Annotated in this window: 213 protein-coding genes, 1 tRNA gene and 2 pseudogenes (1 of these 216 running past the window's edge); 109 read left to right on the plus strand and 107 right to left on the minus strand. The window is 66.1% G+C overall.

The window, feature by feature from the left end:
* The 7 genes in view from pknB to ACTAQI_RS16810 are tightly spaced (at most 15 nt apart) and all read right to left on the minus strand, a layout consistent with a single transcriptional unit that may run on beyond the window.
* Window positions 1-482 carry the 5' end (the start) of a Stk1 family PASTA domain-containing Ser/Thr kinase gene (gene pknB / locus ACTAQI_RS16780; protein WP_457947360.1) on the minus strand. It extends 1,513 nt beyond the left edge of the window, so 482 of the gene's 1,995 nt are visible here — the first part of the coding sequence; the start codon lies at window positions 480-482; the stop codon falls past the left edge of the window.
* 15 nt (window positions 483-497) lie between these two features.
* On the minus strand, window positions 498-2,240 hold the full coding sequence (locus ACTAQI_RS16785) for a protein kinase domain-containing protein (protein WP_457947362.1): 1,743 nt from the start codon (window positions 2,238-2,240) through the stop codon (window positions 498-500).
* Window positions 2,237-3,697, minus strand: a complete 1,461-nt coding sequence (locus ACTAQI_RS16790; protein ID WP_457947364.1) for a peptidoglycan D,D-transpeptidase FtsI family protein — start codon at window positions 3,695-3,697, stop codon at window positions 2,237-2,239. The genes ACTAQI_RS16785 and ACTAQI_RS16790 overlap by 4 nt, the downstream gene beginning before the upstream one ends.
* Window positions 3,694-5,082, minus strand: coding sequence for an FtsW/RodA/SpoVE family cell cycle protein (locus ACTAQI_RS16795; protein ID WP_457947366.1), 1,389 nt, complete (start codon window positions 5,080-5,082; stop codon window positions 3,694-3,696). Before ACTAQI_RS16795 ends, ACTAQI_RS16790 begins: the two co-directional genes overlap by 4 nt.
* Complete coding sequence (locus tag ACTAQI_RS16800; protein WP_457947368.1) at window positions 5,079-6,788, minus strand: PP2C family protein-serine/threonine phosphatase; 1,710 nt, start codon at window positions 6,786-6,788, stop codon at window positions 5,079-5,081. The genes ACTAQI_RS16795 and ACTAQI_RS16800 overlap by 4 nt, the downstream gene beginning before the upstream one ends.
* A gap of 2 nt (window positions 6,789-6,790) precedes the next feature.
* Window positions 6,791-7,273: an FHA domain-containing protein FhaB/FipA gene (locus ACTAQI_RS16805; protein WP_457947369.1), complete on the minus strand. Its 483-nt coding sequence runs from the start codon at window positions 7,271-7,273 to the stop codon at window positions 6,791-6,793.
* Window positions 7,270-8,016, minus strand: a complete 747-nt coding sequence (locus tag ACTAQI_RS16810; protein WP_457947371.1) for an FhaA domain-containing protein — start codon at window positions 8,014-8,016, stop codon at window positions 7,270-7,272. The genes ACTAQI_RS16805 and ACTAQI_RS16810 overlap by 4 nt, the downstream gene beginning before the upstream one ends.
* 396 nt (window positions 8,017-8,412) lie before the next feature.
* Between ACTAQI_RS16810 and ACTAQI_RS16815 the strand changes: the two genes are divergently transcribed.
* Window positions 8,413-8,495: transfer RNA gene (locus tag ACTAQI_RS16815), tRNA-Leu, on the plus strand.
* Window positions 8,496-8,667: 172 nt separating this feature from the next.
* Here ACTAQI_RS16815 and ACTAQI_RS16820 read toward each other — a convergent pair.
* The 3 genes from ACTAQI_RS16820 to ACTAQI_RS16830 all read right to left on the minus strand — a co-directional run bounded on the left by ACTAQI_RS16820 (window position 8,668) and on the right by ACTAQI_RS16830 (window position 11,332).
* Entirely contained in the window at window positions 8,668-9,372 is a 705-nt protein-coding gene (locus ACTAQI_RS16820) for a FadR/GntR family transcriptional regulator (RefSeq protein ID WP_457947373.1), read from the minus strand.
* Window positions 9,373-9,389: 17 nt separating this feature from the next.
* Window positions 9,390-10,523: an L-talarate/galactarate dehydratase gene (locus ACTAQI_RS16825; protein WP_457947375.1), complete on the minus strand. Its 1,134-nt coding sequence runs from the start codon at window positions 10,521-10,523 to the stop codon at window positions 9,390-9,392.
* Between the two features lie 80 nt (window positions 10,524-10,603).
* A complete protein-coding gene (locus ACTAQI_RS16830) occupies window positions 10,604-11,332 on the minus strand; it encodes a TetR/AcrR family transcriptional regulator (RefSeq protein WP_457947377.1) in 729 nt (242 codons plus the stop codon).
* Between the two features lie 135 nt (window positions 11,333-11,467).
* Here ACTAQI_RS16830 and ACTAQI_RS16835 point away from each other — a divergent pair, with 135 nt between their 5' ends.
* Together ACTAQI_RS16835 and ACTAQI_RS16840 are read left to right on the plus strand one after the other, a co-directional pair.
* A complete protein-coding gene (locus ACTAQI_RS16835) occupies window positions 11,468-12,859 on the plus strand; it encodes a flavin monoamine oxidase family protein (protein ID WP_457947378.1) in 1,392 nt (463 codons plus the stop codon).
* Between the two features lie 67 nt (window positions 12,860-12,926).
* Window positions 12,927-13,409: a pyridoxamine 5'-phosphate oxidase family protein gene (locus tag ACTAQI_RS16840; RefSeq protein WP_457947379.1), complete on the plus strand. Its 483-nt coding sequence runs from the start codon at window positions 12,927-12,929 to the stop codon at window positions 13,407-13,409.
* Window positions 13,410-13,437: 28 nt separating this feature from the next.
* On the opposite strand, the gene ACTAQI_RS16845 is transcribed toward ACTAQI_RS16840, so the two are convergent.
* Both ACTAQI_RS16845 and ACTAQI_RS16850 read right to left on the minus strand, forming a co-directional pair.
* A complete protein-coding gene (locus tag ACTAQI_RS16845) occupies window positions 13,438-14,046 on the minus strand; it encodes a DUF6919 domain-containing protein (RefSeq protein ID WP_457947381.1) in 609 nt (202 codons plus the stop codon).
* A gap of 60 nt (window positions 14,047-14,106) precedes the next feature.
* Complete coding sequence (locus ACTAQI_RS16850; protein WP_457947382.1) at window positions 14,107-14,733, minus strand: hypothetical protein; 627 nt, start codon at window positions 14,731-14,733, stop codon at window positions 14,107-14,109.
* 162 nt (window positions 14,734-14,895) lie between these two features.
* On the opposite strand from ACTAQI_RS16850, the gene ACTAQI_RS16855 reads away from it, so the two are divergent.
* A complete protein-coding gene (locus ACTAQI_RS16855) occupies window positions 14,896-15,276 on the plus strand; it encodes a VOC family protein (protein WP_457947383.1) in 381 nt (126 codons plus the stop codon).
* A gap of 13 nt (window positions 15,277-15,289) precedes the next feature.
* Here the strand turns inward: ACTAQI_RS16855 and ACTAQI_RS16860 are convergent, their stop codons facing one another.
* Window positions 15,290-15,691 (minus strand): DUF5997 family protein, encoded by a 402-nt coding sequence (locus ACTAQI_RS16860; RefSeq protein ID WP_457947385.1) that lies wholly within the window; start codon window positions 15,689-15,691, stop codon window positions 15,290-15,292.
* Between ACTAQI_RS16860 and ACTAQI_RS16865 the strand changes: the two genes are divergently transcribed.
* The gene (locus tag ACTAQI_RS16865; protein WP_457947387.1) at window positions 15,654-16,475 is read left to right on the plus strand and encodes a LysR family substrate-binding domain-containing protein; all 822 of its coding nucleotides are present in this window, start codon (window positions 15,654-15,656) and stop codon (window positions 16,473-16,475) included. The two genes, ACTAQI_RS16860 and ACTAQI_RS16865, sit on opposite strands and share 38 nt — an antisense overlap.
* 104 nt (window positions 16,476-16,579) lie before the next feature.
* On the opposite strand, the gene ACTAQI_RS16870 is transcribed toward ACTAQI_RS16865, so the two are convergent.
* From ACTAQI_RS16870 to ACTAQI_RS16880, 3 genes are read right to left on the minus strand one after another with little or no spacing between them, the layout of a single operon-like run.
* A complete protein-coding gene (locus tag ACTAQI_RS16870; RefSeq protein WP_457947388.1) occupies window positions 16,580-17,242 on the minus strand; it encodes a DUF3618 domain-containing protein in 663 nt (220 codons plus the stop codon).
* Window positions 17,239-17,670 (minus strand): phage holin family protein, encoded by a 432-nt coding sequence (locus ACTAQI_RS16875; protein ID WP_255173863.1) that lies wholly within the window; start codon window positions 17,668-17,670, stop codon window positions 17,239-17,241. Before ACTAQI_RS16875 ends, ACTAQI_RS16870 begins: the two co-directional genes overlap by 4 nt.
* A complete protein-coding gene (locus tag ACTAQI_RS16880; RefSeq protein WP_457947389.1) occupies window positions 17,670-18,560 on the minus strand; it encodes a hypothetical protein in 891 nt (296 codons plus the stop codon). The genes ACTAQI_RS16875 and ACTAQI_RS16880 overlap by 1 nt, the downstream gene beginning before the upstream one ends.
* A 275-nt stretch (window positions 18,561-18,835) precedes the next feature.
* Here ACTAQI_RS16880 and ACTAQI_RS16885 point away from each other — a divergent pair, with 275 nt between their 5' ends.
* Window positions 18,836-19,375 carry a MarR family winged helix-turn-helix transcriptional regulator gene (locus tag ACTAQI_RS16885; protein ID WP_457947390.1) on the plus strand — a complete coding sequence of 180 codons (540 nt, stop codon included), beginning with the start codon at window positions 18,836-18,838 and terminating at the stop codon, window positions 19,373-19,375.
* Window positions 19,376-19,389: 14 nt separating this feature from the next.
* Here the strand turns inward: ACTAQI_RS16885 and ACTAQI_RS16890 are convergent, their stop codons facing one another.
* The 8 genes from ACTAQI_RS16890 to ACTAQI_RS16925 all read right to left on the minus strand — a co-directional run bounded on the left by ACTAQI_RS16890 (window position 19,390) and on the right by ACTAQI_RS16925 (window position 27,954).
* Window positions 19,390-20,526 (minus strand): baeRF2 domain-containing protein, encoded by a 1,137-nt coding sequence (locus ACTAQI_RS16890; RefSeq protein WP_457947391.1) that lies wholly within the window; start codon window positions 20,524-20,526, stop codon window positions 19,390-19,392.
* A 164-nt stretch (window positions 20,527-20,690) separates the two neighbouring features.
* Window positions 20,691-21,032, minus strand: a complete 342-nt coding sequence (locus ACTAQI_RS16895) for a hypothetical protein (RefSeq protein ID WP_457947392.1) — start codon at window positions 21,030-21,032, stop codon at window positions 20,691-20,693.
* Entirely contained in the window at window positions 21,029-22,306 is a 1,278-nt protein-coding gene (locus ACTAQI_RS16900) for a D-arabinono-1,4-lactone oxidase (protein WP_457947393.1), read from the minus strand. Before ACTAQI_RS16900 ends, ACTAQI_RS16895 begins: the two co-directional genes overlap by 4 nt.
* A gap of 132 nt (window positions 22,307-22,438) precedes the next feature.
* Entirely contained in the window at window positions 22,439-24,214 is a 1,776-nt protein-coding gene (locus ACTAQI_RS16905) for an amidase (RefSeq protein WP_457947394.1), read from the minus strand.
* Window positions 24,211-25,314 carry an agmatine deiminase family protein gene (locus tag ACTAQI_RS16910; protein ID WP_457947395.1) on the minus strand — a complete coding sequence of 368 codons (1,104 nt, stop codon included), beginning with the start codon at window positions 25,312-25,314 and terminating at the stop codon, window positions 24,211-24,213. The genes ACTAQI_RS16905 and ACTAQI_RS16910 overlap by 4 nt, the downstream gene beginning before the upstream one ends.
* A 47-nt stretch (window positions 25,315-25,361) precedes the next feature.
* Entirely contained in the window at window positions 25,362-26,072 is a 711-nt protein-coding gene (locus ACTAQI_RS16915) for an alpha/beta fold hydrolase (protein ID WP_457947396.1), read from the minus strand.
* Between the two features lie 156 nt (window positions 26,073-26,228).
* The gene (rsgA, locus tag ACTAQI_RS16920; RefSeq protein ID WP_457947398.1) at window positions 26,229-27,389 is read right to left on the minus strand and encodes a ribosome small subunit-dependent GTPase A; all 1,161 of its coding nucleotides are present in this window, start codon (window positions 27,387-27,389) and stop codon (window positions 26,229-26,231) included.
* Window positions 27,390-27,687: 298 nt separating this feature from the next.
* Window positions 27,688-27,954 (minus strand): zinc-ribbon domain-containing protein, encoded by a 267-nt coding sequence (locus ACTAQI_RS16925; RefSeq protein ID WP_457947399.1) that lies wholly within the window; start codon window positions 27,952-27,954, stop codon window positions 27,688-27,690.
* A gap of 112 nt (window positions 27,955-28,066) precedes the next feature.
* Here ACTAQI_RS16925 and ACTAQI_RS16930 point away from each other — a divergent pair, with 112 nt between their 5' ends.
* On the plus strand, window positions 28,067-29,218 hold the full coding sequence (locus ACTAQI_RS16930; RefSeq protein ID WP_457947400.1) for a diguanylate cyclase: 1,152 nt from the start codon (window positions 28,067-28,069) through the stop codon (window positions 29,216-29,218).
* Window positions 29,219-29,255: 37 nt separating this feature from the next.
* On the opposite strand, the gene ACTAQI_RS16935 is transcribed toward ACTAQI_RS16930, so the two are convergent.
* The 7 genes from ACTAQI_RS16935 to ACTAQI_RS16965 all read right to left on the minus strand — a co-directional run bounded on the left by ACTAQI_RS16935 (window position 29,256) and on the right by ACTAQI_RS16965 (window position 36,566).
* A complete protein-coding gene (locus ACTAQI_RS16935; protein ID WP_457947401.1) occupies window positions 29,256-30,371 on the minus strand; it encodes a Gfo/Idh/MocA family protein in 1,116 nt (371 codons plus the stop codon).
* The gene (locus ACTAQI_RS16940; protein ID WP_457947402.1) at window positions 30,356-31,054 is read right to left on the minus strand and encodes a ThuA domain-containing protein; all 699 of its coding nucleotides are present in this window, start codon (window positions 31,052-31,054) and stop codon (window positions 30,356-30,358) included. The genes ACTAQI_RS16935 and ACTAQI_RS16940 overlap by 16 nt, the downstream gene beginning before the upstream one ends.
* 46 nt (window positions 31,055-31,100) lie before the next feature.
* A complete protein-coding gene (locus tag ACTAQI_RS16945) occupies window positions 31,101-32,105 on the minus strand; it encodes a sugar phosphate isomerase/epimerase family protein (protein WP_457947403.1) in 1,005 nt (334 codons plus the stop codon).
* 73 nt (window positions 32,106-32,178) lie between these two features.
* Window positions 32,179-33,369 carry a Gfo/Idh/MocA family protein gene (locus ACTAQI_RS16950; RefSeq protein ID WP_457947404.1) on the minus strand — a complete coding sequence of 397 codons (1,191 nt, stop codon included), beginning with the start codon at window positions 33,367-33,369 and terminating at the stop codon, window positions 32,179-32,181.
* A 29-nt stretch (window positions 33,370-33,398) separates the two neighbouring features.
* On the minus strand, window positions 33,399-34,304 hold the full coding sequence (locus tag ACTAQI_RS16955) for a carbohydrate ABC transporter permease (RefSeq protein WP_457947406.1): 906 nt from the start codon (window positions 34,302-34,304) through the stop codon (window positions 33,399-33,401).
* A gap of 1 nt (window position 34,305) precedes the next feature.
* Window positions 34,306-35,241, minus strand: a complete 936-nt coding sequence (locus tag ACTAQI_RS16960) for a carbohydrate ABC transporter permease (protein WP_457947408.1) — start codon at window positions 35,239-35,241, stop codon at window positions 34,306-34,308.
* Entirely contained in the window at window positions 35,238-36,566 is a 1,329-nt protein-coding gene (locus ACTAQI_RS16965) for an extracellular solute-binding protein (RefSeq protein ID WP_457947410.1), read from the minus strand. Before ACTAQI_RS16965 ends, ACTAQI_RS16960 begins: the two co-directional genes overlap by 4 nt.
* Before the next feature lie 236 nt (window positions 36,567-36,802).
* Between ACTAQI_RS16965 and ACTAQI_RS16970 the strand changes: the two genes are divergently transcribed.
* Window positions 36,803-37,846, plus strand: coding sequence for a LacI family DNA-binding transcriptional regulator (locus ACTAQI_RS16970; RefSeq protein WP_457947411.1), 1,044 nt, complete (start codon window positions 36,803-36,805; stop codon window positions 37,844-37,846).
* A 10-nt stretch (window positions 37,847-37,856) separates the two neighbouring features.
* A complete protein-coding gene (locus tag ACTAQI_RS16975; RefSeq protein ID WP_457947413.1) occupies window positions 37,857-39,044 on the plus strand; it encodes a mandelate racemase/muconate lactonizing enzyme family protein in 1,188 nt (395 codons plus the stop codon).
* A gap of 35 nt (window positions 39,045-39,079) precedes the next feature.
* Here ACTAQI_RS16975 and ACTAQI_RS16980 read toward each other — a convergent pair whose 3' ends face one another.
* Window positions 39,080-39,496, minus strand: coding sequence for a DUF1003 domain-containing protein (locus tag ACTAQI_RS16980; protein WP_457947415.1), 417 nt, complete (start codon window positions 39,494-39,496; stop codon window positions 39,080-39,082).
* A gap of 142 nt (window positions 39,497-39,638) precedes the next feature.
* On the minus strand, window positions 39,639-40,739 hold the full coding sequence (locus ACTAQI_RS16985) for a LacI family DNA-binding transcriptional regulator (RefSeq protein WP_457947416.1): 1,101 nt from the start codon (window positions 40,737-40,739) through the stop codon (window positions 39,639-39,641).
* A gap of 172 nt (window positions 40,740-40,911) precedes the next feature.
* Here ACTAQI_RS16985 and ACTAQI_RS16990 point away from each other — a divergent pair, with 172 nt between their 5' ends.
* From ACTAQI_RS16990 to ACTAQI_RS17010, 5 genes are all read left to right on the plus strand, one after another.
* Window positions 40,912-41,775 carry an ABC transporter substrate-binding protein gene (locus tag ACTAQI_RS16990; protein ID WP_457947418.1) on the plus strand — a complete coding sequence of 288 codons (864 nt, stop codon included), beginning with the start codon at window positions 40,912-40,914 and terminating at the stop codon, window positions 41,773-41,775.
* 94 nt (window positions 41,776-41,869) lie between these two features.
* Window positions 41,870-42,658, plus strand: a complete 789-nt coding sequence (locus ACTAQI_RS16995) for an amino acid ABC transporter permease (protein ID WP_457947419.1) — start codon at window positions 41,870-41,872, stop codon at window positions 42,656-42,658.
* Window positions 42,655-43,437 carry an amino acid ABC transporter ATP-binding protein gene (locus ACTAQI_RS17000; RefSeq protein ID WP_457947420.1) on the plus strand — a complete coding sequence of 261 codons (783 nt, stop codon included), beginning with the start codon at window positions 42,655-42,657 and terminating at the stop codon, window positions 43,435-43,437. Before ACTAQI_RS16995 ends, ACTAQI_RS17000 begins: the two co-directional genes overlap by 4 nt.
* Window positions 43,437-44,480 carry a Gfo/Idh/MocA family protein gene (locus ACTAQI_RS17005; protein WP_457947421.1) on the plus strand — a complete coding sequence of 348 codons (1,044 nt, stop codon included), beginning with the start codon at window positions 43,437-43,439 and terminating at the stop codon, window positions 44,478-44,480. Before ACTAQI_RS17000 ends, ACTAQI_RS17005 begins: the two co-directional genes overlap by 1 nt.
* A 79-nt stretch (window positions 44,481-44,559) precedes the next feature.
* Window positions 44,560-45,681 (plus strand): NAD(P)/FAD-dependent oxidoreductase, encoded by a 1,122-nt coding sequence (locus ACTAQI_RS17010; RefSeq protein WP_457947422.1) that lies wholly within the window; start codon window positions 44,560-44,562, stop codon window positions 45,679-45,681.
* Window positions 45,682-45,745: 64 nt separating this feature from the next.
* Here ACTAQI_RS17010 and ACTAQI_RS17015 read toward each other — a convergent pair whose 3' ends face one another.
* Window positions 45,746-47,245, minus strand: a complete 1,500-nt coding sequence (locus ACTAQI_RS17015) for a SulP family inorganic anion transporter (protein WP_457947424.1) — start codon at window positions 47,243-47,245, stop codon at window positions 45,746-45,748.
* 184 nt (window positions 47,246-47,429) lie between these two features.
* Between ACTAQI_RS17015 and ACTAQI_RS17020 the strand changes: the two genes are divergently transcribed.
* Both ACTAQI_RS17020 and mptB read left to right on the plus strand, forming a co-directional pair.
* Window positions 47,430-47,831 (plus strand): MerR family transcriptional regulator, encoded by a 402-nt coding sequence (locus tag ACTAQI_RS17020; RefSeq protein ID WP_457951090.1) that lies wholly within the window; start codon window positions 47,430-47,432, stop codon window positions 47,829-47,831.
* A 148-nt stretch (window positions 47,832-47,979) separates the two neighbouring features.
* The gene (gene mptB / locus ACTAQI_RS17025) at window positions 47,980-49,581 is read left to right on the plus strand and encodes a polyprenol phosphomannose-dependent alpha 1,6 mannosyltransferase MptB (protein ID WP_457947425.1); all 1,602 of its coding nucleotides are present in this window, start codon (window positions 47,980-47,982) and stop codon (window positions 49,579-49,581) included.
* A 30-nt stretch (window positions 49,582-49,611) separates the two neighbouring features.
* Here mptB and ACTAQI_RS17030 read toward each other — a convergent pair whose 3' ends face one another.
* Together ACTAQI_RS17030 and ACTAQI_RS17035 are read right to left on the minus strand one after the other, a co-directional pair.
* Window positions 49,612-50,868 carry a glycosyltransferase 87 family protein gene (locus tag ACTAQI_RS17030; RefSeq protein WP_457947426.1) on the minus strand — a complete coding sequence of 419 codons (1,257 nt, stop codon included), beginning with the start codon at window positions 50,866-50,868 and terminating at the stop codon, window positions 49,612-49,614.
* Window positions 50,869-50,896: 28 nt separating this feature from the next.
* Window positions 50,897-52,186 carry a glycosyltransferase family 87 protein gene (locus tag ACTAQI_RS17035; RefSeq protein WP_457951091.1) on the minus strand — a complete coding sequence of 430 codons (1,290 nt, stop codon included), beginning with the start codon at window positions 52,184-52,186 and terminating at the stop codon, window positions 50,897-50,899.
* A 357-nt stretch (window positions 52,187-52,543) separates the two neighbouring features.
* Here ACTAQI_RS17035 and ACTAQI_RS17040 point away from each other — a divergent pair, with 357 nt between their 5' ends.
* Window positions 52,544-52,747, plus strand: coding sequence for a hypothetical protein (locus tag ACTAQI_RS17040; RefSeq protein ID WP_457947427.1), 204 nt, complete (start codon window positions 52,544-52,546; stop codon window positions 52,745-52,747).
* A gap of 18 nt (window positions 52,748-52,765) precedes the next feature.
* On the opposite strand, the gene ACTAQI_RS17045 is transcribed toward ACTAQI_RS17040, so the two are convergent.
* Both ACTAQI_RS17045 and ACTAQI_RS17050 read right to left on the minus strand, forming a co-directional pair.
* Window positions 52,766-53,023, minus strand: coding sequence for a DUF3072 domain-containing protein (locus tag ACTAQI_RS17045; RefSeq protein WP_457947428.1), 258 nt, complete (start codon window positions 53,021-53,023; stop codon window positions 52,766-52,768).
* Between the two features lie 69 nt (window positions 53,024-53,092).
* On the minus strand, window positions 53,093-54,142 hold the full coding sequence (locus ACTAQI_RS17050) for a TerC family protein (RefSeq protein ID WP_457947429.1): 1,050 nt from the start codon (window positions 54,140-54,142) through the stop codon (window positions 53,093-53,095).
* 203 nt (window positions 54,143-54,345) lie between these two features.
* Here ACTAQI_RS17050 and ACTAQI_RS17055 point away from each other — a divergent pair, with 203 nt between their 5' ends.
* Together ACTAQI_RS17055 and ACTAQI_RS17060 are read left to right on the plus strand one after the other, a co-directional pair.
* A complete protein-coding gene (locus ACTAQI_RS17055; RefSeq protein ID WP_457947430.1) occupies window positions 54,346-55,218 on the plus strand; it encodes an NAD(P)-dependent oxidoreductase in 873 nt (290 codons plus the stop codon).
* Between the two features lie 273 nt (window positions 55,219-55,491).
* Window positions 55,492-56,766 (plus strand): MFS transporter, encoded by a 1,275-nt coding sequence (locus tag ACTAQI_RS17060; RefSeq protein WP_457947431.1) that lies wholly within the window; start codon window positions 55,492-55,494, stop codon window positions 56,764-56,766.
* 119 nt (window positions 56,767-56,885) lie between these two features.
* Here ACTAQI_RS17060 and ACTAQI_RS17065 read toward each other — a convergent pair whose 3' ends face one another.
* The gene (locus tag ACTAQI_RS17065; RefSeq protein ID WP_457947432.1) at window positions 56,886-57,686 is read right to left on the minus strand and encodes an IclR family transcriptional regulator; all 801 of its coding nucleotides are present in this window, start codon (window positions 57,684-57,686) and stop codon (window positions 56,886-56,888) included.
* Between the two features lie 120 nt (window positions 57,687-57,806).
* On the opposite strand from ACTAQI_RS17065, the gene ACTAQI_RS17070 reads away from it, so the two are divergent.
* From ACTAQI_RS17070 to ACTAQI_RS17155, 18 genes are all read left to right on the plus strand, one after another.
* Window positions 57,807-58,310, plus strand: coding sequence for a tripartite tricarboxylate transporter TctB family protein (locus ACTAQI_RS17070; protein ID WP_457947433.1), 504 nt, complete (start codon window positions 57,807-57,809; stop codon window positions 58,308-58,310).
* 2 nt (window positions 58,311-58,312) lie between these two features.
* Window positions 58,313-59,815: a tripartite tricarboxylate transporter permease gene (locus tag ACTAQI_RS17075; protein WP_457947434.1), complete on the plus strand. Its 1,503-nt coding sequence runs from the start codon at window positions 58,313-58,315 to the stop codon at window positions 59,813-59,815.
* A gap of 49 nt (window positions 59,816-59,864) precedes the next feature.
* Window positions 59,865-60,872 carry a tripartite tricarboxylate transporter substrate binding protein gene (locus tag ACTAQI_RS17080; protein ID WP_457947435.1) on the plus strand — a complete coding sequence of 336 codons (1,008 nt, stop codon included), beginning with the start codon at window positions 59,865-59,867 and terminating at the stop codon, window positions 60,870-60,872.
* A 23-nt stretch (window positions 60,873-60,895) separates the two neighbouring features.
* The gene (locus ACTAQI_RS17085) at window positions 60,896-61,522 is read left to right on the plus strand and encodes an RraA family protein (RefSeq protein WP_457947436.1); all 627 of its coding nucleotides are present in this window, start codon (window positions 60,896-60,898) and stop codon (window positions 61,520-61,522) included.
* Window positions 61,523-61,566: 44 nt separating this feature from the next.
* Entirely contained in the window at window positions 61,567-62,346 is a 780-nt protein-coding gene (locus ACTAQI_RS17090) for a DUF1932 domain-containing protein (protein ID WP_457947437.1), read from the plus strand.
* A gap of 79 nt (window positions 62,347-62,425) precedes the next feature.
* Window positions 62,426-63,763: a TRAP transporter large permease subunit gene (locus ACTAQI_RS17095; protein ID WP_457947438.1), complete on the plus strand. Its 1,338-nt coding sequence runs from the start codon at window positions 62,426-62,428 to the stop codon at window positions 63,761-63,763.
* Between the two features lie 9 nt (window positions 63,764-63,772).
* Window positions 63,773-64,030, plus strand: a complete 258-nt coding sequence (locus tag ACTAQI_RS17100; protein WP_457947439.1) for a hypothetical protein — start codon at window positions 63,773-63,775, stop codon at window positions 64,028-64,030.
* Window positions 64,027-65,007: a cyclase family protein gene (locus ACTAQI_RS17105; RefSeq protein ID WP_457947440.1), complete on the plus strand. Its 981-nt coding sequence runs from the start codon at window positions 64,027-64,029 to the stop codon at window positions 65,005-65,007. The genes ACTAQI_RS17100 and ACTAQI_RS17105 overlap by 4 nt, the downstream gene beginning before the upstream one ends.
* Before the next feature lie 196 nt (window positions 65,008-65,203).
* Window positions 65,204-65,893 carry an HD domain-containing protein gene (locus tag ACTAQI_RS17110; RefSeq protein ID WP_457947441.1) on the plus strand — a complete coding sequence of 230 codons (690 nt, stop codon included), beginning with the start codon at window positions 65,204-65,206 and terminating at the stop codon, window positions 65,891-65,893.
* A gap of 98 nt (window positions 65,894-65,991) precedes the next feature.
* Window positions 65,992-66,786 (plus strand): IclR family transcriptional regulator, encoded by a 795-nt coding sequence (locus ACTAQI_RS17115; protein WP_457947442.1) that lies wholly within the window; start codon window positions 65,992-65,994, stop codon window positions 66,784-66,786.
* Window positions 66,787-66,909: 123 nt separating this feature from the next.
* Window positions 66,910-68,187, plus strand: coding sequence for a cytochrome P450 (locus ACTAQI_RS17120; protein WP_457947443.1), 1,278 nt, complete (start codon window positions 66,910-66,912; stop codon window positions 68,185-68,187).
* Window positions 68,188-68,192: 5 nt separating this feature from the next.
* The gene (locus tag ACTAQI_RS17125) at window positions 68,193-69,272 is read left to right on the plus strand and encodes a PEP/pyruvate-binding domain-containing protein (protein WP_457947444.1); all 1,080 of its coding nucleotides are present in this window, start codon (window positions 68,193-68,195) and stop codon (window positions 69,270-69,272) included.
* Window positions 69,273-69,331: 59 nt separating this feature from the next.
* The gene (locus tag ACTAQI_RS17130; protein WP_457947446.1) at window positions 69,332-71,200 is read left to right on the plus strand and encodes a PEP-utilizing enzyme; all 1,869 of its coding nucleotides are present in this window, start codon (window positions 69,332-69,334) and stop codon (window positions 71,198-71,200) included.
* Window positions 71,193-71,981 carry an SDR family NAD(P)-dependent oxidoreductase gene (locus ACTAQI_RS17135; RefSeq protein WP_457947447.1) on the plus strand — a complete coding sequence of 263 codons (789 nt, stop codon included), beginning with the start codon at window positions 71,193-71,195 and terminating at the stop codon, window positions 71,979-71,981. The genes ACTAQI_RS17130 and ACTAQI_RS17135 overlap by 8 nt, the downstream gene beginning before the upstream one ends.
* 51 nt (window positions 71,982-72,032) lie before the next feature.
* Entirely contained in the window at window positions 72,033-72,353 is a 321-nt protein-coding gene (locus ACTAQI_RS17140) for a 2Fe-2S iron-sulfur cluster-binding protein (protein WP_457947448.1), read from the plus strand.
* Window positions 72,354-72,355: 2 nt separating this feature from the next.
* Complete coding sequence (locus ACTAQI_RS17145) at window positions 72,356-73,663, plus strand: NAD(P)/FAD-dependent oxidoreductase (RefSeq protein WP_457947449.1); 1,308 nt, start codon at window positions 72,356-72,358, stop codon at window positions 73,661-73,663.
* A 39-nt stretch (window positions 73,664-73,702) separates the two neighbouring features.
* On the plus strand, window positions 73,703-74,467 hold the full coding sequence (locus ACTAQI_RS17150) for an HD domain-containing protein (RefSeq protein WP_457947450.1): 765 nt from the start codon (window positions 73,703-73,705) through the stop codon (window positions 74,465-74,467).
* The gene (locus ACTAQI_RS17155; RefSeq protein WP_457947451.1) at window positions 74,464-75,981 is read left to right on the plus strand and encodes an aldehyde dehydrogenase family protein; all 1,518 of its coding nucleotides are present in this window, start codon (window positions 74,464-74,466) and stop codon (window positions 75,979-75,981) included. The genes ACTAQI_RS17150 and ACTAQI_RS17155 overlap by 4 nt, the downstream gene beginning before the upstream one ends.
* Window positions 75,982-76,106: 125 nt before the next feature.
* Here the strand turns inward: ACTAQI_RS17155 and ACTAQI_RS17160 are convergent, their stop codons facing one another.
* A complete protein-coding gene (locus ACTAQI_RS17160; RefSeq protein WP_457951092.1) occupies window positions 76,107-76,679 on the minus strand; it encodes an MOSC domain-containing protein in 573 nt (190 codons plus the stop codon).
* A 61-nt stretch (window positions 76,680-76,740) separates the two neighbouring features.
* On the opposite strand from ACTAQI_RS17160, the gene ACTAQI_RS17165 reads away from it, so the two are divergent.
* Entirely contained in the window at window positions 76,741-77,703 is a 963-nt protein-coding gene (locus ACTAQI_RS17165) for an alpha/beta hydrolase (RefSeq protein ID WP_457947453.1), read from the plus strand.
* Between the two features lie 7 nt (window positions 77,704-77,710).
* On the opposite strand, the gene ACTAQI_RS17170 is transcribed toward ACTAQI_RS17165, so the two are convergent.
* From ACTAQI_RS17170 to ACTAQI_RS17180, 3 genes are all read right to left on the minus strand, one after another.
* Entirely contained in the window at window positions 77,711-80,113 is a 2,403-nt protein-coding gene (locus ACTAQI_RS17170) for an ATP-binding cassette domain-containing protein (RefSeq protein ID WP_457947455.1), read from the minus strand.
* A gap of 92 nt (window positions 80,114-80,205) precedes the next feature.
* Window positions 80,206-80,625 carry a VOC family protein gene (locus tag ACTAQI_RS17175; protein ID WP_457947456.1) on the minus strand — a complete coding sequence of 140 codons (420 nt, stop codon included), beginning with the start codon at window positions 80,623-80,625 and terminating at the stop codon, window positions 80,206-80,208.
* Window positions 80,622-81,071: a helix-turn-helix transcriptional regulator gene (locus ACTAQI_RS17180; protein ID WP_457947457.1), complete on the minus strand. Its 450-nt coding sequence runs from the start codon at window positions 81,069-81,071 to the stop codon at window positions 80,622-80,624. The genes ACTAQI_RS17175 and ACTAQI_RS17180 overlap by 4 nt, the downstream gene beginning before the upstream one ends.
* Window positions 81,072-81,327: 256 nt before the next feature.
* Between ACTAQI_RS17180 and ACTAQI_RS17185 the strand changes: the two genes are divergently transcribed.
* The 5 genes from ACTAQI_RS17185 to ACTAQI_RS17205 all read left to right on the plus strand — a co-directional run bounded on the left by ACTAQI_RS17185 (window position 81,328) and on the right by ACTAQI_RS17205 (window position 89,702).
* Window positions 81,328-81,717, plus strand: coding sequence for a CBU_0592 family membrane protein (locus ACTAQI_RS17185; protein ID WP_457947458.1), 390 nt, complete (start codon window positions 81,328-81,330; stop codon window positions 81,715-81,717).
* An 83-nt stretch (window positions 81,718-81,800) separates the two neighbouring features.
* Entirely contained in the window at window positions 81,801-85,118 is a 3,318-nt protein-coding gene (locus ACTAQI_RS17190) for a DUF5107 domain-containing protein (RefSeq protein ID WP_457947460.1), read from the plus strand.
* Entirely contained in the window at window positions 85,115-86,434 is a 1,320-nt protein-coding gene (locus ACTAQI_RS17195; RefSeq protein ID WP_457947461.1) for a cellulase-like family protein, read from the plus strand. Before ACTAQI_RS17190 ends, ACTAQI_RS17195 begins: the two co-directional genes overlap by 4 nt.
* 12 nt (window positions 86,435-86,446) lie before the next feature.
* Entirely contained in the window at window positions 86,447-88,783 is a 2,337-nt protein-coding gene (locus ACTAQI_RS17200) for a beta-galactosidase (protein WP_457947463.1), read from the plus strand.
* A 31-nt stretch (window positions 88,784-88,814) separates the two neighbouring features.
* Window positions 88,815-89,702, plus strand: a complete 888-nt coding sequence (locus ACTAQI_RS17205) for an AraC family transcriptional regulator (protein WP_457947465.1) — start codon at window positions 88,815-88,817, stop codon at window positions 89,700-89,702.
* A gap of 15 nt (window positions 89,703-89,717) precedes the next feature.
* Here the strand turns inward: ACTAQI_RS17205 and ACTAQI_RS17210 are convergent, their stop codons facing one another.
* The 3 genes from ACTAQI_RS17210 to ACTAQI_RS17220 all read right to left on the minus strand — a co-directional run bounded on the left by ACTAQI_RS17210 (window position 89,718) and on the right by ACTAQI_RS17220 (window position 92,747).
* Window positions 89,718-90,323: a PAS and ANTAR domain-containing protein gene (locus tag ACTAQI_RS17210; protein WP_457947467.1), complete on the minus strand. Its 606-nt coding sequence runs from the start codon at window positions 90,321-90,323 to the stop codon at window positions 89,718-89,720.
* A gap of 194 nt (window positions 90,324-90,517) precedes the next feature.
* On the minus strand, window positions 90,518-91,714 hold the full coding sequence (locus ACTAQI_RS17215; RefSeq protein ID WP_457947469.1) for an MFS transporter: 1,197 nt from the start codon (window positions 91,712-91,714) through the stop codon (window positions 90,518-90,520).
* A gap of 319 nt (window positions 91,715-92,033) precedes the next feature.
* Window positions 92,034-92,747, minus strand: a complete 714-nt coding sequence (locus tag ACTAQI_RS17220) for a GntR family transcriptional regulator (RefSeq protein ID WP_457947471.1) — start codon at window positions 92,745-92,747, stop codon at window positions 92,034-92,036.
* 213 nt (window positions 92,748-92,960) lie between these two features.
* Here ACTAQI_RS17220 and ACTAQI_RS17225 point away from each other — a divergent pair, with 213 nt between their 5' ends.
* From ACTAQI_RS17225 to ACTAQI_RS17250, 6 genes are read left to right on the plus strand one after another with little or no spacing between them, the layout of a single operon-like run.
* On the plus strand, window positions 92,961-94,355 hold the full coding sequence (locus ACTAQI_RS17225) for an MmgE/PrpD family protein (RefSeq protein WP_457951093.1): 1,395 nt from the start codon (window positions 92,961-92,963) through the stop codon (window positions 94,353-94,355).
* A 27-nt stretch (window positions 94,356-94,382) separates the two neighbouring features.
* Window positions 94,383-95,510 (plus strand): ABC transporter ATP-binding protein, encoded by a 1,128-nt coding sequence (locus tag ACTAQI_RS17230; RefSeq protein WP_457947473.1) that lies wholly within the window; start codon window positions 94,383-94,385, stop codon window positions 95,508-95,510.
* The gene (locus tag ACTAQI_RS17235; RefSeq protein WP_457947475.1) at window positions 95,507-97,279 is read left to right on the plus strand and encodes an ABC transporter permease; all 1,773 of its coding nucleotides are present in this window, start codon (window positions 95,507-95,509) and stop codon (window positions 97,277-97,279) included. The genes ACTAQI_RS17230 and ACTAQI_RS17235 overlap by 4 nt, the downstream gene beginning before the upstream one ends.
* Window positions 97,280-97,309: 30 nt before the next feature.
* Window positions 97,310-98,431 carry an ABC transporter substrate-binding protein gene (locus ACTAQI_RS17240; RefSeq protein WP_457947476.1) on the plus strand — a complete coding sequence of 374 codons (1,122 nt, stop codon included), beginning with the start codon at window positions 97,310-97,312 and terminating at the stop codon, window positions 98,429-98,431.
* Window positions 98,401-99,627 (plus strand): acyl-CoA dehydrogenase family protein, encoded by a 1,227-nt coding sequence (locus tag ACTAQI_RS17245; RefSeq protein ID WP_457947477.1) that lies wholly within the window; start codon window positions 98,401-98,403, stop codon window positions 99,625-99,627. Before ACTAQI_RS17240 ends, ACTAQI_RS17245 begins: the two co-directional genes overlap by 31 nt.
* A 56-nt stretch (window positions 99,628-99,683) precedes the next feature.
* A complete protein-coding gene (locus ACTAQI_RS17250; RefSeq protein WP_457947479.1) occupies window positions 99,684-101,723 on the plus strand; it encodes a 3-hydroxyacyl-CoA dehydrogenase NAD-binding domain-containing protein in 2,040 nt (679 codons plus the stop codon).
* Between the two features lie 180 nt (window positions 101,724-101,903).
* On the opposite strand, the gene ACTAQI_RS17255 is transcribed toward ACTAQI_RS17250, so the two are convergent.
* The 3 genes from ACTAQI_RS17255 to ACTAQI_RS17265 all read right to left on the minus strand — a co-directional run bounded on the left by ACTAQI_RS17255 (window position 101,904) and on the right by ACTAQI_RS17265 (window position 106,403).
* Window positions 101,904-102,722: an alpha/beta fold hydrolase gene (locus tag ACTAQI_RS17255; RefSeq protein WP_457947481.1), complete on the minus strand. Its 819-nt coding sequence runs from the start codon at window positions 102,720-102,722 to the stop codon at window positions 101,904-101,906.
* Window positions 102,723-102,816: 94 nt separating this feature from the next.
* Window positions 102,817-103,944 (minus strand): ABC transporter substrate-binding protein, encoded by a 1,128-nt coding sequence (locus tag ACTAQI_RS17260; protein WP_457947483.1) that lies wholly within the window; start codon window positions 103,942-103,944, stop codon window positions 102,817-102,819.
* Between the two features lie 194 nt (window positions 103,945-104,138).
* Window positions 104,139-106,403, minus strand: a complete 2,265-nt coding sequence (locus ACTAQI_RS17265; protein WP_457947484.1) for an acetate--CoA ligase family protein — start codon at window positions 106,401-106,403, stop codon at window positions 104,139-104,141.
* Between the two features lie 86 nt (window positions 106,404-106,489).
* On the opposite strand from ACTAQI_RS17265, the gene ACTAQI_RS17270 reads away from it, so the two are divergent.
* Both ACTAQI_RS17270 and ACTAQI_RS17275 read left to right on the plus strand, forming a co-directional pair.
* The gene (locus tag ACTAQI_RS17270; protein ID WP_457947485.1) at window positions 106,490-107,419 is read left to right on the plus strand and encodes an acyl-CoA thioesterase; all 930 of its coding nucleotides are present in this window, start codon (window positions 106,490-106,492) and stop codon (window positions 107,417-107,419) included.
* Between the two features lie 23 nt (window positions 107,420-107,442).
* Complete coding sequence (locus ACTAQI_RS17275; protein WP_457947486.1) at window positions 107,443-108,588, plus strand: acyl-CoA dehydrogenase family protein; 1,146 nt, start codon at window positions 107,443-107,445, stop codon at window positions 108,586-108,588.
* A 133-nt stretch (window positions 108,589-108,721) separates the two neighbouring features.
* Here the strand turns inward: ACTAQI_RS17275 and ACTAQI_RS17280 are convergent, their stop codons facing one another.
* Window positions 108,722-109,522, minus strand: coding sequence for an SDR family NAD(P)-dependent oxidoreductase (locus ACTAQI_RS17280; protein WP_457947488.1), 801 nt, complete (start codon window positions 109,520-109,522; stop codon window positions 108,722-108,724).
* On the minus strand, window positions 109,519-110,190 hold the full coding sequence (locus ACTAQI_RS17285) for a hypothetical protein (protein ID WP_457947489.1): 672 nt from the start codon (window positions 110,188-110,190) through the stop codon (window positions 109,519-109,521). The genes ACTAQI_RS17280 and ACTAQI_RS17285 overlap by 4 nt, the downstream gene beginning before the upstream one ends.
* Before the next feature lie 109 nt (window positions 110,191-110,299).
* On the opposite strand from ACTAQI_RS17285, the gene ACTAQI_RS17290 reads away from it, so the two are divergent.
* Window positions 110,300-111,076 carry an IclR family transcriptional regulator domain-containing protein gene (locus ACTAQI_RS17290; protein ID WP_457947490.1) on the plus strand — a complete coding sequence of 259 codons (777 nt, stop codon included), beginning with the start codon at window positions 110,300-110,302 and terminating at the stop codon, window positions 111,074-111,076.
* Here ACTAQI_RS17290 and ACTAQI_RS17295 read toward each other — a convergent pair.
* From ACTAQI_RS17295 to ACTAQI_RS17305, 3 genes are read right to left on the minus strand one after another with little or no spacing between them, the layout of a single operon-like run.
* Entirely contained in the window at window positions 111,060-111,953 is an 894-nt protein-coding gene (locus ACTAQI_RS17295) for an amidohydrolase family protein (protein ID WP_457947491.1), read from the minus strand. The two genes, ACTAQI_RS17290 and ACTAQI_RS17295, sit on opposite strands and share 17 nt — an antisense overlap.
* A 17-nt stretch (window positions 111,954-111,970) precedes the next feature.
* Window positions 111,971-112,507, minus strand: a complete 537-nt coding sequence (locus ACTAQI_RS17300; RefSeq protein WP_457947493.1) for a carboxymuconolactone decarboxylase family protein — start codon at window positions 112,505-112,507, stop codon at window positions 111,971-111,973.
* A gap of 30 nt (window positions 112,508-112,537) precedes the next feature.
* On the minus strand, window positions 112,538-113,926 hold the full coding sequence (locus tag ACTAQI_RS17305) for a cation:dicarboxylate symporter family transporter (RefSeq protein WP_457951094.1): 1,389 nt from the start codon (window positions 113,924-113,926) through the stop codon (window positions 112,538-112,540).
* A gap of 295 nt (window positions 113,927-114,221) precedes the next feature.
* On the opposite strand from ACTAQI_RS17305, the gene ACTAQI_RS17310 reads away from it, so the two are divergent.
* Entirely contained in the window at window positions 114,222-115,421 is a 1,200-nt protein-coding gene (locus ACTAQI_RS17310; RefSeq protein ID WP_457947494.1) for a thiolase family protein, read from the plus strand.
* A gap of 28 nt (window positions 115,422-115,449) precedes the next feature.
* Window positions 115,450-115,551: pseudogene (locus ACTAQI_RS17315) on the plus strand (3-oxoadipate CoA-transferase); the annotation flags it as partial.
* 317 nt (window positions 115,552-115,868) lie between these two features.
* On the opposite strand, the gene ACTAQI_RS17320 reads toward ACTAQI_RS17315, so the two are convergent.
* From ACTAQI_RS17320 to ACTAQI_RS17335, 4 genes are all read right to left on the minus strand, one after another.
* Entirely contained in the window at window positions 115,869-116,318 is a 450-nt protein-coding gene (locus ACTAQI_RS17320; RefSeq protein WP_457947496.1) for a rhodanese-like domain-containing protein, read from the minus strand.
* Between the two features lie 67 nt (window positions 116,319-116,385).
* The gene (locus ACTAQI_RS17325; protein WP_457947497.1) at window positions 116,386-117,057 is read right to left on the minus strand and encodes a hypothetical protein; all 672 of its coding nucleotides are present in this window, start codon (window positions 117,055-117,057) and stop codon (window positions 116,386-116,388) included.
* Window positions 117,058-117,375: 318 nt separating this feature from the next.
* Window positions 117,376-118,482 (minus strand): GTP pyrophosphokinase, encoded by a 1,107-nt coding sequence (locus ACTAQI_RS17330; RefSeq protein WP_457947499.1) that lies wholly within the window; start codon window positions 118,480-118,482, stop codon window positions 117,376-117,378.
* Between the two features lie 47 nt (window positions 118,483-118,529).
* Window positions 118,530-119,519, minus strand: a complete 990-nt coding sequence (locus ACTAQI_RS17335) for a LacI family DNA-binding transcriptional regulator (protein WP_457951095.1) — start codon at window positions 119,517-119,519, stop codon at window positions 118,530-118,532.
* Window positions 119,520-119,787: 268 nt separating this feature from the next.
* Here ACTAQI_RS17335 and uriH point away from each other — a divergent pair, with 268 nt between their 5' ends.
* From uriH to ACTAQI_RS17350, 3 genes are read left to right on the plus strand one after another with little or no spacing between them, the layout of a single operon-like run.
* Window positions 119,788-120,900 carry a uridine-preferring nucleoside hydrolase UriH gene (gene uriH, locus ACTAQI_RS17340; protein ID WP_457947500.1) on the plus strand — a complete coding sequence of 371 codons (1,113 nt, stop codon included), beginning with the start codon at window positions 119,788-119,790 and terminating at the stop codon, window positions 120,898-120,900.
* Complete coding sequence (uriT, locus tag ACTAQI_RS17345) at window positions 120,901-122,328, plus strand: uridine transporter UriT (protein WP_457947502.1); 1,428 nt, start codon at window positions 120,901-120,903, stop codon at window positions 122,326-122,328.
* Window positions 122,325-123,287: a ribokinase gene (locus ACTAQI_RS17350; RefSeq protein ID WP_457947504.1), complete on the plus strand. Its 963-nt coding sequence runs from the start codon at window positions 122,325-122,327 to the stop codon at window positions 123,285-123,287. The genes uriT and ACTAQI_RS17350 overlap by 4 nt, the downstream gene beginning before the upstream one ends.
* Before the next feature lie 70 nt (window positions 123,288-123,357).
* Here ACTAQI_RS17350 and ACTAQI_RS17355 read toward each other — a convergent pair whose 3' ends face one another.
* The 4 genes from ACTAQI_RS17355 to ACTAQI_RS17370 form a co-directional block, all read right to left on the minus strand.
* Complete coding sequence (locus ACTAQI_RS17355; protein WP_457947505.1) at window positions 123,358-124,098, minus strand: SDR family NAD(P)-dependent oxidoreductase; 741 nt, start codon at window positions 124,096-124,098, stop codon at window positions 123,358-123,360.
* Window positions 124,099-124,180: 82 nt separating this feature from the next.
* The gene (locus ACTAQI_RS17360) at window positions 124,181-124,390 is read right to left on the minus strand and encodes a hypothetical protein (protein ID WP_457947507.1); all 210 of its coding nucleotides are present in this window, start codon (window positions 124,388-124,390) and stop codon (window positions 124,181-124,183) included.
* A gap of 82 nt (window positions 124,391-124,472) precedes the next feature.
* Window positions 124,473-125,441 (minus strand): hypothetical protein, encoded by a 969-nt coding sequence (locus ACTAQI_RS17365; protein WP_457947508.1) that lies wholly within the window; start codon window positions 125,439-125,441, stop codon window positions 124,473-124,475.
* A gap of 120 nt (window positions 125,442-125,561) precedes the next feature.
* Window positions 125,562-126,209 carry a cyclodeaminase/cyclohydrolase family protein gene (locus ACTAQI_RS17370; protein WP_457947510.1) on the minus strand — a complete coding sequence of 216 codons (648 nt, stop codon included), beginning with the start codon at window positions 126,207-126,209 and terminating at the stop codon, window positions 125,562-125,564.
* Between the two features lie 139 nt (window positions 126,210-126,348).
* Here ACTAQI_RS17370 and ACTAQI_RS17375 point away from each other — a divergent pair, with 139 nt between their 5' ends.
* The gene (locus tag ACTAQI_RS17375) at window positions 126,349-127,152 is read left to right on the plus strand and encodes an alpha/beta hydrolase (protein WP_457947511.1); all 804 of its coding nucleotides are present in this window, start codon (window positions 126,349-126,351) and stop codon (window positions 127,150-127,152) included.
* Window positions 127,153-127,187: 35 nt separating this feature from the next.
* Window positions 127,188-128,135 (plus strand): carbohydrate kinase family protein, encoded by a 948-nt coding sequence (locus ACTAQI_RS17380; protein WP_457947512.1) that lies wholly within the window; start codon window positions 127,188-127,190, stop codon window positions 128,133-128,135.
* 155 nt (window positions 128,136-128,290) lie between these two features.
* On the opposite strand, the gene ACTAQI_RS17385 is transcribed toward ACTAQI_RS17380, so the two are convergent.
* Together ACTAQI_RS17385 and ACTAQI_RS17390 are read right to left on the minus strand one after the other, a co-directional pair.
* Window positions 128,291-129,076, minus strand: coding sequence for a matrixin family metalloprotease (locus ACTAQI_RS17385; RefSeq protein WP_457947514.1), 786 nt, complete (start codon window positions 129,074-129,076; stop codon window positions 128,291-128,293).
* Between the two features lie 469 nt (window positions 129,077-129,545).
* The gene (locus ACTAQI_RS17390; RefSeq protein ID WP_457947516.1) at window positions 129,546-130,724 is read right to left on the minus strand and encodes an ABC transporter substrate-binding protein; all 1,179 of its coding nucleotides are present in this window, start codon (window positions 130,722-130,724) and stop codon (window positions 129,546-129,548) included.
* Window positions 130,725-131,001: 277 nt separating this feature from the next.
* Here ACTAQI_RS17390 and ACTAQI_RS17395 point away from each other — a divergent pair, with 277 nt between their 5' ends.
* The gene (locus tag ACTAQI_RS17395) at window positions 131,002-131,148 is read left to right on the plus strand and encodes a lmo0937 family membrane protein (protein ID WP_159634671.1); all 147 of its coding nucleotides are present in this window, start codon (window positions 131,002-131,004) and stop codon (window positions 131,146-131,148) included.
* A 61-nt stretch (window positions 131,149-131,209) separates the two neighbouring features.
* Here the strand turns inward: ACTAQI_RS17395 and ACTAQI_RS17400 are convergent, their stop codons facing one another.
* Window positions 131,210-132,490 carry a Y-family DNA polymerase gene (locus ACTAQI_RS17400; RefSeq protein WP_457947518.1) on the minus strand — a complete coding sequence of 427 codons (1,281 nt, stop codon included), beginning with the start codon at window positions 132,488-132,490 and terminating at the stop codon, window positions 131,210-131,212.
* 26 nt (window positions 132,491-132,516) lie between these two features.
* Window positions 132,517-132,948: a LexA family protein gene (locus ACTAQI_RS17405; protein WP_457947520.1), complete on the minus strand. Its 432-nt coding sequence runs from the start codon at window positions 132,946-132,948 to the stop codon at window positions 132,517-132,519.
* Between the two features lie 216 nt (window positions 132,949-133,164).
* On the opposite strand from ACTAQI_RS17405, the gene ACTAQI_RS17410 reads away from it, so the two are divergent.
* From ACTAQI_RS17410 to ACTAQI_RS17420, 3 genes are all read left to right on the plus strand, one after another.
* A complete protein-coding gene (locus tag ACTAQI_RS17410) occupies window positions 133,165-133,983 on the plus strand; it encodes an HAD family hydrolase (protein WP_457947521.1) in 819 nt (272 codons plus the stop codon).
* A gap of 120 nt (window positions 133,984-134,103) precedes the next feature.
* Window positions 134,104-134,367 (plus strand): hypothetical protein, encoded by a 264-nt coding sequence (locus tag ACTAQI_RS17415; protein WP_457947522.1) that lies wholly within the window; start codon window positions 134,104-134,106, stop codon window positions 134,365-134,367.
* A 28-nt stretch (window positions 134,368-134,395) separates the two neighbouring features.
* Window positions 134,396-135,235, plus strand: coding sequence for a glycerophosphodiester phosphodiesterase (locus tag ACTAQI_RS17420; protein WP_457947523.1), 840 nt, complete (start codon window positions 134,396-134,398; stop codon window positions 135,233-135,235).
* On the opposite strand, the gene ACTAQI_RS17425 is transcribed toward ACTAQI_RS17420, so the two are convergent.
* The gene (locus ACTAQI_RS17425; protein WP_457947525.1) at window positions 135,232-135,555 is read right to left on the minus strand and encodes a hypothetical protein; all 324 of its coding nucleotides are present in this window, start codon (window positions 135,553-135,555) and stop codon (window positions 135,232-135,234) included. The two genes, ACTAQI_RS17420 and ACTAQI_RS17425, sit on opposite strands and share 4 nt — an antisense overlap.
* Window positions 135,556-135,688: 133 nt before the next feature.
* On the opposite strand from ACTAQI_RS17425, the gene ACTAQI_RS17430 reads away from it, so the two are divergent.
* Window positions 135,689-135,925: a DUF6480 family protein gene (locus ACTAQI_RS17430; RefSeq protein ID WP_457947526.1), complete on the plus strand. Its 237-nt coding sequence runs from the start codon at window positions 135,689-135,691 to the stop codon at window positions 135,923-135,925.
* 64 nt (window positions 135,926-135,989) lie between these two features.
* Here the strand turns inward: ACTAQI_RS17430 and ACTAQI_RS17435 are convergent, their stop codons facing one another.
* The 3 genes from ACTAQI_RS17435 to ACTAQI_RS17445 all read right to left on the minus strand — a co-directional run bounded on the left by ACTAQI_RS17435 (window position 135,990) and on the right by ACTAQI_RS17445 (window position 140,440).
* Window positions 135,990-137,054, minus strand: a complete 1,065-nt coding sequence (locus tag ACTAQI_RS17435) for an EAL domain-containing protein (protein ID WP_457947528.1) — start codon at window positions 137,052-137,054, stop codon at window positions 135,990-135,992.
* Between the two features lie 171 nt (window positions 137,055-137,225).
* Window positions 137,226-138,776: a putative bifunctional diguanylate cyclase/phosphodiesterase gene (locus ACTAQI_RS17440; protein WP_457947529.1), complete on the minus strand. Its 1,551-nt coding sequence runs from the start codon at window positions 138,774-138,776 to the stop codon at window positions 137,226-137,228.
* A gap of 20 nt (window positions 138,777-138,796) precedes the next feature.
* On the minus strand, window positions 138,797-140,440 hold the full coding sequence (locus ACTAQI_RS17445; RefSeq protein WP_457947531.1) for an ATP-binding protein: 1,644 nt from the start codon (window positions 140,438-140,440) through the stop codon (window positions 138,797-138,799).
* A gap of 217 nt (window positions 140,441-140,657) precedes the next feature.
* On the opposite strand from ACTAQI_RS17445, the gene ACTAQI_RS17450 reads away from it, so the two are divergent.
* From ACTAQI_RS17450 to ACTAQI_RS17470, 5 genes are all read left to right on the plus strand, one after another.
* Entirely contained in the window at window positions 140,658-141,434 is a 777-nt protein-coding gene (locus ACTAQI_RS17450) for a class I SAM-dependent methyltransferase (protein ID WP_457951096.1), read from the plus strand.
* Between the two features lie 156 nt (window positions 141,435-141,590).
* Complete coding sequence (locus tag ACTAQI_RS17455; RefSeq protein WP_457947533.1) at window positions 141,591-142,040, plus strand: hypothetical protein; 450 nt, start codon at window positions 141,591-141,593, stop codon at window positions 142,038-142,040.
* Window positions 142,041-142,129: 89 nt separating this feature from the next.
* Entirely contained in the window at window positions 142,130-142,576 is a 447-nt protein-coding gene (locus ACTAQI_RS17460) for a hypothetical protein (RefSeq protein WP_457947535.1), read from the plus strand.
* A gap of 34 nt (window positions 142,577-142,610) precedes the next feature.
* Window positions 142,611-143,420 (plus strand): SDR family oxidoreductase, encoded by an 810-nt coding sequence (locus tag ACTAQI_RS17465; protein WP_457947536.1) that lies wholly within the window; start codon window positions 142,611-142,613, stop codon window positions 143,418-143,420.
* Window positions 143,421-143,510: 90 nt separating this feature from the next.
* Entirely contained in the window at window positions 143,511-144,635 is a 1,125-nt protein-coding gene (locus ACTAQI_RS17470; RefSeq protein ID WP_457947538.1) for a glycerate kinase, read from the plus strand.
* A 133-nt stretch (window positions 144,636-144,768) separates the two neighbouring features.
* On the opposite strand, the gene ACTAQI_RS17475 is transcribed toward ACTAQI_RS17470, so the two are convergent.
* Together ACTAQI_RS17475 and ACTAQI_RS17480 are read right to left on the minus strand one after the other, a co-directional pair.
* Window positions 144,769-145,431 carry a DUF6766 family protein gene (locus tag ACTAQI_RS17475; RefSeq protein WP_457947539.1) on the minus strand — a complete coding sequence of 221 codons (663 nt, stop codon included), beginning with the start codon at window positions 145,429-145,431 and terminating at the stop codon, window positions 144,769-144,771.
* 3 nt (window positions 145,432-145,434) lie between these two features.
* Entirely contained in the window at window positions 145,435-145,956 is a 522-nt protein-coding gene (locus ACTAQI_RS17480; protein WP_457947540.1) for a DUF6328 family protein, read from the minus strand.
* Between the two features lie 221 nt (window positions 145,957-146,177).
* Between ACTAQI_RS17480 and ACTAQI_RS17485 the strand changes: the two genes are divergently transcribed.
* The 3 genes from ACTAQI_RS17485 to ACTAQI_RS17495 all read left to right on the plus strand — a co-directional run bounded on the left by ACTAQI_RS17485 (window position 146,178) and on the right by ACTAQI_RS17495 (window position 148,636).
* The gene (locus ACTAQI_RS17485; protein ID WP_457947541.1) at window positions 146,178-147,077 is read left to right on the plus strand and encodes an SDR family oxidoreductase; all 900 of its coding nucleotides are present in this window, start codon (window positions 146,178-146,180) and stop codon (window positions 147,075-147,077) included.
* A 92-nt stretch (window positions 147,078-147,169) separates the two neighbouring features.
* Window positions 147,170-147,535 (plus strand): hypothetical protein, encoded by a 366-nt coding sequence (locus ACTAQI_RS17490; protein WP_457947542.1) that lies wholly within the window; start codon window positions 147,170-147,172, stop codon window positions 147,533-147,535.
* Window positions 147,536-147,757: 222 nt separating this feature from the next.
* Entirely contained in the window at window positions 147,758-148,636 is an 879-nt protein-coding gene (locus tag ACTAQI_RS17495) for a glycosyltransferase (RefSeq protein WP_457947543.1), read from the plus strand.
* On the opposite strand, the gene ACTAQI_RS17500 is transcribed toward ACTAQI_RS17495, so the two are convergent.
* The 10 genes from ACTAQI_RS17500 to ACTAQI_RS17545 all read right to left on the minus strand — a co-directional run bounded on the left by ACTAQI_RS17500 (window position 148,633) and on the right by ACTAQI_RS17545 (window position 158,916).
* Entirely contained in the window at window positions 148,633-149,502 is an 870-nt protein-coding gene (locus ACTAQI_RS17500; RefSeq protein ID WP_457947545.1) for a TolB family protein, read from the minus strand. The two genes, ACTAQI_RS17495 and ACTAQI_RS17500, sit on opposite strands and share 4 nt — an antisense overlap.
* Before the next feature lie 4 nt (window positions 149,503-149,506).
* Window positions 149,507-150,508 (minus strand): sugar phosphate isomerase/epimerase family protein, encoded by a 1,002-nt coding sequence (locus ACTAQI_RS17505; protein WP_457947546.1) that lies wholly within the window; start codon window positions 150,506-150,508, stop codon window positions 149,507-149,509.
* A 26-nt stretch (window positions 150,509-150,534) separates the two neighbouring features.
* Entirely contained in the window at window positions 150,535-151,701 is a 1,167-nt protein-coding gene (locus tag ACTAQI_RS17510; RefSeq protein WP_457947547.1) for a Gfo/Idh/MocA family protein, read from the minus strand.
* Window positions 151,702-151,745: 44 nt separating this feature from the next.
* Window positions 151,746-152,885, minus strand: coding sequence for a Gfo/Idh/MocA family protein (locus ACTAQI_RS17515; RefSeq protein WP_457947549.1), 1,140 nt, complete (start codon window positions 152,883-152,885; stop codon window positions 151,746-151,748).
* On the minus strand, window positions 152,882-153,637 hold the full coding sequence (locus tag ACTAQI_RS17520) for a sugar phosphate isomerase/epimerase family protein (protein ID WP_457947551.1): 756 nt from the start codon (window positions 153,635-153,637) through the stop codon (window positions 152,882-152,884). The genes ACTAQI_RS17515 and ACTAQI_RS17520 overlap by 4 nt, the downstream gene beginning before the upstream one ends.
* A 45-nt stretch (window positions 153,638-153,682) precedes the next feature.
* Entirely contained in the window at window positions 153,683-154,576 is an 894-nt protein-coding gene (locus ACTAQI_RS17525) for a carbohydrate ABC transporter permease (RefSeq protein WP_457947552.1), read from the minus strand.
* A complete protein-coding gene (locus ACTAQI_RS17530; protein ID WP_457947553.1) occupies window positions 154,576-155,538 on the minus strand; it encodes a carbohydrate ABC transporter permease in 963 nt (320 codons plus the stop codon). The genes ACTAQI_RS17525 and ACTAQI_RS17530 overlap by 1 nt, the downstream gene beginning before the upstream one ends.
* A 12-nt stretch (window positions 155,539-155,550) precedes the next feature.
* On the minus strand, window positions 155,551-156,879 hold the full coding sequence (locus ACTAQI_RS17535; RefSeq protein WP_457947554.1) for an ABC transporter substrate-binding protein: 1,329 nt from the start codon (window positions 156,877-156,879) through the stop codon (window positions 155,551-155,553).
* 112 nt (window positions 156,880-156,991) lie between these two features.
* The gene (locus ACTAQI_RS17540) at window positions 156,992-157,822 is read right to left on the minus strand and encodes a hypothetical protein (RefSeq protein WP_457947556.1); all 831 of its coding nucleotides are present in this window, start codon (window positions 157,820-157,822) and stop codon (window positions 156,992-156,994) included.
* A complete protein-coding gene (locus tag ACTAQI_RS17545; protein ID WP_457951097.1) occupies window positions 157,819-158,916 on the minus strand; it encodes a Gfo/Idh/MocA family protein in 1,098 nt (365 codons plus the stop codon). Before ACTAQI_RS17545 ends, ACTAQI_RS17540 begins: the two co-directional genes overlap by 4 nt.
* A gap of 195 nt (window positions 158,917-159,111) precedes the next feature.
* On the opposite strand from ACTAQI_RS17545, the gene ACTAQI_RS17550 reads away from it, so the two are divergent.
* On the plus strand, window positions 159,112-160,329 hold the full coding sequence (locus tag ACTAQI_RS17550) for an ROK family transcriptional regulator (protein ID WP_457947557.1): 1,218 nt from the start codon (window positions 159,112-159,114) through the stop codon (window positions 160,327-160,329).
* Between the two features lie 36 nt (window positions 160,330-160,365).
* Here ACTAQI_RS17550 and treS read toward each other — a convergent pair whose 3' ends face one another.
* The 5 genes from treS to ACTAQI_RS17575 all read right to left on the minus strand — a co-directional run bounded on the left by treS (window position 160,366) and on the right by ACTAQI_RS17575 (window position 167,703).
* Window positions 160,366-162,645, minus strand: coding sequence for a maltose alpha-D-glucosyltransferase (gene treS / locus ACTAQI_RS17555; protein ID WP_457947558.1), 2,280 nt, complete (start codon window positions 162,643-162,645; stop codon window positions 160,366-160,368).
* A gap of 155 nt (window positions 162,646-162,800) precedes the next feature.
* On the minus strand, window positions 162,801-163,946 hold the full coding sequence (locus tag ACTAQI_RS17560; protein ID WP_457947559.1) for a glycerate kinase: 1,146 nt from the start codon (window positions 163,944-163,946) through the stop codon (window positions 162,801-162,803).
* 1 nt (window position 163,947) lies between these two features.
* Complete coding sequence (dctA, locus tag ACTAQI_RS17565; RefSeq protein WP_457947561.1) at window positions 163,948-165,399, minus strand: C4-dicarboxylate transporter DctA; 1,452 nt, start codon at window positions 165,397-165,399, stop codon at window positions 163,948-163,950.
* Between the two features lie 101 nt (window positions 165,400-165,500).
* Window positions 165,501-166,598, minus strand: a complete 1,098-nt coding sequence (locus ACTAQI_RS17570) for a tartrate dehydrogenase (RefSeq protein ID WP_457947562.1) — start codon at window positions 166,596-166,598, stop codon at window positions 165,501-165,503.
* Between the two features lie 220 nt (window positions 166,599-166,818).
* Window positions 166,819-167,703: a LysR family transcriptional regulator gene (locus ACTAQI_RS17575; RefSeq protein WP_457947563.1), complete on the minus strand. Its 885-nt coding sequence runs from the start codon at window positions 167,701-167,703 to the stop codon at window positions 166,819-166,821.
* Between the two features lie 184 nt (window positions 167,704-167,887).
* Here ACTAQI_RS17575 and ACTAQI_RS17580 point away from each other — a divergent pair, with 184 nt between their 5' ends.
* Window positions 167,888-168,772 (plus strand): GAF domain-containing protein, encoded by an 885-nt coding sequence (locus tag ACTAQI_RS17580; protein ID WP_457947564.1) that lies wholly within the window; start codon window positions 167,888-167,890, stop codon window positions 168,770-168,772.
* Window positions 168,769-169,677, plus strand: coding sequence for an SGNH/GDSL hydrolase family protein (locus ACTAQI_RS17585; protein WP_457947566.1), 909 nt, complete (start codon window positions 168,769-168,771; stop codon window positions 169,675-169,677). The genes ACTAQI_RS17580 and ACTAQI_RS17585 overlap by 4 nt, the downstream gene beginning before the upstream one ends.
* 66 nt (window positions 169,678-169,743) lie before the next feature.
* Here ACTAQI_RS17585 and ACTAQI_RS17590 read toward each other — a convergent pair whose 3' ends face one another.
* Together ACTAQI_RS17590 and ACTAQI_RS17595 are read right to left on the minus strand one after the other, a co-directional pair.
* Window positions 169,744-170,211 (minus strand): hypothetical protein, encoded by a 468-nt coding sequence (locus ACTAQI_RS17590; protein ID WP_457947567.1) that lies wholly within the window; start codon window positions 170,209-170,211, stop codon window positions 169,744-169,746.
* Between the two features lie 77 nt (window positions 170,212-170,288).
* Entirely contained in the window at window positions 170,289-171,641 is a 1,353-nt protein-coding gene (locus ACTAQI_RS17595; protein WP_457947568.1) for a uracil-xanthine permease family protein, read from the minus strand.
* Between the two features lie 200 nt (window positions 171,642-171,841).
* On the opposite strand from ACTAQI_RS17595, the gene ACTAQI_RS17600 reads away from it, so the two are divergent.
* Both ACTAQI_RS17600 and ACTAQI_RS17605 read left to right on the plus strand, forming a co-directional pair.
* A complete protein-coding gene (locus ACTAQI_RS17600) occupies window positions 171,842-172,447 on the plus strand; it encodes a malonic semialdehyde reductase (RefSeq protein WP_457947570.1) in 606 nt (201 codons plus the stop codon).
* Window positions 172,448-172,581: 134 nt separating this feature from the next.
* Window positions 172,582-173,079, plus strand: a complete 498-nt coding sequence (locus tag ACTAQI_RS17605; protein ID WP_457951098.1) for a 2'-5' RNA ligase family protein — start codon at window positions 172,582-172,584, stop codon at window positions 173,077-173,079.
* Here ACTAQI_RS17605 and pgm read toward each other — a convergent pair.
* On the minus strand, window positions 173,076-174,728 hold the full coding sequence (gene pgm / locus ACTAQI_RS17610) for a phosphoglucomutase (alpha-D-glucose-1,6-bisphosphate-dependent) (RefSeq protein WP_457947572.1): 1,653 nt from the start codon (window positions 174,726-174,728) through the stop codon (window positions 173,076-173,078). The two genes, ACTAQI_RS17605 and pgm, sit on opposite strands and share 4 nt — an antisense overlap.
* A gap of 241 nt (window positions 174,729-174,969) precedes the next feature.
* On the opposite strand from pgm, the gene ACTAQI_RS17615 reads away from it, so the two are divergent.
* Window positions 174,970-175,890, plus strand: a complete 921-nt coding sequence (locus ACTAQI_RS17615) for a nuclease-related domain-containing protein (protein WP_457947574.1) — start codon at window positions 174,970-174,972, stop codon at window positions 175,888-175,890.
* On the opposite strand, the gene ACTAQI_RS17620 is transcribed toward ACTAQI_RS17615, so the two are convergent.
* Window positions 175,850-176,776, minus strand: a complete 927-nt coding sequence (locus ACTAQI_RS17620; protein WP_457947575.1) for a LysR family transcriptional regulator ArgP — start codon at window positions 176,774-176,776, stop codon at window positions 175,850-175,852. The two genes, ACTAQI_RS17615 and ACTAQI_RS17620, sit on opposite strands and share 41 nt — an antisense overlap.
* Before the next feature lie 71 nt (window positions 176,777-176,847).
* Between ACTAQI_RS17620 and ACTAQI_RS17625 the strand changes: the two genes are divergently transcribed.
* Together ACTAQI_RS17625 and ACTAQI_RS17630 are read left to right on the plus strand one after the other, a co-directional pair.
* Window positions 176,848-177,444: a LysE/ArgO family amino acid transporter gene (locus tag ACTAQI_RS17625; RefSeq protein ID WP_457947576.1), complete on the plus strand. Its 597-nt coding sequence runs from the start codon at window positions 176,848-176,850 to the stop codon at window positions 177,442-177,444.
* 34 nt (window positions 177,445-177,478) lie between these two features.
* Window positions 177,479-177,988, plus strand: coding sequence for a DUF4190 domain-containing protein (locus ACTAQI_RS17630; protein ID WP_457947577.1), 510 nt, complete (start codon window positions 177,479-177,481; stop codon window positions 177,986-177,988).
* Between the two features lie 98 nt (window positions 177,989-178,086).
* On the opposite strand, the gene ACTAQI_RS17635 is transcribed toward ACTAQI_RS17630, so the two are convergent.
* Complete coding sequence (locus ACTAQI_RS17635; RefSeq protein ID WP_457947578.1) at window positions 178,087-178,785, minus strand: FadR/GntR family transcriptional regulator; 699 nt, start codon at window positions 178,783-178,785, stop codon at window positions 178,087-178,089.
* 132 nt (window positions 178,786-178,917) lie between these two features.
* On the opposite strand from ACTAQI_RS17635, the gene ACTAQI_RS17640 reads away from it, so the two are divergent.
* The 3 genes from ACTAQI_RS17640 to ACTAQI_RS17650 are packed head-to-tail and all read left to right on the plus strand — an operon-like array spanning window position 178,918 to window position 183,071.
* On the plus strand, window positions 178,918-180,285 hold the full coding sequence (locus ACTAQI_RS17640; protein WP_457947580.1) for an SLC13 family permease: 1,368 nt from the start codon (window positions 178,918-178,920) through the stop codon (window positions 180,283-180,285).
* A 52-nt stretch (window positions 180,286-180,337) separates the two neighbouring features.
* On the plus strand, window positions 180,338-181,549 hold the full coding sequence (locus tag ACTAQI_RS17645) for a CaiB/BaiF CoA transferase family protein (RefSeq protein WP_457947581.1): 1,212 nt from the start codon (window positions 180,338-180,340) through the stop codon (window positions 181,547-181,549).
* A gap of 1 nt (window position 181,550) precedes the next feature.
* On the plus strand, window positions 181,551-183,071 hold the full coding sequence (locus tag ACTAQI_RS17650) for a carboxyl transferase domain-containing protein (protein ID WP_457947583.1): 1,521 nt from the start codon (window positions 181,551-181,553) through the stop codon (window positions 183,069-183,071).
* A 13-nt stretch (window positions 183,072-183,084) separates the two neighbouring features.
* Here ACTAQI_RS17650 and ACTAQI_RS17655 read toward each other — a convergent pair whose 3' ends face one another.
* The 4 genes from ACTAQI_RS17655 to ACTAQI_RS17670 form a co-directional block, all read right to left on the minus strand.
* Window positions 183,085-183,555 (minus strand): lipopolysaccharide assembly protein LapA domain-containing protein, encoded by a 471-nt coding sequence (locus ACTAQI_RS17655; RefSeq protein WP_457947585.1) that lies wholly within the window; start codon window positions 183,553-183,555, stop codon window positions 183,085-183,087.
* 228 nt (window positions 183,556-183,783) lie between these two features.
* Complete coding sequence (locus ACTAQI_RS17660) at window positions 183,784-183,987, minus strand: hypothetical protein (RefSeq protein ID WP_457947587.1); 204 nt, start codon at window positions 183,985-183,987, stop codon at window positions 183,784-183,786.
* Between the two features lie 151 nt (window positions 183,988-184,138).
* Window positions 184,139-184,363: a hypothetical protein gene (locus tag ACTAQI_RS17665; RefSeq protein WP_457947588.1), complete on the minus strand. Its 225-nt coding sequence runs from the start codon at window positions 184,361-184,363 to the stop codon at window positions 184,139-184,141.
* 135 nt (window positions 184,364-184,498) lie between these two features.
* On the minus strand, window positions 184,499-185,905 hold the full coding sequence (locus ACTAQI_RS17670) for an amidase (RefSeq protein WP_457947590.1): 1,407 nt from the start codon (window positions 185,903-185,905) through the stop codon (window positions 184,499-184,501).
* 210 nt (window positions 185,906-186,115) lie between these two features.
* On the opposite strand from ACTAQI_RS17670, the gene ACTAQI_RS17675 reads away from it, so the two are divergent.
* The 3 genes from ACTAQI_RS17675 to ACTAQI_RS17685 all read left to right on the plus strand — a co-directional run bounded on the left by ACTAQI_RS17675 (window position 186,116) and on the right by ACTAQI_RS17685 (window position 187,723).
* A complete protein-coding gene (locus tag ACTAQI_RS17675; protein WP_457947591.1) occupies window positions 186,116-186,442 on the plus strand; it encodes a rhodanese-like domain-containing protein in 327 nt (108 codons plus the stop codon).
* Window positions 186,442-187,422: a prephenate dehydratase gene (gene pheA / locus ACTAQI_RS17680; RefSeq protein WP_457947592.1), complete on the plus strand. Its 981-nt coding sequence runs from the start codon at window positions 186,442-186,444 to the stop codon at window positions 187,420-187,422. The genes ACTAQI_RS17675 and pheA overlap by 1 nt, the downstream gene beginning before the upstream one ends.
* Window positions 187,423-187,516: 94 nt before the next feature.
* Complete coding sequence (locus ACTAQI_RS17685; RefSeq protein WP_457947594.1) at window positions 187,517-187,723, plus strand: hypothetical protein; 207 nt, start codon at window positions 187,517-187,519, stop codon at window positions 187,721-187,723.
* Between the two features lie 12 nt (window positions 187,724-187,735).
* Here the strand turns inward: ACTAQI_RS17685 and ACTAQI_RS17690 are convergent, their stop codons facing one another.
* Window positions 187,736-188,818, minus strand: a complete 1,083-nt coding sequence (locus ACTAQI_RS17690) for a diacylglycerol/lipid kinase family protein (RefSeq protein WP_457947595.1) — start codon at window positions 188,816-188,818, stop codon at window positions 187,736-187,738.
* Window positions 188,819-188,906: 88 nt separating this feature from the next.
* Here ACTAQI_RS17690 and serS point away from each other — a divergent pair, with 88 nt between their 5' ends.
* A complete protein-coding gene (gene serS / locus ACTAQI_RS17695; RefSeq protein WP_457947597.1) occupies window positions 188,907-190,187 on the plus strand; it encodes a serine--tRNA ligase in 1,281 nt (426 codons plus the stop codon).
* 85 nt (window positions 190,188-190,272) lie between these two features.
* On the opposite strand, the gene ACTAQI_RS17700 is transcribed toward serS, so the two are convergent.
* Window positions 190,273-191,268, minus strand: a complete 996-nt coding sequence (locus ACTAQI_RS17700; RefSeq protein ID WP_457947598.1) for a hypothetical protein — start codon at window positions 191,266-191,268, stop codon at window positions 190,273-190,275.
* Window positions 191,269-191,518: 250 nt separating this feature from the next.
* Between ACTAQI_RS17700 and ACTAQI_RS17705 the strand changes: the two genes are divergently transcribed.
* Together ACTAQI_RS17705 and ACTAQI_RS17710 are read left to right on the plus strand one after the other, a co-directional pair.
* Window positions 191,519-192,406, plus strand: coding sequence for an HAD family hydrolase (locus tag ACTAQI_RS17705; protein WP_457947599.1), 888 nt, complete (start codon window positions 191,519-191,521; stop codon window positions 192,404-192,406).
* Between the two features lie 67 nt (window positions 192,407-192,473).
* A complete protein-coding gene (locus ACTAQI_RS17710; RefSeq protein WP_457947601.1) occupies window positions 192,474-193,058 on the plus strand; it encodes a histidine phosphatase family protein in 585 nt (194 codons plus the stop codon).
* Window positions 193,059-193,091: 33 nt separating this feature from the next.
* Here ACTAQI_RS17710 and ACTAQI_RS17715 read toward each other — a convergent pair whose 3' ends face one another.
* Both ACTAQI_RS17715 and ACTAQI_RS17720 read right to left on the minus strand, forming a co-directional pair.
* On the minus strand, window positions 193,092-193,691 hold the full coding sequence (locus tag ACTAQI_RS17715; protein ID WP_457947602.1) for a hypothetical protein: 600 nt from the start codon (window positions 193,689-193,691) through the stop codon (window positions 193,092-193,094).
* A 143-nt stretch (window positions 193,692-193,834) separates the two neighbouring features.
* Complete coding sequence (locus ACTAQI_RS17720; RefSeq protein WP_457947604.1) at window positions 193,835-196,066, minus strand: catalase; 2,232 nt, start codon at window positions 196,064-196,066, stop codon at window positions 193,835-193,837.
* Window positions 196,067-196,255: 189 nt separating this feature from the next.
* Here ACTAQI_RS17720 and ACTAQI_RS17725 point away from each other — a divergent pair, with 189 nt between their 5' ends.
* Window positions 196,256-198,679 (plus strand): phosphoketolase family protein, encoded by a 2,424-nt coding sequence (locus ACTAQI_RS17725; protein ID WP_457947605.1) that lies wholly within the window; start codon window positions 196,256-196,258, stop codon window positions 198,677-198,679.
* On the opposite strand, the gene ACTAQI_RS17730 is transcribed toward ACTAQI_RS17725, so the two are convergent.
* The 3 genes from ACTAQI_RS17730 to ACTAQI_RS17740 form a co-directional block, all read right to left on the minus strand.
* Entirely contained in the window at window positions 198,676-199,443 is a 768-nt protein-coding gene (locus ACTAQI_RS17730) for a DUF429 domain-containing protein (RefSeq protein ID WP_457947606.1), read from the minus strand. The two genes, ACTAQI_RS17725 and ACTAQI_RS17730, sit on opposite strands and share 4 nt — an antisense overlap.
* A gap of 7 nt (window positions 199,444-199,450) precedes the next feature.
* A complete protein-coding gene (locus tag ACTAQI_RS17735; RefSeq protein WP_457947607.1) occupies window positions 199,451-200,794 on the minus strand; it encodes a carboxylesterase family protein in 1,344 nt (447 codons plus the stop codon).
* 112 nt (window positions 200,795-200,906) lie between these two features.
* The gene (locus ACTAQI_RS17740) at window positions 200,907-201,395 is read right to left on the minus strand and encodes an inorganic diphosphatase (RefSeq protein ID WP_457947609.1); all 489 of its coding nucleotides are present in this window, start codon (window positions 201,393-201,395) and stop codon (window positions 200,907-200,909) included.
* Between the two features lie 156 nt (window positions 201,396-201,551).
* On the opposite strand from ACTAQI_RS17740, the gene dacB reads away from it, so the two are divergent.
* From dacB to ACTAQI_RS17815, 15 genes are all read left to right on the plus strand, one after another.
* Window positions 201,552-203,042, plus strand: coding sequence for a D-alanyl-D-alanine carboxypeptidase/D-alanyl-D-alanine endopeptidase (dacB, locus tag ACTAQI_RS17745; RefSeq protein ID WP_457947610.1), 1,491 nt, complete (start codon window positions 201,552-201,554; stop codon window positions 203,040-203,042).
* Window positions 203,043-203,434: 392 nt separating this feature from the next.
* On the plus strand, window positions 203,435-204,565 hold the full coding sequence (locus ACTAQI_RS17750) for a zinc-dependent metalloprotease (protein WP_457951099.1): 1,131 nt from the start codon (window positions 203,435-203,437) through the stop codon (window positions 204,563-204,565).
* A gap of 138 nt (window positions 204,566-204,703) precedes the next feature.
* On the plus strand, window positions 204,704-205,777 hold the full coding sequence (tilS, locus tag ACTAQI_RS17755; RefSeq protein WP_457951100.1) for a tRNA lysidine(34) synthetase TilS: 1,074 nt from the start codon (window positions 204,704-204,706) through the stop codon (window positions 205,775-205,777).
* 30 nt (window positions 205,778-205,807) lie between these two features.
* Window positions 205,808-206,359, plus strand: a complete 552-nt coding sequence (gene hpt, locus ACTAQI_RS17760; RefSeq protein ID WP_041651844.1) for a hypoxanthine phosphoribosyltransferase — start codon at window positions 205,808-205,810, stop codon at window positions 206,357-206,359.
* A gap of 25 nt (window positions 206,360-206,384) precedes the next feature.
* A complete protein-coding gene (locus ACTAQI_RS17765) occupies window positions 206,385-207,476 on the plus strand; it encodes a LacI family DNA-binding transcriptional regulator (RefSeq protein WP_457947611.1) in 1,092 nt (363 codons plus the stop codon).
* 172 nt (window positions 207,477-207,648) lie between these two features.
* Window positions 207,649-209,712 carry an ATP-dependent zinc metalloprotease FtsH gene (gene ftsH, locus ACTAQI_RS17770; RefSeq protein ID WP_457947612.1) on the plus strand — a complete coding sequence of 688 codons (2,064 nt, stop codon included), beginning with the start codon at window positions 207,649-207,651 and terminating at the stop codon, window positions 209,710-209,712.
* Window positions 209,713-209,721: 9 nt separating this feature from the next.
* Window positions 209,722-210,366: a GTP cyclohydrolase I FolE gene (gene folE / locus ACTAQI_RS17775; protein WP_457947613.1), complete on the plus strand. Its 645-nt coding sequence runs from the start codon at window positions 209,722-209,724 to the stop codon at window positions 210,364-210,366.
* A gap of 9 nt (window positions 210,367-210,375) precedes the next feature.
* Window positions 210,376-211,314, plus strand: coding sequence for a dihydropteroate synthase (gene folP / locus ACTAQI_RS17780; protein ID WP_457947614.1), 939 nt, complete (start codon window positions 210,376-210,378; stop codon window positions 211,312-211,314).
* A gap of 13 nt (window positions 211,315-211,327) precedes the next feature.
* Window positions 211,328-211,720, plus strand: coding sequence for a dihydroneopterin aldolase (folB, locus tag ACTAQI_RS17785; RefSeq protein ID WP_457947615.1), 393 nt, complete (start codon window positions 211,328-211,330; stop codon window positions 211,718-211,720).
* Window positions 211,717-212,262 (plus strand): 2-amino-4-hydroxy-6-hydroxymethyldihydropteridine diphosphokinase, encoded by a 546-nt coding sequence (gene folK, locus ACTAQI_RS17790; protein ID WP_457947616.1) that lies wholly within the window; start codon window positions 211,717-211,719, stop codon window positions 212,260-212,262. Before folB ends, folK begins: the two co-directional genes overlap by 4 nt.
* Window positions 212,259-212,807 carry a DUF3180 domain-containing protein gene (locus ACTAQI_RS17795; RefSeq protein WP_457947617.1) on the plus strand — a complete coding sequence of 183 codons (549 nt, stop codon included), beginning with the start codon at window positions 212,259-212,261 and terminating at the stop codon, window positions 212,805-212,807. Before folK ends, ACTAQI_RS17795 begins: the two co-directional genes overlap by 4 nt.
* Window positions 212,788-213,300, plus strand: a complete 513-nt coding sequence (locus ACTAQI_RS17800) for a PH domain-containing protein (protein ID WP_457947619.1) — start codon at window positions 212,788-212,790, stop codon at window positions 213,298-213,300. Before ACTAQI_RS17795 ends, ACTAQI_RS17800 begins: the two co-directional genes overlap by 20 nt.
* A complete protein-coding gene (locus ACTAQI_RS17805) occupies window positions 213,297-214,961 on the plus strand; it encodes a PH domain-containing protein (RefSeq protein ID WP_457947620.1) in 1,665 nt (554 codons plus the stop codon). Before ACTAQI_RS17800 ends, ACTAQI_RS17805 begins: the two co-directional genes overlap by 4 nt.
* Window positions 214,954-215,847: a Rossmann-like and DUF2520 domain-containing protein gene (locus tag ACTAQI_RS17810; RefSeq protein WP_457947621.1), complete on the plus strand. Its 894-nt coding sequence runs from the start codon at window positions 214,954-214,956 to the stop codon at window positions 215,845-215,847. Before ACTAQI_RS17805 ends, ACTAQI_RS17810 begins: the two co-directional genes overlap by 8 nt.
* Entirely contained in the window at window positions 215,848-216,777 is a 930-nt protein-coding gene (locus ACTAQI_RS17815; RefSeq protein WP_457947623.1) for a 4-phosphopantoate--beta-alanine ligase, read from the plus strand.
* A gap of 40 nt (window positions 216,778-216,817) precedes the next feature.
* On the opposite strand, the gene ACTAQI_RS17820 is transcribed toward ACTAQI_RS17815, so the two are convergent.
* Complete coding sequence (locus ACTAQI_RS17820) at window positions 216,818-217,084, minus strand: hypothetical protein (protein WP_457947625.1); 267 nt, start codon at window positions 217,082-217,084, stop codon at window positions 216,818-216,820.
* Between the two features lie 125 nt (window positions 217,085-217,209).
* Here ACTAQI_RS17820 and ACTAQI_RS17825 point away from each other — a divergent pair, with 125 nt between their 5' ends.
* Window positions 217,210-217,827 (plus strand): TetR/AcrR family transcriptional regulator, encoded by a 618-nt coding sequence (locus tag ACTAQI_RS17825; RefSeq protein WP_457947626.1) that lies wholly within the window; start codon window positions 217,210-217,212, stop codon window positions 217,825-217,827.
* Here the strand turns inward: ACTAQI_RS17825 and ACTAQI_RS17830 are convergent.
* Window positions 217,824-219,497, minus strand: a complete 1,674-nt coding sequence (locus ACTAQI_RS17830; protein WP_457947628.1) for a DUF222 domain-containing protein — start codon at window positions 219,495-219,497, stop codon at window positions 217,824-217,826. The genes ACTAQI_RS17825 and ACTAQI_RS17830 overlap by 4 nt on opposite strands.
* A 380-nt stretch (window positions 219,498-219,877) precedes the next feature.
* On the opposite strand from ACTAQI_RS17830, the gene ACTAQI_RS17835 reads away from it, so the two are divergent.
* Together ACTAQI_RS17835 and ACTAQI_RS17840 are read left to right on the plus strand one after the other, a co-directional pair.
* Window positions 219,878-220,444 carry a type 1 glutamine amidotransferase domain-containing protein gene (locus ACTAQI_RS17835; RefSeq protein WP_457947630.1) on the plus strand — a complete coding sequence of 189 codons (567 nt, stop codon included), beginning with the start codon at window positions 219,878-219,880 and terminating at the stop codon, window positions 220,442-220,444.
* 122 nt (window positions 220,445-220,566) lie between these two features.
* Window positions 220,567-222,066 carry an MDR family MFS transporter gene (locus ACTAQI_RS17840; RefSeq protein ID WP_457947631.1) on the plus strand — a complete coding sequence of 500 codons (1,500 nt, stop codon included), beginning with the start codon at window positions 220,567-220,569 and terminating at the stop codon, window positions 222,064-222,066.
* A 10-nt stretch (window positions 222,067-222,076) separates the two neighbouring features.
* Here ACTAQI_RS17840 and ACTAQI_RS17845 read toward each other — a convergent pair whose 3' ends face one another.
* Window positions 222,077-222,913, minus strand: coding sequence for an alpha/beta fold hydrolase (locus tag ACTAQI_RS17845; protein ID WP_457947633.1), 837 nt, complete (start codon window positions 222,911-222,913; stop codon window positions 222,077-222,079).
* Window positions 222,914-222,972: 59 nt separating this feature from the next.
* Window positions 222,973-223,644, minus strand: a complete 672-nt coding sequence (locus ACTAQI_RS17850) for a TetR/AcrR family transcriptional regulator (protein WP_457947634.1) — start codon at window positions 223,642-223,644, stop codon at window positions 222,973-222,975.
* A gap of 241 nt (window positions 223,645-223,885) precedes the next feature.
* Here ACTAQI_RS17850 and ACTAQI_RS17855 point away from each other — a divergent pair.
* A pseudogene (locus tag ACTAQI_RS17855) lies at window positions 223,886-225,367 on the plus strand (amino acid permease); the annotation flags it as partial.
* Window positions 225,368-225,533 lie beyond the last annotated feature (166 nt).

The raw sequence follows: 225,533 nt of genomic DNA on the forward strand, positions 1-225,533 counted from the left end.
GGTTTGATGTCCCGGTGCACAATGCCGGCCTTGTGGCTGTATTCGAGGGCTCCCAGGACGCCCAGGCAGTAGTCGATGGCCTGGCCGATGGTGACATCATTGGCACGGATCAGGTCGCGGAGGGTCTTGCCCTCGACGTATTCCATCACGATGTACGGTACCCGCACGTCCTCGGCGGGGCCGTCGTGGACCACGTGTTCGCCGGTATCGAAGATGGCCACGATGGAGGGGTGGTTCAGGGCGGCGACGGCCTGCGCTTCACGTTTGAACCGTGCCTGGAACTGCGGGTCCCGTGCCATGTCGGGCCGGAGCAGCTTGATGGCAACGGTCCTGCCGAGGCGCGTATCGGTGCCCTTGTAGACGTCCGCCATGCCGCCGCGGCCAATGAGGTTACCCAGCTCGTAGCGCCCGCTCAGGACACGCCGGTTATCCACCGGCAGGCTGTCCTCCCGGTGCAACGGTGTGCGTGGTGACTCATTCACTCGTGGTCCAGACGTCTACGGTGCGCAGGTTGGGGGCATTCCGGGCGTTTGGCCGGCCGCGCAGGTTGCCAGGGGCGAGATGGGCGTGGGTCCCGCCACCGGTGACGAGGAGGTGGGTGCAGGGGTCGGCTTGGGCGCCGCGGTTGTGGGCGCCGGGGATGGAGCCGTTGCGTAGATAACAGTGATCAGCGAACCCTTGGGAACCGTCCCGGTGGGGTTGAGCTCCAGCACCGTTCCAGGGGCAGCCGTCGTGCTCTCCTGCGGCAAAACAGTGACTTGGAGTCCCAGTTGCTCAAGTTGCGTCCGTACTTGCCGGTAGTCCTTGCCGAGATAACCAGCCGCCACCACGTTGACCGTGTCCTGGGTTGGCGTTGGCGTGGGGGTAGGTGTGGGCGTCGGGGTGCTGCGCGTCTGCGTAGGCGTGGCCGACTGGGTGGTGCGGGTGGGCGTCGCCGAGGACGGGGGCGCGCTGCTTGTGGTGGTATCGGACGAGGGGTTGCCGGACGGCGAGAAGAGCCCCACCTGGTTCAGGAGGAAACCCACCAGGGCGAAGAGGAGCAACAGGATCAGGGCCACCAGAGGCCATGTCCAGGGGCTGCGTCCCTTGCGCCGGGGCTCATCGGAGGGCCCGTCGTCGTACGTTTCCTCCTCCTGGTCCCAGTTCCGCTCGGCGGCCAGGGCGTTGGCGCGGGCCAGCGGACCCTCCGGTGCATCCCGTTCGGCGGCGGAGGCACCCGCGGCGCCCGCAGCCATCCCGGCGGCCGCGCCTGCCGCGCCCGCGCCCACCACCGGCAGGGCCGACGTGGCGGTGGGGGTGGAGTCCCGCTGCGTCCCAATGACGCCGGTGGGGGCGGTGGCGGTGTCAACGGGGGCGGTGATGGGGCCGGTATCGGCGTCGAAAAGAAGCATGCCGGGTACGGCAGCGCGTGCTGCGCTTACATCCCCATTGCGGATGGCTTCCGCTGCCTCAGCCAGCTTGATGGCATTGGCCGGCCGGTCCTTGGGGTCCTTGGCCAGCATGGACATCAGAAGCGCGCGCACGGGCGTGGGCAGGGTCTCCGAAAGGGGCGGCGGAGCGTCGTTCACCTGGGCCAGTGCGATGGCAATCTGGGATTCGCCGGTGAAGGGACGGTGGCCGCTGAGGCACTCATACCCGATGACGCCCAGGGAATAGATGTCGGAGGAGCCGGTGGCGGTCTGGCCGGTGGCCTGCTCCGGTGCCAGGTATTGCGCCGTTCCCATGACCTGCCCGGTCTGGGTGAGCGGCACCTGGTCGGCCAGGCGGGCGATGCCGAAGTCGGTGACCTTGACCCGTCCGTCAGGGGTGATCAGGAGGTTGCCGGGCTTGACGTCCCGGTGGACCAGGCCCTGGGCGTGCGCAACGGCCAACGCGCGGGCGGTCTGCGCGATGATCGAGAGCGTACGGTCCGGCGACAGCACCTGTTCGTGTTCAATGATGCTGCTCAGCGGCTGGCCCGGGACCAGTTCCATGACCAGGTAGGCTGAGCCCTCTTCTTCGCCGTAGTCGAAGACGTTGGCGATCCCCACGTGGTTCAGGAGGGCAGTGTGGCGGGCCTCGGCACGGAAGCGCTGGAGGAATCCCGGATCACCGGTGTACTCCTCCTTCAGCACCTTGATGGCGACGATGCGGCCCAGGACGAGGTCTTTGGCCTTCCAGACTTCCCCCATGCCGCCGATCGCAATCCGCGTGGTCAGCTGGAATCTGCCGCCGAGGGTGATTCCTGTTGTAGGCCTCACTTATTCAACACCGCCTCAAAAATCTTCTTCGCGTTAGGACTGGTCAGCTTTGCTCCCGCGTAGATGTCTACGCCTTCCATGACGATCGTGACGCTGACCTTCGGGTTGTCAGCGGGGGCGAACCCGGTGAACCACGAGTTGTTGGTTCCATTTCCGAGTTCGGCGGTGCCGGTCTTGCCCGCGACCTGTACGCCGGGGACGGCGGCACCCTTGGCAATACCGTCAGTCACCACGCTGGTCATCCAGTCGGTGATTTGTTTGGAGATCTCCGGGGTGGTGGATGTCCTGAGCTGAGCCGGCTGGGGCTCATCAATGACGCGCAGGTCCGGGGACCGCAAAGTCTTGACGAGGCTGGGCGCCATCTGGACGCCACCGTTCGCGATGGCGTTTGTCATCATGTTGACCTGCAGCGGCGTGACCCGGACATCTTTCTGGCCGATGGCGGACTGGGCCAGTCCGGGGGCGTCCAGTTTGTCGGGGAACCCGTTTCCCGTTGCGTGGCCCAGCTTCAGCTGGCCTCCTACGTCCTCACCGAACCCGAACTTTTTGGCCTGTGCGGCGATGGCGTCGCGGCCAAGGTCCAAGGCGATGCTGGCGAACGGCGTGTTGCAGGACTGCTGCAGTGCGAAGGCGAAGCTGGCGGTGTCCCTGGTGTAGCAGTTGCCGCCGGCGTAGTTGGGCAGTTTGTACTGGATGCCGTCGAAAGGCATCTCCGCGGGGTTGGGCAGGACGCTGTCCTTGTTGTACTTCCCTGACGCCAGGGCGGCCGCCGTATCCACGAGCTTGAAGACCGACCCCGGGGCGAGGAGTTCGCCGGTGGGGCCGCTGACGTTCTGGTTCAGGTTGATGCCGGGAACCTTCACCAGCTCGTTCATGGTGGCGCTTTCCGCGGCGGCGTCCTGCGTGGCCGCCAGGTTCGGGTTGTAGGACGGCTTGGAAACCATGGCCAGGATGGCGCCGGTCTTGGGATTGGTGACCACGATCGAACCGCGCTGGCCGTCCGGGATCAGGCTGTAGGCAAGCTGCTGGATCTGCGGATCGATAGTGAGTTCCACCGACGCGCCCTTGGGCTGGTTGCCCAGGAAGAGCTGGCCCACCCGGTCCAGGAAGAGCTGGTCGGAGTTGCCTGCCAGCTCGGCGCCCATAGCCTGCTCGAGGCCCGTGGCTCCATAGTTTTTCGAGAAGTAGCCGGTGAGCCCGGCATACAGCTCCGGCTGCGGGTAGGTGCGCTGGAACTTGCACGTCTCCGAACCGGTCTCCACCGACTCGGCCACGGGAGTGCCGCCAACGATGATGGCGCCGCGGTCATTGCAGTAGTTCTGGAGAATGGCGCGCTGGTTCAGCGGATTGGTTTTGAGATCGTCGGCGCCCACCACCTGCACAAAGCTGATGGCACCGAAAATCAACGCAAACATGGCCACCGCGGCTACCCATGAGTGTCGGATTGCCTGGTTCATGCTTGCTTCACCGCCTCGGTTGGAGTGTCAATGCCAGTTGCCGCCGCCGTTCCGGTGGGCGGGAGGGGAGTGGTGTCCACCGGCCCGCGTGCAGCGTGCGAAATCAGCAGGAGCAATCCCACGATGATCCAGTTGGCCAGGAGGGATGATCCGCCGGCCGCGAGGAAGGGCGTGGTGAGCCCGGTCAACGGAATGAGCCGCGTGACGCCGCCAATGACCACAAAGCACTGAAGGGCGACCGCGAAGGACAGGCCGCAGGCCAGCAGTTTGCCGAAAGCGTCGCGGGTGCCCAGGGCGGCGCGGAAACCTCGTGTAATCAACAGCAGGTACAGCAGGACGACGGCGAACAGGCCGATCAGTCCCAGCTCCTCGCCCAGCGAGGCGATGATCATGTCGCTGTTGGCGAAAGGAACAAGGTCCGGACGACCCTGGCCAAGGCCGGTGCCCACCAGGCCACCGTTCGCCATGCCAAACAGGCCTTCGATGACCTGCCTGCTGCCGTTCTCGTAGACATCCGGGGAGAAGGCATTGAGCCAGCCATAGACACGCTGCTGGACATGGGAGAACACCTGGGCCGCCACGAAGCCGCCCCCAACGATCAGGGCCAGCCCGATCACCACCCAGCTGATCCGGCTGGTAGCCACATAGATCATGACGATGAACAGGCCGAAGAACAGCAGGGAGGAACCCAGGTCGCGCTGGAAGACGAGCACGCCAATGCTGACCAGCCAGGCAGTGATCATGGGGCCCATGTCCTTGAACCGCGGGAACTGCATGGGGCCGATCTTGCGGCCGGCGAGCAGGATGAGGTCGCGGTTGGAGGAAAGATACCCGGCAAAGAAGATAGCCAGCGTAATCTTGGCTACTTCGCCCGGCTGGAACGTCATGGGACCGACCCTGATCCACACCCGTGCGCCCAGGATTTCTCCGGCGCTGATGCCCGGGACAAGCGGCAGGATCAGCAGCAGGGCCGACGCCGCCAGCGATATGAAGGTGAATCGGCGCAGGATGCGGTGGTCCTTGAGGAAGAACACCACCGCGATAGCCACCGCCATGGCGATGAGGGTCCACCGGAGCTGGTTGTTGCCCGTGTCCTCGCCGGGAGCGTCCAGCCGGTGGATCATGGCAAGGCCTAAGCCGTTCAGGGCAACAACAATTGGAAGTATTACTGGATCGGCATATTTGGCCCGAAACCGCAGCATTCCGTGGAACACCAGGGCTGCCACGGCCAGCAGGCTGGACTGGAACCAGAAATCGGAGTCGAAGGCCTTTTCCTGGTCCACGCCCACCATCATGTTGGCGCCGATGCCGACGGCGAGGGCCAGCAGCAGCAACGCGAGTTCGACGTTGCGGCGAGGCTTGGGCATGGTGCTTACCTGGCTCATTTGGCCGCCTCGCAGGTGATGGTGGGTCTGGGTGAAGGGGACGGCGCCGACGGCGTGGGGGCGGGAGCGGAGGCATCCGCCGCGGGCGGCGGGGCTGCCGCGCTGGCGGGGGGCGCGGTGTTCGACGGTGCGGGAGAAGTGGCGGACACGGAAGGCTTGGGGCACTCCTCCTCGGGGGAGGTGGTCCCTGTGAGCTCCAGGTTCTTGACAATCCGCTGGGCGTCGTAGAGGTCATTGGCAGGAACCGTCTGGCGGACCCGCTGCTGCGAGAACGGCGGGAGCGAGTCCATCCGGATATCCGTCACTGCTTCAAGGGAGGACAGCTGGATGGGACCAAGCCTCTGGGACACCCCGTTGTAGATGGCCACGCGGGAATCGAACTCGCCCACGTAGTACCGGGTCTGCGTCCAGGCGTACCCAAGCCACAGGCCAACTGCCACCACAACCAGCACGGCGGCCGCGATGGACCACGTCAACCAGCGGCGTGGGCGCAGTGCCGGCAGGGTGTCTTCCCCGTCGGCCGGTTCTGCCTTGTGGGTGAGGAGCGTTGCTGCGCGCCGGGCCACGGTACGGCCCGCGACGGTGGGGATGGAACCGGACTCTGCGGCAGCAGCAGCGGCACCCACCAGCTCGTGCGGCCGGGAGGCGAGTTCTTCCCGCAGGACCTCAGCGGAGAGATGCTCGCCCAGGTGGGGGTCGGTGCTGCCGGACTCGGCGGAGGCGGCGTCGCCGTCCTTGGAATCGCCACCAGCGGCTTCCTTCGCAGGTCCGGAGACCTGCTTGGCACCGTCGGGTTCCGAACCTGCCGTCACGGCCGGTTCCTTGCGGGCGTCCGGAACGGCTGAAGTGCCGGCGGGGGCAGTATCTGCCGCGGCAGCGGGCTTACTGCCCAGCACCGGCGGGACGATGTCGACGGCGGCCGTGCTGACGTCGTCGGGCGTTTCCTCGACGATGTCCACCATGACCACGGTGACGTTGTCCGGGGAGCCGGCCTCAAGGGTCAGTTCAACCAGGGTTTCGGCGCATTCATGCAGGTTGTGGGTTTCCCGGACCGTCCGCTCCACGGCATGGCCGGCAACGTAGTTCAGTCCGTCCGAGCACAGCAGCCAGCGGTCCCCGGGCCGGGCGTCAAGGGTGTCCAGGTCAAGCTCAGGGCTGGCATCGACATCGCCCAGGACGCGCATGAGGACGTTCTTGTGGGGGTGCGTTTCCGCTTCCTCCGGCCGCAGCCGGCCTTCGTCGATGAGCCGCTGGACAAACGTGTGGTCCACGCTGATCTGCTTGAATTCGCCGTCGCGGAGCCGGTAGGCGCGGGAATCGCCAATGTGCGCGAAATGCAGTTTGCCCTCGGCCAGCAGGAGCGCGGTGACGGTGGTGCCCATGCCCGCCAGCTTGGGGTTGATGTGCACCAGTTCGGAGAGCAGGGAGTTGGCGGTCTGGATTTCGTCGGCCAGCACGGTCCCGGCGTCTTCGCCGTGGTCCGGGCTGTCCAGGTGGATCATGTCCAGAACGGTTGCGGCCGAGGCAACGTCACCGCCCGCGTGCCCGCCCATGCCGTCGGCGACGACGGCAAGGTGGCGGCCTGCGTAGGCGGAGTCGTCATTCTTTGACCGGATCCGGCCGACGTCGGACCGCGCCGCGAAGCGCATGATGAGGGGCCGCTGCGCCGGACTGGATCCGGTTGCGGGGTTTTCAGCCACGGCCACGGTTACGGCCTCAATTCAATGACCGTCTTGCCGATTCTCACGGGTACCCCTGGCTCAACAGGCAGGGCACGGGTAAGTTGCTGGTCTCCCAAGTAGGTTCCGTTGGTGGAGCCAAGGTCTTCGATGAACCAGCGGCTGCCCTGCGGGAAGAGCCTGGCGTGGCGGCCGGAGGCGTAGTCGTCCTCAAGAACCAGCGTGGCTTCCTGAGCACGCCCCAGCAGGATAGGGCTCGCTGCCAGCGGCAGGGTCCGGCCCTTGAGGGGGCCCTCAAGCACCACCAGCTGCCGGGCCTGCTGCTTCACGGGCTGCTGCGGCGCTTCGGCGAGCTCAGGATTGCGCCGGACCTGCCGGGCCGTCGGTGCACCGGCGGCGGCCTTGCGGCCCAGCATGAGGTCCCGGCGCATGGCGGAGACGATGCTGAAGATGAGTACCCACAGGAGCAGCAGGAAGCCGAACCGCAGCGCGGTGATGGTGAGGTCGCTCATGCGTGGCCACCCTGGTTGGCAGGAAGCAGGCGGAAGATGATCTTTGTCCGTCCCATCGTGATGGTGGAGCCGTCTGTAAGTTCGGTGCTTCCGGAAACCTTCTGGCCGTTGACATAGCTGCCGTTGGTGGATCCCAGGTCCACGGCGCTGGTAACACCGCTGGCCGTTCGAATCTCCAGGTGGCGCCGCGACACGCCTGTATCTTCGATGAGGATGTCAGCCTCGGATGACCGGCCGAGAACGATGGACGGGGCGTTCAACGAATAGCGTTGGCCGTCAATGTCCAGCACCGGCTGGAGCCTGACAGGCTGCCGGCTCGGGGCCGCGGGAACGTTGGGCTGGGGCTTCGGCTGGGCGGCGCCGGATCCCTGGGACTTTTCGGTGGAGGAAGCTATTTCGAAATCGCCTGCGCGAAGCCCGGAATCGCGCCGGAAGGAAATACGGACCGGGCCCTGGAGGGTGTAGCCCTGGCTGCGGACGTGGTTGATCACCACATCGCACAATTCCTCGGCCAGCGGGGTGCCCCACTCCTGTGCGCGGCCGAAGTCGTCGTCACTGAGCTGGACGTCGAAAACGTTGGGCACCAGGGTGCGTCCGGCCGCCACGGTGAGGGCTTTGTGGTCTACCTCGCGGCGAAGCCGGCTGGCGATCTCCACTGGTTCAACCTGGGCTTTGGAACCGGTGGAGAAGACACCGCGGACGGCCTTTTCAATGCCACGTTCAACCTTGTCCAGCAGACCCATGGTTCCTCTCCTTTCCCCCCGGCTCCGGGGCAGTAGTTGTTGCTGGCCAGCACCTGCAGGGCGGCCCACCGCTGCTCGGTGATGCCCGACGGCAGCGGCCACTCCTACATCCGATACTACTGTCCACCCCTGCGAATGACCTTAATCCACAACGGCCGGGCGCCGGCAAAAGTTCAGATGCGTGACTGTCCCGCCCAGCCCAGGCGCCGGCTTTCGGGCGTGGTTACCGCAGGCACGATGCCTGCTTTTGCGCGGTTTTTCGCCTGTTTCGAAGGGGCGCGGGAGGGATGGCGGGGGCCAATTGGTAATTTGCGGCATCTGTCCGTTATGCTTGATCTCGCTGCTTTTACGAGGGACGGAAACGGGAAACCGGTCCGGCCCAGTGAAAGAAGTTGCGCGCGAGTGGCGGAACGGCAGACGCGCTGGCTTCAGGTGCCAGTGTCCGAAAGGGCGTGGGGGTTCAAATCCCCCCTCGCGCACGCAAATGGAAGAGCCCCGGTCTTGGACCGGGGCTCTTTTGCGTTTCCAACATAGATCAGCGGTTCTGAAGGATTCCACCTGCCCACGGACTTTGCACCCGCGCGTTCCCGGGTGGTTCGTCCGGTGGCGGGTGCGTTGAGCCCCCGGCCGGCACCGCAGACGGACGGGGCTCTAGCTGGACGGGCGCGCTGAAGCCTTGAACCGGCGTCGTGAGTTGGCCAGGTGGCTGCGCATCGCGGCTGCCGCGGCAGCTTCGTCACCGTCGGCGATCGCCTCCAGGATTGACCGGTGTTCCTGGACCACCTGATCAAAGTGGTCGCGGGCATAATGTTCGACGCCGGTCAGCAGGCGGGTGCGCGGCATGGCAATCATGGTTTGACCCAGGGCCGCCAGGCAATCGGAGTAATAGGGGTTGCCGGATGCTGCAGCCACGGCCCGGTGGAACTCGAAATCCGACTTCATGGCATGGGCGGGGTGGCCGGCGCTTTCGGTGAAGGAATCCAGCGCCGTGCTGACTGCCCGCAGCTGCCGGTCGGTGCGGTTCCGGGCGGCCAGAGCCGCGGCTTCCGTTTCCACCCCCATGCGGAATGCCAGAAGGTGCAGCCGGTCCTCGGTGGTGGCCACCGGACGGACGCCAGGCACTGCCAATTGCCCGTCTGCGGGGGGAGTGAGGGCGAAGCTGCCGCGGCCACGCTCGGTCTCGACCAGTCCCTCCGCCTGCAGCCGGGTGAGCGCGGCCCTGACCACGGTCCGGCTGACGCCGAAGTCACTGATGAGCGTGTTCTCGCTGGGCAGCTTCTCGCCCGGCTGGATCACGCCGTCGACGATGCGGTTGCGAAGGTCAGCGGCGAGGTCTGCGGTGAGGTTCCGGCTCATGGCTCAAGGGTACGGCTTCAGGGGTGCGCGCCGAACTCCACGCTTTCCGTGGTCCAGGCGCGTGCCTCGTCGCTCAGGGTGACGCCCAGGCCGGGGCGGTCCGGGACGATCATCCGGCCGTCTTTGGTTTCCAGCCGCTCGTTGAACAGCGGGTCCAGCCAGTCGAAGTGCTCCACCCACGGCTCGCGCGGATATGCGGCGGCGAGGTGGAGGTGGATTTCCATGGCGAAGTGCGGGGCCAGGCCCAGTCCGCGTTCGTCTGCGAGGGCGGCGAGGCGGAGGAACTGGGTGATGCCGCCGACGCGCGGGGCGTCGGGCTGGATGATGTCGCAGCCGTTCGCGGCGATGAGGCCCTTGTGCTCGGACACGGAGGCGAGCATTTCACCGGTGGCGATGGGGGTGTCCAGGACCTGTGCCAGATGGGCGTGGCCCTCGAAGTCGTAGGCATCCAGCGGCTCTTCGATCCAGACGAGGTCGAACTCCTCCAGGCGGCGGCCCATGCGCAGGGCGGTGGCGCGGTCCCACTGCTGGTTGGCGTCCACCATGAGCGGAACGTCCCAGCCGATGTGCTCGCGGATGCCGGCCACGCGGCGCAGGTCCTCCTTGCTGTCCGGCAGGCCCACCTTGATCTTGATGCCGCCAATGCCTTCCTCGATCGATTGGGTGGCGCGTATCTTTACTTCCTCCAACGTGGCGTTCAGGAAGCCGCCGGAGGTGTTGTAGGTCCGCACGGAGTCGCGGTAGGAGCCAAGGAACTTGGCGAGGGGAAGGCCGGCGCGCTTGGCTTTGAGGTCGTACAAAGCGATGTCGACGGCGGCGAGGGCCTGGGTGGCGACGCCCGACCTGCCAACCGAAGCTCCCGCCCACAGGAGCTTGGTGTAGATCCTGCCAATGTCATTGGGGTCCTCGCCGATGAGGCCTTCGGCGACTTCCCTGGCATGGGCGTACTGGGCGGGCCCTCCGGCACGTTTGGAGTAGCTGAAGCCGATCCCCGAGTGGCCCAGCTCGGTGGTGATCTCGGCGAACAGGAACACTACCTCGGTCATGGGCTTCTGCCGGCCCGTGAACACCTTGGCATCGCTGATGGGGACGGCGAGGGGAAGGCGGGCGGTGGACAACTTGACGTGCCGGATCAGGTCGACGGTGCTCATGAATGCTCCTAGGGGCGGGACGGGGCTCCTTCGCCCACAACCTTAGGATATAAGTAGGTTACTTGTATTACAAGTAGCATTTAGCCGCGCAGAGCACCCAGCCCGGAGACCAGGGCCTCAAGTCCCAGCCGGAAGGCGGCGTCTGCCTGGCGCCCGCGCTCCTGGCCGCCTGATCCAGCCTTGCCGCCCGGTGCATCGTGTGCCGGCCAGGAGCTCCGAACGGCCGCGGTGAAATGCGGAGTCGAATCGGCCATGGACCCGGACTCGAAAATGTCCTCCGGGGCCGTGACATCGTAAGCAGAGCCGAAGATAAAGGACTCCAGTGCCACGATGGCGGGCACGATCCGCTCCTGGGGAAATCCGGCGTCGGAAAATCCCTTGCTGACCGTTTCGTACATGGCAAGGGTTTGCGGGGCGTCCGTCACCGGCAGGATCGCGATGACGGGAATGAGCGGGGTGTGTTCGGCGAAGACGTCCCGGTAGCTCCAGGCCCAGGTGCGGACGGCGTCTTCCCAGTTGCCACCGCCGAAACCCGAGACGTCCACCAGGGACATCAGGTGATCCTCCACCAGGAGCAGCACGTCCTGTTTTGATGCCACGTGGTTGTAAAGGGCGGAGGGTGCCACGTCGAGAACTTTGGCCAGGGCGGCCATGGTCAGTCCGTCGTAGCCTTTGCGGCTGATGAGTTCCAGCGCCGCTGCGGTGATCCCTGCCTTGTCCAGCACTGCCGCGGATGGCCGGCCTGCCCGCCTCCGCTGCGCACTGCCCTGGCTGGTGGAGCGCCCCTGTGCGGCTGATACTGCCGGCATTGCTGCCCTTTCGTCGATGGTCCCCTGCATTATTCCATCCAGCCCTTCCGCTCCCGCGAGCCGCAGGCTATAGTTCTAATAAATGAATGGCATTCATTTAGTGGTTCCCGTCACCAGGGGCCCAGAGAGGACATCATGCTGAACCTGAACCGCGACGTCGTGGTCGTTGGAGCCGGTCCGTCCGGACTCACCGCCGCCCGTGAACTGAAAAAAGCCGGCCTCAGCGTCGCCGTGCTCGAGGCCCGCGACCGCGTGGGCGGCCGCACCTGGACCGACACTGTGGACGGCGCCATGCTCGAGATCGGCGGCCAGTGGGTTTCCCCGGACCAGACCGCCCTCCTGGAACTGCTCCAGGAGCTGAACCTGGAAACCTACCCGCGCTACCGCCAGGGGGAATCCATCTATATCGGCGCGGACGGCGCACCGGTGCGCTACACCGGCGACACCTTCCCGGTGGACCCGGACACCGCCGTCGAAATGGACCGACTGGTGGCGCTGCTGGACGGCCTGGCCGCGGACATCGGACCAGCCGAGCCCTGGGCGCATCCCAAAGCACGCGAACTGGACACCATCTCCTTCCATCACTGGCTGCGGCAGAACTCGGCCAATGAGGAAGCCTGCAGGAACATCGGCCTGTTCATCGCCGGCGGCATGCTCACCAAGCCTGCGCACTCCTTCTCCGCCCTGCAGGCCGTCCTGATGGCCGCCTCCGCGGGCTCGTTCACCCACCTCACGGACGAGGATTTCATCCTGGACCGGCGCGTGGTGGGTGGAATGCAGCAGGTCTCGCTGCTGCAGGCACGGGAGCTGGGGGAGAACGTGGTCCTTGGCTCCCCGGTGCGCACCATCCACTGGGAGCCGGATGCCGACGGCGGCCACCGCGTCACGGTCGAATCCGACCGGGCCACAGTGAACGCCCGCTTCGTGATCATGGCGGTGCCGCCAAACCTCTACTCCCGTGTCTCCTTCAATCCGCCGCTGCCGCGCCGGCAGCACCAGATGCACCAGCACCAGTCCCTGGGCCTGGTCATCAAGGTGCACGCTGTCTACAGCACCCCGTTCTGGCGGGACAAGGGACTCTCCGGCACCTGCTTCGGTGCCGATGCCCTGGTCCAGGAGGTGTACGACAACACGAATTACGGTGATCCGCGGGGCACTTTGGTTGGCTTCGTGTCCGATGAAAAAGCCGACGCCATGTTCGAGCTCAGTGCGGAGGGCCGCAGGAAGGCCATCCTGGAGTCGATCGCCGGCTACCTGGGCGACGAAGCCCTGGCTCCGGAGGTCTACTACGAGTCCGACTGGGGCTCCGAGGAATGGACTCGCGGCGCCTATGCCGCCAGCTATGACCTGGGCGGGCTTCACCGCTACGGCAAGGACCAGCTGGCCCCCGTGGGTCCCATCTACTGGTCCTCCTCCGACCTTGCCGCTGAGGGATACCAGCATGTGGACGGCGCTATCCGCATGGGGCGTATCACCGCGGCGCGCATTGCCGAAGTAGCCAAGGTTCCGGTGTCATCCGGCTGGTAAATAAGCATGCTTACTAATAGGCTGGCGGCGGGGAGCGTCCCCGACTTTTCGACGAACGAGGTGAGGCATGACTGACGCCCAGAGCATCAGCAAGGTTACTGAGATCATCAACGATTCCAAGATCGGAATGGTCACCACCATCAACGAACAAGGCGCCCTCGTCAGCCGGCCGCTGGCCGTCCAGGAGGTTAAGGACGACGGCGACATGTGGTTCTTCACGGGCCTTGGCACCTCGCAGGTTGCGCACGTCCGGACGGACCCGCGCGTCAACGTCGCCTTTGGCAAGAACACCGAATGGGTTTCCGTAGCCGGGACCGCAGAGGTGGTCACGGACCGGGCCAAGATCCACGAATACTGGAACCAGGCGGTTGAAGCATGGTTCCCGGACGGACCGGACACCCCTGAGGTGTGCCTGCTGCGCGTCGATTCGGACTCCGCCGAGTACTGGACCAGCCCGGGCGGCACGGCCGCAACGGTGCTGCAGTGGGTCAAGGCAAAAGTCACCAACAGCGGGATGAGCGTTGGCGAAAGCGGCACTGTGGAGCTGTAGCGCAGGCCAGCGGCAAGGGGCGGGACGGCTAAGGCTGGTCCGCCCCTTTCAATGCTCGCAGGACTGCCGGCAGCAGCACGTCGTTGCGTCCCCAAACGGGATCCAGGATTTCCACGTACCAGGAGTCCGCGAGGAGGAGGGCCAGGGCATCGTTGGTCTCCCTGGCCCAATCCTGGATCTGTTCCTCCTCCACAGGGTTTTCGCTGGAGCCGAGCACCGTGGTGATCTCGGTTCCGGCCAGGGTCACCGGGATGGCAGCGCTGCTTGCCTCCCCCGGAGCATGGGCCACGGTCACCAGTTCGGTGCGGGTGGATAGCGCCAGCAAGCCGCGCGCGGTTGCGGCGCTGCAGAAGCCGGTAACGTACTGCCGTTGGGCCGCTTCACCGGCAAGGATGCCCGGTTGGGACTCCTTGGTGAACAGCCCGTGGCGGTTCAGCCCGGCCAGGCCGGCGGCAATGGGTTTTGTTTCATCATCGGAGGCCGGAGCAAAGTGTCCGGGCTGGTACGAGCTTCCGCCCTCCAGCCACCGGGCCGTCAGCTCGCCGGCACCCTCCAGCGTGGTGGCTTGCCGCCAGACTCCCCGGTCTTCCAGCAGCCGGCCATACTCGTCATGGACAGGCAGTTCCTCAGGCTTCATCCTGGGATGCTATCGCCGGGCCTCACGACCGATCCAACTCCGGCGACACAGCAGTTAACCTCAATGGGCCTGCTCCGCCGGCAGCGCCGGCGGAATTCCCGCCGCCCGTTCCGCGGCTGTGAGCGACGCGGCCAGGCTTCCGACGGCGTCCGGGTAGCCTTTGTGCGTGGCCGTCCGCAGCTGGTCTGCGGTCCGCATCGCCTTGATCAGTGCGGATGTCTCGGGCAGCCGCACGTCGGTCAGCGCCGGGTAGTCGATGCTGCAGCCAGGATCCAGCTCGTAGCGCCGCCACCGCAGCATGAGCTCATCATGTTGTACCAGGGCGGCCTGGTGGGCTGAAAGCTGCCGCCGGTGTTCACGCCGGGCCGCGCGCCACGCCAGGAACCTGGGGCTGCCCCGGTAGGCGGCAACGCCGGACGCGGCTGCCGCCCCGGCCAGCACCAGTCCCGCCCAGGGCGATACCAGCGCGGGAATCAAAAGGGCGGGAAGGGCCACGCAGGAACCAAGGAAGAGGTCCCAGAACACCTGGTCCGAAGCCTCCGGCGCGCCGCCAGCGGGGGCCAGGGACCGCCGTCGTACAACGAAAACGGTGGCGGCCACGCTGGCAACCAGCACGGGACCGCACAGCAGGACCGCCCATGCACCCTGAAGCAGCCCCTGGGTCAAGGACTCCACCACGACTGACATCCCGCACCTCCAGCGCCCGTCAATCCCATTCAAGACCCGGCCCCGGCCGGAACGCCCGGGCTGGTCCTTCCATTGGACCGTCTTCCGGGCACACCGTCAATGGCTGCAAAAAGGGGATGGAAGCACTGCAAACGGCGTGGGAGCGGGCGGTACCGTGGGACCATGCGACTCAAAATGTGCAGCATCCACGTCCAGGATCCCGCCGCAGCCCACGCCTTCTACACCGGCACGCTCGGCTTTGACACCCTCATGGCCATGCCGGAGTACAACCTGTACATCATCAAGGATCCAGGGGCGGACGACAGTTCCGTGGGGCTGCTCCTGGAACCCACCGACAACCCGATCGGCGCCAGCTACATGAACGCGGTGCGCGAGGCCGGACTTCCCGCCATCGTCTTTGGGGTGCCCAATGTCCAAGCGGAGTACGACCGCCTGACGGCTGCGGGAGTCAGTTTCAAGACGCCGCCCACCACGGACCCGTTCGGGACCAGCGCCGTGTTCGACGACGGCTGCGGCAACTACGTCCAGATCCACCAGGACTGACGGGCCCGGGCAGTTACGCCTGTGCGCGGTCCTTCTTGGCCTGCTTCTTCGCGGCCTCGTCCTTAACCCGCTGCGCTTCGGCGCGGACGGCCGCGTGCGTGGCGCGTTCGGTGACCAGCCACTGCGGCGGAGCCTGCAGCAGCGCGGTGATTTCCGCCGACGTCAGCGCTTCCTCCACGCCGCCGCGTGCAAGGCCGCTGATGGAAACGTTCAGCTTCTGTGCCACCACGGGGCGGGGATGCGGCCCGTTGCGGCGGAGCTCGGCAAGCCATTCCGGCGGGTTGGCCTGCAGTTCGGCAAACTCCTCGCGGGTAATGGTTGAATCCTGGAACTCCTGCGGGGTGGCCGGCAGGTAGATGCCAAGTTTCTTGGCAACGGTGGCCGGCTTCATGGACTGGGAGTTTGCAGAGGTCATGCTTCAAGGGTATCCGGGCGGCGGGTACTGTGAAGACGTGCCCGCCGACAATACCCCCACACCTGACGCCCACGCCGCCCCTGATGAGGCGGCTCCGCGGGTGCTCCGCATCGCGTACGTGGCAGGGGTGACGCCTGGCAAGTGGATCCGCCGCTGGGAAGAGCGGATGCCGCATATTCCCCTTGAGGCATTTATGGTCGACGACGACGCGCAGCTTGAGGCGCTGCGGGACGGCAAGGCGGACATGGGCTTCGTCCGCCTTCCCATTGAGCGGGAGGGCCTCAGCGTCATTCCGCTGTACGAGGAGCAGCCAGTGGTGGTTGCCCCGAAGGGCCACGAGATTTCGGTGTTCGAGGAAGTGGCGCTTGCCGACCTCGCACAGGAATCCTTCCTCGATGCTGCTGCCCTGGGCGGACCCGAGGCGGCGCTCCAGGTGGTGGCCTCCGGCGCCGGCCTACTGATTCTCCCCATGTCAGTGGCACGCCACTTTAACATCAAAGACACCGTGGCACGCAGGCTCACGGGTGCGGAGGGAACCGAAATTGCCCTGGCCTGGCCCACAGAGGCCACGGATGACGTGCTTGAGGAATTCATCGGCGTTGTGCGTGGCCGCACCGCCCAGAGCTCACGCCAGCCCTCGGCCCAGCCGCAGAAGGTGAAGAAGGAACCCAAACCGGACCGCCGCGGAACCGGCACCAAGAAAGCCCCCAAGGTGGCCCAGCGCTATGCTCCCAACCCGGACAAGGGCCGCGGCAAGGGGTCGCGGAAAAAGGGCAAGCGCTAGCCCGCGGCTCTAAGGGTGGGCGGCTATCAGGGCCGGGCAGCAACAAAGCCGGTCCCGCACCATGCGGAGCCGGCTTTGCCGTTGTCCTTGGTTACCTACCCGGGTTAGGTGTTTTGGACGTTGTCTTTGGCGTCGGTGGCGCGGTCTTTGACGTCGGTGGCGGCTGTTTGGCCTTCGGTTTTGACGTTTTGGGCGGCGTCGGTGGCGGTGGCTTTGACGTTTTCCATGGCTTCCTGGGCGGGTTCCTTGAGGTCCTGGGCCATGGTTTTGGCGGCGTCGGTGACCTGGGTTGCCAGGGGCTGGGCTGCGGTTTTGAGTTGGTCCGCGGCTTCGCGTTCCTTTTGGCTTGCCGGGATCAGCGAGGAAACGAGCATGCCGGCGCCGAACGCGATGAGCCCGGCGGCCAGGGGGTTGCCGGCGGTTTTGGCTTTGACCTGGTCCGGTGCGTTGGAGACGGCCTGGCCGGCGTCGGAGAGTTTGGCTGAGACGGTGTCTGATGCCTGGTGGAGGCTGTCCCCGGCGGAGTGCATGGCGTTGGTGGTGTGTCCGGCGCCGGTGTTGGTGGTGTGGTGGACCTTGGTGGTGGCGGTGTCTGCTGCTCCCATGATTTTCTCCTTCACCCCGGTCACGGCGTCGCGGACTTTGTCGGTTTGGCGGTGGACGATGTTGGACGGGGTGACTTTGTCGGCCACGGCGTCGACGTTGGTGCCCAGGCGGGCCCGGGTGGCTTCTATGTCTGCGCGGATGACGTCAGGGTTTTCGCTCATCGGTTTACCTCACCTGGTTTTAGGGTTGGGGGAATTTCTGAGAGGGTTTCCCCGGTTTGGGGCAGGCCCTTGATCTGCTTGAGTTCCTTGCGGCCAATGGAGGCCAGGACGGCGGCGATGATGGCCCAGATGACGGCGACGATCAGCGCGGACCAGCCCAGGGGCATGATGGCGCCCAGGGCCCACATCAGGGCCAGCGAGAGGAAGAGCAGGACGAAGTGTCCGCCGATCCCGGCGCCGGCGAGCATGCCGGCGCCTTTGCCTGCGCGGGAGGTGGATTGTTTGAGTTCGGCCTTGGCCAGTTCCACTTCCTGGCGCATCAGGGTGGACAGGTCCCGGGTCACGTCCCCGAGCAGGTCACCCAGCGACGCGTTGTCCGCTTTCACATGCGCCGCACTGGGCGGCGGCTCGGGAATCTGGCTACTCATCACAGACCACCCGTCTGGCCGCGGCGGCCGGTGCCTTCGCTGCCGAACGGCTCGTCGTCGTTGTAGACGCCGTTTTCGGCCCGGTAGGGGTCGTCATCAAACCGAAGGGGTGTCTCCTCGGCGGTACCCGAAGGCAGGGTGCTGGTAGATACCGGGGCGCCGCTGGCTACGGTCGGCTCAGCGAAGAGGTCATCCGTTCCGGCGGCGTACACGGTCTCCTGGCGGAGGGGCGCTACGGGCGGTGACTGCGCGGCGCGGTGCTGGCCCAAGCCCTGCTGGCCTGAACCCTGCACTTGCCCCTGCGTTTCGGGTGCGCCTGCGGTGAGGCCGCGGGTAAGGCGGCCGGCCAGGACGCCGGCGCCGGCGGCCAGGAGCAGGAACGTTCCGGGACGGTTGCGGGCGAACCGCTGGACCTCGTCCAGGAGGTCACCCGGTTCCCGGTTTTCCAGCCAGGTGGCCATCGAGGAAGTGCGTTCGGCTGCCTGGCGAACGAGGTCACCGGCCATGCCCTGCTGGTCTGGAGCGCTGGCCATGCTGTGCAGCTGGCTGGAGATGTTGCGAATGCCCTCCGCGGCCTTCTGCTGCTGGGTGCCGGCCTGGCTGGTAAGGCCCGACTTCGCCTGGTGCAGCAGATCCTGCGCATTGGCCTTCGCCTCATGCGCCACGTTCGCAGCCTCGCTCTTGGCGGTCTGGGCTACCCCTTGGGCGGCAGATGCGGCCTCGCCTGCAACGTTGGACGCTTCCTCCTTGGCTGCCTGGGTCTTGGAGGTGTCACCCGGGGTGGTGGGGTAGGCGGCCTGCTGGGGAGCTGCCTCGGTTGCACCATACGGATCGGCGACGGCCGGATCGGTAGAGGTGTGCGGGGTCTGGGGCCATTGGTTCTCTGTCATCTTCGCTCTCTTTCAGAAAGGGTTAGCTGGCGATCAAGAACCAGCAATGCTGGCGACTTAGTAAGCAAGGTTACTATTTAGATACTAAGCACACTTCCCATTTGGATTGCAAGGGGTAGTGCTTCGCTTTTGGAGTGCGGAGGGGTCGGGCGCACGGGCCGGCGGCCGGGTGGATAGTAAGCCTACTTGCAAGTATGTTGCTAAGCATGCTTATTGTAGGGGTGTAGCGACGCAGGGTGACCAGCACTTCGCCACCTACAGGAAGGCCGCGGCCGATGACCAGCAATCTCGATCCGGACGCCCGGAGCAGCTACCGCCTGATCACCTTGGCGGCCCGGCTGATCCAGCGGCGCCAGGACGATGCACTGGCCCCCCTTGGCCTCACCCGTGCAGCCGTTATCGCATTGGAAGGCCTGATGGGGGGCCCACTAAACCAGGAACAGCTTGCCGAGGCGATCAGGGTCCAAAGCCAGACTCTGGGCCGGGTCCTGACCCGGCTTGAAGGCACAGGACATATCTCCAGGACCCGCCACGCCTCGGACCGCCGGCAGCTGAAAGTGGAGCTGACGGCCGCCGGAATTGCCGCCGTGGAGGCAGCACGGCAGGCGGAAGTCAATGCCTATCCTGACGATCCGGACATCGGATGGAAGGAACTCCGCGAGGAACTCACCAAGTTTGTCCGTGCCGTGCCGCCCAGCCGGGACACCGGAGTAGTCCCGTTTGCCCCGCCGGAGCACCGGGGTGGGCACGGCCACAAACCGCAGGCCGGGCGGGCAGCCGGCCTGCGGGGCTGGGACCAGCCACGCCAGAATTGACCAGGCAGCAGTGCCTACGACGGCGGGACTTCGGGTCCCGAGGGCCAGCGCAGCAGTGCCGCCACGTCAATGCCCTGCGGCAGCACCGGCCCCGGGACCAGGAGAACCCGGGCGTCAGTCAATGCGGCAGCCCGCAGCAGGGCTGCAGGGGCCGGCACTTCTCCCAGGACTCCTGCAGCCAAAGCTTCCTCTTTGGTGGTGGCGACCCAAGGTTCCGTATCCAGGGCAAGCAGGGTTCGTTCGGACAAGGCGTCATCATCAAGAATGAGGACGTCTACCTGTGCCTGCTGCAGTGCGTGCACCACGGCCTCGACGCCCTGTGCAGATTCTGGATTGTCCTGGCCCTCCTGGACCGCCAGCCTGTCCATCACCGCCTGCTGTTCCCCGGCCCATAGCCTGGCAACGCGCTCGTTGACCTCGTCCGCCAGGTTCGCGCTGTCCGCGCCGGCGGTATGGGTGTGCGAATCCACCTCGGACACAAGTGACCTGCTGGCCTCGGCGAGGTTGTCCTTGACCAGCCCGCGGGCACGGATATCACCGGCGAGAACGATCAGCCGGGCACCGCTGGAGCTGGCCACCCTGTCTATTTCACCTGCCACTTCGTCGGCGTTGCGGCGCCAGACGTCCTCGGTGTGGTGCTGGAACCGCAGCTCCGACCAGCCTCCGCCGTGGAACTTATGCACATGCTCGGACTCACCTTCCACTTCCTGCACGCTGCTGGGAGCGCCTGTCCCGGCACGGTACAACCGGATTTCACCATGTTCCCGGCTTACTTCAGCCACCACATACGCCAGCTCTTCCGGCCGGTGCTTAACCAGTGGCAGCAGGTCCGGGATGGGCTCCACGGCCAGCCGTTCCGGGAATACGAGGTTGCCGGGGAGCACCTCATTTGCTGCGATATTCCCGCCCTGGACCAGGACGAACCTGGACACAGGGGAGGGGATCCCGGCCGCCGGCTGGAGGGCTTGTTCCATCGCGTCCACGTCTATGGACGTTGCCCCCTGTACTTCGAGCTGCGCGCGCGTATTCCCGGGCCTGACGTCACCGGCCTCAATGGTGTCCACGGTTCCGGTCCCCGCATCCACGTAAGCCGTGCACCACGGGCCGGGAATGCGATACAGGTCGGCGTATTTCTGCAGGCTGGTTGTCACTTTTCCTCTTCCTCCTCCGTGGTGGGCGGGGCTGAGGTGGTGTTGCCGCGTTCCGCCATGACGGTCTCCTTCGCGCGTGATCCAGTATCACGGGCTTACTGGTTCGTCACTTCACCGTAGCGGCGGGGAAGCGTGCGCTGTAGGGCCTTCCGGCCCCTTGCCGGTCAGGCCTTGCAGGCATCTTTCAGGGCCTTGACGGAGTCGGCCGGCACTTGGTCCCCGGCCTCCGCAATCTGGCCCAACGGCGTCGTAATTTCAGGGGGGACCCCTGCCGTTCGTGCGGCGGAGACCAAGCCGGCCAACGCCTGGCGGTCCTCCGCGCTGACCAGGCCGTCCTGCACCACTGCGCAGATTTGCCGGTTGACTTCCTGCGCTGCGGCCGAGGCAGCCTTGGAGGCTGCTTCGCTGGCCGCGTTGCCCGCAGCCTCCCCCACCGCGCCGCATCCCGTCAGCAGCAGGGCGGCGGCAAGGGCGGTGGCGGGGACGACGGCGGGGCGAAGAGTCATGCCCCCAGCGTACCGGCGGCTTCCTGACGGCGGGCCGGGACGCCCATGATGCTGTCCAGCAGCCCATTCCTGAATTTGCCCTCGGGATCATGCGCGGCCGCGAAGGAACGGAATTCGGCGAAGCGCGGGTACAGCTTCTCCCAGTCATGGCCGTCCGGAGTGAACAGCTTGCCCCAGTGCGGCCGGGCGCCGAAGGGCCGCAGGGCGTCCTCCAGGACCGGCAGGAAGGCTTCCACCTCAGGCTGCAGCGGCTTCCAGGTGAAGTGCAGCGCCACGCTTTGCTGGCGGTAGAACGGGCTGAGCCAGAATTCATCGGCGGCGCCGGTCCGGATTTCCGAGACGAACAGCAGCGGGGCAAGATTTTCGGCCAGCCCGCGGACTGCCTGGAGGGCCGCGGGGGCGTGCTCCAAAGGAAGGATGAACTCGCTCTGCAGTTCGTCCCCGTTGCTTGGAGTGAACTCGTGGCGGAAGTGCGGCAGCCGGTCCAGCCACAGCCCGGGCTGATCCATCTGCGCGGTGCAGTTCTCCGCGGACATGTCCGGCAGGGGATGCCGGGGGTTCAGGGCGGCGGTTGCCCCGAACAGGCTGGGAAGCGGCTGCTCGTCCTCAAGTGCCTTGAGCCAGACCTGGTTGATCATGTCGCCGGCGTAGTCCGTAAACAGGCTCACGCTGTAGGCACTGGATACGATGGTGGTGAAATCGGCCAGGGCGTTGTCCCAGGGCAGGTCCTCGAGGACCCGCTGGCGCATCCTGAAGCTGGGCCGCACCGCCAGTTCCAGGCCGGTGACGATGCCCAGCGCCCCTATGCCCACCACACTTGCCAGGAACTCGTCGCCGTCTTCCCGGCTGAGCCTGACCTGCTCTCCGGAGGCCCGGACCAGGTCGATGGATTCAACGGCACCGGCAAGGGAAGGATTGTGTACTCCGGAGCCATGTGTTCCGGTCTGCACCGCACCAGCCACCGAGATGTGCGGCAGCGAGGCCAGGTTGTGGATGGCTACGCCGGACTCCTCAAGGGTCCGGCACAGTGCCCCATAGCTCACGCCGCCGCTGACCCGCACCGTTCCATGGCCTGCATCCAGCTCCACGTGCTGCGGCAGCGCATCAAGGAGGACATGCACGCCGTCCGTGTCCCCCACCCGGTTGAACGAGTGCCGGGAACCCAGGGCCTTAACCCGCGGGGAATCGGCCACAATGGCCGCCAGCTCCGCTACGGACTCCGGCCGCCTGACGTCGGCGGAGGAGTATTCGAGGTTTCCTGCCCAGTTCTTCATCGAGTGGCTTTCGCTTGGTGTTGGTTTCCTCCCACTGTCAGCGCTAACAATCCCGGCTGTCAAGGCGCTTCCGCTGCGTGGGCAGACCCTTTGGCGGAGGTGCAGGGAGAGCCTGCAGCCGGGTTGGCCTGCTCAGCAGGGAGCTTCCCCGCCTGCGGCTGGTGTCGTGCGCGGCGGCGGGACCCGCCGGCTCCCGGTGGCTTCAAAGGCCGCAGCCAGCCGAAGCAGGTCCGTGTCGCTGTAGGCCTTGCCGGCGATGGTCATGCCCACCGGCATCGCGATGTCCGCGGCGATACCCATGGGAACCGTGACCGTGGGAATGCCAAGGTGCCGGGGAACCAGGTTCCCGTTGGCCACCCATACGCCGTTGCGCCACGCGGGATCCGCTGAGGCTGGGTTGGTGTCCGCGTCCGAAGGGGCCACGTCGGCCGCGGCCGGGAACACTACGGCATCCAGGCCCAGCCGGTCCATCCAGTCCTCGAGGTCCACCCGGCGGGTTTCCTCCAGCCCTGCCAGGCCTTCCGGCAGGTGTGGAATGTTGGTCAGGGCGGGCACGCCGTGCTCACGGATCCAGCCTGGATAGTCGCTGATGTCGTCGTCGAATCCGTCGTAGCGGTCCGGCAGCGCGCCGTCGGGGGCGGGGAAGATGGCGGAACCGTCGACGGCGGCAAGGCGGTTCAACCGCGGATCCCCGTTGGCGTCCAGGAAGTCATTCCACGCCCACGCGGACAGGTCCATGATTTCCCGCCGGAGATACTCGGGGGACACCAGGCCGCGGGTGGCGATGGTGGGCACGCCGGGCCGGTCGCCTTCGTAGTTGGAGACCACGGGGAAGTCCACCTCCACTACCTCGGCGCCTGCGGCTTCCAGGTCGCGGCGGGCCGCGTTCCAGAGCTCCAGGACGGACGCGCGGGTCCGAATGCGTTGCCCTGTGGGGCCGCCGATGCCGGGTGCCTCGGCGGTGCCGGCTTCCGGATCCGCGTTGATGTACATCCGGGGTATACCCAGCCGTTTGCCTGCGAGCACGCCTGCCGCCGCGGTTGCGTCCGGAACGGTCAGATCAACGTACGACGGCGGGCGGACAGCAGATGCCTTGGGCACCGCGATCCAGGGCTGGACGCGCCAGAAATCACCGCGCGGCTCGGCGTCGTCCGCCACCACCACGTCCAGGACCTCCAGCAGATCCGCCATGGTGCGGGTGTGCGGTACCACCACATCCATGGTGGGAACCAGGGGCCAGTTGCCGCGCACCGAGATGACACCGCGGGAGGGCGTATAGGCGCAGAGGGCATTGTTCGACGCCGGCGCCCGGCCTGAGGACCAGGTTTCCTCTGCCAGCCCGAAGGCTGCGAAGCTGGCCGCTGTTGCAGTGCCGGAGCCGTTGGATGAACCGGAAGCGAAGGCCGCGGTGAGGAACTCCGTGTTGTAGGGACTCTCCGCGCGGCCGTATACCCCGCGCTGCATACCTCCATTGGCCATGGGCGGCATGTTGGTCAACCCAATCAGGACTGCCCCGCCGGCCCGGAGCCGTTCAATGGTGAAGGCATCCCGCTGCGCCACGAGGTCCTTGAATGCCGGCGAGCCGGCAGCCACGGTCAGGCCCTGCACCTGGTAGCTGTCCTTGGCGGTGTACGGGATGCCGTCCAGTGGGCCGAGTGTTTGGCCGCCAGCCCGGCGCTCATCTGACGCGCGGGCTTCGGTTATGGCGTCCGGGTTCATCACCACGAGCGCGTTCAGGCATATTCCTGATGAGTCATACTTCTCGATGCGCTCCAGGTAGAGGCGGACCAGTTCCTCGCTCGTGACATCGCCCGCCTCAAGGGCTGCCCGGAGTTCCCTGATGCTGGCCTCCACCACATCGAACGTCTCCCCAGTGGCCGGCTTGGGGGTGGGCTGCGCCAGCTTCACGCTGCATCTCCTTCCCGCTGGGCGGGCTGCTGCTGCGTAATGCAATGGATGCCGCCGCCGAAGGCGAAGATATCCCGGGCATCCACCAGCTCTACCGTGCGTCCGGGGTAGGCGCGTGCCAGGATGCCGGCCGCGATGGTGTCGTTGGGATCGTCGAAGCCGCAGAGCACCACCACGTCGTTGGCCACGTAGTGGTTGATGTAGGACCAGTCCACCCAGCCCTCATCGTCCTTGAGGGTTGTGGGTGCAGGAACGTCGATGATGCGCAGCGGGCGGCCTTGGGCATCCAGTTGTCCGCCCAGGACTGCCTTTAGTTGCAGGTAGACCGCGTGGTCCGGGTGGGCGGGGTCGTCCTGCCGGTGCAGCAGGATGGTGCCGGGGCCGGCAAAGGCGGCCACGATGTCCACGTGGCCGCGGGTGCCGAACTCGTCGTAGTCCCGGGTAAGGCCGCGCGGAAGCCAGATGGCCTTGGTGGTGCCCAGTGCTGCGTGGACCTCCGCCTCGACTGATTCCTTGGTTGCACCCGGGTTGCGCCGGGGATCCAACTGGACTGTTTCAGTGAGCAGCACGGTCCCTTCGCCGTCCACATGGAAGCCGCCGCCCTCATTCACCAGTGCAGATGTCCGGACGGGTACATCGATGCCGGCCGCCACGCCCCTGGCCACGTTCTGGTCTTTGGTCCAGGCAGCCCACTCCTGGGCGCCCCAGCCGTTGAAGATCCAGTCAACGGCTGCCAGTGAACCATCCGGCCGGTGCACGAAGGTGGGGCCGCTGTCCCGCAGCCAGGCATCGTCCAGTGGAACCTGCACCACGTCGATATCCGCTCCAAGCCATTCCCTTGCGGCCGTGGCATCCCGGGGGTCTGCCACCACGGTGACGGGCTCGTACCTTGCGATGGTCCGGGCCACCTTGGTCCAGGCCGCCCGGGCCCGGTCCAGGGTGGCGCTTCCCACGGGCCCGAAGGTTTCATTGGGCGGTGGGAAGGCCATCCAGGTCCGTTGGTGGGCCTCCCATTCTGCGGACATGTGGGTTGTGGTGCCGATGGAAGCGTGGCCAGGGGCGGCGCTGCCCCTGACTTCGGTCGAATAAATGAATGCCATTCATTTATTATGGAGACCCTGCAGGCGGTGCGCAAGAGTATGTCGCGTCAGTCCTGGCGTGCCCGGTCCACGGCGGCCAGGATGGCGCGAGCCAGTTCTGCCGGCTTGGTGAATTGCGGCCAGTGTCCGGTGGGCAGGTCGACGAACTCAATGTCATTGATCCTGGCCAGCTCCGCGACGAACGGGTGCCCGGCCGCTATCCATTCCCGGAGCATGGCGGAAGGGAATTCGCACGTGACCACGGTGGCGGGTACGTCATAGCGCCGCTCATTGTGAAGGTGCTGCTTGCCATAGGCCACACCACGGGGTTCCGGGACGGCACGGGCCAGGAAGGCCTTGCGAAGCCGGTCGTCGAGGTCCACCAGATCGGCGTCGTCGAAACTTTCCCACGGCGGCAGCGGCACGTCGTCCCCCTGGGCGGGCAGTTCGTCATTGATGACGCCGCCTTCACCGACCGGTCCGCTGTCCACATAGATGGCCCGCTCCACCTTGTCCGGCCGCGCATCCACCACGCCATGGATGATGGCACCGCCACCGGAATGCCCCACCAGGACCACCTTGCCGGGCAGGCCGTCCAGGACCTCCACCACTGCGTCGATGTGGTCCTGCAGGGTTATGCCTGCCCGGCTGGCGTCCACGGACTCCTTCCCCGGAAGGGTAAGGGGGTGGGGGCGGTGCCCCGCTGCTTCCAGGACAGGTGTCACCTCCTCCCAGGATGAGGCGTCCAACCAGAAACCGGGAACCAGGATGATGTCCATGACGGAACCCTACTCCCCGGGAGCTGTGCGCTCCTTCCCAGTTACTGTCAGGGGTACCACGTGGCTGCAGCAGTAAGGCCGCGCCAACCGGGGCGGAGCCTCGATCGGGAGGTGCTTGCCCGCTGGGTAACTGGGCGGGAACGCGCGCCTTCCAGATCACCGGCCCCGCTTGCGCCGCTTCCCGGCGGCCCCCTCCTGCTTTTCGGAGGCCTCGCGCTCCGCCCAGCGTTGCGACTTTCCGGCTGATACCACTTTTTGGTGCCACTCGCGGTGGTAGGCGCGCTCGGCGGCGATGTCGGAGCGGCGTGCCAGCGCCGCCAGCTCGCGCTGCATCTTCCGGTAGGAGTTCCAACGGCGCTCCGGGAGGACACCGCTGTCAATCGCCTCCCGGACCGCGCAGCCCGGCTCACTCCCGTGGGCGCAGTCCGCGAACCGGCAGCTGGCCGCCAGTTCCTCCACATCGCCGAACATCCCGCCCAGTCCTTCCCCGGCGTCGAACAGCCCAAATCCCCGCACCCCGGGCGTATCCATCAGGACGGTCCCGTTGGACAGCGGCACCAGCTCACGGGCCGTGGTGGTGTGCTTGCCCTTGAAATCCCCAGACCGCACCTCCCCGGTTTGCTGGACCTCCCGGCCAACCAGGGCGTTGATGAGCGTGGACTTGCCGGCGCCGGAGGGCCCCAGGAGCACAATGGTGCCCCCCGGCGGGATGCGGGACATCAATTCGTCGATCCCGTCACCGTTTTCGGCCGATGTGGTGACCACATCCACGCCTGCCGCCTGCAGGATGACCTTGCCGACGACGTCGTCCGCCACCTGCGCCAGGTCCGCCTTGGTGACAATTACCAGCGGGGTGGCGCCGGAATCCCAGGCGGCAACCAGGGTGCGTTCGAGCCTGTTGTGCGTGAGGGGCCGGTCCACGGGCACCACCACGCCCACGGTGTCCATGTTCGCGGCCAGGACCTGCGCGGCCGATGAGTCCTCGAACGCACGCTTGCGGCTGAGTTCGGAGCGGCGGGGAAGGACGGCCAGGATCTGGCGCTCGCCGGCCCGGTTGGGGCCGACCCAGACCCAGTCGCCGGTGACCGGCACCTCCCCGGACAGCGGGTAGGGCAGGTGAAGCAGCCCGTCGGAGACGGCAATGAGCAGCAGTGTGCGGTCCACGCGGACCACCCGGCCCGGATCGGTGGCACCGGGACAGGGGTGCTGATCGAAGTGGCGGCCGACGGCGGGCGTGTAGCCGTAAGCGGAAGGGCCCGGCGGTGGTTGATTGGTGGATGCGGTGTTGCGTTGGGTGTTGCTTGAAGAGGTGTGCACTGTGGATTCCTTGCGGGGATCCCCGGTGCAGCAGCGCCCTGTGGCGGACAGTTGCCGTCAGGAACGCCGGGTGCAGGCGGGGGAGATGGTTGATGTGGTGGGTGCGGGGCGCTCAAGGCGCGCGGCAACTGCAGTCATCAAAACCACCTCCATTCCCTCGAAGGGTTTCCGTTCTCCTGCCGGGGACGGCAGGGCGGAACCGGGACCCACTTTAGCGGCCACCGCCGTCGTGCACTAGGGGGCAGGCACAAAAGGGTGGGGCCCCCGAAGGAAAACCGCACCCACTTGGCCGGCGGCCTTACCGCCGGAGTTCCAGCGCCCGCTTCTGGCGTCCGGTAATGGAGGAGACGTAGCCGCAGTTGGTGCAGGTGATCCGGTATTTCCGGGCCACAGTGAGCACCGGGATGAAGAAGAGCGTGAACTTGGTGGCCTGCTCCTCAAGGAGGTGGTGGATGAAGGCGCCGCAGTGCGGGCACGTTGCCGCCCGTCCCGGCAGTGCCTTATGTACAGTCCTAAACCCGAAGAGAAGGAGCATGGCGGCCTTTCGTGGTCCTGAGGTACCCACACTAGGCGAGTTTGAAAGGTTCCCATCAGGGGTAGGAGAGCTCCTGCACCGTCTGGGTGAAATGCAATACTTGCGGGAGCAGCTTTCGCCGCGTTGGGGGGACTTCTGGCACATGGCTCTGGACACGGCAACCCTGCGCATCGCTTTTGGCCTGATGGCCCTGGTGCTGGTGGTTCTGTTCTACTTTTCCGCTTACCGGGTGACGCGCTCGCCGTACAGTGCCTGGTGGTGCGGCGCCCTGCTGTTTTTCCTGTCCGGATCCGGCTGTTTCCTCCTGGACGGCACGCCCCACCAAGTGTGGGCCAACCCGGTGGGAAACACCCTGCTGGTTCACGGCGGGGTTGCGGTGTGGGCGGGCGCGCGCTCGCTGCGGACGGTGCGGCCGCCCACGTGGGCCTTCACCGGTATCCCCTTGGTCACACTGGTGGCCTCCCTGCTTGACCATCCGGCCACCAATACCTGGTCCGGCGGTTACGTGTTCCTCGCTGCGATGAGCTTGACCATTGGGTTGGCGTCGCGTGAGCTCTGGCGCCTTGAACCAGGCTATTCGCGGGTGCGGATCCCCATGGCCGTGGCTGCCGGAGGGCTTTCCGTCTTCTATTTCTTCCGCTGGCTGGCGTTCCTGGTGGACGGCCAGGACGGCCCCGTCTTCGTTACCGTCTTTGGTTCGGCCCTCACCACGCTGGTGACCATGGTGTTGCTGGTGGTGGTTTCCTTCAGCATGGCGGCGTTGAGCAGCGAACAGCAGACGCGCGCCCTGCGCGTGGTGGCCACCCGGGACGACCTCACCGGGCTGTTGAACCGCAAGGCCTTCATGGACCTCGCCGCGGAGCAGTTGGCCGACCGGACCATCACGGGCGGCTCCGGGGCCCTGATCCTGGCCGACCTTGACCACTTCAAAGCGGTCAACGACACCCACGGCCATGCAGCGGGCGACCTGGCATTGCAGGCCTTCGCCGACGCCTGTGCTGCCACCGTGCGCTCCACCGACCTGACCGGAAGGTATGGCGGGGAAGAGTTCGTCGTCCTGGTGCCGGGGGCAAGCGCCACACGTGCGGAGACCATCGCGGAGGAAATCAGCAGGCGCATGGCGGGTGCGAAGACGCCTGACGGGATGGAGATGCCCACCGCGAGTTATGGGATTTCCACGTACGACGGCGGGACCTCCAGCGTGGACGATCTCATTGCCTCGGCGGATGCCGCCCTCTACAGGGCCAAATCCCTGGGCAGGAACCGCGCCGCCCGCAGCGACGAGCTGCACTAGCTCCGCTGCGGTCAGCGGCGCGGTTCCCTACTGCCGCCTACTTGGACTGGAGCGCGTCCGCCTGCTCGGCCAGGACCGTCAGTTCCACGCTCTCAGGCCGCTCAACAGTGCTCTGGATGGCCACTGCCGTGCCCTTGTGCGCGGACTCAAGGACGGATTCCATGACCTCCAGCGCATGGTAGGCAAGGGCGCCGCCTGCCCGGGGTTCCTTGCCCTGGGGGGTGGCGGCCAGGTCCGCGATGCCGAACCCGCGGCCGGAATCAACATACCCGGCGGAGGAGGGCAGGGTTTCCCAGTCCTCCGCCCCCAGGGAAAACAGCTGGACGTCACCGTCGAAGTGGTTGGGGTCCGGCACTACCAGGGATCCGCGCTCGCCATGGATCTCGATGTTGGGGGATTTGGACTTCACGGCGTCGAAGCTCATGAGCAGCGTGGACAGTGCGCCTGAGGCGTGGACCAGGACGCCGGTGACGTGGGAATCGATGTTCACGGGTACCTTTTCACCCTGCCGCGGCCCGGAGCCAATGGTCCGCTCATTCCGGGTGTGGCTGGCGGCTCCGATCACCGACACCACGGGACCCAGCAGCGTCACGAGTGCCGTGACGTAGTAGGGGCCCATGTCCAGGAGTGGTCCCCCGCCGGGCTGGTAGTAGAAGTCCGGGTTGGGGTGCCAACGTTCGTGGCCCGGGGTCACCATGGTTGCGGACGCCGAGATGGGAGCGCCGATCAGCCCGTCATCGATTGCTTTGCGTGCGGTCTGGATTCCGGTGCCCAGCACGGTGTCAGGAGCACAGCCGACGACGACGCCCGCCTCCCGCGCTGCGTCCAGCACCTGGCGTGCCTCGGCGGTTGTGGCGGCCAGGGGCTTTTCGCCGTAAACGCTCTTTCCGGCAGCGATCGCCTTCAGGGCGACGTTCGCGTGCGCGGCAGGGATGGTCAGGTTCAGGACCAGGTCCACGTCATCTGCGGCGAGCAGTTCGTCCACTGATAGGGCACGGACGCCGTCGTAATCGTTCGCAACGGCCTGTGCACGCGCGGGATCCAGGTCCGCCACGGCCACCAGCTGGACCTGGTCCAGGCGCCGGAAGTTGGCGAGGTACTGGGCGATGATGGCTCCGCAGCCAATGATTCCGACTTTCAACGGCTTGCCCACAGCAGGCCCCTTTCGATGATGGTGCGAACGTTTCGGTCCTGGAGGATTTCCACGCGGTGCCCGGGGGTGGCCACGAAGATCCGGCCCTTGCCCCACTGGCGGGTCCAGATTGCAGGGGACGTCACTTCGCGGTTCCAGGGATCCCACTCGCGGACTTTTTGGGTGGTGGTGGCCAGGACGTCCACGTAGTCGTCCGAGAGGACCCAGTACTGCTCGGTGACCAGGTCAAAGTCCTTGATGCCCTTGGTAATGGGGTGCTCGGCGGCCGCCGGCAGCATGTTGACCGTGTAGGGCACGTAGTTGTCCGACTGCTCGCCGACGCGTTCGTCCGGGTGCTTGCCGGGGTGGCAGGCGAACTGGCCGCCGATCAGGTGCAGGTAGTCGGAGGTGTTCCGGTAGGAATCGGCGATCCCGCCGTGCCAGCCGGCCAGGCCGGTGCCGTTCTCCACGGCGGCCCGCAGTCCGGCGAACTCGTCCTTTTCGATGGTGCTCATGGTCATGCACTGCATGATCAGGTCCACGCCTGCCATGTATGCGGCGTCGGCGTAGACCTTGGGGGATTCCTCCACCCGCACGTCATAGCCGTGGTCCTTGAGGTAGGGGATGAAGAGCTCGGTGGCCTCGTAGGGTTGGTGGCCGTCCCAGCCCCCGCGGACGACCAGCGCATTCTTGGTTTCTGTCATTGAAGTTTCCTTTGTTTGGCTGCCGGCTGTTGCCGGCAGCGTGGGGTCAGCGGCTGGCGAAGGCGGCGTCGAAGGCGGCGGCCGGCGGGGCGATGCGGGCCAGTTCCTGGACCATGGCCAGGGCCTGCGGGGCGCCGACCAGGCGGTCCATCCCGGCGTCCTCCCACTCGATGCTGGTGGGGCCTTCGTAGCCGATGGCGTTCAGGGTCCGGAAGATCCGGTTCCACTGCACGTCCCCGTGTCCTGCGGTGACGAAGTCCCAGCCCCGGCGGGGATCCGCCCACGCAAGGTGCGAGCCCAGGCGGCCGTTGCGGCCATCCAGCTGGCGGACGGATTCCTTGACGTGGACGTGGAAGATCTTGTCCGCGAAGTCCTGCAGGAACATCACCGGGTCCAGGTCCTGCCAGATGAAGTGGGAGGGGTCGAAGTTCAGGCCGAAATTCTTCCTGTGGCCGATCGCCTCAAGGGTCCGTTTGGCCGTCCAGTAGTCGTAGGCGATTTCGGACGGGTGGACTTCCAGGGCGAAGCGGACATCCACCTCATCGAAGACGTCAAGGATGGGGTTCCACCGGTCCGCAAAGTCCTGGTACCCGGCGTCGATCATTTCCCGGGACGCCGGCGGGAACATTGCCACCGCTTTCCAAATGGCGGAGCCGGTGAACCCGGTGACGGTTTTCACGCCCAGGCGCGCCGCGGCCCGCGCGGTGTCCTTCATGGAATCCGCCGCCCGGCGGCGTACGCCTTCAGGCTCACCGTCGCCCCAGACTTCAGCCGACAGGATGCCCTGGTGGCGCTCATCGATGGGGTCATCGCACACGGCCTGGCCAGTGAGGTGGTTCGCGATGGCGAAGACCCTGAGGTTGTTCTTCTCCAGGATGTCCAGCCTGCCCTGGAGGTAGTTGTCGTCCTCCGCCGCACGGCGCGGGTCCAGGTGGTCGCCCCAGCAGGCAATCTCCAGGCCGTCAAAGCCCCACTCGCCGGCGAGCCGTGCCACTTCCTCAAAGGGCAGGTCGGCCCACTGACCGGTGAACAGGGTGATTGGTCGTGTCATGTGTGTTTCCTTGGATCGCTTGAAGCTGGTCATTGCCTTTGCCGAGCCCCTGCTCAGCCTTTGTGTCAGTGGCTCAGACTTTTTGCCACTGGCTGGAATTTGCTGCGCTGGACTCCACGGCGGCCAGAACCCGCTGCACCTGCAATGCGTCCGCGAAGGACGGTTCCGGCTGGCGGCCTTCGCCGATGGCCGTGACGAGGTCCACCACCTGGTGCGTGAAGCCGTGTTCGTACCCCAGGCCGTGGCCGGTTGGCCACCAGTTTCCGACGTAGGGGTGTTCGGGCTCGGTGACGAAGATCTTCCGGAACCCGGCATCGGGGGACTCTGCGGCGTCATAGAAGGACAGGACGTTCATGTCCTCGAAATCGAAGGCGAGGGAACCCTTGGTGCCGTTGACCTCCAGCCGCATGGCGTTCTTCCTGCCCAGGGCATAGCGCGTTGCCTCAAAGACGCCGATGGCACCTGCCGACGCGCCGCCGTCGAACTTTGCGCTGAAAATGGCTGCGTCATCGACGGTGACGGACCCGCGCGGGGCGTCGCTGCTGAGGTCGCCGTGGCCGCCCAGGCCCACAAGGTCGCCGGCCAGCGGACGCTCACGTACAAAGGTCTCCAGCAGTGCCGAAACTCCGCTGATGTTCTGGCCGGTGACCCACTGTGCGGCGTCGATGCTGTGTGCTCCGATGTCGCCCAGGGACCCGGAGCCTGACTTGCTCTTGTCCAGCCGCCAGGTCATGGGCGCGTTGGCATCGGTGAGCCAGTCCTGCAGGTACTGGGCCCTGACATGCCGGATCTCGCCCAGCCTGCCCTGGTCCACGAACCGCTTGGCCAACGCCAGCGCCGGGGTGCGGCGGTAACTGAAGCCGCACATTGAAAGGACGCCGTGCTTGGCTGCGGTCTCCGCTGCGAGCGTCATCCGCTCGGCTTCCTCCACGGAGTTTGCCAGCGGCTTTTCGCACAGCACGTGTTTGCCGGCTTCAAGGGCGGCGACGGCAATCTCGGCGTGGGTGTTGCCGGGAGTGCAGATGTCGATGAGGTCGATGTCGTCGCGCTCGATGAGTCGGCGCCAGTCCGTCTCAACCGACTCCCAGCCCAGTTTGTCTGCTGCGGCGCGGACGCCGTCGGCATTCCGGCCGGCCACCGCTGTGAGCTGTGGCTGCAGGGGCAGGTCGAAAAACCTCGGGGCGGTGCGCCAGGCGTGGGAGTGGGCGGCGCCCATGAAGGCGTAGCCCACCATGCCGACCCGCAGGGGTTTTGCGGTGGTCATGTTGAAAGTCCTTTCTGTGGATCCGCGCGTTACTTGCTGAAGCCGGCGGTCAGGCCTGCGAGCAGCTGGCGGCGGCCGATGACGTACAGCACCAGGATGGGCAGGGTGCTGAGCACCACGGAGGCGAGCACGGCGGGGATGTTGACGCTGAATTCACCCTGGAAGGTCCACAGGCCCAGGGGCAGGACGCGCAGGCTGGGGCTCTGGGTGAGAACCAGGGGGAGCAGGAACCCGTTCCAGACATGCAGGCCGTTGTAGATGGCAACGGTCACGATGGCCGGGCGGGTGAGGGGCAGGGCCAGGCGCCACATGGTCTGCCATTCGCTGCAGCCGTCCAGCCGCATGGACTCGAAGAGTTCGTTCGGGACGTCCCGGATGAAGTTGGAGAGAATCAGGACGGTCAGCGGGATGGCAAACGCAATGGACGGCAGCATCAGCGCCAGCAGGCTGTCGTACAGGTTGAGCCGGATAATCATCAGGTAGATGGGGATGATCGTGGCCTGCAGCGGGATGGCCAGGCCCATGAGGAACATGCCGTTGACCAGCTTAAGGAACCGTCCGCTGCCGCGGACGATGGCAAACGAGGCCATGAACGAAATCAGCACGGTGGGGATCACGGAACCGAGCGTGACGATGGCACTGTTCATGAAGTACTGGGCGAAATCCGCCTCCAGGACCGACTGGTAGTTCTCCAGCGTGGGCTCGGTGGGCAGAGCCAGCGGATTCTGGCCGAAGTAGCCGGACTGCGTCTTGAGGCTGGTGATCACCACGTAGTAGACCGGCAGGATGATGACGGCGAGCCACAGCCAACCGCCCAGGCCGCCCGGGATGTTCAGCCGCCTCAACCGCGTGCCGAGCCCGCGCTTGGCGGCCGCGGAGCCACCAACGGTTCCGGTCCGGGCCTCCTGCGCATTGCTTTTCAGGACTGTACTCACCCTACAAACCTTCCAATTGGCTGCCCTGCTTGTCCTTGCCCCCAAGGCGCTGGAGGAACAAGGCAAGTGCAAGGCCGATGATGACGAGGATGACGGCGATGACGCTGGCGGGGCCCATGAGGTTGGCCCGGAAGCCCCGCAGGTACATGTCCAGGGCCAGGATCCGGGTGGAGTTTCCCGGTCCGCCGCCGGTGAGGACGAAGATCAGGTCGAAGTAGGTCAGCGAACCCACCACCATCAGCGTGGATGAGGTGATGATGGTGTACTTCAACTGGGGCAGGGTGATGTGGAAGAACTGCTTGATGATCCCGGCACCGTCGATCTGGGCAGCCTCATACAGCGACTTGGGGATCTGCCGCACGCCGCCTTGGTAAATGAGCGTGTGGAACGGCACGAACTGCCAGGCAATCACGAAGATGACCAGGCCGAGGGCCAGGTGCGGAACACCCAGCCAGTCCTGCGCCAGGAACGGCAGCCCCAGGCCTGTTGCCAGGCCGAAGTTGGGATCCAGCAGGGCCTTGAAGGCAATGGCGACGGCGGCCGAGGACAGCAGCAGGGGCAGGAAGTACAGCACGGCCAAGGCGGCGCGGTAACGCTGGCTTCCTGCCGTGAAGACACCCAGCAGGAGGCTGATGGGGGTCTGCACCAGCCACGAGACGATCATGATCAGGAAGGTCAGGCCCAGGGCGTTGTACAAACCCGGATCCGCAAGCACGGAAAACCAGTTGTCCAGTCCCGCCGCCCCGATGGCACCGATCCCGTCCCAGCTAGTGAAACTGAGGATGAGTACACCCGCCAGCGGGATAACGGCGAACACCAGGAAGAAGAACAGGGCAGGTATGGTCAGCCACGCCAGGGCGGCCTTGCGTTGTTCTGTCTGCTTGGAATTCCTGACGCCGACGGCGGGCCCCGGGGCGGTGGAGACGGCGTTACTCATTTTCCGAGGGTGCCGTTCATGTTCTCAGCGAACTGCTGCGGCGTGATCGACTTCAGGAACAGCTGGTCGATGTTGTTGAGCAGGGCCTCGGCGGCGGTGGGGCTCAGCGCCTGGTCCCAGGACTGCTGGAAGCTGGGGGCGTTCTTTGCAAGGTCGTAGACGAAGTTGAGGAAGTCCTTGTCCGGTGACGTGTTCAGCTTGCTTTCGATGCCGTTGACAATGGGCACCGATCCGGAGTTGATGTAGGCGTCGATCATGGTATCGGTCATGATGCCGTCCTTGAGGAACTTCTTGGCGGACTCCTTTTCCTTGTCGCTGGCCTTGGCGGAAATGGACTGGTAGTTGGCTGGGTTGCCCACGCCGTTCTTCGGATCGCCCTTGCCGCCGGCGACGGCGGGGAACTGGACGAATCCCAGCTTGCCGTCCTGGACGAAGTTCTTGCCGTCCCGCTTCATCGGGCCATACGTCCAGGAACCGTGCAGCATCATGGCGGCCTTGCCGGTGTACAGCAGGGCCTGGTCTGCATTCGAGTCAGCCGTGATGGAGGAGAAGCCCTTAATGAAGCCGTCAGCAGAAACGAGTTCCTGGATCTTGGTGCCGGTCTCGATGACGGCCGGGTCCATCCAGGCATTGGGCTTGCCCGCGAAGATTGCCTTGAACACGTCGGGGCCGCCGATGCGGTCCAGCAGGTATTCGAGCCACATCATGGAGGTCCAGCGCGACTGGCCGCCCAGGGAGAAGGGAGCCACCCCCATGCCATTGAAGGTCTTCACCAAGGACATGATGTCGTCCCAGGTCTTGGGCGGCTGGACGCCTGCCTTTTGGAACAGTTCCTTGTTGTAGAACAGGACAATCGGACCGACATACATGTTGGGCAGGGCGTAGATCTTGCCGTTGACCGTGGCGGCGCTGAATGTTGACGGGAAGAACTTTTTCTTCAGGTCCGGTTCGGAATCAAGCCAGCTGGTGAGGTCTTCAACCTGGTTCGCCTCGGCATACGTCTTCAGCGTGCCGCCACCCCAGTTGTAGATGATGGTGGGTGCCTGGTTGGCGCCAATCGCTGTCTTGATCTTGGTCTTGTAGGCATCGTTCTGGAAGAAGGTGACCGAGATCTTGTTGTCGGGGTTTGCCTGGTTGAAGGCATCGATAGCCTTCTGCATGTTGGTCTGGTTCGGCTCGCCGGAAAGGAACCACATGCTGGCGCCACCGTTGCCGCTGGAGGCGCCCGGACCTGACGTCCCGCAGGCAGTGGTTGCCGCAACGGCAAAGGGAGTGAGGGCAGCGAGGGCGAGGAAAGAGCGCCTAGAGGTCTGGGGTTGCTTCATTGCTTCTCCATTGTGAATTTGCTGTCGAGGTACGGGGCGTCAGCTCCGACATTCGTTCGAAACATTTCGAACGGTGATATAAGTCACGCTGTAAACTAAAGTCCTAAAGATCCCTGGAGTCAAGGGATCGTAGAGGATATTTTTGCGAGAAATGTGCCTGCCGGAACGTGGTTGACTGCAGAACTGCTTCTTCTACAGAATGAATGCACTTCTCATCTTCGAAAGATTGCGAACCCATGACGACCAAATTGCCGGAGCGGACCAAGCCCACGCTCGCAACCGTGGCCAGGCAGGCCGGCGTCTCGGCTCCGACCGTCTCCAAGGTGGTGAACGGCCGGGACGATGTAGCTCCCGAAACAAGAGCCCGCATCCTCGCCGCGCTGGAGCAGGCGGGATACAAGTCGCCTGTGCAGCGCCGGGCTGCTGCCCAAAGCGGGACCGTGGTGGAAGTGGTTATCGACGTTCTCGACTCCGCCTACACCATTCAGGTCCTGAACGGCATTCTTCAGTTTGCAGCAGGTGCCGACGTCGAAATCCTGGTGAGCGTGACCGGCCAATCCACGCCTGGCAGGCAAACCCCGGAACGCCGCGCCCAGCGGATGCTCGAGGAGGGCAGGGCGGGGATGATCGTTGTCACCTCTGCCTTCAGCGAGGCGCAACTGCACGCATTCCGGCGCCGCCAGATTCCCGTCGTCGTCATCGACCCACTCAATCCGCCCTCAGCCGACGTCGTCAGCGTTGGGGCGACCAACTGGGCCGGCGGCAAGGCGGCCACCGAGCATCTACTCGGGTTGGGACACCGCCGCATCGCCTATATCGGCGGCATCGAGGGCGCCGAATGCAACCAGGCGCGGCTGCACGGGTACATGGCTGCGCTCATGGCCCACGGCATCAAGGTTGACCCCCAGTACATAGTGTCCGGAGGCCGCTTCCGCACCGAGAGCGGGGTCAGTGGCTTCAAAGAGTTGCTGAAGCTTGATGCCCTCCCCACTGCCATCTTTGCCGGCAGTGACGCCATTGCCCTGGGCGTCCTGAGCGAAGCGCGGCGCCACGGAATCAGGGTCCCTGAAGACATCAGCCTCATCGGTTTCGACGGCACCAACCAGGGTGAGCAATCGGTGCCATCGCTGAGCTCGGTGGCCCAGCCGCTCGAGGAGATGGGGCGGGCCGCCTTGAGGTCACTCCTGCGCCAGGTCCAGGGCGAAGTCCTTGATTCACACCGAGTGGAGCTGGCCACCCAGGTAATCGTCCGCGAATCCACCGCCCCTCCCGCGGGCTGAAAGACATCCCATGAAAATCACCAACCTCGACACTGTGGTCGTGGACTTTTACCGGACCAACCTCATTTTCGTCAGGCTGACCACTGATGAGGGCCTGACGGGAATAGCGGAGGCTACCCTCGAGGGCCAGGAACAATCAGTCATCGGCGCAGTGGCTGTCCTTGCCCAGGCCGTGCGGGGCAAGGATCCCACCCGGATTACCCAGACCATTTATGAAGTGAACCGCGACGCTTACTGGCGCGGGGGACCGGTCTCGATGACCGCGCTAAGCGCCCTCGAAATGGCAATGTGGGATGTTTCGGCGCGGGCACTGGGCGTCCCGGTCCACCGGATGTTGGGCGGACAGGTCCGCGACCGGGTCAGGGCCTACGCCAACGGTTGGTTCTCGGGTGCCAGAACGCCAGAGGATTTCGCCGAGGCCGCCGTCCAGACCGTGGCCCAGGGATTCCGCGGGCTTAAGTGGGACCCCTTCGAGGCTGCAGACCTCACTCTTGAACCCCGCGACCTGCGGCGGATGCTCGAGCCTGTTGCAGCTGTCCGGGAGGCGGTAGGTGATGACATTGAGCTGTTCATCGAAGGGCACGGCCGCTTCGACGTGCCTACGGCTATCCGCGTGGCCCGTGGGATTGAACAGTTCCAACCGGTTTTCTTCGAAGAGCCCTGCCCACCGGACGGCATCGATGCCCTTATCGAGGTACGCAGCAAATCACCGGTACCCATCGCGGCCGGGGAGCGGTGGATGGGCCGGAACACGTTCATTCCAGCCCTGGCGCGCAAGGCTGTGGACTATGTCCAGCCTGACGCCACCCATGCCGGGGGACTGCTGGAAATGTCGTTCATCTCCACACTCGCGGCAGCCCACTACGTTCCGTTCGCACCGCACAACCCCAGTGGACCCCTAAGTACCGCCGCAACGCTGCAGCTCGGTGCAACCCTGCCAAATTTCCGTTACCTGGAAATCATGGCAACCGACGTGCCGTGGCGAAGCGAGATCTCCAATGAGCGCCTCCAGTTGACAGCGGAGGGTGACGTCATGATCCCCGAGGTCGTGGGCCTGGGTATCGAACTGGACCGCGAAGCGATCGCCGAGCACCCTTTCACGCCGCATCCCATGCGGATCTTCAGCGATGCGGTGGCCGACATCCGGCCGCCGGACGCCCGGTCATACTTCAACCTGGACAGGGCAAGCGTCAGCTGAAGGGGAGGTCCTGGCGGCCCGCGACGGGGAGGCCGTCACTGCGGACCCTGGAGTGCAGACGCCTTCTTCAGTTCCTGCAGGATTTCCAGCTGGGCGCGGTTGATGGAGATCAGGAGTTCGATCTCTTTTTTGGCCTCGGTGTTTGTGTCGTAATCGTGTTGGGCCATGGCCGCAGCGATGGCGTCCTGCCGTTTGGCGGCGATGAGCAGAATCGCGCCCTGGAGTCCGGCCAGCATCGAGAGCAGGAGGTTCAGGAGGATGTAAGGGTATGGGTCCCAGGCATGGGCTGCCAGCGCCCAGGTATTGATGGCGGCCCAGATGAGCATGAACCCGATGAAGCCGGCAACGAAGGGCCAGCTTCCCATTCCGTTGCGCATAATGTCAGCGGCGCGTTGTCCCTTGGTCAGTGAGGCTTTGTGCTTCTCGTGCCAGGTTTTATGTTGGGGGCTCATGGCTCAGGGTAAACCCGGTAAGGGACGCTCGTGTCGAAGTCGCCGGCCATCCCAACTGTGGCCGGATCGCTGAAGGTGCCCCGCCACTCAGTCGAAATGGATTTCCGCTGCAGCTTGCCGCAGGGATTCGAGCCTTTCTTCCTCAACGTCCCGGCAAGGCGGCGGCTGGTGCCAATTCCTCCGTCAGGCATGGCCCTACCGAACCCCGCCGCACCAGGGTGGCGGTGAACTGCGCCGGAGCGGCAGGGGGCAGCCCTTCCATCTGTCGGATCAACGCCTTGGCCGCGGCCACACCCATGTTGTAGACCGGCTGGGCGATGACGGTCAGGGGCGGCGCAGTGAGCCTGGTCCACGCGAAGTCGTCGTACATCAGGAATGAAACATCCGCCGGGATGGAAAGGCCCAGTTCCTGGATGGCTTCCACGACGCTCAGTGCGATCAAGCCGTCGGAAGCCACCACGGCTGTGGCCCGGTCCGGGCCCCGGAGCACTTCCCGGGTGACGCTGCGGATGGAGTCCTCATCGCCGGCATTCAGCCGGACCAGGTCCTCCGGGAAGGGCAGCCCCGCCTCGAGGAAGGCCTCCCGCATGCCCTCGATACGGTCTGCGATCTGGGAGGACTCGAGGGTCATTCCAGGCGTGTACGGGGTGTCGGTTCGAAGTGTCGAGATGAAGGCAATCCGGCGATGCCCGGCGTTGAGCAGATACTGTGTGGCCTCCCGCGAGATTCTTGCCATGTCCACGGCCATGGTCTCCACCTGAAGGTCTCCTGCGGTGCGGTCGATGAAGACCAGCGGGCGTCCTGACCGGTGTACTTCCTGCAAGTGACCGGTGTCCACCGATGATGCCGGCGCGACGATCAGGCCATCCACCCGCTTGTCCAGGAGCACCCGGACAGCGTCCACTTCCGCCGCCCGGTCCTCATCCGTATTGACCAGGATGACGTTGTAGCCGGCCTTCTTCGCGGTGTCTGTAATGCCCCGGGTGGCAAGTCCAAAGTGGGGGTTTTCGATGTCACCCACCACCACGCCGATGGTGTGCGACTTTCCGGTATTCATGCTGCGGGCAAGCTCGTTGGGCCGGTATGAGAGCGCCTCCGCAGCGGCAAGAACTCGCTCGCGGACATCATCGCTGACGGCGCCGTAATTGCCCAGCGCACGGGCGGCCTGCGCCTTGGAAACCTGTGCAGCTTTTGCGACGTCGGCAACGGTTACGTCCCGCCGTCGCGCTCCTTCACCGTTCATCTTCACCTTTCGAAGGGCTGTTGACGGCCCCTGTGACTTCGGCTACATTTCTATCCATCGATGTGAGTCCGGTCTCAATCCTAGGGTGTGAGACCGGACTCAACAAGAGCATCGACGACTTTCTTCGGCGGCCCTGACAGCACCGCCTCCCCACCAACGATTGGACAACGCTGTGAAGAAAAAGAATCTCCGCCCGGCCGGCATTGCCGCCGCAGCACTCGCTGCGGTCCTGGCGCTTTCCGGCTGCGGCTCCACCTCCGCCGCCTCCACCACTGAGAACAACCCCTACGGATTGATCCAGCCCGGCACTATCCGGGTGGCAAGCCTGGGTGACTCCAAGCCCTACACGTTCGCCGATGCCTCCGGAAACTTCACCGGCTTCGACGTGGAACTCTTCAAGGACGTGGCCCACCGGGCCGGTGTGGACAACGTGGTCTTCACCGGCCAGGACTTCTCGGGCCTCCTTGCCGCCGTTGCCAACGGGCAGTTCGACGCCGGTGTTGCAGCCATCGGCATCACGGACAAGCGCAAGGAAACTGTGGACTTTTCGGACGGATACCTGGCCGGTTACCTGACGGTCATTACCACCAAGTCCTCCGGCATCACCGGCGTGGATGGCCTGGCCGGCAAGCGCCTGGGCGTGGTCCAGGGAACACTGCAGGAAGCCTACGCGGTGAAGAACTTCACCTCGGCCAGCCTGGTCCGTTTCCCTGACAACAACACCGCCATCGCGGCTGTGAACAGCGGCACCGTGGACGCCCACTTCCTGGATTACGAGGCCGCCAAGGCGTACGAGGAGCAGCATGGCCTGGTCAGCGCCGCGGACATCCCCTCCTTCGACGCCCCGGCCGGGTTCGCCGTGGCCAAGGGCAAGACCGCCTTCAAGGAAGCCCTGAACAAGGGCCTGGCGGCAGCCATGGAGGACGGCACCTGGAAGAAGCTGTACCAGAAGTGGTTCCCGGGTTCCCCGATGCCTAAGCAGTACCTGCCCAAGGCCGAGCAGACCGCTTCCCCCTCACCGGCACCGAGCAAGTAAGCGCCCACCACGTACGCCTTCGGGCGCATGGCCGGGCGGGCCGCAGCCCGCGGCCTGCCCGGCACCACCACACAATCTACGTCTGAGAGCAATCATGGACTGGTTCAACACCATCATCCGTACATTCTTTGACTTCGGCGCTATGGCCGAGGTCCTGCCCCAACTGTTGGCGGTCGGCCTGCTGAACACGCTGATCATCTCCATCGCCGCCACCGTCCTTGGCACGGTGCTGGGCAGGGTGGTGGCCGTCATGGGCATCTCACCATCCAAATGGCTGCGGGTCCCGGCCCGGATCTACACCGACCTGTTCCGGGGCCTGCCCGCTATCCTGACCATCCTGCTGATCGGCCAGGGGTTTGCCCGGCTGAGCCAATCGATCTTCGGCCCGTCGCCCTACCCGCTGGGCATCATCGCGCTGAGCCTGATCGCCAGCGCCTACATCGGGGAGATCTTCCACGCCGGGATCCTCAGCGTGGACAAGGGCCAGGGTGAGGCCTGCCGTGCCCTGGGCATGAGCTACGCCAAATCCATGGCCCTGGTGGTGGTGCCCCAGGGCGTCCGCCGGGTCCTCCCTGCCCTGGTGAACCAGTTCATCGCCATCGTCAAGGACTCCTCCCTGGTCTACTTCCTGGGCCTGCTGGTCACCGAACGCGAACTCTTCCGCGTGGGCCAGGACGCCGCGGTGCTGTCCGGCAACCTCTCACCCCTGGTGGCCGCAGGCCTCCTCTACCTGGTGATCACCGTTCCGCTGACCCACCTGGTGAATTACTTCGACAACAAGTTCCGCACCGGCCGCCGCCGCGCCGCACCGCCCACCAGCGGCCTGAAGGAAGTCAAGGAACTCGATGCGGCCTCGCCGCTCACAGCCGGGAGCAACACATGAACACCCCCACCCCCACCACCCTGAACACTGCCACCCCTGAGGCGCAGTCGTTCCACGGTTCAAGCCTGGAACTGCGCAACCTCACCATGGCTTATGGCGACATCGAGGTCCTGCGCAACGTCAGCCTCGCCGTGGCCCCGGGTACCACCACGTGCATCATCGGCCCCTCCGGATCCGGCAAGTCCACGCTGCTGCGCGGCGTCAACCGGCTCCACGAACCCAAGAGCGGGAACGTGCTGCTCGCCGGCGAGAGCACCCTGGGCGCCAACTCGGACACCCTGCGCACCCGCATCGGCATGGTGTTCCAGCACTTCAACCTCTTCCCGGACCACACCGCAGAGGAAAACGTGGCCCTGGCCCTCTGGAGCGTCAAGGGCATGCCCAAAGCCCGGGCCATGGAACGCGCCCGCCAACGGCTCGCCGAGGTTGGACTGGCCGAACGCGCAGACCACCGCCCCCGCGACCTCTCCGGCGGCCAGCAGCAGCGCGTCGCCATTGCACGTGCCCTGGCCATGGAACCCGAAGTGATGCTCTTCGACGAGGCCACGAGCGCCCTGGACCCCGAACTGGTCAAAGGCGTCCTTAACCTCATGGCCGGCCTGGGCCGCCGCGGCATGACCATGCTGGTGGTCACCCATGAAATGGGCTTCGCCCGCAAAGTGGCCGACCAGGTGGTCTTCATGGACGAAGGGGAGGTAGTGGAAGCCGGAACCCCCACCCAACTCTTCGACAACCCCCGCAGTGAGCGCCTCCAGCGTTTCCTTTCCGAGGTGCTGTGATGGGCACGGTCGCAGCGGCACGCATCCGGACCGCCGTCGTCGGCTTTGGAATCTCCGGCAAGGTCTTCCACGCGCCACTGGTCGCCGCCAACCCGGACTTCTCGCTGGACGTCATCGTCACGGCCCAGCCGGAGCGCGCGGCGGAGGCGGCACGCCTCTATCCGCGGGCGCGGATTGTTGGCACCCCGGAGGAGCTTTTCGCCCTGGCCAAGGACCTGGACCTGGTCATCCTGGGCACCCCGCCGCACACGCACTACGGGCTGGCCGCCACGGCCATCGCCCACGGCCTGCACGTGGTGGTGGACAAGCCGTTCGTGCCAACGTCCGCCCTGGGTGAGGAACTGATCAGCAGGGCGGCCGACGGCGGGGTGCAGCTCACGGTGTTCCAGAACCGCCGGTGGGATGCCGACTTCCTCACCCTCCGGAAGATCCTGGCTTCCGGAGCGCTGGGGGAGGTCAGCAGCTTCGAATCACGCTTCGAATGGTGGCGGCCGGAAGGCTTCGGCAACTGGCGGGACACGGTATCGCTGGCCGAAGGTGGCGGCATCCTGCACGACCTCGGCGCACACCTGATCGACCAGGCCATCCAGCTGTTCGGGCCGGTGGACACGAGCTACGGCGAGACGGCCAACCGCGGGCAGCATCCGGACGCTGCCGACACCGAAGCCTTCGTGTCACTGCTGCACGCCTCCGGAGTCCGCACGCGCCTCTGGATGAACGGCATGGCCGCCCAGGCCGGGCCCCGCTTCCACGTCCTGGGCTCCCAGGCCGGCTACACCAAGTGGGGCCTTGACGGCCAGGAACCCGCGCTCGCGGCAGGCATGGTCCCGTCGGATCCGGCCTACGGCATGGATCCCCAGGAGCGTTGGGGGCTCCTGGGGATCGACGGGGCAGCCGCCCCCGTGGCCCCACAGCGCGGCGCGTACCCGCAGTTCTACGTCCAGCTGGCCGCCGCCCTGCGCGGGAACGGGCCGCTGCCCGTCGACCCCGCCGGACCGCTGGAGGTACTGAAGGTCATCGAAGGCATCCACGCCCTCGCCTGAGCTCCCAAAGCCCATATCTCTTCCTCTGATGCACCGTTCGCGTCCATCCCACCCACGTATTCCACAGAAAGGGACACCAATGTCCTCTGTTGCAGCCACCAAGCGCGTCGCCATCATCGGCGGCGGCATCCTGGGCGTCTCCACCGCCGTGCACCTGCTCCGCGAAGGATCGTCCGTGATCCTGCTGACCGAGCGCGGCCTGGCCAGCGAAGCCAGCGGCCGCTCGCTGTCCTGGCTCAACTCCGCCGGCGAACGGTCCACCCCGTACCACCAGCTGCGGGTGGCCGGCGTGGACCGCTACCGCACCCTTTTCGCCTCTGACCCCAGCCGGGAATGGCTGCAGTTCGGCGGCGGCCTGATGTGGAACGCGGCGGGACAGTACGAGGCTACCGAGGCCCGGCACGCCTACGAGAAGTCCATCGGCTACGACTCCAAGCTGCTTGCCCCGGAGGAGATCGCCTCAGCCACCCCCGGTATTGATGCAAGCGCCGTGCCGGAGAACGCCATCTTCAACCCAGGCGAAGGCTGGGTCAGCCTGCCGGACCTGATCGACTTCCTCATGGAGGAGTTCCATGAGCGCGGCGGCGAGCTGGTCCTCAACGCCGGCAAGGCCTCCGTCATGGTGGAGGACGGCCGCACTGCCGGCGTGGAGACCTCCGCGGGCGGGACGTACCCGGCCGACGCTGTCCTGGTGGCGTGCGGCGCAGCGACGCCCGCCGTCGTTGAACCCCTCGGCGTGCACATCCCCAATGGTTCGCCCGTGTCCATGCTGGTGGTGACCAAGCGGGTGCAGCAGGAGGTCACCGCCGTCATGAACACTCCGCGCGCAGCACTCCGGCCCAACCCGGGCGGCACGTTCGCCCTGGACCACGACTGGTACGAAGAACAGATCACCGAACACGCGGACGGCTCCTTCAGCATTCCTGACGGGGTGGTTCAGGAACTGGCCGATGAGGCGTCCAGGCTGGTTGCCGGCAACCCGGAACTCAAGCCCGCCTCCTGGAAGATGGGCTACAAGCCGATTCCCGGTGACGGCGAGCCGGTCCTGGGCGAACTGGGCCAGGTGCCGGGTTGCTTCGTAGCCTTCACACACTCGGGTGCCACGCTGGGCCTTATCGCCGGTGAACTCCTCGCCGGCGAAATCCTGACCGGACGGAAGCACGCCATGCTGGCCACCTTCCGGCCGGGACGTTTCTCCTAAGCCGTGCCGGCAAAGGGGCGGGGCCGCACGGTGCGCGGCCCCGCCCCTTTGGTGGGGACGTTGCTCAGGCCCCCAAATGTCCGGTGAGGCGGCGGTGGAAGCCGGTGCTGCGTTCATCAAGGCCTTCGATGGTCACGGCGGCCCCATGGTCCGCATATTTCGTTTCGATGGAGTCGAGGGCGGCAACAGTTGAGGCGTCCCAGATCTGGGCGCGGCTGAGGTCGATGGTCACCGAGGTGGGGTCGTCGGCGTAGGCGAAATGCTCCACAAGGTCATTGCTGCTTCCGAAGAACAGCGGCCCCACCACCTCATAGCGGACGGTCTCGCCGTCGTCCGCCACGGTCCGCTCAACGCTGATAACGTGCGCCACCCGGCGTGCGAACAGCACCATGGCGAGGACGACGCCGACGAGGACGCCGTAGGCCAGGTTCCCGGTGAGCACCACAACGGCGACGGTGGCGGCCATGACGAGCGTCTCCGGTAGGGGCATCCGCTTCAGGGTGGACGGCTTCACGCTGTGCCAGTCGACCGTAGTCACGGCGACGACCATCATGACTGCGGCAAGGGCCACCATGGGGATCTGTCCCATGATCGAGCTGAGCCCCGTCACCAGGGCCAGCAGGAACAGCCCGGCCACGAACGTGGAAATCCGGGTGCGGGCCTGTCCGGTCTTCACGTTCAGGACCGTCTGGCCGATCATGGCGCAGCCGGCGATGCCGCCGTAGAACCCGGCGAGGATGTTCGACACGCCCAGGGCCCAGGATTCGCGGCCCTTGTGCGAGGGGGTCTCCGTAATGTCATCCACGAGTTTTGACGTGAGGAGGGTTTCCATGAGGCCGACGAACGCCACGCTCAAAGCAGTGGGCAATACCAGCTGGAAGGTCTCAAGGCTCACCGGGAAAAGGAACGGCGTGATCCCGGGCAGCTTGCCGGTGAGCGGGCCTTCGTCCGCGACGTTCGGAACGGTGAGGCCGGCGATGATGACAATCGCGGTGACGACGACGATGGCCACCAGCGGCGACGGCACCACCTTGGTGAACCGGGGCAGGATGAAAATGATCGCGAACGTCAGGGCGAACAGGACGTAGGCGAGCCAGGGGACGTTGAGGACGTGGGGCACCTGGGCCATGAAGATCAGCACACCCAGGGCATTGACGAATCCGATCATCACCGATCGCGGGATGAAGCGCATCAGGCGGGCAAGGCCGGCCAAACCAAAGACCACCTGGATCACGCCGGCGAGGAGTACCGCGGGCAGGACGTACTGGACACCATGCTCATGGACGAGCGGGGCGATGACCAGGGCGACGGAACCTGCGGCGGCCGTAACGACGCCGGGCCGGCCACCGAGCACCGACATCGCCAGGGCCAGCACGATGGAGGCGACAAGGCTCACCATGGGATCCACCCCGGCCACGATCGAGAACGAAATGACTTCCGGGACCAGAGCGAGGGTGGTGACCATGCCGGCCAGGACCTCGCGGGACAGCTGCCGCGGAGAGCGCAGCGCGGTAAGGACAGTGATGGGTTGCCGGATGGGGCGGGTGCGGTCGGCGACGGCCAAGGAGCGGCTCCAGGGGACTCGGCTCTCCTGGGAGAGCGGGTGTGCAACGTTTCTGCGCGCCACGATGCGCACGGGTCCAGCCCAGCGATGGAAGACAATGGGATGGAAAGAGAATGCGCCGGTGACTTTCGGCTGCGTCTGCAACACTACCCTAACGTGAGGGTTGAGCCGGATTGGTGACGTGATGGTGAAAGAGATGACCGCCGAAGAAGTGCTGGAGACAATGCACATCGGGGAGCTGGCAAACCGTTCGCAGATGTCCCTGCGGACCATCCGCCACTATGACGAGGTGGGCCTGCTCAAGCCGTCCGGCCGCACCGAAGGCGGATTCCGCCTCTACACCGAACGCGACTTCACGCGGCTGCTGTTGATCCGCAGGATGAAGCCCCTGGGCTTCACGCTCGAAGCCATGTCCGGTCTCCTGCGCATCATTGACGCACTGGAAGCTTCCCAGCCCGGCCAGGATGTTACCGGTATCAGGTCTGAGTTGAACGGATTTATCGAAGAGGCAGCGAAGCGCCGCGCCAAGCTGGAAGAACAGCTCGGCATGGCCGACGAATTCCTGGCGCTGCTGCGGGCCAGGTAAGGGAGCCGCTGCCGTTGCCAAACTGTGCCTTCCCGCCCGGCCGTTGCCCGGGGCATCAGTAAGCACGGCTGATAAAATGACCGGGTTGCAGGGCGGCCCATGGCGCCGGTGCAACCAATGCCGTAACAAAGTAGGGGACCACACAATCATGACGGCAGGCGGGTCACACCTTGAGACGTCGGAGAGCCGGCCGGGCAAGCCGGTCGACGCCTCCGCGCCTGCCAAGGGCCGCGCCTACCTGGCAACCCTTGAAGGCTTCATCGGCGCCCTCATGATGTTCGTCGGCTCCATCGGAACCGGATGGATCGCCAACGGTTCCCCCATGATCCGCCAGCCGGTGGTGATCGCACTGCGCACCGAAGGGTGGGGTGTGGCGGTATCCACGGTGCTGCTGACGGCGGGCGCCATGCTCCTGATGCGCTCCTGGCTGCGGCTGGGCCAGCGGCTGGGGGACTGGGGCCAGTCCTCGCTGCGGTCCGTGGTGGTGGCCATTTCCGCCTGGTCCCTGCCGCTGTTGTTCTGTGTCCCGGTGTTTTCCCGCGACGTCTACGCCTACACGGGCCAGGGCCGCCTGGTCCAGGAAGGCCAGAACCCGTATGAGGTGGGCATTTCCACCCTCAACAACTGGTTTGCGCTGGGCGCCGATCCTGCGTGGGCGGAAAACCGGACCCCCTACGGCCCGTACTTCCTGTGGCTTGCCCGCGGCGTGGTGGGGCTGACCGGCGCACAACCTGATGCGTCCGTCCTGCTCTTCCGCCTGCTGGCCGGGATCGGCGTACTGCTCTGTGTCCTCTTTGTGCCAAAGCTCGCCGAACTGCACGGCATCAACGGCGCGCGCGCACTCTGGATCTCCGTGGCCAACCCGCTGTTCCTGATCAGCTTCATCGCCAGCGCCCACAACGACGCCCTGATGGTGGGGCTCGCCGTCGCCGGCGTCTACCTGGCCGCCACCCGCCGCTACCTGCTGGGCATCCTTTTGGTCACCGCCTCGATCGGCATCAAGCCCATCACAGTGCTGCTGCTGCCGTTCATCGGCGTCATGTGGGCCGGCCACGCAGCCTCCTGGCCGCGCAAGTTCCTGATGTGGGGCGCGACGGCAGGCATCAGCTTCGGCGTGCTGGCCCTCAGCGGTGTCCCCTACAACCTCGGCATCGGCTGGACCTGGGCCATCATGGACCCCACCCCCGGTTATACCGGCTATTCACCATCCGGCTTCCTGGGCCAGCAGGTGGAGATGCTCGCCAACGCCCTGGGACTTCCCGGCGGAACCCTGGCCACGTGGCTCCGGACCGCCATGAAGTGGGCCGCCATCGCCCTGGTCCTGCTGCTGATGTTCCGCGGTGACTACTCGCGGGCGGTGCGCCGGATGGCCCTGGCGTTCACCGCCGTCGTAATGCTTTCACCCATCATCCAGCCCTGGTACATCCTGTGGTTCCTGCCCTTCCTGGCCGTCACCGGTATCCGGGACGACTGGCAGATCCGGTCGCTGTACGTGGGCGTGACGTTCTTTGTGGTGTTCGGCGCCCAGGACCAGCTCTCGGTCTGGTCCTTCGTGGAACTGCCCATCGATGCCTCGTCCCTGGCGTTCTTCACGGCCCTGGCTTTCACGTTCTACCTGCTGGTCCTGGACGTCCACACCCGCAAACTGCTCATCGAGGGAAGGCCCTTGGACCTGGCCCGGCGGGGCTGGCAGTGGACGGTGGAACGCCGCGCCGCGCGGCGGAGTGGCCGGGGCGGCCCGCCAAACTGACGCCGCCGCCGTCGAACGCCGCGAAAACCCCTAGGCTCCGGCCGGCACCTGCGCCGAGGCCTTCCTGCCCAGCTCGGCCGTGCGCTTGACGGACCACCAGAGCAGCACCACCAGGAGCACGTTGCGGGTGGTCAGGATGGCCGCCATGACCGGATGGGCGTGGATCAGCGGCGTGTAGAACAGCGGGTAGATCACGAAGGTGGTCATCGCGATGCCCATCAGCAGGGCCGCGGGGACCTTCCAGCGGTCCCAATCGTGCGCCAGTCCTGCGACGATCACCGGCGCCAGCCAGATGATGAACTGCGGCGAGCCCACCTTGTTGAACACGATGAACGCGGTGACCATCATGAGTGAGCCCTCGAGGAACAGCTCCTCCCGCTCCGCGCCGCGCCGCATGGCGCGCACCAGGAGGATGGCCGCCGTGATCGCTGCCAGGACCAGCAGCGGCTGCATCAGGAACGCCGCGGTGCCGGCCCCCGGGCCGTAGACCTCGGTGGAGTTGATGGCCGTGTTGTCAGCCATCTTTGAGCCGGCAATGTGGAACACACTCAGCCAGACCCAGGGTGTGGAGAAGGTGGCCTCGAGCTGCATGCCGCGTTCGCCCTGGTTGAGGAGGAAGTCCATGATGTGCGGCAGGCCGCCGGTCAGCCAGGTGCCCAGGCCCACCACGGCGGTGACGGCAGCGCCGGCGAGGACCACCTGGATCCGCTTGTGGCTGGCGATGACGATGGGAACCAGGACTGCCGCGGGCCATACCTTGATCCAGGTGGCGATGCTGAGCAGGACACCCGCCACCACGGGCCGTTCAGCCGCGTAGAGCAGGGCGATCAGCACGATCGGCGCCGTAATGCCTTCCACCCGGGCGAAGCTCAGGTAGCCCATGAAGACGGTGAAGAACAGCCACCACCAGGCCGGCGCAACCCCGGTCACCTTCCGCGGACCGCGGGTCAGGTAGAGCACGCCGATGGCGTTCAGCGCAGTAATGATCAGGAACCAGACCAGCAGGTAGAGGCTTGGCCCGGCGATGTTGGCAAGGAAGATGGGGATCTGCGCCAGAACCGGGTAGACCCAGGGGCTGATCTTCCCGGTCAGGTCTGCCGGGTTGTAGCCGGCCGTGGCCCACTGACGGTACTGCTCGGTGTCGCTGAACGTATCGCCGTTCAGGAAGAAGGACGCCATCCAGCCCAGAAAGTACAGATGGACGACGGCGAAGCCCCACCAGACGCTGGACGGACGGGCGAACCAGTCTACTACTTTTGCCGGGAGCAGCTTGGTGCGGACGGTCACCAGGCGGTCAAAGAACCTCGTGGAAATCTTAGGTCTCCTTGAGCGCGGGGGCGGGTGCGGAGGTCTTCTTGCCCAGCGAGTACAGGCGCCGGACGCTCCACAGGAACAGGACCACCAGCAGGACGTTGCGGATGGTCAGCACCAGCGCCATCCAGGGGTTGTTGTGGCTGAGGGCGTCGTAGAAGAGGGGGTAGATGAAGTACGTGGCGATGGCGATGGCGATCAGCATCAGCGCCGGGACGCGCCATTCGCGCCAGCTGTGCGCCAGGCCAACGGCGACGGCGGGGCCCAGCCACACCATGAACTGCGGTGAACCCACCTTGTTGAAAACCACGAACGCGGCGGCCAGGGCGAGGGCGCCGGCGAGAAGCAGCTCGGTGCGGTCAACGCCGCCTGCCACCCTGTGCTGCTTGCCGTTGTGGAGCGCCCAGAAGGCCAGGCCTGCCACGAGCAGGGCGGCCAGGACCAGGAGGGGCTGCATCAGGACGGACATGGTGGCGGTACCCGGGCCGTCCACCTGCATGGAGTTGATGTCCGTGTTCATATACATGCGGGAGCCGCCCACGTTCAGGACGGAGAGCCAAAGCCAAGGGGTGGTGAACGTTGCCTCGAGCTGCATGCCCCGGTCGCCTTGCTGGGTGAGGAAGTTCAGGAGCTTGGGGACGCTGCCCAGGGCTGCTGCCAGCGCAACGACGCCCGCCGTCGTCGCGATTCCTGCCAGCACCACCAGCAGGCGGTTCTTGACGACGGCGAAGAGTGCCAGCATGATCGCCGCCGGCCACACCTTCACCCACGTGCCGATGGCCAGCAGGACCGACGCGATGAAGGGGCGCCTGACCCCGTACGCGAGGGCCACCAGGACCAGCGGCGCGGTCAGGCCGTCCACGCGGGCGAAGCCCAGCCAGCCCATCAGGAAGGTGAACGCCAGCCACCACCAGCCGGCGGGGATGGCGTTGGTGTTGCGGCCGCGTTCGGTGAGTTTCAGCAACGCCCAGCCGTTGAGCAGCGTGGTCATGAGGACCCAGAGGAAGAAGAACGGTCCAGGGCCTGCAAGGCCGGCGATGGCCATGGGGATCAGGGCCAGTATCGGGTACACCCAGGGACTGGGACCACCCCGGAGGTTGGCTTCGTTGAATCCCGCCATGGCCCAGTCGCGGTAGATGAAGGTGTCGCTGAACGCCTCGCCGCGCAGGGAGAGTGAAGCCGCGAAGACCAGGAAGACCAGGTGCACTACGATGAAGCCGCCCAGCAGGCCGCGCCCGGTGTTCAGCCCGCCCCGCACAGGGGCAGGGAGGATGACGTTGCGGATCCTGGTCAGATTGCCGAAGAGAGCGTCGGTGGAAATGGCGGAATCCTTGTCAGGTCGTTGCACAGTCAGCGGTCGCGCAAAAATGGCTCGGGTCAGGCCGCGAGGCGGGTTTCAGGGGCAGCTGGAAGCCTTGAAAACCAGCTTCCACTCCTGTCCAACTCTAATTGACGGCGCCTTAAGGCCCTAAATTGTTAGGACAAAGTGAGGGGTGCAAGGCGCTGACCTGCGTCATTTATCTAAAGTTGCTGGCACTTTCCTGCTCGGGCACCATGGTGCGAGGCACGAAAGTGCCCACCGCCTATGCAGCCAGGGGGAGCGCTGGGCGGCGTATGCCCACCCACCCCTCGAAAGACACAGGCAATATCCATGAACTTCCCACTGACCCTCACCGTCTCCGACCGCCAGAGCATGGACCGCGAGCTCGATGCCGCGGTCGCAGCCGCCAAGGCCCACGCGCTGGACGGCAAGAGCCACGGCATCCTGGTTACCCGGCACGGCGTGGACAAGTTCACCGTTGCCCTCAGCGACGCGGTTCCCTTCGGCCTCACCCGCGAACACCAGGCCTGGTAGGGACTCTTTAGTGCTGGCTTAGCTGCCGGAACTGTCCCCTTCTCCGGACACGCGGTTGCTGTTCTGCTGCAGCCGGTCGATGTGCTTTGACGCCTCCGCCTTGCTCAGGTCTGCGGGAAGTTCCTCCCCGGCCTCCCGTGCCAGCGTATCGAGGTAGCTGCGCTGTGCCGCCGTCATGGGTTCATCCCCGGTTACCCAGTCTTCCGGGTCCCTGTTGAGGCCTGCGTTGGGTTCGGGTTCGGGGCTGCCGATGGTTTCCTGGTTGCTGTCGCTCATGCGTACGAGTCTAGGACGGGTCACTGACATTCGGCAGGAGCCGGCTTCCCCACGAGCCGGCTCCCAGCCCTACTTCATTGACGTGCCGGCGCCTTCAAGTCCTTCCCTGCCGGCCGACCGGCGCCAGAGCGGCTCCAGGGCGCCGAGCTCCTCCGGGGTGGCGTTCCGGAACGGCGGTTCTGCGGGGACAGGTGGTTCCTGCACGCCAGTGCGCCGGGTCGCGATCAGGCTCGCGCCGATGGAAATGCCCAGGATGGCAGTAATGACGGCGAGGGAGACCGGCGTCGGGATGTAGTAGACGTCGATCTTGAGCGCCATCTTGATGCCCACCCAAATCAGCACCAGGGCCAGGCCGGCCTTGAGGTACACGAACCGGTGGATGAGGTCCGCCAGCAGGAAGTACATGGCGCGCAGTCCGAGGATCGCGAACGCGTTGGCCGTGAAGACCAGGAAGACCTCATCCGTGACCGCGAAGATGGCCGGGATGGAGTCGACGGCAAAGACGATGTCCGTGACTTCAACGAGCACAAGGACTGCCAGCAGGGGAGTGGCGAGCAGGGCGCCGCTCTTCCGGATGAGGAAGCGCTGGCCGTGGAAGGCATCCGTCATGGGTACATGCCGGCGGAACAGCTTCAACGCCCGCGACTTTCCGGGATCGATGTGTTCATCCCGCTGCTTGAGCATCCGGTAGCCGGTGAAGAGCAGGAACGCCGCGAACAGGTACAGGACCCATCCGGCGCCGGCAATGATGGCCGAGCCCGCCGCGATGAACAGGCCGCGGAATACCAGGGCCCCCAGGACGCCGAAGAAGAGCACGCGGTGCTGGTATTCGCGGGGGACGGCGAAGAACGTGAAGATGATCGCCCAGACAAAGACGTTGTCCACGGCGAGTGACTTCTCGATCAGGTATCCGGCAAAGTACTGCTGGCCGAATTCCGCCCCGTACATCACCCAGACCAGTCCGCCGAAGGCGACGCCGAACAGCACCCAGACCGCCGACCAGGCCGCGGCCTCACGGACGCTGATGACGTGGGCGCGGCGGTGGGCCACGAGGTCGATTGCAAGCATGAGGAGGATGAATCCGATGACAGCGAACCACATCCAAAGGGGCACGTTCATGAGTACCTGCTTCCAGTCAGTAACTACCAACTGGAGGTCTCTCCCGGCCATTGCTGGCCCGTCCACCGGAAGGCGCAGGGGCCTCCGTACTGACGATGGACTGAAGTGGGGGATACTCCCCTCCGTATGAATAATTTACAGAATCCTGGAGACGTTGGGTAGGTAGGAAAGAAAAGATCAACCCGGACCAGGAGAATGACTCGATGGATACCAAACTCAAAGTGGCTGTGCTGGGGACAGGAATCATGGGGGCGGCCATGGCCCGGAACCTGCTGCGGGCTGGACATGAGGTTTCTGTATGGAACCGGGACGCGGCCAAGACGGAGCCTCTGGTTGCTGAGGGTGCCCGGCATGCCGCTACCCCGGCCGAAGCTGTCGAAGCAGCCGAGGTGGTCCTGACCATGCTTTACGACGCTGCCGCTGTGGAAGAAGTCATTCGGGCTGCCGCACCCGGCTTTCGGGCCGGCACGGCCTGGGTCCAGTCCACCACGGTGGGGGTGCGCGATGTGCCCGCTTTGGCGGCCCTGGCCGCGGAGCTTGGCCTGGACCTGGTGGAGGCGCCCGTTTCCGGTACCCGCGCTCCTGCCGAAGCCGGCCAGCTTCTGGTGCTGGCTGCCGCGCCCGATGCTGTGCGCCCGCGCGTGGCGCCGGTCCTCGATGCCATTGGCGCCAGAACCATCTGGACCGGGCAGGACCCCGCGGAAGGGTCCGCCACGCGGCTGAAACTCGTGGTGAACAGCTGGGTCATCGCTGCCTCCAATGCCGCGGGCGAGGTGGTTGCCCTTGCCGAGGCGCTTGGCGTCGATCCGCAGCAGTTCCTCGGCGTGATCGACGGCGGTGGCCTGGACCTTCCCTACCTGCGGACAAAGATGGGCCTCATCATGGACGAAGGCCTGGAGCCTGCTTCCTTCGCCGTGGATACGGCTCGCAAGGATGCCCGCCTCATCGTCGATGCCGCCACCGAACTGGGCGTGAAGCTTGACGGCGCCGAAGCGTTCGCCACCAGGCTTGACCGGGCGGCAGGGCAGGGCCGCGACAAGCAGGACATGGCTGCGGCGTACTACGCCAGCCGGTAGTACGGGCCCCCAGGGGCGCGTGGGATAGCGCTTGCCCGTTGACGTAATGCATGTCGCCTTCTATATTGGATGAATCGATTCAAGAGCTGACGCCTAGGTCCCCCAGGACTGATTCCGGCGCAGACACAGCCACGAACATCTGCTGAATCCAGCGGTTCCGGTTCCTTGCCAATGAAGACGAAGGACATAAGCACCATGAGCACCACCCCCACCCGCATGGCCCCTTCCATGCCAGCTGCTGGAACGGGCCCGCGGGACCCGAGGAAAGCGGCAATGAGCGGCTGGATCGGAAGCGCTCTGGAGTACTACGACTTCGCGCTGTACTCACTGGCTGCCACGCTGATCTTCCCCACCATTTTCTTTCCCGCGGAGAATCCGACTGTGGGGATCATCGCCTCCCTTGCAACCTATGCGGTGGGCTACGTTTCCCGTCCGGTAGGCGCCGTCGTCCTTGGGGCGTATGGTGACCGGCACGGACGCAAAAAGGTGCTCGTCTTCGCAATGCTGCTCATGGGCTTCGCAACCTTCGCCGTAGGGCTGCTGCCCACCTACGGGCAGGTGGGCCTCCTGGCTCCCGCACTCCTGGTGATCCTCCGACTCGTCCAGGGCTTCGCGGTGGCCGGCGAACTCGGCGGCGCCAGCGCGATGATCGTCGAACACTCTCCCGATGCCAGGCGCGGCTTCTTTGCAAGCTTCAGCCTGCAGGGCACCCAGGTGGGTTCGATCCTGGCCACCGCCGTCCTGCTCCCGCTCGCCGCCGTCCTCCCTGCTGACCAGTTCGGCGCCTGGGGCTGGCGCATCCCGTTCCTGCTGAGCGCCGTCGTAATCCTGGCCGGCTACCTCATCCGCCGCCGCGTCCAGGAGCCGCCCACGTACGCGGCGCAGTCCGGGAAGCCTGACACCAAGCGCTTCCCGCTCGTCGAGCTCCTGCGCACCCGCCCGGGAGTCCTGGTCCGCTGCGTCCTCATGACTTTCACCAACGTCATCGGCATGGCCACGCTGATCTTCGGCGTCTCCTTCGCCACCCAGAAGGGCTACGGCAACGGCTTCTCCAGCAGCGAGTTCCTGTGGGTGACGCTGGTGGCCAACATCGCGGCCGTGGTGACCATTCCGCTGTTCGGTGCACTGTCGGACAGGATCGGCCGGCGCATGCTCATGGCTGCCGGCGGCGTCATGGGCGGCCTGCTGGTGACCGGGTACCTGTGGGCGATCGAGCAAGGGAGCCTGCCGCTGGTGTTCGTATGCGTCGTCATTGTGCAGGGCATCTTCTTCCAGATGTGGAACGCCACCTTCGCCACGTTCTTCCAGGAGCAGTTCCCCATGCGGATCCGCGTGACCGGCTTCGCGGTGTCTCAGAACATCGGGCTCATGATCGCGTCGTTCTTCCCGAGCATTTTCACCGCGATCGCACCTCCGGGGTCCACCAACGTGCCGCTCACCATCGGGCTGACCACGCTGGGCATCTGCATGGTCTCCGCGGTGGCCACCCTGATGTCCTCAGACAGCAAGGGCACGTCCCTCGAGGACCTCGAGGCGGAGAAGGGCTAGCTGGGGAAGCGTCCGCGTCACGCAGGGCATGCTTTAGGGGAACGGACGACGGCGGGACCCCGGATTTGCGCGGCTTCCCCGCCGGAGGTGCGCCGAAAGCGTGCCGTGCGTGACGCCGTTTAGTAGACGGAGCCCTCGAGCAACTCGGACAGGCGGCCTGCGGCGCGGCGCAACTCCGGGACCCCGGCCTTCAGGGTGGCCTCGCTGGCCGCTTCCACCGGGCTGGTGAGCGAGATGGATTCGGTGGGCCGGCCCGTCCGGTTGGGTACGGCCATGGCCACCGACACGACGCCGGAGGCCCGCTCGTCGGCGGAGTAGGCGTAGTCGGTTCCGGGTTCCGGGAGCCGCGCGCGCAGTACCTTCGCCGTTAAGGCAGCGTCTTCCTGGCCGGCCGCAACAGCCGCCGCAACGGCTTGCTGGAGTTCGTCATCGGACGCTGACGCGAGCAGGATCTTTCCTGCGGCGCCCAGCGTCAGGGGCAGCCGCTTGCCCAGTGGAAGGTCGTAACGGAGGGGTGCCTCGCCGTCGACGCGGGCCACCAGGATGCGCTCAAAGCCAAGCCGTGAATACAGTGACGCCGTCAGACCCGTCTGCGATGCCACCTGCTGCAGGATGGGGCGGGCGGCAACCACGAGGGGATCGTTTTCCAGGAAACTGCGCGCGGCAGGGAGGACGGCCGGGCCGATCCGGTAGGACTTGTCCGTTTGGCTCACCATTCCGAAATCCTGCAGCACCCGGAGGATCCTCAGCGTGGTGGGCAGGCTCATCCCGCAATTCCGCGCCAGATCACTGAGCCGCTGCGGCCGCTCTGCCCTCTGCAGCTCGGCAAAGACCTCCATGGCCCTCGAGAGGGAGCGCATGTTCGAGGACTTTGGGCCCTCTTCTGCCGGGCCGGCCGTGGTGGAAGTCGTCGTTGCCATTGTTTCATTCTATGTAAGTTCCTTGCGCTTGACAGTCCCTGTGTCTCCTGTCACTATTTCTCAGTACGCAATATAGTTTCATTCTGTGGAATGCAATGACGCGCTGTGAAAAGGAAACTCATGACAACGAAGTCAGTCACGACCGAAGCAGGGAGCACCATCCGGGTCGCCCCCGGTGTGCTGGCGGGAATCGGCGCCTTCGCCGCCGTGGGCATCTATGTCCTGGTCAGCTCGCTCAGCCTGGGGCTCTGGACGTCCCTCGGCCCGGGTGCCGGACTGTTCCCCTTCGCGATGGGGGCGCTCCTGGTTGCGATGTCGGCAGTCTGGCTCCTCCAGGAACTCCGCCGGCCGAGCGCCAAAGGTGACGGTGTGGACAAGGGGGTAGTCATCTCCGTCGTGGCCAGCCTGGTCATCCTGGCCTCCGTGATGGACCTGCTGGGCTTCCAGCTGAGCATGTTCGCGTTCCTGCTCTACCACCTGAAAATCCGGGGACGCCGGGCATGGGTGCCCTCACTGATCATCGCCCTGGCGGGAAGCGTCGGCGCCTTCTACGCCTTCAACTACGGCCTGAACGTGGCCCTTCCCGTGTCGGCATTTACTCCGCTGAACCTGATCGGACTTTAGGCATGGAAACCCTCAACGAACTGCTTGGCGGCTTTGCCACCGCCATGACCTGGCAAAATCTGCTGTTTGCCTTCCTCGGCTGCCTGCTCGGCACCATCATCGGCGTCCTGCCCGGCGTCGGACCCGTCGCCGGCGTGGCACTGCTTATCCCCCTGACGCTCAACCTGGACCCCGCAGGGTCCATCATCATGCTGTGCGCCATCTTCTACGGCACCCAGTACGGCGGCACCATCACCAGCGTCCTGCTGAACACTCCCGGCGAAGCATCCTCGGCCATCACCACCATCGACGGCTATGCGATGACCAAGATGGGGAGGGCCGGAGCGGCCCTGACGCTGGCCGCCGTCGGGTCCTTCGTCGGCGGCACCATCGCCACTGTCGGCCTCGTCGCCGCCGCCAAGCCGCTCGGTGAGATGGGCCTGCTGGTGGGGCCGCCGGAATTCTTCGCGCTCATGGTGGTGGGCATCTCACTGCTGGTCGCATTGGCTGGAAAGTCCATGGTCAAGGCCCTGATCTCGGGCGCCCTGGGCCTGCTCATCTCCATGGTGGGCATCGATCCCGTGGCCGGGGCTCCGCGCTTTACCTTTGGCATCGACAACCTGATGGACGGCGTCAGCTTCGTTGCCGTCATCGTCGGAGTCTTCGGGCTCTCCGAAATCCTCTCCTTTCGCCGGAACGAGCCCACACCGGTGGTGCATGCCCCCGGTTTCCGGCAGCTGTTCCCATCCAGAACGGAATGGCGCCGCAGTGCACCCGCAATGGCCCGCGGCACCGGCGTCGGCTTCGGCCTGGGCCTCATTCCCGGCATGACTGGATCCGTGTCCTCGCTCCTTTCCTACGCCACGGAAAAGCGGTTCTCCCGGTTCCGCCACGAACTCGGCAAGGGCGCCGTCGAAGGCGTCGCCGGTCCGGAGACCGCCAACAATGCCCACGCCAACGCTGCCCTCATCCCGCTGTTCACCCTTGGCATCCCCGCGTCGCCCACCATCGCCGTGCTGATGGGCGCTTTCCTGCAGCAGGGCCTCACCCCGGGACCCAGCCTGTTCACGGAACATTCGGAGATCGCCTGGGCCATCATCGCCAGCCTCTTCATCGGAAACGTCCTCCTGCTGCTGCTGAACGTCCCGCTCGTGGGACTGTGGACCTCCATCCTCCGCGTGCCCACCCCGATCCTGACCGCAGTGATCCTCGTGTTCATGGTCATCGGGGCCTACACCATCAACTTCAGCGTCTTCGATGTCTACGTCATGATCGGCTTCGGCCTCCTTGGCCTTGCACTGCGGAACCTCGACATTCCGCTCGCCCCGATGGTGCTCACGCTGGTGCTGGGGCCGCTGATGGAACGCTCCCTGCGCGAATCGCTGGAAATATCCCAGGGCGACTTCACCGTCTTCACCAGCCGTCCCATCTCCGCCGTGCTGATCGGCCTTGGCCTGCTCATCATCTGCAGCCCCCTGCTCAAACTCCGCAAACCCAAGGCCCTCATGGAGGACCCGGAAGCCTGATTTCCCACCACAACCCGCATTTCCCGCACCGCTTCAAAGGAGAAGAACCATGTCACGCAAGAAGATCCTCGCAGCCGTCGCAGCTGCGTCCCTGCTCGCCCTCACTGGCTGCGGCGCCAACGCCGGAGCCAGCAACTCCGCCGCAGCCGCCGGCGACTTCCCCAAGAAAGGCAAGTCAATCGACCTGATTGTCGCCTTCTCGTCGGGCGGCGCCGTGGACACCGCCGCCAGGCTCATCCAGCCGGTCCTCGAAAAGGAGCTCGGCACCAATGTTGAAGTCATCAACAAGCCCGGGGCCGGCGGCCAGATCGGCTACACCGCACTGACCAGCGCCAAGCCGGACGGCTACACCATCGGCGCCACCGGATCCCCCTCGGTGGTGGTCTCACCCCTGGATCCGGCCCGCGGCGCGAAGTACACCAGGGACAGCTTCCAGCCGCTGGGCCGGCAGGTGATCGACCCCACCGTCATCGCCGTCCAGCCGGACAGCCCGTACCAGACCCTGAAAGAGCTGCTGGAAGCGGTCAAGGCCAAGCCGAAGTCACTCACCGCCAGCACCACCGGCATCCAGACAGGCGAACACTTCGCCCTGGCCCAGATCCAGGAAAGCACCGGCTCGGAGTTCGCGCCGGTCCACTTCTCCGAGGGTGCCTCGCAGGCCACCACCGCTTTCCTGGGCAAGCACGTGGACGTCCTGGTGGCCAACGTCAGCGACGTGAACGACCTCAGCAAGCAGGGCAAGGCGCGGGTGCTGGGCGTCATGTCCGGGGACCGCGCCCCCTCGCTGCCGGACATCCCCACGTTCAAGGAATCCGGCTACGACCTGACCGCGGGCACCGCCCGCGGCTACTCCGCTCCCGCCGGACTCCCGGATGACGTTGCCAAGAAGCTCGAAGCCGCCATCGAGAAGGCCATCGAGGACCCCGCCGTGGTTCAGAAGATGAAGGACCTGGGCCTGCAGACCAGCTACCTCAACGGTGCCGACTACCAGAAGTTCTGGGCAGGCCAGGAGGACGACTTCAAGAAGGTCCTTCCCCTGGTCCAGAAAAAAGACTGACCCACACCCCTAAGGAACCGACCATGACAACTCCAGCCATTGACACCAGCGCCGAGTTCGCCCGCCCCGAGCAGGGCATCGTGGACCGCCTCGCCAAGCTGCCCGCTGCCAATATCGGTGACGCCATGGACAGGCTCGGCATCGCGGACTCCGCCATCCAGGCCGTGTGGCCCGGTGCGAAGCTGGCCGGACCGGCGTTCACCGTGTGGACCCGTCCCGGAGACAACAAGGGCATCCACGCCGCCCTGCAGCTGGCCCGTCCCGGAGACGTCATTGTGGTCGCCGGGGGCGCCGATGAATCCCGCGCCCTCCTTGGCGAACTGATCGGGGAGCGCGCCATCAACCTCGGCGTCGCGGGCTTCGCGCTGGACGGAGCAGCGCGCGACGCCGAGGCGCTGGGTGAGATCGGCATGCCCGTCTTCGCCAGGGCTACTTCGCCCGCCGGTCCCTACAAGGATGGCCCCTTCAGGCTGGGAACCGCCGTCGCCTTCGGCGGCGTTCCCGTCCTGCCCGGCGATGTCATCGTTGGTGACTCCGACGGGGTGGTGGTCATCCCCCGGGACCAGGCCGCCGCCGTCGCCGAAGCCGCCGAAGCAGTGTTCGCGGATGAAACCGGACGCCGCCAGGCCATCGTCGCCGCCCGCAACTGAACCGCACCACAACCAGAACGTCACCAGAAGGAACAGAGCAAACCATGACAGCGTGCACCGTCATTGGCCTCGGCGAAGCCGGAGCCACCTACGCCGCAGCGCTCGCAGCTGCGGGCCACCAGGTCACCGGGTTCGACCCCGTGGCCCCCACGACCCCGGACGGCGTCACCCGGGCCGCAACGGCGGCCGACGCCTGTACCGGCGCTGACATCGTCGTGGTGATGACCGGCGCCGCCGCGGCACGCAGGGTGGCGCAGGAGTGCCTGCCGGTCCTTGGCGCCGGCAGCGTTTATGCCGACTTCACCTCCTCGTCCCCCGGCGTGATGCAGGAACTTGGACAGCTGCCGGGCAAAGCCGGCTTTGCCGACGTCGCCATCCTTGGCCCGGTCTCCGCGCTGGGGGAAAAGACGCCGCTGATGGTGAGCGGCCCCGGCGCCCAGGCTGTTGCCGCCCTGCTGCGTCCCCTCGGCGTGCAGGTGGAAATCGTCGACGGCGGGCCTGGGGCAGCGATGGCCCACAAACTGCTGCGCAGCGTCCTCATGAAGGGCCTGGCGTCCGTGGTGGTGGAAGCGGTCACGGCCGGCAAGGCAGCCGGCCTGGAGGACTGGATCCGGGGCCAGATCGCGAACCAGCTGGCAGGGGACGGCCAGGCTGTCATCGACAGGTTCCTCACCGGAAGCGCCAAGCACGCCGTGCGCCGCTCCAAGGAAATGCAGGACACCGCAAGCTACCTCTCGGACCTCGGCGTCCCGGCCGAGATGACCACCGCCTCCGCCGCGGCCCTCGCCCGCATGGCCCAGACCACGGAACCGGCCTTGCGCTGACGGCGCAGCAGGGCACAATCAGGAACGGGTATTACGTGATTTCGACAGCAACCGGCATTCCGCCGTCAGGAGCAGCAGCATGATCGGCATCTGGGCACTTGGCGCTTACCTTGCCGTCATCCTCCTCTGGACTACGGCCATGAAGCGCAGCGTGGGGGAGGCCATGATCCTGGGATTCCTGGTGGTGCTCCCGTTCACCGGTGCCGCCGCGGCGCAGGTCGGCTGGTCGGCGCTCTATTCGGCAGCGACGGACGAGATTGTTTACGCCACCATGGCGTTCGTCTTCATGGGCTACCTGCTGGATAAAGGCGGCGTCCTGGACCGGCTGATCGACCTGCTCAACTCACTGATCGGCGGGGTGAAGGGCGGCCCGGCGTGGGTCTCCACGGTTGCCTCTGCAGGCCTGGGCGGAGTGGTCCACAACCAGGCCGCCATCGCCGCGACGGTGGGGTCCGTCACCATTCCCTGGATGGAAAAGTCCAAGCTCGACAAGCCCGCCGCCGCCACCCTGGTGGCCGGCAACGCCGGAATGGGCATTACCTTCCCGTTCAGCGCCTCCATGTTCGTCCTGGTCGGCTCCGCCACGGTGGGGCCCCTGCTGAACATCAACGCCCTTGTCCTGCCCCTGCTCTTCGGCGGCCTGTGGTGCTTCCTGCACCGCCTTATCGTCACCTGGCTGCTGATCAGGAAGAGCGGGATGACCCCGCTCGACGCAGCCCACCGCCTGTCCGTCCGGACCGCCTTTGGCCAGGGCTGGGCAACCCTCCTGTTGTTCGTCGTCGTTGCCATCCCCCTGGTCATCACCTCCGGGTTCCTCACGTCCGCACTCTCGGACTGGACCGGCGGCGACGTCAGCAAATCCGTCAGCGTGATCGTCTGGATCCCGGTAGTCCTGCTCATCACCGGCGCCCTGCTGGGCCGGAAAAAGCTGCCCCGCAGCGGCCGCGGCTGGGGCGAGCTTCTGCATGGCTCCGCCCCGCGGTTCGGAATCGTGGGCGTCACGGTGCTGTTCGCGTTCGCCGGAGCCAACGCGCTCGCCGCCACCGGCCTGCCCAAGCAAATGACGGCGCTGCTGAACGGGTTGAACCTGCCGCTGTGGCTGCTTGCCATCCTGATCGGGCTGATCGTGATCGCCGTCGCAGCCCCGCTGTCCGCAACGGCCACCATGGCCGCCGTGGGAACGGTCGGCGTCGCGGCCCTGGTGGCGGCCGGAGTGCCGGCCACTACTGCCGCCGTCGCCGTCCTGGTCTTTTCCTCGTGCGAAGCCGCGGTTCCGCCCGGTGGCGCGCCGCTCTATGTTGCCTGCGGCATTGCTGACGTCAACCCCATCAAGACCTTCGGCCGCCTGCTGACCCACTATGCCCTGCCCCTGCTGGTCATCGGCGTGCTGATTATCCTCGGCGTCCTGCCGATCTAAGGAACCACTATGAATACACCCCGCAGGTTCATCGAAACCGTCTTCACCGTTACGCTCGGAGCCCTTCTTGTCGGCGGCGTCCTGTTCGTTGCCGGACAGGCCGCCGGCCTCGTGGCCGGGCAAAACGGCTGGCTGGAGTTCTTCAACACGTACATCAAGCCGCCCGTCTGCCTTGCGGCGTCCGTGTGCGCCGTCGCAGGTTTCCTGCTCAGCTACAAGCGCTCCCACAAACAGGCCACGCAGCAGCAGGAGGCAACCACCCGATGACTGCACCCGGAACGTTTCCCACCTTCGCCGATCTCCTTGCAAGGGAGGGCGCCCTGTCAGGAACATCGTGGGGACTGTTCCCGGAATCGGCCCGGGGCACACCGTCCTTCATAACCCCGGAGGCCATCGTGGAGGCCAGGAACAGCATCAGGAGCGGGACCGTGTTCGGCCTGGACTATCCGGCTGACGCTTTTGACCCTGGTATGTCGCTCAAACGCAGTGCGCCCCGGCACACCATCTACTCCTCGCACCCGGCCCACCGCGACGACTATCTTGATGGGTACTACCTGCAGGGATCCAGCCAGATCGACGGGCTCAGGCACCGGCGGGCGGATGACGTGGGCTTCTACAACGGCACCGCCGACGACCTGATCACCGTGGGCACCCGGGATCTGGGCATCCAGGAATGGGCAGAACACCCGATCACGGGCCGGGGCGTGCTGGTGGACCTGGACGGCTTCCGGCGAAGCCTGGGGGAGCCCATCGACCACGCAGCCGGGGAAGCCCTCACGCTGGACCTGGTGCAGGCGGCCATGGCGGCGCAGTCCCTCCGCCTCCGCCCCGGTGACATCCTCATGCTCCACACCGGGTGGTGCGAATGGTTCCTGAAACTGACGACGGCGGAAAAGCAGCAGGTGCGCGAGAGCCGCAAGGCATCGGGCGTGGAACAGTCCCAGGAGTTCGTGGCCTGGGTATGGGACAGCCAGTTTGCGGTTGTCGCCGCCGACAACTTTGCCTTCGAATGCCTGCCCGCCGTCCCTGCCAGCCCTTACCGGCGGTCGGCCGTCAACGACCACGGCATGATGCACCAGCAGCTGCTGGCAAAACTCGGCCTGCCGCTCGGGGAACTGTGGAAACTGGGACCGCTCGCCCGGAACATGAGGACCACCGGCACATGGGACGCGTTCATCAGCATCAAACCACTGAACATCATCGGCGGCACCGGCTCGCCGGCCAACGCCACAGCCATCACGTGACCTGAAGACGCGGGGGTGCGTCACGTGGGGCATGCTTTCGGGAAGCGCACGACGGCGGGACCCCGGGTTCCGTGGATCCCCCACCAAAGGTGGGCCGAAAGCGTGCCGTGCGTGACGCCGTCGGACATCACATAACGATTCCGCTGGCCGGAAGGCCGCCGTTGCCCCCAGATGTCCCTCAGGGCAGGCTGTGGGGATGACGAAGCTGCAGCCTGCTGCCAACTATTCAGGCCTGGACGCCACCAAGGTTGCCGCGGCGATCGAGCCGGAACCGGCCGGGGTCATCGCCCTGGAACCGGTACTGGCCGGGATCTGGGAACTCGCCGCGCCGTTCCTGGCGGTCCGGGACAATGACGCACACACCCTTTACGCCCTGGGCCTGGCCCGCGCCCTGCTGGACGCCCACCCGGAAGCGGATGCCGCCGTCGTACTTCCCGCCATCATGCTGCACGACATCGGCTGGTCGCAGGTGCCGCCAGGTGAGGTCCTGGCGGCCATTGCGCCGGGCGGCGGCAGGCCGGACCTGGTGCTGCTGCACGAAAAGGAGGGCGCCCGGCTCGCCGCGGACATTCTCGGCGAGTGCCGTTATGACGACGCGAAGGTCCCGGCCATCCTGGCCATCATCGACGGGCATGACTCCCGGCGCGAAGCGATGTCCATCGAGGACGCCATCGTCAAGGACGCCGACAAGACCTGGCGCCTCAGCCCGCACGGCATCGACACTGTCATGGACTGGTTCGGGCTGGACCGCGGGCAGGCCCTGCGGCTGTGCTCCCAACGCGTCCTCGGCCACCTCTTCACGGATGAGGCGCAGGCCATGGCGCGGGCACTGTCAGCGCTGGAATCGGTCACCCTCTGGCCGCAGCGGCAGCGCCTCGTTCACTAAGCAGGGGGTTGGCGGGGTACGCGGCTGCCCGCACCCTTAGACTCATTCCGAGACGCTGCCGGCACCCTGGGCCCAGCGCCAGGAGCGAGGAGGCCCCCATGGCCGGCGGCAGCCGCGACCCCGGACGCACAGTGACGTCCAAGGTGCTGTCCATCCTTGAAGCGTTCGAGACATCCCGCGGAGCCCTGAGCCTGACCGACATTGCCGACAAGTCCGGGCTGCCGCTCAGCACCGCGCACCGGCTGGTGAACGAACTGACCGACTGGGGCTTCCTGTCGCGGGAACCGAACGGCCGCTACCAGCTGGGAATCCGGCTGTGGGAGCTGGCGCAGAACACGGGCCGCCAGCTGCGCGATGCCGCCCGCCCCTACATCCAGGACCTGTTCTCGCTCACCGGCGAGACGGCACACCTGGCCATCCGCGCCGGCCATGAAGTCCTGTACATCGACCGCGTCTACGGCTCCAAGCGCGTGCCCCGCGCGTCCCGGGTGGGCGGCCGCCTGCCCATGCACGCCACAGCCGTCGGGAAAGTCATTCTGGCCTTCGAAGACGACTGGGTGCGCGACGCCTACCTGCACCGGGACCTGGAACGCGCCACCGCCCACACCCACATCGACCCGCAAAAGTTCACGGCCGAGCTGGCGGATATCCGCGCCCAGGGCTATGCCACCACGCTGGAGGAAGTACGGCTTGGCTCATGTTCCATTGCGGTCCCGGTGTTCCATACCGGCCGGATCGGGGCCGCCATCGGCCTGGTGCTGCCCACCGCCCAGGCGTCCACCATGACCAGGTACCTTCCCGTCCTCAAGGGCATCTCGGCACAGATCGAAAAGGCCACCGCGCGGATCCCCCTGGAGACATTGATCGGCGTGCACAGGGGACAGCTCGGCTGAGACCAATCGATTCCGTCCAGTGGAAGCCGGCGCTATCCCGCGCCGGTGATGTGGACCACACTGGTCACTAAGAAACCCAGGCCGCCCTGAGGCGCCGGCGGAGTCAAGTCACCAGGAGTCAAGATGTCATCGTCGACAGAAACGGCTGGCCGCTGTCCTTTCGGGTACGGCGCCGAAGCCCCCGCCGGGCACCACGGCTACGAACCTTTCCAGATGAAGGACCCTTTCACCGCCTACGCAGAGCTCCGGGCCGAGCAGCCCGTGATGTTCGATGAGCGTATTGGCCTCTACGTCGTCTCCCGCTACGACGACATCAAAGCAGTCTTCGAGGATTGGGAAACGTTCTCCAGCGAGAACGCCCAGGCCCCGGTCCGCGAACGCGGTCCCTCCGCCAAGAAGATCATGGAAGAAGGCGGCTTCACCGCTTACTCCGGCCTTTCCGCCCGCCGGCCGCCGGAGCACACCCGCATCCGCGCCGTGGTGCAGAAAGCCTTCACGCCCCGCCGCTACAAGGCCCTGGAACCGTTCATCCGGCAGAACGTGGTGGACCTGCTCGAGAAGATGCTTTCCCGCCAGGACCGCCGCGGGGACCTGGTCAAGGACCTGGCCTACGATGTTCCCACCATCACCATCCTGACCCTGATCGGCGCCGACGTTTCCCAGGTGGACACCTTCAAGCGCTGGTCCGACTCCCGCGCCGCCATGACCTGGGGCGACCTGAGCGACGAGCAGCAGATCCCCCACGCCCACAACCTGGTGGAGTACTGGCAGGAATGCCTGCGCCTGGTCCGGGTGGCCCACGAACAAGGCGGCGACAACCTCACCGCGGACCTGGTCAAAGCCCAGCAGGACGGCGCGGAAATCTCGGACCATGAGATCGCATCGGTCCTCTACAGCCTGCTCTTCGCCGGGCACGAAACCACCACCACCCTGATCTCCAACGCACTGCGTGAGCTCCTGGCGCGTCCGGAGCAGTGGCAGCGGCTGGTGGAGGATCCCACGAAGATCCCCGCCGCCATCGACGAGGTCCTCCGCTACGCCGGCTCCATCGTCGGCTGGCGCCGCAAGGCCCTGAAGGACACGGAGGTGGGCGGTGTCCGCATCGAGAAGGGCTCGCAGCTTCTGCTCCTGATGGGCTCGGCCAACCGGGATGAAACCAAGTTTGCAGCCGGTGAGGACTTCGATATCAGCCGGCCCAACGCCCGCGAACACCTGTCCTTCGGATTCGGCATCCACTACTGCCTGGGCAACATGCTCGCCAAGCTCCAGGCCAAAATCGCACTCGAGGAAGTGGCCCGGCTCGCTCCCAGGCTTCAACTCGAAGCCCCGGAGGACATCGCCTTCCGCGAAAACCTCTCCTTCCGAGTCCCCGAGACCGTTCCTGTCAGCTGGAAGGCCTAAGCACCATGCAAAGCAACGACTACGTCCAGTTCTTCGACGGCGGCATCGAGCCCCGGCTTGAAAACCTCGGCGGCAAGGGCGCGTCCCTGGTCACCATGACCTCCGCCGGCATGCCCGTCCCGCCCGGATTCGTCGTCACCACCGCGCAGTTCGATGCCTTCATGGACGAGGCCGGCATCACCGCCAGGATCCACGAACTGCTCGCCGGCCTGGACCCGGAGGACACCCGGCAGGTGGACCAGGTATCGGCAGCCATCCGCGAGGACATCTGCTCCCGCCCTGTGCCGGAGGCCCTGCGCAGCATGACCATTGCCGCCTACGAATCGCTGATGGGCCGCTTCGATGCCCCCGTCCCGGTGGCCGTGCGGTCCAGTGCCACCGCGGAGGACCTCCCGGATGCCTCCTTCGCCGGCCAGCAGGACACCTACCTCTGGCTGGACGGCGTCAAGGCGGTCACCGACCACATCCGCCAATGCTGGGCCTCCCTCTTCACGTCCCGCGCCATCATCTACCGGCTCAGGAACAACATCCCGAACGAGGGGCTGTCCATGGCCGTGGTGGTGCAGAAAATGGTGAACTCCAAGGTGTCCGGGGTGGCCATCACCATGGATCCCACCAACGGTGACCGGTCAAAGATCACCATCGATTCCTCCTACGGCGTCGGTGAAATGGTGGTGTCCGGCCAGGTCACCCCGGACAACATCGTGCTGGACAAGGTGACGCTCGCCGTCGTCAGCGAACACTTGGGCGACAAGCACGCCGAGCTGGTCCCGGATACGGGTGCCAAGCGCCTCATCGAACGCGAGGTCGACGCCGACCGCCGCGGCCGCCGCAGCCTCACCGACGCGGAACTCACCGCCGTTGCCCAGATGGCCAAGCGGGCGGAAAAGCACTACAAGTGCCCGCAGGACATCGAATGGGCCTTCGACGCCGACCTCCCGGACGGCGAAAACCTGCTCCTGCTGCAGTCCCGCCCGGAGACCGTGCACTCCTCCAGGCCCGCACCGGTGACCGCACCCCAGCCCGTCGTCACGGGCGGCTACTTCAGCGGACTGAGCACCCCCGCGCTCAAGCCGACTGCCTGACTCCCATCCAAGGCTTCACCCACCAAGGCTCACCGCCGAGCCCTCCTGAAAGGACCGCCATGTCCCTGAAGTCGTTCCCCAAACCCTCCGAGCTGCCGGTCCCCGCCGGCGCCGAAGGCTGGGAAAAGCTCTACCCCTACTACCTGGTCTTCCAGGACAAGCTCAAGGAGCAGGAAGACGCCAAGTTCTGGTTCTGCGACAGCCAGCACTGGCCCACCGTGTTCAAGCCTTTTGAGACCATCGGCGGCGAATTCGCGGTCAAGTGCCTGGGCCAGTACAACGCCCGGCACCTGATGATCCCCAACGCCAACGGCATCGAGTTCCGCGTCCACCTGGGCTACCTCTACATGTCGCCCATCCCGGTGTCGGAGGACCAGATCGCCGCCCGGGTGCCGCTGTTCGAGGAGCGCGTGGGCTACTACTTCCAGAACTGGGAGCGGCTCCTCAAGGAGTGGCACGTCAAGGTCAAAGGCACCATTGCGGAGATGGAAACCATTTCCTTCCCCAGGCTCCCGGGCATGGTTCCCATGGAGGACATCACGTCCGGCAAGGGCAAGGACGGCTCCGAAAAGCTGCTGGAGAGCTACGACCGCCTCATCCAGCTGGCCTACCAGAACTGGCAGTACCACTTCGAGTTCCTGAACCTGGGCTACATCGCGTACCTGGACTTCTTCAACTTCTGCAAGCAGGTCTTCCCCAACATCCCCGACCAGTCGATTGCCAGCATGGTCCAGGGCGTGGACATGGAACTGTTCCGCCCCGATGACGAGCTCAAGCAGCTTGCCAAGCTCGCCGTCGAACTGGGGCTCCAGGGCCACTTCGGGAACACGGACGACGTCGAGGCTACTTTGGGTGCCATCGCCGCCGCTCCCGGCGGGGACCGGTGGATCGCGCAGTACGAAGGTGCCAAGGACCCGTGGTTCAACTTCACTGTGGGCAACGGCTTCTACGGCCACGACAAGTACTGGAACGAACACCAGGAAATCCCGCTCGGCTACATTGCGGACTACATCCGCCGCGTGGACGAGGGCCAGGAGATCATGCGTCCCGTTGAAGCCCTCATCGCCGAACGCGACCGGATCATCGAGGAATACCGCGACCTGCTCGAAGGCGACAACCAGGCCGTCTTCGATGCCAAACGCGGCCTCGCCGCCACCGCCTACCCTTACGTGGAGAACCACAACTTCTACATCGAGCACTGGACCATGGGCGTCTTCTGGCGCAAGATCCGGGAACTCTCCCGCATGATGCACGCTGAGGGTTTCTGGACCGAACCGGATGACCTGCTCTACCTGGGCCGCAATGAGGTCCGCGACGCCCTCTTCGACCTGGTCACCGGCTGGGGGGTGGGCGCCAAGCCGATCGGGCCCGACTACTGGCCCGAGGAAATCGAACGCCGCCGCGGCATCGTGGACGCCCTCAAGACCGCGCGCCCCGCGCCGGCGCTGAACACCCCGCCGGCGTCCATCACCGAGCCCTTCACCCGGATGCTCTGGGGCATCACCACCGAGCAGGTCCAGCAGTGGCTGGGTGCCGGCGAGGAAGTGGAAGGCGGCGGGCTGCGCGGCATGGCTGCCTCGCCCGGCGTGGTGGAAGGACTGGCCCGCGTGGTCACCGACGCCGACCAGCTCTCCGAGGTGCAGCAGGGCGAGATCCTGGTGGCCACCGTGACCGCACCGTCCTGGGGTCCCATCTTCGGCAAGATCAGCGCTACCGTCACCGACATCGGCGGCATGATGAGCCACGCCGCGATTGTGTGCCGCGAATACGGGTTGCCGGCCGTCACCGGAACGGGCTCCGGATCCACCACCATCAAGACCGGCCAGCGGCTGCGTGTTGACGGCACCAAGGGCACGGTCCAGATCCTGGACGCCGAGGACGACCTGGTGGCGGCCGGACCCGGCGCCCACAGCCACAGCCATGTCTGAGCAAAACATTCCCTCCGAGGAATATTCCGCAAACGGCACGCAGGGGAAGACCGTCCTCATCACCGGGGCCGCCGGCGGGCTGGGCAGGGCGTTCGCGCTCGGCTTCGCCGGCCGCGGCTACCGCGTGGCGGTGGCCGACATCAACCTCGAGGGCGCCGAACAGACCGCCAAGCTGGTCCGCGAAGCCGGGGCTGAAGCGGCGGCTTACGCCGCCGACGTCACCGACGTGGAATCCACGGAGCAGCTCGCGAAAAGCTGCGCCGAGTTCGGGAACGGACGGATCGACGTCGTTCTCAACAACGCGGCCGTGTACGCGGGGGTAACCCGCAGCCGCTTCGAGGACATCGATCCGGCCGAATGGGATCTGGTGATGAACGTCAACCTCAAGGGCCCCTGGCTGGTGACCCGCGCCGCAAGCCCCTACCTGGCAGAGGGTGGCCGCGTCATCAACCTCTCCAGCGCCACGATCTTCAGCGGCTCCGAGCAGTGGGCGCACTACGTTGCCTCCAAGGGCGGGGTGGTGGCACTCACCCGGGTCATGGCCAAGGAACTGGGCCGGCGGGGGATCACGGTCAACGCGATCGCGCCGGGCTTCACGCTCACTGAGGCCAGTTACGGGCTCATGGAGAACGCCGAAAACTATGGCGTGGACCGCGGCGCCATCAAACGGGCCAGCCAGCCCGAGGACATCGTGGGTGCGGCGCTGTTCCTCGCGGGACCGGACAGCTCCTACTACACCGGCCAGACCATGGTGGTGGACGGCGGCCGGCAGTTCATCTGACCGGCCTGCTGGGCCACCCAACAACCAACTTCAATCCAAAGGAGGACCACAATGCCAACGGTTCACTTCACCGACGCAGAAGGCACCGTCCGCGACGTCGAAGGCAATGCCGGTGACTCGGTCATGGAAACCGCGGTGCGCAACGGCGTCCCCGGCATCGTGGCCGAATGCGGCGGCTCGCTGTCCTGCGCTACCTGCCACGTCTTTGTCCGCGAGGACTGCGCTTCGCAGCTGCCCCCCATGGAGGACATGGAGGACGAGATGCTCTACGGCACCGCAGTGGACCGCGAGGACAGCTCCCGGCTTTCCTGCCAGCTGCGCCTGACGGATGAGCTGGAGCTCTTCGTCACCACCCCGGAAACCCAGGTGTAGCCGTGGGAACGCAGACAGTGGAGCAGGCAACCGCCGCTACTTCTTCGCAAACCCCCGTCCGGACGGGCCTCCTGATCATCGGCGCCAGCCAGTCCGGCGTACAGCTGGCCGTATCGCTCCGGGCGCTCGGCTTCGACGAACACATCACCCTGCTGGGGGATGAGGACCACCGCCCGTACCAGCGGCCGGCACTGTCCAAGGAGTTCCTGCAGGGCGCGGTGGAAAGCGAATCACTCATCTTCCGCTCCAACGAATACTGGGCCGAGCACAACGTTGACCTGGTCAAAGGCGAATACATTGTCCGGATCGACAAGGAAGCAGACGGCTCCGGGGTGGCACATGCCTCCTCCGGAGGCGAGTTCCCGTTCAAGCGGCTGGCCCTCACCGTGGGCGCCAGGGCGCGGAAGCTGGACATCGAGGGCAGCGGCCTGGACGGGGTGCTGTACCTCCGCAACGCCGATGACGCCCTGGCGCTGAAGGCAAGGGTGGGAGACGCTACGGACATCGTGGTGATCGGCGGCGGGTTTATCGGCCTCGAAGCCGCGTCCAGCCTGCAGAAGATGGGGAAGAATGTCACCGTGCTCGAGTTCGGGCCCCGGCTGGTGGGCCGCGCGGTGGGGGAGGAAACGGCAGAGTACTTCCTGCAGGCGCACCGCTCCCGCGGGATGGATATCCGGCTCAACACGAGTGCGGCGCGCTTCACCGCTGGCGACGGCGGCACTCGGGTTGCCGCCGTCGAACTCCAGGACGGAACGGTACTGCCGGCGCAGATCGTCCTGATCGGGATCGGCGTCATCCCCAACACTCAGTTGGCGGAGCAGCTCGGCCTGGCCGTCGACAATGGCATAGTGGTGGACCGGTTCGCCCTGGCGTCGGACGGCACCACCGTGGCCGTGGGCGACGTTGCCAACATGCCCAACCCCGTTCCCGGCTCCGCACCCGGGGAACGGATCCGGCTGGAAAGCGTCAACAACGCCATTGAACACGCCAAGGTGGCCGCCTACTCACTGACCGGCAGGCGCGAGGAGTACGCCGGCATCCCGTGGTTCTGGTCCAACCAGGCAGACCTCAAACTGCAGATCGCCGGCCTGTGCAACGGCTTCGACCAGACCGTGGTCCGGCACGACAAGGAACGCGGCAAGTTCAGCGTCCTCTACTACCGGCAGGGCCGCATCATCGCCGCCGACTGCGTCAACGCACCGCTGGACTTCATGGCCGTCAAAAACGCGCTCGCCAAGGGCCAGAACATTCCCGCCGATGCCGCGGCGGACACCGCCACCCAACTCAAGACCATCACCGCGGACAGCTAACTGCACCCAGACAGTAGTTGGCCTACCCGAAGGAGCACTATGAGCACCCCCAAAACGTCCGTCGCTGCGGCGGAACCGGGCACCACCACGGGCACCGCCACCGGCGGGGAGGCTGCCGACCCACTGGCGGATGCCTTCGCCGCCGAGTTCAGCGTCCGCCCCATTCCAGCTGCGGGCCCGGTGGACACCACCCCCATCACCGGTACCCCTGCGGCCCTGGATTCGCTCGATGCGCTCTGGAAGGCGGTGGTCAACGAAACCCGGACCCGCGGCAACGACATCCACCTGCCCATCTCCCTGGCCTTCGCCGAACGGCTGTGCCGGGCCTACCCGGACGCGGATGCCCAACTGGTGCGGGTTGCCACGCTGCTGCACGACACCGGCTGGGCGCACGTTGATGAATCCCGGATCCTCTCGGAGGGATTCACGGGGGACTGGCGCAGGGCCACCATCCGCTTCGAACATGAGAAGCAGGGCTGTGAGGTGGCCCGGCGGGTCCTGCCCGGGCTGGGCTATCCCGACGGGTTTGTGGACAGCGTCTGCGACATCATCGACGGCCATGACACGCGGCCCGTAGCCCGTTCCATGGAGGACGCCCTCATGCGTGACGCCGACAGGCTGTGGCGGTTTGACCATGCCGGCATCGCCCTGGCCTCCTCCTGGTTCGGCATGGATCCCGCCACGTACACGGACAGGCTGGCCACCGAGATCGTCCCGGAACTCATCACCCAGGCTGCCGTGGACATGGCCACCGCGGACCTTTGCCGGTCCAATGCCCTGCTGAAGACGGCGGTGATCCGATGACCTCCGCCATGCACGACGCGCCGGCCCTGGCCACGCGGTCCGGCCTGGCCCTTCCGCACACCCACGTGGACACGATTTACGTGGACGGCGCCTGGCGGCCTTCCCGGGGCACCGGCCGGAACCCGGTCACCGACCCCGCCACCGGCGAAGTCTGGGGCTCGGTCCCGGACGGCACAGCGGAGGACGTGGACGCCGCCGTCGGCTCCGCCCAAAAAGCGTTCGACGGCGAATGGCCCCGGCTGGCACCCTCCGGGCGGGCCGCCTACCTGCTCCGGATCGCCGATGAGGTGGAGAAACGCGCCGATGAGCTCTCGCTGACCAACTCCCGGGAGAACGGATCCCCGGTGGCGGAATCATCCGGCGCCGCCGCCAACGCCGCCGGAATCCTGCGCTACTTCGCCACCCTGGCCGGATACCTGGAACAGGAGGACGTCCGCCCCTTCCCGCGCGGTGGCGGCGAATCGGTGGTGCGGCGGGATTCCCTGGGCGTCTGCGCGCTGATCGCTCCGTGGAACTTCCCCATCAACCTGGTGATGATCAAGCTGGCGCCGGCGCTGCTGGCCGGCTGCACCGTGGTCATCAAGCCCGCGTCCCCCACCCCGCTGTCCATCCGGGTGATCATCGACGCGATCGCCGCTGCAGGCGTCCCGGCCGGAGTGGTCAACCTGGTCACAGGCTCCGGCCGCCTGGGTGACGTGCTGGTCAAGCACCCGGGCATTGCCAAGGTGGCGTTCACGGGGTCGACGCCGGTGGGCCGGAAGATTGCCGCGGCCTGCGGTGAGCTGCTGCGCCCGGTCACGCTGGAACTGGGCGGTAAGTCCAGCGCCATCGTGCTCCCGGATGCGGACCTGGGGGCCATGTCCCGCGTGCTGATCAAATCCTCCATGCGCAACACCGGCCAGACCTGCTACATCTCCACCCGCATCCTTGCCCCGGCCAGCCGGTACGACGAAGTGGTGGACATGGTCACAGCCACTATCGCCGCCGGGAAGCAGGGCGACCCGCTGGCCCCCGATACGGTGTTCGGCCCCTGCGCCACCGAACCGCAGTACCGCACGGTGCTGGAGTACATCGAATCAGGGCTGGCCGAGGGTGCCCGCGCCACCACCGGAGGGCGCGCGGCGTCGCTGTCCGGGGGGCTGGAGAACGGCTACTTCGTGGAGCCCACGGTGTTCGCAGACGTTACGCCGGACATGCGGATAGCGCGGGAGGAGATCTTTGGCCCGGTGATCACCATCCTCAAGTACAACGACGCCGGCGGCAGCGTTGAGGAGGCAGTGGCACTGGCCAACAACACCGAGTTCGGCCTGGGCGGGCTGGTGTTCGGCAGGGACGAGGACGCGGCGCTCTCCGTAGCGGACCGGATGGATACGGGCTCGGTGGGCCTGAACTTCTTCGCCTCCAACCATTCAGCACCGTTCGGCGGGCGGCACGACTCCGGGCTGGGCACCGAGTACGGGATCGAGGGCCTCAACGCCTACCTGAGCTACAAGTCCATCCACCGGAAACGGTAGCCCTGCACCCCGTCACGCAGGGCACGTTTTCGGGAAGGGCACGACGGCGGGACCCCGGGTTTCCGGGGCTTCCCTGCCGGAGGTGGGCCGAAAGCGTGCCGTGCGTGACGCCGTCGTGCGTCTTCCTACGGCAGCCGGGACGGCCGCAGCAGGCTGGCCTCGCCGGCCCGTGCCGGTTCCAGCGGCACCGGGCTGACCAGCACTGCAGGGCCGCGGTGCAGGAGTCCGGTGGACAGGGCCCGGCAGCGGATGCCGCCGCGGCCCCGCATGGCCGGATGTGCACCGGGGGCGAGCATTTCGTTCATCCACGCGCAGGGCTGGGCATGCCGGCCGCCGTGCAGGGTCGCCGATGACCCGCCTGATTCCAGCGCAAAGTCGTGCCCCAGCAGGGGAGCCAGCTGTGCGCATCGGAGCACCACGTTCCGGCGGGTCAGCAGGGGATCGAACGGTGCGGCGCCCAACTCGGCGGCGATGGCCTCGAGGGACTCCACGGCGAACAGGGTCACCGCCGCGTCCATGTGCGCGGCCTTGCCGAAGAACCTGTCGCCCACGATGCCTTTGCCGGCCACCACCTCCGCGGTTTCCGCATCTGTGGTGGGAACGTCCGCGGCGCCATCCCGGGCACGGCCAAAGTAGGCATGCGCGGGGGACACCAGCAGGTGCAGGATCTCGACGTCGTAGCGGAACTTTTCGGGCATACGGCCAGCGTAGGCCAGCCCGGCATTGAAATCCTGCCCGCGGATGGAAGGATCAGGAACCATGAAGACCTCGCCTGCCGGCCAAGCCAGCGCGCTGCCCAGGAAACGGACGGCCCTTTTCTGGGCATCAGTGGTCTGCGCCGCCGCCCTGGCAGGGGTTGCGGTGTGGATGCTGGCCGGAAATCCCGCCGTCCTGGGCGGGCACCCCCTGCTGCCGGGCATCCTGCTCGCGGCGGCCGCCGCCGGTGTGGCCTGGGGAATCCTGCTGTGGGTCCGCCGGGATGTTCCAAGGCCCCGCTCCCGCGTCCGGGCCATCGGTGCCTGGGCCGGCCGCCTGGCAGTCCTGGCGCTCGCGGCCGGGCTGGCCTGGCTGAACCCTTTCGCCTACCAGCCGGGGCCGACGGCGGAGGCCGGGCCGGCGTCGGACCTCACCGTCACCGAATCCAACACCTCGATCACCATGTCACCCGAAGGCGTCACAAACACCAAGGGCTTGGTCTTCTATCCCGGCGCGCGCGTGGATGCCCGCGCCTACCAGGACATCCTGGCCCCGGCCGTTGGGGCCGGGTACCGGGTAATCATCCTTAAGGAACCCCTCGGGCTGAGCCTGTTGGACGGGAACCAGGCCCGCGGTGCCATGGCGGACAACCCGGACATCACCACTTGGGCGGTGGGCGGCCACTCCCTGGGTGGGGTGTCCGCCTCGTCCTTCGCACTCAACAACGCCGGCGTCGAAGGCTTGGTGCTGTACGCGTCCTACCCGGTTGATTCCCTGCAGGGCCGCAGCGGCCTGTCGGTCCTGTCCGTCTCCGGCAGCAGCGATGGCCTCAGCACCCCGGCCAAGATCGAGGCCTCCCGTGAACTGCTGCCCGGCGACACCGAGTTCGCTGCCGTCCGGGGCGGGGTGCACGCGTTCTTCGGAGACTACGGCGATCAGCCGGGCGATGGGCAGCCCGGCATCAGCCGCCAGGCCGCCCAGCAGCAGATCGCCGCCGCCACCGTGTCATTCCTGGGGCAGCTGTAGGCAAGCGTCAAGCACCCACGTAGGTTGCCAGGTGCTGCCCGGTGAGTGTGGCCCGGCCGGCCACCAGGTCAGCCGGCGTGCCTTCGAAAACTATCCTGCCGCCGTCGTGCCCTGCTCCCGGTCCGATGTCGATGATCCAGTCACCGTGCGCCATGACTGCCTGGTGGTGCTCAATGACGATGACCGACTTGCCGGAATCAACCAGTCGGTCCAGCAGGCCCAGCAACTGTTCGACGTCCGCCAGGTGCAGGCCCACGGTGGGCTCGTCCAGGATGTAGATTTCCCCGGACTCGGCCATCTGGGTGGCCAGCTTGAGCCGCTGGCGCTCGCCGCCGGACAGGGTGGTCAGCGGCTGGCCCAGGGAGATGTAGCCCAGGCCCACGTCTGCAAGGCGTTCCAGGACCTTGTGCGCCGCGGGCGTCTTGGCCTCGCCCTCGGCAAAGTAGGCCAGCGCCGCATCCACTGACATGTCCAGGACGTCGGCGATGTTCTGTCCGCCCAGGGTGTACTCGAGGACGGCGGGCTGGAAGCGGCGCCCCTCGCAGTCCTCGCAGGTGGACTCCACCGTAGCCATGACGCCCAGTTCGGTGAAGATCACGCCCGCTCCGTTGCAGGTGGGGCACGCGCCCTCGGAGTTGGAGCTGAAGAGCGCCGGCTTCACGCCGTTGGCCTTGGCGAAGGCCTTGCGGATGGGCTCCAGCAGGCCGGTGTAGGTGGCCGGGTTGCTCCGCCGGGAACCCTTGATGGCGCCCTGGTCGATCACGATCACGCCCTCCCGCTTGGCCAGCGAGCCGTGGATCAGCGAGCTCTTGCCGGACCCGGCCACGCCCGTCACCACGCACAGCATGCCGAGCGGGACGTCCACGTCAACGTCGCGCAGGTTGTTGGTCGAGGCGCCGCGGACCTCAAGGGCGCCCCTGCGGGGCCGGACGGAATCCTTGAGCCGGGCACGGTCGTCCAGGTGACGGCCGGTGATGGTGCCACTGGAACGCAGCCCGTCCACATCGCCCTCGTACACAATCTCGCCGCCGCCGGTGCCGGCTTTGGGGCCGAGGTCGACGACGTGATCGGCGATGGCGATCATCTCCGGCTTGTGCTCCACCACCAGCACAGTGTTGCCTTTGTCCCGGAGCTGCAGGAGGAGCGTGTTCATCCGCTCAATGTCGTGCGGGTGCAGGCCGATGCTGGGCTCATCAAAGACATAGGTGACGTCGGTGAGGGAGGAGCCCAGGTGGCGGATCATCTTGGTCCGCTGCGCTTCGCCGCCGGAGAGGGTGCCGGCCGGACGGTCCAGCGAGAGGTAGCCCAGGCCGATTTCGGCGAAGGAGTCGAGGAGGTCCCGCAGCCCGGCGAGCAGTGGCCGGACCGAGGGCTCGTCCAGGTCTCGGATCCATTGCGCCAGGTCGCTGATCTGCATGGTGCAGAGGTCCGCGATGTTCTTCCCGTTGATCCGTGCGTTGAGCACCTCCGGAGTGAGGCGGGTTCCGCCGCAGTCCGGGCAGGTGGCGAAGGTGACGGCCCGCTCCACGAAGCGCTTCACGTGCGGCTGCATGGCCTCCACGTCCTTGGACAGCATGGATTTCTGGATCTTGGGAATGATGCCTTCGAACGTCAGGTTGACGCCCTCCACCTTGATCTTGGTGGGCTCGGCGTACAGCATCGTGTCCAGCTGCTTCGTGGTGAACTTCGCGATCGGTTTGTCCATGGGCAGGCCCATGCCCTCAAACAGCCGGCCGTACCAGCCGTCCATCGAGTAGCCGGGAACCGTGAGCGCGCCCTCGGCCAGAGACTTCGACTCGTCGTACAGGGCCGTCCGGTCGATGTCGCTGATGTTGCCCATGCCCTCGCACCGCGGGCACATGCCGCCCAGGTAGGTCACCTGGCGGACCACGTTCTTCTCCACGCGGCCGCCCTTCTCCGTGCTCATGATGCCGCTGGCCTTGCGGGTGGGCACGTTGAAGGAGAATGCCGTGGGCGGACCGACATAAGGCTTGCCCAGGCGGCTGAACAGAATCCGGAGCATGGCGTTGGCGTCGGTGGCGGTGCCCACGGTGGAGCGCGGGTTGGCGCCCATCCGCTCCTGGTCCACGATGATGGCCGTGGTCAGCCCCTCCAGCCGGTCCACGTCCGGCCGCGCCAGGCTGGGCATGAACCCCTGCACGAACGCGCTGTAGGTTTCGTTGATCATCCGCTGCGATTCGGCGGCGATGGTGGCAAACACCAGGGAGCTCTTGCCCGAGCCGGACACACCCGTGAACGCGGTGAGCCGGCGCTTGGGCAGCTCCAGGCTGATGTCCTTGAGGTTGTTTTCCCGGGCGCCCTGCACGCGGATCAGGTCATGGCTGTCGGCAACATGCACCCCCGCCTGTGTTGTCCCTGTTCCATCGTGTGTGCTGGTGTCCGTGCTCACGGTGTCCCCCTGTTCCTGGAGCGGCACCGGGGGAGGCTGCGCTGGCAGCCTCCCCCCGGCGTCGTCCGTTATATACGTGTCTGTTTATATGCCTAGGGCTGCTGGTTGATGCGGACGGTGTTGCCGGCAGGATCCCGGAAGGCGCAGTCGCGGATTCCGTAGGGCTGGTCGATGGGTTCCTGGACCACGTCGGCGCCGCTCGCCTCCACCTTGGCGAACGCCGCGTCCACATCGGGGGAGGAGAGGACGATCGTGGCGTAGGTGCCCTTGGCCATCATTTCGGTGATGGTGCGGCGCTCACTCTCGGTGATGCCCGGGTCCACGGCCGGCGGGTGCAGGACGATGGAAACGTCCTTTTGGCCTGCGGGACCAACGGTGATCCAGCGCATGGTGCCGCGGCCCACGTCATTGCGGATTTCGAAGCCCAGGGCGTCGCGGTAGAACGCCAGTGAGGCGTCGGGATCGGTGGCGGGAAGGAAGGTTGAGGAAATGTTGATGTCCATGCCAGTCATGCTAGTAACGGCTCCACGGCCGGCGCTTCTCGATTCCTGACCGGTCTGGTGACCTGTTTCGCCACGCAGGCGGGGATCCCCGCCGTCGCGCTTTGCGCCTCCTGCTTGTAGGTGCTCGGCGGCATGCCCACCAGCTCGCTGAAGCGGGTGCTGAAGGTGCCCAGCGAGGAGCAGCCGACGGCGAAGCACACCTCGGTGACGCTGAGGTCGCCTATGCGGAGCAGCGCCATGGCCCGTTCGATCCGGCGGGTCATGAGGTAGCTGTACGGGGATTCGCCGTAGGCCAGCTTGAAGCGGCGGCTGAAATGGCCTGCGGACATGTGGACATCCCTGGCGAGGGATTCGACGTCCAGGGGCTGCGCGTATTCGCGGTCCATCCGGTCCTTGACGCGCCTCAACTGGGTGAGTTCGCGGAGGTAGGGATCGGTGGCTGGACTGCTGGTCACAGCTTTGATCGTGCTACGCGGAGGGGGTCTTGTCCAGACTGTGGAGGGCATGGGAATACCCGGCAAAAGTGCTGCCTGCAGCGGGGTATGATTATGCCGCCGGCCAGCGTAAGAGGTCCTCGCCCGAACAGGGCTCGAGTCAACGCAGAGCTGGATGATGCAGGTTCCTCCAGGACAGCATCCGGCGAAACCAAACCTTGAATTACCTCTTTAGCCCTGCCCGGATACTGCGCAGGCACCACCTTGGAAGGACGCCATGGAACTGCTGTGGGAAATTGCCGGCTGGGCAGGCGCGGTTGCGATACTCAGTGCCTACTTGGCTGTTTCCATGGGCTGGCTGAAGGCTGGGAAAGGTTTCCAGACGGCGAACCTGTTCGGCTCCGTGGCCTTCATCATCAACGGCACCCTGCACAGCGCATGGCCATCGGTGGTCACGAACGTGGCCTGGTTCCTGATCTCCGCTGTGGCGCTGGTCCGCATGCGTTCCGAGGAGGCGGTGGCCGGGCCGGCGGAGGATGCGCATGTCCAGTACCCCGGCGTCCCGGACTCCACAGGCCAGCTGGCCGTCGTCGAGGCCCTGACCGATGCGCTGCCGGTTGTCGGTTCCGCACCCGCCCTGGCAGACGGGCCGCGGCTGGCCCTTTAGGCGGCAGGACGAGTACACGATCGTCCATATAGCGAAGCGTTTATGCCATGGGAACCGGTTCGCGTCCTCCATAGCCTTGAGGGGTGACCAGCGAACCCAAAGACTCCAGCAGGATCATCCTGCCCGACGCCCCGGCCCGCCAACGCGAGATCCTCGCTGGCGGCGGCGTTGCCTGCTGGAGCGAACCGGTATGGATCGATACCTACGAGCCGGGGAAGCCAGACCGGTTTCCCCTGTTCCTGGACCGGCGGGTGTACCAGGGCTCCAGCGGCACGGTGTACCCCATGCCGTTCATCGACAGTATCGAGCCTGCGAAGAAGCCCAGGCTGTGGCAGGCCATCCACCTGGAGAATGAGTACGTCCGCCTGATGCTGCTCCCGGAGATCGGGGGCCGCATCCATATCGGCTACGACAAGACCGCCGGCTACGACTTCTTCTACCGCAACAACGTGATCAAGCCCGGGCTGGTGGGCCTGGCGGGGCCCTGGATCTCCGGCGGCGTGGAGTTCAACTGGCCCCAGCACCACCGGCCCGCCACCTTCCTGCCGGTGGAAACCGCCGTCGAACATGCTGACGACGGCAGCGTGACGGTCTGGCACAGCGACCTTGACCCCCTCCAGCGGATGCGCGGGACCCATGGTGTGCGGCTCCGCCGGAACAGTTCGCTGATCGAGGTGGAAGCCCGGCTCCACAACTGGACTGATGAGCCGCAGACCTTTCTTTGGTGGGCCAACGTGGCCGCCCGGGCGCATGGGAACTACCAGTCCTTCTTCCCCACGGATGTCCGGTTCGTGGCGGACCACGCCCGCCGGGCCATCACTTCCTTCCCGCGCGCCGACCGGCCCTACTACGGCGTGGACTATCCCGCGCTGGCCGCGGAGGGCGGCACCGCTGATGCGGACAGGCTCGATTTCTACGCCAACATCCCGGTCCCCACCTCCTACATGGTCACGGACACGGCGGACAGCTTCTTTGGCGGCTACGACCACAGCGCCGCCGCCGGCTTTGTGCACTGGGCTGACCGCAGCATCGCGCCGGGCAAGAAGCAGTGGACGTGGGGCAACGGCCCCGTAGGCAGGGCATGGGACAGGCATTTAACCGACGACGACGGCCCGTACGTCGAGCTCATGGCCGGCGTCTTTACGGACAACCAGCCGGACTTCAGCTACCTGGCGCCCGGTGAGACGCGCACCTTCAGCCAGTACTGGTACCCCATCCGGCAGATCGGTCCGGCGCACCAGGCGAACCTGGATGCCGCCGTCGCGCTTTCCCTGGCTGGTGACGGCCGAACCGTCAGCCTGGGTGTTTCCAGCACCGCCTGCAGGGAGAACGCAGCTGTTGTCCTCACCTGCGACGGCGGAACGGTCGCCACCTGGAACCCCGTCCTGTCACCCGCCCACCCGTTCACCGCCACTTTTGAACTGCCTGTGCCGGCGCAGGCAACAGACCTCACGCTCCGCGTCCTGGACGGGGACGGCGAGCTCATCTCCTGGACGCCGCGGCAACCCGTGGACAACCCGCCGGAGCCCTGGGTGGCCACCGAGCCGTTGCAGCCGCGCGCCATGGAAAGCCAGGATGAACTTTTCATCACTGCTACCCACCTTGCGCAGAACCGGCATCCCAGCAGATCACCCCTGCCGTACTTCGAAGAGATGCTGCGCCGGGACCCGCTGGACTCCCGCGCGTCCACCGCACTTGGCGCTGCCAGGTACCGGGCCGGCCACTATGAGCAGGCGCGGAAACTGCTTGGAAACGCGCTCTCCCGGCTGACCCGGCGAAACCTGAATCCGCCCAGCGGGGAGGCGGGTTACCGGCTGGGCCTGGTCCTGGAACGCCTTGGCCTTATGGAGGAAGCCCGGGACCGGTTTGGGAAGGCCGCGTGGGACAGGGCGTGGGCGCACCCGGCGCAGCTGGCGTTGTCCCGGCTGGCCCTCCACTCCAGGCAAGCCGCCCAGGCGCTGCAGCACGCTGACGCCGCATTGGCCCTGGAAAGTTCCAGCCCCGAAGCGCAGCACCTGCGGTACCTGGCGCTGGAACAGCTGGGGTGCCGGGTCGAGACCGCACAGCTGCTCCGGGACATCCTGGCCGCCGACCCGCTGGACCCCGTGGCGCTGGCGCTCGCCGGAACGCTGGACGTGGCGGATCCAAAGACCAGCCTCACGGTTGCCTGCTGGCTGGCCCGCGCCGGGCAGTGGCAGCGTGCCCTGGACCTCACCGCCCGGAAGGAGACTCCGGATGCGTTTCCGGCCTTCGGCAATCCAGGGCCGCTCCGCCACTACCTGCGCGCCAGTTGGCTGGAGGAACTGCTGGATCCGCAGGCGGCAATGGCCGAACGTGCCAAGGCCCGGCGTGCGGACACCGTCTATGCCTTCCCCTACGGACTGGACGACTATGACGCGCTGCACCGCGCCCTGGAGGCCGACCCGCGCGACCACGTGGCGCACGGGCTCCTGGGGTGCTGGCTCCTGGACGCGGGACGGACCGCGGATGCGCTGGCCCACCTGGAACGGTCCACGGAGCACGGTAGCGAAGACCCTGTGGTCTGGCGGAACGCAGCGCTGGCTGCCTTCAATACCGGGGGAGATCCCACTGCCGCCGACCGCTGCTTCGAGCGTGCCCTGGAGCTGAGCCCGCAGGATGCCCGGCTCGTTTTCGAGCGTGCCGTGCTGGCAGGTCTGCGCGGCCTGTCCGCGGACCAGCGGATCGCGGACATCGAGCAGCGCGGGCCTGCCGTCCTGGCCCGGGACGATCTTGCCGTCCTGTACGCGAACCTGCTCACCGACGTCGGACGTTGCGGGGATGCCCTGTCCCTCCTGGCCTCGCGCACCTTCCTGCCCTTCGAAGGCGGTGAGGGACTGGCGCTCGCCGCGTACGATCGTGCCGCCGTCCGGCAGGCGCGGACGTTGGTGGAGCAGGAGCCGACGGCGGCGATCGCCTTGCTCCGGGAGGGCATCGAGGCTCCGGCGAACCTGGGCGAGGGCCGGCATCCGGGGGACAGCATGGCTGAGCGCTTCGTGGTGCTGGGTGACGCGCTGGAGCGTGCCGGGGATGCCACCGCTGCCCGGGAGGCCTGGATGATGGCCGCCCGGCGGGGCAATCCGCTGGCTGTGGATCCGGGCCCGGTGGGGCCTGCCGACTATTGGCGCGGTATTGCCTGCGCCAGGCTGGGCTGGCTGCAGGAGGCGGAAGCCATGTGGCATGACCTCGAAGCCCGCGCCGCTGAGCTGGCGGCCGCTCCCGCTGCGCCGGACTACTTCGCCACGTCGCTGCCGGAGTTGCTCCTGTTCAATACAGACACCGCAGCATCCCGCGGCGCGGCGGCGTCGTCGCTCCGGAAGCTGGCCGCACAGGGCCGCCTGCTGACCGGGCCCGTGGAAACGAAGGAAGAGGTCTCCCTGTGAGTGAGGAATTGCGGTACCTGGGGTCCGGAACCATGGAAGGTAACACGCGCACCCTGACCGGAGCGCCGCCGTCGCACCTTCCACCCCGCCTGGCCATCACCCTCTGGGACTTCTCCTGGTACACCCGCGCCGAGGACGGCGGCCCATACGCTGACCTGGACGCGGCATGCGCCAAGGCGGCGGACCTCGGGTACAACGCCATCCGCATCTGCGCCGCGCCGCTGCTGCTTTTCGGCGGCCTGGGGCTGGATGCGCTCGCGGAGGACCTGGAGATCGAAGGGCTCGGCACGGCTCCCGACGGCGGAATCTACGGCCGGGGCACCCGCTGGTACGACGCGCCCGGCGGCTACCGGCTGGACATGCGGAAGCGGCTGCTGGACCTGTTCCACGCCGCTGACCGGCATGGTCTGGTGGTGGTCCTGGCCAGCTGGGAGTACCAGCAGTCACCGGTGTTCGCGGCCTCCCCGCGGTGGTTCCAGGCCATCGACGCCGTCCCGCTGGCGGACCGGTACCGCGTCCTGGCGGACGCGTGGGACAGGCTGATCCGTGCGGTCTCCGACGCCGGGTACCGGGACCGCATCGCCTTGGTGGAGCTGCACAACGAGGTGGACTTTTCCATCCTTCCGGCGCTTGACGACGGCGGTAGCGGGCAGGTGCAGCGGCTGCGGCGCCTGCACCCCGACCTTGTGGTGACGGCCAGCTACGGCAAGCCGCCGCACCTGGCCATGCATACGGTTCCGGACGGCCTGGGCGCGGCGCAGTTCCATGTGTACAGCTACGGCGTGCTGGACGCGCTGCAGCAACAGATCGACATCCGCTCCGAGGGAACCAGCGGCTTTCCCAACGCGTCGCTGCGGGCGCTGCTTCAAGCTGACGCTCCGTCCTTTGCTGACTACGGCCGGCTGGCCGAGTGGAAATACCGGGCCACGGTGGTCACGGACCAGATGTTTTACGGCTACGACTGGATCGATCCGGCCGCGTGGGACACCTGGTTGTACAACGGGTATGGGCCGTACCGGGAGGTGATGCTGCGCGAGATCGAGTCCCGCGTCATTGCCATCGCCGCGTGGGCCCGCTGGAAGAATGTGCCCGCCCTGGTGGGTGAGGGCTGGATCGGGTACACGCCGCTGCACGGGGCATTTGAGGAGGGCCCGGTGGGGCGCCACCTGGCCGAGCGCGGTATCCGCACCGCGCTGGAACATGGCGTGTGGGGCATGGTGCTGTGCTCCAACGCGGCGCCACACCATCCCATGTGGGCTGACGAAGAGTGGCAACGCCGCATGAACCACCTGATTCTCACTGCCCCCGCCAACTGAAGGATGCCTTCAATGCCTGCCCACAACACCGCTGTTGAACTTCTGGCTGCCGTCCCCCGTCCATTCGGTGCGCCGCTGCTGCTGCCGGCCATGAGCAACACGGAGGACGTGCACAGCAGGTGGCGGCTCACCAGCCACTACCTGGAGTGCAACGGACGCCCGGCCATTCCGGTGTCCGGTGAAATCCACTTCAGCAGGCTTCCCCGCACCCGCTGGGAGGACCGGCTCCGGCTGATGAAGGCGGGCGGCATCACCGTGGTGGCCTGCTACGTCTTCTGGATCCACCACGAGCCCGTCCAGGGGGAAGCGCGGTTCGACGGCAGCCTGGACGTCGCCGCCTTCGTCCGGCTGTGCGCGTCCCTGGACCTGGACGTGGTGCTGCGCATCGGGCCGTGGGCCCATGGCGAGGTCCGCAATGGCGGCTTCCCCGACTGGGTCCAGGCGGCCGACGTCGAACACCGCACCAACGATCCGCGCTACCTGGCAATGGTGGAGCGCTGGTACAGCCTGGTTGGTGCCGAGCTGCGCGGGCTGACGGGGCCGGACAGCAACGTGATGGGCATCCAGCTGGACAACGAGCTCTACGACCAGCCGGGGCACATCACCGAGCTGAAGAAGCTGGCCCGTGCTGCGGGGCTGAGCGCTCCCGTATGGACGGCGACCGCGTGGGGCGGGGCGGACATTCCGGAAGGCGACGTCCTGCCGGTTTTCGGTGGCTACGGCGACGGGTTCTGGGTGGATGCGGATGCGCCCTGGGATCCCACCTTCCGCCAGCACTATTTTTTCAGCCATCAGTGGGACGATCCGGGCATCGGCGCGGACCTGCGCGAACATTTCCCGGGCGCCGGGGCTGAACCGCCGCGGTCTCCCTCTGCCCTCTATCCGCCGGCCACCTGCGAGCTGACCGGCGGCATGGCCACCGCCTACCAGCGCCGGCCGTGGCCCCAGGGCAGGGATGTGGCGGCCGTTGCCAACAACAAGATCGGCAGCGGATCCGGCTGGCAGGGGTATTACATGTTCGCCGGCGGGACGAACCCTGCGGCCGGTCTGCAGGAGTCGCAGGCGACGGGGTATCCCAACGATCTTCCGGTGTTCGACTACGACTTCCATGCGCCCGTTGGCGTGTCCGGACGGCTGGAGCCAAGCTTCGGGCTGCTGCGCCGGCAGCACGCGTTCCTCGCCGCCTTCGGGGACCGGCTGGCGCCGATGCCGTCCACGCTGCCGGAATGGGTGCCGGCAGGGAATGGGGACGCGGAAACGCTGCGGTGGGCCCTGCGTTCTGATGGGGTTTCCGGGTTTGTGTTTATCACGTGGCACCAGCCGCATATACCGCTTCTGGAATATACCGGTGCGCAGTTCCGCCTGATGTTGGCCGACGGTCCGCTGACCTTTCCCGCCGCGCCCGTGGACGTCCCGCCCGGCACCATCGCTGCGTGGCCGGTGGACCTTGATGTTGGTGGGGTACGGCTGCTGTGGGCCACGGCGACGCCGCTGACCGTCCTCGATGCCGGCGCTGTGCCCACCCTGGTCCTGGCCGCCGAGGCCGGGATCGGTATCCAGATCTGCCTGCCGGAGGGGACCCTGTTGGAAGGGCCCGCTTCTGCGCTCGCTGGAGGCGCCTATGCCGTTGATGCCTCTGCGCCGGTGACGCTGTCGGCGGCGTCTGGCCGGGGCGCCCTCAGGATCCTGGTTCTGCCTGCGGTGCTGGCGGACGAGGCCTGGGTTCTGGAGACGCGGCGCGGCAGGGAGCTGGTCTTGTCGGCAGAACCGGTGTGGGTTGACGCCGGCGGGCTGCTGGCGGGAAGGTCGACGGCGGCTCCCGTGGTCAGGAGTTACTCCACCGTGGCCGGTTGCTTCGAGGACGTGCCTGTCCAGGCCGACCTTATGGAACTGGGACGCCAGCCGGTACCAGTGGAACGCATCCGCCCAGCGATGCCCGTTCCTGCGTCCTTCGGTTCCCGGTCCGGCCGGGCCGCAGCCCCGGACGACGAAACGATCGCGCGCCTTGCAGCGGCATACCGGCTGGAGCTGCCGACGGCGGGACCAGCCGCCGGGGGGATCGCGGAGGTGGAAATCGCCTGGGCGGGCGACGTTGCCCGTCTTCTGGTGGACGGCCGGGTGGTGGCGGACCGCTTCTGGGACGGCTCCCCGTGGGTCATCGACATCGGTGACGCGGGTATCCGGCCGGGGTCCGACGTCGTCCTTCAGATCCTCCCGCTGGCCAAGGCAGCCAAAGTGGGCGTGCCGGCAGCCGCGCAGCAGCGGCGTGATGCTGCGGACGGTGACCTGATCGCGGTCGACCGGGTGTACCTGGTCCGGTGGACTGATTGGCGGGAAGCCCCTGCCTGAGTCGGTTCTTCCGTCGTAGGATGGACATTTCGTGACGGAGGGAGCCGAGGTGGAGCGGGCGCACGGATTTCCCAACCAGCGGCTGGTGGTGGTGCCACGGCCGCTCGTGCGCGAGGCGCTCACCCGCCCGATAACCCGCCACCTGGTGGTCACCGATGCCGGCGTCTTTCCCGCCGCGAAGGACCATGGACGCTACCGGCCGCAGGGCACCGAGGAAACCATCGTCATTCTCTGCGTCGCCGGACGCGGGTGGGTGGAAACCGCCGCTGCCCGGACCGAGGTAGGAAAGGGGACCGCCGTCGTGCTTCCCGGTGGGACCGGCCAGGCGCATGCGTACGGTGCCGCCACGGACGACCCATGGACGATCTGGTGGTGCCACGTCCGCGGAACCGATGCGGCGGAACTGATTGCGGAGGCCGGTGTGCGGGCTGACCGGCCCCTTCTTCACCTGCTGGCCGTGGACCGGTTGACGGCGATGCTGGATGAGATCATCACGGCGCTGGAGAAGGACCAGTCGCCGGCGCGTCTGGTGGCGACGGCAGGGATGGCGTGGAAGCTGCTGGCCACCCTCGCGGTGGACCGCCGCGTCCCGGAAAAGGGGACGCCGCTGCAGCAGGCCATGAATTATTTGGAGGAACGGGTGGACGGGGCCATCCGGCTGGCTGATCTTGCCGCGCTGGTGGGGGTGTCGTCGTCGCACCTCAGCAAGCTGTTCCGGGAGGCGACGGGCGGGGGAGTCCTTGCCCACCACACTGCCCTGAAGATGGCCCGGGCCCGCCACATGCTGGATACGACGGAGCTGACCATTGCGCAGGTGGGCCGGGAAGTGGGCCTGCATGACCAGTTCTACTTTTCCCGCCAGTTCCGCCGGCTGCACGGTGTCAGCCCCAGTGCGTACCGTGCGGAGCGGAAGGGGTAGGCGCTGTCCGGGCAGTTACAACAGGGGATGCCCTTGGCTCTCCGGATCTCCGGCGCGGACGGTGGCGCGGTCCACGATGTCCTGCGCAACCGCGTAGACCTTGCGGTTTGTGTCCTGGCTTAGCTGGCTCATGAGCTCGTAGGCCTGATCCGCGGTGACACCGGTGCGCCCCATCAGGACGCCCTTGGCCTGTTCGATGACCGCCCGGTTGCGAGCCGATGCGGCCACCGCCTCGGTGGCGAGTTGGTGCCGGTCCGTGTGGATTGACGTCGTGAGGTCCACCACCACTCCCCAGACGCCAATCGGTGTGGTTCCGTCCAGGATGTAGTCCGCAGAGTAGAGCAGTTTGTGCTGGCGGTCCTTGCGGTCCCGGATGGACACATAGATGGACGCGGGGCCGCCATTGGTGGCCACGTGGTCCCAATAGGCTTGGACTTTTGCCCGGTCTTCAGGCTCGATGTGGGGAAGCGCCATGTCCATGGAGGGGACTACCTCGCCCCGCTCGTACCCGTACATGCGGTACAGCCCGTCCGACCAGCGGAAGATGCCGTCCTCGAAGTAGTACTCGACGAACCCGGTGGGGCAGTTGAGGAAATCGTTATGCGGGACGTTCCCTGGCATGGATCCTGGGTACTCGCTGCTGGAAGTCACTGGTGGGCCGTTCGACGTGCTATACCTGGTTACCCCCTGAACCTGGCTTGGAAGGATCAGAATATAGCAGGGGTCAATCCTGCGGGGCGTCCGCGCGAGGACCCGGTTTGGCGATGCCCTGACTCTGACTTCCCGACGCGCCGGCGTGTCGTAACTCAAAGGATTTATTGGACTTCGGTACGTGTTGCTGATCGTTCGGGCATGACTGGTTTTGTGCGATTCGCGACGACGATGATGGCTAAAGCGACGAGCGTGAGGGCTGCGCTGGTGAGGAAGATACCTCGCTGACCGACAACTGTGAGGGAGCCGACGGCGATGATGGGCCCGGAGACGATCGCACCTATCCTGCGGGTATTCATGTACAGGCCGGTGGAGAGTCCTGGCCGTGGGATCATCTGCTGGAACAGCGGCAAACCTACCCCGGCGATGCCGGCGAACGACCAGGCGTTCAGCAGTTGCAGTGCGAGCAATGGCAGGGGGCCTGTTGCTGCGCTTAGGCCAAGGTAGTAGGCGATTCCCGCGATGCAGCTGGTGATAATCAGGCCCAGCTGCGAAAACCGGCCCGTGAGCCGGCTGACAAGGAGCAGGGCCGGCACTTCAAGAGCAGCGGCGACCCCGAGGGCAATGCCAGCCCACATCACGTCCATCTGCAGCGTGCCGGTCACGTACAAGGTCATGACGGTCATAGCGGTGGCGTTGGTCGCCTGTAGCAGGACGAAAGCGGCGGTGATCAGTACGATGTCCAGCCGGCTCACGGACAGTTCGGCCGACGTGGGGGCCTTTTGTGCTTCGTCCCCTGCAGTACCACCTGCACATACGGCTGCGCCACGGGCCTTGATCATCATCGCTGTTGCCGCCACGTTGAGCACTGCGACCGCTGCAATGGCCAGCAGCATGGCCCGGTTGCCGAACGAGCCCATGATGAAGGTTGCCACGGGTGGTCCGGCCACCCAGGCCACCGAGATAATCGCACGGGTGTTAATGACATCGGAGGGGCGGCCACCTGAATGACGGAGGTGGGCGAACAGCAGCGAGCTTCCCACACCCGCCGGTCCGCCGATAACCACCAGGGCGACCGTTGCAGTTGGCAGGGTCGTTGCAAAACCCAGAACTACAGCCAGCAGCAACGTCAGCGCCCCGCAGGCGAGCATCGGGCCCAGATAGTCCCTTTTCTTGTCCGCGTAGGCGGGCAGCAGCAACGAGGCGATGAACCCGCCGACGTTGTAGACGCCGAGTACCCAGCCCACCTCGGCCGTCGTGGCCCCGTAGAGATTGACAAGGATCAGCGCCAACGCGGGGCTGAGGAAGGCTAGTTGGAGGCCCCACAGTAGGGCTGACGATGGCACGAGTAGCTTATGCACGGGCAGGATTCTTTCGCAGTGCGTTCCGAGCGGTCGTATGAAAATCAGGTTTGAGTGGGGTCTGGTACTGGTCGGGTGTTAGGGGCGGACGGCTACTTTGAGTGCTTGGCAGTCAGCCATGGTCTTGCACCCGGCCGGGACATCGCCAAGGCCGGTGGTGCGGTCAAAGGCTTTTGCCTAGGTCGAGGGTCGTAGTTCCGCCCCGGGCCAGTGCTTCCTTCTCGGACGGTTTTGACGTTAGGTAGGCTGCCCCGGGTGTTGTGTAGGGCAATGGACGCTAGGGTCGCCCTCAAAATTCGGGTCGCGTGCGACAGTTGGTTCACACTAGCCGGGACTGAAAATTCTGTTGCTCCTCAGTGCCCGAAGCCCGGAGGTTGGGGTCGTGTTCCCGAACGGCCGCTGCGTGTGCGATATGCGCGGCCGTGAACGCGCCTGCGGCTTCGCCGTCTCCCCGTTCGATGGCATCGAGAATTTGCTCGTGCTCGTGCTGTAGTTCCGTGGCGTCCTTGGGGCGCCGCCAAACGGTGGCTCCCGGTGTAAATCTCGACCACAGCAGCTCGATGTACTGGAGGACCAAGGGTGACGACATCTCGTAGATGGCGAAATGGAATTCCCTGTTCATCTGCGACAATTCCGCCGGTGTTACCTCGGGATCCGCTACAGCCGCTCTCAGGGCGTTGTTTTTGGCGCGGATGCGGTCGAGTCCTTCCGGAGTCATGCGTTCTACCGCCATCTGGGCGGCCACGGCTTCCGCTGCAGCCCTGATCCGGTATAGGTCACGTGCGGTGTCGGGTGTCAGTTCGCGAACTGACGCACCCTTGTGCTGGGAGTATGTGATCACGCCGTCGGACTCCAAAAGCCGAAGTGCTTCCCGGACAGGGGTGGCACTGACGCCGTATCGTTTTGCCAGCACAGTCTGCTTGATCAGTTCCCCTGGCTGGATGACGCCGTTTGCCACGTCCTCCTTGAGTCGAGCCGCGACGTAGGCGGTCCGACTTTTTGGCGGGGATATGCCTTCAACTCCGTTGGCCACGGGAACTCCTTCTTCTTTCAGCAGACAGGTTTCTATCTTCTGTACTCAATAGTCTGTCAGGCTTCTTCACACTTGCGAAGGAGCGTCTAGAAAACAATCATAGACAACACTCTATAGAGTATGTAACGTAGCTCACGTTGGTGAGTGCGACGGGGCCTCGTGAGTGCTTCGGAGTCTGCGCTTGCTGTTCTAGACGACATGGAGAGCAATTTGATGGATCAAGCACGTTTGACTTTGGATGTAGCCGAGTGGGTAGTGGACCAGCAGCGGAAGTTGTTGCCAGAGGACGTTAGCCACCATGTGCGCCGGATGATTCTCGACCACCTTGGGGGAGTGGTTGCAAGTTCAGTGGGGCCTGTTGCAGCGGCCGTTCACACTCATGTCCGCAGGACATATCCGGGGACTTCGGCTACTGCCATTGGCTTCGGGCGATCCTCAACGTTGGGGGCCGCGCTCCTGAATGGTACAAACGGGCACGGAATCGAGGCGGACGAGGGGTATACGCCTGGGAGCATGCACCCTACATCCGTGATTCTTCCGGCGGTCTTCGCGGTGGCGCAGGAACGCGATATTCCGGCTCAGAAGATCCTCACTGCTGCGGCCATTGGCATGGAGCTTTCCTGCCGAATCGCGGATGCGGGTCATCCTGCGACGCGGAACAGGCATTTTCACAACACGGCGATAGCAGGCGTTCTGGGGGCAGCTGCAGCTGTGAGCGTTCTCCTGGATCTGGATGTCAACGGTGTTGCCAACGCTCTGGGGATTGCGGGTTCCCACGCCGGTGGTCTTTTTGAATTCCTTGGTCAGTCTGCCGAGATTAAGCGGGTGCATCCGGGAAAGGCGGCACGTGACGGGATCGTCAGCGCTGATCTTGCACAGGCCGGGTTGACTGGTCCCACGACTGTGCTTGAAGGAACGGACGGCTATTTCGCTGCATTTGCCGGTGCCCCGGGGACAGACTGGTTCCCGGGTACGGTCCGGGATGGCCTCGGCGAGAAGTGGGTGATCCTTCAGACGTATGTCAAGCCTTATCCTTGCTGCCGGCATCTCCACGGCGCGATCGACGCCGTCTTGGACCTGAGGCAGAAGCACGGGATCGATCCAGAAAATATCGAATCCATCGAAATCGGCACGTTCACCATCGCGACGAGGCATGCCGGCAAAAATGTTGGCAAAACCCTTGAAGCCCAGCTCAGCCTGCCCTTCACGATAGCGGTCGCGCTTCTCCACGGTGGCGTCACCTTGACCGACTTTGGCGAAGCCGTCAGGTCTGATCCCAAGATACTCAGCCTCATGGAGAAGGTCAGCGTGCATCTGGATGAGGCTGCCGATGCTGCCTATCCGAAGACCGGTCGCCCTGCCGCTGCGACCATTCGCTTGAAGGATGGATCGGAGCTCAGCCACCGGGTGGAGCAACCGTATGGCGAACCCAGCAACCCAATGTCGGACTCGGACCTGGAGGGAAAGGTCCGCGCCCTCGTGGAGCCCGTCATCGGTGTTGACGGGGCAAAGCGGCTGATCGAAGCTGCCTGGGACTTTTCGGGGCTGGGTTTCCTGGACGAGATTGATCAGGCCATTACGTCCGTGTCCGCAGCAACAACTCCCTGAACCTCAACGAAGAGAGAAGGATTTTTCATGGAAGTCAAGGTCCGCAACCTCAAGCTCACGTACGGAAAGCATATTGCCGTGCGGAATCTGGATCTTACGATCCCTGACGGTCAATCGGTGGTCCTCTTGGGGCAGTCCGGGTGTGGCAAGACAACGACAATGCGTTCCATCGCCGGCCTGGAGAGCCCCTCAGCAGGCACGATCTCCATCGGCGACTCCGTGGTGTTTGACGGAGAAAAGGGCAAAGTAGTCCCTGCCTTCAAGCGTAACGTCGGCATGGTTTTTCAGTCTTATGCCGTCTGGCCGCACAAGACAGTACTGGAGAACGTCGCCTTTCCGCTCAAAATGAAAGGCGTTGGAAGAAGCGAGCAGAGACGGCAAGCGATGGAGGTCCTGGACGTCGTCGGTCTGGCCCATCTGTCCGACCGGGGAGCAAGCATGCTCAGCGGTGGCCAGATGCAGCGTGTGGCTTTGGCCCGGTCCATGGCAATGTCCCCCAGTGTGCTGCTTCTCGACGAGCCACTGTCCAACCTTGACGCACGCCTGCGGGATGACCTGCGTGTTGAGTTGCGCAGAATCCAGGTTGAGCAAGGTCTCACCAGCCTGTATGTGACACACGATCAACAGGAAGCCCTTGCGTTAGCTGACTGCATCGCCATCATGCAGGACGGCCGGATCACCCAGCAAGGAACGCCGGCAGAGATCTACGGTTCACCCGCCAGCGCCTCGATCGCCTCCTTCTTGGGAGTCACTAACGTCTTCCCAGTCGAATCCCACGGCGATCACTCCACGGTCAAGCTGAGTAAATACGACATGGCTCTGCGCACCGCCAAACCCTTGCCGGCAGGGCTCTCAAGCGCATGTATCCGGCCGGAACACGTCCTTGTCACCCCAGAAGGCCGCCGGGCCGGTGAAAGTCCGGTCCATCAGATAAATACATTCCCAGGCACCGTCGATGTGGCGGTCTTCCAGGGCGCCTCACTTCGTTGCAGGGTAACTCTCGCGACCGGGGTAAGCCTGGACGCAGTATGCCCCCCGGTCTCAGCCGGAACCTTGACGCCGGGGGCACGGGTGAACGTACAGATCGACCCGGAGCACGTACTCGTCCTGCCGGACGACGTCATGGATACGGACGCGGAAATGGTGGCAGCATGAGCGCGCTCCTGGACCCGGCCCCGCCGACAGTGGCCACACCACCGGCAGCCCCTACACGCGCCCGAACCAGGAAAATCGGTGGGCGAAGCAGGTGGGCCAGTCTTCCATTGCTGATCATTGTGGGCTTTCTGGTCCTGGTGCCGGCAGGTTTCGTCCTTCTCGCTGCCGTCAGCAAAGATGTTCCCCGTCCTGGAAACATCAACCTTGACCTGACCTTGCAGAACTTCAAGGTCCTGGTCGAAGGCGGAGTATTGGGCGCCACTTTGAATTCAATAGTCATCGCGGTCTTCGCTACTGCGGCTGCCCTTTTGATTGGTGGATCTCTCGCATTTCTTTGTGCCCGCACGAACGTCCCCCTTAAGGCTCTCGTTTTTTTGATCGGGCTAATGCCCATCTTCCTTCCGTCGTACGTTGGGGCATTGTCATGGTCGATTCTGGGCAGCCCCAAGGCGGGACTGCTCAACGTCGCCCTGCACGACCTGGGCTGGAACATTCCCGTCAACATCTACTCCATGCCCGGTGTCATCATGGTCATGGCCATGTACTACGCCCCGTACGCATTTCTGCTCATCCACGGGTCGATGTCCATGATGAACCCCGACCTGGAGGACGCCGCCGGCGTTCACGGTGGCTCCACTTGGAGCACCATCCGCTCCGTGACACTTCCGTTGGCTCTTCCGGCAATTCTCGGGTCCGGGCTTCTTATTTTCATCCACGTCCTGGAGAACTTCCCGGTCTCACAGGTTCTCGCGACTCCGGGCCAGATCGACACACTTCCGACGTTCATCTACAGGCTTATCAATACCTCACCGTCACGCGGTAACGAGGCGGCAGTAGTGTCCGTCGCGCTTGTCGCGGCAGTGATCGTGATAACTCTCCTTCAGCGCCGGCTTCTTTCAAAGCGTTCATTCACCACCGTTTCCGGAAAGGGCGTCAGGGCGCGCACCCTGTCGCTTGGAAAATTCCGCATCCCGGCCCTCCTGGCAGCACTGCTCTACTTCCTCCTCGCCATCGTGTTGCCGGTACTGGCACTCCTGCTCTCGGCCGGACGCAAATCGCCCTATATGCAGTCCTTCGCAAGCCTCAGCAAGCCCGGCGCTTTTGATTTCTCCTCATTCACCCAAGCGGTGACCTCAGATCTGTTCGTCACGACAACTGCCAACAGCATCTTTGTTGCGCTCCTGGCAGCGGCCGGAGGTACCGCGCTGGCGTTCCTCGTCGGATACACCGTTTACCGAACGCAGGCCGTCGCCCGGGGCGTCCTTGAGTCACTGTCCATGGTGCCCTTGGCGATCCCCGCCGTCGTGCTCGGCGTGGGGCTGCTTTGGACCTGGCTCGTGATGCCGGTTCCGATCTACGGAACGCTATGGGTTCTGGTCATCGGCTTCATTGTCGTCCAGATGCCCCAGGCTTTCCGGGGGATTGCCTCATCGATCCAAGCGACCGATAGAGACCTGGAGGACAGTGCCGTTCTGCTCGGGGCCCGACGATCGCGCGCCGTGTCGTTCGTTACTTTGCCCCTGCTGCGGGTCTCGGTCTCTTCCACTTTCCTGCTGCTGCTGATGCTCAGCATGCGCGAAATAACCGTCCCGCTCTTTCTCTACACGACCAACACGCGGATCCTCTCAATCGCCATCTACGACCTTTTCGAAAACGGCGGTGCCCTAAGGGATGCCTCGGCAATGGCGCTTATCTATTGCCTGATCATGTTCGCGCTGAGCTTCCTGCCCAGGTTGTTCGGAGCCAAACGCGTTGCCGCCAACGTCTAAAGACCTTTGACTGCCACAGAAAGAAGTCCCATGCGCAAGACATTGACTGCCCTCATTCTCGCCGTCGGTATGGCCGTTTCCGTAACGGCCTGCGGCGGCACGGCGACATCAGCAAAGGAAGCCGCAGGCTCCGAATTGCTCCCCATGCCCTCTGTCGACACCTCAGACGGCCTCCGCATCGACGGTGAACTCATCGCTGACAAGAAGCTCTACGAGGCAGCGAAGAATGACACCGTGAAGCTCTACTCAGGCACGGGCAAAGAGGCAGAGGACCTGACGGATGCACGCTTTTCGGCTGAAACAGGGATACCTGTCGACTTGACCCGCTTGCCGACGAACAAACTCGCGGAACGGGCCCTTTCAGAAGCGGGTGCGGGCAAGTTGGAAGCCGGCGTTATTCGGATGACGGACGTCCGCATCGCCAGGGAATTTACGGACAAGAAGATCTTCGTCCCTTACCGGACACCATCACACGACATCCTCGTCTCTGAAAACGCCGGCGCCCGGGACACCTTCGTGAATTGCTATTACTTCGTCAACGCATTGGCCTACAACTCCGCCGCCGTTGAGAAGGATCCTCCCACCAAGTGGGAGGACCTCGCTGACCCCAAGTACAAAGGAAAGCTGGGGCTTACCGCAATCACAACGGGTGGCACAATCAATGCCCTTGCCCATTTCCAGCTCAGCACCTTCGGTCCCGAGTTCCTGCAAAGCCAGGGCACACTCCAGCCGCGGATTTTCGACAGCACATCAACCCAGGTCGACGCGTTGGCCCGTGGTGAGATCACATTCGGCCCCGTGAGCTTCAACAACGCCTTCGCAACCGAGCTCTCCGGGGCTCCCATCAAACTCGTTATCCCGGAAAAGGGCGTCTCCGCTTCTGAAGGCGTCATGGGACTCACCCCCAAGGGCCTGGAAAGTCCCGCCGCACAGGTCTTCCTGAACTGGACCATGTCCAAAGCCGGGCAGCGCTTCGCCGGTGCACAGGGCTTTGCTCCATCCCGCACCGACATCGAGCCGGTAAAAGCAGGGGACTACGAGCTGCCCAAAGCCGACTCGCCCAGGTTTCACCTCTTCAAGGAAGAAGACTTCGCGAAGTACGCAGACGCCGACGAAAAAGTATGGAAGCAAGCCTTCAACTACGTGGGCTAACTGATGCCCGAGTCGCCCGTCAAACGACCACACCGAACAGGACTGGACCACGCATGACCGCAATTATCAATGAGCGCACAGTGTCAACGGCTGCCGTGGAGGCCTTCGCCGAGGAACATCTGGCCGCAGGAGCCCTCCAGCGCGCGCACGAACCCAACTTTCCCTGGCAGGTCGCCGAACTGCTCGGCGCACAACGCCTGCTGGGGTTGACCATCTCCTCCGAAGACGGCGGCGCCGGACTACAACTCTCCGACGCTGTAGCAGCAATCCGGGAAGTGGCCATGGTTTGCCCCAAGAGCGCTGACGTGCTCCAGGCCGGAAACTTCGGAGCAATCAGAACTTTCGCCGAATTCGGCACCCCGGAACAAAAGGCCAAATACCTGCCGGATCTGCTCGCCGGCCGGGCCTTGATCTCATTGGCCATGAGCGAAGCGGAGGCCGGATCAGCCGCAACGGAGCTACAGACCACCGCGACTGAAGACGCAGATTCGTTCATCATCAACGGAACAAAACTGTGGTCCACCCACAGCGTCGATGCAACCCTCTTTCTGGTCTATGTCCGCTTTGGACCCGGGACTGGCAACATTGGGTCGGTGCTGATCGAACGGGGCACCCCAGGATTCACCGTAGGCGACCCCTCATCATTCATGAGCGGAGAAGTCTGGGCAGAGCTCACCTTCCGGAACTGCCGGATACCCAAGGAGAACGTCCTGCTCGGACCGGGGGGCTTCAAAAAGCAGATGTCCGGATTCAACGTCGAACGCATAGGCAACGCCTCGAGGTCACTGGCGCTGGGACGCCTGGCCTTTGAGACAGCCAAGGAACATCTTGCCAACCGGACCCAGTTTGGCCGGACGCTGAACGAGTTCCAGGGGTTGCAGTGGAAATTGGTCGACGTCGCTGTCGGGCTGGACGCAGCCGAGGGCCTTCTCGACCGCGCCGTAAAAAACGCCAGCGCGGGGTTTCCCTCCGCATACGAGACATCAGTGGCGAAGCTGGCAGCCAATGAAGCGGGATTTCGAGCCGCCAACGAAGCCATGCAAGTGATGGGTGCGACAGGATTCAGCACGGGCACGCTCGTTGAATACTGCGTTAGGCGCACCCGTGGATGGATGATTGCCGGCGGCTCCACGGAGATCCTCAAGAACCGCATTGCCGAAGAAATCTTCGGCCGACGCTTCAGCCAGCGCCGGTGAGCGCCGCACCTTCAGGGGCATCCGTCAAGGTCCCCGACGCCACAAAGTTGGGCCCCGTGAGCTATGAGATTGATGGTGACGTTGGCCTTCTGACCATTGACAACCCACCGGTGAATGCCAGTACGGCGGAGGTGCGCGCCGGGCTTCTCGCAGGGATGCAGAGGGCGGCAACTGACCCGGCGGTCCGCGCCGTTGTTTTGATTGGTGCCGGCCGGAACTTCATCAGCGGGTCCGACCTGAAAGAGTTTTTCGGACCACTGCCCGCGCCGGAGCTCCCGGAGGTGATCGCTGCCGTCGAGGACTGCCCCAAACCAGTAGTGGCTGCCCTTTCCGGGGCGACTCTTGGCGGCGGCTTTGAACTCGCACTTGGGTGTGACGGCCGCATCGCCTTGGAAGGCGCAGTTGTGGGCATGCCCGAAATCACGTTGGGCATGATTCCCGGGGCGGGCGGCACGCAACGCACCATGCGTCTTGTTGGTCCGGCCAGAACGATTCAACTCATCACCTCAGGAGACCGGATTCCGGTCACCGCAGCCGTCCAGGAGGGACTGGTGGACAAGGTCGTTCCCTCCTCTTTACGGGAGCAAGCGATACGTTTCGCCGCCACACTTGAGCGCAAACGTATTCTGCGGTTGCTGCCCGTGCCCGATGAGAGGGCAGGCGCGCTGGAAGACGCCGCTCGATTGGCCGTCGCCCGGTCCGGTCCCCGTCCGCAGGTCATCGCGGCTATCGGTGCCGTGATTGCTGGAACCGCGATCCGTCCAGCGGAGGCTCACGTCCACGAGAGGGCGGAGTTCAACCGGCTGCGAAATGGAACGGAATCAGGGGCCCTGAGGCATTTGTTCTTTGCACGCAAGACAGCGGAAAAGGCCAACCGTCCCCACACATCCATAAGACTCCGCAGCATCGGAGTGGTAGGTGCCGGCACCATGGGGAGGGGGATTGCCAGGGCTTTCGTGGAAGCCGGCGTACCGGTCGTCCTTGTGGACCAGGACAGCGCAGCAGCGGGAACTGCCGTGAAACGGATTTCAGATGAATACCGCCGACTGACCGAGCAGGACAAGCTCGCACACGCCGACGCGGATAGGCGGATCCGTCTCTTGTCGGCATCCGGTTCCCTATCGGATGTGGCAGAAGCCGATCTTGTCATCGAAGCAGTTTTCGAAGATGCCATGGTCAAAAAGGCGGTATTGAGGGACCTCGAGTCGATTGTCAGGAGCCATGTTCCCCTGGCGACGAACACCTCCTATCTGGATGTGAACGAGTTGGCCTCAGCGGTAGGCAGCCCCGGGCGGGTCCTGGGCATGCATTTTTTCAGCCCCGCCCACCGTACCCCTGTGCTGGAAGTCATCCGCGGGGACCGCACGAGCTCCGAAACCCTCGATGTGGCACTGGCAGCTGCCCGGCTCGTGAACAAGCTCCCCCTGATAGCGGGGGTGTGCGACGGATTTATCGGCAACAGAATTTTCAGTGCCTACAGGCGCCAATGCGAACTCATGCTCGAAGAAGGTGCCTTGCCGGACCAAGTCGACAAAGCCCTTGAATCGTTTGGCTTCGCCATGGGCCCCTTCGCCGTCGGTGACATGTCGGGCCTCGATGTGGCCTGGCGGATGCGTCAGAGCAAAGCTGAGTTCCGTGACAAACGTGAACGTTACCCCGACGTTGCCGACAAGCTGTGCGAACTGGGGCGGTTCGGGCAAAAAACCGGCAAAGGTTGGTACCGGTATGACGGTGGGGCACGCACTCCGATCCCGGACGGGGACGTTGAGGCCCTGATCCTCCGGTCCTCGGCTGCTAAACATATTCAGCGTCGCCCCTTTGCCGCCCAGGAGATCATTCGCAGGTGCCTCGTCGCCATGGCGAATGAAGCAGCCCTGCTCATGTCCGAAGGCATCGCAGAGCGTCCTTCAGATATAGACCTGATGCTGACTCTCGGATACGGCTTCCCCAAACACGAAGGCGGCATCACTTACTGGGCCGCCCGTCAGGATCCGGTGAAACTGTCCCACGAACTGGAACAGCTGCAAGCCGTCTCAGGACCTGGATTCCGCAAGGGAGATGTAGGAATTCTCGGCCGGGCGGTTCGTGGCGAATGACCGCAAGCCATCGTGGTAGCCGGCAGCCATAACGCGCTCGAGCAGTCGGAAATGAGCGCAGGGTGCTGCTGCTTTACGTGAAAACGTGCGGTGAAACAAGTGGATCCGAAGGCCGTCGGCCTTCGGATCCACTTGTTTCACCGCTTCGTGGCCGCGGTCGTCTTTCGACCGCGGTGGTACCTATTGAAGCGACGCAACAAATTTAATGATCGCGGTGCTCATGGCATCCGGACGCTCCGGGGCGAGGGCATGCCCTGCTCCCGGGACCACTTCAACAGTCACTCGATCACCGAGGAGCGGACGATACACATTGGGAATCACTACAGCGTCACAGGCGGCTTGCAGGTCAAGGATGGGAACGTTGCCCCCGGCGAAGTACTCGTCGACCGGGGTATTGTCCCGAGCAAATGCCTGCATTTCATGCGTTGGCCAGGACCAGCCATCCAGCCAGACCCGAGGATCATTGCCGGGCGCAAAAAAGGCTGCTTTCAGGCATCGAATCCGTTCATCCTCGGTGAGCGCAGGGTTTCCTGCCCCGTCAATCTCGGCGCGCAACCGCCGGTAGGGTTTTTCCTGCAGGGTTTCCGGGACCTTACCTGCAGACGAGGCGGCAAGTACGAGGGCTCGCACCTGGTCAGGCCTGTCGACTGCGAGCATCCGAGCCGGCTGGCTGCCGAAGGCGTGTCCCACCACAACGGCGGACGTTACAGCGAGGTGATCGAGAGCCGCTGCTACGTCCCCTGCGAGGTCGTGCATGTTGAGCCCTAGCATCGGGCCGGAGCTACCGCCGATGCCGCGAGGCTGGGGCCGTATCACCATGTGACCGGCCGCAGCAAGAAGCCCAGCTACTTCGTCGTAGTCGGATGCTCCCCTGCCAAGGGAGGGCAGGATCACCATGGGTTCCCCTGCCCCCTGAATAAGCGTCTCGATGACTACGTCTTCGTATTCGATGCTTTGGGCAAAAACCTGACTCTTCGGCACTCCGGTTTGTTTCGTCATTACTTTTGGTCCTTCTTCTCGGCCGCTGGTGCAATGAAGCGCAACCGGGGTTGCTGCAGCGGCGCTTTCGGCATGTATTGGTGGTAGCCGGTCGCTAGCCCATAAAGCTGAAAGTCTTCTTCCAGAGCGAGGCATCCTCGTCGGCATATTTGGCGAAGTCGTCCTCGTTGAAGAGATGGAACTGCGGGGAGTTAGCCTTAGGGAGCTGATACTGGCCGGTCTTTACGGGGTCCAGGTCCGTGCGCGAGGGTGCGAAGCCTTGTGCCGCGGCGAACCGCTGCGCAGCTTTGGACATCGTCCAGTTCATGAAGACTTGTGCAGCTGGGCTCTTTTCGCCAACGGACGTGAGGCCAAGAACACCGGCGGACGCGGAAACGCCTTGTTCCGGGATAACGATCTTGAGGGGGGCTCCGGAGACTTCTGCGGCAAAGGCGTTGTCGAAGCTCACCGGCGCGATGGTGATCTCGCCGCGGGCGAGTGCACTTATCTGGGTGGCTGTTGAGTCATAGACTTTTGGCGCATTTGCTACCTCTGCTTGAAGAAACTGCGGACCGAAGGTGCTGAGCAGGAAATGGACCAGGGCGTTGATTGATCCTCCGGCGGTAACGGCAGTTTCACCCAGCTGTCCCTTGTATTTGGGGTCGGTCAGGTCTTCCCATTTGCTGGGTGGATTTTGCGTGATGACCGCGGAGTTGTAGGCCATGGCCTTGACGAGGTAGTAGCAGTTGACGAAGTTGTCGCTGACCCATGCCTTATTTTCGCGGAGTTTGTCGTAGGAGGGGGTTCGGTAAGGAACGTAGATGTTTTTGTCGGCCAGAGTGCGGGCGAGACGAACATCGGTGAGGCGGATCACTGCGGCCCCGAGTTTGCCGGTCCCAAACTCGGATTGGGCCCGTTCGGCGAGTTGGTTGGACCCGAGCCGCGTCAGGTCGACCGGGATCCCGGTTTCAGCCAAAAAGCGTGCGTCCGTCAGGTCCTCTGCTTCTTTGCCGATACCTGAATAGAGCTTGACCCTGTCCTTCATTGCAGCTTCGTAAAGGTTCTTGTCCGCGATCAGTTCGCCGTCGATGCGCAGACCGTCTGAAGTGTCGATGACCGGCATTGGCAACAACTGTGCAGTCGTTGTATCGCTTGCGTCAGCGGTGCTCTCGCCGCTTGCGCAGCCACCGAGGGATGCGGTGAGTCCGATGGCCAGGATCGCAGCCGTGAGTTGTTTGCGCATGAGGATACCTTTTCTGTGGGTCAGGGTGTTCTAACGGCAAAAGCCCGCGCCCTTGCCTTGGAAAGCGATCTCGCCGAGGGCTCGTCCCAGGCCCGCGGGAAAGCGTAGACAAGATCCCCGGAGCCCGGGAGATTGGGCTGCGGGGATCTTGTCTTACGGGCAATTTAGGTCTTGCCATACCTTCGGGTGGATGGTTAGTGGCCCGCGGCGGTTTGGAGCTGAAGGGGTGCGCCGACCTGGCCAGTGTCGGCCTTGCGGCGGACTAAAGCGTCGAGCGCTGAAACACCGTGACCAACGGGGCCAACTGAGACCGGGTTTATCTCGGCTTCGAGCACCCCAGGGTCATCAATTGCCAGGTTTGACACAGCCACGATGGTGCTTGCCAGGGCCTGCACGTCGCCGGCTTCTGAACCTCGGTAACCTTGAAGAACCTGCAGGCCCTTTACTTCGTGGATCATTTCCAGAGCGGTCTCGTGGGTAACAGGAGCAAGTCGTACCGCGGAATCTGCGAAGATCTCGGCCAGAACGCCTCCGGTGGAAAGCACGACGACCGGACCGACATCCCGGCTGACCCTGTAGCCGACCAGGGCTTCCGCCACACCTTTACCCGCCATTTTCTGAACCAGCACCCGCTCGATCCTGATCTCCGAATCGTGTGCTGCCACGTTTGCCGCAATCTGACGTGCGGCTGCCCGGACGGCCGGCATGTCCGGGACATTGAGTATCACCCCGCCGAGATCGCTCTTATGCGGGACCTTGTCAGAAAGCGCCTTGACGACGACGGGGAAGTCGAAGGGAAGATCAGTGAGACCGTCTACATCCTCCAGTGTCACCGCGATGGACGGGAATGACGGCACGCCTTGACGTGCCAGGACTTCGGCAGAGGACAGCTCGTCCAGAACGATGCCCGCAGCCTCGGCGTCAATGGCGAATCCTGCTCCCTGGCCAATGATGGTCGTGCGGCGTGCGAAAGCGGCGGCAATGACGTCCGCGCATGATTCAGGGGTGCGGAAGGCAGGAACACCCGATCCGGTCAGGAGCTCGGCTGCGGCGGGCGCTTCCGGCAGGGCGAAGGCAACAAGCGGTACCTGATGTCCGCCTCTATCTGCGATGGCTTGCACGGCCAGTTCTGGATTGAGACGGGCCGACGATCCGATAACAAAGAGGATGAGATCAAACTCTCCGCTGTCCTGCATGAGCTCGAGGGCATTGGTGACAATGTCATGCCGGGCGCCGGCCAGTCCGAGGTCAGCGATCAGGCTGTGCGGTACGGGTGCTCCGGCTGCGGTCATGTCTGCGATCAATTTGCTGCTGGGACCAACTATCTTCATCCCGCGGACGGCCAGCTGATCGACCATGATGGCCGCCCCGCCGCCGGTTGTTGTGACCACGCCGATCCTTGGTGCGCGTGGACGATCAGTCGCTGCGACCTTCTGAAGCAAGGCAGGCGCCTCGATCAGGCCCTCAAAGTGGTTGACCCTGGCGAATCCGCAGGCTTCGAAGAAGGCTTGTGATTCGCTGTCTTCACCTGCCAACGCCCCGGTGTGGGACACAGACAAGGCGGCGGCCTCTTCGGAGCGGCCCAGCTTGTAGACGACTACAGGTTTGCCCGCCCGGTGAGCGGCTGCGGCGAACGAGGCAAGGTCTTCGGAATGCCGCAATGATTCCAGGAACAGTGCGTACGAGGTGATGCCGGGATCGCTGAGGGTTGCCTCACAGATCGATCCAAGGGAAAGGTCCGCTTCGCCACCGGTGGAAACAAGCCCGGAAAACCCGATTCCCCGTCCGCGCGCTCGACTGACGAGGGCCCCGATGACGCTTCCGGATTGCGAGGCGACAAAGATTCCGCCTGTCGGAGTGTCCGGTTCCCCGAAAGCTGCATTTCCGGTCAGCATCAGTCCATTTCGGGGGTTCACTACGCCAAGGCTGCTGGGACCCACAAGACGAACGTCTCCCGCGGCGGCAGCAGCCCGCAGTCGGTCCTCACGATCGCGGCCGGCCTCGCCGTCTTCAGCGAAGCCCGATGCCAGAATGGTGGCAACCTGCACTCCAATGCGGGCGCATTCCTGCACGCATTCGATGGCGGCTTCCGCTCCCGTCATGATGTAAACGTGTTCCGGCACCTCTGGGAGCGCCGAAAGGCTCGGCCACGCCTTTACGCCCTGCACTGTTTCGCGTTTGGGATTAATGAAGTAGGCATTTCCTGAGTACCCGGCGCGGGCCAGGAACTGCTGCGGCCGGGCCGTGGTCTTCTTTGGATCGTCGGAGGCCCCGACGATGGCAACACTGCGCGGGTTCAGTAGGGGACCGGCAAGGCTTGGCTGTTTCACGTCCTGCATATTCAGTAGCTCCTGTAAGGCGTATGGCGCAGGCGGGGACTCTTCATCAAGTACCAGCCGATATTGCGCTCCGGGCAATCGTGGTTCTATTCCGCGGCCTGTCACCTGCTTGTCATTCAAGACAGCCGCATGTGATGATCATTACATACTCTATAGAGTAGCGTCTACAGAGTTTCAGGTCCGCGCAGATTTGAGGAGCCGAAATCATGGAATTGGTCCAGGGAGACGAGCTCTCGGAGGAGGGGGCCGTCAACGAATGTCCGCTCCTGGAGAGGCTCGCCGTGAGTAAGTCCCACGCCGGCAATTTTCGGGGATGGCCGCCCCGGGGTTTCACGGGCCGACTTTTTGGAGGTCATCTGCTGGCCCAGGTGATCATGGCGGCCGCAGACACCGTGATGGACAACCGCACCGTAAACTCCCTGCACGTGTACTTTCTTGCAGCCGGCAGGCAGGACACAGAGATTGACTATTGTGTCGAGCGGGTCCGGGACGGGCGATCCTTTGCCGTCCGGCATGTGCGTGCCGTCCAGGGTGGCCGTCTCCTCGTCCAGGCCAGCTTGTCCTTCGTTACAGAACGTTCCGATGAAGAAACGCTCTCGGTAGCCATGCCGGCCGTCCCATTACCTGAAGGACTCACGCCTTTGCATGAGCGGGTCCGGGACCCAAGTGCCCGTCCCACAGGGTTCAAGTGGCCTGCACGTCGTGACTGGTGGACAGCTTCGCGTCCCCTCGACATCCGCTGCATCGACGACTCGGATTTGCCCGATGACACCTCGAGGTACTTCTGGTTCCGTACCGCTCCTGCAATCGGTGCTCCCCAGAACCACCAACGGGCGATTCTCGCCTTCGCATCGGACCGCTCGCTGTTGCCTGCCGTGACGAAAGCACGGCAGGGGAGCTTGGAGCGGCCAGGGGGCCGCGTGGCAAGCGTTGACCATGCGCTGTGGTTCCACGCCGATGTTTTTGCAGGGGAGTGGTACCTGTACGCGCAGGACAGCCCGTTCAGCACGGCTGGTTTGGGCCTGGCACGGGGCCTGATATTCGCACAGGACGGAAGGCTGGCGGCAACGGTCACCCAGCAGGGTGTTTTTTCACCTCCGGAGGGTACCGGCGACCGTCGGAACCCTCGACAGTAGGACATTGGAAAGGATGAGCGTAAATGTATTTGAACGACACTCCCGACGAGGCCGCGTTCCGCGACAAGGTAAGGTCCTTTGCCCAGGAACGGCTGGCGCCGACAGCGCTGGAACGGGCACATGAACCGCACTACCCCTGGGAGACGGCGAAACTCCTGGCCGATGAGGGCCTGATCGGACTCACTATCCCCAAGGAAGATGGCGGCCGTGGTGCATCCCTGATGCAAGCAGTAATTGCCATCCAGGAAATTGGGATGGCGTGCCCGAAAAGCGCCGATGTTGTTCAAGCCGGAAACTTTGGCGCACTGAGGACCTTCGCCGAGTACGCCAGCGATGACCAGAAAGCCCGCTACTTCCCTGATCTGCTGTCGGGGCAGAGCCTCCTGGCCTTGGGGATGAGCGAACCTGAGGCTGGATCGGCTGTTACGGATCTGCAGACTACGGCCCGCCAGGAGGGGGATGAGTACGTCATCAATGGGGCCAAGTGCTGGTCGGGCTACAGCGCCGATGCTCCTCTGTTCCTCGTCTATGTCAGGTTCGGTCCGGGGGTGGGTGGCATTGGATCCGTCCTCGTGGAACGGGACACGCCCGGATTTACCGTGGGTGAGCCATCGGCCTACATGAGCGGGGAATTATGGGCGCCCCTGACGTTCGTCGACTGCCGGATTCCTGCCTCGAACGTTCTTCTGGGTCCGGGCGGGTTCAAACGCCAGATCAGCGGATTCAACGTTGAGCGAATAGGAAATGCCTCCCGCTCCCTTGCGCTTGGCCGTTTGGCCTTTGAGCTTGCGCGCAACCATGTCTCGCAACGGGAACAGTTCGGAAGGCCCCTGATGGAATTTCAGGGCCTGCAGTGGAAGTTCGCGGAGATGAGCGTGGCGTTGGATGGCGCCCAGCTCCTCCTCGAACGGGCGGTCCGCAACTCCGCTGACGGCCTTCCTTCTGCTTACGACACAGCGGTTGCGAAGCTGGCCGCCAACGAGGCCGGTTTCCGCGTGGCTAATGAGGCCATGCAGGTTATGGGAGCGGTTGGTTTCAGTTCGCTTACGCTCATGGAATATTGTGTGCGCCGCACCCGCGGCTGGATGATCGCCGGAGGGTCGACCGAGATACTCAAGAACCGGGTGGCGGAACACATTTTCGACCGGCGCTTCAGTCAGCGTCCCTAAGACGCCCTTGCAGAGAATCCCCGGCCGACGACAGGCAGTCAGCCGGGGATTCTGCCGGTGGAGAGGAAGGACTTATTTGAGGATCACGAGTCCCCGGAATTGAATGGCCCTTCCGCCGCCGCCCTCGCCGGGTTCAGTCGCATCTGGCGGTCATGCCGCCATCAACAACAAGTTCCGTGCCGGTAACGAAGCGCGCTTCATCCGAAGCAAGGAAGAGTGCCGCGTAGGCAGTGTCCCTGCCGTCACCGGCGAACGCCAGCGGAATCCGTGACTGCCGCTGTGCCAGCAGCTTGTCCACGTCTCCTCCGGCGCGCTGGCCGGCCAGACGCGCCTCAACCATTGGCGTATGGAGCTGACCCGGCACGACCGTGTTGACCCGGATGTTGTCCGGGGCGTATTGAACAGCTGTGACGCGGGAGAAGGAGATGACGCCGGCTTTGGAGGATGCGTACGCCACCTGGGGTGCGCCCGTCCATCGAGTTCCGGAGGTTGAGGCAATGTTCACGATGGCCCCACCGCCTGAGGCAACCATGTGCGGGATCGCTTCGTGGCATGTCCGGTACACACTCGTGAGGTTGAAATCGAGCTGCCGCGTCCATTCCTCTTCGCTGATTTCAGCTGCGCCGCCACGGCGTGAGCCACCGACGACGTTGACCAGGATATCGATCCGGCCGAAACGGTCGACACAGGCTTTGATCATGTCTTGGACGGACTGCGTGTCGGTGACGTCGCAGAGGTGGCCTTCGACGGTGTTTCCTTCAGCGCGGATCAGTTCAAGGGTCGGGTCGAGCGCTTCCTGACTGATGTCCGCCGCGAACACGTTGGCGCCTTCGGCGGCGAAGATTGCGGCACAGGCGCGGCCGTTTCCCCAGCCTGGTCCGACGCTTCCCGCGCCGACAATTAGGGCGACTTTGTCCTGCAGGCGTTGTGTCATTGTGTCTCCTTTATTAGGTGTGGGTTGAGCCAATTTGCAGGCGGGCGTTGGCCTGCGTTGTGAAATTTGAACACCCGGCGGGATCTGGATGTCACGTCGGCCATGACGTTTTCCCGCCAAGGGGTGGACGTTGCACCTCTCCACGACTCCGTCTCACATACGGAGGGGTGTTCAATATCGTGGATCGTCACTATCTGTTCCCCGGCGCCCTCGATAAGCCGGTACTGTCGGATGCGGTTCCATCCCGGTATTTGGAGTAACAACGGGATGTGTTCATGCATGTACCAGTCGACCAAGCCGTCCTCCGCTTGAGAGGTGAGGCCGACAACCACCTGATAACGCGGTTCCCCGTCCAGAGCTCCGGCTTCATGCTCGAGCGAATAAACGCGACGGTCCAACGTGTGGAGGTTTTCGACAATGTGCTGCTCATGAGGGCTTCGCTGTTCCCGAAGAGACTGGTAGAGGGGGTTCTGAAGCACGGCAAGGTCTATGTCGTAGGTGGCCAGCCAGGCTGGCGTCAGTCCGTCAACGGCCTTGAACCTGTAGCCGTTTGCGAATTCGGGGAACTGGAGTCTGAGGGGGACGTGCTCCTGGTCGTACCAGTTATGGAACTCTGCCACCGGGACCTGACCGGGTTCTGAAAATACGGCGAGCAAACCATTAGTCATGGTGTTCCCCTCCCGCGGTGAGTGGCGGGGCCTGTCTGTTCAGTGGGTAAACTGCAGGAAAACCACATGTTGGGGCCGCATTCGCGCCAAGACGACAGTAGGAGTGAGCGTGTCCCGCGAGAATCCGGATGTCATCGACTCCGTTGAGAAAGCCTTCCGGCTGGTTCAAGTTTTTTCCCACGACCATCCCTCTCTCACGGTGAGTGAGGCCGCTGAGCTCTCTGGACTGACCCGTCCAACGGCGCGGCGGATACTTCTCACGTGCGTAAACCTCGGTTTCGCCGAAACGGACGGAAAGTTTTTTCGTCTGACGCCCAAAGTGCTTCGCCTGGGTTTCGCTTATCTCTCTGCGCTGCCCTACTGGGAGACCGCCCAACCTCATATGCGGCGCCTGGCCGGGTTGTTGAATGAGTCCTGCTCGATGGCCACTCTGGACGGCAACGAGATTGTGTACCTCACTCGGGTTCCTGGCAACCGGAGCATGGTGACAACTCTTAACACCGGGTCCCGGTTGCCTGCTTACGCGACGTCCATGGGAAAGATCCTTCTGGCATATCTGTCCCCGCAGCAACTGGATAAATATCTTTCCGAAGTGGCTCTGGTCAGGTTGACTCCCACGACGATTACCGATCCTGACAAGCTGAGGACTGAGCTGGCTACTGCCAGGGCGCGCGGGTATGCCACAGCAGACGGTGAGCGTGAAGAAGGGATCAGGTCTGCGGCAGCCCCTGTCTTTGCCCGCGGAGGGCACGTGGTAGCAGCGGTCAACGTGTCCGCAAACGCTGCGCGTGTGACGCCGGATCGCCTTGTCTCCGATTACGTCCCGGCTCTTATCAGCACAGCCCAACAAATCTCGTCGGAAATTGGGGTTACGGTGTTTCATTAGAGGAGAAGTCGAAGCAGCGGGTCGGGTTGGAGACCAGAAGCTGTTCCAGTTCTTCGGGGGTGTCCGTAATCCGGGTCAGAGTATTAATCAGATCCCCATCGTTTGGCATGAACCCATGGGTGTTGGGGTGAGGGAAATCTGTCCCCCACACGCAGCGGTCCGGACGCGATTGGAATAGTTCCCTGGCCAGCGCTATGGAATCTTCCATTCCCGGGGCCCTTTTTGTGATCCTGTCCGCGCCACTGAGCTTGACCCAGATATCATCACCGGAGAGGAGTTCTTTCAGGACCCTACGTTCAGGCTGCTCGCGGCCTTCAGTGATGTCGAAGCGACCCATGTGGTCAAAGATAATCCTCAACGGAATGTCGTCGATGCGATCGGCGAAATCCAGGATTGCGGATCCCGTTACATGCACGGCCAGATGCCAATTGAAAGGACCAATCAGGTCAACAATGCTGGCGATCTCGTCCCTGCTGGGCGGTTGTCCAAGATGGGATGCGAAGTGGATTCTCGCTCCGCGCATCCCCGCTTCGTGCCACTTTTGAATGTCGGCGGTACTGGTACTGGGGCCCACCAAGGCAACCCCGCGGTATCGACCCTCCCCACGTTCCAGCGCATCCAGCACCACTGAGTGATCGGCGCCGTGGCAGGCCGATTGGACGATCACAGCACGGTCGAAGCCAAGGAAATTGTGCAGCGACTGCAGATCTTCCAGGGGAACGTCTTCAGGAGTGAAGGTCCGATCGGGGGCAAAGGGGAACCTCTTGTGAGGACCGAATACGTGGACATGGGAGTCGCAGCTTCCGGCAGGCAAAAGAGTCTGTGGTGTGTGGGGGGTGCGGTCTGGACCGGGAGTGGTGACTGTCAGTGCGTGCATCCGGTGGCTCCTTTCGATCAGGCGTTTGGGGCTAGTGCTGGTTGCCGGTCGGATGCTGCCACACCGAGCGCAACAAGGAAACGGGAGACCATGTTGTAGGAAGCGACCGTTGCGGTGAGCTCAACGATTTCGGTTTCAGAGAAGAAGGTTCTCATCAGCTCGAACGTTGAATCGGAAACGGCGACGTTACGGGTCATTTCATCGGTGTAGGCGATAATGGCGTCGAACTGCGCATTGCCCGTTTCGACCGGCGCGTCCTTCTGGAGCAGTTCAAGGACGTTCTGGTCCAGGCCGTAGCGGATGCCGAGGTCCACATGCGCCGCCCACTCGTATTCGGCGTCGTTGAGAACGGCGACACGAAGAATAATCAGTTCACGGAAGTCATCCCGGATGGAAAACTTCTGGCGCACGGCCCCGAGGAGAGAGTTCCACCCTGCGGCGAGGGCATCGTTATGTGACAGGAGCTGGTCAAGGGGGGTAAGGATCCCACCCCGGCGGTTGCGGATTCGTTCCGCCGTGAGGTCGCTGGGGGTGGCGTAGGACAGGCGTGGCATGTTGTCTCTCTTAATCTTGCTTGTGGGGGTTCAGCGGTGGACGGTGGGTGCTGGATTCTGCCGGCTTGAGGTTTCGCTCAAGGCATTGTCTGGGCGATCAGCCGAGGCTGGGTGCGCCGGTACGGGGAGCAGAGGTTCGATGATCGGTGATTCGTGGCCACGCATGATTCGCAGGGCGCGTGGCGCGTCGAGTTCCTTTTCCCATGCGCTGACGACGAGGCTTCCCATCATCTGGCCGGCGAGGCTCACCAGGCCACGCATGGTGGACATGAACCGATCCACGCCCAGAAGCAACATGATGCCCACTACGGGGACGGTGCCCGTGGAGGAGAGGGTGGCTGCAAGGATAACGAAGCCGGCTCCTGCCACGCCTGCGCTGCCCTTGGAGGTCAGCATGAAGACCGCCAGCAGCCCAATCTGCTGCCAGATCGACAGTTCGATGTCGAATGCCTGCGCGATGTAGAGGGAAGCGAAGCCAAGGTACAGGCAAACCCCATCGCCGTTGAAGGCGTAGCCGGAAGGAACAACAAGGCCAACGATGGGCTTGGGGCAGCCTACAGCTTCAAGCTTTCTCATCAGCTGCGGCATGACTGCCTCGTAATTGGACGTGCCCAGCGTGATGAAGATTTCGTCCTTGAAGTAGCGGTAAACCGCGAGTATGCGCAGACCGCAGATCCGGGCAACGATCCCGAAAGCGAGCAAAGCGAAGGCAATGCCGGTGGCCCAGAACAGGAGAACCACAGAGCCGAGGCTGAGCAAGGTGGCCATGCCGAACTTCCCGGTGGTGTAGGCCATTGCCCCAAAGGCGCCGAGCGGAGCAAGGTACATGATCAGCTTGATGATGCCGAAGATCGCCGCATTCAAGGTGGTGATGCCGGCGACGATTCCCTCGCCCTTAGGCCCAAGCATCTTGACGGCTACGGAGAAGAGCACCGCCAACAATAGAACCTGCAGGACGTTGCCCTCAGTAAAGGCTCCGACAAAGCTGTGCGGGATGATGTTGACGATGAAGTCGTACCAGTTTTGATGCTGGCCAGTGCTGACGTAGCCCTGGGCCGCGTCACTGAGCTTTAGCTCGTCAGCCTTCGCGTGAATCCCGGCTCCGGGCTTCAGCACATTCATGACCACGAGACCCAGCGCGAGTGCCACAGTCGTCATGATCTCGAAGTAGGCCAACGCCTTAACCCCGATACGGCCCACCGACGTCAGCTTTCCGGCACCTGCCACGCCGGTCACGATCGTGCAGAAAATGACGGGAGCGATCAGCATTTGAATCAGCTGGATAAATCCCGTGCCAATCGGGGCAAGACCAGCGCCGAAGGCCGGGAACAAGAACCCGACGAGTGCGCCCAGAACGATGGCCACAGCCACCGTTATGTAAAGTCGCGGCCCGAACGCTGACCTAAATATTGCTTGCATAGGATCCACTCCATTATGAATCTTGTACGACTGGCGTACGAAAGTTTGTCTGGCGTACAAATGTTGCCATGATCACACCCCCCTGTCAATCAGTCGCGGCCTGACCGACGGAGACTGGCAATCATTGACAGGGACCCCGCACCCTTCTACCGTTGTCCGTCAGAAGGACGCTTGTACGCGTGACGAACATTCTTGGGGCAGGAAAACCCGCTCGTATTTGCCGCATTTCCTGTTTACGCACGCTTCCGCTTGTGGACCCGGCCACCTATCCCCTTAAACAACTCAGGAGAACCCCTTGAACCAGGCTTTTGTGTACGACGCCGTGCGCACCCCGTTCGGCAAGTTCGGCTCCGGACTGGCTGCCGTGCGTCCGGATGACCTTGCCGCGCATGTGATCAAGGAGTCCGTGAAGCGGGCCCCCGGTCTTGATGTTGAGCGGATTGATGAGGTGGTGTTCGGCAACGCGAACGGTGCTGGTGAGGAGAACCGCAACATCGCCCGGATGGGCACGCTGCTGGCGGGTCTGCCGGTGTCCCTCCCGGGGACCACGGTGAACCGGCTGTGCGGGTCTTCGCTGGATGCGGCGATCATCGCCTCGCGGCAGATCAACGCCGGCGACGCCGATCTGATGCTGGTGGGTGGCGCCGAGTCGATGTCCCGCGCACCGTGGGTGCTGCCCAAGACGGAGAAGCCGTACCCGGCCGGGGACATGACCCTGGCGTCCACCACGCTGGGCTGGCGGCTGGTGAACAAGGCGATGCCCAAGGAGTGGACCATCTCCCTGGGCGAGGCCACCGAGCGGCTCCGCGAGAAGTACGGCGTGACCCGGGAGGCGCAGGATGAATTCGCCGCCGCCTCGCACAACCTGTCCGCGGCGGCCTGGGACGAGGGCTTCTACGACAACCTGGTGGCCCCGGTCCCTGGTACGGACCTGGTCCGCGACGAGGGCATCCGGGCGGGTTCGTCGGCGGAGAAGCTCGCCGGCCTCAAGACCGTGTTCCGGACCGAGAACGGCACGGTCACCGCGGGGAACGCGTCACCATTGTCCGACGGCGCCTCCGCGGCCTGGATCGGGTCCGAGGCCGCAGCGGGGCTGCTCGGGCTGGATCCGCTGGCCCGGATCGCCGGACGTGGCGCGCACGCCAACGATCCCCAGTACTTCGGCTACGCCCCCGTGGAGGCGGCGAACAAAGCCCTCGCGAAGGCGGGCATCGGCTGGGACCAGGTGGGCGCCGTCGAACTTAACGAAGCCTTCGCCGCGCAGTCCCTGGCCTGCATCAACGCCTGGGGCATCGACCCCTCAATCGTGAACCGGCACGGCGGCGCCATCGCGATGGGCCACCCGCTGGGTGCTTCCGGGACCCGGATCCTGGGCACCCTTGCCCGGTCCCTGCAGGCCTCCGGCCAGCGCTGGGGCGTCGCCGCGATCTGCATCGGCGTGGGCCAGGGCCTGGCCGTCGTGCTTGAAAACGTCACCGCTGGAAAGGACCAGTAATGCCGTGACGACCTGGCCCGACCGGGGCCAGGACATCACTTTGCACAAGGAGAACGGGATGCTCGGAATAGGACCGGAGGCCAAGGGTAATGAGATTGACGAGGACCTCATCAACGCCGCGGCCTCCCCGGACCTTGTCGAGACTTGTCAAAAGGGCCCGCTTCTGTGAGCCCATCGTCATCGCACATAAGGGAAAGGGCGGAGCATGCAACACGGACTGACGCAGACGGAAATTGACTTCCTGGAGTTGCTAACCCCAGGCGAGGCAATTGAAGTATTCAATAAGCGAAGCGTCTCACAATGGCGCGGGACAGTTGAGCAGGTCGCTTCTGAGATCGGCGTTGCCTGGATCCGCACCGAATCCGGTGAACGGAAAATATTCGACATCAGGGAGCACCTAGTCGGGCGGCTTTTAGGACCGGAGGGGTCCTATTCCATTCCGCTGCCTTAAGTCCGGCCGATGGCTCGCTGTGCTGCCCAGGCTTGGAAGCCGCCGACAAGGTCGGTCGCGCGGGTCAGTCCGAGCCGCTGCAGGGTATGTGCAGCGAGGCTGGAGCTGTAGCCCTCGTTGCAGACCACCACGATCCGCCGGGCATGGTCGTCAGCGATGGGGAGCCGGTGGGGGCTGGAAGGATCGAGCCGCCACTCGAGAACATTTCGGTCAATGACGACCGCTCCCGGAAGATCACCGTCGCGGTCCCGTTGATCGGCCGGCCGTGTGTCAACAACAAGCGCGCCCGCTGCCATCTCCGTCTCAAGATCCGAAGCGTGAACACGGTCGAGCCCGCTGCGGCTCTCAAGTAGTAATTGATCGATCGCAGGAATCCCGGGGTCAATGCCCGGATCTAAACTGCTTGGGGTCGCCGCGGCGTCGTCGGAGATGTAGGACTGTTTCACCGTTTTCCTCATTGCCTGCTGATCGATACTTGCTGCGCCATTTGGTGCCTGATCTTCAAGGGTATGTCTACCGGAATCCGGTGGTATTTGGCCCAGCCAGGTTAAGTACGTCCTTGAGCATCGCCAGGGCGGCCCCTGCAGGGCTGGAACGGCCGCCCTGCACCGTGATGTCCCCGGCTTCGGGGCAGCTAAAGACCATCCCCTTCTCCGGGCCGGCGATGTGGAAGAGCGGGTCAGGCGGCGCCACTGCCTCCAAACGCACAGTGACCGCCAAGGGTCGGGCCAGGGACGCCCTCGCCACGGCGCGGAGGCGCAACCCCTGCTGGGCGGCAGCCAAGGCCCTGGCAGGCGAGGAGGACCCAACCGGTTCCGTTTCCACTGAAATCCGGGAGACGTCCCAGTCCCACAGGAGTCCCGCAATCAGCCGGACCTTCGTGGCCGCGTCCTTCCCGGAGAGATCCGCGGAAGGGTCGGCTTCTGCGATGCCCCGCCGCTGGGCTTCCAGGACCGCCGCTTCCAGCCCAATCCCGGCGGACAGCTGATCCAAAACGAACGTCGACGTCCCGTTCGGGCAGGCCCGCACCGCGATGCAGCCCATGCCTTTCAGTGCCACCCGGGCGAGGTCCGCCGCGGGCAGCGCAGCCCCGGTGGCCCCCGAAATCCGGATCCGGCTCTTGCCTTCCGCAGCGGCACGCCCAAGGTCACGCCAGTTGCTGAGTATGTGGCTCTTCGTCGCCATGACAACATCAATGCCGCTCCTGAGCGCGGCAGTCGCTTCCTCCAAGGCGCGGGCGTGTGCCTCAACTGAAGACGGGAGTGCCTGGACCAGAACCGCAGCACCAGCGCGGGCCAGCGTCTCCGCAATGGGCCGTATCGGCCCCCACGACGAGCGTTCCGGCACGCTGGAGCCGGGCGCAAGAAAGACCTCAGTCGCGTGCCCCCGGATGGCAGCGACCCTGAGTCCGGAATCCGGTTTCAGAACCGCGGCAGCAAAGGCCTGCCCAACAGCACCGAAACCGGACAGAACCAGTCGTGCAGCTTCCAACGGCAAGGGCCCCTACTTCGTCGTCATCCGGTACCGCTCAATCTGCCGCAGCCGCCGCAGGAGGCTGTCGCGCCGCGGGTGCGGGACGGCGTCGGCCGCTTCTGCGGTGAGGTCGATGTGTTTGGTGCCGTACTGCCATAGGAGGAGATCGTCCAGGAGCCGGTCCGGGCCGGGGGAGTAGCGGTGGTCCAGGGCCTTGCGAACCTCAGTAATCCGGTTGGCGCTGAGGAGCCCGGCAAGCTGCATGGTCTGGTTAAGCCCGTGCGCGGCGAGGAGCTCGGCGGCCCAGCCCCAGTCATCGTCCACCTTGCGGTCCACGTGCGGGAGCAGGGTGCGCCAGACGTCCCGGATCCGGTTGGGCGTAAGCGGCGCAGCGCCCTCGCCGTCCATGTCCCAAAAACTGCGGACCTCCTCATACCGTTCGTGCAGGTCAGCGAAGGCTGTCTCTACCGTTTCCAGCATGGCCGCGGTGGCGGTGAACTGCCGGTCGAAATGGGGCGTCCACGCGCGCGGGTCCTCGGCTTTGAACCGGATGTCGTGCTCGATCTCGCTCCACGCGTGGGCGAAGATGGTGCGGATCTGGCACTCGAAGAAGTAGCTGCCGTTGGGCTGCAAATCGGGGTTGAAGACCTGCTGGTACTCCTTGACGGCCTCATTCTGGATGGTGCGCAGGATCAGGTGCCGGCTCGAATACCCGTAGGTGCCGGACTCGATGGAGCCGATGTCCTTTTCGCGGTCGCCGCGGCAGTCGAAAAGCTGCCGCTGGCGCTTGATGATGTTGGCCACCGCGGCATTCTCGGCCGGCAGCTTGGTGATCACCCTGATGCCCACCATGTCATTGAGCGTGCGGAACGGGTCCGGGAACTTCAGGAGCCTCCGGCCGCCCGGCTCAAGCGGTTCCTCGGTGCGCGAGATCTTCTCCCTGAAGGATTCCACCGTCTTGGTGCGGCCGGTAACGAACAGCGGCGTGACCTCGCTGTCCTTCAGCATGTCCCGCAGGACCAGCAGGACATCCCGGGTAACCAGCTTCAGGGCAGGCCGGACGCGCTCATAGATCTCCACGTTGTGCTGCACCGACTCACGCAGCGGTGCGTCCAGACTTTCCCAGTTACTCGGCATGATCCCAGCTTACGGCCGGGGTCTGACAGCCAGCCGCTTTGGTGCCCCTACGTTGAGGCGGCGGACGTGGAGCCGCGCACCATCAGCGACGTCTCCAATGTGACGCCGCCGGGCTCCAGCGACTTGCCCTCCATGAGCCGGCGCAGCTGCTCCCCGGCCTTCTGGCCCAGGGCAGTGGCGGGCAGGTGCACGCTGGTCAGGCCCGGATTGCTGGTGGCTGAATAGGGCAGGTCGTCGAACCCGGCCACGGCCAGTTCCTCCGGAATCCGAACCCCTGCCACGCGCGCTTCCTGCAGCACGCCGTAGCCGTGCGTGTCGGTGGCGCAGGCGACGGTGGTCACCCCCGCACGCTGCCACTCCGGCCAGGCTGCGGCGAACGCAGCCGCCGCCGTCCCCACGTCGATGGTGGTGCTGATGATGCGGCCGGGACTCACGGTGATGCCGCGGGCGGCCGCCTCCGCCAGGAACGCCGCGCGCCGGACCGCGAACGTCTCGGTGCCGGTCACGCTGTCCACATAGGCCGCTTCCTTGTGCCCGGACTCAGCCAGGTGCGCCGCCAGCTGGCGTGCCCCGCTGGCCACGTCCAGGTTCACGGACGGCGCGTAGGACTCCAGCCCCGGCGCATCAAGCAGGACAAGGGGCGACGGCGACGCGAGGTCTTCGAGGAACCCGGCGTTGGGTGCGTCCACCAGCAGCCCCGCCGGCCGCAGGGACATCAGCCGCCGGACGTCCGCGGCCGCCGGAAACTCACCGGCCTCGGTGACGGACAGCAGCAGTTGGTACTGCGGGCCCAGCGATTCCCGCACGCCGGCGATCACCTTGGCGAAGAACGGGTTGGAGATGTCCGGCGCCACCAGGATGACGATCGAGCTGACGCCCTTGGCCAGCGAGCTGCCGATCCCGTCCACCACGTAGCCCAGCTCGGCGATGGCCTCCCGCACGCGGGAAATGTTGTCCTCGGCGACGCGGCCGGCAGTCTTGCCGTTGGCCACCAGCGATACCGTGGCCACCGAGACCCCGGCCCGGGCGGCGACCATCGCCGCCGTCACCCGCCGCGGCCGCGGGCGTTGCTGCTGCACCTGTTCCCCGGAATCCATACTTTGATCGTAGTAGGCGCCGGAGTACCCCAGCCCCGCTCCCCGAACCTTCGGTTGGCTGGAGGTCCTGGACCCCCGCACCAGCCAAGACATCAAGCGTTTGACGTGCAACGATATCGGGATCACGTTAAGCGTTTGACGCAAGCGCCAAAAGCCTGCCATGATCACTTCCGGAATACTGAAACCCCTGCCCGCGAGGCAGGCCCCAATGACGTGGAGAACCATCGTGGAACCAAATCCCCGGACCCGCCCAAGCCAGACCGAACCCAGGAAAATCATCCTGGACTGCGACCCCGGCCACGATGACGCCGTGGCCCTGCTGCTGGCCCACGGCAACCCCAGCATCGAGCTGCTGGCCGTCACCACGGTGGTGGGCAACCAGACCCTCGAAAAAGTCACCCGCAACGCCCTGGCCGTGGGCACCATCGCCGGCATCACCGGCGTCCCCTTCGCCGCCGGCTGCCCGCGGCCCCTGGTCCGGAGCATCGAAACCGCGCCGGACATCCACGGCGAGTCCGGCATGGACGGCCCGGCCCTGCCCGAGTCCACCATCGAACTGGACCCGCGCCACGCCGTGGACCTCATCATCGACACCGTCATGGCGCACGAGCCCGGCACCGTCACCCTGGTGCCCACCGCCGGCCTGACCAACATCGCCCTGGCCGCCCGCAAGGAACCGCGCATCGTGGAACGAGTCAAGGAAGTTGTCCTCATGGGCGGCGGCTACCACGTGGGCAACTGGAGCGCCGTGGCCGAGTTCAACATCATCATCGACCCCGAGGCCGCGCACATCGTCTTCAACGAGAAGTGGCCCGTGGTGATGGTGGGCCTGGACCTCACCCACCAGGCGCTGGCCACCCCGGACGTGGTGGAGAAGATCGCGGCCATCGGCACCGGGCCGGCCAGGTTCGTTACCGAGCTGATGGATTTCTTCGCCCACACCTACAAGGACGCGCAGGGCTTCGACTACCCGCCCGTCCACGATCCCTGTGCGGTTGCCTACGTGATCGATCCCAGCATCGTCAGCACCCGCAAGGTGCCGGTGAACATCGAACTGCAGGGCACGCTCACCCTTGGCATGACCGTGGCGGACTTCCGCGCGCCGGCCCCGGCCGACTGCCACACCAGCGTGGCCGTGGACCTGGACCACGCCCGCTTCTGGGACCTGGTCACCGACGCGCTGATCCGTATCGGCGAGCCCGGCACCAACGGCACCGCGGACGACGGCGGGCCCCGCCAAGGCGCGGTGCCCACCAAAGTCAGCGCGGCCGGCGTCGTACGCCCGGAAAGTGCCCATCTCGCCGCCGGAGGGGTCAAGTAAATGACCGCCACCATGACTGAGACCAAAACCGCCCGCGGCAACGTTGCCGCCCTGATGACCGCGCTGCTGGCCGCCTGCGTGGCATTCCAGCTCAACGCCTCCATGCTCAGCCCCGCCCTGGTGACCATGGGCGAGGAACTCAAGACTGACCAGGCCGTCATCGGCTTGTCCCAGACCTGGTTCTTCACCGCCGCCGCCCTGTTCTCCCTGTTCCTGCCGCGCCTGAGCGACATCGTGGGACGCAAGAAGGTACTCGTGGGGATGATGGTGCTCATGGCCGTGGGCTCCGTCATCGCAGCCCTCGCCCCGGACGTCACCTGGCTCTTCGTGGGCCGCATCATCCAGGGCGTCAGCGGACCCACCGTCCCGCTGTGCCTCATCATGCTGCGCTCCGCCGTCAGCAACCCCCGCAAGTACGGCACGCTCATGGGCCTCATCACGGCCGTCAACGGCGGCGTGGCCGGCGTCGATTCCTTCGTGGGCGGTTACTTTGCCGAGCACTTCGGCTTCCGCAGCATCTTCTGGCTGATGGTGGTGCTGGCCGTCGCCGCCACCGCCCTCGTCATGGTCCTGGCCGCGGAGAGCAAGCCCGCCGCCGGTACCCGGATGGACTGGCTGGGCGTGTTCTTCATCGTGGTGGCCGTCGGCGCGCTGCTCACCGCGCTGAACGAAGGCTCCAAGCTGGTGGCCGGATTCTCCCCGGCAACCCTGATGCTGAGCCTGGCCCTGGTGCTGGTGTCCGCCGTCGCGTTCCTTGCCTTCTGGCGCACCGAGCAGCGGGCTGCCCAGCCCATGGTGGAAACCGTGCACCTGCGCCAGCGCTCCACCTGGGCGCCGCTGCTCACCACCACCCTGACCATGACCGGCATCTTCGCCGTCATCAACGGGATCGTCCCCGCCTACGTCCAGGCTGCCGACCCCGGCTTCGGCATCGGCCCCACCGAGATGTCGCTGATCATCCTCACCCCGTACGCGCTGCTGGGCTGGCTGGTGGGCCCGATCAGTGGAAGGCTCGCGCCGGTCCTGGGGTACACCAAGGTGCTCCGGGTTGGTCTTTTGGGCAGCATCGCGGCGCTCGCCGTCATCGCGTTCCTGGGCCTGCACAGCCTGCCGATGATGATCGCCGGAACGGTCTTGCTGGGCATCATGTACGCCGGTACGGTCAACATCATGCTCAACGGACTCGGCGTTGTCCTCTCGCCCGCCGGCAACCCCGGTTTCCTGCCCGGCATGAACGCCGGTGCCTTCAACCTGGGCGCGGGCCTGAGCTTCCTGATCCTGCCCGCCGTCCTGGTGGCGACGGCGTCCCTTGGCGACGCGAAGGCCTCCTACCTGACCGTCGTGGTGGTCGGCCTGGCCCTGACCGTCGCCGCGTTCGGCGCCTCGCTCCTGATCCCCAAGCCGGTTGAGGCCGAGGTGGCCGCGTGAGTGCCGCGGCCGGGCACCCTGGCCGGATCGTCGTCGTCGGCTCCCTCAATGCCGACCTCACCATCTACTGCGAACGCCTCCCGCAGCCCGGCGAAACCGTCCAGGGCAACGGGTTCGCCGTGAATCCCGGCGGCAAGAGCGCCAACCAGGCCGTGGCCGCCGCCCGGCTGGGCGGGCAGGTCAGCCTGGTGGGTGCCGTGGGGGAGGACGCCAACGGCAACATGCTCGAGGCCTCCGTGGCGGGTGCGGGTGTGGACGTCAGCCACGTGCGCACGTCCAGCGAGCCCACGGGTGTCGCCGTGATTGCGGTGGATGCCAGCGGCGAGAACAACATCATCATCTCCGCCGGCGCCAACGGCACCCTGTCCCCGGCCGACGTCGCCGCGGCCGCGGACGTCCTGGAGGGCGCCGCCGTGGTGAGCCTCTGCCTTGAGGTCAGCACGGAGACGGTGCTGGCGGCCGCCCAGGCAGGGCACGACGCCGGCGCCACAGTTTTGCTGAACCTCTCGCCGTATGCGGAGATCCCGTCAGCCCTGGCCGGGCTGGCGGACGTCCTCCTGGTCAACGCCCACGAGGCCGCGCTGTTCCTGGATTCCCGGGTTCCCGGTGCTGATGCGGCCGCCGGTGAGTGGGATGCCGTGCGGGAACAGTTCGCCGCGCACGGAATCCAGCAGGTACTGGTGACGCTCGGTTCGAACGGGTCCGTGGTGCTGGACTCCCTGGCTTCGGCCGGCTCCCGCGTGACCCGCATCCAGCCCACCACGGTGGCGGCTGTGGACACCACGGGAGCCGGCGATGCGTTCACCGGCGCGGTTGCAGTGCGGCTGGCGGCGGGCGATGCCCTCGCGGATGCCGCCGCGTTCGCCTCGGTCGCCGCGGCCCTGGCCACCACCCGCAAAGGCACGCAGGCGGCGTACCCGGACACGGCCGACGTCGAACGCCGCCTCCGGGCTCAATAAATCCCATCGATTGCTCCGTACTTGTCGTTCCCACGCGCGAAAACGACAAGTACGGAGCAGTCGATGGAGGTTAGCCGAGTTTCTCCAGCGTGACGCCGGTGTGCTCCGCCAGCTGGGTGAGCAGGGCGTCCTGGAACTGGGGATCGGTGGCGGCCGGGTGCGGAGTTTGCCGGTGCTGGTGGTACCAGTAACCTCCGCTGGCCAGGGCGGCAGGGTCGTCGCTCGTGGCAAGCCACTCCTGGGTGCGGTGGCCCAGTTCCAGGCTGTCCGGAGCCGACCGCCCGCCCATGCGGGTGGGCACCCAGCCGGGGTCCACGGCATTGCTGGCGACGCCCGGCACCAGCCTGGCCACCGCTGCCGACAGCGCAGTGACGTGCAGCTTGGTGGTGGAGTAGGAGGCCGTCGTCGTACGCCCGGCCCAGTCCAGGCCGCTTAGGCCGGTGTCGCCGCCGCGGTGCATGCCGCTGCTCAGGTAGATGAGCCGGCGCGGACCGGGGATGAGGGCCGTGAGCAGGTACGGGGCGACGACGTTCACGGGCAGCAGGGCCGGACCGTTCAGGATTCCGGCGTTGTGGATTACCGCGTCGATGCTGCCCATCCCGGTGGCCTGGACCGCGATCTGCCGGACCTCGTCCAATACGGCGAGATCCCCGGTGACGCACTGCGCCCCGCGGTCCAGCAGATGCTGTAGGGCGGGGACCCGCTGGGAGGACCGCGCGTGGACGATCACTTCGTGGCCGTCCCCGAGCAGCGTGTCCGCTGTTGCCAGGCCCAGTCCGTCGGTGGAACCGGTGATGAAGACGCGTGCCATTCGGGCCCTTCTTTCGCTCGGGGTGTTTCCCTACGCTACCCGGAGCCCCTGCTGTCCAGTCCATGCCTCACGCGGTACAGGATCAGCTGCGCTTCCTGCCAAGGATCAGCGCCAGCAGCCCTCCGAAGGCCAGAAGCAGCAGGCCCACCACCAGCAGGCCGGTGTCGATGCCTGTGTTGGCCAGGGTTGTGGGGGTGGCGGTGCCGGCAGCGTTGGCGGCGCTACCGGTAGCGACCAGAAGGCCGCCCGCGATCACGGCGAGCAGGCAGCCACGGATATTACGGTGCATCATGAAGTTCTCCTGAAAGTTGGATCGGGCCTACTGCTTGGCCCACGATTGGCTCATTCCGCGCCGGGGCGCGGAGGGGCCTCAACTAGTCAGGAGATGATCCGGGGCCGAAGGACACCGGTGCGGGGGCAGTGGGCCGGCCGCCCTCGACGGAAACCGTGCCGGCCGCAGGGACGTGGAAGTTATGGGCGTCGAGCCATGCGGGCATTGTGGACCCATTGCCGCCGGATGGGCTGCTTCCGCCCGTGGCAACACCCGGCATGCCGGTTATCGCATTCGACGGCCCACGGAGTGGTGCGTCCTGCGGTCCCGCCCCTGGCGGTAGCGGCGTTCCGACTGCAGGCCCCATCCGCGGGTCGCACGCGAGGCCGTTGCCGTGCGATGTCGCATGGAGGGCCCGGGCGGAAGCCGGCGCAGCGCTGGCGGTCTCCGCCTCCGGTTCGGCCGCCCGGGGAGGTGCGCCGTCACCCGCCTGCGGCACGTCAGCAACTGCCGGAATGGCGGGCGCCCCTGTCGAGGGCCCGGGTGCAACGGGTAGGGGCGCTGGCAAAGGCACGGCGTCGATGACCGGTTCAAGGACAGGGTCAAGTGGCTCGAGGACCGCGCCGGCCACGGGAACCATGGTTCCCACCGCCCCGCCGATGACGCCGTCCACACTGCCAACGGCCGGATCCACCGCTGCCGTCACGGTTCCTGCCGGCACAACGGTGTTCACCACCGGAACAGCCCGCGCAACGTCGTCGGCCAAGGCGGTGACGTCCTCCACCACCGGGCGGAGGGTCGGCATGGCAACACGTGCCGGGATGGTCGAGGCGGGTGCTGCCACCCCGTCAACCGGTCCTGTTTCCACTGGTGCCAGGACGTCCTTAGCCTGATGGGCGACCGTGGCGGTGACTGAGCCCAACGTAGATGGGGCGGCATAAAGGAGTGGGTCGCTGGAGGTGGAGGAATCGGCGGAGGCGGCTCCGGCGGACAGGGCGATCCATGATGCAGCTACCGCCACGGCGAGCAGAAGGGGGCGGAGAAACGCCCAGGCACCAAGTTCTGACTTCACGTTGTACGCCTCCCCCAGGGTCACCTGCAAACAATGCTGCCCACCATAAGCACAGGCCAGCAGCAGAGTCCAACGACGGAACAACGCAATTAACGTGATGCAGTCAAGTGTTTGCGATCCTCAGGCCGAGTCCGTCGGGGCGGCGCGGTGGTCGATGTCCGCGGCCAGGGTGTCAATGCGGTCCATGGCTTCGTTGAGTTTCTCGACGGCGGCCCAGAGGTCCGGATGCTGCTCCCGGACCTGGTCCAGGGTGCTCCCTGCGGAGCGGAGGGACCCGAGGTCAAAGCTGACGTTGGTGCGGGCACCCGCCACGGCCGCACGGAGGGCCCCGAAAGCGACGACGACGTCTGCCACCAGTGACCGGTTGCCGTGGGTTGCCAGCCAGGCGAGGTCGTCAATGGCCTCGATGGCCCGCTCGCCAAGGACGGCAGAGGATGCGGCTGCATCCACTGAGGCTTGCCGGATTGCCTCGTCCCGCTCCGGACCCGGCTCCAGCCGGAAGGCGGCGCCGAATGCTTTGGACGCGGACGCATCGTCATCCGCCAAGCGCAGGGCTTCCTGGCGCAGCGCCCGTGCCCGCGTCCGTATCCCTGCCGGCTCCCCGCCGTCGTCCCCGCTGTAGCCGGCGACCATCGACGTCAGCGATGCCGCCACCGACAGCATCAGTCCGGTCCCCGCACCTCCGCCAGGGGAACCCGTGGACTCCGCCAGCGCGCGCGTCCATTCCTCAACAGTCGACCCCTGGGTGGTCACAATCTGTTCATCCATGCCAGGAACCGTGCCCACAAACGTGCGCGGCTAAACGGCGGTTACGGCGGCATCACGCCCACACTGGCCCAGTTTTGGAGGTCCTCGCCGCGGAAACGCGGGGCGCTTCCGGCGACCGGGGCGGATAAAGTGGGCCAGTGTGACGCAGCGCTACCGCTATGAGTACGGTGACGACCCCAGCCAGTGGGGCGAACTTTTCCTGCCCGATCTTCCGGCTGGCGGAACCCACCGGGGCGTGGTGGTGGTGATCCACGGCGGATACTGGCGCTCCACGTACGGCGCCGAACTGGGTGAGCCACTGGCGAAGGACCTGGCGGAGCACGGCATGGCCGCCTGGAACCTCGAGTACCGGCGCGCCGGCAACGGCGGGGGCTGGCCGGGCACCTTCGAGGACATTCTGGCCGGCATCGACAAGCTGGCGGAGCTGGCCGAACCGCACTCGCTGGACCTGGGCAAGGTGGTGGCCCTGGGGCATTCGGCCGGCGGGCATTTGGCGGTGTGGGCCGCGGGCAGGGACCGGCTGCCTGGGCCTGGCCCTGGCCCGGCGGAGGGCGGCGAGGTGGCGAAGAGGCACGACGCCGTTCGCGTCACCGGGGTAATAAGCCAGTCCGGCGTCCTTAACCTGGCCGATGCCGAGCGCCTCCACCTCAGCAACGGCGCGGTGGGCAACCTGCTGGGCGGCCCGTCGTCGGACTTTCCCGGGCGCCACCGGTACGCCGACCCCATGGCCGCGCTGCCGCTGGACCTTCCCGTCTATGCGGTCCACACGACGGAGGACGCCGACGTGCCGCTCAGCATGTCCACCACGTATGTCGACGCCAGCCGCACGGGTTCCGTGCCCGCGGAGCTGATCATGGTCCCGGGCGACCATTTCGCGCTGATCGATGTCACCGCGGAAGCCTATGCGACGTGCCGGGAACTGGCGAGCAGGCTGCTGGGCTGACACGAACTGCTGGGCCGGCCTCTTTCTGGCAGAGTATGACCATGCTCACAGTGATCGGCGAAGGCCTTGTTGACGTTGTCCAGCGCGCCTCCGGAATTGAGGCCCACGTGGGCGGCAGCCCCCTGAACGTCGCGGTGGGCTTGGCCCGGCTGGACCATCCGGTGCAGTTCATCGGCCGTTACGGCCGGGACGCCTACGGTGATTCGGTGGCCGCCCACCTGCGCGCCAGTTCGGTGATGCTGCCGCTGCCTCCGGACGGGTTGCCCACAAGCGTGGCCACGGCGCTGATTGACGACGACGGCGCCGCCACCTACACGTTCGACCTCACCTGGGAGCTGCCGGGCATCGCAGACCGGCTCGGCTTCATGCTGCAGGGCACCACGCTGCTGCACACCGGCTCCATCGCGACGATGCTGGCGCCGGGCGCCACCGAGGTGCTGGCCGCCGTCGAATATGCCCACCCTTCCGCCACCATCAGCTTCGATCCCAACTGCAGGCCCAGCATCATCACGGATGTGGACTTCGCGCGGCGGCAGGCTGAAAAGTTCGTGGCGCTCGCCGACGTGGTCAAGGCATCCGACGAGGACCTGGCCTGGCTGTACCCGGGGCAGGACGTGCTGGATTCGGCCCGCAAGTGGCTGGCGTTGGGTGGAGAAGAGGGACCCGCGCTGGTGGTGGTGACCCGCGGCGCCGAGGGTCCGTGGGGTGTGTGCCGGGCCGGTGAAGCATCGGTTCCCGCGCCAAAGGTTGTTGTGGCGGACACCGTGGGGGCCGGGGATTCGTTCATGGCGGCATTGTTGTCAGGTCTGGTGGACCGGGAGCTGGACGGCGCGCAGAACCGCCAGGAGCTGCGGGACCTCCCTGTTGAGGGCCTGGCGGAACTGCTGGGGCATGCTGCCAAGGCCGCTGCCGTCACGGTGTCCCGCCCCGGCGCCAATCCGCCCACGCGGGCCGAGTTGCACGGGGCTGAAATGGGCTCCTAAGGCTGAAACGATTGCTCCGCAGATGCCGTTCTGACGGCTCAAAAGGACATTTACGGAGCAACCGATGGGGGTGAGACTGGACTGCTCCTTGCCGCATTCCGATTGGTGTTCGAAAGCCGGCTGCAGCACCACTGGTGCGGCTGGTTATTCGCCGGTTAGAGCTGCGGGACGCAGGGCCCACTACCCAGCAGGGCAAGCCCGGCCCGGTCACCTGCCGCAAAGTCTGTAACGCCCGCGTTCTCGGCATTCATCAGTTGAGACGGATCATTGACGTGGTTGAGACCCAAAACGTGTCCGAGCTCGTGCATGATGATGGCCCGCACTTCCGCTGGGCCGTCCGGGCGGCTGGCAACGATATCGGCAAGATCAGGGGCATCAAGGCGCACCTGGCCGGCGGCGAGGACCAACGGCAGCAGCGGCTGCCCGGTGGCCTGTGCGTAGCCGCTTCCGCCGAGTCCGGCAACGTCTCCCGCAAGGGCGGGACTTTCCTCAGGGGTCGACCAGGCGATCAGCACGGGCGCCCACCGTTTCCCGTAGCGGTCAGGCTGGAATGCCTGCCGATTATCGGTTGGAGCCTCTGCCGTGGTTCCGTCATAGACAAATTCCAGTCCGGTCGCCTGGGAAGCTGCCGCTATAGCTTCGCGGACCAGGATGTCTCCACCCGGCAGCGCGTTGTCCGGCCGGACAACATAATGGACCGGGCGGCAGGGATCGTAGGCAACCAGGCGCTGACCCTCTTTCGGCGACTCCTCCAGCACAAAAGCATTGGAACCCGTGCTTGCCGGCGGTGTGCCCAGGGGAGCGGATGCGGCCTCGTATCCCGGTGGCGGGACTTTCGCGCCGGGAAGGTAGGGAGCCGCCAGAGGAAGGACCACGCGGTCGAAGAGCGCCGGTGTGAAGTACAGGCAGACAACCAGGGCGATCCCAAGGGCGGTCCGCATCCGGGTGGACCGTGCGAACCGGGGCCGTTGTTGTCGGGCTTTGTTCCGGAACTTCTTCCGACCAGGCCGAGGGCGTTCGGTGCTGCGCCACGGCGACGGAGTCTCGGCCCTGCCAAAGGCCTCATCGATAGCCCATTGCGGGATGCGTCCGCTGGGGGAACGCCGGACGTGTGGTGGGGCCAACGCGCCCGGGATGTCCTGCTGCGAATTACTGCCTTTCCCTAAACCGGTCACCGGCATCCCCCTTAAGCCCTGCCGCCCGCCGATGGGCAACCCCCTCAGCCTAGGGGCCTGCTTCCCAGCCTTGGCGCGGGAAATGCACAGGATTTAGGCAAGAAAGGGAGCCGGCCGGATGCCGGACCGCGTCCCCGGGCCGAAAGGAGGCCCGAGGGACAATCGATTGCTCCGTAGATGTCGTTCTGAGGGCTCAAAAGGGGATTTACGGAGCAACCGATGGGGCCGAGAGGGTCTACTCCTTCCCGAGTCCCGCCGCCGAGGTCTTCCCGCCCGAGACGCTGTTGAGGGCCCGCAGGTCGAAGATGCCGTTGATGTCGGCCTGTTTTGTGGTGCCGGCAGTCACGCCGTCGGCCAGGAGCTTCTGGTAGGTCCCTGCCAGCGGGTCCACGGTGAACACGATGTTCTTCAGGGACCGGTCAATGACGTCGGCCTTGAGCTCGGCGCCGGCCGCTTCCTTGAGCGCGGCGTTGATGACGGTGGCCTTGTCGCCCGCGGACGCGTTGTTCAACCACTCGACCGACTTCACGTGCCCCTTCAGCAGTGCCTTGACGGTGTCCGGGTGGTCTGCCGCGAACTTCTGGTTCACGATCAGGATAGTGGTGGGGAACTCGCCCGGCTTGCCGGACAGCGAGCCGTCCCAGAGGTCCTTTTCATCCACCAGCACCTTCGCCCCGGCGGTCAGTACCAGCCGTGACGCCCATGGCTCAGGCAACCACGCGCCGTCGAGCTTTCCGTCCTGGAACAACTTCAGGGTCTGGGCGTTCTCCGTGGGGTTGATGGCGACGTCGCCGCTGCCGTCCACGTTCGTTTTGTAGCCCTGGGAGGAAAGCCAGGCGCGGAGAGCCACGTCCTGCGTGCCGCCAAGCTGCGGGGACGCGAGCGTCTTGCCCTTCAGGTCCGCCGCCGAATTGATCTCCGGCTTAACCACCAGCTGGGCCCCACCGGCTGCAGCGCCGGCGATGATGTTCACCGATTCGCCCTGGCTCTTGACGAACGAGTTGATGGCCGGGTTCGGTCCGATGTAGGTCGCATCGACGGCGCCGGCGTTCAGGGCTTCGATGGCTGCGGGGCCGGCGTTGAACACCTGGGTGCTGAGCTTGGTGCTGCCCAGTTCATCGGCGATGAAGCCCTTGCTGACCCCCACCAGGGCGGGTGCGTGGGTGACATTGCCGAAGTAGCCGAGCTTCAGCTCGGCGGCGGGGTTGCCTGACGGGGCAGCGTCCGGGGCTGCCGCCGGGGTGGCGCTGTTCACGGCTGAGGCGACGGCGGCACCCCCTCCTGCGAGGGCCAGGAGTGCGGCGGCGATGCCGATCTTCAAACCGAGCGGGCGCTTGGGCTTCACTGTCTGGCCGGCGACGATGCGGGTTGAGCCTTGCTGGTTCTGCGGATTCTTGTCCTGCGGGTTTGCCATGGAAATTCCTTTGCTGGGTCGGATGCTGAGACGAGATTACGGAGCGGCCAGCGGCCCCACAATCAACCGCGTAGCGGGCGTTCACCCGGCGACGCGAACGCTCAACGCGGCGTAGCAGGACGTCAAAAATCGTCGTGGGACGTCTTGATCCGGAGGGGGGTACGCACCCGGCACCGGCTGTGAATGCCATCCGCAGGTGCCGGCACTGATTTTTTGGGCGCGGTGGTGGGTACGTAGGCGGCATGGGGGCTTTGGAAAAATAAACAAGGAGACACTCATGCTGCTTTGGATCGCTATTATCATCGCCGTTCTTTGGCTTCTCGGACTGCTCGCAAACATCGGTGGCGGGCTCATCCACATACTCTTGGTGGTTGCCGTGGTGGTGCTTATCTTCCACTTCGTCCGTGGCAGGTCACGCGTCTAAACGCAACGCAGACAGGATTCCTGCCGCCGGTCACAGCGCCGGCGGCAGGAATCCCGGTGCGTCAGGCCGCCTTAACCAGGGGGAGTTCGTCCCAGTGCGTGGTGTACCGGGGCGAGCGCATGTCACGCTTCATGGTCCAGTCCAGGCCGGACCTCATGCCGGCGTGCCCCAGCCCGATGCAGCCCCGCCCGAACCGCCGGCTCACATCCTCCAGAAGGGGGCCGATGCCGCGCTCCTCATGCCGGTTCTCGAACAGCTCCAGGGGTGGCTGGTTTCCCGTGGGCCGCAGGTCGGTGAGCATCAGGCCCGCCTTCGCGTACTTAAGTCCGTCCCGGATGCTGGGCAGCAGCGCGTGCGCGGCCCTGGTAAGCAGGAGGGGATCCGCCGTGGGCATCGGCAGGGATACACACACTGAATGGTGGGCCTGCTCCGAATTCCTGAATGGCGAGGTGGCAGCGAACGCCGTCAGCACCTTCGCCTGCAGTCCGTGCTTGGAAAGCCTGGCGCTGGCCTGCTGCCCGTAAATGCTGAACACCTCGCGCAGGCCGGCTGCTGTTGTGACCGGGGTGGCGAAGGAGCGGGAGAAGATCAGCTGGTCCCGGCCGATGCGCTCCTCCTCCATGGGGATGCAGGGGGTGCCGCGCAGTTCAAGGACGGTGCGCATCAGCACCACCGAGAACTTGTCCCTGATCATCACCGGATCCGCACTGACGAGGTCGTGGACAGTGAAGATCCCCAGCACATTGAGCCGCTTGGTCAGCCGCCCGGCGATGCCCCAGATCTCCTCCACCGGCAACCGGCCCATCAGTGCCTGCCGCACGTCGGCCGGCACGGAGTCCCACAGGCAGACCCCGCCAAAAGCGGAATTGTTCTTGGCCCACTTGTTGCAGAGTTTTGCCAACGTCTTGGTGGGGGCGATGCCAACGCAGACCGGCACCCCCACGTTCCGCCGCACGGCATTCTTCATCCTGCGGCCCAGGGCCAGCAGCTGCTCCGGATCGCCTTTGACGCCCAGGAAGGCTTCGTCAATGCTATACACCTCCAGCCACGCCGAGTACCGGCCCAGCAGTTCCATCACCCGGGAGCTGATGTCCCCATAGAGCTCATAGTTGCTGGACTTCGCCACCAGGCCCCACTCTTTGGCCCGCGGCTCGAGTTTGAACCAGGGCTCTCCGGTGGAGATGCCGAGTGCTTTCGCCTCGGGGGAGCGGGTCACGGCGCAGCCGTCATTGTTGGACAGCACCACCAGCGGCCGGCCCTCCAGCGACGGATCGAACGCGCGCTCGGCGGAGGCGTAGAAGCAGTTGACGTCCACGTGCGCGATCTGCGGCGTCCTTGGCATGAACGCAGGCTTAGGCATGGTGCACTTCAAACATGGTGCAGGCACCTGGTGGCAACACCCCAGATGGTCAGCTCGGACAGGGCGGGCACGTGGATGTCCGGGTACTTTGGGTTCTCCGCCTGCAGCACCACGCCGGTGCGGGTGATGCGGAGGCGCTTGACCGTCAATTCCCCGTCCAGCACTGCGATCACCACCGCTCCGTCCTTTGGTTCCAGTGCCCGGTTCACGATCAGTTCGTCGCCGTCACTGATGCCGGCGCCCTCCATCGAGTCCCCGGTGACCCGGACCACGAAGGTGCTGGTGATGTCCTTGATGAGGTGCGCGTTCAGGTCGATCCGGCCGTCAAAGTAGTCCTGCGCCGGGGACGGAAAGCCTGCCGCCACCGCCACGGGTGAGACCAGCACGGAGAATAACGAGGCGCCCGCATTTATCACACGGGGACCGACAACAACGCCCAAAACACACCTTTATTCGAATATATGTTCGATGGTTTCAGTGTAGCGCCGGAGGCTGACAACGGGTACTCCTTCATTCAGGGGTCTCCAAGGGCGGCTGCCTGCTGCAAGCAGGTCCGCCGGACACGCTGGGGTGCTTCACTGGGAGGACGACGGCGGCCTGCCGCCTTCCAGCGTCGTGGGAGGTACCAGCGCGCCCAGCCCACGTAGACTTGCAGGATGCGGTTGGTAGCAAGCGATATAGACGGAACGATCCTTGGGCACGACGGAAAAATCAGCCCCCGCACCATCTGCGCCTTCCACGCCTGCCGTGATGTCGGCGTCGAGTTGGTGTTCGTGACCGGCCGGCCGCCGCGGTGGCTGCACCCGCTCGAGGAACAGCTGGGTCACACCGGCCGTGTCATCTGCTCCAACGGCGCAGTGGTCTGGGACCTTGAGGCGGACCGCCTGGTCTCCGCCCGCACCCTGGCCATCGACACCGTCCTGGAAGCCCGCCGCATCATCAAGGCACTCCGCCCGGCCGCCCTGTTCGCTGCGGAAACGCTCACCGGATTCCACCTGGAGCCGGGCTTTATCGAAAACGAATCCAGCGAGCTGCTCGCCGAATTCACCCCGGCGCCGCTCAGGGAAACGCTCACCGGGGATGACTCCGTGGTCAAATTCCTCGCGATCGTCCGTGACGGCACTCCCGACGACTTCCTTGCCGAGGTGGCGCCCGCCGTCGAACACCTGGCCGCCACCACCCACTCTTCACCCGGCGTCGCAATGCTGGAACTGTCCCTTCCGGGCGTGAACAAGGCCGTCACCCTTGCTGAATACGCCGGTGCGCTGGGCATTGACGCCGCTGACGTGGTGGCCTTCGGTGACATGCCCAACGATATCGAGATGCTCCGCTGGGCCGGCCACGGCTATGCCATGGCCAGCGGCCATCCGGAAGCCATCCGCGCGGCAGGGCAGCAGGCGCCGCATTTTGACGACGACGGCGTGGCCCAGGTCCTTGAGGCCAGGCTCGCGTCCCTGGGCGTCCAGTTTTCCTGAGTTCCGCTTTCCCGGGTCCGGCGCCCCATTCTCACAGCTGGCGCTCACCTGGCGTTTACCTTCCCTGCGTAGCGTGAAGCGTGGAGAGCAGGCACCCTCCCACGGCTCATAGGGGGAACGATGGCAAAGAACGTCAGGCAGCACGCGGCCGACGCGCCGCTGCGCAAAGCAACGCCCGCACCGCACTGGAAACAGCTGCGCCAGGGGGACCGCGTCCGGGTCCTGTTCGCACCCGGTTTTGAGGCGGGCGGCGTGGTGGACACCATTACGGCGGACCACACTGCCGTCTGGGTCCACCTGGACGCCGGCCGCGGCCGGACCCTGCTGCACTGCGGCGACGGCGTGGACATCCTTCCCTGCGCGGAGACTGGCTGCCGGGGCTGACGCGCCGGATCCGGGGTACGCTCGCAGGGTGACCCTGCCCTTTTTCGACCACGCGGACGACGCCGGGCGGCAGCTTCCCATCGCCATGGCCCACCGCGGGTTCTCGGCTGAGGGCCTGGAAAACTCCATGGCCGCGTTCCGCGCCGGCGTTGAACTTGGCTTCCGCTACCTCGAAACGGATGTGCACACCACGGCGGACGGCGTGCTGCTGCTCTTCCATGATGAAACCCTGGACCGGGTCACCGACGGCAGGGGCCGGGTGGCGGAACTGCCGGCCGCGGATGTGGCCAAGGCCCGGATCAACGGCCGCGAGCCCATCCCCACCTTTGACGACCTGGTTACCCAGCTCCCCGATGCCCGACTGAACCTCGACGTCAAGGACTGGGGCTCGGTCCACAGCACCGCCGCCGCGATCGAGCGGCACCAGGTCCACCACCGGGTGCTGGTGGCGAGTTTTTCGGACCGCCGACGGCGGGCGGTACTGAAGCTGCTCAGCCAGCCGGTGGCCTCCTCCGCCGGAATGGCCTCGAATGCCCTCTTCACCCTGCTGGGCCCTGTGCTTCCGCGGCCGGTATTCCGCCGGCTGATGCGCCGAACACTCCGGGATGTGCATGCGCTGCAGGTACCCGTCCGCTACGGACGGGTACCTGTTGTCACCGCCGGCTTCGTCCGGCGCGCGCATGACCTTGGCCTGGTGGTGCACGTCTGGACCATTAACGAGGCAGCGGAAATGCACCGGCTCCTCCACCTGGGCGTGGACGGCATCGTCACGGACCGGGCGGACCTGCTCCGCGGCGTGCTCATGGAGCGGGGCGAGTGGCCGCACGGGCCCGCACGGGGCGAGTGGCCGCCCGGTCCGGCTGACTAGCCGCGGCCTGTTTCGGTGGGTGCTGTCGCGTCGCCGGCCAGGCCGCCGTCGTCGGCTTGATCACTGTCCGTCTCATCGGCGTCCCCGCCCAACGGACTGGTGGAGACGCGAGCCGGGGCAGTCCCGGTCTTGAGGCCGGGTGCCTTCTGCTTCTCTGCCTCCATCGCGTTTGAGCCTTCGCTCAGGGACGAGTGGACTTCCACGTCGTCATTGGGGTCCGCGGGGTCTGGCACGTCCGTCTTCTCTGTCGGCTTGGATGTCCCGGCCAGGTCCTCCATGGCGTTTTCTGCTGCCTTGCCGATGCTGTCGCCGATTCCCATGTGACTGCTCCTTCCGACATTGCATGCCGGCGCCCCAGCGGCGTACCGGCCCTACTCCTCCAGAATTATCAGCATGCTTACAATTAGTCCAGTGCTGGGGAAACGAACCGCAGCCGGAGAGGAAGGAAAGGCAATGAGCACTTACCATCCGGAAAATGACCCCGCGAACCCCGACCGTCCGGGGAAGGAAGAGGTTGGCGCCGCCCAGCCCCACCTGGCGGAGCAGCGCAGCAGTGAGTCGGCCGGGTCGCCAAACCCGGATCCGGCGGAAGGCAACGTCACCGGCTTGGAACCCGGCGGGGGAGTGCCGCCGGGAGAGACGCCGCCGGCCGAGGGCCAGATGAGCAGGGACCAGGGCCACTCTGAATAGCGCGTGGATGCGGGCAGCGGGGCGGCCGGCTAGCTGCCGGCCCCCTGCTGCCTGCGGCAATTTTTCAGGAAGACTCTTTGCCCTGGGGGATAGCCCGTGATTCGCCCGGGCCCGCCAGGTGGCGCTCCAGGCCGTCCACGTCCAGGCGCGTGTTCCAGCTTGCCCAGTCCTTGGGGCGCACCGACGGCCGGCCCAGCAGGTACCCCTGGCCGGCGCTGATGCCCAGTTCGGTGAGGACCTTGAGCTCACCCACCGTTTCGATGCCCTCAGCCACCAGGGTGATGCCGATCTGGTCGGTGAAGTCCACCAGGCAGGCGGCCAGCGCCCGCTGGAGACCGTCCTTGTCGACGTCGCCGATGACGTTGCGGCCCACCTTGAGGAAGTCGGGCCGCAGGTGGATCATGCGGCCCAGTGCGCCGGCGCCGGTGTGTGTGTCATCGACGGCGATGCGCAGCCCTTTTTCCCGCAGCGGATTGATCGCGGAAAGGAACTGCAGGTATTCCTCTTCAGGAATGTCCTCGGTCAGTTCGAGCACCACCCGGTGGATGGGGAGGTCAATGTGGTCGAACAGTTCCGGCAGCCGGGGGTCCATGCAGGACGTGGGCGAAATGTTGAGGGACACATAGAGGTTTTCGGGCAGGCCCCGGGCGGCCGCTGCCGCGGATCCCAGCGCCGAGAACTCCAGGTTTGCGCCCAGGCCCACGGCCGCTGCCTCGGCAAACCATAGCTCGGCGGCTGCGCCGTCATCGCTGACGAAGCGGGATAGCGCTTCCGCGCCCACCACGGTTCGTCCACCCAGCCCATAGATGGGCTGGAACGCGGTCATCAGCATCTGGTTTTCCAGCAGGGCGCTGATCCGGGACGTGCTGCGGATGGCATCCAGCTGCTCCGCGAACTGCGGCGGCAGCGCCGGCGGTGTGAGCCGCATGTCCCTGGCGGTTTCCAATGTTTCCACCGTGTTGGCGTCGCTGCGCCGGGTCTCAAGGAGATACTCCAGCAGGGCCCGTTCGGGCACGCCGGGATTCTCATCGAGGCTGTTGCTCAACCGCTGCCGGACGGCGGCTCCCGCAGGATCCGTATCCGCCAGCACGGCGGCGATAATTCCCCATGCCTGTACCCGAACCGACATTAGCAACGCCCCCAGTTGACGAAGTAATGACCCGATGGCCCAATAATGTTCAAATTTCCAAACGCCTTATAAAAGTACGGTGCTGCCAGACCTGAATTCCGTGGCGGCGAAAAACCAGACACCGCACGCTGATCGTATAACGGCGGCTCCAAAAGCGCAGTAGTTTTTGCGCTACTGGTTAGCGCTTTCCTGCTGGTCAGCCAGCAGTTCCGGGATCTGCTCCGGGGGAACGGGCCGGCTGAAGTAGTAGCCCTGGGCGCTGTGGCAGCCCAGGCCGCGGAGGATTTCCGCCTGCGCCGCCGTTTCCACGCCCTCCCACACGGCTTCCAGCCCGCATGCCCGCACCAGTTGCAGGACTGCCGCCACCAGCGCGGGTTGGTTGGGATCGCTCTCGAGCCCGGTAATCAGCGACCGGTCTACCTTGACCCGGTCCACCGGCAGCCGGCGGAGGTAGCTGATGGATGAATAGCCGGTGCCGAAGTCGTCGATTTCGATGCCCACTCCCAGGCCGCGCAGACCGCCCAGCGAATAGCGGTCCAGCTCATTGCCCTTGACGATTGCCACCTCCGTCAGCTCCAGGACAACCTGTTCAGGCCTGACGCCGGTCTCGTGGAGTGTATTGCGCACGTCCTCAATGAACTGCAGGCTCTGCAGGTCTGTGGCGGAGATGTTGATGCGCACGGAGAAGCTGCCGTCCACCAGGGAGGCGTCGATCCATGCCCGCAACTGCCTCACGGCGGTCCTGAGGACCCAGAGGCCCAGTTCCGAGATCAGCCCCGCCTCCTCGGCCAGGGGGATGAACTCGTCAGGCATGATGAAGCCGCGGGTGGGGTGGTTCCACCGGACCAGCGCCTCCACGCCCTCGATCCGTCCCGTGCCCAGCTCCACCACCGGCTGGTAGTGCAGCGTCAGGCCATCGTCCTTGATGGCGGCCCGCAGGTCGTCCACCAGCTGGCTGCGGAGCCGGCGCATCAGCAGCAGCGCAGGCTCGAACCGGTGCAGCTTGTTCTGCCCCTCGGCCTTGGAGGCATACATGGCGACGTCCGCCTCCATCAGCATGTCCTCCGGGCTCTGGCCGTCGCTGCCCACGCTGAGCCCGATGCTGGCGCCGCAGCGGACGCTCCGGCCGGGGAGCTCAATGGGTTCGGTGAGGGACGCCAGGATGCGGTGCGCCACGATGGCCGCCTGGTCTGCCGATGCGGACGGCATGACAATGGCGAATTCGTCGCCGCCCAGGCGGGCTACGACGTCGGACGCGCGCACCGCGGTCCGGAGCCTTTCGCCAACGGTCACCAGGACCTGGTCGCCGGCCGTGTGCCCCAGGCTGTCATTGATGGATTTGAACGCGTCCAGGTCCATCAACAGGATGGCGGGCCCTTCTTCCACCCGCTTGCCGTCCGCGGCGGTCCGTGCTTCCAGGGCGCTGCGGAGGGCATCAAGCAGCGCCGACCGGTTGGCCAGTCCCGTCAAAGGATCCTGCATGGCCATCTTCTGCATCTCGAGGTGGGCCTCGTGCAGGAGCTGGGTCCGGACCTGGACCCGCTGCTCAAGTTCCTCGTAAATGACCTGCAGGTCCTCGGCCAACAGGTTGGTGCCCATGATGATCGCATCAAGCTCATCCCGGGCCGGGGACACCTCAATGCGGGACGTCAGGTCACCGGAGGCAAGCCGGACGATGCCTTCCAGCAGCTGGGAGAGCCGGGGGTCGTCGTCGGCAAACATGGCCAGTCCTCCTTCGGCGCCTAGTTGGCCTGGACGCGGTCAGTGCCGAGGGGAAGGCTGACGGTGACGGTGGTCCCGGCACCCAGGGTGGAGGCGACGTCGATCCGGCCGCCGTGGCGGTCCACGATGTCCTTGGAGATGGCAAGGCCCAGCCCTGTTCCCGGGATGGCGCCGTTCATCGCGTTGGAGGCCCGGTAGAACCTGGTGAATACGTGGTTGATTTCGTCGTCCGAGATGCCGATGCCGGTATCGGCGATCCGCACGGTGGCCCACTTGGAGCCATCCGCCGAGGCGTGGGATTCACTGCCCACCTCGATCCGTCCGCCGCTGGGCGTGAACTTGATGGCGTTGGATACGAGGTTGGTGAACACTTGCTGCAGCTGCACCTCATCGGCCAGTATCTCCGGATCCTCCGGAACCGGGTCCACTTCGATGGTGACGTTCTGCAGGGTGGCCAGCGGGCGGAGGGCCGCGGCCACCAGGTCCAGGGTGCGTCCCAGGCGCACCGGAGCCAGCTGCATTGCGGTGTTGTCCAGGCCGCCGCGGGAGACGCTGAGCATGTCCTCGATAAGGGTCCGGAGCCGTTCGGTGTTCCGGACCACGATGTCCAGCATCTGGTGGACCTCCTTGGACACCGGGTGCTCCGTGCTCTCCTGGATCATGTCCAGGTACGCCATGATCGAGGTCAGCGGAGTGCGCAGCTCATGGTTCACCGTGGCCAGGAAATCTGTCTTTGCCTTGTCAAGTTCCCGCAGCTGCTTTACCACCTGCTGCTGGCTGCTGATCAGGTGGCTTTGGATGAGCCCGTAGGCGGCGTTGCCGGCCACGTGCTGGATCAGCCCCAGTTCGGCGCTGGACCACGTCCTGGGCCTGTCCATCATGGCAATCCAGATGATGCCCAGGGAGGAGTTGCCTTCGCCGATTGGCACTGCCAGCGTGGAGGCCGCTCCGGCGACGGCGCGGGTGGGCTTTTCGTCGGCCCGGGCATCGGTTTCGTTGCCGTCCGCGGACAACGTCTCTGTTCCGGCCCACAGCGCGTCCGCCGTCGCACGGGCCTCGTCCTCGCCGGGAAGGGCGTGCGCGGGCAGTTCCGCCAGGCCCTGCCGGTGCCACGTCGCCGTGATCACCGGGACGCGGTGGTCCTCGAAGGTGGCCAGGACAACGTGGTCGGCCTTAAAGGTCCGGCCGAAGCCGGAGACGACGTGGTTGGCGATCTCCTGCGGATCGTTGGTGGCGCGTACCGCGGCAGAGACCTCCCGCAGCTGCTCGCGGAGCCCCTCGGCCTCCTGCCGGGAGGCGCGGCGCCGGGACACCTGCTCGATGAGGACGGATGCGCGGTGGACCAGCTCTTTGGGCTCCGGCGGTTTGGTGATGCAGTCGTGGACGCCGGGCGGGTTGGCCGCGGCTATCTCCTGCGGGTTGTCCAGGTTCACCATGACCAGGACGGGCGCCGTGGACGGGACCGAGGACAGAAGAGCGTCGGCGACAACCACGGAGGGCTGGCCGGCGTCCAGCAACGCGGCGAGGCCATGGGCGTCGGTCGCTTCCAGGACTGTGTACCCAGCGTCGCGCAGTGCCTGGGCGTTGCGGGCCAGCCGGCCGGCGTCGGGATCGGCTACGACGGCGGTGCGGGCCAGGCGCACGCTACTCGGCACAGCCGTCACAGTGCTCCCTTCCTCCCAGTTGAGTACATTCTAGGGGGACGCGGGCCGCGCGGGTCCAGAGCCCGCGGAACCGCGGTTCCACCCCTCCATTCGTGACGCCGTAGGCGGGGCGCGCCGTAATGTGGCAGAAGCTGCGCCGGCTCCCCGGAAGGGAACATATATTTGAGCCGTGTCATCCCCAACGAAGTCGCCGCGGTCCGTCCTGCAGAAGTACCTGATGATCCCCAAACTCGTCAGGATGTCGCGGGGTGCGCCGAAGGACCGGCATAAGGCGTGGGACACGTACTGGGCGGGCATCACGGCCACCGGCCCCGGCGGCGAGGTCCTGTGGGATTCGGGCAGCGACCATGAGTTCCTGGGCTACAAGGACAGCCTCCTGCGCTACCTGGACCCCGCGCTTCCCGTGGTTGACGCCGGCTGCGGCCACGGCAGTTTCACCCGTGCACTCGCGGGTGTCTTCCCCCGGGTGGTGGGCGTGGATGTCTCGCCGAACGCTGTTGCCAGGGCCCTGGCGGAGTCCGCTGGAACCGGCAATGCGGCCTTCGAAGCGCGGGACATGACGGCGGACGGCGCCGGGGCAGCGCTGGCGGAATCCATCAACGCCGGCGCTGACGGCGCCAATGTTTTCATCCGCGGCGTCCTGCACGTCCTTGCCCCGGCGCACCAGATGGCGCTTGTCGAGAATCTCCGGCTCCTGGCTGGCCGCCGTGGCACGGTCTTCCTGGCGGAAACCAACTTCCAGGGGAACCCCGTGGAGTACGTATCCCACCTGGGAGCCACTGCGCGGGGCATTCCGGTGCCGTTGGAACTGGCCATCCGGGGGCTCCCCATGCCGGGGCATTTCGGTCCCGAAGAGCGCGAACGCGCGTTCCCGGCGTCGGCCTGGGAACTCCTTGAAGACGGCCACACGGCCATCGAAACCAACCCGGTGACCGGCGTGGCGGGCCAGGACCGGGTGCCCGGGTACTACGCGGTGGTCCGCCCCCGCCGGTAGCCCTGGCAGGCAGGCAATTCATCCGGCGCCGCAGGCGTGTCCGGATTTCCCGCAGGCGGTCCGCGCGGTCCCTTCCCTCCCCTTGACAGGGGCCGGATCCGGAGGCTCCATAGTAAGTAGACTTATTAGTTAGCCGGAGGTGAAAGGAAGGCCGCCGTGGCAGAAGACAAAGGCAATAAGACCCGCAAAGCGGATGACAGCGGGGACGGGCGGGACCTGGGTGCTGGCCCCGAGGGCGGGAAGATCCGGCAGGGGCCGGAGTCCTCAAAGTCCCTGAAGTACTCGCAGGAAGTCACCTCAACGGACGACGAGCCCGAACGGGAAGGCCGCAGCCTGGCCACCACCCACCATGAAGTCATCAGGCAGTGGGCGGAGGAGCGCGACGGCGTGCCCGCCACGGTGGAGGGCACTGAACATGGCGACCATCTCGGCGTGCTCCGGATCGACTTCGGTGGCAAGGACAACAAGCTCCGCCACATCAGCTGGGAGGAATGGTTTGACACCTTCGACTCCCGGAAACTGAACTTCATTTACCAGGAACAGCGCAGCGACGGCACCCAATCCAACTTCTTCCGGTTGGAAAACCCCAACCGGGAAGACGCCTAAGCCGCACCCCCGCCCCAGCGTTCGGCCGGCACCGGATTATCCTCCGGTGCCGTGCACCGGCCTCCGGCGCAAGACCCACAGGAACCATCATGAGCAACCTCATTCCGTCCGGCGCATTTCGCCGGATGCTGCTGCCCCCTACCTATGGGCGGCACGTTACCTCCGCCACCGAATTCACCATTCTGTCAGTGGAGGTGTGGGCCTCAGGGCTGGTGGTCAACATCCATCTTCCCTCGGATGACGCGCCCGAACCCCAGCTTGTGCTCCAGGACCACTTCGGGACCGAATACACCCTGAAGGAATCCGCCACCGTGGGCACCCGCAACCTGCAGGTGTTCACCCCGTCGGTGCCGCCGGGCACCAGGAGCCTGACCGTCAGGTCGGCGGACGACGCCGACGGCCGGCTTGTGGTGACCTTCGCGGTCCCGTTGATGGCCGTGCCGGAAGCCCAGCCGGACATGGAGCCGACAGGGCGCCAGGCCTCCGCTGCGGCCGACGATGAGTCTTACCAGCCCGATCTCCGCCGCCCCGCCTGACCAGGCCCCGCCTGACCTACCGAAAGGCCCCGCTATGCCGGACACCAGCACCTTCGCGCCCACCACCGCCATCGTCACCGCCTCCGACTCCGGGATTGGCAAGGCTACCGCCGTTGCGCTGGCCCGCGCCGGAATGGACGTTGGCGTCACCTGGCACTCGGACAAGGCGGGCGCCGAGGAAACCGCCGAAGAAATCCGCGGCCTGGGGCGCAAGGCGGTGGTCCGGCAGCTGGACACCACCGAACTCCGCGCGGCGGCGGCCGTCATCGATGAGCTCGCCGGGGAGCTGGGCGGGCTGGACGTCTTCGTGAACAACGCGGGCACCGGCGCAAGCACTAAGTTCCTGGACATGGGCATCGACGACTGGATGCGGATCCTGGACACGAACCTCAACGGCGCGTTCGTTTGCCTGCAGGCAGCGGCCCGGCGGATGGTCAAGGCCGGCAGGGGTGGCCGGCTGGTGGCAGTGTCCAGCGTGCACGAGTTCCAGCCCCGCGTCGGCTCCTCCGCCTACGATGCCTCCAAGCACGGGCTGGGCGGACTCATGAAAACGCTGGCCCTGGAGTTGGGCCAGTACGGCATCACGGCCAACACGGTGGCCCCCGGCGAGATCGCCACGCCCATGACAGGCCAGGAGGACCAGGATCCGACGACGACAAACCGGCCCGGGGTGCCGCTGGGGCGGCCGGGCCACGCGCGGGAGATCGCCGACGTCATCGCGTTCCTGGCCTCGCCCGCCTCCAGCTATGTGACCGGTGCGGCCTGGGTTGTTGACGGCGGGATGCTCCAGATGGGTCCGCAGGCGGGCTCGCACCTCACCGGCAACGAGTGGCGCGAGGGCTAGGCGGTTCCGGTCACTCCATGAGCCGGTGAAGCAGTCCGAATCGCGGAGCTGGCAAGCGCTTTCCCTCGCCTTGCTGGCATGATGGAACGCATGCGCATTCTTATCGCTCCGGACAAGTTCAAGGGGTCCCTGACGGCAGCTGAGGCCGCCGCTTCCATCGCTGAAGGGGCGCTCCGGGTGTACCCGGACGCCGTTGCCACCCAGTTTCCCATCGCAGACGGCGGGGAGGGCACCCTCGAGGCGGCCGTGGCGGCAGGCTACGAAGAGCGGCTGAACGCCGTCGTGGGCCCAATCCTTGCCCCGCTCGGCGCTGCCTGGGCGGTCCACAAAGCCGGCGGCGGCAAGGTCACGGCAGTGATCGAAACCGCCCAGGCGTCCGGCCTGGCCGACATGGAGCCCACACCCGCGAATGCACTGCGCGCCCACAGTTACGGGTGCGGCCAGCTCATTGCCGCGGCCCTCGATGCCGGCGCCACCGAGATCGTCCTGGGCCTGGGCGGTTCGGCCATGACCGATGGCGGCAGCGGCGCCCTGCGCGCGCTGGGCCTGAAGCCCCTGGACGCCGCCGGAAACGTGGTGCCGCTGGGCGGCGGTTCGCTGGCTGACGTCGTCGCGCTGGACACGAGCGGGCTGGACCCGCGGCTGTCCGCAACCACATTCCGCATCGCCGTCGACGTCCGCAATCCGCTGTACGGGCCGTCCGGCGCCGCGCACGTCTTCGCCCCGCAGAAAGGTGCGGACCAGGACACTGTGGAGATGCTCGACGCCGGGCTGCGCAACTGGGCGTCAATGCTGCGGGAAGCAACGGGCCGGGACGTCAACGTCCCCGGCGCCGGCGCCGCCGGCGGCTTCCCGGCGTCGTTCCTTGCCTTCACCGACGCCACCCTGGAAGGCGGCTTCGCGCTGGTGGCTGGGCTGACGGGCCTGGCGGGGCAGCTGGACCAGGCGGACCTGGTCATCACCGGTGAAGGGTCCATGGATTCGCAGTCGCTGACCGGCAAGGCGCCGATCGCGCTCGCAGACGCGGCCCGGGAACGCGGAATTCCCGTCATCGTGGTGGCCGGCAGGATCCTGGTGACCTTCGAGGACCTTGCCGGACACGGAGTGGTCGCCGCGGCGCAGCTGCTGGATGTGGCATCCAGCCCGGAAGATGCCGTGGCAAATGCAGGCAAGTACCTGGCCTGGGCAACAAGCCAGGTACTCGAAGGGGCCTAGCCCACGATCGTCGTGTTGCGGCGGCGCCGGAAAACCAGGATCGCAATCACCACCAGGACGGCGATTCCAGGGTGGTCCGCACGAACGTTCGCATACAGTCTCCTCTTGGGCGGGGCTGGTTTGGATTGGGCGGTCAGGCCCCGGTGTCGTAGTGGGGTTCGGCGACCGGCTTTGATTCCGGGGACCCCTTCTCCCGGAGGTACACCGACGCCCCCACCAGGACCCCGACGGCCAGGAACTCGCTCTGCCAGTTCTGGAAGGATTCGAACCAGAAGCGGCTGGTCCCCAGGTACTGCAGGAAGGTGATGGCGGGCTGGCCGTGGCTTTGCTGATCCTGGCTGTACTCGTCCGCGCCGCCGGCGGCGTGCAGGAGGAACGAGGCAAGGAACAATACGAAGAACAGGATCGACAGGGAGTGCTCGTACACCTTGAGCACCACTCCGCCACGCCGGATGGGCCACGGGCTGGCACTGCTGATATGCGCTTGGCGTGGGTCTTCGTCCTGCGGCGCCTTCTTGCCCATGGGCTTTGACTCGGATGAGCCCTTCTGGAACAGGAACACCGTGAGGACCACGTACATGGCCATCTGCAGGAACTCCGATTCCCAGTTCTCGAAGGTGGCCTCCACGAACGCGCCGGTTCCCAGGAACTGAAGCACAGACACGGCAGGCTCACCGTGGGCCTGCTGGTCTTCGCTGTAGGACGCCGCACCGGAGAGCACCATTCCCGCAAAAAATGCGAGGAACAGGCCCAGGTTGGCCACCAGCAGCCCATGCTCTTTAGCCCACTTACGCATTCCTTACTCCTTTCCCTCGGCCGGCGGGAGGATCCTCCCGGTGGCCCGTTTGTTCAGGCGAAGCGGAACGAATACCAGCATGACCACCATGACGCCCAGCAGGGCGCCACCGGCCGTCACCCCGGCTGTCCGGCCGGCGGCAACATCGAACACCAGGGCTGCGGTTCCAGCGCTCAACAGGGCGATGCCGCCCAGGGCAATCTTGGTGATGGTGTCGGCGCTGGACACCAGCGTTTCCTTCAGCCGTTTCCGGAAGAGCCGCCGGTGCACGCTGACCGGAAGGAGGATAAAGGCGGTAGTCAGGGCGGCGATCACCACATTGGCGAGGTAGAGGTCAACCTCCCAGTCGTCCAGCTTTTCAAACCGCTGCTGGAACGGCAGGGTCAGCAGGAAACCGGCCAGGATCTGTACCCCGGTCTGGAGCACGCGCAGCTCCTGCAGGAGCTCGGCCCAGTTGCGGTCCATCTGCTCCTCGCGGGTCTCGTTGCGTCCCGTGCGGCCGGTATAGTCCTCAACTTCGGACATCGGCACTCCTTCCTCTGCGGCGGCGGTCCAGGTCTTCTTTCTACTCCTCCCATACCCAGAAACAAGGCTGGCCGTTGCGCCGGCTGCAACATTTGATAAGTTTACTGATTATTACCCGGAGTGGTGGACTTGGTCCTCCACCCGGGATAGCTTCGAAGGGCCGGAGCACGGAAGAGCTCTTCTATATCGACACAGGTCAACCGACACCAGGCAGGCGGACTATGAGCGACACGGACAAGCAGACAGACCAGCCGAAGGATCCGCGCGGCGGCTACCACTCGGGCCCCTTCCCTGAGCAGGAACAAAAGCAGCCCGGGCTCACGGCTCCCATGGATCCCAAGCCGGACCACGGGGAGCTCAGCTACGAGGGGCACGGCAAGCTCGAAGGCAAGGCAGCACTCATCACTGGCGGCGACTCCGGCATCGGAAAAGCTGCAGCCATCGCCTTTGCCCGGGAGGGCGCCGACGTCGCCATCTCCTACCTCCCGGAGGAAGAGGACGACGCGCAGGACACCGCGGAGTGGATCCGGAAAGCCGGACGCCGGGCCCTCCTGTTGCCCGGCGACGGACGTGAAGAGGAGTTCAGCACCCGTATCGTGGAGGACGCCGTATCCGAATTCGGGCGGCTCGACGTCCTGGTGCTGAACGCGGCCTACCAGAAGAACCGGGAGAGCCTGGAGACTCTTCCCACCGAGGAATTTGACCGGGTGTTCCGCACCAACCTCTACTCGCTGCTGTGGTCCGCGCGGGCGGCCGTGCCCCATCTGAAGGCAGGAGCCTCGATCATCACCACGGCCTCGATCCAGGCCTTCAACCCCTCACCCGGACTGATCGACTACGCCATGACCAAGGCGGCGCAGGTGGCCTTCACCAAAGCCCTGGCGCAGGAGCTCGGCCCCAAGGGAATCCGCGTCAACGCGGTGGCCCCCGGCCCCATCTGGACGCCCCTGATCCCCGCTACAGAGTGGCCGGACAAGCTGCCGTCCTTCGGGCAGGACACGCCGCTGGAGCGTGCGGGGCAACCAGCGGAACTCGCAGCGGCCTACGTACTGCTCGCCTCCGAGGACGGCTCCTACATCTCCGGCGCAGTCCTGCCGGTCACCGGCGGCAAAGGACTCTAGGCAGGACATCGCCTTGCACAACCCATAACCGGGCCCATCCAAGGCAGTATCAAGAAGACCAGCAACATCGGCAACGAACAACAGGAGGAAGCATGACGCAGGAAAACCAGCAGGCTGAACCCGAGACAGCCCCGGGCGGCTACGGCACCCCCACAGCCGAGCAGGAGGCGGCAGGAACCCAGGGCGGCCAGGGCCAGCAGGCCAGCGGCGGCGCATCGTCGGCCGGTGCGGACACCAACGAACCGCAGTCCGGAACAGGCCAGGACCCGGTCCCGCACGATATGGACCTCCCCTCCAGCGCCGCGGAGATCGATGAGTCCAATGACGATTCCCAGGGGTCGGCGCCGGTCTCCTCGGAGTCCGGCCAGGAAGCCACGGGCATTCCGGACGGCAGCGGAAACGACCTTCCGCAGGAGAAATCGCCCAATGACGACGACGAAAGCTTCGACGCCGGATAAGCACCACGGTCTGTTGGCCTCCGTTTCCGCTGCCCACCCGGGCAGCGGAAGCGGGGGCTTTTGCCGTCCTGCAGGCCTCCCATGGGCAAGTGCCGGCGGTCTACGGCAGCGGCATAGATCCCGTGTGGCTGGGTACGGAACACGCGAAACCACATTGGCGGCAGCCGGCAGAGGCAACTCCATGCCGCCGCCGGCACCAATGTCGACGCGGGAAGGTGGACTGTGGGCAGGAGATCTTCGGAACAGTGGGCCCGGCAGCAGGATGGGCCGGACAAACTGGCGGTGGACGTCCTGGTGCCCACCTGCAACCGGCCGGCGGAGCTGGCCGTCACCCTCGCGGGCCTTGCCGCCCAGCAGGAGCCCGCGTTCGCCGTCGTGGTCAGCGACCAGTCAGCGGGCCAGCCCGCGTGGGACCATCCCGCAGCCGCCGCGATGGTGCGGGTGCTCGAGGCGCAGGGCCGCCCCGTCACGCTGCTGCGCCACCTGCCGCGCCGCGGACTTGCCGAACACCGGCAGTTCCTGCTGGACCAGGCCACTGCGGAGCAATGCCTCTTCCTTGACGACGACGTCTGGCTGGAGCCGGGTGCCCTGGAGCTGCTGAGCCGTGCCCTTGATGAGCTGCAGTGCGGTTTTGTCGGGATGGCACCGCAGGGGCTGTCCTTCCTGGACGACTGCAGGCCCGAACAGATGGCAACCTTCAAGGCCTGGGACGGGCCGGTGACTCCGGAACGCATCCGTCCGGACGAGCCGGGTTTCGAACGGTGGCCGCTGCACAGCGCCGCCAACCTCAGCCACCTCAGCGCCAAACTCGACCTGCAGCCGGGCCAGTGGGTGCCCTACCACGTGGCGTGGCTGGGCGGCTGCGTGCTGTACCGCAGGGAGGCGCTGGACGACGCCGGCGGGTTCCGTTTCTGGACCAGCCTTCCGGCCGGCCACGCCGGTGAGGACGTTGTGGCCCAGTGGCAGGTGATGGAACGGTATGGCGGGGCGGGCATCCTGCCCTCCGGCGCGGTCCATCTGGAATCTCCCACGACGGTCACGGAGCGTCAGGTTGAGGCCTACGACGTGGTCCTTGACCGGGAGTCCGCAGAGACGCCCTAGGAGCCCGGGGGATACGCCACGTACGCGAAGCGTTTCGAATCCGGTGACCAGCTGTTGACGTTCAGGGTGCCCTGGCCGCCGAACACCGGCCAGGTGTGCAGCGGCGCGGTCCAGTCACCGGTGGAGACAAGGACGACGTCGACCGGCAGGTCCGCGGGGTGGCCTTGGGTTCCAGCGGGGAAGCGGACGTAGCTTGCCAGGCGGCCGTCGGGGGAGAGGTGCGGGAACCAGTCGACCGTTCCGCTGTCCACCAGGCGCTCGAACTGGCTGCCGTCCGGCCGGACGCGGGCCAGCTGCGCGTGGCCGGGAGCCGTGGTGAAGGACTCCGTGTTGACGTACAGCCACGCTCCATCGGGTGAGTACTCCGGTCCGTCACAATGGCCGCCGCCCACCTCCACGTCCTCGGGAGGGCCGCCGCCGGCGGGGATGGTCCGGAGCCGGCCGGGCCGGCTGAAGTCACCCCCTGCGATGTCCACGTAGGCAAGCCGGCGGCCACAGGGGCTGACGCCATGGAGGAAATGGAAGGATCCGTCGTCGTCCGTGATCCTGGTGCCCTGCCCGCCCGCAAGGGGTGCCCGGTAGATGTGGCCATCGTCCGCAGACAGGAAGATGCCGCCACCGTCCGGGTCCAGGACGTGGTCGTTGTTAAGGTCCGGGACGCCTGCCAGCGGAACCTCACAGAGGGTACCGGCCGCGAGGTCGAACCTGTGGAGCATGCCGTCCCCGTTGAGGATCAGTGCCCGGCCGTCGAGTGTCCAGTTGGGTGCCTCGAGAAGCATATGCTCCGTGGAGTATGCCAGTTCCTGTTCGCCCGAGACCGAGGCGATCCACACCTCGCAGCGCTGGCCCGGCCGAAGCCTGCGCACCGGCTCAGTCCTTGCTGCTGAAGGCGGCGTCGAAGCTGGTCTGGGAGGCGGGGAAATCGTACTTCTTGAGGGCCGCCAGTGCTTCGGGGGCACCGTGGAGGCGGTCCATGCCGGCGTCTTCCCATTCGATGCTGATGGGGCCGCTGTAGCCAATGGCGGCCAGCGCCCGGAAGGACGCTTCCCAGGGGACGTCCCCGCGGCCTGCAGAGACGAAGTCCCAGCCGCGGCGGGGGTCGCCCCAGGGCAGGTGGGAACCCAGGACGGTGTTGCGGCCGGTCTGGCGGATCTTGGTGTCCTTGCAGTCCACGTGGTAGATCCGGTCCTTGAAATCCCAGATGAAGGACACGGGGTCGATGCCCTGCCACATCATGTGCGAGGGGTCCCAGTTCAGGCCGAACGCTTCCCGGTGGCCGATCGCTTCAAGGGTGCGGACGGTGGTCCAGTAGTCGTAGGCGATCTCGGACGGGTGGACTTCGTGGGCGAACCGGACGCCGCATTCGTCGAAGACGTCCAGGATGGGGTTCCAGCGGTCCGCGAAGTCCTGGTAGCCGGCGTCGATGACCTTCTCGGGGACGGGCGGGAACATGGCCACGTACTGCCAGATGGAGGAGCCGGTGAAGCCGACGACCGTGTCCACGCCGAGGGCTTTGGCGAGCCGGGCGGTGTGCTTCATTTCCTCGGCGGCGCGCTGGCGGACGCCTTCGGGGTCGCCGTCACCCCAGACCTTGGACCCGACAATGGCCTGGTGGCGGAAGTCGATGGGGTCATCGCAGACGGCCTGGCCCTTGAGGTGGTTGGAGATGGCCCAGACCTTGAGGTTGTACTTCTCCAGGACCGCCAGCTTCGACTCGACGTAGCCGGGTTCGTCCCAGCGCCAGGCGTCCAGGTGGTCGCCGGAGACAGCGATTTCCAGGCCGTCACAGCCCCAGCCGGCGGCCAGGCGCGCCACTTCTTCGAAGGGCAGGTCGGCCCACTGGCCGGTGAACAGGGTGAAGGGGCGGGGCATGGGGATTCCTTAAGTGGTATGCGGCGCTAGTGGCGGACGACGGTGAGGGTGCTTTTGTTGGCTGCGGATGCCTCCACGGCGTCCAGGACGTACTGGACGTTCAGTCCTTCCTCGAACGACGGCGAGGGCTGGGTTCCGTCCTTGATGGCCAGCAGGAAGTCGCGGACCTGGTGGGTGAAGGTGTGTTCCCAGCCGATGATGTGGCCCTGCGGCCACCACGCGTCCAGGTAGGGGTGCTCGGGTTCGTTGACCAGGATCCTGCGGAAGCCCTGCTCGCGGACCGGGGCGGTGGCGTCCAGGAAGCCGAGTTCGTTGAGGTTTTCGAGGTCGAACAGGAGGCTCCCCTTGTCGCCGTAGACCTCGATTTGAAGGCTGTTCTTCCTGCCGGTGGCCACCCGGGAGACCTCCACTGAGGCGATGGCTCCTGAGGTGAGGGTCAGCGTGGCCCAGGCGGCGTCGTCGACCGTTACGTCCTCCATGCCGTCCGCACCCGGGCGCTGGTTGACGAAGGTGTTGAGCCGGCCGCTGACCTCGGTGACTTGGTCGCCGAGGAGGAAGAGGACCTGGTCGATGGCGTGGCTGGCGATGTCCCCCAGCGCGCCGGACCCCGCGGTTTCCTTCCGCAGCCGCCAGGTCATGGGTGCCTGGGCGTCGGCGAGCCAGTCCTGGAGGTAGGCGGCGCGGACGTGCCGGACCGTGCCCAGGCGGCCTTCGGCGACCAGTTCCCTGGCCAGTGCCAGGGCGGGGACGCGGCGGTAGTTGAAGCCGATCATCGACTGCACTCCCTTGGCCCGGGCCTTGGCCGCTGCGGCGGTCATGAGTTCGGCCTCGGCCAGGGTGTTGGCCAGCGGTTTTTCCACCAGGACGTGCTTGCCTGCCTCGAGTGCGGCGACGGCGATCTCGGCGTGCATCCAGCCGGGGGCGCAGATGTCGATGATATCGATGTCATCGCGGGTGATCACCGTGCGCCAGTCCGTGGCTGACTCGGCCCAGCCGTACCTGGCCGCGGCTTCCGCCACGGCGCCGGCGTCCCGGCCCACCAGGACCTTCTGCTCGAAGGCCGGGACGTCGAAGAAGCTGGCCACGTTCCGCCACGCGTTGGAATGGGCCTTGCCCATAAAGGCGTAACCGATGGCGGCCACCCCCAAAGGGCGGGAGGCCTGCGGTTCGGACGGGTGTGCGGGTGCGGTCATGATGCGTTCCTGCGTGCTTCCTGCTGGCTGGACTACGTGCTGGATTACTTGCTGGATCCGAGGGTGGCAGTTTCCGGCGCCCAGTCCTCGGGGAGGGCGGGGGATACCGGGGCCGAACTTTCGACGTCGACGAACGTGCCCGAATCGACGGACTCCGAGATGGAGACCATCGTGTCCAGGACGTGGTAGGCCAGTTCCCCCGTGGCGCGGTGTGGCACCCCGGCGCGGATGGAGCGGGCCATGTCCAGCACGCCCATGCCGCGGCCGTTGGCGGGGCCCGTGGCGGGAACGGTGGTCCAGTCCTCGTCGCCGGCGCGCCAGAGCTTGATGTCGCCGGTGAAGTAGTTGGGGTCCGGCAGCGAGATGGTGGCTTCGGTTCCGGTGATCTCCACGAAGCCCATCCGGGTCCGGGGGGACTCGAAGGAGAAGACACTGTGCGAGGAGGCGCCGGATTCGAACTGCGCCATCGCGGAGACATGGGTGGGCACCTCGACGGTGAACTCCTCGCCTGCCTTGGGCCCCGAACCGATCACGCGCACGTCCTTGGCCTTGGACCCGACGGCGGCCACCTTGCGGATGGAGCCGAAGGCCTGGACCAGGGTGGTGAGGTAGTACGGACCCATGTCGAACAGCGGCCCGGCGCCGTGCTGGAAGAGGAAGGCCGGGTTGGGGTGCCAGGACTCGGGGCCGGGGGTCTGGAACGTGGTCATCGCGGTCAGCGGTGTGCCGATGTCGCCGCGCTGGATCAGCCGCAGGGCCGTCTGGATCCCGGCACCAAGGAAGGTGTCCGGGGCGCAGCCCAGGCGGATGCCTGCGGCGTCGGCGGTCTTGAGCAGGCCCAGACCGGATTCGCGGTCCAGGGAGAACGGCTTTTCCGTCCAGACGTGCTTGCCGGCGTTGACGGCGGCGGTGGCCACCTCCACATGCGCGGCGGGGATGGTGAGGTTGACGATGATTTCGACGTCGGGGTGGTTCAGGGCCTTGTCCACTCCGCCCCATTCCGGGATGCCATACTCCTTGGCGCGGGCCTCGGCTGCCTCCTCGAAAAGGTCGGCGATCACGTGGACCTTCAGGTCCGGGAACGCCGTCAGGTTGTCCAGGTACTGCTTGCTGATCACGCCGGCGCCGATGACGCCGACGCCCACCGGGCCGCTGCGGGCGGGCTTGGCTGCTGGGGTGCTCACGCGTTGGCTCCTTCGTTGCTGTTGGCGTTGTCGTTCAGGAAGGCCAGGCTCTGGGCGATGCCTTCGAAGATGTCCCCGGAGTAGTCGTCGAACTCCACCACGCCCACCTCCAGGGCCTTTGCGGCGGCAACTACGTCCATGACCGGCACCTTGCCCTGGCCTGCCGGCTGCTGGGCCTTGTTGTCCCGGTTCAGGGGGCCGTCCTTGATGTGGATGAACTTCACGCGGTCACCGAGTTTGGTGAGGATGTCCACGGGGTCCTGGCCACCGACGGCCACCCAGTAGGTATCCACTTCCAGGACCAGTTCCGGATCCAGCAGGGACTCGAAGTACTCCAGGGCGGTGCGGCCCTCGATGATGGACTCCAGTTCCCACGCATGGTTGTGGTAACCGACGCGGATGCCGTACTCCGCACCCTTCTTCGCGGCCGCATTAAGCTTCGCCGCGGTGGCCTGGATGTCCTCGGCCTTCTGCCAGTGCTCCGCCGGCAGGAACGGATCGATCACCGTGCTGATGCCCAGCTCCTTCGCTGCCGCGAAGATCTCATCCTGGTCCTGGCTCATCAGGGGCGCGTGGCCGGACGGCGCGGTGAGGCCGTTCGCCTTCAGTGCGGCGCCGAGTTCCTTGGCGGTGGCCACGAAGTTGTAGGGCTCAACCTGGGTGTAGCCGATCTCCGCCACCTTCTTGATGGTGCCCGGAAGATCCTCCGAGATGGCGTTGCGGAGCGTGTAGAGCTGAAGTGAGTAGGACATGGGTTTCCTTAACGGTTCTGGATGTGGGTCGGGAAGAGGGCAGGGTCAGCGGCCCGCGAGGGAGCCGCCGATGCCGCCGACGCTGAAGTACTTGTTGAGCGTGGCGAAGACGATGACGGGCGGGAGCATCATGACCACTGCCAGGGCCATGACGGAGGTCCAGTCGGTGGCGTTCTGCTGGAAGAAGGACTGCACGCCCATGGGGAGGGTGAAGATTTCGTTGGAGCGCAGGAACACGATGGCCACCAGGTAGTCGTTCCAGGCCAGGAGGAACGCGAAAATCGCGGTGGAGAGGACCCCTGGAAGGGAGTTCCGGAGTACCACCTTGGTGAAGGAGCCGAAGACGGAGCAGCCGTCGATCCAGGAGGCCTCTTCCAGGCTGATGGGGATGGAGTCGAAGTAGGCGGCCATCATCCAGGTGGCCACGGTCATTGTGGAGCCGACGTAGATGATGGTCAGTCCCAGGAGGTTGTCCACCAGGCCCATGCCGGCGAAGAGGATGAACAGCGGCACCACCGAGGTGATGATCGGCAGGGACTGCATGACGAACAGCAGCAGGGAGTACCCGGAAACCGCCTTGGACCGTCCGCGGGAGAGGACGTAGCCGGCGGGTGCGGCCACGGCCACAGAGACCACCACGGTTGAGAGGGTGGTGACCAGGCTGTTCTTCAGCCAGGTGGCGGCCAGGGTCTTGGAGAAGACGTTGCTGAGGTTCTCGAAGGTCAGGCCGGTGGCGGTGCTGTTCGGTCCGGGCGTGAAGGCCAGGACCACGGTAACCACGATGGGCACCAGCACCACCGCGGTGATGATGAGGATTGCGGTGAAGCGCCACCAGCGGCCGCGCTGGCCGGCCTCCGAGAGTACGCGGCGGTTCTTGCCGGCTTGGCCGACTCCAAGGGCCGGCCCGGACTGGGGATGGGCGTGGACTGCTGCGCTCATTATTCGACGCTCGACTTTCGGATCTGGCGGTACAGGATGACCGAGATGACCACCAGGGTCATGGTCATGAGGAAGGCGATGGCCACGCCGGGGCCGGTGGCGAAGTCCTGGAACACGGTCCGGTAGGCCAGGACCACCAGGGAGGTGGTGGCGCTGACCGGGCCGCCGCCGGTCAGCAGGTAGATGGTGGGGAAGTCATTGACGCAGAAGATGGTCATCAGGATCCAGCTGATGTAGGTGGAGCGGGCGATCAGCGGCAGGGTGATCTGGGTGAACTGCTGCCACCGGCTGGCTCCGTCCATGCTGGCCGCCTCATAGACGGTGGTGTCCACCGAGGCCAGGGCGGCCGAAATCATCATCATCATGAAGGGGAAGCTGACCCACACCTTAAACACCATCACCGTGACGGAGGCCAGGGTGGGGTCGGCCAGGAAGAGCGGGGTGCCCATGCCCAGGTTCCGGAACAGCGACGGGATCAGGCTGTCCGGGGTGGCCACCAGCCAGTTCCATGCGGTGGAGGACACCACGATGGGCACCACCCAGGGCAGGAGCAGGAGGACCTTGAACGTGTTGCCGGCGGGGATTTTGGTGCGCAGGAGCAGGGCAAGGCCCAGTCCCACCAGCCAGGACCCGAAGACCCCCACGATGGTGAACCACAGCGTGAACTGGGCCGCCTTCCAGAACGCCGGCGAGGTCAGGACGGTGGAGAAGTTCTGTACGCCCACGAAGTTGCCGGTCTGGAGCAGGTTGCCGTCGTGCGTGGCCTGCACAGCGGCATAGATCAGCGGGTAACCGTGGATCAGGACAAGGAGGACCACGGAGGGGAGCAGGAGCCAGAAGAAGGTCCTGGTGGCCTGGGCGGAGAGCTTGCTCTTGCGCTTGCCGGGAACGGTCCCGGACCCGCCGGGGGCAACCCCGCGGCGGGCCCGGGACAAGCCGGACTGGGTGGTGGCGCTGGACATGGGCGGTCCGTTCTACTTCTTCAGGACGGATTCGAGGCCGGACTGGAAGGTCTGCAGGGCAGTCTTGGCGTCAGCCTTCCCGGTAATGATGGTCTGGCTGAACTGGTTCAGTGCCTGCCCGCCGTCGAGCGCGGCGAGGTTCGCGTTGAGCTTGCTGCCCTGCGCGGCGAAGGTCTTGGCGATGGGCTGCCAGTCCTTGACGATCTTGACGTTGTTGGGGTCGTTGGCGAATTCGGGGATTTCCGTGATCGACTTGAACACGGGCAGGGCGGACATCAGCTTCTTCTGCCACAGCTGCTTGAGCTGGCCCAGGTAGTACACAAGGAACTCCTCGGAAGCCTCCTGGGACGGGGTGTTGGTGTACATCATGATGTTGTTCGGGAAGACGATGGTTGCCTTGTCCCCGTGCGGGCCCTTGATGGGATCAGCCACCAGCAGGTCGCCCGATGTATCGCCCACACGCTGCGGGACGTTCACCTGGAACAGGCCGTAACCGGCCTTGCCGTCCTTCCACTGGGCCGACATGTTGTCAGTGGTGTAGCTGACTGCGGCCGGATCGACGATGCCGTTGGACACGAGTTCCAGGACGAACTCCATGGCCTCGACGTTGCGGTCATTCATCAGGTCCAGCTCGCCGTCCTTGTTGAAGACGCCGCCGCCGTTGTTGACCATCATCATGATCATGGAGTGGTTGGCATAGTTGTTGCCCGTGCCTGCGCCGGTGGTGAAGCCAAACGCGCCCACCTTCTTCAGGGCCTTGCCCGCTTCAAGGAGGGACGGCCAGTCCGTGGGAAGGGCAACGTTCGCCTTCTCGAACAGCGACTTGCGGTACCAGAAAACGCGCATGTCCAGCTGCCAGGGGACGGCCACATAGCCCTTGTCCGACTTGAACGGGTCCAGGACGCCGGGCAGGAAGTCGTCGAACTGGCCGTTGGCCTTCAGCTTTTCGATCACCTTGTCCGCGTACGCGATCTGGCCCTGCTGCTCGAACTGGAACGCCTGGAAGCCGCCGCCCGTGGAGACCGCCGGGCCCGTCTTGGAGGCGATCGCCGAGGAGAAGGTCTGGTAGAAGTTGGCCCACTGGATGATCTGGTAGGAAGCCTTGGCGCCGTTGGCGCCGGAGAAGCCTTCAGCGATGCTCTTGGCGGCGTCGTTGTACGCCGGTGTTGCCCAGGGCATGTCCCAGAACTTGACGGTCCCGCCTGCTCCGCCTCCGCCGCCCCCCTGTGACGCCGAGCCACCACCGCAGGCAGCGAGAAGGGGCGTTGCGGCAGCGGCAGCCGTCAGGCCCAGGAAACCGCGCCGGGAAAAGGAGCGGCGTTGTTCGGAAGTTGCGTTCATGATGTGTCCTTTCGGGACCGTCCTGTGCTGTGCGCCGTAGGTTCGGTCCTGCTCATCGTTGAGAGTGGAGGTGGGACTGGACTGCTGTTCGGTTGCGTATCGGCGGGGCTGGTTACGTGGCAGCGAGAGTTGCGTAGAGGTCGGTCAGCCGGGCGAACCCGGCCAGATCGTCCGGCTGGGTGCCGGCGCCAAGATGGTCCTTCAGGCGCCGCCACGCAGACCGGTGGGCGGATTCGTAAAGTGTGGGCAGCAAGAGTTCGCCGTGCGCCCCCGTGACCCGGACCTCGGCCGGCCACGCAGCGTCCGGATCGGGTACCTGGACGGCCACCCCGCCGTCGGCCGTGTAGAGGCGGATATCGACGCCGGACCGGCGGGCAGCGGTAAGCACCCCCTGGGCCGTGAACGGGGCGCCGTTGACCAGCCTGCCGCTGAGTGTGTACCCGCTGGCGTCGCTGCGGAGGACGCTCACGCCATGGAGCCCTCCGCTGACGGCCAGCAAGGCGGCGAGGTGCTCGCCCAGCAGCCGCTGCGGATCTGTGCCGGGAGCCGCCGTGGCAACACTGTCCAGCAGCGCTGCGGTGCCCAGGGCACTGCGCACCGCATCACGGGCGTCGGGGGCGTCAGTATCGGCCGCCAGCGCGGGGTTGGCGGCCCAGCGCAGGTCCAGGACGACGGCGGTTCCCGCGGCAGCTGCCGCGGCTGCCAGTTCCGTGGTGTCTTCGGGAACCGGGTTGGCCACCACGATGCCGCGGGCACCTGCGGAGACGGCGCTGCCCGCCTCAGCGGTCCAGCCTGGTCCGCCCGCAACCACCAGGACGTCTGCCGTGCCCGCCTGGTTTTCCGGGATCGGGCCGAAGGTTGCGGGCAGCGAAGCCACCGTCTGGGTGACCGCACCGGCTTCCCGGGCCGCGGAGGTTGCCGAAACGCTGTACTGGCCGCTCACGCAGAAGCTCCTGCTTTTTCTGTGGCACCTGGATGTCCTGCCGCCGCGCTTGCCACCGTCGCGGCGGCAATGGTGAGGGCGAAGGTAAGGTCGTCGATCAGGGTCTGGGCGGGGGGCGCTTGGCGGGTTCCCCCGGCGAGCTCCGCCAGTTCACGCCATTCACCCTCGTAACCGTTGTGGCCATAGGGGCCAAACGTGGTGGTTTCGGTGCCGTTGCCGCGGGAGAAGGTGGCGACGGCGGACCCGGCCTGGACGTAGGACGGCGTGAAGTCAATGTGCAGTGCCGCATCATCCGCGATGACTTCGAACGTCCATTCAGGCTTCCAGGTGCTGTTCATGACGGCACGCAGTTCGATGGTCCGCGTTGGGGTGCGGAGCGAGACGGCATAGCCGAACGGGCGGACATGGAGCGCCTGGATGACCTCGATGTCCGCGAAGTCCGGCGTGAACCGGCGCACCAGGGGCAGGTCGTGGATCGCCAGGCCCATGATCCCGCCCTGGAGTGCGCCCTTGATCACTTCGATGTCCGAGTAGTCGGGCCGGCCGGTGGCCGGGCGGGTGATGATCTCCGTCGCGAAGTCCTCGAACCGGGCGTTGGGCGGCAGGACGATGGAGGAGCGGATGGTGTGCACCTGTTCCGGAAGGTCACCCCAGTTCTGCTCTGCCGCGAGCCAGCCGGGATCGAAGGTGTGCATGGCCCCGACGACGATTGGCACACCGGTTTCGGTACTGACCGCCGAGATGCCGGCGGCTTCCGCTGCGTTCATCGCGAACGGCTTTTCGCAGAGGACTGCTTTCTTGCCGGCCCTGCAGGCGGCGATGACCTGGTCGGCGTGGAACTGGTGGGGGCTGCAGATCGCCACGATGTCCACGTTCGGGTCGCCCAGTAGGGCTTCGATGCTGGTGCTGGAAACGGCTCCGACGCGCGCCGCCACCGAAGAGGCCACGGCCGCGTCCACGTCCATGATGTGACGTACTTCCAGGATGTCCCGGAGGCGGGCCAGGGCCGGAAGGTGGATGGCCTGGGTAACGGGTCCGGCGCCGAGGATGCCGACGCCGAGGGGCCGGTGTGCTGGCGCTGCGATGTGGGACAAGTTCAATTACCTCTTTGTAAGCGGACTCTGGAGTACCGGAAGCATTACTGCGGCGGATGGCTACCATCCGAACCACAAATGTGCCCTGAGTCACAACCTAGAACGACTTTTGACGCACGTCAAGCAAAAGTTGTTTGTTGAGCGTCATTCTTCTGCCGTGATGACAGCGCTAAGTAAGAGTGTTATGACTTAGACATGACTTCAGTGACGGGCAGGCAGGCCGGAAAAGATGCCGACGTCGGCAGCCTGTCGCGTGCCGGGGACCTCTTCCAGCTGCTGCGCGACGGCAGGGCCCGCACCCGCGCCGAGCTCGCCCTGAGCACGGGGCTGGCCCGCTCCACAGTGGCCTCGCGGATCGACGCGCTGATGCTGTCCGGCCTTGTGGGCCCGGCAGGCGAGGCGCTCTCCAGCGGCGGCAGGCCGCCGTCGCGCTTTGCCTTCAACCCGTCCGCCCGCCTGGTGCTGGCCGTGGATGTGGGGGCCACACACGTCATCGTCGCGGTCACCGACCTCGGCGGGAACATCCTTGCCGAACACCGGCTGGCGCAGCAGGTGGCCGACGGGCCGGAAGCGGTGCTGGACCAGGTGGTTGCGCAAGGCAAGGAGCTGCTGGCCTCGGCGGGCCGGAGCGTCGCGGAACTGGCCGGCATCGGCATCGGTCTGCCCGGCCCCGTGGAGCACGACACCGGCAAGCCGGTCAAGCCGCCCATCATGCCCGGCTGGGACGGGTTCGACGTGGTCAGCTACGTCCAGCGGTCCCTGCCCGTCCACGTGCTGGTGGACAACGACGTGAACATCATGGCCCTGGGGGAGCAGTCCGCCCATTGGCCCGAGCACAACAACTTCTTCTTCGTGAAGGTGGCCACCGGCATCGGCTCCGGCATCATCAGCAACGGGGAACTTCAGCGCGGCGCCAACGGCACGGCAGGGGACCTGGGGCACGTCCAGGTGGCTCGGGGCGCGGATGTCCTGTGTGCCTGTGGGAACTACGGGTGCCTGGAAGCGCTGGCGTCCGGTCCCGCCGTCGTGCGTTCCCTCCGCGAGCAGGGACTGGACGTGGCAAAGGGCGCGGACGTGCTCCGGCTCGCCGCCGACGGCAACCTGCAGGCCATCCAGGCGCTCCGCCAGGCCGGCCGGGACATCGGTGAGGTGCTGGCCACCGTGGTCAACCTGCTCAACCCGTCCGTCATTGTGGTGGGCGGCAGCGTGGGCGAGACGGGGGAGCACCTGGTGGCCGGCATCCGTGAGGTGGTGTACCGGCGCTCGCCGCCCCTGGCCACCTCGCACCTGCGCATCAATGTCTCCCGCGCCGGAGGCCAGGCCGCCGTGCTCGGGGCAAGCCAGTTGGTCACCCAGTACGTGCTGTCGCCGGCCATCATTGAGGCCACTCTGGCGGGCGCCATCGCCGGGTAGCGCCGGGGGATTCCCGGCGCTACCCGGCGCCCGGCTTTACGCCTCCGGCTCGGGCTCGGGCGCCTCGGTCAGAAGCAGCGCGGTTCCGCCGTAGGCAGGCAGTTCCAGGAAGAAGCTGTGCAGGTCATCCACCTGCCCCACCGTCTCGCCGCTGAACAGGTCCTGCACGTTGGCGCCGGACGGCAGCTCGTTGGACTGGATGCTGCCGGCGATGTCCTGGCCGGAGAAGTTGAGCGCCGTAACCTGCAGGGCCCCGTCCCTCAGCCGGTTGACCAGTACCAGCGCGGCACGGTTGGAGACCTCGGGCACGTCGAGCAGGGTGCCCGTGGCGATCCCGTTTTCCTCACGCACGGCGAGGATCCGCTGGAGGCGCCGGGCGAATGAGTCCTGGTCCTGCAGCTGGTCCGGCAGGGACCCGTACAGGCTGCGGGCCCGTGGCATCCCGGCCGACGATCTGGTGGCATCCGGGCTGGTTCCCATGAGGTCGTGGGCGCCGCGGTTGATCCAGCGTGTGTCGCCCTGCGAGGTGAGTTCGCCGACGCTGCTGCGGTCCAGGGCCAGGATGCCGGTGAGGTCCCAGCCGGAAAGGGCAAAGACGCCGGGCTGCAGCGCGTTGTACATGGCCAGGAGCAGGTGGACGTCCCGGATCTGCGCCTCCTGCTCCGGGGTGACGGTGGCCGGGTCCTTGATCCCCAGGGCGGCCATGATGAAGCTGACCGTGGTGCAGGCAATGCCATTGGTGGTGAAGACGGCGTTGTAGGGCGCGTTCTCGCCGGTCAACCGGTCCCGGAGGGTCTGCTGCACATTTTCGGCCAGCTGGGCGCCGGTGAGTTCCTCGCCGTAGAGCTCGAACATCTCGTCCCGGTGCCCGGCGGCGAAGTGCAGCAGCTCATAGGTGAGTTCGTCATGGTTCTGCAGTGCGTGCACCAGCGAGGCCTGGTCAACGCCGATCTCCATGGACAGGCGGAGGGTCAGCCGCAGGAACTCGGTATCCGCCGTAACCAGGGCGTAGTGGTACGCCGGCCGGGTGATGAAGTCGTAGGAAAGGTCCGGGCCGGCCTCCGAGGTCGCCTTGATGTCGTCGATGGTCAGGTTCAGCTCCTGGAAGGAGAACCCGCCCACCTTGCGGATCATGGAGCCGATGAGCTGGTTGGCGGCCTCGGACAGCGGGTGCCCTTCGGACCAGCCGGGCTGTTCCTCGGCGCTCTTTTCAACGCCCAGGAAGCCGTTGGCATCGAGGCGGAGCGCCCCGGTGCCCAGGTCCACCAGCGAGTGCAGGGCATCGCCCACCACCAGGCGCATTCCGGCGAAAGTGGGGTCGAGCCAGTTGATGGAGGGCTGGCCGGCCTTGAAGTAGTGCAGGTAGACCCAGCGGCGGGTCTTGCCGGTGGTGTCCACGATGGGCCGGGTGGCGCTCCAGTTGGTCTCCTTCACCCCCGGCTCATAGAAGATGACCCGCTGCAGCCGGCCGATGATGTACCCGGCCTTCTGCAGCGCCTGCTCCGAGTCCGGGCTGAGGTTCACCGAATCGGCACCCTCCGGGACGTCCGGGAGGAGGTTCCAGTCCTCTTCCGGGATGTCCACCATGTGGTAGATCCCGGGGTAGTCCCGGAAGTTCATTTCGGCCAGGCGGAAGTCCGCGCCCTTGCCGGTGTGGCCGGGGACGATGTCATCAATCACCGTGCCGTCATGCTCGGCGGCCACCTCGCACATGCTGCGGAACTCTTCCTCGGTGCCGAAGACCGGATCGATGGCCATGCTGATGCGGTCGAAGTGCCCGTCCACGCTGGGCGTATGGGACCAGCCGCTGATGCCGCCGGCGAGTTTCACGGGCCCGGTGTGGATGCCGCGGATTCCGATTTCGCGGAATGCTTTCCACATCTCCGGGTCGCCCAGGGCAGAGAGGAACGACTGGCCGGTCCGGGTGATGAAGGACAGCGGGTAGGCGGTGAACCAGACGGAGGCGCGTTCGACGGCGGCCCGCGGGTTGGGATGCGCATACGAGTTCTGCCACATGCTGGCCTGGCCGGACAGCTGCCGTGCCAGCGTATTCGCATCCCCGAGCATGGCCTGGTTGCGCAGCCACTCCACGTAGGCGGCGTTCCGGCCGTCGAACTCGAAGGACGGCCTGCTGCCTACGAACTGCCGCCGCCGCGCGATGGGCCGCAACGCCTTGGGCCGGGCCGCGAAGAACTGCTCGTCGAAGGTGACCTCCAGGTCCGCTGACGGCTCCGCAGCGCCCTCTTCCACTTCCGCATTGCCTGCGGCGGCTGCATCCGCTTCTGAAGTACGCTCGCTGGTGCCCGGCTCCCGCATAAGCTCCTCTTTCCATTGCTCGTTTCCGTGCTGGCATGGATGCTCCAAGACCCCTTGCCCAAGGTCAGGTACCCAAGCGAGCAGGGAGTATTCGGTGTTCCCTCTCCCGATGCTACTGCGCAGCGGAGCCGGCGAAGGGGACAAACGTGCCCGGACTAACGGATGCTTTGTGCGATATCCCGCCCAATCTGCTGGAGGAGGGCGGTGGACAGCTGGGGGTCCTTGGCGGAATCGCGGCTGGTGTAGTCCGCCAGGGCATAGACCCTTGTCAGGGAGATGTCTGCCCAGCGTTCGCGGGGAAGGAGGGAACGTCCGGCAACGGCGATGATGGGCCGGGGGCCTGAGCGGCGGGCTACGGCTGCCGGCAGCTTACCGGCGAGGGTCTGCACATCGATGCTGCCTTCGCCCGTGATGACCACGTCGCAGCTGTCCCTGCGCGCATCGAAGTCCAGCAGGTCCAGGAAGAAATCCGCCCCTGAGACCTGCCGTGCGCCAAGGAGCAGGCAGGCGTAGCCGATCCCACCGGCACTGCCGGCCCCAACATGCAGTGCCAGCCGGTGGGCGGAAGCAAATCCGGCCTCCGCCATCCTGTCCACGAAGTGCCCCAGCCCGGCGTCGAGGACGGCGATGTCCTGCGGTCCTGCACCCTTTTGGGGGCCGAAGACGGCCGGAGCCCCGGCAGGACCGGTCAGCGGATTGGAAACATCACTGGCAACAACCAGTTCCGTCTGCGCAAGGCCGGGGATTGGGGATCCCTGGACGGAGTGGATCCGCCGGAGGGCGCGCCCTGTCGCCTCCAGTTCGCGGCCGTCGTCGTCCAGGAAGGTGTAGCCCAGGGCGGACAGCATCCCCATGCCCCCGTCGGTGCTGGCGCTGCCGCCCAATGCCAGCACGATCCGTGCGGGGGCCAGCCCGAGTGCACAGCGGATGGCTTCGCCGAAACCGCGGCTGGACGAGTTGAGCGCGTCCAGGGAGTGGTCGGGCAGGAGCGAGATCCCGCAGGTGTTGGCAACTTCCACGACGGCGGTTACGCCGTCGAAGGCGATGGAGGCCTGGACCTGTTGCCCGGTCGGCCCGGTCACCGGACAGGTGTGCCGGGTGAAGCCTGCCGAGACGGCGGCGTCGACGCTGCCGTCTCCACCGTCCGCCAGGGGAAGCAGTTCGCACTGGATGGACCGGCCGGCCCCGGCGGCGGACCGAAGCCCGGCCGCCAGGGCCTGTGCCACCTCGCCGGCGGTAAGGCTGCCTTTGAACTTGTCCGGTGCGATGAGGGCACGCACCGCCGGTGTGGTTGTGGACATGTCAGACGGTCTCGGAGTAGGCGGGGCGGCGGTCGGCCGCCAGGGAGTGGTCGACGCCGTCCGGACCTTCCGCGAGGGCCGGCACCTTCTGGAGGTCGTCGTCGGGGTCGCCGGAACCGCCACGCAGTGCGGTGCCCTGTGCGGGCAGGGGTTCCACTGCCTGGCCGGCGAAGACGCGCCGGACACGGTCGGCGTCGAGGGTGTGGTCCCACCAGGCGATGAACAGGGTGGCGACGGCGTTGCCGGTGAAGTTGACCAGGGCACGGCATTCGGACATGAACTTGTCGATGCCGAAGATGAGCATGATGCCGGCCGCCGGGATGGTGCCGATGGTGGCCAGGGTGGCGGTCAGGGCGATGAAGCCGCCGCCGGCCACCCCTGCTGCGCCCTTTGAGGTCAGCAGCATGACCGCGAGCAGGCCCAGCTGCTGGCCGATGGTGAGGTGCGTGTTGGTGGCCTGGGCGATGTAGAGGGCGGCCAGGGACAGGTAGATGGCCGCGCCGTCAAGATTGAAGCTGTAGCCGGTGGGGACCACCAGGCCCACGGTTTCCTTCTTGACGCCGGCGTGCTCCAGCTTGCGCATCAGGCCCGGCAGGGCAGGCTCGGCCGTGGAGGTGCCCAGGATGAGCATGTATTCCTCTTTGAGGTGCCTGATCATGGTGAAGATGTTCAGCTTGAGGAACGCCATGACCGAACCGAGCACCACCACCACGAACAGGATGGACGTGGCATAGAACAGCGCGATGAGCCCGCCCATGCTGGTCAGCGATGAGACGCCGTACTTGCCCACTGCGTAGGCCATGGCGCCGAATGCGCCCAGCGGCGCGGCTTTCATGATGAAGCTGAGGATCTTGAACATCACGGCGGTGAGGCGCTGGACGCCGTCCAGCACGGGAGCCCCCACCTTGCCGATGGCATTCAGGGCGATGCCGAAGACGACGGCGATGAAGATGACCTGCAGGATGTCACCCTCCACGAAAGGTCCAACAACGCTGTTGGGGATGATGTGGGTGATGAACTGCCACCATTCCTGGTGCGCGCCGGCGTCGATCAGTTTGGCCGCCGAGTCCGAGGTTTTGATGGTGCTGGCGTCGGCATTCACGCCCTCGCCCAGGCGGAAGATATTGATGGCCACCAGTCCGAACGCCAGGGCGCAAATGGTGCCGACCTGGAAGTACGTCAAGGCCTTCAGCCCCGTCATGCCCACCTTTTTCAGGTCGGCGACGCTGGCGATGCCACCCACGATCGTCAGGAACACGATGGGCCCAATGAGCATCTTCATCGCATTCACGAACGTGGTGCCGATCGGCTCCATGGCAATGCCGGTGGCCGGGGCGAGCCAGCCCACCAGGATACCGATGACGATCGCAGTCAGTACCCAGAAGTACAGTTGCCGGAACCACCGGGTTTTCGGGGCCGCTGTTGCAGCTGCGGCGGTGCTGTTGTGGTCCATGATTCCTACCTCATTGTTGGAATGTCTTTGGAAAAGCTGGAGTGGGCAAGTGCGGGGGACTTCCGCGGGCGGCCGCATGGCCGCCCGCGGAAGGGCTGTAACTAGACTGCGGCGGGAGCCAGCGTCAGGGCCTTGATGATGGCCTCGGTGACATCCTCGGTGGTGGCGTCGCCGCCCACGTCGCGGGTCAGGTGGCCGGAGCCAGTGGCTGCCTCGATGGCCGCTTCCACCCGGCGGGCTTCGCCGTGCAGGCCGAAGTGGTCCAGCATCAGGGCTGCGCTGGCGATGGCGCCGATCGGGTTGCTGATGCCCTGGCCGGCGATGTCCGGGGCCGAGCCGTGGACGGGTTCGAACATGGACGGGAAGCGGCGCTCAGGGTTCAGGTTGGCGCTCGCGGCCAGGCCCAGGCTGCCGGCGAGGGCGGAGCCGAGGTCGGAGAGGATGTCCGCGTTCAGGTTGGACGCCACCACCACTGACAGGTCCTCCGGCTTGAGGATGAACTTGGCGCTCATGGCGTCCACCAGGACGCTTTCGGTCCTGACGTCCGGGTAGTCCAGGGCCACGCGGTTGAAGACCTCGTCCCAGAGGACCATGCCGTACTGCTGCGCGTTGGACTTGGTTACCGAGGACACCTTCTTGACGGTGCGGGTCCGGGCCAGGTCGAAGGCGAAGCGCATGATGCGCTCGCAGCCCTTCTCTGTGAACAGTGCGGTCTGCAGGGCCACCTCGTTGCCGGGGCCGCGGCCGCTGAGGTTGCGGCCACCCAGTCCTGCGTATTCACCTTCGCTGTTTTCGCGGACCACAACCCAGTCAAGTTCGGTGTTGTCGGCCTTGCGCAGCGGAGACTGCACGCCCGGGAGGAACTTCACGGGGCGAATGTTCGCCCACTGGTCAAAGTTCTGGGTGATGTTCAGGCGCAGGCCCCAGAGGCTGATGTGGTCCGGGACGTTCTCCCAGCCCACGGCGCCGAAGTAGATTGCGTCAAAGTCCTTGAGGGCTTCCAGGCCCTTGGGGTCCATCATCTGGCCGGTCCGGGCGTAGTACTCGGAGCCCCACGGGAACTCGGTCCAGTCGAAGGCGAACTTGCCGTTGGAGTCTTCGGCGAGAGCCTCCAGGACGCGGCGGCCGGCGGAGACCACTTCCTTGCCCACGCCGTCTGCGGGAATTGAAGCGATGCTGAAAGTCTGGTTGGCGCCCATGCGGCTACCTCCTTGTTGAGTGTTCGCAGTGTGCTCCTGTTGCGGGGGTCACACTGTTTTCTTCCTCTTCAAGTAGACGGGCGTCCCCCGCACGGCGTCCAAGACCAAGACTCAATGCGGCTGATAGGAAGGGCCTATCAATTTTTCATCGATTGCTCCGATAATGCCCTTTTGAGCCCCCAAAACGACGTTGTCGGAGCAACCGATGGGTAGCCCCTACCTATTCCGCGTGCTGCCCGGCCACGTCCAGGAAGGCACGGGCTGCGGGAGTGAGATCGTCCTTGCGGCTCAGGATGGCCACTTCGAGGTGGGAGACCGGTTCGATCAGGAGCGTGCGCAGGCCGGCCTTGTGCGCGGTGGGTGCCCACGAGGAAGGCATCACCGCATGGCCCACGCCGGCGAGCACGAGTGGCAGGATGGACGTGCGGTGCGCCACCTCCACCACAATCTCGGCGTCGATGCCGCGCGCCAGTGCGTCGTCCACGAGCCAGCGCATCAGCGAGCCCCGCTGGCTGGCGATGATTCGGTGGCCGCCGAGGTCCTCCCGCACAATCGCGCCGCCGGCCCCGAAGGTATCGGCCCGGGGGTTGACGATGAGGATCAGGGGCTGGCGTTCCAGCTCGAGGACTTCCACGCCGGGAACACGGATGGCCGTGGGGGAACCGGCCAATCCGATTTCCGTGCTGCCGCTGCGCACGGATTCGATCACCTCTTCCGGCGTGAACGCTGCCCCCACATTCAGCCGGACGGAGGGGTGGGCCTGGGTGAAGGCCGCAATCATGGACGTGAGGGGTTCAATTCCCGGGGACGGCATGGTGATGATGTCCAGCTGCCCGCTGCGGATGCCGCGAAGCGCCTGCACTGCAGACTGTGCCGCGGCCAGGTCGCGCATCACCAGCCGGGCCGGGCCCACCAGCTCCTTGCCCGCATCGTTAAGGACAGCCCGGCGCCCGATCCTGTGGAACAGCGGCACGCCGAGTTCCTTTTCCAGCCCGGCGATGGTCTGGGACAGGGAAGGCTGGGCGATCAGCAAGTGTTCGGCCGCGCGGTTGAATCCACCGTGGTCAACCACGGCGAGGAAGTACTTTAGTTTCCGGGTGTCCAAAACGCGGCTCCTTCTCCCGCCGGCCGATGCTGCGGTGCGCCTGAAGCCTACCCACGCCCGCCCCGTTCCGCGAATCCCCCTTTCCCCCTTGTTTCGCCCACTTTCCCCACTAAGGCCACGAGCGGCCGTATTCTTAGATCAAAGGTTTTGCAGTGGGCCGGAGTGCTGATAGCAGGGCTGGAACATGGCCGCTGAACCCACGGGGCAGGTTGGCTGGGGACTGCTTCCAGTTACCCCGGAGCCGGTCTTCGACAGCAAGGATGTCGAAGTCTTCCTCCGGGAAGTCACCCATGACTTCATGAGCGATATCAAGGGTGAACGCCGCGGCATTGGCTGGGCCGCTACGCTCTTCCGCCTGGGTCAGGCACGCACGCTTGCTGCCAGCACGGAGCAGGCGCGGGAGGCCGACCGGGAACAGTGCTCCTTTGCCGACGGGCCGCTCATGGAGGCCATGCGCACCGAGGCGTTCGTCCTGGTATCCGATCTCAACCGTGACCGCCGGTGGCCGGGTTACGCCAGCGCGGCGTCGGCTCATGGGGTGCAGTCGATGCTTTCCGTGCCCATCATGACCGAAGGCGGGACAAGCGCCGCGATCACCTTCTACGCAGGCACGCCGCACGCGTTTACCAGTGACGACCTGGTCGGGATCCAGGGCTACGCGCGCCAAATGGCCCGGGCCCTGCGCCTCGTGTTCCGCGTGGCCGAGCGCGCGGAAACGACGGCGGGTCTCGCCGTCGTCCAAAGTTCCCTGGTCCTTGTGGACCTTGCCGTGCGCAGCCTCATGAACGAATACGGACTCACCCGGGAGGGCGCGCTGCGGTTCCTGCAGACGCAGGCGCTGCACCACGAAGTGGACCTCCGGGACGCGGCACTGAGCGTTGTGGCCCCCAGCGGCATGGACCGCGGGGCCGGGCAGCCTTCGGGGCTGCGGCAGGAAACGTACGACGGCGTGGCGGAGCTTCCGCGGCCGTCGGCGGCGGGGCGGGACCTTCCAACCGGAACGTCGCCCCGCAAGGACGCTGCGGCGGGGGAGGAACCCCCGCCCGCTGCGGAAGGGAGGACGGCATGACCATCGAGAAGCAGGAGCTGCGCTCCACCGCGGACGGACCGGACAGGCACCCCTGGCACCGATTCGTCGCCCTGGGGGACTCCTACACCGAAGGAATTGGCGACCCCGAGCCGAACAGCCTGGGCGGCCTCCGGGGCTGGGCAGACCGGGTGGCCGAGGAACTGGCCGACGGCCAGCCGGACTTCGCCTACGCCAACCTGGCCATCCGCAGCATGCTGCTGCGGCAGATCCTCGACGCCCAGCTGGAACCGGCCCTGGCGCTCAAACCCGACCTGATCGCCATGTCCGGCGGCGGCAATGACATCATCTTCCGCCATGGCGACCCGGACAGGTTGGCGGAAAAGATTGATGAGGCCGTTGGCGTCCTGGTCGCGACGGGTGCCACCGTGTTGCTGTACGCCGGCCCCGACTGGGGCAACACGCCGGTTTTCGGCAAAATCCGCGGGCGCGTGGCGATCTACAACGAGCATCTCCACAGGATCGGGGCCCGGCACCACGCCATCATGGTTGACCTCTGGTGCCTGCCGGAGCTTCACCACGCCGTGATGTGGGATCTGGACCGGCTGCACCTGTCCCCGCTGGGCCATCACTCGGTAGCCGTGGCCACCCTCAACGCACTAGGTGTACCGCACACGCTCAAACCACTGCAGCCCCGGCCGCTTCAGGCCCATGGCTGGACGCAGGCCCGGGCCGAAGACTTGGTCTGGGCCAAGCAGTACTTCGTGCCGTGGGCGCTGAAGCAGATACGGCCCCACCCGGCAGACAATGGATTGGCGGCGAAGCGGCCCCGGCCCGGACCGGTGTTCGGCCTTGGCCGTCCCGGTCCCTTCCCGCCGGGCCACCCCGTTGCGGGCCTGCACACTGGACTCGCGGGCGGGCCGGCCCCGGAGGGTCAGGCAGCCTAGCCTTCAGTACCCCTGGTTAACAAAAGCCGGGATCCGCTGGCCGTGACCCCGCCCTTCAGCCCGGCGTCACGACCTGCGGGCGTCCCTGATCAACGCGATGAGCGCAGGGACTCCCGCCAGCACGGCGGGAACGGCCAGCAGCAGCCCGTATCCGGGTTGGGATGCTGATGTGACTGCGGCAATGACACTTGCAGCCAGGGCGGCGATGAGCGCAAGGGATAACGCCCTGCGACGGTCCCTGGCGTTGAAGAAACGAAAGCCGCCGAGGCCGGCGGTAACCACGGCGAAGACGATAATGCTCCCTGATACGACAGCGACCCCTGGCCCGGGAGCATCCCTTAGCTGGTCAATGAGTGCGATCGGAACTGCGAGCATCCAGCCGCTGAGGAGAACCGCGAGAACGCAGCCTGTTAGACGCGCCCTGGGTACCGGAGCCAGGGTGTAGATCTGCTCTGATGGCAGGTCCGCCTGCTGGACGTGGCGATGGGCTGCCGGCGGTGGCGGCTGCGATGGACGTGCAGTGTTCTCAAGCATGGTCCCCCCGAACGTATTGCCTGTGTTGTTCCACCCTACCGGGGCAGCCCGCGGCTGTCCCTTTCCGGCGTTCCGCCTTAGCGCTTTTTCGGGCCCCGCTTCGCGGCGGCGTTCATGGCGGCCTTGACCGCCGGAGGCAGCCCTGCATGCTCGGTTTCCGGTTCGGCCACCGTCCCACGTGCCTTGGCGATGGCCTTCATGCCGTGATAGATCACCAGCGCGGCAGCGGAACCCAGGGCGATGCCGGTGAATTTCAGGTCCCCGATGGTCCAGGTGTAGTCGGCGATGCCGATGATCAGGGCCACGGCGGCCGTGGTCAGGTTGACCGGGTTGGAGAAGTTGACCTTGTTCTGCACCCAGATCTTCACGCCCAGGATGCCGATCATGCCGTACAGCATGGTGGCCGCGCCGCCCAGTACGCCTGCCGGGACGGTGGCGATCAGCTCGCCGAACTTGGGCGAGAAGCTGAGCAGGACGGCAAACATGCCCGCCACCCAGTAAGCCGCCGTCGAATACACCTTGGTGGCAGCCATGACGCCGATGTTTTCAGCGTAGGTGGTAGTGCCGGAGCCGCCGCCCAATCCCGCCAGGACCGTCGCGGCGCCGTCGGCCATCAGCGCACGTCCGGAGACGCCGTCGAGGTTCTGCCCGGTCATGGCGGCAACGGACTTCACGTGGCCGATGTTCTCGGCCACCAGCACCAGGACCACGGGCACGAACAGGCCCAGAACGCCGATGTGGAACTCGGGGGTCTGGAAGTGCGGCAGGCCCACCCAGGCCGCGGCGTCCATCTTATCGTACTTCACCTCTCCGCGGAGCATGGCCACCAGGTAGCCCACCACCACGCCCACCAGGATGCTCAGCCTGCCCAGGATCCCGCGGAACAGGACGCTGACCAGGATGATCGTGGCCAGCGTGACCAGGGCGGTGATGGGAGCGGCGTCGAAGTTCTGCTTTGCGGCGGGGGCCAGGTTCAGGCCGATCAGTGCCACGATGGCACCCGTGACGATGGGCGGCATCAGCCGGTTGATCCAGCCGGCGCCGAACTTTTGGACCACGGCACCCACCAGGGCCAGGGTGGTCCCGGCAAGTACCACGCCGCCCAGGGCGCCGGGGATGCCGAACTGCGCCTGCGAGGCGGTGATGGGAGCGATGAACGCGAAGCTCGACCCCAGGTAGCTGGGCACCCGGCCCTTGGTGATCACCAGGAACAGCAGTGTGCCGATGCCGGAGAAGAACAGCGTGGTGGCCGGCGGCATTCCGGTGATGATGGGCACCAGGAAGGTGGCGCCGAACATGGCCACCACGTGCTGCATGCCCACGCCGATGGTCAGGGGCCAGGCCAAACGCTCATCCGGGGCCACCACCTGGCCTGGCTTGATGGTTTTGCCGGTGCCGTGCAGCTTCCATTTGATTCCGAGCATGCTCATGGGAAGGAATGCCTTTCAGGGGGTGCCGCGAGTGGGCGAAGATCAACTCGATCCAGAATACCGCCAAGTTTTTCGCTCATGCCCGCTGTGGCCAAGGTCACCCGGCGTCACGGGAAGAGGAGGAAAGCACTTGAAGTTGCAACTATGGAAAGCACCAGAGGCCACCCCGGCAGGCGGGCGGCGCAGCGAAAGGTAAGCCAATGACCATTGCCCACGAAGAAGCGGTTATCGATTCGGCAGCCGTGGACGCCATCTTTGCCCAGGCCCGCACCGCCAACTCCTTCACCGGCGAGGTGTCCGAGGAACAGGCCCAGGCCATCTACGAACTCACCAAATTCGGACCCACTGCCTTCAACTCCCAGCCGCTGCGCGTCACCTACGTCCGCTCTGCCGAGGCCCGCGCCACGCTGGTGGACGCCCTGTCCCGTGGCAACCGCGCCAAGACTGCCTCCGCACCGCTCGTGGCCATCCTCAGCTACGACACCGACTGGGCCGGCAAGTGGGACAACTTCCTCCCCGGCTACAACGCCCCCAAGGCCATGTACGACGCCGACCCCGCACTCGCCGCCGCCACGGGCAACAACAACGCCCACCTGCAGGCCGGCTACTTCATCCTGGCCGTCCGTTCGCTCGGTTTCGCCGCCGGCCCCATGACCGGCGCTGATTTCGACGCGATTGACGCTGCCTTCTTCCCGGCCGGCGACCAGAAGAGCTTCCTGGTGGTCAACATTGGCCAGCCCGGCGAGGACGCCTGGGGCGAGGCAAAGCCCAAGTACTCCTACGACGAGGCCGTCCGCACCGTCTAACGCCCCATCACTTCCTGCGTCTTTTCCACAAACGCCCCATCACCTGGTGATGGGGCGTTTGGGTTTTGAGCGCAGGAGGTGATGGGGCGTTGGGAAGGGGGAGATGCGGCGGGTGGGAGACTGGGCGTATGCCCGTGCGGAACCTTATCTTTGTGGCCTTCGTCGAGCCGGTGGCGGACGGCCAGGTTTTCCCGCGGACGGACTGGCCCCTGCACATCACGCTGGTGAGGTTCGACGCCGCCAGTACGGACACTGCCGACGTCGCCGAACGCATCGCCGGGCACGCCGGCACGACGGCGGCCGCAGCACTGGGTGCCAAGCTGACGGTGGGGGAGGACGCAGCTTTTGGCCGCAACGGATCTGTCCCGGTGAACCTGGTGGAACCGCACCCCGCCCTGCAGGAGCTTCATGAGCGGCTGGTGCAGGTGGTGGCGGACGTGGGCGGGAGGATCCTGACACCGGCGCACACGCTCGCCGGCTATCGGCCCCACGTCTCACACCACGGCGGCAAGCGCCTCCACCAGGGCGACGCCGTCGTGCTTGACCGCGTCGCCCTGGTGGACATGGCTCCCGGCGGCGACCACGCCGTCAGGCGCGTCCTCCGGCTGTGGCGCCGCGAAGGTGATAGCTAGGCGATGACGCCGTCCACCAGCGCCTTGGCCTCGGCCTGCACCTGCTTCAGGTGCTCCTCGCCCTTAAAGGACTCGGCGTAGATCTTGTACACGTCCTCGGTGCCGGACGGACGCGCTGCGAACCAGGCGTTCTCGGTGACCACCTTCAGGCCGCCGATGGGGGCGCCGTTGCCGGGGGCCTCGGTGAGCTTGGCGGTGATGGTCTCGCCTGCCAGTTCCGTAGCGGTGACGTCCGCCGCGGAAAGCTTGCCCAGCTTCGCCTTCTGCTCACGCGTGGCGGCGGCGTCGATCCGGGCGTAGACCGGGGCCCCGAACTGGTCCGTCAGCCCCTTGTACAGCTGCGACGGGGACTTGCCCGTGACCGCGGTGATCTCGGACGCCAGCAGGGCCAGCAGGATGCCGTCCTTGTCCGTGGTCCACACGCTGCCGTCCAGCTTGTTGAAGGACGCGCCAGCGGACTCCTCGCCGCCGAACGCACCTTCACCGGAGAGCAGGCCGGGCACGAACCACTTGAAGCCAACGGGAACCTCAACGAGCTTCCGGCCCAGGCTCTGGGCCACGCGGTCGATGATGGAGGAGGACACCAGGGTCTTGCCCACGACGGAGTCGGGGTTCCAGCCGCTGCGGTTGCGGTAGAGGTAGTCGATGGCGACGGCCAGGTAGTGGTTGGGGTTCATCAGGCCGCCGTCGGGGGTGACGATGCCGTGCCGGTCCGCGTCCGCATCGTTGCCGGTGGCCACATCAAAGGTGGATCCGCCATCGGACATGCGCTGGATCAGTGAGGCCATGGCCGACGGCGAGGAGCAGTCCATGCGGATCTTCTCGTCCCAGTCCAGCGTCATGAACGCCCACTGGGGGTCCACCGTGGGGTTCACCACGGTGAGGTCCAGGTGGTGGCGTTCGGCGATCTCGCCCCAGTAGTCCACGGAGGCACCGCCCATGGGGTCGGCACCGATGCGGACGCCGGCGTCGCGGATGGCGTCCAGGTTCAGCACGGACGGAAGATCGTCCACGTAGCTGGAGAGGAAGTCGAACTTGCCGGTGGTGTCCGCGGACTGGGCGTCGGCCAGCGGGATCCGCTTGACGCCGCGGAGGCCGTTCTCCAGCAGTTCGTTGGCGCGGTTGGCGATCCAGCCGGTGGCGTCGGAGTCTGCGGGGCCGCCGTGCGGGGGGTTGTACTTGAAGCCGCCGTCGCCCGGCGGGTTGTGGCTGGGGGTCACTACGATGCCGTCCGCCTGCGGTGCTCCCGGCGCCGCCTTCCGGTTGTAGGTGAGGATGGCGTGGCTGAGGGCCGGGGTGGGGGTGTAGCCGTGCCGGGCGTCGACCAGGACCTGGACGCCGTTGGCGGCGAGCACCTCGAGGGCGGAGTTCTGTGCAGGCTCGCTCAGGGCGTGGGTGTCCTTGGCCAGGAACAGGGGCCCTGTGACGCCCTGGGCTGCCCGGTATTCCACGATGGCCTGGGTGATGGCCACGATGTGCTGCTCATTAAAGGACGCCTTCAGGCTGGAACCCCGGTGCCCGGAGGTGCCGAAAACTACGCGCTGGCCGGGATCACCCAGATCCGGCGCGATGTCGTAATACGCGTCAAGAAGCGCAGTGATGTCAACAAGGTCCTGGGGTTGGGCAACTGTACCCGCGCGGCTAGCCATGGCTCCAGCATGCCAGAAGCTGGCAGGAGTCAAAACGACCCGCCCAGAATCCGGACGCTGTGACCTGCCGTGACGGGCGCCAACCAAGTAGTCCGCCTGAGTACACGGCCCCGAAAGTACCTATATACCGGCCCTTCCGCGCCCTGCTAATTTCAAGAAAATTCCATGCAAACAAGGGAAAGGAACGGACGACGGCGGGCCGCCGCCGTCGTCCTGTCCGGCAACGAAACGGGGACGTCCAATGGGGGCAGGAGACGGGGCAGCGGAGCAGTCCAGGCTTGCTGCCGAGCGTGTTGCAAGGCTGAAGCGCCGGCTGGACCAGGCCGAACACTCCACCAGGGCGTGGGACGCCGGCGCGGTGGGGGAGCGGCTGGTGGCCGACAAGCTCAGCGAGCTGGTTCCGCGCGGCTGGTACGTGCTCCACGATGTCCATTGGCCGGGCAGGCCCAAGGCGAACCTTGACCACGTCCTGGTGGGACCGGGCGGCGTGGTGGTGGTGGATTCGAAGAACTGGACCGGCGAGGTGCGGGTGGCCTCCGGCGTGCTGTGGCAGGGCCGCTACGCACGGACCCAGGCGGTGGAAGGTGCCCTGGCCCAGTGTGCTGCCGTTGCCTCGGTGCTGACCCCGCCGCACCGCCGGCTGGTGCGCCCGCTCATCTGCATGGCAGCGCAACCGGACCTTTTCGGGGTAACTGCTTCGGACGTCGCCGTGGCGGGTTCCCAACGGCTGGTGGGGGCCATCGAGGCGCTCCCGGCAGTGCTCGACCAGCAGGCAGTCGTGGGGTTGTACGAGCAGCTGGGCCGGCAGCTCACGCACGAGCAGGAGCCCGGCATCACTGCCCTGCGCAACGTGCGCCCGGGAACCGTGGTGCGGCCGGCGGGAGCCCTGCCGCCCGCCGGCCCCGCGGAAACCCGGGGAGGCAAAACCGGGGCTGCCGAGGAAGCGGGCAGGGCCCGCAGCGTATCGCGGCACCCGGCGGGCCGGGCCCTGCCCCCACGGGAAACGCCCGCAGGAACGCTGCCTGGCGCGCCGGCCGGGCAGCGGCGCCACGGCCGGAACACCAAAGCGCGGCAGCGCGGCGGTACCAGCGGAGGAAAGCTGGCCCTGCTGGCTGCCTTCGTCATTTTTGCCGTCTATATCCTGCCCTACTTGGCCCGTTAGCCTCCCGGCCGTCGCCCGGCCGCAGCCGGTCCGCGGCGGCCAACCGGACCGCGGCGCTCATCCGCGTGAGCCGCTCGGAATCAAGGGTCCAGGCCTGCCAATAGAGGGCCACATCCTGGTGGGCGTCCTCCTCCAACCGGACCAGTGCGCCGTCGGCCAGCTCGCCGGTGAGCTGAAGCTCCGGGATCATTCCCCAGCCCAGGCCGGCTTCGACTGCCGCGAGGAACCCTTGGGAAGAGGGCACGGTGTGCGTGGGCGGAAGCCGCGGCACGCCCTTTGCGGTGAGCAGCTGCTGCTGCAGGGTGTCCTTCGTGTTGAATTTAAGGACCGGCATGGCTGCCCAGTCCACGCCACCGGAGGCGGAGAAGCGTCGGAGCAGCCCGGGGGTGGCCACCGGGATGTAGCGCATGGCGCCCAGCAGTTCCACCCTGCATCCGCTCACGGGGACGGGGTCGGAGGTCACGGCGCCCATTACCTCGCCGTCGCGCAGCAGCTGGCTGCTGTAGCCCTGGTCCTCCACGCGAAGGTCCAGGGCGGAGTCCTCCCATCCGGCGGCCTGGTGCAGGACCGGGACAAACCAGGTGGCCAGCGAATCCGCGTTGACGGCCACCGGCAGGTGGGCCCGCGCGGACGATCCCGCTCCCAGCGCCGCCGACGTCTCCGCTTCCAGCACCTGCACCTGGCGGGCCATCCGCAGCAGCAGCGCACCGGCGTCGGTGGCAGTGCAGGGGAGGCGGCGGCGCACCAGGACCTGGCCCACGGCCCCTTCCAGTGCCTTGATCCGCTGGCTCACTGCGGACGGCGTGATCCGGAGCATGTCCGCTGCTGCCTCAAATGTTCCTTCGTCAACGACTGCTACGAGGGCCTTCAAGTGCTCAAGGTTCATGAAGATATTCTAAGGACACTCCAGAATCCGTTACTTGCCTACACCTTGCCGGGACTCCTACCGTCATAGCTATGTGGACTGCAGCAATAACGGGAATGCTGACCGGGCTGGCGCTGATCGTGGCGATCGGCGCCCAGAATGCCTTCGTGCTGCGCCAAGGCATCCGCCGGGAGCATATTGGTGCGGTGGTGGCTGTCTGCATGGCCGGCGACGCCCTGCTGATCGTGGGCGGGACGGCGGGGATCGGGGTGCTGGTCACCCGCTTCCCGGAGGCGCTGGAAGTTTTGCGCTGGGCCGGTGCCGCCTACCTGCTGTGGTTCGCTGCCCGGTCCTTCATGGCCGCGGTAAGGCCTTCCGCGCTGGCGGAGCAAGGGCCCAGGTCCAGGAACTCGGTGATCGCCACCACGGCTGCCCTGACCTTCCTCAATCCGCATGTCTACCTGGACACCGTGGTCCTCCTGGGCAGCCTCGCCAACCAACAGGGCCCTGACCTGCGGTGGATATTCGCCGCCGGCGCCGTGACCGGAAGCGTGCTCTGGTTTTCCGCCCTGGGGTACGGGGCAAAGGCGCTGGCGGGAATGCTCACCAGCCCCCGCACGTGGCGGTGGATTGATGCGTCCATCGGCGTCCTGATGGTATTCCTGGCCATCCGCCTGGTCCTGCACTGAAGTAGGCTGTAGCCAGATTCATAGGGGAGAAATCATGAGCAACCAGCCGTCCCAGGGGCCCGATTACCAGCGTCCCGAAAACCAGCACAACGGTTCGCCGTGGCCCGGGTACCAGCCGCCGGCACAGTACGGGCAAGGGACGGCGTCTGGCCAGCCCCAGTACGCACAGTCCCCGTACACCCAAGGGCAGTACAACCAGCCGCAATACAGCCAAGCCCAATACAGCCAGGGCCAGTACGGCCAGCCCCAGTACCTTGGCCAGCCGTCCTACTACGGCAGGGCGGCGGAACCGAAGACCCTGAGCATCGCCAGCATGGTCTGCGGGATCGTCTCGGTGATCATGGGCTGGCTGGTGCTTCCCCCTCTGGCCGCCGTCATCACCGGCCATTTGGCCCTGCGGCGTGAGCCCTCCGGCAAGGGGATGTCCATTACCGGCCTGGTGCTGGGCTACTTGTGCCTGCTGGGGTACGGGGCCATCTGGCTTTTGCTCATCATCGGCCTGGCGGTCGCCGGCACTGCCGGTTCGAATACGGGCACTTTCTAGCCCTGCCCACCCAGGAGCGCGACGCCGACGGCGGCCCGGGCACCTGCGCCCGGGCCGCCGTCGTACGTTGTGCCTCTGCGAATGTGGCCTGGCCGCTCCTAGCGGAGCAGCTCCACGTCAGAGACCAGTTCGATGTGCGCCAGCATGGCCTTTGCTGCGGCCTCCCCGTCCTGCGCGCGGACGGCATTCGCGATCTTCCGGTGCGACGCCAGGGACTGCCCGGGCCGTCCGGGCTGGCCCAGGGATTCCATCCGGGTTTCCAGGATCATTTCGGCAATGAAGGCCATAAGCTGTGCCAGCACCGATGAATGCGCCGCCGCGGTAATGGCCTGGTGGAACAGTTCGTCGCCGTGGGTCCCGCGGTCGCCGTCGTTGATTTCCTTTGCCATGACGTCCAGGGCGTCGTCGATGGCGGCGAGGTCCTGGTCCGTCCGGCGTTCCGCCGCAAGGGCGGCAAGTTTTACTTCCAGGGTGCTGCGCGCCTCCACGATTTCCGGCAGCCGGCTCTGGTGCTCCCGCAGGCCCTTGACCACCGACGCCACGCTGGGCCGCCGGGCCAGGACAGCGCCGGTACCGTGCTGCACGTCGATGACGCCGAGCACTTCCAGGGCCACCAGCGCCTGGGCCAGGGTGGCGCGGGAAACTCCCAGCCGCTCGGCAAGATCGCGCTCCGCCGGCAGGAGATCGCCCGGGCGGAGCTGGGCGGATTCGATGTAGGCAAGGATCTGCTCCACCAGCTGCTCATAGAGCCGCGGCCGTGTGACCCGCTCCAGGCCAGCCCGTGCTGTCTTTTCCACAAAGCCCTCCCTTGGGTCGTAGGACCAGAATACCTCCTTCATCTATTGACAGATAGACTCACTGTCTAAGAGGCTAGTCCAGTGAGCCAGTAACTCACGTCACATTCTTCATTCCCCAACGGAGGACCAACGATGTCCGCTCCTGTCTTATCGATCATCATCCTGGCGGCGATGTTCCTGCTTGCCACCGTCCTGCCCCTCAATATGGGCGCGCTCGCCTTCGTGGGCGCCTTCCTGCTCGGCGCCGTGGTGCTCGGCATGTCCACCAACGAGATCCTGGCCAACTTCCCCGGCGGCCTCTTCCTGACAATCGTCGGTGTCACCTATCTGTTCGCCATAGCGCAGAACAACGGCACCATCGACCTGCTGGTCCGCGGCGCGGTCAAACTGGTAGGCAGCCGTGTGGCCCTCATCCCCTGGGTCATGTTCGCCATCACCGCCGTGATCACTGCCGTGGGTGCACTGTCTCCCGCCGCCGTCGCCATCATTGCCCCCATCGCACTGAGCTTTGCAGGCAAGTACAAGATCAGCCCGCTGCTGATGGGCATGATGGTGATCCATGGGGCCCAGGCCGGCGGCTTCTCGCCCATTGCGGTCTACGGTGTCACCGTCAACGGCATCCTTGCCAAGACGGACCTGGCCTTCAGCCCCACCGCGCTGTTCCTCTCCAGCTTCATCTTCAACCTGGTCATCGCGCTGGTGCTCTTCGTGGTCCTGGGCGGCAGGAATCTCATGTCCTCCAAGGTGGGGCAGTTCGTGGAGCAGGCGGCCGAGGCCCGGATGGCGGTCAGCGTCGGCGCCAAGACAGGCACCGATGTCCCCTTCAAGGGCTTCGGCTCCGGTATGTACGGTCCACGGGACCCCGCGGGCGACGGCGTCGCAGCCACCAGGGAGCGCAAGGAACGGATCCCGCAGCTGGTCACCATTGCCGGCCTGATCGTGCTTGCCGTCGTGGCACTCGGCTTCAAGATGGACGTCGGCTTCGTGTCCATCACCATCGCCATCGTCCTGGCCCTGGTTTCGCCGGCGGCACAGAAGGGCGCCATCAACAAGATCAGCTGGTCCACCGTGCTGCTAATCTGCGGCATGCTGACGTTCGTCGGCGTGCTGGAGGAAGCCGGCACCATCAAGTTCGTTTCCAGCGGCGTGGCCGGAATGGGAATGCCCCTCCTGGCCGCCCTGATCATCTGCTTCATCGGTGCCGTGGTTTCCGCATTTGCCTCCTCCACCGCCATCCTGGCAGCGCTCATTCCGCTGGCCGTTCCGTTCCTCTCCACCGGTGAGATCGGCGCCGTCGGCGTCATCTGCGCGCTCGCGGTGTCCGCCACCATCGTTGACGTCTCCCCGTTCTCCACCAACGGCGCCCTGGTGCTGGCCAACGCTCCGGAGGGCGTGGACAAGGACCAGTTCTACAAGCGGATCCTCGGGTACAGCGGCATCGTCATCGTGGCAGGCCCCATTCTGGCCTGGCTGGCCCTGGTGGTCCCCGGCTGGCTCTAGCCGGCACTGCATCCGCCGGTACCGCCCGTTTTTCAGAAAGGAATCCCAGCACATGAGCACAGCCGAAACTTCCCAAGGCCCCCTGGCCGGGCACACCGTGGTAGACCTCAGCCGGGCACTGGCCGGACCGCACGCGGGCATGATGCTCGCCGACCTCGGCGCCCGCGTCATCAAGGTGGAGAACCCCGGCACGGGGGATGACACCCGCGGCTGGGGTCCGCCCTTCGTGGGCCCCGAGGACGACCTGCAGTCCACCTACTTCATGTCCTGCAACCGCAACAAGGAATCCATCACCCTGGACCTGAAGAGCAGCGACGGCCAGGCAGTGCTCCGCGGCCTCCTGGAACGGGCGGATGTGGTAATCGAGAACTTCCGGCCCGGCGTCATGGACCGGCTGGGCTTCTCCACCGCAGCCATGCATAAGCTCAACCCACGCCTGGTGATCCTGTCCATCACGGGATTCGGGCACGACGGGCCCGAATCCCAGCGCAGCGGCTACGACCAGATCCTCCAGGGCGAGGCCGGCCTGATGTCCCTGACCGGGTCCGGCCCGGACGACCCCCAGCGCGTGGGCGTTCCCATCGCCGACCTGCTCTCCGGCATGAACGGCGCCTTCGGCGTGCTGGCCGCCCTGGTGGAGCGGAACCGGACCGGCCAGGGCAAGGTGGTGCGCACCTCGCTGCTCGCATCACTGATCGGCGTCCACGCATTCCAGGGCACCAGGACCACCATTGCCGGTGAAGTTCCTCAGGCCCAGGGCAACCACCATCCGTCCATTGCCCCCTATGGCCTGTTCAACTGCAAGGACGGGAGCGTGCAGATCAGCGTCGGCAGCGAGAAGCTGTGGGCCTCGTTCGCCGCGGCCTTTGGCCTGGACCCGGCTGCCCCGGGCTTTGCCAGCAACGCCGAAAGGGTGCGGAACCGCGGCGGGGTGATTGCCGCCGTCGAACGCGCCTTCGCAGGGTACGGCGCGGTGGAACTGCTGGAAAAACTGAACGACGCCGGGATCCCGGCCGGCAAGGTCCGCTCACTGGACGAGGTATACGCCTGGGAGCAGGTGGCATCCCAGGGGCTCGTGGTGGACGTTGAGCATCCGCTGCTCGGAAAAGTAAGCCTGCCCGGGCCGCCGCTCCGGTTCTTCGCGCCGGGCGATGCCGCGGAGACCACCCTGACCGAACACGACGCGCCGCCGCTGCTCAATGAGGACGGGGCGGCGATCCGCGAATGGCTGGGCCTGGCCGCCGCGGCTCCCGGGGCGAAATAACGTGGCGACAGTGGAGAAGGTGCGGCACCTGAACGCCACCGAGCTCCTTGATGCCGTGGTGGACGCGGGGTCGTTTGTCTCCTGGGACGCCGAGCCGGAACAGCCGCTGCTGACCGAGGAGTACGCCCGCGACCTGGCCAGGGCGCGCGAACGCAGCGGCGCCGACGAGTCCGTGATCACCGGCGCCGGGCTCATCCGCGGCCGCCGCGTGGCGCTGATCGTCAGCGAATTCTCCTTCCTTGCCGGGTCGATCGGCCACGCGGCGGCGCAAAGGATCGTTGCCGCCGTCGAACGCGCCACCGCGGAGGGACTGCCGCTGCTGGCCGGCCCGGCTTCCGGGGGAACGCGCATGCAGGAAGGGACGCTCGCGTTCCTGTCCATGGTGAAAATCACCGGTGCCGTCCGCGCGCACCGCCAGGCCGGCCTGCCGTACCTCGTCTACCTGCGGCACCCCACCACGGGCGGTGTCATGGCATCCTGGGGTTCTTTGGGCCATATCAACGTGGCCGAGCCGGGCGCCCTGCTGGGCTTCCTGGGACCGCGCGTCTATGAGGCGCTGTACGGCGAAGCGTTCCCGGAGAACGTGCAGGTGGCGGAGAACCTCTTTCACAAGGGCCTGATCGACGGCGTGGTGGAACCCGGCGACCTTGCCGACCTGGTGGGACGGGCGCTGGACATCCTGACGCCCAAAGCAGCCGCTGGCACGGCACGTGTGGCGTCGGGGCCTGCCACGCTGGCAGTGCGGCCCGCCAACGTCGACGCCTGGACGTCCATCGAGCTTTCGCGCCGTCCCCGGCGGCCGGACCTGCGTCAGCTGCTGAAGTTCGGCGCAACTGACTCACTCCCCCTGAACGGAACCGGACAGGGGGAGAAGGACCCTGGGCTGCTGCTGGCGCTGGCCCGCTTTGGCACCCAGTCCTGCATCGTGCTGGGCCACGCCCGCCCGCTGCGGAAGGACGCCGCGGGCATGGGACCGGGGTCGCTGCGCGAGGCGCGCCGCGGCATGAAGCTGGCCGAGGAACTGCGGCTGCCCCTCCTCACCGTCATTGACACGGCCGGCGCTGCTCTTTCGCAGGAAGCGGAGGAGGGTGGACTTGCCGGGGAAATTGCGCGCTCGCTGCACGAACTGATCGGGCTGGAATCGCCGTCGGTCTCTGTGCTGCTTGGCCAAGGTGCGGGGGGAGGGGCCCTGGCACTGCTGCCCGCCGACAGGACCATCGCCGCCCAGCACAGCTGGCTCTCGCCGTTGCCCCCCGAGGGTGCCAGTGCCATCGTGCACCGCACCACCGCGTTCGCGCCGGCCATGGCCCAGGCGCAGGGCGTGAACGTCGCCGCCCTGTATGCCAGTGGCCTGGTGGACCACATCGTGGACGAGCGCGGTGACGCCTCCCTGGAGCCGCGCGAGTTCTGCACCCGGATGGCCCGGGCCATTGAGTATGAACTCGGCGTGGTGGCCGGTGTTCCGGTACCGGAACTCGTGGCCGCCCGGGCCCGTAAGTTCGCAACCCTCGGCGGCAGCTAGGGGACTGGGGGCGCTACCTTCGCTGCCGGGCCCGTGCCCTGTGTGCGTTGGAACGGAGCTGAAGGATACGCGCGCCGCCGGCTACGGCTACCAGCACGCCGCCCGTCACGGCTGCGATGAACAGTGCCATGCCCAGCGGGACTGCGCCCTCGAAGCCCAGGAATTTCACCAGAGCCTGTTCCTGGTTCTGCAGGATGAAGACGATCAGCAGGATCAGAAGCACCAAGGCAGCCACCACCGCTGCCCAGATGACGCCGGCGCGGGTGACCTTGCGCTCGGGAGTGCCGCCAGTGGGCCCGGGGGCGGTTGTGGTGCCGGATGTTCCCGTTGTTTCCACCGTTCCCGGTGCATCCTGCGAGTAGGACGGAGCTCCGCTATAGCTTGCTGCCCCGTCTCCTGCCGCTTGGGTGGCGTTCGACGGCGTGGTGTTGGCGTCCGGTTCCGGCCGGCGGTCCGGTCCTGGCGTGTACTGTCCTGCGCTCATGCTCGTCCCCTTTCGCAGAATGCTAAGCATGCTTATTGTGCAACCATAGCCGTCCCGGTTGCCGCGGCACAACGAACGGTACAGCGGCCTGCCGTCGAAGGGCTGTCCCGGGCTGCATGGCGGGGCCGCTTTCATGACGAAGGGGCCCTCACGGGAGAACCCCTCCGTTGGCACCTGCCTCGGCCGGTAGTCCGGGTCAATTCTGCCCGCGTAATTCCCGCCCTGGCATCAGACCCTCTCCTTGCTCCGTTCGCCGGAGTGGGTGCTGGACGCAGATGTCCTGCGCCAGTTGGGGAAGGCCCAGAACGTAAATTCCTGTTCCTTGGCCGGCTTCTCCGGAGTTTCCGCAGGGGCTTCCGTTTCTGCTTCGGGCCGGCGCTTGGTTTCTTTCCTGGCGCCCCACCCGAAGTCCTTGCTCGATGCGTAGCACATCACAGACCTCCTCATGGTGACTGCCCTTTAATCGTCCTCCTGATTGGCGGGGGAGTCGATAGGCCAGCGGGAGTCCAGAAGGGCAGCACAGCATGCAGGGCACCGCAGACTCCCAAAACGGCAGCCGCGGCGGGAATCGTTTCCGGCCCTGTCAGCCGCCGTCCACCACGTCCTGTGCCTCCTGCGGACGGTGGAACTCGCAGGGCCCCTGATGCCGGAGGGGGAGGAGGCAGGTCCGGCCCGTGGGCAGGTGGACCAGCGCGCACCGGCCGGTCATCGCCAGGTCTTCCCTGACGTTCGAGTTGCTCATGTCTGGACGTCCGTCGTCTGCCGTCATGGTGGTTTCGGCGTTTTGGGCAGGGTGTTCAACGTTCATGGTGGGGCAACTCCTCATCGGGCGGAGGGCGAATGGAGGGTGCTGAAAGGTGCTTTTTCCAGTGTGCGCCGCCGGGGTTACCAACGGATTAAGCGGGCGTTAGGAACAGGTCAACAACTGCCCCGGGGCGTTTCTCTAGTAGCCCAACTGGTGGGCCACCTGCAGGAGGAGGGCTTCGGACCCCATGGGGCCCACCAGCTGGATTCCCATTGGAAGCCCGCTGCCGGGGCCACCGCCGGTCCAGTGCACCGGAATGGTGATGGCCGGCAAGCCGCACACATTCACCATTGAGGACCACGGGGCGTATTCGCACTGCTTCCGGTAGTCGCCGTCGGCATCCCCCGGCCACTGCGCCGATGGCCAGCGCTCACCGCCATGAGCAGTGCCCGTGAACCAGCCCACCGGCCGCGGCGTCTGCGCCAAGGCGGGCATCAGCATCAAGTCCCACTGCCCGTACTGCGCCAGGGTGTCGTGCTGGAACTGCCGCAGGAACGCCAGTGCCTCAGCGAGCTTGGCGGGGCTGCGCTGCTGGGCACGCCGCCGGAAGGTCCGCGTCAGGGGTGCCAGTAATGCCTCACGCGATGGGCTGATCCGGGCCGCACCCACGCCGGCGGTCCAGGCGGTGGTGAAGGCGTCGGGGTAACGGTTGTCGTATCGAATGGAAGCATCGCCAAGGGTATGGCCCGCGTGCTCCAGGAGGCTTTCGCCGGTACGGAGCGCATCCAGCGCCTCCCGCTCCGGCGTGAACGGAAACGTGGCTGACCACGGGCTGTCCAGCGTGACGCCGATCCGCAGCCGTGGCGGCTCCTGCTGCAATGCCGCAAGGTATCCGTTCCCGGGCGCCAGGGCGTCCATCATCAGTGCGGCGTCTTCCGCACTGCGGGCAAGGGGGCCGGCCACCACCAGCCGGGCTGCGTCCCCGGCGCTTTCCCCGGCTGCCACCAGCCCCCGGCCCGGCTTCAGCCCCACCAGCCCGCACGCCGCGGCGGGTATGCGGACTGAGCCGCCGCCGTCGGTTCCGGGGGCGAAAGGCAGCAGGCCCGCCGCCACGGCGGCTGCACTGCCGCCGGACGAACCGCCCGAACTCCTGCTGGGTGCGCGGGGATTGCGCGACGGCGGTGCAACGCGGTTCTCGCTGTAGGCCGTCAGTCCAAATTCGGACACCTGGGTCTTGCCCAGCGAAGTCACGCCGGCGTCTTTAAACAGGGACACGAGGGGAGAATCGGCGGGGGCGGGTTTGTGCTCCAGGGCGGCACTGCCGTGCGTGGTCACCACGCCGGCCACGTCCGTGAGGTCCTTGAAGGCAATCGGCATGCCGTGCAGCGGGGGAAGGGTATTGGCGTCGGAGCGGGAGCGGAGGGCGTCAGCCGCCCGGGCCTGCTCCAAGGCCTGGTCCGCCGTCACAGTGACAAACGCGCCCAGGAGGGGGTTTTGCTGCCCGATCCGCGCCAGGAAATGGGCGGCGGTATCCGCGGCGGACACTGTTCCACTGCGCAGCAGGTCCCGCAGGGCCAGCGCCGAAAGTTCGTGGAGTTCAGCCACGGTGGCGCCTCTGCGGTTGAGGCCCGGCGGTCCTGCGGGAACATGCAGGCGGTGCGGAACGGGCGCTCAGCTGCTGTGACATGGAAACCTCCCTGGGGCTTTCCAGCCTAACCCGCAGCGCTTTTCCTGACCTGTTCAAGGCGGTTGGATTGGGAAGGGCTAGGCTTAAACCTGACTTTGATCCGCCAGATCCGCCAAGACAGGACTCCGATGAGCGATTTCGATACCGTCCCCGTCCATGACGTTCCCGCTGACGCCGTGATCCTGGACGTCCGGGAAGACTACGAGTGGGTTGCCGGGCACGCTGACGGCGCGGTCCACATTCCCATGGACCAGATCCCGGCCAGGCTCGGGGAACTCGATCCGGACGAGGACGTCTACGTCATTTGCCGCACGGGTGGCCGCTCCTTCCGCGTTGCCCAATGGCTTACCGGCCAGGGATATACCGCCATTAACGTTTCCGGTGGCATGGACCAGTGGCTGGAATCAGGCAAGCCCCTGGTTTCGGACAACGGGCTCAAGCCGCTGGTGCTTTAGTGCCCCGCACGTACCGCACTTACGCGTTCCTGGGCCCGGAAGGCACCTTCACCGAGGCTGCCCTGCTGCAGGTACCTGACGCCCTTCAAGCAGTCCGGCTGCCGGCCTCGAATGTCAACGCTGCCCTTGACAAGGTCCGTGACGGATCCGCCCATGCCGCCATGGTCCCCATCGAAAATTCGGTGGAGGGCGGCGTTACTGCAACGCTGGACGCCATCGCCACCGGCCAGGAACTGCGGATCATCAGGGAAGTCCTGGTTCCCATCAGCTTCGTCCTGGTGGCCCGGCCCGGGGTGCGGCTGGAAGATGTGCGCCGGGTTTCAACGCACGGCCATGCATGGGCGCAGTGCCGGCTGTGGATGGACAGGAACATGCCCGGCGCGGAATACGTTCCCGGCTCATCAACCGCAGCCTCCGCCGTGGGTTTGCTGGACGGGGACTGCCTCTACGACGCGGCAATCTGCGCACCGTTGGTGGCCAGGGAGCATGCGGGGCTCTCGGTCCTGGCGGAGAACATCGGTGACAACCCCGGGGCGGTGACGCGCTTTATCCTGGTCAGCCGGCCGGGTGCGTTGCCGGCACGCACCGGCGCGGACAAGACCACCGTCGTGGTCCCGCTTCCTGAGGACCGCCCCGGTGCCCTCATGGAGATCCTGGACCAGTTCGCCAGCCGCGGAGTCAACCTCAGCAGGATTGAATCCCGCCCCACGGGCCAGTACCTGGGGCACTACTTCTTCAGCATCGACGCAGATGGCCACGCCGGCGAGGCCAGAGTGGCGGATGCCTTGGCGGGGCTTCACCGCATCAGCCCGGCCACCCGCTTCCTGGGCTCCTATGCCAAGGCGGACAGGCAACCTACCACTGTGCCGGCGCACATGTCCGATGAAGCTTTCGCGGCGGCCAAAACATGGGTGGAATCCATACTCGCCGCGGAATCCATCGCAGGTGAAAGCGGTTCCGGGGCTTCGCCCAAAGCGTAGGCAAATGCCGCCGGAAGTACTTCCGCGGGCTGTGGACAATGCGTATGCTTGCTTGATCCACACGGGGTATGGCCCCTGACGAAGGGAGCGGGTCATGACCAGCAGCAGCACTGACAACGACGGCCAGGGAATGATCGTCAACCCCAAGCCGACGGCTGACAACCAGGACTGGGACGGGGACGACGCGGACCGCGCTGACCGCCTGCGCTTCGAAGAGGAGCAGGCCATGATCCGCGAGCAGTCCGAAGCCCACGCCGCCGCCAAAGCAGCGGCGGACGCGAAGAAGCAAGCCAGCGCCTGACCGGCACGCCGGTCAGCGTGACGCAGCTCCCGTGCTGCCCTGTACCTGCCCTTTGACCCTGACCAGGAGTGACCGGGGCTCCACCTGAACCGTAAGCTGCGTTGCTTCCCCTGAGGTGTCGCCGTCGAGCTGTGTGGGCATGGGTTCCGGGCACTTGATGACCACCTTGACTGACCGGTAAACGGTCATGATGGGCAGCTTTCCGCTGTGCTTGAACATGACCTTCACGTACATCAGCAACCAGCCCAGGGCGCTGCGGGGGCTCATGACCACAACGTCCAGCATGCCGTCGTCGATCATGGCCTGCGGGATGAAATCGATGCCGCCCGGGACCAGGCCGCAGTTGGCGAAAAGCACGCTGCGGATGTTCCGGACCTGCTCCGGACTGTCATCCAGGGCGATGGAGACCTTCTTCCGCCGGCCGGGCAGGTGGCGCACCCCAGCCTCCGTGTAGGCAAGCCATCCCACGGCCTTCTTCAGTCCCGCATTGGTATCCGCCAGGACCTCGGCGTCCATGCCGATTCCTGCGATCACCAGGAAGACATGTTCGGAGTAATGGCCTGTGCGGGAGTTCTCGATGGCCATCCGGGCGGTGTCGATGTACCGCTGGCGGCCGAAAAGAGCTGTCTGGACGTTGCCGTGAAGGTCGTTCACATCCAGGTCCACGTTCCGGGCCAGCAGGTTGCCGGTGCCCAGCGGAATCAAACCCATGGCCACGTTGGTGTGCGCGAGGGCTTCAGCCACCACGCGGACGGTGCCGTCGCCACCGCCCACCAGGACGACGTCGGGCTTTCCTGCCAAGGCGGCCTGCATCTGCGAGAAGCCGGGGTCCTCCGCGGTCGTCTCGAAAAAGACCGGCTCCTCCCAGCCGGCGGCCAGGCAGGCCCTGTGGATCATCCCACGGGCTTCCTCGGCCCGCGCCTTGATGGGATTCAGGACCACCGCCACGCGCTGCTGCGCCAGTCCGGAGTCGTAGGCTTCCCCTCCTACGGTGCTGCGCACGTGCAGGGCTTTGAGGCGCCGCACCCCCCACCAGCTGGAGGTGGCGAAGGCAAGCGCCACCGCAATCAGCAGGTAGAGAATCCAGTCGCTCATGGTGGTTCAACAGTAGCCCGGCGCACGGCGGGCAGGGGCACGGAGCCCGCCGCCCGCCGTCGTGCGCGGTATTGGATACCCTTGTCTGGTGATCGACGTAAAAGACCTCAGCGAAAACCCGGACAAGTTCCGTGCCAGCCAGCGCGCCCGCGGCGCGGACGAATCAGTGGTGGACGCGATCATCTCCGCGGATTCCGACCGCCGTGCGGCCCTGCTCCGCTTCGAGAACCTCCGCGCGGAGCAGAACGTGTTCGGCAAGAAGGTAGCGAAGGCGAAGGGCGAGGAGAAGCAGGCGCTGCTGGCCGAGGTCAAGGAACTGGCCAATTCCGTCAAGGCCGCCTCCGCGGAGGCCGATGCCGCCCAGACCAAGCAGGAAGAACTGCTGCGCACCATCCCCAACCTGGTGGAGGACGGCGTTCCCGAGGGCGGCGAGGACGACTACGTGGTGGTCAAGACCGTCGGCACTCCGCGCGAATTCCCTGACTTCGAGCCGAAGGACCACCTGGAGATCGGTGAACTGATCGGCGCCATCGACATGGAACGCGGCGCCAAGGTCTCCGGCGCCCGCTTCTACTTCCTCCGCGGCGTGGGTGCCCGGCTGGAAATGGCGCTGCTGCAGATGGCCATGGACCAGGCCATCGAAGCCGGCTTCGTCCCCATGATCACCCCCACGCTGGTGCGTCCAGAGACCATGCAGGGCACCGGCTTCGACGTAAAGCACGACGCCGAGATTTACCGTCTCGCCGAAGACGACCTTTACCTTGTAGGCACCTCAGAGGTGGCGCTGGCCGGGTACCACGCCGACGAGATCCTGGACTTCTCCGCCGGCCCCATCCGCTACGCGGGCCAGAGCTCCTGCTACCGCCGCGAGGCCGGTTCGCACGGCAAGGACACCCGCGGCATCATCCGCGTGCACCAGTTCAACAAGGTGGAAATGTTCATCTACACCACCGTTGAAGAGGCCGCCGCCGAGCACCAGCGCCTCCTGGCCTGGGAAGAGGAAATGCTGGCCAAGTGCGAGCTGCCGTACCGGGTGATCGACACCGCTGCCGGAGACCTCGGCACGTCTGCGGCACGCAAGTACGACTGCGAAGCCTGGGTCCCCACGCAAGGCGCCTACCGCGAGCTGACGTCCACCTCCAACTGCACCACATTCCAGGCCCGCCGCCTGAACATCCGTGAGCGCGTGATCAACGCGGAGGGTGTCGCAAAGGGCACCCGCGCCGTGGCCACCCTTAACGGCACCCTGGCCACCACCCGCTGGATCGTTGCGCTGCTTGAGCACCACCAGAACGCGGACGGCTCGGTCAACGTGCCCAAGGCGCTGCAGAAGTACCTGGGCGGCCTGGAGGTCCTGCCGGTCCTCTAGGCTTCTTCCCCGCTGGTGCACCCGGACCTGGACAATGCACCCCCGAACGGACAGTGCACCCCCGAGCGCGGGGGTGCGTTGTCCGTTACTGGGTGCTGGACGGTCTGTTCCGGGTATTCGGCAGACCCGCCTGGCGGAGGCACGCCGTAAAGCGGGACGGGTCCGAGGCCGTTGCCCAATCCCACCTGACAACCCGGAAACCCGCGGCCCGGAGCCTGTCCTCGCGCTTCTTCTCCGCCAGCACGGTTTGCCGTGCCGTCCGTGTGCCCAGGTAGTCGTCACTCAGGTACTTTGAGTCGCCGTCGAACTCGCCGATCAGCCGGTACCGCGGCCAGAAGAAATCAGTCCGTGCGAGCAACGAACCTCCCTGCCGGAACCTTGCCTGGAGCGTGGGGGCCGGGAAACCGAGAAGATGCATCTGTGCGCGGCTGAGGGATTCTCCGGCTGACTCTGAATGGGGCGAAGCGAAGTTAAGCACCTGTGCCACCCAGTCTCGGCGGGCGGCCGAGGGGAGGTGGGAGGCCGCCTGGAACAGTTCGTCCTTGCTGACCGGAGGTCCTGAAACGCGCCGGTTGCTGATTGCGTGGTCAGCCAGCACGACTCCTGCCGCGAAGCTTTCCCTCGCCAGGACGTTTATGACGGTATCGGGCAGCGGAGTGACCAGCAGGCCTCCGCGCTGGACCGACGCTGTATCCCCGCGATGCCTGTGGATGCCGTATGCGGTGAGGTGGGTGATGCCGGTTCGCCCGGATCCGTCAGGGGCCGCGGAGGTTGTTGGCTGCCTGCGGCCGGTGTGGCCCCTGGATGCCCCGGACAAGTGAACATATCCGGGCACAGCAAGGAGTTCCAAGTCCCACAGGACGGCGGCCGTGTTCAGGCAGAACGTGGATTGCGGCAGTTCCAAGTCCACGGCCCGGACCGTTTGGAGGTACCTTTCCCAGGGAAGCAGCGACACCCATTCGTCCTTCGCGGCGTAGACACCCTTGCGAACGCGGACGAGTTCACCTTGCGCATAGCGCCTGCTGAGTGACCGGGTGTCCCCGGTGGTGTGGCGAAGGTCCAGGGCGGAAATCAGGTGCATGCCGCTCATCGTCGCTGGAGCGTGGTCGGTGGCTGAAGGGGCCGGCGGGTGCATGTGGATAACCGGCACCGTGGAGTTCGCACCGCGAGGTGGACGATACACCCGCGCGTGCGGGGGTGTATCGTCCGTTGGCGGGTGCGCAACGAACATCCCGGCCCCGAATCTGGAAACACGCCGTGTTAACCAACAGTTCAATAAACCTGTGGCCCGCGTCCTAGCGCGTGTCAGTTAGGTCTGGTTCACTATGTGGATGACAACGCTGACTGAAACCTCAGTCGCCGGCAACGATGACCGGCGAGACAACAATCGAGACTACAACCGGAACAACATCGGCTTCGCCGCTGTGGACCGGAAGTTCATGGTCGCCCTGGACGTGGACGGCACCCTGGTGAACCACGACGGCCATATGTCCCCTGGCGTACGGGAAGCTGCGCAGGCCGTGGTGGCCGCAGGCCACGAGGTGATGATCGCCACCGGCCGCTCCCTGAATGCCACGCTTCCCATTATCGAAAAGATCGGGATCCAGCACGGGTACGCCGTGTGCTGCAACGGCGGCGTGACGCTCCGGCTCCACCCGGAACTGGAGAACGGCTACGAGGTGATCCACAAGGCCACCTTCGATCCGGCACCGGCCCTGCGTGCCCTCCGGGAACGGCTTCCTTCCGCCAAGTATGCCCTTGAGGACGCCGACGGCAACTTCCTCTCCACTGAGCGGTTCCAGGATGCCAGCTTCGGGGTTGAGGCCGTGGGCGTGGACTTCCACACCATGCTGGAAGCCACCGCCGTCCGCGTGGTGGTGTTCAGCACCGAAAACACGCCCGAGGAGTTCAACGAGGCCATCAACCACGTGGGCCTGGCGGGCGTTACCTACTCGGTGGGCTGGACCGCGTGGCTGGACATCGCTGCCGCAGGGGTGACCAAGGCCAGCGCCCTGGAAAACCTGCGCGTCCGCCTTGGTTTTGAAGAGCACCTTACGGTCGCCGTGGGCGATGGCCGGAACGACATCGAAATGCTCACCTGGGCCGGCCGCGGCGTGGCCATGGGACAGGCCCCGGCAGAGGTGGTCGCCGCGGCGGACGAGGTCACCCACTCAGTGCACGACGACGGCGCCGCCCACGTTCTGCGCAGCCTCCTCTAAGGAGCTGCAAAACACCCTCCGCTGCCGCGATTCCGGTGCCCGCCGGCGGCCAAGGCAGAATAGAGGCATGACCCTTACGACGTTCGCCCTCGTCCGCCATGGCCAGACCGACTGGAACGCCGAGCGCCGGCTGCAGGGATCAACCGACATTCCCCTGAACGACGTCGGACGCGGCCAGGCGCGGGACGCCGTCGCCATCCTGGCGCCCTACGAATGGGACGCAATTGTTTCCTCCCCCCTGAGCCGCGCCGCCGAAACCGCGGACCTGATTGCCGAAGGGCTGGGGCTCAAAGTGGCCCGGCGCGTCCCGGAACTCACCGAGCGCAGCTTTGGCCCTGCCGAAGGGATGCAGGCCGGTCCCGAGCTGGAAGCGCTCCGCGTGCCCGGCGGGTTCAAAGGTGCGGAAAGTGAAGCCGAGGCCGCCCACCGCGGTCTTGCGGCGCTGGAAGCCCTGGCGGAGGAATTCCGCGGCCAGCGGCTCCTGGTGGTCACCCACGGGACCCTGCTGCGCGTCAGCCTCAGCCGCGCCATCGGCCAGACCCTGGCCAGCGTAGACAACGCTGCCCTCAACCTGGCGCACCATCACGCGATCGACGGCTGGAACCTGGAGTACTTCAACGGCGAGCCGGTCATGGCGGCGGCCGGGAGCTAAGTCGGCCAGCTACAGACCGGCGGCCACCGGCCTTTAGACCGCCGCCAGGATCAGCTCCAGCAGTCTCGCGGCGGCGGGCCGGGCGGCATGTTCCTCATTCCACTGCGCCCGTGCCACGGCTTTGCTGACCGCCTGGGTGGTGATGCCCAGTTCCTGCGCCACCGCCTTCTGCTGGCCGCGTACTCCGGGGGTCAGCAGGTCCAGCACGCGCCATTCCGCGCCTGAACGGTCCCGCACAATGTGGCCCAGAAGCCGCAGGATGGCTTCGGCGTCATGGGCAACATCGGCCAGTGGGCCCTCCACCGCAACCGGCACCCGCTCCTTGCTGCTCCGGAGCCGGTCCACTGCACGGCGGGCGTAGACCAGGCCGTGGCCGGACGCGTCCTTGATCTGGTTGGGCAGCGGCTCATTCACGGGCCCCGCACCAATCCCCACGTACCAGTGCCCGCTGCGGAGCGCGATCAGGGCGGCATCCACCGCCTGGTGCGGGCAATCGACGATCCCCTGGACTTCGTCCTCCACCGACCGGTCAAAGTCCAGGCGCGCGGGGATGTGCCGCAGCGCCTTGAGCAGCTGCGGGACCTGGTCGCCGTCGCGCCGGCTGTCCGTCTGGTTGATGGTCAATGTGAACATTCTGGGTCCACACTACCCGGAAGTAGGAATTGCGAAACGGTCAGGATTGCAGGACTGCGGCTGCCTGATTCCTGACAGGGGAGAGGGCCCGCATCCGGTAGATGCGGACCCTCTGTCACATATCCGGGGGACCAACCAGCCTGTCAGTTCTCCTGCACCGCAGCCGCTCCGGTTGCCGGAAATCGGTCCCAGGCGCGGTGGGCGGCGATCAGCCCGGAGATCCCGGTGGTTACCGTGGCGGCATCGCTCCCGCCAACAACTCCGGCCGCCCCCTGCGGGATGCCGGCTGCCTCCAGCACGGCGGACCCGGAGCCCCAGGCGCCGATGGCCTTGGCATGGCGGTAGGCCTCGGACAGCATCAGCCCGACGCGCGGATCCAGCGCTTCAGCCGGTTCCCCGGCTTTGGCGTCCCGCCCGGCGGTGGCATCAGGGGCGGGCTGCTTGCCGCCGGCGACGATCAGGGCGTCGAACTCCGTGGACCGTGCAGTGAGGAACGTCCGCTGCACGGTGACTGAAAGCCCGTCCGAGGAAAGCGCACCGCCGGTTGGTGCGATGACCAGCGGAACCATGCCCTCGCCGTCGAGCGCTTTGCGGGCAGCCTCCACCTCGGCAAGGTCGCTGGACGAATCGGCGATGATGCCCACCACGCGCCCGGCAACCGGCCAGGATTCACCCACCTGGGAGACCGCCGGACTGGGGTCCCGGGCCGGGACCTGTTCGGTGGCCTCCGGTGCAGGCATGCCCAGGCCGGCGGCGACGGCGGCGCAAAGCCCGGCGTCGATGTTGGCCAGGGCCAGGAGCTGGCGTTCCCGGACGGCGGTTTCGTAGCACTTGCCCAGTTCGAACGTGTACGCCTGGATCACGTGGTCCTGTTCCACCGGGCTCAGGCTCCGGAAGAACAGCCGGGCCTGGCTGTAGTGGTCATCGAAGGAGGCAGGATTCCGCCGTTCCTTGATGGATTCCGCAACCGCCTCGGGGACCTCTACGAACGCACGCATGTCCTGCCCCGCGAGGAAAGGGCACCCGCCATCCAGCGAGTTGGGCCGGTATGGGGCAACCCCCGCGTGGTCCGCTGTCTGGTGCATGCCGTCGCGGAGCATGTCGTTGACCGGGGCGTGCGGCCGGTTGATCGGGATCTGGGCGAAGTTGGGGCCGCCCAGCCGTGAGATCTGGGTATCCAGGTAGGAGAACAGGCGCACCTGCAGCAGGGGATCGTTGGTGACATCGATGCCCGGCACCAGGTGCCCCGGGTGGAAGGCCACCTGCTCCGTCTCCGCGAAGTAGTTGGTCGGGTTCGCGTTGAGGGTCATCAGTCCGATCGGCTGCACCGGTGCCAGTTCTTCAGGTACGAACTTGGTGGGGTCCAGGAGATCGATGCCCTCGAACATCTGGTCTTCCGCGTCCGGGAAGGTCTGGATGCCCAGCTCCCATTCAGGGTAGGCGCCGGCCTCGATGGCGTCGGCAAGATCGCGCCGGTGGAAGTCCGGGTCCATGCCATTGATGATTTGTGCTTCTTCCCAGACCAGGGAGTGCACGCCCTGCTTGGGCTTCCAGTGGAACTTCACCAGCGTGGTCTCTCCGCTGGCGTTGATGAGCCGGAACGTGTGGACGCCAAAGCCCTCCATGGTCCGGTAGGACCGGGGGATGCCGCGGTCGGACATGTTCCACATGGTGTGGGCCTGCGCCTCGGTGTGGAGCGACACGAAGTCCCAGAACGTGTCGTGGGCGCTCTGGGCCTGGGGGATTTCCCGGTCAGGATGGGGCTTGGCCGCGTGGACAACGTCCGGGAACTTGATGCCGTCCTGGATGAAGAACACCGGGATGTTGTTCCCCACGAGGTCGTAGGTGCCTTCATCCGTGTAGAACTTGGTGGAGAACCCGCGGGTGTCCCTGACCGCGTCCGCGGACCCCCGGGAACCTAGAACGGTGGAGAACCGGACAAACACGGGAGTTTCAACATCCGGGGCCAGGAAACCGGCACGCGTGACCTTCGAGGCCGTCCCGTAGGAACGGAACACACCGTGGGCGCCCGCTCCCCGGGCGTGGACAACGCGCTCCGGAATCCGCTCGTGGTCAAAGTGGGTGATCTTCTCGCGCAGGTGGTGGTCCTGCAGCAGGATGGGGCCGCGCGCGCCGGCCTTCAGGGAATGATCCGTGTCCTGCAGTCGAAGCCCCTGGGCGGTGGTCAGGTACTGGCCGGACTGGGCGCGTGCGGTGGCCGGCGCGCCGGTGGGGCTGCCGGTTGGGGATACTGCCTCGGGGCCGCGCTGATCCGGTTTTGGCGGCAGCGGCTCGCGCGGGGTGGTGGGCTCTTCAAGGGTCGGAGGTTCACTGGATGGAACCCCGGGAATTACAGCGTCGTCTTCGGCCGGCATGTCTTGATCTCCCCACAATAGATTGTCCCAGCCCCGCCAAGCGGAAGCTAAGCTTACTTACTACCCTACAGGCCCGCGGTCGGGCCCTGCTGGGGAGGAAGCACGACGGCGGGGGTTGCCTGCCTGCCCCTCCATCTGTTGCGATGGGGGGGCGGCCGCCTGCAGCGGCACACCGAGGTGAGGATGGTTATGGCCGGCAGCACTGGGCAGGATGAGATGCAGCAGGATGACGTGCAGCAGGACGCATTTCCACAGGAAGAGCTCGAACTCGTCGACAAATGGTGGCGGGCCGCCAACTATCTCTCCGTGGGGCAGATCTACCTGCGGTCCAACCCGCTCCTGCGCGAACCGCTGCAGGCTGAGGACACCAAGTCCCGCCTCCTGGGGCATTGGGGCACCACGCCAGGACTCAACTTCGTCTACGCCCACCTGAACCGCGTGATCCGCCGCGACGCCCTGGAGATGCTCTTTGTTGCCGGTCCGGGCCATGGCGGCCCCGCCGTCGTCGCCAATGCCTGGTTGGAAGGGACCTACTCCGAAATTTATGCGCATGTGGGCAATGACGAGGCCGGCCTGGCCGAACTGTTCCGGCAGTTCTCCTACCCCGGCGGCATCCCTAGCCACGCCGCCCCCGAAACCCCTGGGTCGATCAGTGAAGGCGGCGAGCTGGGGTACTCCCTGGCCCACGCCTACGGATCCGTGTTTGACAACCCTCAGCTGGTGACCGCCGTCGTGATTGGCGATGGCGAGGCGGAAACCGGTCCGCTGGCCGCCAGCTGGCACTCGCACAACTTCCTGGACCCCGTCGCAGACGGCGCGGTGCTGCCCATCCTGCACCTCAACGGGTACAAGATCGCCAACCCCACCATCCTGGCCCGGATGCCGCAGGACCAGCTGGAGCAGTTGCTGCGCGGGTATGGGCACGAACCGTACTTTGTCACCGTGGCGGACCCGGACGACACCGAGCAGGCCCACCGCGATTTCGCCGGGGTCCTGGACCGATGCCTGGCGGACATCAAAGCCATCCAGGACGCCCACCGGCAGGACGCATCCGGTGAAACGGCGGGGGAGGGCGGCCACCGCTGGCCCATGATCGTCCTGCGCTCGCCGAAGGGCTGGACCGGGCCCCGCACCGTGGATGGGCTGCAGGTGGAAGGCACCTGGCGGGCGCACCAGGTACCCCTATCCGAGGTGCGCACCAACGGCGAGCACCTGAAGCAGCTGGAGGAGTGGCTGCAGTCCTACCGGCCGGAGGAATTGTTCGACGGCGACGGCCGGCTCCGGCCGGACGTCGCCCAAGGTGCGCCCACCGGCGACTTCCGCATGAGCGCCACTCCGCACGCCAACGGCGGACTGCTCAGGCGCGCGCTGAAGCTGCCCGCCTACCGGGACCATGCCGTGGAGGTTCCCAATCCGGGCATCGACAGGGTCAGCCCCATGGTCGCGCTCGGTTCCTGGATGCGGGACGTCATTGCGGAGAACATGGAGAACTTCCGGTTGTTCGGCCCGGACGAGACGGCGTCCAACCGGCTGCAGAACGTCTACGAGGTCACCGACAAGGTGTGGCAGTACCGGATTGACGACGTCGACGAGCACCTGGCGCGCTCCGGCCGGGTCCTGGAGGTGCTGAGCGAGCACCTGTGCCAGGGCTGGCTTGAGGGGTACCTCCTCACGGGCCGGCATGGGGTCTTCAACTGCTATGAGGCGTTCGTCCACATTGTCGACTCCATGTTCAACCAGCACGCCAAATGGCTGAAGGTGTCCCGCAAACTGCACTGGCGCCAGCCGGTGCCATCGCTGAACTACCTGCTGTCATCGCACGTCTGGCAGCAGGACCACAACGGGTTCTCGCACCAGGACCCGGGCTTCATCGACCACGCCGTGAACAAGAAGGCCGAGGTCATCCGGGTGTACCTGCCGCCGGACGCCAACACGCTGCTGTCCGTCATGGAGCACTGCCTGGCCTCCACCGACTACGTGAACATTGTGGTCAGCGGCAAGCAGCCCTCGCCCACCTGGCTCGGCCCGGCCGATGCCGCCAACCATTGCCGCCGCGGCCTGGGAATCTGGACGTTCGCCGGCTCGGAGGTGCCCGGCGAGGAGCCCGACGTCGTCCTGGCCTGCGCCGGTGACGTCCCCACCGTGGAAACCGTGGCGGCGGCCGAGCTGCTCCGGGAGGGTGCGCCCGGGCTCAAAGTACGCGTGGTCAACGTGGTGGACCTGATGCGGCTGCAGGACGAAAGCGAGCACCCGCACGGCCTTCCCGCCCACGACTTTGACGGCATCTTCACCCCGGACAAGCCCGTCATCTTCGCGTACCACGGCTACCCGGCCCTCATTCACCGGCTGGCGTACCGGCGCACTAACCAGCAGGGCCTGCACGTGCACGGATATAAGGAAGAGGGGACCACCACCACGCCGTTCGACATGGCCATGATGAACGGCATTGACCGTTTCACGCTGGCCATTGACGCGATCGACCGGGTGCCCGGGCTGGCCGAGAAGCACTCGCTCCTGCGCCAGGACCTGCAGGACCGGCGGATCCAGGCCCGCGAGCACACCCGCACGCACGGCGAGGACCCGGAGGAGATCCGGAACTGGAAGCTGGGCTAGCCGGGCAGTTCATCCAGCCGGCAGTCGGGCACATGGATCCAGCCTTCGCTGCGGGCGGCCGCTGAGTGCGCATCATCCGGCAGGAGCGTACGACGGCGGGCGGCGGCCCGGGCGGTGAGGGAGGCGATGACGGCGTCGAACAGGTCGTCCGAGCCGGTGAGTCTGTCCCGGTGGCCGCCCAGGTCCAGCCAGGGCGCCTGCTGTTCGAGGGCGGCCAGCAGGAGGCCCAGGCGTTCGGCTTCGGGGATGCCGCGGCCCTTGTAGCCGCGCCCGTTCAGGCCCCAGATCCTCAAGGACGCAGCCGGATACACCTCGGCCAGGCGGCCGGAGCCGTCCCGCGGCTGTGGACCGTGCAGCGCGGCGATTTTCGCCTGGATCACTGCGCACCTCATGGCCGGGTGCGCCAGCCGGTCCGCGGAGACGCTCAGCGGGATCAGCCCGGTCTGGCGCGTAACGAAGCGGTCGGTGTCGCGGTAGGCGAGGAGCCTGCGGCCCGCGATCCCGTCGTGCTCAAGGACGGGCCCGGCGTCGAAGTTCAGGTGGCCGGTGAGGAACGGGATCAGCGCGTCGGGCCAGCCTACGGGACAGTCAACGCCGGTCATGTCGCAGCTGCCGAACAGTTCAACGATCTCCTGGTCGTCCACGTCCAGGGCCAAATGGGTGAGCCGGGCGGCGGCGGTGCCCGTGGTGTCCGTGCCCCAGTCGATGACAGCGACGGCAGTCTTCTTGGTGGCTGCCGCCAGGTCCAGGCCAAGGGTTCTCACGGGCTGCTCAGACCCGTCTGTAACGCAGCGCGTCGTCAACAGCTCCCGCTTGGCCGAGATCATCGCCCCGCGCAAAGCCGGCCCACAGGGCCCGCACTGACCGCCCTGTCATGTCCACGTCCTCCCAGCGGGCACCGGCGATGAGGCCAACGCCCTCCCACGTCTTCCGGCTGCCGAGCAGCAGGGGCAGGTCAATGGTGTGGGCGGCGCCGAAGATGTTGCCGGGGGCGTGCCAGTCCATGACGTACCGGTGGGCCCGTCCACCCGCCTTCGCGTGCCGCCGGGCGAAGCGGCGGTTGGCCCGGCCGTACACGGTTTCGGTGACCACCCAGTCGATGGCGCGGACGGCGGGAGCGCCCACCAGCGGAACCGCGGCCAGGCGCATGAGCCGCGGGCTGCGGGGGAGGAACAGCCGGGCTTCCTCCGTTGTATGGCCGATCAGGACATCAATCGCTGGCGCGGACCGGTCCCAAGCAGCCTCGATGGCATTCTCCTCGGGGAGCGGCTCGTGGCCGTACTGCGTCCCAAACGGCATGGCCGCCAGCATTCCAAACTTCTGCGCAACCTGGGCTACCTGCGCCTCGCGTTCCACAACCTCCGTGGCCGGGGTTTCCTCCGTCACGGTTTCGGCGGCAATGCCCATGGCGTGGTTCATTTTGGCCCGCCCCCTGGTGATCCCGAGCGGCGCGCTTTGGATGATGGCGCGCTGGAAGAGAGCGGGCGCCTCTGGCGTGGCCATCAGGTGGGCAATCGCGTCGCCGCCGGCGGACTGGCCGAATGCGGTGACCCTGCCGGGGTCGCCGCCAAAGGCTGCGATGTTCCGCTGCACCCAGCGGAATGCCTCGAGCTGGTCCAGGAGTCCCAGATTGCCGGGCCGGCCGCCAGGTGTTGCCAGGAAGCCAAACAGTCCCAGGCGGTACGTCACGGAGACCACGATGACGCGGTTTTCGGCCACCAGCCGCGCCGGGTCGAAGATCGCGAGGTCACCGGAACCTGTGGTGTAGGAGCCGCCGTGGATCCAGACCATGACAGGCAGTTTTTCCTCCGGGGTGCGGTCGCCGGGGATGGTGATGGAAAGGTTCTGGCAGTCCTCGCTGCCCGGCAACTCGCCGTATTTGGTGCCCAGGACGTCGTCCAGGAACGGGACGGGCGCCTGCGGGCAGGCGGGAGCGGGGGACGTGGCGGCAAATTCCGTAGTCCAGTCGGGGACCGGCTCCGGCGGCTGGAATCGTTGGGCGGTGGCATAGGGAATGCCGGTGGCACGGACAACGTCGCCATCCCGCCAGCCGCTGACAGGGCCGCACGGCGGATGGAACAGAAGCTGGGACGTCAGGGCTGGCTCGGAAGTCACAGCCCCACCATGCCACAACTTCCTGAAACGACGACGGCGGGTGCCCGGCTTCGAAAAGCCGCGCACCCGCCGTCGGACTGGCCGTTGGGGAAAGCCCCAACCACCAAGGAAATCAGTGTGCGGTGGGGACGTACCGCTTGATGGAGGCTTCCAGCTCAGCTTCGGCGGCGGCGCGGTCGCCCCAGCCCTCGGCCTTGACCCACTTGCCCGGCTCCAGGTCCTTGTAGCGGGTGAAGAAGTGCTCGATCTCCTTGATCAGGTACTCGTTGACGTCGCTGACTTCCTGGATGTGGTCAAAGCGGGCATCCACCGGGACGCAGAGGATCTTGGCATCTCCGCCGCCGTCGTCGGTCATGTTGAAGACGCCGATGGGGCGGGACTCAACAATGACGCCCGGGTGCAGGTCGAAGTCCTGCAGGAGCACCAGTGCGTCCAGCGGGTCGCCGTCCTCACCGAGGGTGTTCTCGAAGTACCCGTAGTGCGTGGGGTACTGCATGGAGGTGAACAGGACGCGGTCCAGGCGGACGCGGCCGGTCTCGTGGTCAACTTCGTACTTGACGCGTGATCCCTTGGGGATCTCGATGGTCACGTCGTGCTTCATGGAATGCTCCTCGGCAATTGCAGGGGGTGCGCGGCACACTTGACGGGTCCACAGAAAAAGAGTGTCGGTGCCGCCGACTACTATTGAGGATATAGCGAGAGGCCCTGGAATCAGGAACTTGTGGGGATATTTCCGGACTTGAGGACCAGCACCAGCATGACCAAAACGAGCGGCGGGGAGCGGTTGCGTGCCCGCCGGCCGCGGCGCCGGGAGAGCCAGGCCGGTGGGCCCCGCACGTCCTGGCCGCTGGCACTGGCAGCACTGGTCCTGCTCGTCCTGGCCATCCCCGGAGCTCTTCTGGTGGCCCCCGGATTCCTCGGCCCCGAGGCTCCGGCACCCACCCCTGCGCCGCCCGCGTGGCAACTGGCCCCCGCAACCCTTTCTGCCCCGCAGGTGCTTGCCCCGCTGCAGCCTTCCGCCCCGGTGCCCGTGCCGTCAGCGGTTGCAGCCCAGGTGGAACCGGTGTTGCAGGCCGACGGCGGCGGTACGTTCACTGGCATGGTGCAGGACGCGCTCACGGGCCAGGTCCTCTTTGACCGGGGCAGTGCGGAAGGCCGGGTGCCGGCGTCGAACCTCAAGCTGCTGACTGCCGTGGCCGCGCTGCGCACCCTCGGACCGGACCACCGGTTCACCACGAAGGTGGTGCAGGGTCCTGTTCCCGGGCAGGTGGTCCTGGTGGGCGGCGGAGACGTCCTCCTGGGCGCCGGGGAGTCGCAGCCTGGACAGGCCATGGGCCATGCGGGCCTGGCCACCCTTGCCGCCCTTACCGCGCAGGCCCTCCAGGCCGCCGGTACCGCGGGCGAGATCAAGGTGCTGGTGGACGACTCCCTCTTCACAGGCCCAGCGTTGAACCCCAACTGGCAGTCCGGCGACGTGGAGGCCGGCGAAATAGCCCCTTTGTACCCCCTGGCCCTCAACTCCGCGCGCTTCGATCCCGCCGTCACCACGGGTCCCCGGCCCCAGGATGCGGCCATGGCTGCGGCGGAGGCGTTCGCGGCCCAGCTCCGTACGGCAGGTGCCGGGGCGGGACTGACGGTAGCGGCCGGCGTCGAGCGTTCACCCGGCGGGCCCAAGGCTGCCGCCCTGGCCGGCGTTGAATCGGCCACCGTGGCGGAGCAGGTGGACCTGATGCTGCAGGTCTCGGACAACTACCTGGCCGAAACGATGGGCCGGATGGCGGCGGTGGCCACCGGCCGGCCCGGAAGCAACGCCGGCGCAACGGCTGTGGTCGCGGCCGAGCTCGCGGGGGCGGGCATCCCCTCGGACACCCTGAAGCTGGTGGATGTTTGCGGACTGGCCATGGGCAACCAGGTTGCGGCCCGCCAGTTCACGGACGTGGTGCGGGCCATCGCCACCGGTGCCGACACCAGGCTTCGTGCCGCCCTGGATGGCTTCCCGGTTGGCGGGCTGTCAGGCACTTTGGACACCCGGTACGGGGAGGCCACCACGTCGGGCGGTGCCGGGCTGGTGCGCGCCAAGACCGGGACGTTGAATACCGTGCTGGCGCTGAGCGGCTATGTGGTGGACGCCGACGGCCGGCTCCTGGTGTTCTCGTTCATCGGCAATGGCCTGACGCCCGGGGCCGCCGGCAACAAGGTGGCGTTGGACCGGGCAGCCACCGCGCTGGCAGGCTGTGGCTGCCGCTAGCGCTGCTGCTGCGCTGATGCCGCTTAGTGCTGCTGCGGTTGGACCCCCAGCAGCGCAGCCATGACGACGGCGGCAAGCACCGACAGCCAGCCCTTCCGCGGGCCAGTGGCCAGGGGAGGAATGGGACGGTAGGGGATCATGGCGGTCTCCTTCAAGTGTGGTGAGCGGCCCTGGCCCGCATAACCGGTGCCGGGCAGCAATGTTCATGCGGGCCAGGGCCGGTCCTGCCAGGCGGAGCGACTGGCCCTCCCGGCATCGGGGATCTCTTCCGGTTTCCAGCCTGGCCGGGCCGGCTGGAACCGAGCTTTCGCGCTCCTGTGCAGCGGCTGTGGAAGTTCGCCGGTCAGCGAACTTAAGGACGATCCCCAGCCTGCTGTGTTCTGATGGGAACCATGGAGTCCACTGCGCGCGAGTCCGCATCGACGTTGTCCCCAACCGCCCAGTCCCTGATCAACTGGGACCTCGCTGCTTCTGCCGCAGCGCGGCTGGCTCCCGCGGGTCCGGTGCTGGACCAGGCGGCCATCGGCGAGGCGGTGGACAGCCTGCGCCGGCTCGCGGACGCATCCGTGCCGCACGTCCACGAAATCACCGGGCTGGAAGCGGCACGGGACCTGCGCGATTCTTCGGTGCTGGTGGTGGACAGGGCGTCCTGGGCCAAGGCCAACACCCAAAGCTTCGCGGTCATGCTCAGGCCCGCCATGCAGAAGATGCTGGACAGCCGGCACGGAAATCTCAGCCCCGCTGCTGCCCAGGTCAGCGGCGCCATCACCGGCAGCCAGCTGGGCGCCGTCCTGGCCTTCCTGTCCAGCAAGGTCCTGGGCCAGTACGATCCCTTTGCCGCCCTGGCGGAGAACTCCAATGCCCCCGCTGCCGGCCGGCTCCTGCTGGTGGCACCGAACATCGTATCGGTGGAGCGCGAACTCAACGTGGCGCCGGAGGACTTCCGGCTCTGGGTGTGCCTGCACGAGCAGACGCACCGGGTGCAGTTCGCGGCAGCGCCGTGGCTGCGCCACCACATGCTGGAACAAATCGACGAACTCAGCGGCCACCTGCTGGGCAACGTGGATTCGCTGATGGAGCGCGCCTCCGCTGCCGCCCGCTCTCTGAAAGACCGTTCTGCCACGGGCAACACGCCCGGCCGCGGCGCCATCCTGGACCTGCTGCAGGACCCGGAGGAAAAGGCCGCCATCTCACACCTCACCGCTGTGATGAGCCTGCTGGAAGGGCATGCGAACGTGGTGATGGATGCCGTGGACGCGAGCATCGTGCCCTCCGTCAAGACCATCCGGCAGCGCTTCAACGACCGCGGCAAGGACCGCGGCGTCATTGAGAAGTTCATCCGCAGCCTCCTGGGCCTGGATGCCAAGATGCGCCAGTACTCCGACGGCGCCCGCTTTGTCCGCGCCGTGGTGGATGTGGCCGGAATGGAGGGCTTCAACAAAGTCTGGGAGTCGGTGGACCACCTGCCCACCGAGCCCGAGATCCACGACGCCAAGCTGTGGCTTGACCGGATGGGTCTCTGATTGCCCCACGCCGACTTGCCCCACGCGGAGTTGCCCAACGCCCAGGTGCCTGACGTTCCGCGCGCCGTTGTGCCGCCCCGGCGCAGTGGACGACGCTGGCCGGGCAGGCTCGCACCCGTCGTCGGCACTGCGCGCAAACTGCTGCAAAACGCCCTGGCCGATGCCGGCTATCCCCGCCACGTCGTCGTCGCGTGCAGCGGCGGGCCCGATTCCCTGGCCCTCGCCGCCGTCGCCGCGTACTTCGCGCGCCGTGGCCACGTGGACGGCCGCCCCCTGACCGTGGGTGCCGTGGTGGTGGACCACCAACTGCAGGAGGGCTCCGGCGATATCGCCGCCCGTACCGCGGCGGCACTGGAAGAGCTTGGCCTGGAACCGGTGGACATCCGCACCGTCACGGTGGCCGGCGTCGGCATGGGCCCGGAAGCTGCGGCCCGCGAGGCCCGGCATGCCGCCCTTGAGGCCGCAGCCGCGGAGCAGGGCGCGGAGGCGGTCCTGCTGGGCCACACCCTCGACGACCAGGCCGAACAGGTACTGCTGGGCCTGGCCCGTGGCTCCGGCACGCGTTCGCTCGCGGGCATGCGGCCGGCCCGTTCGGGCGCAGGAAACACTGTCCTGCTGCGCCCGTTCCTTGGACTCCGGCGGGCAGACACGGAGGAGATCTGTGCCGTGGAGGACCTGGATCCCTGGCACGACCCCACCAACTCCGATCCCGCGTTCGCACGGTCCCGGACCCGGGTGGAGGTCCTCCCGCACCTTGAGGAAAAACTCGGCCCCGGCGTCGCCGAATCCCTGGCCCGGACCGCCGCCATCCTCCAGCTGGACGCCGACTACCTGGAGGATGTGGCGGAAAGCACCTACGCGTCCCTGGTGGAACGCGGCGCCGGCGAACTGGGCCTGCCGGAGGAGGCGTTGCGCGCCCTGGCCCCGGCCATCAGGTTCCGCGTCATCGCCAAGGCAGCGGCCGACGCCGGCGGGCAGCAGCCCAGCTACCGGCGCCTTTTGGCGGCGGAAGCGCTGCTCCGGCGGCAGGGCTCGGCCGGTCCTGTGGAGCTCCCGGGGGGTGTGAGCGTGTACCGCCTGTCACTGGCGCAGCTGGAGGAATCGAAGGACGCTGCCGCTCCAGGGACCCCGGACAGCGCCGGTTCCGTTCCCCGCGAACGCACGCGCTGTGGGAAGCTAGTATTCCGGCCTCAAAAGCCGCCCGCAAAATAGTCGCACCCCGCATCTAAACAGGAGCCATTGGTGGATTCAAACGACGTCCAGGCAGATCTCAAGCACGTTCTCTACACCAAGGAACAGATCCAGCAGCGGATCACCGAACTCGCCGCGCAGATCGACAAGGACTACGAAGGGCGCGAAATCCTCATTGTGGGCGTCCTCAAGGGCGCCGTGATGGTCATGGCGGACCTGGCCCGGGCACTCCACAGCCACATCTCCATGGACTGGATGGCCGTGTCCTCCTACGGCTCCGGCACCCAGTCCTCCGGCGTGGTGCGGATCCTCAAGGACCTGGACACGGACCTGATGGGCAAGGACGTGCTGATCGTCGAGGACATCATCGACTCCGGCCTCACCCTGTCCTGGCTGAAGACCAACCTGGAATCACGCGGCACCGCCTCCGTGGAAATCTGCACCGCGTTCCGCAAGCCCACCGCCGCCAAGGTGGAGATCGACGTCAAGTACGTGGGCTACGACATCCCCAACGAATTCGTGGTGGGCTACGGCCTGGACTACGCCGAAAAGTACCGCAACCTGGACTTCGTGGGCACCCTGGCCCCGCACGTCTACGAGTAACCCCCTTCCCGCGAGTCCGGGAAACGTGGGCAGCAGCGTAGGAATCCGGGACGTCGCGCTGGAAGCCGGCGTTTCGGTCACCACTGTCTCGCACGTCCTCAACGACGTCGCCTCTGCCCGGGTCAGCCCGGAAACCCGCGAAAAAGTAAGGTCGACGGCGGTCCGGCTGGGTTACAGCCCCAGCCGGCTGGCCCGCGCGCTCCGGAGCCGAAGGTCCGGTGTGCTGGGCCTGGTCAGTGAGGACGTGGCCGCCACGCCGCACGCCGGCCGCATCATCCTGGGCGCAGACCAGGCGGCACGCGCCCGCGGCTACACCCTGATGATCGTCAACACGCCAGGGCAGGCCGGCACGGAATCCGGCCAGGCCGGGACGGGGCCCGGCCAAACCGGCGTGGAGTCCCTCCTGGAGCGCCAGGTGGACGGAATCCTCTATGTGGCCAGCTGCCAGCGGGTCCTGCAGGCCCCCGCCGCCCTGGGCAAAGTCCCCGCGGTCCTGGTGGATGCCGTTGCTGCGGACGGCAGCCTTCCGGCTGTCCTGGCCGACGAATACGGCGGAGCCGCAGCTGCGGTGGAGGCACTGCTCGCGGCGGGCCACACCCGGATCGGATTCCTCAACACCGCAGAAGAGAGTCCTTCCGCCCGCCAGCGCCTCCAGGGTTTCCGGGACGCACTGAACCGTGCAGGACTGAATGGTGCCTCCGCCCCTGTAGGGACGTCGTCGCCCGATGCATCAGGCGGGTACGCGGCTGCCCGCAGGATCCTGGCAGCCGGCAACCCGCCGTCGGCCCTCTTTTGCTGCAACGACCGCCTGGCCATGGGGGCCTACCGCGCCGCCGCGGAACGGGGGCTGTCCATCCCGGGCCACCTGTCCGTTATCGGATTCGGCAACGAGGAACTGATTGCCGCAAACCTCCACCCGGGCCTGACCACAGTTGCCCTGCCGCACTATGAGATGGGCGCGTGGGCAGCCAACCGGCTGATCGACGGGATCGAACGTGATCGGGCAGAAGCCGATGCGGTCCAGCTCCCAGGCCGGCCGGACCCGGTGCTGCTCGCATGCCGGCCGGCCATGCGAGGATCCGTGGCAGCGCCAAACATCGCCGTGCAACAGCGCTGAAGCGCCCGCCCGGCAGGCTGGCGCACCCGCTACGCCCACAGGGAACTTTTGCTTTTCTTTATGCGTGATTTACTCCGGACGGTGTATAGCTAGAAGCTGACGCAGCACCATCACGCGCGCAGACTACTCGCCGTGAAGCACTACCGGAAGGGACGGGGCCAGCCCCGAACAGATGAAAGCTAAGAACTTCTTCAAAGGCCCGGGCATCTGGATCGTCGTTGTGGTCGGTCTGCTCCTTGTGGCTTTTGCAACGCTCGCTCCCGGCGGTGCGGCCCGGATCGATACGGACAAGGGCCTGGAACTGCTCTCCAGCAACAAAGTGGAGCAGGCCAAAATCTTCGACGGTGAGAACCGCGTTGACCTCACGCTGAAGGACAACCTGCAGGTGGACGGGCAGGACAAAGGCAAGAGCGTCCAGTTCTTCTTCGTCGATGCCCGCGCGCAGGACGTGGTGAAGGCTGTCACCGACGCCAAGCCGGCCCAGGGCTTCACTGACCAGCCGATTGAAAGCAACTGGTTCTCCGGCCTGCTCTCCCTCCTGATCCCGGTCATCCTGCTGGGCGCACTCTTCTGGTTCCTCATGACCCGCATGCAGGGCGGCGGCTCCAAGATCATGCAGTTCGGCAAGTCCAAGGCCAAGATGGTCAGCAAGGACATGCCGCAGGTGACCTTCGCCGACGTCGCAGGCTCCGACGAAGCCGTGGAGGAACTGCAGGAAATCAAGGAATTCCTGCAGGAACCTGCCAAGTTCCAGGCCGTCGGCGCCAAGATTCCCAAGGGCGTGCTGCTCTACGGCCCTCCGGGCACCGGTAAGACCCTGCTGGCCCGCGCGGTCGCAGGCGAGGCCGGCGTACCCTTCTTCTCCATTTCGGGCTCCGACTTCGTGGAAATGTTCGTCGGCGTCGGCGCATCCCGCGTCCGCGACCTCTTTGAACAGGCCAAGGCCAACTCGCCCGCGATCATCTTCGTGGATGAAATCGACGCCGTCGGCCGCCACCGCGGCGCCGGCATTGGCGGCGGCAACGACGAACGTGAGCAGACCCTCAACCAGCTGCTGGTGGAGATGGACGGCTTCGACGTCAAGACCAACGTGATCCTCATTGCTGCCACCAACCGGCCCGACGTCCTGGACCCGGCCCTGCTGCGTCCCGGCCGCTTCGACCGCCAGATCGGTGTGGATGCGCCGGACCTGATCGGCCGTGACCAGATCCTGCAGGTGCACGCCAAGGGCAAGCCGATGGCACCCGGCGTTGACCTCAAGGCCGTGGCCAAGAAGACCCCCGGCTATACCGGCGCGGACCTGGCCAACGTCCTGAACGAGGCCGCGCTGCTCACCGCCCGCTCCAACGCAAACCTCATTGATGACCGTGCCCTGGACGAAGCGATCGACCGTGTCATGGCCGGCCCGCAGAAGCGCAGCCGCGTCATGAAGGAGCACGAGCGCAAGATCACCGCGTACCACGAAGGCGGCCACGCCCTGGTGGCGGCGGCGCTGCGGAACTCCGCCCCGGTCACCAAGATCACCATCCTTCCCCGCGGCCGCGCCCTGGGTTACACCATGGTGGTGCCGGAGAACGACAAATACTCTGTGACCCGCAACGAACTGCTGGACCAGATGGCCTACGCCATGGGTGGCCGGGTCGCCGAAGAGATCGTCTTCCACGATCCCTCCACCGGTGCTTCCAATGACATCGAGAAGGCCACCGGCACTGCCCGCAAGATGGTCACCGAGTACGGCATGAGCGAACGGGTCGGCGCGGTCCGCCTGGGCCAGGGCGGCGGGGAACCGTTCCTGGGCCGCGACGCCGGGCACGAGCGCAACTACTCGGACCAGATCGCCTATGTTGTGGACGAGGAAGTGCGCCGCCTGATTGACGGGGCCCATGACGAGGCATACGCGATCCTCACCGAAAACCGCGAGGTCCTGGACCGGCTGGCCCTGGAACTTCTGGAACGCGAAACGCTGAACCAGGCCGAGATCGCGGACATTTTCCGGGATATCCGCAAGCGCGATTTCCGCGAAGTGTGGCTGTCCAAGGAGACCCGTCCGGTCCAGATGGCAGGGCCCGTGGAGTCCCGCCAGGAAAGGGCGGAACGCGAAGCGCAGGAAGAGGCCAAGAAGGCCCGGCTGGACGAACCGCTCGACGCCCAGCCTCCACACCCACAAGGTGTCCCGGAAGACGCACCGTTCCAGGGTGGAGTCACCGACGCGGGGCCTGACGCCCTTCGCGGCTAAGCTTTCACCGTGACCCACTTCGACGACGACGACGTTCCCGCCTCCGCCGCCTACCCGGCGGGGGACGGTTCCCACCGCTCGAAAAGCGAAAAGGTGGACCGGCCCCGCATCGAGGCAGCCGTCCGCGAAATCCTCCTGGCCATCGGGGAGGACCCTGACCGCGGCGGCCTCGTGGACACCCCCAAACGGGTGGCCAAGGCCTATGCCGAGGTGTTCGCCGGACTGCACCATGATCCCGCGGACGTCCTGTCCACCACCTTCGACCTGGACCACGAGGAACTGGTCCTGGTCAAGGACATTCCTTTCTACTCCACGTGCGAGCACCACCTGGTGCCGTTTCACGGGGTGGCCCACGTTGGCTACATCCCCTCGCACGACGGTAAGGTAACCGGGCTGAGCAAGCTGGCCCGGCTGGTGGACATCTACGCCCGCCGCCCCCAGGTGCAGGAACGGCTTACTACTGAAATTGTCGAAGCGATGGTGCGTCACCTCAAGCCCCGTGGCGCCATCGTCGTTGTTGAATGCGAGCACATGTGCATGTCGATGCGCGGCGTCCGCAAGCCCGGAGCGAAGACCGTCACCAGTGCGGTCCGCGGGCAGCTCCATGACCCGGCCACCCGTGCCGAAGCCATGAGCCTCATCCTCGGAAGGTAACCACAGACCATGGATTCACTCGCTGCAGCCCCTGGAACGGGGCCCGCAACATCACCCCTGCCCATCCTGCGCAAGCCCCGCCCGGCCGCGCGCTTCGAAGACCTCCCTACCGGCCGCACCCTGGTCATGGGCATCCTGAACGTCACCCCGGATTCGTTCAGCGACGGCGGCAAGCACGCGACTGCGGACACCGCGATTGCGGCCGGCCTGCGGATGTTCTACGCGGGAGCAGACATCATCGACGTCGGGGGCGAGTCCACGCGGCCCGGTGCCGAGGATGTCACGCCGGATGAAGAACAGCGCCGCGTCCTGCCCGTGATCGAAGCGCTGGTGAAGGCCGGCGCCCTGGTCAGCATCGACACCACCCATGCCTCCACCGCAGCCGCTGCCCTGAAGGCCGGCGCGGCCATCATCAATGACGTCTCCGGGCTGACCATCGAACCGGAAATGGTGGAGCTTGTGGCAGCGTCCAAGGTGCCCTATGTCCTCACGCACCGTCGCGGGGACGCCAGGACCATGAACTCGCTCGCCGAGTACACGGACGTCGCCGGGGAAGTGGTGGCGGAGCTGGCAGGAGTACGGGACAAGCTGTACGCCGCCGGCGTCAGCCAGGAACAGATCATCATCGACCCGGGGCTGGGCTTCGCCAAGAACGATGCCCAGAACTGGGAATTGCTGCAGAACCTGGACCAGCTGGACAACCTGGGCCACAAGGTCCTGGTGGCCGCATCCCGCAAGCGCTTCCTCGGCACCCTGCTCACCGTCGCCGGAAAGTCTGCCGCTCCCGACGAGCGGGACGGCGCCACGGCCGCGATCACCGCCATCAGCGCCTACCGCGGAGCCTGGGCCGTCCGCGTGCACGACGTCGGCTCCAGCCTGGACGCCGTCAAGGTGGCCGCGCGCATGGCGGCAGTACCCAAGACACAAGCCGCACCCAAAACGCAATAGGGCCGGGGGACCCATGGACAGGATTACGCTGACCGGAGTGACCGCAGTGGGCCATCACGGTGTCTTCGATTTCGAACGCCGGGAGGGCCAACCTTTCGTTGTGGACGCCGTGCTCCACCTGGACTTCACCGAGGCGGCACAGTCCGACGACGTCCGGGACACCGCCCACTACGGCGAGGTGGCGCAGCGTATTACCGACTGGATCACCGGGGAGCCCCTGAACCTCATCGAGGCACTGGCGGTGCGGATCGCCGACAGCCTCCTGGCCGAATTTACGCTCCAGGCCGTCGATATCACTGTCCATAAGCCCCAGGCCCCCATCCAGGTCCCATTTGGTGACGTGGCAGTGACGGTCCACCGGGAACGCGTCCCCGCCGCCCCTGCGCTGTCCGGGGCAACGGCATGAACGGGATCTACACCAAGGCCGTGCTCGCGCTGGGCAGCAACCTTGGTGAACGGAATGAGACGCTGACCGAGGCTGTGGCGGACCTGGTGGATCCACCGGAAGTCCGGCTCCTCGCGGTCTCGCCCATCGTCCAGACCAAGGCTGTGGGCGGCCCGCCGGGGCAACCGGACTTCCTGAACATGGTGATCACCGTGGAAACCATCCTCACGCCGCAGGAACTGCTGGAACACTGCCAGGCGGTGGAGAACAAGCACCTCCGCGTCCGCGAGGTCCACTGGGGACCGCGGACGCTCGACGTCGACATCATCACCTACGGCGAGCTCCGCAGCGACGACCCCGCCCTGACCATCCCGCACCCCCGGGCGGCGTCACGGGCGTTCGTCCTGTACCCGTGGTCGCTGATCGAACCCGCCGCCACGCTGAACGGCGAACGGATCAGCACACTGGCGGTCCAGGCGGAGGATTTTCACGATCTCGCCCCGTTTGATGGGTTCGGGGACTTTGACGGCATGCCGACGGCGGGAGCGGTGGAGGAGCGATGAAGCCCATCAACCCCCTCCGGCTGCTGCTGATCTGCGTCATCCTGGCCGTCGCAGGCTGGTCGGCCACAGTTGTCACCAGCCGGTACAGCATGGCCACGCCGGTCCTGCCGGCTACCGCCCTTGCCACCATGGGCGTCATCGTGATCATCACGCTTATCCTCGGCATCCGTGTCCTGAGATGGCGCAACAGCCTCAAGCCCAACAGCACTGCCAGGAAGACCCAGCTGGACCCGCTGCTGGCTGCCCGGACCCTGATCCTGGCGCAGGCGTGCGCATACGCGGGAACGGTGCTGCTGGGCTGGCATGTTGGCATCTTCCTTGACCAGCTGCGGATCTGGAGCCTGCGCAGCGACCAAGGCATCACCTGGCTGGCCCTGGGCATGGCCGGCGGCGGCCTGGTGATGATCGTGGTGGGGCTCGTCGTGGAGCGTTTCTGCCGGATCCCGCCGGAAGACGGCGACACCACCGGCGTTGACGGGAAGAAAGGCCGGCCTGCCCGCGGGGAAGCCGCGGGGGAAGGCGAATATGCATACCGGGGCGATTGACCCGCCGGGGATCGCCTGGCAGCGGGTGTCGCCGAAATACATCACAGTCCGGCTGGTGGAATGGGCCCTGGCCAACCTTGCCGCGGTGCTGGTCCTGTCCGCGCCGCTGGTGTTCGTCCTCCTGGGGTGGTGGCGGTGGCCGCCGCTGTGGCTGGCCGTTACCGTTCCGGCAGTCACGCTGCTGGTTGCGTTGTGGCGGCTGGTCCTCATTCCCCGGCAGGTCCGGGCCATCGGCTACGCCGAGCGCGACGACGACCTTCTGGTCAGGAGCGGCATCTTCTTCCAGCGCACCATGGCGGTCCCGTACGGCCGCATGCAGTATGTGGACATCGCCGTGGGGCCGGTGGAGCGCGGGCTGGGCCTGTGCACCGTGAAGCTGCACACGGCCTCGCCCGGCACCAATGCGCGCATTCCCGGCCTCCCGGCAGCGGAAGGTGCCAGGCTGAGGGAACAGCTGGCCGCCCGCGGCGAAGCCAGGCTGGCAGGACTGTGACCACTGACGGTCCGTTGCCCGGGCCGCCGGCGCTGCCGCCTGCTGCAGCCAGCCCGGAAACCAGAGGAACGCCCGACGGCGAATGGCTTCGGGTGCATCCTGCCTCACCTTTCGTCCGCGGCTGGGTTGCACTGGCCGCCATCGCATTCTTTTTTGGCCGGGACCTGTTTGAGCGGACACTTCAGGGCCAGCCCGTGTTTGAGGACGGGTTCGCCAGGCGTGCGCCGTGGCTCCTGGGCGGTGGTGCGGTGGTGCTTGCCGTGGCGGTCCTGGGGTTCGTCCTGACCTGGTACTTCACCAAGTATCAGGTTTCCGGCGGCTATGTCCGGGTCAACAGCGGGCTGATCTTCCGCCAGCACCGGCAGGCGCGGCTGGACCGGGTGCAGGCCATTGACATTGTGCAGCCCCTGCTGGCCCGCATCTTTGGCCTGGCCGAACTCAAGTTCGAGGTTGCCGATGCCGGCGAATCCGCGGTGCGCCTGGCGTACCTCAGGATTGACGACGCCCGCCAACTGCGCGCCACCATCCTGGCGCGCGCTTCCGGCGCTGTATCCGTGGCTTCTTCCGGCGCCGGTTCCGTGGCGGCCGCCGGTCCGGATGGCCGTTCCACGGCAGTCCACTTTGGTACGCCCGCACCCGAGGCGCCGGAATTCACGGTCCTTGCGGTGCCGCCGTCGCGCCTTATCGGGTCGCTGCTGCTGAGCGAGCAAAGCTTCTTTATCGTGGTGGGCGGCTTCGCTTCGGTGCTCCTTTCTACGCTGACGGACAACCGCGCCTTCTACTTTTATCTGGTGCCTGCCGCACTGGGCCTCGCAGCCAGCTATTGGAACTTCTTCAACAAGGGCTACAACTTCACCGCATCGGTCTCACCGGACGGCATCCGGCTGCGGTACGGGCTGCTGGACACCCAGACGCAGACGCTCCCACCAGGCCGGATCCAGGCGGTGAAGATTGCCCAGCCACCGCTGTGGCGGCCGTTCGGCTGGTACCGGATGCAGGTGAACGTGGCCGGCTACGGGGCATCCGGCAACGCCGTGGAAGGCAACACCAGGACCATCCTCCTGCCGGTGGGCAAGCTCGCGGACGTCATGGCCATGCTTTCCCTGGTCCTGCCGGACCCCGGAACGGACAGGCCGGCGTCGGTGTTTGCCGCGGGCCTTACAGGCAGGGATTCCGACGGCGGGTTCGTCACCACGCCGCGGCGGGCCCGGCTGCTGGCGCCCTTGGCCTGGCGGCGGAACGGTTTCGCCGCTACGGACACGGCCCTGCTGATCCGCTCCGGGCGCTGGTGGCGGGAACTGGTGCTGGTTCCCCACCAGCGCACGCAGTCACTGGCGCTCCACCAGGGGCCCGTGGCGCGCCGGTTCCGGGTGGCGGACCTGGTCCTGCACACGACGGCCGGACCCGTTGCCCCGCGGCTGACCCAGGCGGGCCTGGACGAGGCACGGCAACTCTTCAATGAGCAGTCGGCGCGTGCCCGGCTGGCCAGGAAGCGGCAAACCACCGAACAATGGTTGCGGCAGGTTGTGCCCGCTGTGGTGCCCACGCCGCTGACTCCAACTCCGCTGCCTGGGTCTCCACTGCCTGCGGCGGAGCTCCCCGGGCCGGCAGCCAATGAAGCCCGCACCCACTACCAACAGGAAGGCCAGCAGCATGGCTAAGCCCGGACGCCTCGGCGTCGGAATCATCGGCGCCGGCAAGGTGGGGGCAGTGCTCGGCGCGGCCCTGCGCGCCGCCGAGCACGCTGTCGTGGGGGTGTCAGCGGTCTCCGACGCAAGCCGGGAGCGGGCTGAAGCATTGCTCCCCGGCGTTCCCATCCTTGAAGTACAGGACATCGTTGAGCGCGCCGAACTGGTGCTGCTGGCGGTGCCCGACGACGCCCTGCCGGGCCTGGTGGAGGGGCTGGCGAAGCTCGGGGCCTGGCAGCCCGGACAGCTCGTGGCGCATACCTCCGGCCGGTTCGGTGTAGGCGTACTGCATCCGGTACGCGCCGCCGGCGCCGTTCCGCTGGCGCTGCACCCGGCCATGACGTTCACGGGCATGAGCCTGGACCTCACCCGGCTGCTCGACTGCACCTTTGGGGTGACGGCCGATGCCGCCATGCTTCCCATCGCCCAGGCACTGGTGGTGGAGATGGGGGCGGAGCCCGTGGCCATCGCAGAGGCCGACCGGACGCTCTACCATGCGGCCCTGGCCCATGGTTCCAACCACCTCGTCACCCTCGTGGCACAGGCGTCGCAGCTCCTGCGCGAGGTGGGGGTGGAATCGCCCGAGCGCATGCTGGGTCCGCTGCTGCGCGCCACGCTGGAGAACGCGTTGGCCTCGGGGGAGTCGGCGCTGACCGGCCCGGTTGCCCGCGGCGACGTGGGGACCGTGCGTGCGCATGCGGAGGCGTTGCGGGAGTTCGACGGCGGCGGGCACGGTGATGTGCTGGAGGCTTACCTTGCAATGGCCCGCGCCACCGCCCGCCGCGCTGAGGGGCGCGGACTGCTGAAACCTGACCAGCTGAAGGGGCTGCACGAGGCCCTCGATCCGAAGGAAGACTGAATGTCCATTCAACTCGTCACCACCGTGGCCGGCCTGCGGGCCGAGAGTGCCAGGCTCCTCAGCGCCAAACGCGGGACCTCCCAGGGGCTGGTGCCCACCATGGGCGCACTCCACCCGGGCCACGCCGCGCTGGCGCGCACCGCCGTCGAAAACAATGACGTGGTGGTGGCCAGCATCTTCGTCAACCCCCTGCAGTTCGGTGACGCCGCGGACCTGGACCGCTACCCACGGACGCTCGACGCGGACCTTGCGCTGCTGGAGGAGCAGGGCGTTGACCTGGCCTTCGCTCCTTCCGTGGAAGAGGTCTACCCGGGCGGGCAGCCGTTGGTGCGGATCACGTCCGGCCGTCTTGGGGAGAAATGGGAGGGTGCTTCCCGGCCCGGACACTTCGACGGTGCCCTGACCGTCGTGGCCAAACTGCTGCACTACGGGGTGCCGGCGGCGGGCCTCCCGGCCGGCTCCGCAGGCGGGGCTTCCACCAACGGCGGCCTGCCTGCGTACCGGGCCTACTTCGGGCAGAAGGACGCCCAGCAGTTGGCGCTGGTCCGGCGGATGGTTTCCGACCTGAATTTCCCTGTGGAGATCGTGGGCGTGCCCACGGTGCGCGCTGCGGACGGGCTGGCGCTGTCCAGCCGGAACCGCTTCCTGTCAGACGCGGAGCGGGACGCCGCGCTGGTTCTGTCCAGGGCACTGCGGCTGCTGGATGAGCGGGCGAACGCCCATGAGCCGCTTGACCTTGATTCCGCGCTGGCGCTGGTGGAGTCCCAGCCCTTGGTGGAACTGGACTACTTCGATGTGGTGGATCCGGGAACCCTTGAGCCGCTGGCCGAGAACTGCAGGGAAACGCCCTTCCGTGGCGAGGCCCTTGCACTCATCGCGGCCAAGGTGGGCCCGGTGCGGCTGATCGACAACATGCCGCTGAGTTCATAGCTGTCCGGGCTGGTGGCGGCGCCTCTCCGGGCGGTGCCCGTTACAGGCCTGAATGGTCCCGGCTGGTCATGAGCTGTTCGAGCAGTGCGCGTTCAGGCTGGTCCGGGTTCCTGGCGACACAGCGGCGGAGGCGGGCCCTGGCAAGCTCTTCACTCGGGTCCTCGCCGCCGAGCAGCTCATCGATGATTTCCTGCGCCTGCCACCGGAGCGACTCTATGGCGAACTGCCTGACCTCGGCGGGCGTATCACTGGACATCCAGGGATCGGGATCCGACGGGACATTTTGGAACATCCGCTCTGCTGACATTGGGGCCTCCTTGCTCCAAACCGGCGACCTCGGGTGCGCCGTTGCGGTGTTCTAAAGAACTGCGTAGGAAAAACAGTACAGCGGGAAAGACCAGTCTGTCTCCCCTGCACTAGACTCCAAGTCCTATGAGCACAGAGGCGAAGGTCCCGATTTCTGACGCGTCTTCCCAAACGACGCCGGAGGGCGCCACCAATTCTCTGGAGCGGATCCTTTCGGTGGCCTATGAACTGTTCTCCCGCCGGGGAATCCGGGACGTTGGCGTCAATGAGCTCATTGAGCGGTCAGGGGTTGCAAAAGCCACCTTTTACCGGCACTTCCCGTCGAAGGACTCGCTGGTCCTGGCGTTCCTGGAGCAGCGGGACAAGCTGTGGACCGTTGAGGCGATCGTGTCCCAGGCGCGGCAGCGGGGACAAACACCCGTTGAGCGGCTGCTGGCAATCTTCGATGTACTGGAGGAATGGTTCCGGCGAGACGACTTTGAAGGAAGTACCTTTATCCACGTCCTGCTGGAGATGGGACCTTCGCACCCCCTGGGCCAGGCCAGCATCAACTACCTGGCAAAGCTCCGGGGACACGTGCAGGCATTGGCCGAAGAAGCCGGACTCATGGACCCTGACGGGTTCGCACGTTCCTGGCAGATCCTGATGAAGGGATCCATCATCTCGGCTACAGGCGGTGACCTGGATGCCGGCAAGCGCGCGCGGCAGATGGCGGGCTGGCTGATCGAGCACCACAAGGCTTAGCCCGGAAGTCGTCTACGCCCAGGCGCCAATGGGGTCCGGGGGGCGGGGCGAGGGGGCGTTAGCCGGATAGCACGAAGGGTTTTTGTGAAGAATTCTGCCCATGCGGGGTCTTCTGGTGAGAGGTCGTTGAGGTCTATGAGTGTGTCGTCGTCTGGTTCCCATCGTGGGAGTTCTTCGAATCCGGGGTCTTCTCCCAGGGTTGCTGTGGGCGTGAGCCATTGCGGCCACTGGGTTGGTTCGGCGTCGGGGTGTTCGGCGTTGTAGTGGCGGCCTGCGGGTGAGGTCCAGCCGGGAGGCTCGTTCTTCGCCGCTGGGGTGGGGAGCCAGGGCCAGGCGTGTTTGAGCCGGTGGTGCTTTGGGCAGAGCTGTGCCAGGTTGCTGGTGCCGGTGGTTCCGCCGTGTTCCCAGGCCGTGAGGTGGTCGGTTTCATTGTCCAGGGTGCGGTTGCTGCAGCCGGGGAAGCTGCATTTGCCGTCGCGCATGCGGATCCATTGTTTGATGGTTTCCGGGAGCCGGTAGCGGGTGCGGCCGATTTCCAGTGGCGCGCCGTCGCGGGGGTCGACGAGGACCCGGTAGAACGACTCCGCCCCGTCCGCCACGAGCCGCCGTGCCATCGATGCCGGGATGGGGCCGAACCCGTCCAGTACCGCGGGCTCGTCCGTCAGGCCGAGCAGGGAGCAGACCGGCACCGTGACCAGGACGTCGGCCCGCGGGGTGGGGACTCGGTCTATCTCGGTGGGAGCCGCCGTACTGGACGGGCTGCCTGCACCCGGCGCGCTTCCGGAACCAGCGGCGGTGTCAGTGGTGGCGATTGGAATGTTTTCGGTGATGGTGTTTCCTGCACCGAGGAGTAGTGATGCTGCGATGTCGGGGCGGAGCTGGGTGAGGGTGCGGGTTTCGCCGGGGTCTTGGAGGCCGCGGGCGATGGCGGTGCTGCGGTTCCAGATGGCACACGCGGTGTCGCCGGGGAGGTAGAGGGAGATCCAGGCCATGCCGTCGCGGTCAGGGGTGTATTCCATCCGCCGGTCCGCGACCCCCTTCGCGTGGCGCTTCTCCAAGGTTTCGGGGTGGTGGCGTTCCCGCCAGGCGCGGACCTTGGCGCGGAACCGGGAGGGGATGAGTTCGCCGGGGGCTGCGCCGCGGGCGGGGTTGGGTGCGTCGGGGTCGAAGAAGTGCGCCACCAGGGCGGCGGCACCGGCCGGGGTGAGGCCTTCGGTTTCGTCGGCAACAATTTTCGCGTGCTGCCAGGAAATGGTCCCGGCTACCAGTGCGTCCGTCACCGGCGGCAGGGAACACACCTGGCGGGACTGCTCCACGAACGCCCCGGCAGCGCCGGAGCTGATGGTCAGGACCCCCGCGATCTCCTCCACCGCTGACATCTCCGCATACGTGCGTTCATGCACGGGCGCGTCCGGGGCGAGCATGGCCTGCTGGAACCCGATGCACTCCACCGCGTCCTGGGCTTCCACGGCCGCGAGCTGTGCCCTCAACCGGGACGAGACTTCCAAACGATCCAAGCGCAGCTCGTACCGCCGCTGCACCACATCGACGTCAGCACTGACACCTGCCCCGGCAGCCAGGAAAGCGTCCTCACGGTCCAGCGCATCGAGGGCAGCAACAGAGGAGTGAACACCCTCCAAAACCGTCCCGCCACCGCTGCTGATTTCCATACGAACATCATCTATCGAGGCACTGACAATCAAACCTGCCGCGTAAGCCTGACAAACCTGCGCCGCTCGTATCTGCCCCGCAACTGTCCAGCCCAGCTGCTGCCAAGGTGCCGCGAGCGCCTGCCCGCGGGCCGCCGTCGTCCGTCTTTTTGCTGCGCAAGTTCCTTTTCGCACCCCAAATTTCCGGCGCGATAAGTCATAAGCGCAGCGCAGAGGAATGTCCGTAGCGGAACCTGCGCAGAGAAACATGCGCTCCGGAAATAAATAGTCAGCTTGCTTATTACTTCTGGCTTTCCTAGGCTGGAAAGCGTCAGGCAATCAACTCTCGAAGCGGAACCCCGCGTGCCAAAAGCGCGCAACCGCAAGCATGAGGAGGAACAATGTCAGAGCACAGCATCGCGGGCAAGAAGGTGGCATTCCTGCTGACTGACGGCGTGGAGCAGGTGGAGCTCACCAGCCCCTGGCAGGCCGTAAAGGATGCCGGCGGCGAACCCACCCTGGTTGCACCCAAGAGCGGCAAGCTGCAGGGCTACAACGGCACAGAGAAGGGCGATACCTTCGACGTCGACCTCACGGTGTCGGAAGCAAATGCGTCCGAGTTCGACGCCCTGGTGCTTCCCGGCGGCGTCGTCAACGCGGACCACCTGCGTGTGGACAAGGACGCCCAGAGCTTCACCCGCAGCTTCTTTGAACAGCACAAGCCGGTGGCATCGATCTGCCACGGACCCTGGCTGCTGATTGAGGCCGGAGTCATCAAGGGCCGGAACGTCACGTCCTACTTCACCCTCGAAACCGACCTGAAGAACGCGGGCGCCAACTGGACGGACCAGGAGGTTGTGGTGGACCAGGGCCTCGTGACCAGCCGCAACCCTGACGACCTCCCGGCGTTCAACAACAAGCTGGTGGAGGAGATCTCCGAAGGCCAGCACGCAGGCCAGACCGCCTGACCCCCTATTGTTCCCTCAGGGTTGAAAAACCCGTATGGAGGAATTACTCCAGCGGGTAGAGTGTTGGAATCTGCAGCGGCCAGCTCCGCGCATCACTCACCACTCTCCCTGAGGGAACAATCATGTCTACCGAAGTCTCTCCGAACGCGAGCGGGAAGCCCGCCCCTGACCAAGGACTCGGCGAAGGGGTCCGCCAAGGATCCCTGCCCGCTGCACCGGAGAAGATGTCCCGGGAGTCTGTAACCATCATCAGCACGCTGCTGGTGGCGACGTTCGTGGTAATCCTCAACGAAACCATCATGAATGTTGCCCTGCAGCGACTCATGGTGGACCTTCGCGTGGACGCACCTACCGTCCAGTGGCTGTCCACAGGATTCATGCTCACCATGGCCGTGGTCATCCCCACCACCGGCTTCATCCTCCAGCGCCTCTCCACGCGGGCCGTCTTCATGCTGGCCATGGGCCTGTTTGCCGGCGGAACAGCGCTTGCCGCAGCGGCCCCCGGGTTCGAGGTCCTGCTCCTGGCGCGCATCGTCCAGGCGGGCGGCACCGCCATCATGCTGCCGCTGCTGATGACCACCATCCTCACCCTGGTGCCGCTGGCCAAGCGCGGCGCGGTTATGGGAAACGTCAGCATCGCTATCTCGGTGGCGCCGGCCATGGGTCCCACCGTGTCGGGGCTGATCCTTGAGCACTTCACCTGGCGCTTCATGTTCGTCTTCGTCCTGCCCGTGGCCCTCGCGGCGCTGGCCATCGGTGCCAAGTACCTCACCAATGTAGGCGAGGTGGAGAAGGGCAAGCTCGACGTCCTGTCAGTCATCCTCACCGTCCCCGCCTTCGGTGGCCTGGTTTACGGGCTTAGCCAGATCGGCGGCGGCCACGGCGGCCAGGCAGGTCCCAGCGCCGGTGCCATCGCAGCGCTGGTCATCGGCGTCGCTGCCCTGACGGTTTTCGTCCTCCGCCAGGTCCGGCTCCAGAAGGCAGCCGCACCGCTGCTGGACCTGCGCGCGTTCAACCTCCGGATGTTCACCGTTTCGGTCCTGCTGATGGTGGTGGCCATGATGGCCCTGTTCGGCGGCGTCATCCTGCTGCCGCTCTACCTCCAGGAAGTCCGCGGCCTCGGGTCGCTTGAGACCGGCCTTGCCCTGCTTCCCGGCGGCCTGGCCATGGGCCTGCTGGGTCCGCTCATCGGCCGCGCATTCGACAAGGTGGGCCCGCTGCCGCTCACGGTCACCGGGTCCATCCTGATGGTGGCGGCCCTCTGGCAGTTTTCAATGCTCGACGCCGGCACCGCGGTCTGGTGGATCGTCACCCTGCACGTGGGGCTGAGTTTCGGCCTCGCGCTGCTGTTCACCCCAGCCTTCACCACCGGTCTGAACCCCCTGCCGCCGCACCTTTACTCCCACGGCTCCGCGATCATGAGCACCACCCAGCAGGTGGCCGGCGCCGCGGGCACGGCGCTGCTCGTGTCCATCTTCGCCGTGGTGAGTGCGGCATCCGGACTCGTCGCCGGGATGAGCGCCGCCTTCATGACGGCAACCGTCATAGCCCTCGCCGCCGTCGTACTTTCCGCGATGATGCGCAAGACCGAAGGTGCCGGACCGGGCCACGGCGCCCACTAGCCCAACTGGGTCAGCCGGCGAAGAAGTCGCTCAGTTCCTTGATCAGCTTGTCCGGGGCCTTGATGGCGCCGTCGTGGCCGAAACCGGGCAGGATGGTGTAGCTGGAGCCGGAGAGCACGTCGTGGATCTGGCCGCAGGCGATGCCGAAGTAGGCCGGGCTCTTTTCGCCGACCACGATCAGTGTCTCCAGGGGCAGCGCCTGGAACGGCTCGGCCGGCATGTCAGCGGCAATGATCGCCTTGATCTCGCGGACACCGGTGCGCATCAGCTCGCGCTGCTGCTTGCCTTCAGTGGTGCCGGCCGTCAGCTTGTTGGCCAGGGTGAGCATGGAAAGCGGCATCCGCGAAGAGAAGGAGCCGCCCGCTTCCAGGCCCCGCTGGATCACGGCGAGGGCGCGGTCATGGTCTCCGGCGGCGATGGCGCGCTCATACTCCACAATCCAGTCGGCGGTGACGCTGCCGTTCACGGAGACCGCGGGATCGTAGACGGCCAGGCGTTCCACCGGAAGGGTCCGCGCAGCGTGCAGGGCAACGGCGCCGCCGAAGCTGTGGCCAAAGACGTCGGTGCTGGAAGTGTGCTTCATGACCGTGTCCAGGTCCCGGATGTCCACGTCCAGCGTGTAATCCTCGGGCTGCGGCGACGACGAGCCGCGGCCGCGCCGGTTGAACGTGTGCACTGGCCTGCCCAGGGCAGCGCTGAGCTTCTGGGCAAATTTGGTGTAGTCCGCGGCCGTCACCATGGAGGGCGGTACAACCACCACGCCCGAACCTGCCGAAGCCAGTTCCGCGCCGGTGGAGAAGAGCTCCACAGTGCCGCCGTCGGGGGTCCTGATATTCTCACGCGTCATGGTCCGAGCCTAGCCGAGCAAGCCGGGTGCGGGCATCCCGGGCGCGTGCGGACCGGAACTCACGCCAGGCGGTCGATAAGCGCCTGGCCCGCCGCGCGGATGGCCGGCAGCTGGTGGCCCAGCCCACAGAGGATCAGCCCGGCATCTGCCGCCTGCAGCGCCGAACCGGCATCAACCGCGCCGTCCGCCCGCAGGTAGATCAGCGATTCGACCAGGCGGAACGTGACGTCACCGCCGTCCGGTCCGGCAGCGGTGGCTGAAAGACCGCGTCCCAGTTCCCCGTATATCCGCCTGAGCTCCCGGCGGTCACTGAGGAACCGGGCAAAGCGGGTGCTCCGGACCTCGGGCAGGTGGTACAGGACGCCAAGGTTCCAGCGGGCGGTGCACAGCTGGGTGCCGTCATAAAGCGCGACGGCGTGCAGGCGGCTTCCAGCCGGGCTTTCGGTTCCGGGGCCGTCGGCAGGCAGCGCCGCCACTGCGCGCGCGAACTTCAGGCCGCCGGACACGGTTCCCTCCAGCAGGTCCTCGAGGATGTCGTCCTTGGTTTTGAAGTGGTGGTAGAGGGACGACTGCCGTATTCCCACGGCGTCCGCGATGGACCGGGTGGAGGTGCTGGCAAAACCCTGGGTGGTGAAAAGCTCCGCCGCGGCGTCGAGGATTTCGTCGCGCGCGGTTGCCCCCGGCCGCGAGGGCTGCTGGTGGCGGGGGCGGCCCGGTCCGGCTGAAGTCACGGCCTCATTCTTGCATTCCCGGGCAGGACCATGTGGCAGCCGGAAGCCGCCCCTCGGCTGCGGTGAGGGGACGGAAATCCGCGCGAAACAAGATGTCTATCCGCCTTTTACAGAGGTGAAACTGTTTGGGGACATCCCGCTGGAAAACTATCAATTGACCGGTAATCAGCAGCCTTCGGCCGAGCGCTGCGGTGCCGGGAGGCTTCGCCCCCAAGATCCCTTTCCAGTTCCGGAGATTCCCATGACATCAACAGTTCTCCCCACCGTCCACCAGGACGATGCAGACCTGACGTCCCTTGGCTACCAGCCCACCCTCCACCGAAAGCTCGGCCGCTACGCTTCCTTTGCCGCCGGCTTCTCCTTTGTATCCATCCTCACCACCATCTTCCAGCTCTTCGCCTTCGGCTACTCCTTCGCCGGACCCGCGTTCTTCTGGACCTGGCCGGTGGTCCTGGTGGGCCAGCTGCTCGTGGCCCTGAACTTCGCCGAACTCGCCGCCCGCTACCCCCTCTCCGGGGCCGTGTACCAGTGGGCGCGGCGCGTCGGCGGGGAAGGCATCGGCTGGTTCGCCGGCTGGTTCATGTCCATAGCGCAGGTGGTCACCGCAGCCGCAGCCGCCATCGCCCTGCAGGTGGTCCTTCCCCAGCTCTGGGACGGTTTCCAGGTAGTGGGCGGCGATCCGGCCCTCAATACGGTCACGGGCGCATCGAACGCCGTCGTCCTGGGCGCAGTCCTCCTGGTGGCCACCACCATCATCAACTCCCTGGGCGTGAAGCTCATGGCCCACGTAAACTCCGTTGGCGTCACCTGCGAGATCGTGGGCGTCGCGGCCGTGATCCTGGCCCTCATCAGCGCCGCCCAGCGCGGACCGGAGGTCGTGGCGGACACCACCGTGCTGCAGGGCTCCGACCTCGGCGCCGTGGGAGCCTTCCTGGTGTCAGGACTGATGGCCGCATACGTCATGGTGGGCTTCAACTCCGCCGGTGAACTGTCCGAGGAAACCAAGGACCCGCGCCGCACCGCTCCCCGGACCATCCTTTCCGCCCTGCTTATCTCCGGCATCGGCGGCGCGCTGATGATTATCACCGCACTGATGGCGGCGCCCAGCCTCGACGACGGCCGCCTGGCCACCGAGGGCCTGCCCTACGTCCTCACCGCAGTCCTGGGCACCTTCTGGGGCAAGGTCCTCCTGGTGGATGTGGCCATCGCCATCTTCGTCTGCACCCTGGCGATCCAGACCGCCGGTTCCCGGCTGGTATTTTCCATGGCCCGCGACGGCAAGCTCCCGGCGTCGGCCCTGCTCTCCTCAGTCCACCCCACCCGCGGCACGCCCATGTGGCCCTCCATCGCCATCGGTGCCCTGGCAGTGGGAGTACTGGCCATCAACGTTGGCAACGCGGCCCTGTTCACCACCCTCTGCAGCGTCTGCATCGTCATGGTCTACATCGCCTACCTCCTGGTAACCATTCCGCAACTGATTAACCGCCTCCGCGGTGACTGGGCGCGGGTGGGCCAGACAATGCCTGCCGGACTGTTCTCCCTGGGCCGGTGGGGCCTTCCGGTCAACATCCTGGCTGTCCTTTACGGCGGCGTCATGGTGGTCAACCTCGCCTGGCCCCGGCCTGAGGTGTACGACCCCTCCGGCGAGAACGGGCTCCTGCTCTGGTCCGCGCCCCTGATGGTGGCGGCCGTCCTGCTCCTGGGCCTGTGGGTCCGGGGCCGGAAATACCGCCAAGGCCTGAGCCCCAAGAACACATCCGCCCGTAAGAACCAGCACAGGACTGACATGACACAGACCCTCGAAACACCAGCAACCGGAACCGCCACCACGGCCGGCGCCCGCTCTCACGCCAGGGATCAGCACGGCAAGACGGCGGACACCATGCGCC

The organism is Pseudarthrobacter sp. alpha12b (assembly GCF_054130495.1).

Bases quoted from the DNA above. Each gene is read 5' to 3' on its own strand.
- ACTAQI_RS16790 (WP_457947364.1), bottom strand. From the start codon at position 3,697: ATGAACCAGGCAATCCGACACTCATGGGTAGCCGCGGTGGCCATGTTT.
- ACTAQI_RS16795 (WP_457947366.1), bottom strand. From the start codon at position 5,082: ATGAGCCAGGTAAGCACCATGCCCAAGCCTCGCCGCAACGTCGAACTC.
- ACTAQI_RS16805 (WP_457947369.1), bottom strand. From the start codon at position 7,273: ATGAGCGACCTCACCATCACCGCGCTGCGGTTCGGCTTCCTGCTGCTC.
- ACTAQI_RS16810 (WP_457947371.1), bottom strand. From the start codon at position 8,016: ATGGGTCTGCTGGACAAGGTTGAACGTGGCATTGAAAAGGCCGTCCGC.
- ACTAQI_RS16820 (WP_457947373.1), bottom strand. From the start codon at position 9,372: ATGAGCCGGAACCTCACCGCAGACCTCGCCGCTGACCTTCGCAACCGC.
- ACTAQI_RS16825 (WP_457947375.1), bottom strand. From the start codon at position 10,523: ATGAGCACCGTCGACCTGATCCGGCACGTCAAGTTGTCCACCGCCCGC.
- ACTAQI_RS16830 (WP_457947377.1), bottom strand. From the start codon at position 11,332: ATGCCGGCAGTATCAGCCGCACAGGGGCGCTCCACCAGCCAGGGCAGT.
- ACTAQI_RS16835 (WP_457947378.1), top strand. From the start codon at position 11,468: ATGCTGAACCTGAACCGCGACGTCGTGGTCGTTGGAGCCGGTCCGTCC.
- ACTAQI_RS16840 (WP_457947379.1), top strand. From the start codon at position 12,927: ATGACTGACGCCCAGAGCATCAGCAAGGTTACTGAGATCATCAACGAT.
- ACTAQI_RS16845 (WP_457947381.1), bottom strand. From the start codon at position 14,046: ATGAAGCCTGAGGAACTGCCTGTCCATGACGAGTATGGCCGGCTGCTG.
- ACTAQI_RS16850 (WP_457947382.1), bottom strand. From the start codon at position 14,733: ATGTCAGTCGTGGTGGAGTCCTTGACCCAGGGGCTGCTTCAGGGTGCA.
- ACTAQI_RS16855 (WP_457947383.1), top strand. From the start codon at position 14,896: ATGCGACTCAAAATGTGCAGCATCCACGTCCAGGATCCCGCCGCAGCC.
- ACTAQI_RS16860 (WP_457947385.1), bottom strand. From the start codon at position 15,691: ATGACCTCTGCAAACTCCCAGTCCATGAAGCCGGCCACCGTTGCCAAG.
- ACTAQI_RS16870 (WP_457947388.1), bottom strand. From the start codon at position 17,242: ATGAGCGAAAACCCTGACGTCATCCGCGCAGACATAGAAGCCACCCGG.
- ACTAQI_RS16875 (WP_255173863.1), bottom strand. From the start codon at position 17,670: ATGAGTAGCCAGATTCCCGAGCCGCCGCCCAGTGCGGCGCATGTGAAA.
- ACTAQI_RS16880 (WP_457947389.1), bottom strand. From the start codon at position 18,560: ATGACAGAGAACCAATGGCCCCAGACCCCGCACACCTCTACCGATCCG.
- ACTAQI_RS16885 (WP_457947390.1), top strand. From the start codon at position 18,836: ATGACCAGCAATCTCGATCCGGACGCCCGGAGCAGCTACCGCCTGATC.
- ACTAQI_RS16895 (WP_457947392.1), bottom strand. From the start codon at position 21,032: ATGACTCTTCGCCCCGCCGTCGTCCCCGCCACCGCCCTTGCCGCCGCC.
- ACTAQI_RS16900 (WP_457947393.1), bottom strand. From the start codon at position 22,306: ATGAAGAACTGGGCAGGAAACCTCGAATACTCCTCCGCCGACGTCAGG.
- ACTAQI_RS16910 (WP_457947395.1), bottom strand. From the start codon at position 25,314: ATGGCATTCATTTATTCGACCGAAGTCAGGGGCAGCGCCGCCCCTGGC.
- ACTAQI_RS16915 (WP_457947396.1), bottom strand. From the start codon at position 26,072: ATGGACATCATCCTGGTTCCCGGTTTCTGGTTGGACGCCTCATCCTGG.
- ACTAQI_RS16930 (WP_457947400.1), top strand. From the start codon at position 28,067: ATGGCTCTGGACACGGCAACCCTGCGCATCGCTTTTGGCCTGATGGCC.
- ACTAQI_RS16940 (WP_457947402.1), bottom strand. From the start codon at position 31,054: ATGACAGAAACCAAGAATGCGCTGGTCGTCCGCGGGGGCTGGGACGGC.
- ACTAQI_RS16945 (WP_457947403.1), bottom strand. From the start codon at position 32,105: ATGACACGACCAATCACCCTGTTCACCGGTCAGTGGGCCGACCTGCCC.
- ACTAQI_RS16950 (WP_457947404.1), bottom strand. From the start codon at position 33,369: ATGACCACCGCAAAACCCCTGCGGGTCGGCATGGTGGGCTACGCCTTC.
- ACTAQI_RS16960 (WP_457947408.1), bottom strand. From the start codon at position 35,241: ATGAGTAACGCCGTCTCCACCGCCCCGGGGCCCGCCGTCGGCGTCAGG.
- ACTAQI_RS16965 (WP_457947410.1), bottom strand. From the start codon at position 36,566: ATGAAGCAACCCCAGACCTCTAGGCGCTCTTTCCTCGCCCTCGCTGCC.
- ACTAQI_RS16970 (WP_457947411.1), top strand. From the start codon at position 36,803: ATGACGACCAAATTGCCGGAGCGGACCAAGCCCACGCTCGCAACCGTG.
- ACTAQI_RS16975 (WP_457947413.1), top strand. From the start codon at position 37,857: ATGAAAATCACCAACCTCGACACTGTGGTCGTGGACTTTTACCGGACC.
- ACTAQI_RS16980 (WP_457947415.1), bottom strand. From the start codon at position 39,496: ATGAGCCCCCAACATAAAACCTGGCACGAGAAGCACAAAGCCTCACTG.
- ACTAQI_RS16985 (WP_457947416.1), bottom strand. From the start codon at position 40,739: ATGAACGGTGAAGGAGCGCGACGGCGGGACGTAACCGTTGCCGACGTC.
- ACTAQI_RS16995 (WP_457947419.1), top strand. From the start codon at position 41,870: ATGGACTGGTTCAACACCATCATCCGTACATTCTTTGACTTCGGCGCT.
- ACTAQI_RS17000 (WP_457947420.1), top strand. From the start codon at position 42,655: ATGAACACCCCCACCCCCACCACCCTGAACACTGCCACCCCTGAGGCG.
- ACTAQI_RS17005 (WP_457947421.1), top strand. From the start codon at position 43,437: ATGGGCACGGTCGCAGCGGCACGCATCCGGACCGCCGTCGTCGGCTTT.
- ACTAQI_RS17010 (WP_457947422.1), top strand. From the start codon at position 44,560: ATGTCCTCTGTTGCAGCCACCAAGCGCGTCGCCATCATCGGCGGCGGC.
- ACTAQI_RS17020 (WP_457951090.1), top strand. From the start codon at position 47,430: ATGGTGAAAGAGATGACCGCCGAAGAAGTGCTGGAGACAATGCACATC.
- mptB (WP_457947425.1), top strand. From the start codon at position 47,980: ATGACGGCAGGCGGGTCACACCTTGAGACGTCGGAGAGCCGGCCGGGC.
- ACTAQI_RS17040 (WP_457947427.1), top strand. From the start codon at position 52,544: ATGAACTTCCCACTGACCCTCACCGTCTCCGACCGCCAGAGCATGGAC.
- ACTAQI_RS17045 (WP_457947428.1), bottom strand. From the start codon at position 53,023: ATGAGCGACAGCAACCAGGAAACCATCGGCAGCCCCGAACCCGAACCC.
- ACTAQI_RS17050 (WP_457947429.1), bottom strand. From the start codon at position 54,142: ATGAACGTGCCCCTTTGGATGTGGTTCGCTGTCATCGGATTCATCCTC.
- ACTAQI_RS17055 (WP_457947430.1), top strand. From the start codon at position 54,346: ATGGATACCAAACTCAAAGTGGCTGTGCTGGGGACAGGAATCATGGGG.
- ACTAQI_RS17060 (WP_457947431.1), top strand. From the start codon at position 55,492: ATGAGCGGCTGGATCGGAAGCGCTCTGGAGTACTACGACTTCGCGCTG.
- ACTAQI_RS17065 (WP_457947432.1), bottom strand. From the start codon at position 57,686: ATGGCAACGACGACTTCCACCACGGCCGGCCCGGCAGAAGAGGGCCCA.
- ACTAQI_RS17070 (WP_457947433.1), top strand. From the start codon at position 57,807: ATGACAACGAAGTCAGTCACGACCGAAGCAGGGAGCACCATCCGGGTC.
- ACTAQI_RS17075 (WP_457947434.1), top strand. From the start codon at position 58,313: ATGGAAACCCTCAACGAACTGCTTGGCGGCTTTGCCACCGCCATGACC.
- ACTAQI_RS17080 (WP_457947435.1), top strand. From the start codon at position 59,865: ATGTCACGCAAGAAGATCCTCGCAGCCGTCGCAGCTGCGTCCCTGCTC.
- ACTAQI_RS17085 (WP_457947436.1), top strand. From the start codon at position 60,896: ATGACAACTCCAGCCATTGACACCAGCGCCGAGTTCGCCCGCCCCGAG.
- ACTAQI_RS17090 (WP_457947437.1), top strand. From the start codon at position 61,567: ATGACAGCGTGCACCGTCATTGGCCTCGGCGAAGCCGGAGCCACCTAC.
- ACTAQI_RS17095 (WP_457947438.1), top strand. From the start codon at position 62,426: ATGATCGGCATCTGGGCACTTGGCGCTTACCTTGCCGTCATCCTCCTC.
- ACTAQI_RS17100 (WP_457947439.1), top strand. From the start codon at position 63,773: ATGAATACACCCCGCAGGTTCATCGAAACCGTCTTCACCGTTACGCTC.
- ACTAQI_RS17105 (WP_457947440.1), top strand. From the start codon at position 64,027: ATGACTGCACCCGGAACGTTTCCCACCTTCGCCGATCTCCTTGCAAGG.
- ACTAQI_RS17110 (WP_457947441.1), top strand. From the start codon at position 65,204: ATGACGAAGCTGCAGCCTGCTGCCAACTATTCAGGCCTGGACGCCACC.
- ACTAQI_RS17115 (WP_457947442.1), top strand. From the start codon at position 65,992: ATGGCCGGCGGCAGCCGCGACCCCGGACGCACAGTGACGTCCAAGGTG.
- ACTAQI_RS17120 (WP_457947443.1), top strand. From the start codon at position 66,910: ATGTCATCGTCGACAGAAACGGCTGGCCGCTGTCCTTTCGGGTACGGC.
- ACTAQI_RS17125 (WP_457947444.1), top strand. From the start codon at position 68,193: ATGCAAAGCAACGACTACGTCCAGTTCTTCGACGGCGGCATCGAGCCC.
- ACTAQI_RS17130 (WP_457947446.1), top strand. From the start codon at position 69,332: ATGTCCCTGAAGTCGTTCCCCAAACCCTCCGAGCTGCCGGTCCCCGCC.
- ACTAQI_RS17135 (WP_457947447.1), top strand. From the start codon at position 71,193: ATGTCTGAGCAAAACATTCCCTCCGAGGAATATTCCGCAAACGGCACG.
- ACTAQI_RS17140 (WP_457947448.1), top strand. From the start codon at position 72,033: ATGCCAACGGTTCACTTCACCGACGCAGAAGGCACCGTCCGCGACGTC.
- ACTAQI_RS17150 (WP_457947450.1), top strand. From the start codon at position 73,703: ATGAGCACCCCCAAAACGTCCGTCGCTGCGGCGGAACCGGGCACCACC.
- ACTAQI_RS17155 (WP_457947451.1), top strand. From the start codon at position 74,464: ATGACCTCCGCCATGCACGACGCGCCGGCCCTGGCCACGCGGTCCGGC.
- ACTAQI_RS17160 (WP_457951092.1), bottom strand. From the start codon at position 76,679: ATGCCCGAAAAGTTCCGCTACGACGTCGAGATCCTGCACCTGCTGGTG.
- ACTAQI_RS17165 (WP_457947453.1), top strand. From the start codon at position 76,741: ATGAAGACCTCGCCTGCCGGCCAAGCCAGCGCGCTGCCCAGGAAACGG.
- ACTAQI_RS17175 (WP_457947456.1), bottom strand. From the start codon at position 80,625: ATGACTGGCATGGACATCAACATTTCCTCAACCTTCCTTCCCGCCACC.
- ACTAQI_RS17185 (WP_457947458.1), top strand. From the start codon at position 81,328: ATGGAACTGCTGTGGGAAATTGCCGGCTGGGCAGGCGCGGTTGCGATA.
- ACTAQI_RS17200 (WP_457947463.1), top strand. From the start codon at position 86,447: ATGCCTGCCCACAACACCGCTGTTGAACTTCTGGCTGCCGTCCCCCGT.
- ACTAQI_RS17210 (WP_457947467.1), bottom strand. From the start codon at position 90,323: ATGCCAGGGAACGTCCCGCATAACGATTTCCTCAACTGCCCCACCGGG.
- ACTAQI_RS17225 (WP_457951093.1), top strand. From the start codon at position 92,961: ATGGATCAAGCACGTTTGACTTTGGATGTAGCCGAGTGGGTAGTGGAC.
- ACTAQI_RS17230 (WP_457947473.1), top strand. From the start codon at position 94,383: ATGGAAGTCAAGGTCCGCAACCTCAAGCTCACGTACGGAAAGCATATT.
- ACTAQI_RS17235 (WP_457947475.1), top strand. From the start codon at position 95,507: ATGAGCGCGCTCCTGGACCCGGCCCCGCCGACAGTGGCCACACCACCG.
- ACTAQI_RS17240 (WP_457947476.1), top strand. From the start codon at position 97,310: ATGCGCAAGACATTGACTGCCCTCATTCTCGCCGTCGGTATGGCCGTT.
- ACTAQI_RS17245 (WP_457947477.1), top strand. From the start codon at position 98,401: ATGGAAGCAAGCCTTCAACTACGTGGGCTAACTGATGCCCGAGTCGCC.
- ACTAQI_RS17255 (WP_457947481.1), bottom strand. From the start codon at position 102,722: ATGACGAAACAAACCGGAGTGCCGAAGAGTCAGGTTTTTGCCCAAAGC.
- ACTAQI_RS17260 (WP_457947483.1), bottom strand. From the start codon at position 103,944: ATGCGCAAACAACTCACGGCTGCGATCCTGGCCATCGGACTCACCGCA.
- ACTAQI_RS17270 (WP_457947485.1), top strand. From the start codon at position 106,490: ATGGAATTGGTCCAGGGAGACGAGCTCTCGGAGGAGGGGGCCGTCAAC.
- ACTAQI_RS17275 (WP_457947486.1), top strand. From the start codon at position 107,443: ATGTATTTGAACGACACTCCCGACGAGGCCGCGTTCCGCGACAAGGTA.
- ACTAQI_RS17280 (WP_457947488.1), bottom strand. From the start codon at position 109,522: ATGACACAACGCCTGCAGGACAAAGTCGCCCTAATTGTCGGCGCGGGA.
- ACTAQI_RS17285 (WP_457947489.1), bottom strand. From the start codon at position 110,190: ATGACTAATGGTTTGCTCGCCGTATTTTCAGAACCCGGTCAGGTCCCG.
- ACTAQI_RS17295 (WP_457947491.1), bottom strand. From the start codon at position 111,953: ATGCACGCACTGACAGTCACCACTCCCGGTCCAGACCGCACCCCCCAC.
- ACTAQI_RS17300 (WP_457947493.1), bottom strand. From the start codon at position 112,507: ATGCCACGCCTGTCCTACGCCACCCCCAGCGACCTCACGGCGGAACGA.
- ACTAQI_RS17305 (WP_457951094.1), bottom strand. From the start codon at position 113,926: ATGCAAGCAATATTTAGGTCAGCGTTCGGGCCGCGACTTTACATAACG.
- ACTAQI_RS17325 (WP_457947497.1), bottom strand. From the start codon at position 117,057: ATGGCGACGAAGAGCCACATACTCAGCAACTGGCGTGACCTTGGGCGT.
- ACTAQI_RS17330 (WP_457947499.1), bottom strand. From the start codon at position 118,482: ATGCCGAGTAACTGGGAAAGTCTGGACGCACCGCTGCGTGAGTCGGTG.
- ACTAQI_RS17335 (WP_457951095.1), bottom strand. From the start codon at position 119,519: ATGGTCGCCGCCCGGGCCGGGGTCTCGGTGGCCACGGTATCGCTGGTG.
- uriH (WP_457947500.1), top strand. From the start codon at position 119,788: ATGACGTGGAGAACCATCGTGGAACCAAATCCCCGGACCCGCCCAAGC.
- uriT (WP_457947502.1), top strand. From the start codon at position 120,901: ATGACCGCCACCATGACTGAGACCAAAACCGCCCGCGGCAACGTTGCC.
- ACTAQI_RS17355 (WP_457947505.1), bottom strand. From the start codon at position 124,098: ATGGCACGCGTCTTCATCACCGGTTCCACCGACGGACTGGGCCTGGCA.
- ACTAQI_RS17360 (WP_457947507.1), bottom strand. From the start codon at position 124,390: ATGATGCACCGTAATATCCGTGGCTGCCTGCTCGCCGTGATCGCGGGC.
- ACTAQI_RS17370 (WP_457947510.1), bottom strand. From the start codon at position 126,209: ATGGATGAACAGATTGTGACCACCCAGGGGTCGACTGTTGAGGAATGG.
- ACTAQI_RS17380 (WP_457947512.1), top strand. From the start codon at position 127,188: ATGACCATGCTCACAGTGATCGGCGAAGGCCTTGTTGACGTTGTCCAG.
- ACTAQI_RS17385 (WP_457947514.1), bottom strand. From the start codon at position 129,076: ATGCGGACCGCCCTTGGGATCGCCCTGGTTGTCTGCCTGTACTTCACA.
- ACTAQI_RS17390 (WP_457947516.1), bottom strand. From the start codon at position 130,724: ATGGCAAACCCGCAGGACAAGAATCCGCAGAACCAGCAAGGCTCAACC.
- ACTAQI_RS17395 (WP_159634671.1), top strand. From the start codon at position 131,002: ATGCTGCTTTGGATCGCTATTATCATCGCCGTTCTTTGGCTTCTCGGA.
- ACTAQI_RS17400 (WP_457947518.1), bottom strand. From the start codon at position 132,490: ATGCCAAGGACGCCGCAGATCGCGCACGTGGACGTCAACTGCTTCTAC.
- ACTAQI_RS17410 (WP_457947521.1), top strand. From the start codon at position 133,165: ATGCGGTTGGTAGCAAGCGATATAGACGGAACGATCCTTGGGCACGAC.
- ACTAQI_RS17415 (WP_457947522.1), top strand. From the start codon at position 134,104: ATGGCAAAGAACGTCAGGCAGCACGCGGCCGACGCGCCGCTGCGCAAA.
- ACTAQI_RS17425 (WP_457947525.1), bottom strand. From the start codon at position 135,555: ATGGGAATCGGCGACAGCATCGGCAAGGCAGCAGAAAACGCCATGGAG.
- ACTAQI_RS17430 (WP_457947526.1), top strand. From the start codon at position 135,689: ATGAGCACTTACCATCCGGAAAATGACCCCGCGAACCCCGACCGTCCG.
- ACTAQI_RS17435 (WP_457947528.1), bottom strand. From the start codon at position 137,054: ATGTCGGTTCGGGTACAGGCATGGGGAATTATCGCCGCCGTGCTGGCG.
- ACTAQI_RS17440 (WP_457947529.1), bottom strand. From the start codon at position 138,776: ATGTTTGCCGACGACGACCCCCGGCTCTCCCAGCTGCTGGAAGGCATC.
- ACTAQI_RS17450 (WP_457951096.1), top strand. From the start codon at position 140,658: ATGATCCCCAAACTCGTCAGGATGTCGCGGGGTGCGCCGAAGGACCGG.
- ACTAQI_RS17460 (WP_457947535.1), top strand. From the start codon at position 142,130: ATGAGCAACCTCATTCCGTCCGGCGCATTTCGCCGGATGCTGCTGCCC.
- ACTAQI_RS17465 (WP_457947536.1), top strand. From the start codon at position 142,611: ATGCCGGACACCAGCACCTTCGCGCCCACCACCGCCATCGTCACCGCC.
- ACTAQI_RS17470 (WP_457947538.1), top strand. From the start codon at position 143,511: ATGCGCATTCTTATCGCTCCGGACAAGTTCAAGGGGTCCCTGACGGCA.
- ACTAQI_RS17475 (WP_457947539.1), bottom strand. From the start codon at position 145,431: ATGCGTAAGTGGGCTAAAGAGCATGGGCTGCTGGTGGCCAACCTGGGC.
- ACTAQI_RS17480 (WP_457947540.1), bottom strand. From the start codon at position 145,956: ATGTCCGAAGTTGAGGACTATACCGGCCGCACGGGACGCAACGAGACC.
- ACTAQI_RS17485 (WP_457947541.1), top strand. From the start codon at position 146,178: ATGAGCGACACGGACAAGCAGACAGACCAGCCGAAGGATCCGCGCGGC.
- ACTAQI_RS17490 (WP_457947542.1), top strand. From the start codon at position 147,170: ATGACGCAGGAAAACCAGCAGGCTGAACCCGAGACAGCCCCGGGCGGC.
- ACTAQI_RS17505 (WP_457947546.1), bottom strand. From the start codon at position 150,508: ATGCCCCGCCCCTTCACCCTGTTCACCGGCCAGTGGGCCGACCTGCCC.
- ACTAQI_RS17510 (WP_457947547.1), bottom strand. From the start codon at position 151,701: ATGACCGCACCCGCACACCCGTCCGAACCGCAGGCCTCCCGCCCTTTG.
- ACTAQI_RS17520 (WP_457947551.1), bottom strand. From the start codon at position 153,637: ATGTCCTACTCACTTCAGCTCTACACGCTCCGCAACGCCATCTCGGAG.
- ACTAQI_RS17525 (WP_457947552.1), bottom strand. From the start codon at position 154,576: ATGAGCGCAGCAGTCCACGCCCATCCCCAGTCCGGGCCGGCCCTTGGA.
- ACTAQI_RS17530 (WP_457947553.1), bottom strand. From the start codon at position 155,538: ATGTCCAGCGCCACCACCCAGTCCGGCTTGTCCCGGGCCCGCCGCGGG.
- ACTAQI_RS17535 (WP_457947554.1), bottom strand. From the start codon at position 156,879: ATGAACGCAACTTCCGAACAACGCCGCTCCTTTTCCCGGCGCGGTTTC.
- ACTAQI_RS17550 (WP_457947557.1), top strand. From the start codon at position 159,112: ATGACTTCAGTGACGGGCAGGCAGGCCGGAAAAGATGCCGACGTCGGC.
- treS (WP_457947558.1), bottom strand. From the start codon at position 162,645: ATGCGGGAGCCGGGCACCAGCGAGCGTACTTCAGAAGCGGATGCAGCC.
- ACTAQI_RS17560 (WP_457947559.1), bottom strand. From the start codon at position 163,946: ATGTCCACAACCACACCGGCGGTGCGTGCCCTCATCGCACCGGACAAG.
- dctA (WP_457947561.1), bottom strand. From the start codon at position 165,399: ATGGACCACAACAGCACCGCCGCAGCTGCAACAGCGGCCCCGAAAACC.
- ACTAQI_RS17570 (WP_457947562.1), bottom strand. From the start codon at position 166,598: ATGGGCGCCAACCAGACTTTCAGCATCGCTTCAATTCCCGCAGACGGC.
- ACTAQI_RS17580 (WP_457947564.1), top strand. From the start codon at position 167,888: ATGGCCGCTGAACCCACGGGGCAGGTTGGCTGGGGACTGCTTCCAGTT.
- ACTAQI_RS17585 (WP_457947566.1), top strand. From the start codon at position 168,769: ATGACCATCGAGAAGCAGGAGCTGCGCTCCACCGCGGACGGACCGGAC.
- ACTAQI_RS17590 (WP_457947567.1), bottom strand. From the start codon at position 170,211: ATGCTTGAGAACACTGCACGTCCATCGCAGCCGCCACCGCCGGCAGCC.
- ACTAQI_RS17595 (WP_457947568.1), bottom strand. From the start codon at position 171,641: ATGAGCATGCTCGGAATCAAATGGAAGCTGCACGGCACCGGCAAAACC.
- ACTAQI_RS17600 (WP_457947570.1), top strand. From the start codon at position 171,842: ATGACCATTGCCCACGAAGAAGCGGTTATCGATTCGGCAGCCGTGGAC.
- pgm (WP_457947572.1), bottom strand. From the start codon at position 174,728: ATGGCTAGCCGCGCGGGTACAGTTGCCCAACCCCAGGACCTTGTTGAC.
- ACTAQI_RS17615 (WP_457947574.1), top strand. From the start codon at position 174,970: ATGGGGGCAGGAGACGGGGCAGCGGAGCAGTCCAGGCTTGCTGCCGAG.
- ACTAQI_RS17620 (WP_457947575.1), bottom strand. From the start codon at position 176,776: ATGAACCTTGAGCACTTGAAGGCCCTCGTAGCAGTCGTTGACGAAGGA.
- ACTAQI_RS17625 (WP_457947576.1), top strand. From the start codon at position 176,848: ATGTGGACTGCAGCAATAACGGGAATGCTGACCGGGCTGGCGCTGATC.
- ACTAQI_RS17630 (WP_457947577.1), top strand. From the start codon at position 177,479: ATGAGCAACCAGCCGTCCCAGGGGCCCGATTACCAGCGTCCCGAAAAC.
- ACTAQI_RS17640 (WP_457947580.1), top strand. From the start codon at position 178,918: ATGTCCGCTCCTGTCTTATCGATCATCATCCTGGCGGCGATGTTCCTG.
- ACTAQI_RS17645 (WP_457947581.1), top strand. From the start codon at position 180,338: ATGAGCACAGCCGAAACTTCCCAAGGCCCCCTGGCCGGGCACACCGTG.
- ACTAQI_RS17655 (WP_457947585.1), bottom strand. From the start codon at position 183,555: ATGAGCGCAGGACAGTACACGCCAGGACCGGACCGCCGGCCGGAACCG.
- ACTAQI_RS17660 (WP_457947587.1), bottom strand. From the start codon at position 183,987: ATGTGCTACGCATCGAGCAAGGACTTCGGGTGGGGCGCCAGGAAAGAA.
- ACTAQI_RS17665 (WP_457947588.1), bottom strand. From the start codon at position 184,363: ATGAACGTTGAACACCCTGCCCAAAACGCCGAAACCACCATGACGGCA.
- ACTAQI_RS17675 (WP_457947591.1), top strand. From the start codon at position 186,116: ATGAGCGATTTCGATACCGTCCCCGTCCATGACGTTCCCGCTGACGCC.
- ACTAQI_RS17685 (WP_457947594.1), top strand. From the start codon at position 187,517: ATGACCAGCAGCAGCACTGACAACGACGGCCAGGGAATGATCGTCAAC.
- ACTAQI_RS17690 (WP_457947595.1), bottom strand. From the start codon at position 188,818: ATGAGCGACTGGATTCTCTACCTGCTGATTGCGGTGGCGCTTGCCTTC.
- ACTAQI_RS17700 (WP_457947598.1), bottom strand. From the start codon at position 191,268: ATGCACCTGATTTCCGCCCTGGACCTTCGCCACACCACCGGGGACACC.
- ACTAQI_RS17705 (WP_457947599.1), top strand. From the start codon at position 191,519: ATGACAACGCTGACTGAAACCTCAGTCGCCGGCAACGATGACCGGCGA.
- ACTAQI_RS17710 (WP_457947601.1), top strand. From the start codon at position 192,474: ATGACCCTTACGACGTTCGCCCTCGTCCGCCATGGCCAGACCGACTGG.
- ACTAQI_RS17715 (WP_457947602.1), bottom strand. From the start codon at position 193,691: ATGTTCACATTGACCATCAACCAGACGGACAGCCGGCGCGACGGCGAC.
- ACTAQI_RS17720 (WP_457947604.1), bottom strand. From the start codon at position 196,066: ATGCCGGCCGAAGACGACGCTGTAATTCCCGGGGTTCCATCCAGTGAA.
- ACTAQI_RS17725 (WP_457947605.1), top strand. From the start codon at position 196,256: ATGGCCGGCAGCACTGGGCAGGATGAGATGCAGCAGGATGACGTGCAG.
- ACTAQI_RS17740 (WP_457947609.1), bottom strand. From the start codon at position 201,395: ATGAAGCACGACGTGACCATCGAGATCCCCAAGGGATCACGCGTCAAG.
- dacB (WP_457947610.1), top strand. From the start codon at position 201,552: ATGACCAAAACGAGCGGCGGGGAGCGGTTGCGTGCCCGCCGGCCGCGG.
- ACTAQI_RS17750 (WP_457951099.1), top strand. From the start codon at position 203,435: ATGGAGTCCACTGCGCGCGAGTCCGCATCGACGTTGTCCCCAACCGCC.
- ftsH (WP_457947612.1), top strand. From the start codon at position 207,649: ATGAAAGCTAAGAACTTCTTCAAAGGCCCGGGCATCTGGATCGTCGTT.
- folP (WP_457947614.1), top strand. From the start codon at position 210,376: ATGGATTCACTCGCTGCAGCCCCTGGAACGGGGCCCGCAACATCACCC.
- folB (WP_457947615.1), top strand. From the start codon at position 211,328: ATGGACAGGATTACGCTGACCGGAGTGACCGCAGTGGGCCATCACGGT.
- folK (WP_457947616.1), top strand. From the start codon at position 211,717: ATGAACGGGATCTACACCAAGGCCGTGCTCGCGCTGGGCAGCAACCTT.
- ACTAQI_RS17795 (WP_457947617.1), top strand. From the start codon at position 212,259: ATGAAGCCCATCAACCCCCTCCGGCTGCTGCTGATCTGCGTCATCCTG.
- ACTAQI_RS17800 (WP_457947619.1), top strand. From the start codon at position 212,788: ATGCATACCGGGGCGATTGACCCGCCGGGGATCGCCTGGCAGCGGGTG.
- ACTAQI_RS17810 (WP_457947621.1), top strand. From the start codon at position 214,954: ATGGCTAAGCCCGGACGCCTCGGCGTCGGAATCATCGGCGCCGGCAAG.
- ACTAQI_RS17815 (WP_457947623.1), top strand. From the start codon at position 215,848: ATGTCCATTCAACTCGTCACCACCGTGGCCGGCCTGCGGGCCGAGAGT.
- ACTAQI_RS17820 (WP_457947625.1), bottom strand. From the start codon at position 217,084: ATGTCAGCAGAGCGGATGTTCCAAAATGTCCCGTCGGATCCCGATCCC.
- ACTAQI_RS17825 (WP_457947626.1), top strand. From the start codon at position 217,210: ATGAGCACAGAGGCGAAGGTCCCGATTTCTGACGCGTCTTCCCAAACG.
- ACTAQI_RS17830 (WP_457947628.1), bottom strand. From the start codon at position 219,497: ATGGAAATCAGCAGCGGTGGCGGGACGGTTTTGGAGGGTGTTCACTCC.
- ACTAQI_RS17835 (WP_457947630.1), top strand. From the start codon at position 219,878: ATGTCAGAGCACAGCATCGCGGGCAAGAAGGTGGCATTCCTGCTGACT.
- ACTAQI_RS17840 (WP_457947631.1), top strand. From the start codon at position 220,567: ATGTCTACCGAAGTCTCTCCGAACGCGAGCGGGAAGCCCGCCCCTGAC.
- ACTAQI_RS17845 (WP_457947633.1), bottom strand. From the start codon at position 222,913: ATGACGCGTGAGAATATCAGGACCCCCGACGGCGGCACTGTGGAGCTC.